This window comes from Flavobacterium johnsoniae, from assembly GCF_001879205.1.
Classification (GTDB): domain Bacteria; phylum Bacteroidota; class Bacteroidia; order Flavobacteriales; family Flavobacteriaceae; genus Flavobacterium; species Flavobacterium johnsoniae_A.
Genome location: NZ_MLFK01000002.1, coordinates 461,373 through 647,735 on the forward strand (window position 1 = coordinate 461,373; position 186,363 = coordinate 647,735).

Genomic DNA, 186,363 nt, shown 5'->3' on the forward strand with positions numbered 1-186,363 from the left:
ACCCGACAGCTTAAAAAAACTGTCGGGTTTGAATATTATTATGAAATTTGATGATATAAAAAAAGCTGTCGAAATTGACAGCTTTTTTTATATTATTCTTCTATAGGTTTCATTTTGAAAGTATCCATAAATGCAGTTGTATAATCTCCTGCAATATATTTTGGATCATCCATTAATTGTCTATGGAAAGGGATTGTAGTTTTTACGCCTTCGATAACAAATTCGTCAAGAGCTCTTCTCATTTTACTGATAGCTTCTTCACGAGACTGCGCTGTTGTAATTAACTTGGCAATCATTGAATCATAATTTGGCGGAATGCTGTAGCCAGAGTAAACGTGAGTATCTAAACGAACTCCGTGACCTCCCGGCATATGAAGTGTAGTAATTTTTCCTGGTGAAGGACGAAAATCATTATAAGGATCTTCGGCATTAATACGACATTCTATAGCATGTAATTCTGGTAAATAATTTTTTCCTGAAATTGGAATTCCGGCAGCAACCATAATTTGCTCACGAATTAAATCGTAATCAATTACTTGTTCTGTAATTGGGTGCTCAACCTGAATACGTGTATTCATTTCCATGAAATAGAAGTTTCTGTGTTTATCTACAAGAAATTCTACCGTTCCAGCTCCTTCGTATTTAATGAATTCGGCAGCTTTTACAGCAGCTTCCCCCATTTTAGTACGTAATTCGTCTGTCATGAAAGGCGAAGGTGTTTCTTCAGTAAGTTTTTGGTGACGACGTTGTACTGAACAGTCTCTTTCAGAAAGGTGACATGCTTTTCCGTATGAATCTCCAACAACCTGAATTTCGATATGACGTGGTTCTTCAATAAGTTTTTCCATGTACATTCCGTCATTTCCAAATGCTGCGGCAGCTTCCTGACGTGCACTTTCCCAAGCTTTTAAAAGCTCATCTTCTTTCCAGATCGCACGCATTCCTTTTCCACCACCTCCGGCAGTAGCTTTCATCATTACCGGGTAACCAATTTCTTTAGCTACTTTTTGTGCATGTTCAAAAGATTCTAACAATCCGTCTGAACCTGGTACACAAGGAACTCCTGCCGCTTTCATTGTAGCTTTTGCAGAAGCTTTATCTCCCATTCTATCGATCATTTCAGGAGCAGCACCAATAAATTTGATTCCGTGTTCCTGACAAATTTTTGAGAATTTAGCATTCTCAGAAAGAAAACCGTATCCTGGGTGTATTGCATCTGCATTTGTAATTTCTGCAGCGGCAATAATATTTGACATTTTTAAATACGATAAGTTACTTGGAGGAGGACCAATACAAACCGCTTCGTCAGCAAATTTAACATGCAAACTTTCTGCATCGGCTGTAGAATAAACTGCTACAGTTTTAATTCCCATTTCCTTGCACGTACGAATTACACGAAGTGCAATTTCCCCTCTATTCGCAATTAATATTTTTTTAAACATCTTATTTATATTAAAAATTACAAATTCCAATCTCCAAATTCCAACTATTGGATTTTGTGATTTCTCTATTGGAATTTTTAAAAATTATGATGGATCTACTAAGAATAAAGGTTGGTCAAATTCTACCGGAGACATATCGTCTACAAGAATTTTCACAATTTTACCTGAAACTTCTGATTCGATTTCGTTGAATAATTTCATTGCTTCAATTACACAAAGAACATCACCTTTTGCAATAGTGCTTCCAACTTCAGTAAAAACTGGTTTATCTGGAGATGGTTTTCTATAGAATGTTCCAATGATTGGAGATTTTATAGTAACGAATTTAGAATTCTCAGCCGGAGCTTGAGGCTCTGCAGCAACATTTACAACTACTGGAGCAGTTACTTGTGGAGCAGCTGTTTGAGGCAATGCAGCCTGAGCTGGCAATTGCTGTACATAAGTAGTCTCCGTTACATTTCCTTCTAAAGTTGTTCTGATCGTGATTTTTACATCATCCATTTCTAACTTCACTTCTGCAACACCCGAATTTGCTACAAATTTGATTAGGTTTTGAATTTCTTTTAAATCCATAATGATTCGTTTTTAGTTTTGATTTATTTTTTATCGTAAGCCCATTTTAGGTAAATAGATCCCCAAGTGAATCCTCCTCCAAATGCCGCTAAAATAATATTATCTCCTTTTTTGAGTTGTTTCTCAAAATCGTAAAGTACCAAAGGTAGTGTTCCTGAAGTTGTATTACCATATCTTTCGATATTTACTAGTACTTTAGACTCTTCCAGTTCAAGTCTTCCTGCAGTTGCATCGATGATGCGTTTGTTTGCCTGGTGCGGCACTAACCAATCAACATCCTGATTCGTTAAATTATTTCTTTGCAAAATCAATTCGCTGGCATCAGCCATATTGGTTACAGCATATTTAAATACTGTTTTACCATCTTGCATGATATTGTGTTGTCTGTTTTTCACAGTATCTTCTGAAGCCGGGATTAAAGATCCTCCAGCTGGTATTTTAAGAAAATCGCGTCCAACACCATCACTTCTTAAATATTCGTCTTGTAAACCAAGACCTTCGTAATTTGGCTCGAACAAAACTGCTCCTGCTCCATCACCAAAAATAATACAAGTTGCTCTGTCTGTATAATCTACAATCGACGACATTTTATCGGCACCAATTAATAGTACTTTTTTATATCTTCCAGATTGCACATAAGCCGCAGCAGTAGACATTCCGTATAAGAAACTTGAACAAGCTGCCTGCAAATCGTAAGCGAATGCATTTACAGCCCCAATTTCTGTTGCAACAAAAACTCCCGTAGAAGCCACCAGCATATCTGGTGTTGCTGTTGCCATAATAACCATATCAATTTCTAAAGGATCTATATTAGCTTTTGCTATTAAGTCCTGTGCTGCTTTTATAGCAAGGTACGATGTTCCTTTATCAGCATCTTTAAGAATTCTTCTTTCTTTAATTCCTGTACGAGTGGTAATCCATTCGTCATTGGTATCTACCATTGTTTCCAACACTTTGTTCGAAAGCACAAAGTCCGGAACGTATCCTCCAACAGCGGTAATTGCGGCTGTGATTGTATTCATTATATTCTATTATTTCCTTTCAAATATTAGTATTTGAAAAATTTTTAAAAGACTCGAAAAGTACAAAAAAAATCAAAACGAATTTGACCGTATTTTCTTAAAAAACAAAAATTATAACCAACAAAAAAAACTCTCACTATGTGAGAGTTCTAGTATAATTTACAAAAACGTATTAAGCAACCGCTTCAGATTTATCGATAACAACTTGCCCTCTGTAGTACATTTTACCTTCATGCCAGTAAGCTCTGTGGTATAAATGTGCCTCACCAGTAATAGGACATGTAGCGATTTGAGCTACAGTAGCTTTATAATGTGTTCTTCTCTTATCTCTTCTTGTTTTCGAGGTTTTTCTCTTAGGATGTGCCATTTTACTATATTATTTATCCGTTAATAGTTTCTTTAATTTTTCCCAACGCGGGTCAATATCTTCTTCTTGTTTACTCTCTTCCTTTTGTTCTTTTACGCTTAATTCATTCAATTTTGTCAAAGCTTCGGTTTGTAATGTCCCGTCTTTAACTCCTGGATGAACTCGTTTAAGAGGCACTGAAAGTGCTATCATTTCATAAATGTATTGTGACACATCTAATTCATGTTCTCCATGTGGCAAAATCAACAATTCTTCATTATCATTATTGAATTCCTCTCCAAAGCGAACAATCAATTTCATTTTCCCTTTTATAGGAAGATCAAAATCTTCGCCTGTTAGATCACAAGGCACATTTACAGTTCCTTTGTGTTTGAATTCTAACTCTAACATGTTGCTCTTCTTATCGAAAACCAAACTCACTTTAATATCTGAACTTTGAAACTCATCGTAATCAAAGTTCTTAAAGAACGTGTTATTTATTTGATACTCAAAATGGTGTTTTCCCAGCTTTAACCCTACGAAAGGAATTAAAAATTCTTTTGTTTTGCTCATTTCAACATCAATTTGTGTAATCCAGATACAAAACTACATATCTGAATTGGGGTGCAAAGATATAAAATTATTATAAATCTAATAATCTTATTCACCTTTTTTTGTTTATAACTGTTTTTCTTTTATTTTAAGAGGTTTTTCGCTAATCTCCTCATACTGATTACGCGAGCGAAAAATATCCAGCGCCAGATAAACGGCTTCTTTAAATGAGTTGAAATCTGCCATGTCTTTCCCTGCAATATCGTAGCCTGTACCGTGATCCGGAGAGGTTCTTACTCTATTTAAACCCGCAGTATAATTAACTCCTTTACCAAAAGACAAGGTCTTAAACGGAATTAATCCCTGATCATGATACGTCGCTACAACGGCATCATATTTTTCATACTGACCGCTTCCGAAAAATCCATCGGCAGAAAATGGTCCAAAAACCATTGTACCATTGTCAAATATTTTTTTTAATGTTGGTTTTAAAACCAAATCATCTTCTTTTCCAATAACTCCTCCATCACCCGCATGCGGATTTAGCCCTAAAACTGCAATTTTTGGTTTTACAATACTAAAATCCTGAATCAAAGATTTTCTTATCGTTTCGATTTTTCGGGTAATTAATTCTTCTGTCATATGAGAAGAAACTTCACTTAAAGGAACGTGGTCTGTCAACAAACCAACTCTTAAATTATCCTGAACCATCATCATTAGGGCACTTCCTTCCAATTCCTGATCTAAATAATCTGTGTGTCCCGGAAATTTAAAATCTTCTGACTGAATATTATATTTATTGATAGGCGCAGTAACCAAAACATCTATAAGTCCTTCTTTTAAAGCTTTAGTCGCTGCTACAAAAGACTTTATAGCATACTCCCCGATTTTCTCATCGTTAGCACCAAAATTAATATCTACCCCTTCTCTCCAAAGATTCAGAACATTTACTTTTCCCGGAATTACCTGATCTAATTTATCAACACCGTGAAACTGAACTGTAGAAGTGAAACTTTTTTTAACAAAAGAAAGTATTTAGCGTTTTGCAAAAATGACCGGTGTACACAATTCTAACATTCGAGAATCTTCGAAAGTTTTTAGTATAACTTCGCTTCCAATACCGTTTAAATCTCCCACCGAAATTCCAACAATTATATTTTCTGCTTTTTTATTCATGAGCTCAGCTTATTTATTACTAATTTTGATGTGCAAATTTAGTAAAATAAAACTACAATGTTTACAGGAATTATTGAAACCCTTGGAAGGATTCACGAAATACAAAAAGATAAAAACAACTTACACGTTACGGTTGACTCTTCTATTACAAACGAATTAAAAATTGACCAAAGCGTATCGCATAACGGAATCTGTCTTACAGTTGTTGCTATAAAAGATTCCTTTTATACTGTCACGGCAATTGAAGAAACCATTTTAAAGACCAATATTGGCGATTGGAATGTTGGAGATATCGTAAATCTGGAAAGAGGAATGAAACTTGGCGACCGTCTTGACGGCCACATTGTTCAGGGTCATGTAGATCAAACCGGCACCTGCATTAAAATTGAAGAGGCAAACGGAAGCTGGAATTATACTTTTGAATACGACTCAAACCTAAGCAATATAACGATCGAAAAAGGATCAATCACGGTTAACGGGGTAAGTTTAACTGTTGTAAACTCTAAGACAAACGAATTTAGTGTTTCGATTATTCCTTACACTTTTGAAAATACCAACTTTAAGGATTTTAAAGTAGGAACTAAAATAAATTTAGAATTTGATGTTGTCGGTAAGTATATCTCCAGACTTTATGCAATTAACAAATAACTTCAAATAATATTACCACAAAAGGCTTCAATATAAATTGAAGCCTTTTTTATTTCCTACTATATCAACTTCTAAAAAAACTTCTCTAATTTATTTTTTTCCAACATTTCACCATACAATCAATCAATAGATACCTAAAAATCATATATTTACAATTTTAATTAGAAATATTTTCTTACATTTAATGCGCATTTTCAAAAAAATTGAATCCATAAAACGCATTAATATGAAAAATCCAATTGAAAAGAAAATACATTCTGTAGAAACAAACGGCGCTTGTCCGTTTTTAAACAAATCGCATGTTCCGATTAATTTTGAAGATCCGGTACTTACAGCAAATCCAGAACTGACTTTTAAAGAATTAAGAAATATTGCTCCTATCCAAAAAATTACTTTAGGGGATGGATTTCCGGTTTGGCTAATTTCTAAATTTGATGACGCAGTTACTGTACTTCGTGACCCACGATTCATTAAATCACCCAATAATTTAAGAATTTCAAACGATGAGCCTTTAAAAGGAAAAACAGAGCGAGCATCATCTGCCTATATCCTTCGAAGATTTCACATGCTTGCTAATGATCCTCCAGAACACACCCGCCTAAGAAATTTTGCCCAAAAAGCATTTACACCAAAAATCACTGCAGGAATGCGTGTTCGAATTCAGAAAATCACCGATGAATTAATTGATAAAATTCAAAACAACAAAAGATTCGATTTTATTGATGACTTTGCCTATCAGCTGCCCATTATGGTAATAGCAGAATTATTGGGGCTGCCAACCGAAGATCGCGAAAAACTCCGAAACTGGTCGGATATATTAATTGAAGTTCAGGTAACCGAAAAGAACAAAAAATCTATTGAAGAAAGTGCTGATGCTTTTATTAATTACTTGAAAAATGTTTTTGCTTTTCGCAGAAAAAAACCAGGAAATGACTTAATCACCGCCTTCTTAAAATTACAAGAATCCGATGGACATATAACAGAAGACGAACTCTACGCAACCATTTTTCTACTAATTATTGCAGGTCATGAAACTACTGTTAACTTAATTAGCAACGGAATGTATGCTTTGCTGTCTCATCCTGAACAGTTAGACCTCCTAAAAAATAATCCTGAATTAATCCACTCAGCTGTAGAAGAAATGTTAAGATACAATGGCCCGGTTATAAATTCAACGATGAGATTAGCGGCAGAAGATATTCTTATTAATGGAATTACAATTAAAAAAGGAGAAGGTGTATTAGTAATTTTTTTATCCGCAAATCAAGATGAAACCAAATTTGATAACTCTCTAAATTTTGATATAACGAGAAAAAACAACAAACATCTCGCTTTTGGTTTTGGCATACATTTTTGCATAGGAGCTCCGTTGGGCCGCTTAGAATGCGAAATCGCCATTACTACTATTTTAAATCGTTTGCCAAATTTAAAACTCGATCCCACAATGGATTCTCCAGAATGGCGCGCCAGTAATATAATTAGAGGATTAAAAAGATTTCCTGTTGTTTTTTGATCTCCCCAGTTAAATAAAAATATTCGAAAAGTACTTTACACAAAAAAAAGCTCCAGTTTAAACTGAAGCTTTTTTTATTTTATTTCGATATATAACTGCTGTGCCCAGAATTAATCCGGCAATAATTAAATAAGGCAGATCTTCATTTATGGGCATGTCTAAAGGGGGTTCAGGTGTTCCTACAGGTGGAGAAGGCGGATCCTGCTGAGCTACAATATTCCACACATTCAATACTAGAAAAAATACTAAAAAAACAATTCTTTTGATCTTCATAAACTTGGGGCGCTGATAATCAATAATATACAATATTGGCAAATATTTTTTAATAGAAATTTCTCATAAAAAACACTCTTTCAGGGAAATTCTTTGGCAAAAATATACGATTTTTAGAAAAAAACAACTTTATAGCTAAAAAGGCTCGATAAATTTAATATACGCATTGTGTTATAATTCGGATTTTTTTATGATTTTAGTTTACTCTTTTAAATACTTTTTTGAATAAGTATTTTCTTTTACTATTCTATGTAATACCTTACCAAACGGGGAATTACTACTGTTTATTATCTAAAATTCATGTCATTATAAAATTAACCTTTATTTTCAAATCTGTAATAAGTTATTTAAAATTCTTACAAAATATTTTTTTATCAAAATCATTAAAATTTTAAATAAGTCAGAAAGAACTGTAAATTCATTTTTCAAAAAGAGTTAAACATTTTCTTTTTAAATTCTCACCGTGAACAAGTCTCCGCGAATTAATATATTTGCATAATAAAAAAGTCATTCATTAAATCTGGGCAAATAGTAAATGAAAAAAACAGTTGGAAGTTTGTATGCTGGTGTAGGCGGTATATGTTTGGGTTTTGAAAAAGCTGGGTTTAAACTGGAATGGGCAAATGAATTTGACAAAAATGCCTGCATTACCTATAAAAATAATTTCGATCACAATCTTATTGAAGGTGATGTGATGGCTCTGGATGTTACTGCACTAGAAAAAATAGATATTTTAACTGCCGGATTTCCGTGCCAGCCGTTTTCGGTTGCAGGTTACAGAAAAGGTTTTGAAGACAGTCGAGGAAATCATTTCTTCAAAATTTTAGATTTTGTAGACCAAATGCGTCCTAATGTTATTTTTCTTGAGAATGTTAAAAACCTTAAAGGACACGACAAAGGAAACACAATTAAAGTTATCGAAAACGAAATAAGAAAACGCAATTATACTTTTGACAGTGCGGTTCTAAACACAAAAGATTTCGGAAACATTCCTCATAACAGAGAAAGGATTTTCATTGTAGCTTTTGATAAAGATTATATTAAAGATGATAAATTTGAATTTCATTTTCCTGAGAAAGAAAACCTGACTAAGTCGATTAAAGATTTAATTACCGAAGAAAAGGTCGACGAGAAGTTTTATTATCACGAAGACAAATACATGTACAATATGCTGAGAGAATCTATCACAAACAAGAATAGAATTTATCAGTTTAGAAGACAATACGTTAGAGAAAACAAGTCGAGTGTCTGCCCTACTCTAACGGCCAATATGGGAACCGGAGGTCATAATGTACCGCTAATTACAACCGATTTTGGTTTTAGAAAACTTACACCAAGAGAATGTTTTAGATTTCAGGGTTTTCCTGACGATTTTAAACTTCCTGCCATTTCAAATTCGCATTTGTACAAACAAGCCGGAAACTCTGTAAGTATGCCTGTTATTCAAAGATTAGCATCAGAAATATACAAGGTTATCGAAAAAGTGGAATCTAAAAAGTCGAAAAAAACTAAAGAAAAAGCTTAAACTGCCCATCCTGATTGTCTGTGGCTTTTTCGATAAAAGATTCGTATTCGTCTAATTTGGTAAAATCTATAAAATAGTCCTGATCTGTTGATTTTGTGATTTTCACGCTGTCATAACCTATTTTTCTGAGTTTATCATAAGTCAGGATTTCATTTTCTTTCAACAATAGAACATCACGAAGCATCCAGTCGGCCATTGCTTTGTTTGGATTGGTCATTAACGCTTTGCTCCCATCCTGACAGACTTTTGCCGAAAGAATCGATCCATTTGGAATTTTCAGATTAAAATTCACATCTTTTTCCGGAAAAAAATCAGGAGCATTCTTTCTGATTTTTGAAGGTATCGAAATATAAACCTCTCCCGGATCTCTTTTTCTTCCGCCGGCATTCCACTGGTTCAACTGACTTTTAACAGGCACAATAGGTTCTTTTAATTTCTTTTTCGCTTCTGGAGAATATAACGGTAGAATTACATAATCTACAAACGGTATTAATTCTTCCTCAGTCAATAAACCAATTGCACTTCGAAGCTGTTTTTGGTTTACCTCATCAAATTGTTTCGCCGACTCTGACTGCGCTAAATTTAAAAGCACATTTATTGGTTCTTCTAAAATTTCGATATTAATTTCAATACATTCTTGAGGAACTACAAAACGCTTCATTAAAACGCTTTTCGAAAAATTAAAATTGTATTCGTTTAACGCATCTTTGAATTTTAGCGAACTTTTAGTTTCTTCTATAATTTCAATTGAATCTTTATCGATTAAATCATAAGTGGTTTCAAAAACTTTGATCAAAAATTTATCACGGCCAATAATATGATAAACTCTGTTTTGAGTATTATAAACCCGATCTGCAAATTCAATTCGTTCATTTCTAAAATCAGCCAGTTTATTAGCAAGATCTAAACCTTTAAGCATTCTCAACTCAGAGCTGTGCGAATTAAATTCTGCTACTTTTTCAACTTTAGAACTTCCTGATAGTACAAATGTTTTAATTCCAATGCCACAACCGTTTATAATGGCGTCGTAGGCCACATCTGCCCGCGCCAGATTATCGGCTCCAAAGGCTTTACAAAAAGCATTCTCAGCAACTCTATACTGAATAAAAGGTTTATCTGAAGAACTAAACAAATTCGAAAACGCGCCAATTGCTTTTAAAGCATTTGTATAGTTTTCAATATTTTGATTAGTTTGAGTTTTTAGAAACATTATTTATTTTGAAAGTTCAATTTCCTGTTTAATTTTTTCGATGCAAGATTCTAATTCTTTTTGAATTTCTTTGCTCCAAAAACGCAAAACTTTCCAATTTTTTGAAAGCAGATAATCATTCACCTCAATATCACGCTTCATATTGCGTTCGATTTTAGGAATCCAATAATCGCGATTTGACTTTATTCGAAGCTGCTGTGTTTCCCAATCTTTTCCATGAAAAAATTCACTGTCAATAAAAATGGCTATTTTATAATTTGCAAAGGTTAAATCCGGTTTTCCGAATACTTTTTTATTGTTTTTCCGATATCTATAACCCAATTTCCACAACGCTTTTGCCAGTCGTACTTCATCTTTTGTAGCCGTACTTTTTATCGCCTGCATATTTTTTCTCCGTTGTTCTGGAGTTAAATTATCCATCGTTCGTTAAGATTAAATTGTCTTTGAACGATAAATTTAATCTATTTTTCTCTTAAACCCGAATATAAACGATTTACATTATGCAAATTACCAGACTGAATATAATAGTTTCCAGCATCCATTTTAGTTTTACCATTCAGCAACGCATTTTTAGAAATAACATATTGATTTTTAATTATGTAACGAATTGTTTTAGCAGAACAGCATCCTGGAATATCATAAGACCAATCGAACTTTTGGATTTCCTGCCATAAATTTTCTTTTTTCTCCCCAATATTTTTTAAAATAAATTTTATATCAGGTTTAATTCTAACTAAAACAAAAAAATCATAAGTATCTATATTTGAATTATCCAGATTCGGAATATATCTCCCATCGGAATCCCAATCTTTAGTTTCTAAAAGCAACAAATTAGAAAAGAAAGCTGCCGATTTTACACAAATTGATTTTCCGTTTGCTTTTAAATCTGTTTCATCCCAAATCCCTTTTCCGTGAATACTGAAATCCGGCGCTTCAACTTCTATGTTTTGAAGTTTCAAATTTTCATACAACACAATTTCTCCTAATTTTCCCTGAAAAGTATTTTGAAAAATCTCTGCATTTGTTCGGTTTACCTCACCGCCTGATCTTTTAATTCTATGAGATCCTTCTCCATAGACCATTTCATAAGCAAATTCAAAAGCTTGTTTTATAAAAACAACATCAACATCATTTTCCTCAAATCTCTTTTTTAAAGTAATGAAATAGTCATTATCCTTTTGCTCCAACTTCATGATTTTACTTTTGTCTTGAAAAGTAAAAATACATTTTTTATTGATAGAATAATATTACAAAATTAAATCCCGCCAATAAAAAAAGCCTCTACATTGCTGTAAAGGCTTTATATTCTAAAGAAGTGGTCCCACCTGGGCTCGAACCAGGGACCACCTGATTATGAGTCAGGTGCTCTAACCAGCTGAGCTATAGGACCGGTTTAGAGGATGCAATATTACTACTATTTTTCATTCACTCCAAATATTTTAGGACTTGATTTGCATTTAATTTCAATTCAATCCTTTTGGTTTAAAAAGAAGATTGATTTTCAATACATTATTTAAAATCAAAAATGATATTTTTTTATCTAATTTCCTGGCAAAGCTCGACCAAAACTCCATTTGTATTCTTCGGATGCAGAAAAACCACGAGTTTGTTGTCGGCACCTTTCTTTGGAACTTCATTTATTAATACAAAACCTTCGCTTTTTAGACGGGAAATCTCGGCATGAATATCCTCGACATCAAAAGCGATATGATGAATCCCCTCTCCTTTCTTTTCTAAAAACTTCGCAATTGGACTTTCCGGATTTGTGGCCATTAAAAGTTCAATTTTGTTTGTACCGGTTTGAAAAAACGAAGTCAAAACGCCTTCGCTTTCTACCGTTTCTTCTTTGTACGACGGAACGCCTAATAATTTTTCGAACAATGCATTAGCATCGTCCATATTTTTAACGGCAATTCCGATATGTTCTATTTTACTAACCATCTTATTTTAATTGAGTAACGTAAGTATTAAAATAACCGCATTCTGCAATTACATCCTGATAGTATTTAGTATCTGAGTAATCCTTTTGAAGGGTTTTGAATCCGTTCCAGGCAATAAAGTTTACTTTATCGTCATTTGCATCCCACCAATATCTAACACTGTTGTATTTAGTGTTATAATATTCGTTTCGTTCGCATTTCGAAATTAAATACACACATTTTGCTTTCTGCTCTTTTGTAGTTGCTGCCTGCAAAGCTTTTTGATAATACATTTTTGAAACGCTGCAGTCGGTAATCATCTTTTTCATGGAATCTCTAAACGAATATGGACTTGATCCATAGCCTACAATACTTATTTCGTAAAAAGTACGTCCGTTTCCAAAATGCGAAATATTATAAAATGCATTTCCTAACAACAAACTATTCGTGTAAACATCTTCGTTTTTAGCCAGTTTATCCTGCATTTCTTTAATCGTAGTCAGGAAATCCATCTGTGTATATTTTCTTTTTTGATAAGCGACATGATCGCAGTCATGACAATCTTTTATACTTCCGTTAAACGGATTTCCTAAAAATTTATAATGCTGAACAGAATCTGTCTGCTTCAAAAATTCAATTGCTTCCGGGATTTTGTTTTTAAAAGTCGCCTGAACTGCCTGAAAGTTATTAATATCTTTTAAGCTCAAACTATAAATTCCGGCACCAATATTCTCAATTTCGGTTTTATTTGACTTAGCCAAAAATGTTTTTATACCTTGAAGATTCTTTTCGTCATCATAAAAAGCATTCCCATCGTTCCAATAACTGTAACGCGATTCACCAAAAATCTCCGCCAGAACTAAATTTCCTTTTTCTCTGTAAAGTGTAGACAGATAACTTCTGCTCCATGAAGAAGCATTCTGATAGCGAAATTCCTGTCCTTTATATGTTTTAGGAAGCTCATTATACAGCCAGTTCAAATCGGCTATAATTGTTTTTTCGTTTTTATCAGTAAGCTTATCTATTTTATTCAGGTTATTTACAAAACGCAATAAACGAAGCTGCATTCCTGCCAACTCGGTTTTAGGAAGCGTTTTTACCGCTTTATCAAAATTCTTATCTGCATTGGCATAATCTCCTTTTAAAGTCTGTAAATATCCCAGAGACAAATCCCATAAATAAGGCCTGTCAGTATTTCCTGCTGCCGAAATTTTAGCAATTAAATCCAATGCTTTCTGATCAACCTTAGCTTGATTTTCAGCTTTGCTTTCTGCAACAGTCAGTTTCTTTTTGGGCTGGTCTTCTCCTGCTGCATCCTGCTGAAAAGAATTATTGATAGACTGCTCCAGTGCGTTTACCAATCTTGTTGCCAGATAATTGAAGTGTTCGCTTTTAGGATCTAATTCGTAAATCTTTTCAATGGACTGTTTTTCATCTTTATAATATCCATGAACAGCCCAAAGTGCCGCTTTTTCTTTATTATTTTTTGCCATTGCCAGCGCTTTATTCCAATCTGTTTGATTTTTTGGATTAAAACTATAAGCGGTCACCACTCTTAACTCTGGACATTTATCAAAAACCTGCGCATACAAATAATTTGAAACTGCGTATTTTTTTTGTTTATGATTGATTCCCGCAACGTATGAAAGTGCACGGTAATACAAAACATTTTTAGGAACAGAACTTTCCGTTTTATTAAAAAAGTCAATTGCTTTCTGTTTGTCATTGCTGTAAAAACGAGCTTTCATGGTAAGAAACCAATATCTGTTTTTTAAGAAAGGATCCGAAAGGGTATTGTAAACATTCTCGATTGACTGGATCATTTTAGCATCGTTGAATGTTTTTGCCACAACAGGCTCGTAACTCCAGTAATCTTTATTAATCGAAACAGTTTCTATTTTTTGTGCCAGATACAAAAACTCAACAAAGCTTTTTACTTTCTCATCTTTCAACGGCATTTTTTTACCCCATTTTACAGATGCTGCATTTTCTTTTTTGTTTTTATAATAGACATGAAGACTTGTAATTTCTTCCTTGTTCTTAATCGCATTTTTATTATCCGAATAATAATTCAGTTTTTCATCTCCAATTAAGAAATAATTTACCGTTGTTGTATCTATTTTTCCTTTTAGATAAGCTGCCCAATCTGATTTTATATCTTTATTAAAGCGGGAATTATGCTGGGTATCAAAACCAATTCCGTAAAAAATGCCGCCTGACAAAAAAAGAGGCGAATAGGATTTATCTGCAAAAGTTTCCGGAGTGAAATTCGAATTATAACCAAAAAAATCCCAATCGTCTCCACCTGCACACGCATAAATTATTCCATACACAAAAAGGAAAGCCGCACTAAAACCAAGAAACAACTTGCTTAAAAATATTCTTTTCATAATTATTTAAATTGAATTCGTCTAAATCGTAAAATATAATTTCTTTTGGAGACTGAGCTTTGTTATCGCTTAAATCCTCAGCCATTTCTTTTAAATCTTCTGGAGAAATAGTCTCTGTTTTCAACAGATCATTTTCCTGGTAATAAACACCATTTTTGTAATTAGATTGTTTCACCCTGAAAAATATTGGGGTAATCTGCTCGAAGTTTTTATCTTTTTTGAGTTCGCTTACATTTAATTTCGAACGTAAACCTAAAACTTTCTGGTTTCGGATATGAATCGCCCACGAATAAACAGGCAGTGCATAATCAAGGTGCAGTGGGTATTTCTTTAAACTTTTAAGATATTTCTCTGAGATTTTTCGGCTGTAAATAGAATTCAGCGAATCCGGCGCAATACTTCCCATATTATAAAACATCAAAACGCCATTATCTACATTTGGGATTTTGGTTTTCTTGAAATATTTAACCTGATGAAGCCTGATTGTAGCCGAAAGTTTTTTCTGTGAAAGCTTTTTAATCTGTTCAATAAACTTAAGATAATTGTCTTTACTGTTCAGGGTCCAGTCGCAGTCAATTTGAATTTCAGTACAATTAATTTTATTCTTTTTATTGATTTCAGTAATTAAATGAATCGTCTTTTTTGCCAGATCTTCAATATCCGGATTCTTCTCAAGCATTACTTTATTCTGAATAAAAACCACCGGAACGATTTCAAATCCCTGCATGTTTTCATAAAAATGAACAGGACTTATCGGAAATGGTTTTTGCGTTTGAGGATGAAGTCCGATGTCAAAATAGCGAACATACAGCCTACGAACATCATTATCTTTCAGGGTAATTCTTTCTGTTTCAGAAAACTTCAAATTAGTTTTCCAATAATAAAAAGCAATTATTGGTTTGTCGTTTTTACTGCAGGCAGAAAGCAAAACAAACATGGAAACCAAAAAAAATCTTTTAATCAAAACAAGTGTGGAATTATATTTGAACTCAAAAGTAAGAAATTATAACGTATTGATTAATTCAAATTCAAAAAAAGAAGAAAACACAAAAGCTGTAAATCCTAATAAATGGCCAAAAAATTTCAATTAAAGCAAATATAATTGTTATTTTGTGCAATCAAATTTAAAAACCGCTATGTTTAAAAGCAAACTCAAATATATTTCATTTTTATTGGTATTATTAATGGTGAGCTGTGCCAAAAGAGGCAGTATTACCGGCGGATTAAAAGATACACTGGCACCAGTTTTAGTGTCTAGTGCTCCTAAAAATTTGACAACTGATTTTAAAGGAAACGAAATTACCTTGGTATTTGACGAATACATCAAATTAAAAAACCTCAACAAACAGCTTATTATTTCTCCTCCAATGAAATATGAGCCGGTAATTACCCCAACAAATGTCAGCAAATTCATTAATATCAAACTAAGAGATACTTTACAGCCTAATACTACTTACAGTTTAAATTTTGGTCAGAGTATTGCAGATAATAATGAAGGAAACGCAATAAATCAGTTTAAATATATTTTCTCTACCGGGCCTTATATTGATTCCCTTAAGCTTGGCGGAAAGATTAAAGATGCTTACGAAAAAAATGTAGACAATTTTGTTTCTGTAATGCTTTATGAGGCGAATGATAAATATAAAGATTCTGTTATTTACAAAGAATTTCCCCGATATATTACGAATACTTTAGATAGTTTACGAACTTTTGAATTTGAAAATTTAAAAGCCGGAAAATATCTTTTGGTTGCTTTAAAAGACAAAGGAAACAACAACAAATTCAATCCGAAAGATGATAAAATAGGTTTTATCAAACATTTTATCACGGTTCCAAATGATACAATCTTTGAATTGGAATTATTTAAAGAAACGCTTCCGTTAAAAACTTTTAAACCTATACAAGCTTCAGGAAACAGAATACTCCTGCCGTATGAAGGCAAACAAAATTTTAAGACAAACAGACCTGCAATTGTACTTAAACACAATGGCGAAACATTAGAAACTATTATAACACAGTTTCCTAAAAAAGATTCGCTGCAAGTTTGGTACAAACCGCTAAAAGCAGATTCTTTGTCATTAGAAGTGAGTAAAGACACTTACGATAAAAAGTTTACCTTTAAGGTTAAAGACCAGAAAAAAGACACTTTAAACATTAAAGCCGTTCAAAATGGTTCTATTAATTTTAGAGAAAGATTTACTTTAGATACCGAAACCCCATTGGTTAAATTTGATAAAACAAAAATTAAATTAGTCAATAAAGACTCGACTGCAGTTGATTTTACAACGGAATACAACGAATTTGAGCAGAAATTATATGTTGATTTCAAGAAAGAACCTTTGGAGAAATACAACTTTACATTTTTCCCCGGCGCATTGACGGATTTCTATGAAAAAACCAATGATACGTTATCATATAAATTATCAACAAAAGAATTCGCTGATTATGGAAATCTAATTTTGAATCTAAAAAACGTAAAACGTTTCCCTATCATTGTTGAAATAACCAATAAAAAAGGAGATGATGTGCTTGCCAGCGAATATTCTGAAGGAAAAACTCAAATTGAATTCAATTTAATGGTGCCGTCACAATTTACCGTAAGGGTTATCTACGATGATAATAAAAACAAAATGTACGACACCGGTAATTTCCTTGAAAAAAGACATGCCGAAGAAGTATTTTATTTTCAGCGTGAAATTGATGTACGAACCAACTGGGATGTTAACGAAACCATTGACTTAAGCGTTCCGTATAATCCTGATGTAGAGAAAAAAGAAGACGACAAAAAGAGAAAAGACGCCGAAAAGAAAAGTAAAGCTTTCTAAATTTTAATTTCAAAAGAATCTTTATCGCTTAAAAAATCGAGTTTTTTTCTCGTTTCCAGCATTTCATTTTTATCTAAATCGGCTACAAAAACACCTTCTGTTTCTTGTGGTTCTAAAATATAATTACCTAAAAAGTCCACAACCTGCGAGTGGCCTATGTGTTCGTAATCATGATGATCTAAACCAATTCGGTTTACTCCAACTACATAACTCAGGTTTTCAATAGCACGTGCTTTAAGCAAAGCATCCCACGCATTTGTGCGCACTTTTGGCCAATTCGCAACGTACAAAAGTAAATCGTAGTTTTCGACATTACGTACAAAAACCGGAAATCTTAAGTCATAACAAACCTGCAGGCAAATCTTCCAATCGAGATAATCGATGATTACTTTTTCAGTTCCTGCTGTGTAGAATTTATCTTCGCCAGCCAATGAAAATAAATGGCGCTTGTCGTAATATTTAATTTCTCCTGACGGAAAAACAAACACCATTCGGTTATAATACTTATTGTTTTCCGTAATTACCAAACTTCCCGTTATGGCGCTGTTTTTTGCCTGCGCCATTCTCTTCATCCATAAAATAGTTTCGCCTTCCATCGTCTCGGCAACTGCCGAAGGATTCATTGTAAAACCAGTCGAAAACATCTCCGGAAGCACAATCAAATTTACTTCAGAATCGATTTGATTTATTTTCGATTCGAAGTTTTTTCTGTTTTGCGAAGCATCTTCCCAATGAAGATTTGATTGAATTAAAGTGACTTTCATATTTCAAAAATACGAATTTTCAGCCAAAATTAATTTTTAAGTAAAAAAACGCTTTCTGCAAAATTTTCTCAAAAGACCTTTAAAAACCTCATATTTTTTGGATTATAAAAATACTTGAATAAATTTTATTGCAAAAAAAATGCATTTAATGCAAAAAAAATGCAACTGTGAAAAAATAATATATATATTTGATTCGCCAATAAAAACCAAAAAGAAAACATGAAAACCAAACTATTATGAAAACAAAGCTTATTTCATTAGTATTTATTGGGGGGATGATCCTCTCAGCAAATGCAAAGGAGACTGCAATAAAAATGCATCTCTTTGAACAAAACAGCAGTCAGATTGAGATTACTGGCCAGGTAATTGGCCAAGATGACGGAATGCCAATTGCAGGCGCCACGGTCTATGCAAAAAGCAATAGTAAAATAGCAGCGATAACAGACGAGTCAGGAAAATTCAAACTAAATGTTCCTGAAAATGAAAAGCAAATCGTTATTTCTTATATGGGTTACGGAACTTTAGAATTTAATTTAGACCGCACCACAGATTTAGTTATTAAATTAAAACCAGCCGAAAATGTATTAGACCAGGTTCTGGTAACGGCATTGGGAGTTAAAAAAAGCAGTAAAGCCATTGCCTATGCAGTAACAGAACTTAAAGGAACTGAATTCACAAAAGCAAAAGAAACAAATATAGCCAATGCATTAGTTGGGAAAATTGCCGGTGTTAACGTGAGCAGCACTGCAACAGGACCAAACGGATCAAGCCGCGTTGTAATAAGAGGAAATGGTTCATTAAACGGAAATAACCAGCCGATGTATGTTGTAAACGACTTACCTATCGACAACACACAACTTAATTTACCGGGAATTGGAAACGGCCCGGGATCTACCAGAATTAATGTGGATCGCGGAGACGGAACTTCGGTAATAAATCCGGACGACATCAAAACCATAACAGTTTTAAAAGGTGGAACTGCAGCGGCATTATACGGTGCAAATGCAGCAAACGGAGTCATTTTAATTCAGACTAAAAGAGGTGCTGTTCAAAAAGGAATTGGAGTAGAATATAATACTTCGTTTACTTTCGAAACTCCTTCTATTATTCCTGACTGGCAATATGAATACGGCTCTGGAGCCAATGGAAAAAAACCAACTAACCAGGCCGAAGCAGTAGCTGCCGGACGCTGGTCATGGGGAGCAAAAATCGACGGAACGGATGTTGTGCAATTCGACGGAGTTGCCAGACCTTATGTGGCGCAAAAAAATAACATTAAAAATTTCTACGAAACCGGAACAACATTCATCAATTCGGTCGCCTTATCTGGAGGAACTGAAAAAGCCACAGGACGTTTATCTTTCTCTAATACAGACAATCAATCGGTGGTGCCAAATTCTGATTTCAATAGAAAAAGCATCAATATTGCAAGTAACGTTAACATGACGGACTGGTTAAAATTTGATGTTGTTGCCCAATATAATTTAGAAAAATCAAACAACAGAGTTACCGTTTCAGATGCAGAAGCAAACCCTAACTGGGGAACTTACATGATTGCCAATACAGTAGACATTAGAAACCTTGCCCCAGGATATGATGAAAATGGTATTGAAGAAGCATGGAATCCTGTTGCAGTAGCTACAAACCCATATTTTGTTGTAAATAAAATTAAAAATAAAGACACTAAAAACCGTTTTATCGGAATGTTGAATGTAAAGTTGAACTTTACTCCTGAATTATTTCTTCAGGGAAGAATTGGGCAAGATTATACCAACTATGATTTCTTTGGATACATTCCAAAAACAACTTTAAACAATCCGGTTGGATATGCTCAGGGCCAAAAAACAAAAATATCTAACTTAAATACGGAGGCAATTTTAAATTATACTAAGAAAAACATTTACGGTAATTTCTCTTTAAATGCTTTGCTTGGAGTGAACTCGCGCACTACTTTAAGAGATGAAACAAGAGTAGAAGGATCGAATTTTGTATTAGACGATTTTTATGCTTTAAGCAATTTATCTACACTTACTTATACTTATCCTTACGGAAAAACAAAAACAAATTCAGTTTATGGTGCCGTAGATTTAGATTATAAAAATGTCGTTTTCCTGAACTTTACAGGTCGTCAGGATTGGTTTTCGACACTTTCAAAAGATAACAATACGGTTTTTTACCCTTCTGTAGGAACAAGTATTATACTTTCGGATATTGTAAAAATGCCTGAATTTGTTTCATTCGCTAAATTAAGAACTTCATGGGCGCAGGTTGGAGGCGCAACTCCTGATCCGTATGCATTGAACCAATCGTACACAATGGTGCAAGGCGGACATAACGGCCAGCAACTGCAAGGCCCAACAAGCACAAGAGTTCCTAATTCAACTTTAAGTCCGTTAACTTCTACTACTTTTGAAGTTGGAACTGATTTAGGTTTTTTCAACAATCGTTTGAATCTTGATTTCGCTTACTACAACCGTGCGACAACAAATGATATTGTCGAAACTACAATCTCAAATGCTTCAGGAGCCAATACAGCTTTATTGAATCTTGGAAAAATGAGAAACAAAGGAGTTGAATTTTTACTTAGCGGAAAAATCATCAATACAGAAAATTTCTCATGGGATGCAACTTTCAATGGTTCGTATAACGAAAACACTGTTGAAGCACTTACAGACCAGTTAAGTTCTATTACAATGGCAACTTCTGTAAACGGATATGTTACGATTACAAGTGATGTGGGTCGTCCTTACAGTATTATAAAAGGATACAAACCACGTAAGGATGCTAACGGAAATACCGTTTACAATGTGAGCGGGGGTTCTGCAACAATCGCGCAAGGTCCGCTTGAAGAATTAGGCCAGGGAGTTCATCCTTGGGGAGCGGGTATCAGTAATGAATTCAAATACAAAAACATCTCATTCAGCTTTTTGATCGATGGTAAATTTGGAGGAAGTTTATACTCAGGAACTGATTTATACGGAACTCGTATGGGACTAACAAAATTAACTCTTGAAGGCCGTGAAAGTGGTTTACCAATAAAAGGTGTTGACACTAACGGAAATCCGGTAGATATGGTTATCGCTCCGGAAAACCTAAGAACATATTATGACGGCTTGAGAAACATATCATCTACATTTATTTATGATGCAAGTTTCATCAAATTGAGACAAATCATTTTGGGTTATCAATTACCGCTTGACAAAATAAAAGGATTATCAAAACTTCAGGGAGCTTCCATTTCATTTGTGGCAAGAAACTTATTCATCCTTTATAAGAAAACACCAAACGTAGATCCCGAATCTGTATTCAGTGCAGGAAATGCTCAAGGTGTAGAACAATTTGGAGTGCCAAAAACCAGAAGTTTCGGTTTAAGTTTAAATATCAAATTTTAAACTCGTTTTATCTCTAATTTTTAAATTAAAAGACATGAAAAAGTTAACCATATTATATATCGCAGGAATACTTTTAGGAAGTATGGCATCCTGTACTGATGATTTTGAAGAAATCAACACCAACCCTAATTCAGTTGACAAACCAAATCCAAATTTTGTTTTCAGCAAAGCACAACTTGACGGTTTAAACAACAATTATTTCTTTACCAACATTCTAGAATGCGGAGGCATGCTGCAGCACTATGCCACATATAAAGAAGCTTCTGGTGTGGGAGATAAATATTTAAATAATGAAGTTTATTTTTCGGCTTATTTTAATCAGGCGTATCCAACCGCTTTGAGTGAAACCGAAATTGTAATCGATGCTTTAAAAAACAGCCCAAACGACAGCAACAGACTTAATATTGCCAGAATCTGGAAGGCCTTTTTGTATCATAAGCTTACCGATTTGTATGGAGACATCCCCTATTCTGAAGCGGCGAAAGCCAACAGCACGCAAATTTTTCTTCCAAAGTATGACAGTCAGGAATTCATCTATAAAGATTTATTGAAAGAATTAGACGAAGCTGCAACAGCACTAGATCCGGCAAAACCAAGTTTTGGAAAAGCTGATTTCATTTATGATGGAGACGTGGCAAAATGGAAAAAATTCTCTTATTCGCTAATGCTTCGCCTTGGTTTACGATTATCTAAAGTTGATCCAGCATTATCTAAAACATGGGTTACCAAAGCAATTGCAGGCGGCGTAATTTTAAACGGGGCAGATAACGCTATAATGAGATATACAGACGGCCCGAATGATTTTAATAGAAATCCGGTTGGTTTTGATGCAAGAAGACAAGATTTTACGGCGGGGTCTTTTGGACAAAAAAATGTAGAAGGCGGTAAATTAGCCAAAACTTTTATTGATTTATTACAATCAACTGCTGATCCAAGAATTAGTGTTTATGCCGGAGTTTGGCAGGGAACTGCTCAAAATACAAGTATTGCCGTTCAAAAAGGTTTTCCTAACGGAACAAAAATCGCCCCAACTCCTGCAGAGCAGGCAACGTATTCTGAACCTAACCAAAGTACTATTTTTAAATATGATGCACCTCTTGTATTAATCAGCAACGCCGAAACCAATTTGTATTTGGCTGAAGCCGCCGCAAGAGGATGGTATACAAACGAAACAGATAAAGATTTATATGAAAAAGGAGTAAAAGCTTCTTTCTTAAACATGGGAATTTATGGTGCCGCTTATACTATTCCGGATGCAACGCCTTATTTAACGGCAAATCCGTACAATGCAGCGGGCTCATTTGAAGCCAAAATGAATCAGATTCATACTCAAATTTATATCGCTTTGTTTGTAGACGAACAAGAAATTTATGCCAACTGGAGAAGAACCGGATATCCTGTTTTAACTCCTGTAAATTTCCCCGGAAATGTTACAAACGGCACAATACCAAGACGTTTAAAATACTCAACCAGCGAATATTCAGTGAATTCAGCTAACTTAGCAGAAGCAGTTAAGCGTCAGGGAGAAGATGCTTTTACAACAAGAATCTGGTGGGATAAATAGTAACTGAAATGCTGAATTAGAACGCGGATAAAACGGATTTGCTTCGCAAAGACGCGGAAAAAAACGGATTATTTTATAATTGTAAAATCTGTGTAAATCAGCATTTTCGCGAAAGCGAATCTGTTAGATCAGCGTGTAAAATAATACACAAGTTATAGAAAATATAACTTGAAATAAAAATACGATAGATAAATGAGCATTTTAATTCTTACGGCATGCATTGCGTTTTTAATCATTCAAATAGCCTGGCTTAAAATAAATCCGTTTATAGCCTTTATCATAACAGCTTTATTAGCAGGTCTTTTTTTAGGCCTGCCAATAAACACTTTGTCGCAAACCGTTCAAAAAGGGCTGGGCGAAATGTTAGGATCTATTACGTTGATTATCGTTTTTGGAACCTGTATTGGTAAACTTACCGTTTCATCAGGCGCCGCAAATGTCATTGCCAAAACAGTTATGGGATGGACGGGCAGAAAATACGTTCGACTCGGCTTAATGATTACCGGATTTATTGTTGGGATACCTCTATTTTATAGTGTTGGATTTGTTTTGTTAGTACCTCTAATCTTTTCAGTAGCCCATCAATTTAAACTTTCAAAAGTATATCTGGGAATTCCAATGCTGGCGTCGCTTTCAGTAGCACACGGTTTTTTGCCCCCACATCCGTCACCAATGGCGTTAAGCAGTATTTTAAATGCCGATATTGGACTGGTTTTGGTCTACGGAATTATAATTGCAATTCCCACGATTTTTATTGCCGGTTTGTTGTTTTCAAATTTGCTTAAAAACATCAAAACCGAATCAGATCATGAAATTTTAAATGTCGAAGAAGTTGCAAACCACGGTAAACTACCGAGTTTTTCACTTAGTCTATTTTCTGCTTTGTTTCCTGTTTTTGGATTAACGCTGACTTCGATATTACCCTTATTTACAGAAAATGAAACAGTAGAAAACATCTGTAAGACAATAGGCGAACCCAGCATGATTATGCTGATTTCTTTACTCATCTGCACTTACACCTTAGGAATTCGGATGAACCGAAGCATCACCTCTGTTATGGATGATTATGCTGCCGCTATAAAAGATGTCGCTCTAATTGTTTTGATTGTGGGCGGTGCCGGAGGACTCAAAGAAGTTATGATTGTAAGCGGCGTAAACGAAACAATAGTAGGAGCGCTGACACAAATAAACATTCATCCTTTTTTATTGGCATGGATAATGGCTGCGATTATTCGCGTTTGTGTTGGCTCTGCTACAGCCGCCGGATTAATGACGGCCAGCGTTTTACTGCCTTTACTGCAAACAACTGGACTCGATCCTAACTTATTGGTTTTATCCGTTGGAGCCGGAAGTTTAATGTGTTCGCACGTAAACGACCCAAGCTTCTGGATGTTCAAAGAATATTTTAATATCAGCCTAAAAGACACTTTTAAATCCTGGACTGTTATGGAATCTTTAGTATCTGTTTTAGGAATCATTTTCGTTTTTATTTTAAACTCTATAATACATTAATATCATGAATTTATTACCACAAGAAAAATTTGAAACTCTCGGCTTATCACTTCCGCCGGCGCCTCAACCTCTTGGTATATATAAACCTTACTTAGTCGACGGAAAATACTTGTATCTTTCTGGCCACGGACCGGTTAGAGACGACAAATCTTTAATTATTGGGCGAATTGGCGATGATATGGATATCGAAGAAGGGAAATTAGCCGCCAGACAAGTCGGACTAACAATGCTTTCGACTATTGTAACCAATTTTGGAAGCCTGAATAAAGTAAAAAGAGTGATAAAAGTTTTAGGAATGGTGAATTGCAACGGCGATTTTTTAAGACATCCTTATGTAATAAATGGCTGCAGTGAATTGTTTGCCGAAGTTTGGGGACAAGAAAACGGAATTGGAGTAAGAAGCGCCGTAGGAATGGGATCTCTACCGGATAATATTCCCGTAGAAGTTGAAGCTGTTTTCGAATTATTTTAGACAAGGAATACGCCACAGAAACAAAGATTAAAGAGTAATCTGTATTGGTTAAGGAAAATAATTTAATCCGAAAGTCTGTGGCTAAAAAATAAACACATAGAAACATAGATTTTTTACTCGATAAAGAATACAAAAAAAGCCAGCTTTTAACACATAGTAACTATGTGCGTTAATGCAAGTGAAACGCCTTTTTTTCAACAGTTCTAAAAACTATGTACCTATATGTTTAAAATTAATCGCTACGTTCATCGCATAAATTAAAATACGCCATAGATTACACAGATTAAAATGATTTTTGGTTTGCCACAAATTACACGAATTAACACAAATCAAGACGTTCAATTAATTCGTGCAAAAAAAGAAAAGAAATCACTTTAATCAGTGTAATCAGTGGCTAAAAAATTAAACACATAGCTATGTGCGTTAATGCAAGTGAAACGCCTTTTTTCAAAAGCTCTAAAAACTATGTCTCTATGTGTTTAAAACTAATCGTTACGTTCATCGCATAAAATCTGTGACTAAAAAACAAAACATGAATACAAATACCTCGCAAACAAGAATAGCAGCATTTGGAGAATTATTACTTCGGATGAATGTTGCCAATGGAAACCGGTTTACACAGGCCAATGAAATAAAAATTCATGTGGGCGGTGCCGAAGCCAATGTTTGTGTATTACTTTCGCAGCTCGGAATCCAAACCGATTATATCAGCCGATTACCCCAAAATGATTTGGCACAACTCGCTTTAAACGAACTTCAGAAACACAAAGTAAACACTTCAAAATGTGTTTATGGGGGCGAACGCTTGGGCTTATATTTTGTAGAATCCGGAAACCAAATCAGGCAATCGCAGGTTATTTACGACCGAAGCAATTCTTCTTTTGCAACCATACAAAAAGATCAGATAAATTGGAATGCAGTTTTAGAAGGTGTCACACATTTTCACTGGTCAGGAATCAGCCCGGGAGTTTCAAACGAAGCAGGTCTGGCTTGTAAAGAAGCCATTTTAACTGCGCATAAAAAAGGCCTTCCCATTTCTTCCGATTTTAATTATCGCTCCAAATTGTGGCAGTACGGAAAACATCCTTCTGAAATTATGCCCGATTTGCTTCAATACAGCACCATCACAGTTGCCGATTTAGATGCGATTGAAATTTACTTCGGAATCCAAACAGATAAAAATGAATCTGATGCATCTCGTTTTCAGAAAACATTCGAATTATTAAAACAAAAAATGCCTTTTCTAAAAACACTTGCCATGAGTTTTAGAAAATCTGATGGTCCGGCACATTTATACAAAGGATTATTGATGCACGAAGGTAATTTCTATCAAACGCCAGAACACAAAATACATATAGTAACAGATCAAATTGGTTCTGGAGACGCTTTTAATGCCGGATTACTATACGGATTATCGAATAAATTATCCGGACAGGAATGCATTGACTGGGCTGTGGCTTGCGGCGTTATCAAACAAAGCATTCACGGAGATTTTGCCATAAGCACTCTCGACGAAATAAATCATTTTATCAAAAACGGATCAAGTAATAGAATTAACAGATAAACTAAGAATATGTACAGCATTTTAAAAACGCAAGGTGTACTTCCGTTAGTAACCCAAATCAACATAGAAACAGCCCAAATAGTATTGCAATCAGCGGCTGATGCTGGCATAAAAATTATTGAGTTTGCTGCGCGTGCCCATGACTCAAAAGAAGTTTTTGCTCAAATGACAGCTTTTAAAAAAGCGCATAATTTAGATGTAAAAATTGCGGTTGGATCAATTTTGAGTGTTCAGGATGCCGAAACCTACCATCAATTAGGCGCAGATTGCATTATCTGCCCTCATACCGATTTAGAAATTGGCAATTACTGTTTTAAAAATAACATTTACTGGATTCCCGGCGCCGCAACTTTAAACGAAATTCTACACGCCAATAAACTGGGAGCCGAAGTGGTAAAACTTTTTCCCGCCGATAAAATTGGCGGCCCGGGATATGTAAAAGCAATAAGAGCGCCTTTCCCGAATTTAAAAATAATGCCCACAGGAGGCGTAACGCTGGAAGAAAGCAATCTAAAATCCTGGTTTAAATCTGGAGTGGTGTGTGTGGGAATTGGTTCGAATTTGTTTTCAAAAGAAATGCTTTTGAATTTAAAATATGAGGAAGCTTTAGAGGCTTTTCAAAATTTAATTGAAGTGGTAGATAAAACAAGAAACTAAGTTATGCAAGAAAATTGGTGGAAAATTAAGTCCGACATTATCATTGATACGCCATTTTTAGCTGTTTACGAAGATCGTATCCGGTTTAATCTTGAACGCCTTATTGGCGCTGTAAATGGCGATACCCAAAAATTAAGGCCTCACATTAAAACACATAAAATTGGCGAAATTCTGGAATTGTTTAAAATTTACAATATCAAAAAAATAAAATGCGCCACAATTGCCGAAGCCGAACTTGCCGCAATACACGAAATTCCAGACGTTCTTCTCGCCTATCAGCCTGTTGGAATTAAAACGGAAAGATGGTTTTCGTTAATTCAAAAATATCCAAACGTCAAATTTTCGACCATTACAGACAATCTGGAATCGGCGAAAGCCTTAAATGAAATTGCAAAAGAAAACAATTTAAAACTGCATATTTATCTGGATTTAAACACCGGAATGAACAGAACCGGATTTTCTATTTCTGAAAACTGGAGCGCGTTAACAGATAAAATTGTAAAATTAAAAAACCTTCATTTCGAAGGCATTCATATTTACGACGGACATTTAAAAGGAAGTGCCGAAGAGCGAACAAATGCTGCTTCAATTTCCTTTTTGAATATAAGAGAAAAAGCAGAAGCAATTGGGGAAAAATTAGGTTACGAATTAAAAATCGTGGCAGGAGGATCGAACACCTTTCCGTTTTATGCCACGCAGGAAAACGTAGAATGCAGTCCGGGAACATTTGTTTTTTGGGATTTTAATTATCAGACTAATTTACCGGAACAAAAATTTAAACCGGCGTTAGTTATCGTTGGAACCATCATTTCAAAACCAACAAATTCAACACTCTGCATTGATATTGGTTACAAAGCCGTTTCTTCAGAAAATCCAATCGATAAAAGATTAGTGATTTTAAATGATGAAAATCTAATTCCGACATCACATTCAGAAGAACATTTGATTGTAGAAAACCAAGGAAAAAACAAATATGCAATTGGCGACACTATATATGCGCTTCCGTATCATGTCTGCCCTACCTGCGCACTTTATGATTCTGTTCAGGTTGTCAATAAAGGACACCAAGTTTGTGATCAATGGAAAGTTGCCGCCCGAAGCAGAGAAATTAATATATAAAATTTTAAGCCGAATACTATGTTTATAATAGACGCCCATTTAGACCTGAGCATGAATGCAATGGAATGGAATCGTGATTTAAGAAATGACGTTCCCACTTTGCGTCAGCTCGAAAAAGGAATGACAGACAAACCGGATCGTGAGCGCGCAACGGTCTCGTTTCCTGATTTGCGACGTGGTAATATCGGGATTGTTGTGGCCACTCAAATTGCAAGATTTGTAAAACCAGACAGTATTATTCCGGGTTGGAATTCTCCTGAGCAAGCCTGGGCACAAACCCAAGGACAGCTTGCCTGGTACAAAGCCATGGAAGAAGCCGGAGAAATTACCCCAATTACAGACAAAAAATCGCTTCTGAAACAAATTGATTTATGGAATGACGGAACACCAAACGACAAAAAACCTATTGGTTATATTTTGAGTTTGGAAGGTGCTGATTCTATAATTGACATTTCATATTTAGAAAAAGCATATAATTACGGATTACGTGCGATCGGTCCGGCGCATTATGGCCCGGGACGCTACGCAAACGGAACAGACGCAACCGGAAAAATGAATCAAAACGGAATTGATTTATTAAGAGAAATGGAACGTTTAAATATTATTTTAGATGCAACTCATTTGTGCGACGATGCTTTTTGGCAGGCATTAGATCATTATAACGGACCAGTTTGGGCAAGTCATAATAATTGCCGAAGCCTGGTAGATCATAATCGCCAGTACAGCGATGAAATGATTAAGGCTTTAATTTCTCGAGGAGCCGTTATTGGCGGCGCTTTAGATGCCTGGATGCTGGTTCCGAACTGGGAAAGAGGTGTTTCGATGCCTTTAGAAATGAATTGCAATCTGGAAACGGTTTTCAACCACATGGATCATATTTGCCAATTGGCCGGAAATGCCAATCATATTGGCGTAGGTTCAGATTTGGACGGTGCTTTTGGGACAGAACAATCTCCGTATGATTTAAATACCATAGCCGATTTGCAGAAATTGGTTCTGATTTTTAAAAACAACGGCTATTCTGATGAAGACTTAGATAAAATCTTTCACCAGAACTGGATCAACTTTTTAATAAAGAATTGGGATTAGATAAAAACTAAACTTGGAACTGCCTTCTTATATGCTTGTAATTTTTCGTCGCCCGGATCAACTTCCGTGACAACGTAATTAACTTCAGATAAGTTGGCAATTTTCATTTTTAGAACCGTATCCAGTTTCTCAGAAATCGTAAGAATCGCTGTTTTTTCGGAAGCCTGAATCATTGCTTTTTTAACCTGAACCGTTTCCCAGTCAGAGTCTGAGAAACCGCCTTCGATATCTAAAGCATTCGTTCCTAATATTAATAAGTCAACTTTAATATTAGCTAACTGATTATAAACATCACCGCTCACACACATTTGGCTGTAAGATGAAATACTACCGCCAATCATGATAATTTTAACATTGGGTTTATCCAAAAGTTCAACCGCAGATAAAACAGTAACTGTAAAAATGGTCAAATTTAAATCATTAGGAATCAAACGGATAAATTCTCGAATTGTAGTTCCGCCTCCAATTAGCAAGACCATTCCGTCATGAAGCAGTCCTAACGTTTTTTGAGCAATAATCTGCTTCGATTCGCCCGCATAAGTTTGATTAGATGAAGAATGGTGATAGGCCTTAGTCATTGCACCGCCTTTTACCTTAATCAACAAAGATTCTGATTCAAGTTCATTTATATCACGTCTTACAGTATCTTCAGAAACAAATAATTTAGCCGAAAGTGTTTCAAAACTTACACGAGTATGCAGGTTGATTTCTTTTAGGATAAGATTTTTACGTTCCTCTTTAGTGTAATTTATTACTTCATTATCATTATTCATGCGAATTCCTTTTTTTGAACAAATGTAAACAATAAATGCAATATTCTTGCGAAACAAATTATAACACAAAGTAATTAAAAAGTTAATTCCGCTATTTTAAAGACATTTAAGCAAAAATACATTTTGCAAAAAATATGCAAACCAATTAACAAACCTTAAATTTGTTTAACAAAACCAAAAAGTAACCATGCAAAAAAGTATATTTCTATTTTTAATTTTCTGTTGTTTCTTTGGAAATGCTCAAAGTACGTTTAACAATAAATCGATAATTCCTGCTCCTAATGTTTATAAAGCAAATGGAGACAGCATTCGCATAAACGGCAAAATTAAAATTTCATTTAATAAAAATAAATACAGCACAAAAGAGTTTAAAACGGCGCAGATTTTCGAGTCGGCTATAAATGCCAATACAACAAATAAAAAAAGTAATCTTGAAGTTTTATTTATTACCCAAAAACCAGCTGTATCTTCAAAAAAAGAAGCTTATAAAATCGATATTACTTCAAAAAAAATAACGGTTACCGGAAGTGAAGAAGGTTTATTTTATGCTGTGCAGAGTTTATTGCAGTTACTGCCTGATAATTCGAAGAATCAGGAAATAAAATTACCTTGTGTCACCATCGAAGACGAGCCCAGATACGACTACCGCGGGCTTCACCTTGATGTCTGCCGTCATTTTTTTACTGTTGATGTTATAAAAGATTTTATCGCACAGATGTCATATTATAAATTAAATAATTTCCATTGGCATTTAACTGATGATCAGGGCTGGAGAATTGAAATAAAAAAATATCCAAGACTAACCGAAGTCGGATCGAAAAGAGCGCAGACTTTAGTTGGAAATAAATTTGAAAGATTTCCTTATTTTTTTGACGCAAATCCATACGGCGGTTTTTATACTCAGGAAGAAATTAAAGACGTTGTAAAATTTGCCGAAGACCATTATGTCAATATTATTCCGGAAATCGAAATGCCCGGCCACGCAACTGCAGCCGTAACGGCTTACCCAAATTTATCCTGTTTTCCCGATCGTCCGTATAAAGTGGTGGAATCATGGGGTGTTTTTGAAGACATTTTCTGCGCTGGAAAAGAAGAAACTTTTACTTTTTTAGAAGATGTTTTAACCGAAGTTATGGCATTATTTCCAAGTAAATATATTCATATTGGCGGAGATGAATGTCCAAAAGCAAGATGGAAAGAATGTCCGAACTGCCAAAAACGAATCAAAGATTTGGGATTAAAAAATGAACACGAATTACAAAGCTATTTAACCACCCGAATAGAAAAATTCCTAAACGCAAACGGCAGACAAATTTTGGGCTGGGATGAAATGCTCGAAGGAGGACTCGCACCAAACGCAGCCGTAATGTCGTGGCGAGGCGAATCTGGCGGTATCAGCGCAGCGAAACAAAAGCATTTTGTAATCATGAATCCCGAGCAGGTTCTTTATCTGGATTACAATCAGGGATATTCTCCGCAAGAGCCTTTAACGATTGGAAGACTGACCACAGTTGAAAAAATTTACAACTACAACCCCACTCCCGTAGATAGCTTAACTATTGAAGAACAAAAATATATTATGGGCGTGCAGTCGAATCTTTGGTCTGAATATTTGACAAGTCCCGCGAAATTAAATTACATGCTTTATCCCCGGGTTTTTGCTTTGGCAGAAATTGCCTGGACTGAACCACAAAATAAAAACTATAATAGCTTTATTCTGAATCAGATACCGCATCATTTAGAGAAATTAGAATCGCAAAAAAGATTGTATAAAGTTCCAATTCCTTATGGATCAGAAGAAACAGCATTAATTGGTTCAAAATATATTTTAGATTTAAAACCAACAATTAAAAACGGGCAGATTTTCTATACCATCGATGGCTACAATCCAGATGAAACGGCGGAACTTTATACTAAACCTGTCACCATAAATATACCAAAGGGCGAATACCGAATTATAAAAACAGTTCAAATTAGCCCAGGCGGCAGAAAAAGTTCTATCAGTAAAATATTAGTTAGAAATCCGGATCTTAAACAAGCTTTAGCAGCAAAACCAACTAAGAAAGGATTAAAATTCGATTATTTTACCGGTAAATTATTTCAGCAGGTTCAGGATTTAGAATTGGCAAAACCAGTTTCATCAGGCATATTTGAAGGTAAAATAAGCAGTGAAAAATGGAAAACAAAAACAGAGCGCTATATCGGCTTAAAATTTGAAGGATATATCTTTATCCCGGAAACGGCAAATTATACGTTTTCGACCCTTTCTGACGACGGATCAAAGCTTTTTATAGATCATGAATTAGTTGTAAATAATGATGGTATTCATTGGTTAAACGAAGCTTATGGCGCGGTTAAGCTCGAAAAAGGATTTCACAAAATCAACATCAGTTATTTTGATCAGATTGGAGGAACTACTTTAACCTGTTTCATTCAGCAGGAAGGAAAAGAAAAACAGGAAATAAACGAATCACAATTGTATTACGAATAAAAACAAAAAACGCTTCCGTCGTAACGGAAGCGTTTTTCTATATAAACTAAAATTGTACGTTTTAATTTATCCTTTTAAACTTGCTGCTAAATACTCACGGTTCATACGTGCGATATTTTCAAGCGAAATTCCTTTAGGACATTCAATTTCACAAGCTCCGGTATTAGTACAGTTACCAAAACCTTCGTGATCCATTTGGTGAACCATGTTTAATACACGGTCAACCGCCTCAACTTTACCTTGCGGTAATAAAGCATATTGCGATACTTTTGCAGCAACGAACAACATTGCTGATGAGTTTTTACAAGTTGCAACACAAGCTCCGCAACCAATACAAGCAGCAGCATCAAATGATTTATCTGCATCGTGTTTGTTAATTGGAATTGTATTCGCATCAATTGTATTTCCTGAAGTATTTACAGAGATAAATCCACCTGCGTGCTGAATTCTGTCAAAAGAACTTCTGTCAACAACTAAATCTTTAATTACAGGGAAAGCTTTTGCTCTAAATGGCTCGATAAAAATCGTATCACCATCTTTAAACATACGCATGTGTAACTGGCAAGTTGTAACACCTCTGTCTGGTCCGTGAGCTTCTCCATTGATGAATAATGAACACATTCCGCAGATTCCTTCACGACAATCGTGATCAAATGCTACCGGCTCTTCTCCTCTGTTGATTAATTGTTCGTTAAGAACATCAAGCATTTCAAGGAAAGACATATCTGGTTCGATTCCGTCGATTGGGTATTCAACGATTCCCCCTTTATCTTGGGCGTTTTTTTGACGCCATATTTTTAATGTAAGTTTCATACCTTTTTAGTTTGAAAGTCATAAAGTCGAAAGTCGAAAGTCGTTTGACACATTTTGCCTTTTGACTTTAAGACTTTGGACTTTCGACCAAATTCTTATTTATAGCTTCTTTGAACTAATTTAATGTTTTCGTAATTAAGAGGTTCTTTGTGTAATACGGCATCACTTGGTTTTCCTTTGTATTCCCAAGCAGCAACGTATGCAAAGTTTTCATCATCACGAAGTGCTTCTCCTTCTTCTGTCTGGTATTCCTCACGGAAGTGACCTCCACAAGATTCGTTACGGTGTAAAGCATCTTTCGCGAACAATTCTCCTAATTCTAAGAAATCTGCAACACGAGTTGCTTTTTCTAATTCCTGATTAAATTCGTTAGCACTTCCTGGTACTTTTACATCTCTATAAAACTCTTCACGTAAAGCGGCAATTTCTTCGATAGCTTCAGTTAAACCTTTAGCATTACGAGCCATACCTACTTTATCCCACATGATTTTTCCTAATTTTTTGTGGAAATAATCTACAGAATGTTTACCGTTGTTATTGATAAATTTCTCGATTTGATCTTTTACCGCTTTTTCAGCTTCAACGAATTCTGGTAAATCTGTAGAAATTTCTCCCATTTTAATATCCGGAGCAAGATAATCTCCGATAGTATATGGCAATACGAAATATCCATCAGCCAATCCCTGCATTAAAGCAGAAGCTCCAAGTCTGTTTGCTCCGTGGTCAGAGAAGTTAGATTCTCCAATTGAGAAACATCCCGGAATTGTAGTCATTAAGTTATAATCAACCCAAGTTCCACCCATTGTGTAGTGAACCGCAGGATAAATCATCATTGGTGTTACATAAGGATCTTCGTCTACAATTTTCAAGTACATTTGGAATAAGTTTCCGTATTTACTCTTAACGATTGCAGTTCCTAATTTAGTAACCAAAGCTGCATCATTAGCATCTAAACCTTTTACGTAAGCTTCTTCAGTTCCGTAACGTTTAATTGCTGCTGCGAAATCTAAGTAAACCGCTTCTCCAGTTTTGTTAACTCCAAAACCAGCATCACATCTTTCTTTAGCCGCACGAGACGCAACGTCACGAGGAACTAAGTTACCAAAAGCAGGATATCTTCTTTCTAAGAAATAATCTCTCTCAGCTTCAGATAAATCAGTTGCTTTTTTTCTTCCTTCGCGAATTGCCTGAGCATCTTCTAATTTTGCAGGAACCCAAATACGACCGTCATTACGCAATGATTCAGACATCAAAGTCAGTTTTGACTGATGATCTCCAGAAACCGGAATACATGTTGGGTGAATTTGTGTGTAGCAAGGATTTGCGAAAAACGCTCCTTTTTTATGAATTTTCCAAGCTGCTGTTGCGTTTGATCCCATAGCATTTGTTGAAAGGAAAAATACGTTTCCGTATCCTCCAGAACCAATTACTACCGCGTGAGCAGAATGTCTTTCTATTTCTCCGGTGATTAAGTTACGAGCGATAATACCTCTCGCTTTTCCGTCAACGATTACAATATCAAGCATTTCGTGACGGTTGTACATTTTAATTTTTCCACGGCCAATCTGACGGTTCATTGCAGAATAAGCTCCTAGCAACAATTGCTGTCCTGTTTGTCCTTGTGCGTAGAATGTACGAGAAACCAAAGTTCCTCCAAAAGAACGGTTATCTAAAAGTCCGCCGTATTCACGAGCCAATGGTACCCCTTGAGCTACACACTGGTCAATAATATTAGCCGAAACTTCAGCCAAACGGTGAACGTTTGCCTCACGTGCACGGTAGTCACCTCCTTTTACAGTATCGTAGAACAATCTGTAAACTGAGTCACCGTCACCTTTATAATTTTTTGCAGCGTTGATACCCCCTTGTGCTGCAATAGAGTGCGCACGACGTGGTGAATCCTGGAAGCAAAATGCTTTTACGTTATATCCTAACTCAGCCAAAGTAGCCGCAGCCGAACCTCCAGCCAAACCTGTACCAACTACAATAATATCTAAATTACGTTTGTTAGCAGGGTTTACTAAATTAATATGATCTTTATAATTTGTCCATTTGTCCGCTATAGGACCATTTGGAATTTTTGAATCTAATGCCATTATAATTGATATTAATTATTGAAATGATGAAATAATGCGATAATTACGAAAAGTGCCGGCACCACAACTGCGAACCAGTAACCTACTTTACTTAAAAATCTTGAATACTTGTTGTGCATCCCTACTGATTGAAGAGAAGATGCAAACCCGTGCCATAAGTGGAATCCTAAAAGGATGAAAGACACGCAGTATAATCCTGTGCGAATTGGATCGTGAAATTTATGAACTAACTCTCCATAATACCTAGTAGCATCTGGTGCTGTACCTGCAATATATTTGTAGGTAACTTCAGGAAACCAGAAATCATAAAAATGCAATCCTAAGAATGCCAAAATAACCAATCCAGAAATAATCATATTTCTAGAACTCCAAGAAGCATTTGCCGCTCCGTTGTATTTTGCATACGCAATTGGTCTTGCTGCGCTGTTTTGAGCTGTTAGTACAAATCCCATAACGAAATGGAAAATTACCCCGAACGCCAAAACTGGCTGCATTACATATTGTATCAGCGGATTGTATCCCATAAAGTGAGAAGCTTCGTTGAAAACGTCTTCACTCAAAATAGAAATAAAATTTAAGGAAACATGCAGCGCTAAAAACGTGATTAAGAATATTCCCGAAAGAGCCATAGCTACTTTCTTTAAGATGGAAGCATTCAATAGTGCAGATTGTGCCATAAGTGTTTAAGTAGTTTGTTTTAAAAAATTAGACAAAAATAACTCAATTACAAAAGAACTACAACCATTTCGCTGTTATTTATAATGATTTTAAAATAGACTACGTATACGTACTTTTACTTATAAAAAGCAGACATTACCAATTTATTTTATTATAAAATTTTGTAAAACTGGCTCTTAGACGTTTAATTCATACTAATTACGCACTACACAGTCTTTCATAAAAGTTTATCATATTACTATTTTATTCAAAGTTTTAATTTGTTTTCTTCAAAAGTGTCTTTAAAGAGGAATTTTATGGGATTAAAAAATTGTCATTCCACAACATAATTTTACCTTTATCGGCTTCAAAAAATAACATAATGAAAACAGGAATTGATGCCATCTCTTTTGATGTCGCAAACATACACTTACCCATAAAAACTTTGGCAATCGCCAGAAATATTGAACCAGAAAAATTAGAAAAAGGACTTGGATTACTAAAAATGACTTTCCCAGATGTTCATCAGGACGCGGTTGTTTTTGGTGCAAATGCTTTAACCAAGCTTATTAGTGACAATAAAATTGACTTAAAAGAAATCAGCCGCATCTACGTTGGTACCGAAAGCGGTGTTGACAGTTCAAAACCAATTGCTTCTTATTTAATTAATTTAATGGAGCAAAAATTTGGCGAAGATTCATTGGCAGAATGTGATGTTGTCGATTTTACTTTTGCCTGCATTGGCGGTGTAGACGCTTTGCAAAACTGCCTTGATTTTGTAAAATTGAATCCGGCTAAAAAAGCAATTGTAGTCACGACCGATTTTGCAAAATACGATTTAAACTCTGGCGGAGAATACACACAAGGCGCCGGAGCAGTAGCAATGTTAGTAACTGCAAACCCAAGAATTATTGCTTTTGATGACAATTGGGCAACGAGTACAAAAGGTGTTTTTGACTTCTTTAAACCTTACAGAACTATTTCTAAAGAAGAAATCACTCAAAATACCAACAACGATTCTTGGTTTGACAATCTGGAAGCTGAGATCGAAATTCATAAAGACCAGCCGGTTTTTGACGGTCAATATTCCAACCAATGTTATATGGATCGTACGCGTAATGCTTACTTTTCATTTAAAAAATTAAAAAATACGACCGAAACTTTATACAATACCTGGCACAGTATCGTAATGCACTTGCCTTATTCTTTTCAGGGGCGCAGAATGTTGTCTGAAATCTATGCCTTAGACAGCGCTGAAAAAATTATTACTGATGATATTGCTCCTTCAGATTATCAGACAAAAATTAAGGAAGTAGCAAAATCTGATGATTACAGAAGTTTTGTAACTGAGAAATTACAACCTGCAGAATTGGCTTCTTCTTTAATTGGAAATCTGTATACAGGTTCTATTTTCATGGGATTATTATCAACTTTGGCGCATTTTCATGACACCAATAAAGAAGTTGCCGGAACTAAATTCGGTTTCCTGGCTTACGGAAGCGGATCGAAATCGAAAGTTTTTGAAGGAACAATTCAACCGGAATGGAAATCGGCTTTAGCAGATGTAAAACTTTTTGAAAACTTAGCGGAAAGCGTAGAAATAGACTTTAATACTTATGAAAGTCTTCATAAAAAAGAACAAAAACAAAGTGTTAGAACTCCAAAACAAGAATGGGTTTTAGACAGAATCGAAAAAGAAATCCCTGTTTTGATTGGGGCGAGATATTATAAATGGGTGGAATAAATTTTTAAATTCCATTTTTTTATCCCGAGGCATCGGGACCAAATTCCAAAAAAACCGAAGCAAGTACTTCGGTTTTTGTTTTATATCCACATGACAAGATTAAGTAAAAAACCTTTGTCAAAGTTTAAAACTTTGACAAAGGCCTCATCAAATAGAAAGCATTCTTTAATTATCGCATTGACATATTCTCTAATTAAAAAATCAATCCATTTTATGCTGCTCCGTATAATTTTGATTTCCTTTTATTCTTGTATCTTCTACATTCATTCCGTTTGCCATTCCCAGCATAAAAGCTGTTATTATTAAAATTAATCTTCTTTTTATCCAATGAAGTGGTCGCTTAGACTGCTCTAAACGTGTTTTATTTTGTTTATACATTTTAAAATGATAAATGATTAGACATTATAGTATCATCTTATGCCATGAAATAGCATAAAAGCTCAGAAAAAGAAATTTCTTAAGCGGTGTATAAACTTTTCTTGAAGTTACCAGAAGTAATTACTTCATTTACAAAAACAGCTTGTTTTATAAATGAATTTATTTTTTGATGAAGATTTTTATGGTTTTTGAGAATAATTTGAGTTTGAAAACTCAAAACTTCTTTTACACTTTTGTAAAGTATAAAAAACGAAAACGAAGCTTTTTCAAGAGATCTCGAAAAGCCAAATTGGTATACACGAGAATTTTTAAAATCTAATTCTCTGTTTATAATAACTCGCGAAGATTGATAATAATCTGCCGATTTTGACTGAAAATTTAAAGCACCATCGCCCGCAATCATGGCAAAAGCCAGAAAGAGCGTAATTAGATATTTTAATTTTTTTGTCAATTTAACTGAATTAAATTACCGTTTTATGCGACGAAAATACGAATTAAAACAAAAGATTCAATTTACTCCAACTGTTTTTTCTTCTTTTCTTAATAACAACAAACCCAATCCTAAAATAAAAAAAGTACAACTCAAAAGCATTAAAACTCCATTTTTTAAAGCAAAGAAAGAAAAACCAATTGCAGGCGCAGCAATAATCACCATTAAAGCGCTTACTGTATTTGTTTTAATAAAATTAAATGCATGCATCGCCAAACCAATAAAGAGCAACGAAGGACCAACAGCGACAAATGGATAAAAAATCACTGGCGAATTGCTGATATGCTGACTTAATTCGGTTTTTGCGATTTCATTATTTCCATAGCTGGACATAATAAAATCGATTGTACAAAGACCAATATGCGCAATAACGCCTAAAGTCGTTAAAACAGAAGCAACAGTTTTTATTTTGCTTTTAGTAAATGCATCATTAAACGAAAGCAAAAAACAAGCACCAATTAAATTAAACCAATGCGCAAAATCTATTGATGTATTGAGTCTCGGTAAAATATTAGAAAATAACACATAACTGGTTAGAAAAAACAGCAATCCGATGAGGCAAAAATCTTTTGTTTTCATAATTTATATTAAAATTGATGAAACAAAACTAAAACAGAAAATTACCTGAAAGCCTATTGCTATTGACTTAGGTACGAAACATATTGTTTTAGGTACAAAATTTATAATGTTAGCAAGATTTCTTTATAGTTTTTAGAAACCGGAAGTTCTATTTGGGTAAGCATTATTGTATTTGGATTTCTCCAAGACTTAAAATGCACAGGATTTATTAAATGCGAACGATGTATTTGAACCAAAAAACTAAAATCATCCTGCACTTTTTTAAGAGACGATCGAATAAGCTTTGAATGGAGTTTGCCATTTTCGATATAAAAAATCTCAACATAATTTTGAGCATTGGAAACACAAACCAAATCTGTTTTTTTGATTTTTAAAACATCCAATCTGTTTTCTCCCCTAAAAATCAAAATATCATCTTTTATAGGAATCAGCTTAATCAAATATCTTCTTGCGAGAACAATTACGGGAGCTAAAATCAAAGCGACTTTAATAAAAATTATAGAGAAGAACTCCACAAAACTATAACCTCCATTTAAAATTGGACTTTTGTAAAACGAATAAATCCCAATGAGATAGATTAAAAAAAAGAAAAGAATACTTGCTGTTTCTAAACCCAGATTCCATTTTGAGATTTTCGAGTAAATTATTTTCTGCAGAAGTGCCAAAATGCCGTAACCAAAGAAAGCAAAAAAACTAAATCCAAGGCTGATTAAAAACCACACTCTGAAATTTATAGTGCCATCATCAAAAGGTTTGATAATGAAAGCAAATACAAATAACCAGACACCAATAAGTAAACCAACTACTAAATGATGCTTTATTTTAGGATTTAATTCTTTCATCTTTTCTTAAAGTAATTATAGTATACAATATTAAACTTTAATTCAACTTGTCTCAGGTAAGATTTGCTGGTTTTTCAGTTATTCCTAAGATCAACAATTACAACACAAATAAAAAAGAAGTAAATTACCACAAATTTAAGATTAGAAGCTTTTATTGTAAGTATTTATTTAAAAATAATTTGTATTTTTATCAGAGTGGTATCCGAAAAACTTATAGAGTAGGAAAATCAAAAAACAAATTAACCCATGAAAAAATTCCAAAAACTATCAAAAGAAGAATTAAAAACAATTAACGCTGGTAATGGTGCACCTTGCATACCATGGCCGTTATGCAACGGTCAGGAAGCCACTTTTTATACCATAAACTCATGTGGCTGGTATTTATACAAAACAGCAACAGGCAGTACCTGTATGGAATATGGAGCAGTATAATCATCTGTTTATCAAAACTGCTGTCTTTCGATAGCAGTTTTTTTTATGTTCAATTTCTTCATTCCGGAAAGCTTAGTTATAAATCGTAAATTTATTATGCGTTAAGCCAAAACCAAGATTTTCGTAAATAGCCACATTCTCTACCCTTCTTTTATTGGTTGTAACTTCAATACTTTTTAGATCATTTTGAGCAGCAAAATTCTTGATTTCATTGATCAATAAACGTCCAACACCTTTTCCTCGATGATTTTGATGAATAAAAAACTCCTGGATTTCTCCCACTAATCCGCAATGATGAAGGAGGTTTTACGTATGGAAACTAATGAACCCTAAACCTTCCTTTTCGTTCTCGGCAATTAGATAAAGATTTTTTGGATTTGAAATATTTTCATTGAATATCGTTTCGAAAACTTTAAAATCTAAAACTTCATTTTCGAGTTCGCAAATTGCTTTGTAGATGAAGTCTAAGTCTTGTTTTTCTATTTTTCTGATTTTAATATCTAATTCCATTAATCTATTTATAAATATTCATTCAACTCAAGACGCTCAAATTTAACTTTATATTTTTGAACATAATTACTCCACTCCTCTTCATTTTTATAAACCGAAAAAGCATAATCAACCGTTTCTTTACTGAAATGATTTCCAAAAATGTTATCCAGATATTGAATTCCAGAATCGATTACTTGTTTTAAAACTTGTAATTTATCAATTCCGTTTTGTTTGCAGACGTTATCAAGCCAAAGTCCTTTTGCAATTTTTACATATTCTTCTAAAAGACTTTCGGTAATAAAATCAGAAGGAATATCATTAATATCCGGTTCATGTTTTCCGTTTTTGAATGTCGTTAAAATCAATTCTTCAGAATAATATTCTGCCGGAATTAATCTTATCATTGTACCGCTTTGAGCCGCTTTAAAACAAAGTTCTTTCGTTATAAATTCATCAGGAATAACCTGAATCGCAAAACCATCTTTGCCAACTAATTGTTCGCAGAGTTCGGAAGTTATTAAATCCTGATCGATAAACGGCAAAGCATGATAGCTAGTATTTAATGCCAGATTACAAAGTTCTTCGGTTTTAAATTCTTTCGGAACCAGTTTGAGATCTCTATAATTCGCCTGAACACGATCTCGCCAATATTCATAAGTTTTAGCCGGCGGATTGTTTTGTTTTAAAACTAATTCGCCTCTTGCCAAGTCTCTTTCTAATTCTTCAAAAGTTTCAATTAGCGGATTATCGAGTAATTTTCGAAGTTCGTTGGAGATAATTTCATCACCTGTTTCATCGTCATATTCACATTCATTTTTTGGGTCAACATCATCGGCTCTGTCATTGTAATAAAACAAATCATTTTTTCTTTCTGCAAATGTTGTATTATGATCTGTAACGATAAAAACCGGAGCATCAATTAAACCGCCACATCTAAAATTACCATGATTATAATAGGTCATCACAACTTCTTTTGCTGTAATTTTTCCTTTTATTTCAACATTGGCTCCGCCAAGTAAAAGACTTTGACAGTTAATATTTCCGTTTACAAAAACATAAGGTCCATAATCTCCCTCTGAATTAATAATTGAACCGCTTGCAGAGAAATCTCCATTTATAAAAACACCTTCAATTCTTATTTCATGCATCTTTTTAGCTGGAAGATTTAATAAGCTGCCAAGCCATTTCTTCTCTTTCTCTTCATAAAGATCTAAATAAAAATTCCCTTCAAAATTTACATCTTCTTCTGATACCAGAAAAAAATCTTCGTCTTGCCATTCTTCAAAATAATCAAATCCTTCATTATCAATTAAAAATGGATACTGCGATTTTATTTCTTTTATTATTATGAGTTTAAAGCTTGAATGCTGCATTATTATTATATTAATCGAAGTTAACTTTTCTAATATCAAGGTTAAACAATTCTATTATAAAAATCAACAATAATCAGAAAATTGTACTCTCAAAAAAGATTGCAAATAAAAACCGAAGTTGAATTACTTCGGTTTTTATTTGCATTTTAAACTAAATGAATCTTTTTTAATATTGTTGGTATTTTTTAACTAATAATATCAACTCACTAATCCATATTATTCTTTACCCTCTAATTCTATATTAAAATGCCATTCGTGTTTATACCAAACAGACAAATCCTCCAAAGTATTTTTCTTGCTAATCTTAGATTCTCCTGCATAACCCGAACTAAAACAGAATCCAGATCCATTTTTATTATTAGCCGAACTACCTGCATTAATACCTAATTTCTCACCATCAACTAAATACCAATAAAAAATATACGTTTTATGAGCTTCTAAAAAAAGGTTTAGCCTTTGTAAATCAAACGAGATAAAACCTCCTGCAAACTGCCCAGAAACATCTGTAGTTGTAGTTGCTAAAATATTAAAACTTGCATCTCTTACAATTAATTTTAGAGTTACAGGTTTATTGTAATCTTCTTTACTTTCGAAATACGAAAAACCTTCACGAAGATGAATACTAAAAGCAGAAGGCACTAAATTTTTATCTAAAACAATTTCTTGCCCTGTTCCTAAATTTCTATCATAAGGTAAAATATCCGGTGCGTTAGCTCTGTTATCACCGCCAAACCATTTCCATGCATTTGCTTCTGAACATGATCTTACTATATTAAAATCCATATGATGCAGTTTAACCTGATAAATCTTTTCTGCGCCTGATTCAGATTTTATGGTAAAATTTACTGGTTCAGAATAATCTTTTATCGTTTTAGGATCGGGTGTAATTACTGCGTGCTTTGAAATTTTTAATTCTACATCTAAATTTTTAAGGTCATTAATCTCTGGCAGTCTTTTTGTTATTAAACCAGTTAAATTATCAATATCAGCATTTAGCAGCAAGTTTGGAGTTTTAATACTTAATTCTAAGATAAAATTATCAATACTTGGCTCTCTTTTTATATCTACTTCATAATTTCTCGCTTCTCCATTTTCTGCTGTAACAACAAAATTCAATATCCCATTAATAGATTTAATTGAAGCCGGATCCGGACTAATCGTCGCTCCTTTAGGAATTGAAACTGATAATTTGATATCGTCTAATTCAAATGTACTTTCTACCACACCACTTATAGAGTTTTCGACAATTGAAAATTCTTTTGTTACACTACCTTTTGTTATACTAAAAGATTGAATTGTATTTGCAGAACTTAAAATTCCCTCTGAGACACAAGATATCATTAGAACAGAGATTAATAAAAAGACAGCAAATCGATTGATTTTTGTTTTCATGAATTATATTAAGATTAGTTATAGAATACAAATATTACTATTTACAACCTAATTTCTTTACGGAAAACCACATTTCTATAAAATCTAATAATTAATTTCTTTTCAATATTTAAGCTTGTCGAATTCTTTGAAAAAAGCTTCTCCACCATTAGAATTGAAAGGATTGTCTAAAAATGTTATGGTTTAGCACTTTCACAGTAAAACAAAAAACAAATAAGAAAACTTTAATAAATCAACTATACGCCACTTCTTCAAAAATCACTAATTTTGAAATTCGAAGTTCAAAAACGAAATAATTATGAAATATCATCAAATAAACAGCGCTCTTTTTGTAAAAAACCGCAAAAAATTCACGGCAGAAATGAAACCTAATTCGGTTGCCGTTTTTAATTCAAATGACATTTACCCAGTTAGTGCGGATAGTACTTTGCCTTTTGCTCAGCATAGAGATATTTTTTATCTGAGCGGTGTAGATCAGGAAGAAAGTGTTTTGCTTCTTTTCCCAGATGCGCCTTATGAGCACCAAAGAGAAATTCTTTTCCTTAGAGAAACTAACGATCATATTGCAGTTTGGGAAGGTGAAAAACTGACTAAAGAACGTGCTTTTCAGGTTTCTGGAATCAGAACTGTTTACTGGTTACAGGATTTTCATAAAGTTTTGAACGAAATGATGACATATGCCGATACAATGTACATTAACACAAACGAGCATTATCGTGCCTCAGTTGAAACTGAAACCCGCGAAGCTCGTTTTGTAAAATGGTGGAAAGAACGTTATCCAGCACATAATGTGGCAAAAAGCAACCCAATTTTACAACGCATTCGTTCTGTAAAAGAAAGCGAAGAAATCGATTTGATTCAGCAGGCTTGTGATATTACAGAGAAAGGTTTCCGTAGATTATTATCATTCGTAAAACCAAACGTAATGGAATACGAAATCGAAGCCGAATTGGCTCACGAGTTTATTCGCAACCGTTCTAAAGGTTTTGCTTACACCCCAATTATTGCTTCTGGAAATAATGCGAATGTTTTACACTATATCGAAAACAATCAGCAATGTAAAGCCGGAGATTTGATTTTATTGGATGTTGCAGCAGAATACGCAAATTATTCAAGCGATATGACGAGAACAATTCCGGTCTCAGGTAGATTTTCTGATCGTCAAAAAGCAGTTTACAATGCTGTGTTAAAAGTTAAAAATGAGGCTACAAAAATGCTGACTCCAGGAACACTTTGGAAACAATATCATATCGAAGTTGGTAAAGTTATGACATCAGAGTTGCTTGGTTTAGGTTTATTAGACAAAGCTGATGTTCAGAATGAAAATTCAGAATGGCCAGCTTATAAAAAATATTTCATGCACGGAACTTCTCATCACATGGGACTGGACACGCACGATTACGGATTACTTCACGAACCAATGAAAGCGAATATGGTTTTTACAGTCGAACCCGGGATTTATATTCCTGCAGAAAAATTCGGAATTCGTCTTGAGGATAATGTTGTAGTTCAGGAAAAAGGAGAACCTTTTAACCTAATGCGCAATATTCCGCTTGAAGCAGACGAAATCGAAAGCCTGATGAATTCTTAAAAAAAAATACAGAAAAACAGATTAAAGACGGTTCGCAGAAATGCTGCCGTCTTTTTTTATTATATCCGAAACATACTTCAATATTGAACCGAACGAGTACTATTTTTAACTCGATTGAACTTATATTTTCCAGATGATTTCTCAATTATTACTTTTGCATTCTACACTTTAAAAACATCATTTTGAAAAGCATTCTATATAAAAACACAAAAATATCTTTTACTGACTCCGGAGAAGGAACTGCCATTGTACTACTTCACGGTTTTTTAGAGAATAAAAAAATGTGGAAAACCTATATTGATCTATTCTCAGAAAAACATCGTGTTATAACTATTGATTTGTTAGGTCATGGAGAATCCGATTCGTTAGGTTATGTTCATGAAATGGAAGAAAACGCAAATGCTGTTCATGAAGTTTTAAAACATCTAAAAATTGAAAAAGCCACAATTTTAGGGCATTCAATGGGAGGTTATGTTGGTTTGGCTTTTGCCGAATTATTCCCTGAAAACATCAAACAATTAGTTTTATTAAACTCAACTTCTAAAGAAGACAGTGCTGAGAAAAAACTAAACCGAACCCGTGCCATAAAAGCAGTGAAGCAAAATTATGTGAACTTTGTAAGTTTAGCGATTGCAAATTTATTTAGCGAAAATAACAGAGTCCGCTTAACAAAGGAAATTGAAAGAGCAAAAGAACAAGCCCTAAAAACACCTTTGCAGGGAATTGTAGCTTCCCTTGAAGGAATGAAAATACGAAAAGACCGCGAATGGCTTTTGCACGAAAATCGATTTCCGGTTTTATTGATTTTAGGAAAGCAAGATCCCGTTTTAAACTACGAAGAAAGTCTTGCTCAAATAAAGGACACAACTGTAGAATTAGTTTCTTTTGAAGACGGACATATGAGCCACATAGAAAACAAAGAAGAACTACAAAGTATTTTACTAGACTTCTTCAACTAACATAAACTGATAAAAGCGGAAAAGGCCATTTCGAACAATCTCGAAACAGCCTTTTCCTCATTTTTGGGGGCAAAAATTATAATTTTGTAATAATGTCTTTTTTGAATTTTGCCAAGGTTGCTCTTGTTAATCCAAGATTCGCTTTTTTAGCATCGACAGCTAAGTAAATAAAATACTGCCCGTCTTCAGAAACATCTAAAATATGTATTTGATCCGTTAATGTAATTAAGATATCGTTGATTTTTTGATTTAAACCTAAAGCTTTAATAGCGCTTAATTTTGCTTTTACAACTTCTAAATTATAAGCAGATGCCAATTCGGGATCAAAATCTGGATTTACAGAAAGTGAGCAGTAAGACATTCCTGTCTCAACCTCAGTTACTGAAACTGCAATGAATCCGTTAATATTTTCTTTTAAATCATTTTGAAAATTCTGTAAAAAATCTGACATGTTTATATATATTGGTTTAAATTAATTATTGAAAATAGTATCCATTTTTCTCAACAGAAGGCCCATTTTACTTATATCTTTAGAAATCAACGCAACGCAGTTATCATCCTGATTTTTGTTTGCAACTACAATACCATCATAGTTCTTAATCATTACTTGCTTTAAATCTCCATTATTTACATCCTCAGACATTTCCAGACACATTTTTAATATCATTCCAATCATTGCAGCAACATTTCCGTCATATTCTAAATTAACAGATTCTAATAAAATTCCGTCTATATTAAAGGTAATTCCAGATTCTGCACCTGTCTCTTCTACCAGCGTAGTTAAGTCAATCATAGTAACATTAATTTTTTAAGAAGTTCAAAGTTATTTCAATAATCAGAATTGTGCGATAAACACTTGTTAAAATAATAACCACGCACAACTATCTGAACCACTTTTATTTAAACGATAATCAAACTGAAATTTTTAAATAAAATCGTTAAAAAAATTTAACAGAAAAAAGAGATTTGCTTATAATTCAAACATTTCTCTTGATAAAACTCAAATTAGAATTATACTTCCATCACAACCTGAGTTTAGTAGAAGTTTTTCTTAAATTTGCAAAAAAATTATCCAATGAAAACAGTTGACGAATTACGCTTTGACTTAAATGTAAAACTGATGAAATTTAGAAGATTTCGTTTTGAAAACGGACCAATAAATAATTCACCTTCGCAAGAGCCGGCAAAAAAGGGCTTCTTTAAAAAAATATTTAGTTAAATACTACTTACAAAAAGGCGCAGTAATTATTCGATAATTATTGCGCCTTTTTCCTTTATGATGTGAAGCTTATCATTTTCAATTAATTCAATCTTTCAAAAAATCGGATTACATTTTAAAATTGCAACTCATCTATTATCGTTCTTCAGCATCATCAATCTTATTTCTAGGATTAAAAATTAAATCCATTCTCAAAAAGAGTTTTTAATTCTCTAGTAGTATTAGCTAAAAGAAACTTTGTAAAACTTAAAAAAGCACTCATTTAGTTTTATTTGAACATAATTTTTAATCTAACTCTCTAAAATACTTATCCGACAGCTATTATAAAAAACACCAAACATTAAAATAATCCCCTATTTTGTTTATCGAGTAAATTATTAAATCGTTTTTAAACCCTGGGCAGTGACTCAAAACAATTAAAAAAATAGCTTTAATTACACTTTTTCTTCAAACGGAATATCGATATCCAAGATTTCACTTAAGAGTAATACAATTTCTTCTGTATAATTATTTAAAACTTTATTGTCAACGATCATGTCCAAATCTTTTTCTTCCTTAAAACCAAAAGGCAGGAATCCCGACTTTAAATTTTTAAATGAAATAATACCCGCTTCTATTGGAGTTTCGCCTGCTTCCATTTCATACATAAAAGCATAAGCTAAAACCTGGATAATTTTATCGTTTTTAAGCTCCTGTGTTAAACCATTCCATGACTTAAGTACTACATTAGTTTTTTCAACTTTTCCTGTCTTGTAATCAATTATTCTTATTTTTCCATTGCGGAGTTCAATCCTATCAACATTTCCTTTAATTAAAACCGGAAATGGCAGATTTGGATGAACGAGCTGGCGTTCAAAAGTTTTTTCCAATGCGATAATCTGAATTGCATCACCATTCTTAATAGATTCAAGTTCCATTTTCAGGAAATTAGACACATTTCGTTTTGCCACCTCAAAGGCCAGCAGATTACGTCCTTTTTTTATTTCACCCTCTTTATAAACCACTTTGAATTGCTTCAAAACCTCTTCATCCAATAATTTAAAACAATTTGCAATATCAGATTCTGAAATAAACTTCTCAATAAAAGGCTCATACAAAGCTTTTAAGGTTTCATGAATTATAGTTCCGAGTGTATTCAAGGCAATATTCTCTTCAACTTCCTCAACTTCACGAATTCGTAATATTTTTTGAAAATAAAATTCAAGTGGATTTCTAATATAACTAGTTAATGCAGAAGGAGAAAAACCGGTTGAAGCAATTTCTTTTAATCGTTCCATCACCGCTTCTGATTTTTGAATTACCATTGGCTGATATGCTGTTGATGGCAAAACCGGATTATAAATATCAAAAACAAGATTGTGATTTGTTTTCTTTTCAACCTCAAGCTGGGTTATAAATCGACTGCGTTCACCAGCATCCAATCCATCATTTTCGGTATTATAAATAAGATAAATATTTTTTGCACGCTGCAATAAATGATAAAAGTGATAGGTATAAATAGCATCCTTTTCTTTAAAAGTAGGCAGACCCAATTCTTTTTTCACATCATAAGGAATAAAAGAATTTTGAGATTTGCCAGCCGGAAATTTCCCTTCATTCATTGAAGTTACAATTACTGTATCAAAATCAAGTACACGACTTTCAAGAACTCCCATAATTTGCAAACCTCTTAATGGTTCCCCTTCAAATGAAACTTCTGCAACATCGATAATTTGTTTATAAATAGCATGAAGTGTATCTATATTATCAATGTGTTTGTGCTGCGAATAATAATTAATAAGCTTATTGATTACCTTGAAAACAGCATACACAAAAGTTTTCGCTATTTTCTCCTCTTCATTATCATTACTAAAATTCTGTTTTATAAGAAGTAAAATTGCAGATATATTTTCCAGAACAGCTATTGATCCGTTTTCCCATTTCTGAAACAATAGAGAAAATAATTTAGACGGGTTTGAATTGAGTTCTAGAATCTTGTTTAGAGTAATAAAAGTGTAATTATTCTCTTTAATGATTCGCACCAAATGATTGGTTCCCGCATAAGGTTCAACCAAAGGATGAGTCAAAATATCCAGCACGTCTTTATAATAAAAAACATAACTGCCTCCAGCACGAGAAAGCGCATTTGTATGCATTTTAAAAAACTTAGCAACTAATATTTGCGACGGATTATTCTTTCCCGAATATCCCATTGTAATATTTAAAGCCCCAACAGAAGAAGGCAGCGAGTACAAAACCGGAATCAATAAATTTTCCTCCCCCAAAACAACTGCAACTTTATCAAGTGAAGCCATCGGGTTTTTATTGATCAAATCTTCAATAATACTTCCGGCCAATTTTGCCTGTCCGATTGTTTTTGGAGTACCAATTACATTGATATTTTTAGTTTGAGAAAAATCATCCACAATCCATTCAAAAGGATGTGATTTATAATACTTCCATTTTTCTTTAAAGCGGCGAACAAAAAGTCCTGCATCATGATAAGGATCATTTAAGAATGTTTGATCCACATCCCAGTAAATTTTAGCCTGATCTAAAGCTAAAAGATGCTGTACTATTTTTTCTTCCGCGGCATTTAATGCATTAAAGCCGGCGAAAACAAAATTTCGATTAGAAATTGTATTTGAAAAGTGATTAAGATTATTTACTGCTTCTCTATAAATTAATCCTTGATAACCAATCGCTTTATTTAAAAGATGATTATAAAGCGAATCGTAATAAAGGGGAAGTAATTTCCAAAAGTCTATATAATTCTCTAATAGCTTCGTTTTATTTTCAACTTCTATTCCCCATTTCTTGATATCTTCAATATCTTTCAAATACGACAAAACATGATTTGGATCTAAAAGGTAGCGGTCAATTTCATTAAAGTCCTGTAAAAGCGTTTTTGCCCAATTGGCAAATAGCTCAAAAGATTGTTGATTCTGTTTTTCTGTAACCGACAAATAAACTTCGTAAAACTCGAATAAAAGCTCAATAGAATCTATCGATCTTATTGATGCTACATCTTGCACAAAATCCTCGATGCTAATAATTTCGGGAGACAGAATAGTTTTTGCAGTTTCTTTTTTTAGGGCTTCGATTAAAAAAACCTTTGCTCTTTTGTTCGGCAGAATGATTGTAGTTTCAGTGAGTTTATTTGAATAATTCTGAATTACAATAGCTGCGATTTTTTCTAAAAAAGAAGTATTTACCATTTGATAAAAATAAAAAAAGCCATTCAATTAAGAATGGCTTTTCAGTATTATTTACAAAGTAAATTATAGTTTACCTTGGTATTTAGAACCAATATGTTTGATTTCAGTTCTTCTGTTTTGTGCTTTACCTGCAGCAGTTTTGTTACTAGCAACTGGTTGAGAAGATCCAAAACCTTTAGCTTGTAAGTTTTCTGGGTTAACACCTCTTTCAACTAAAGCATTCAATACAGCGTTAGCTCTATCTTGAGAAAGTTTGTCGTTGATTTTAGCAGAACCTGTACTATCTGTGTGTCCTTCAATAGAGAATTTCGCGTTTGGATAGTTTTTAAGGATTTCTTTAATAGCATCTAATCTAGCTGGAGTTTCTTTGTCTCCAGTTTTGAAAGTAGCTTTTCCTGAGTTGAAGTAGATTGCTCTAGCTTGAACTTTAAGATCTTCTAAAGCCTCAGAAGTTACTTCTGGACATCCTCTGTTACTAGCTGGACCAGCAACTGTAGGACAATCATCATCTTTATCTAAAACACCATCTTTATCAGCGTCTAAGAAAGGACAACCACCATTTTCTTTAGGACCAGCAACTGTAGGACATTTATCGTCTTTATCAGCGATTCCGTCTCCGTCAGTATCAGGACAACCTTTTAAAGCAGCTAAACCAGCAACATCTGGACAAGCGTCATCTTTATCAGCAACACCGTCTCCGTCAGTATCAGGACATCCGTTTAATGCCGCTAAACCAAATACATCTGGACAAGCGTCAGAAGCGTCAACGATTCCGTCTCCGTCTGTATCAGGACATCCGTTGAATTGTTTTAAACCAGCAACATCTGGACAAGCATCATCTTTGTCATAGATTCCGTCTCCGTCAGTATCTTTACCTCCGAATTTGAAAACTAAACCAGCAGTGTGTTGGAAGTGAGATGGAGCATCTGGAACACCAGCTGCATCTTCTCTATCTCCACTAACTGACCATTTGTATCTTGTAGCTAACTCAAGACCAATAGCATCAGTAAACCAGAAAGTTACACCAGCACCTGGGTTAACAGTTCCGTAGCTGCTATCTCCGAAGAATGTATAACCTCCACCAACAGATAACGAAGGATCAATCACTTTAGATTTGATTAATTCTTGGAAGCTGTATTTGATAGTAGCATCAATTCCGTAGTACATCAAGTCACCAGGATTACTTACAACATTTCCTCTTGAATCATGCCCTGGAGCACTTGGAGCGAAAGTTACATATTTATCAATTTTGTTTACAGATCCTTGTAAACCAACTGAGAAACCGCTACCAACATATCTAGACACACCAATGTAAGATAAAGAAGGAAGAATATTCCAGTTGTCTTTTACAGCGAATGGCTGAGAAAAGTGTTGATCGAAGAATCCACTTCCGGCACCAGAACTAGTCCTAGTGTCAACGGCATTAACTCCAAAAGAGATAGCCCATGGATTGTTACTGTCTTGCGCGTGAGAACTTAAACCCATCACCATCATCACAGCAACTAAAAGTTTGTTAAGATGTTTCATACTTAATTTTTTTAATTACAATTTAGTTAATTACAAGCAAAAGTAACACCAAATTTTTTAAATACAAAATCAAATGTTAAAAAAAACCTACAAAAATTACTCAAATGTGGTAATTATATAACTTTTAACATTTTACCTGTTAATATAAAGGCACTGATAGCCTTGTCTAAGTGCTCTTTTGTATGTGCAGCAGAAAGCTGAACTCTTATTCTTGCTTTGTCTTTTGGAACTACAGGAAAGAAGAATCCAATTACATAAATTCCCTCTTTTAAAAGTTCATTTGCCATGGTCTGCGATAATTTTGCATCATAAAGCATTACTGGAACAATTGCAGAATCTCCATCAATAATATCAAAGCCGGCTTTCTTCATTCCTTCTTTAAAGTAATTGGTGTTCCATTCTAACTTATCCCTAAGTGTAGTATCTTTTTCCAGCAATTCAAATACCTTTATTGAAGCACCTACAATAGATGGAGCAAGTGAATTAGAAAATAAATAAGGTCTCGAACGCTGACGTAGAATTTCTATTATTTCTTTTTTGGCCGTTGTATATCCTCCCATTGCGCCACCTAAAGCTTTTCCAAGAGTTCCGGTTATAATATCCACACGCCCCATAACACCTTTTGCCTCTAACGTACCTTTTCCTGTCGCACCAATAAAACCTGCCGCATGACATTCATCTACCATAACCAACGCATCGTATTTATCAGCCAAATCACAAATTTTATCTAGTGGAGCAACTAAACCGTCCATAGAGAAAACACCATCGGTAACGATTAATTTAAATCGCGTGCCTGCTTCAGTTGCTTTTATTAACTGCTGTTCCAGATCCTCCATATTATTATTCTCATAACGATAACGAGCTGCTTTACACAAACGAACCCCATCAATAATAGAAGCATGATTTAAACTATCTGAAATAATCGCATCGTTTTCACCTAATAATGGCTCAAAAACACCACCGTTTGCATCAAAAGCCGCCGCATATAATATAGTATCTTCAGTACCATAAAAATCGGCAATTTTTTTCTCTAATGTTTTATGAATATCTTGAGTACCGCATATGAAACGAACTGATGACATTCCGAAACCATGTGTATCCATAGCATCTTTGGCAGCCTGAACAACTTCAGGATGCGACGAAAGTCCTAAATAATTATTTGCACAAAAGTTTAAAACTTTTTCTCCTGTAGAAATGGTAATTTCAGCACCTTGAGCAGATGTTATAATACGCTCTTTTTTAAAAATTCCATTTTCTTCGATTGTCTGCAGCTCACTTTGCAGATGTTCTTTAATTTTACCGTACATTTTTCATATTTATTTAAAACGTTAAAAATTAACAACTTAGACCTAAAAAAGCCACATTATTTCTTTAACATCTGATTAATTTTTTCACAAATTTACCACTTCAATTTCCGACCCTATATATATCAAAGCCTTTTTTAACACTTTGTATCCTAAATCTTCAATAGCATCCTGATATTCTTGAATTTGCTGCTGATATTTCGAATTAATTGCTCCGGTTTTATAATCCAAAAGATAAGCCTCCTGATTATTTGTCAAAACAACTCTATCCGGCTTTAAAATTTTACCTTCTTTCTGAACTATTGTCTGTTCGTTTAAAACTTTATAATTACCCTCAAAACAAACACTTAGTTCCGGATGATTCACAATTTCACGAAGCGTATTCAAAACCATATTCGACTGATCCATAGTTATTAAACCATTCTCAAGTGCCTTTGTAACAGCAAGATCAACATCATTTTTATCTTTAACGAAAGCAAGAATTTCATGGACAATATTTCCATAAGAAATCGCCTCTTGCTGATGTGTTCCCCACATCAAAGCTTCCCGTTGCGCAATTTTAATATTTTTCGGATTTAAAACCTCTTTGACGATTGGAATTGTTTTTACCAAATCAACTGATTTTTGAGAAGCTGAAAGTTTAATTTTATTTCCAAATTCATACTCTAAAACATCAGGATCGTAAATCCCTTTATGCATCAAATATTTAATAAAATAAGAAGCCATATTATTCGGAAGTTCTCCATCTTTTCTTTCCTTTAAAGATTGAGAAATAATATACAATTGCTCTTCCGCACGCGTTAATGCCACATACAAAACATTGATATTATCTAATAATTCTTCCTGCTTTTTCAAATTAAAAACCACCGAAGCACTTTCTCCAAAACCTTCAACAGCACTGCTGTTATCAATCAAAGCTTTTGGAACTCCCAAATCAGATTCTTCAGTATCAAGCCATAATTTATCTTTTGGTTTTCTATTATAATCTTCTTCAGCAAAAGGCATAATTACAACTGGAAATTCTAATCCTTTAGACTTATGGATTGTCATAATTCGTACTGCATTATTTCCCTCCGGAGAAGGAATACTGAATTTTTCAGAATTTTTATCCCAAAAAATCAAAAAATCGGCCACTCCCGCTTGATTACGAATATCCCTTTCTAAAACAATATCAAGAAAAAACTGTACATAAGCATTTCCTTCAGAAGGAAGAATAAATTTTGAAATAATTATTTCAACCGCTTCATAAAGTGATTTTTTTCGGATATTTTCAAATGAAAGCGAAACATCAAAATTGAGAAGCCATTTTTCAAAGTCTTCTTCAAATTTCTGCGCCATTCCTTGAGCAATAAAATCATGCACAGGCATTTCAATCTCCTTATTTTCGGCCAGGAAGTGAAGAAAATAAGCTTTAGATTCTAAGTCGGCACTGTTATTTAAATACTTAAGCAGATTAATAATTAATCGAACCTCCGTGGCATTCTTTATCATTAATGTTTCGGATGATAAAAGCGGAATACTCTGCTCTGTTAAATAATTTGCAATTGCAATTCCCTGATCTCTTTTTCGGGTCAAAATCACAATGTCTTTATATTCAAAACCTTCGTGAATTACTTTCTGAATGGTATTTAAAGTTGCTAAAACATACAAATCTGATTTTTCAACTACTTCTTCTTCATCTGCAAAATCATTTTTTTCAATTACAGGTAAAAAAGAAATATTCACATAACCGCCTTTCTTTGAATTTGTATTTTGAAAACTATGATTCTCATACAAATCTTTATAATCTTCGTTTGTAAATTCAGTCGAAATTAATTTAAAAAAAGCATTATTAAACTCAATTACTTCGCTGTAACTTCGATAATTTGTATTTAAATGTTTAATTGCTTTATCCGGATTATTGAATGGATTGACATCTTTGCTTAATTCAATAAATTGTTCGGCTTTTCCGCCTCTCCAACGATAAATTGACTGCTTAGGATCACCAACAATCATCAAAGTTCCTTTATTTCCTAAGTCATCTAAACCGGAAAGTGAATTATCAATCAGCGGAATCAAATTCTGCCACTGCATTTCTGAAGTATCCTGAAATTCATCAATAAAAAAATGACGATAACGCTCTCCTAAACGTTCGTAAATAAAAGGCGCCGGCTGATTTTGAATTTCACGATGGATAATGGCATTAAATTCTGAAATTGATAAAATATTTTGCTCTGACTGAATCTTCGCCAATTCATTACTTACCGTATTTAGCAGTGAAAGCGGTGTTATATTTTTCAGGAAAGCTTTATAAAAATCTCTTTTTTCAAAATTTTTATAAATTTTATCTAATATTTGAAGCAGTTCCGGAATTATATTCTCAATTAATGATTTGTCTTTTGCTGTTTTATTTATTGCAATATCATCAAATTCATGAAAAGTCTTGTTTCGCGGATTAAATCTTCCATCACGAATGCTTTCAAGATGATTTGGAAATGTCCCCCTTGAAAAAGACTTTAGATCAATTCCGTTCTTGTCTATTAAAGAAAGTGCTTCTACAGCAAATTGTTCATTCTCTGATTCCAGTTCTTTGCATAAGGCAAGCATTTTCTTTTTAATCTCAACAAACTCTTCGATTGTTTTATCATTAAAATGCAGAATTTCGTTTCGATTATTCTCATTCAAAACCAAACGGCCTGTTTCAAGAATCTCACGCGAAATATCCCAGCTTTTATCGTCATCTGTTTTTTCCATCGTAAAATCGATCAGCAGTTTAGTCAGTGTTTCATCCTGACCTGCTTGTGCGATAATAGCATCAACAGCTTCAACTAATAAATTTTCGGTATCCAAAGTGACCTCAAAAGTCATTGGCAGATTCAGATCGTGTGCAAAAGCCCGAATTACTTTATGAGTAAATTTATCGATTGTAGAGATATCAAAAGCAGCATAATTATGAATTAAGTGTTTGATGATACTTTGAGATTTCACCTTTAATTGAATAACAGAAAGTCCGGTTTCCCGAGACAAATCTTCCATTAAATCGATTGCTTTTGCAGAAGGCTGTTCCTTAGCAAACTCAGACAAGCTTCCAACTATTCGGCTTTTCATTTCATGAACCGCTTTGTTGGTAAACGTTATGGCCAAAATATTACGATAAGCATCGTTTTTTGGAGAAGAAAGAATAATTTTTAAATATTCCTTAACCAAAGTATAAGTCTTTCCTGATCCTGCAGAAGCATCATAAATGGAAAAAGACGGACTTTGCATAATTCTGAATTTTGATATGGTAAAAATAGAACAATAAAATATTAAATCCCAATAACGAAAAATTCCAATATCTGCCAGCAACAAATGCTTCAAATATTGGAATTTTATCCCGAAACTTCGGTATTGAAAATTTTAAAATATTTAGTTATTTTTCGGAAATGCTCTTTTGTTGAAAACCAGTAATACTCCAACTCCTGTTGAAATCGCCATATCGGCAACATTAAAAATAGCATTGAAAAACATAAAATGCTTTCCTCCAAAAAACGGAAGCCAAGAAGGAAGATTACCTTCCCAGATTGGAAAGTAAAACATATCTACCACTAGACCATGAAACCATGTTCCGTATGGATGAGGCGAAAAAAGTGTCGCTAAATTATGTGTACTATCATCAAAAATTACTCCGTAAAAAACAGAATCAATAATATTTCCGGCTGCTCCGGCAAAAATCAAAGCAATTGAAACTATTAAATAAGTCGAATGACGTTTCTTTACTGAATCAGCTAACCAATATCCGATTCCGAATACTGCAAAAATTCTAAAAACTGTTAGAATTAACTTCCCGTATTCCCCTGGTATTTTTGTCCCCCACGCCATTCCTTCATTTTCTATGAAGTGAATTCTAAACCAATCAAAAATAACCACTTCTTCACCTAAAATGAAGTTGGTTTTTACATAGATTTTAGAAAGCTGATCGACAATTAAAACTAGAAATATAAGGAAATAGGCTTTTCTTAATGACATTTTACGATTTTTTGATGGCGCAAAAGTAACAATTAAATCAAAAAAAACGCCCCATTAGGAACGTTAATTGTTTTGTAATAAAACTAAATACACACTATTCGCTCTGTACTTAGGATTAAAATCTATTTTTTTGCTGTTGAATTTGCCGGACTGTCGCTAAAGAAATCTGAAATGGATTTAAAAATCCCTTTGCTGGGTTTTCCTGCCGCAGTTCTCTTCGCTTCTGCCTTCTTAACATCGGCTTTGAATTTGACACGTAATTTTTCGAATTCTTTCATTCTGTGTTCAACATCAGAATTTACATCTTTGAATTTCAATACTTTAGCCATTGTGTAAGTTTTTTAAGTAAAAAAATGAAATATTTAACGATTTGGTTTTACAATAATACATAATTTAATTTATATTTGTTAATAAAAATTAACACTTGTTTAGGACAAATCACAACTACAACACATAATACATACCAAAAACCAATTAATTTTAACATTTCCCCAAACCTTACAAAATATGAATGAAATAACTACTATTCTAAACAAATTTTTGGTCGATACTAAAGCAAGCGCTGCTTTAATCTTAAACGGAAAAGGAAAACTAATCACTTCTCTTAACTTGGACTACAGTGACAGCATTGCGGCAATGAGTGCGGCTATTTTGTCAATGAGCGAAAAATTTCTTCTTGATTTAGAAAAAGGCGCACTAAAACAGCTTTATCTAAAAAGCTCAGACGGGGTTATCATTGGAAACAAAATAAGCGGTTCAAACTTCGTAGTTGTATTTTCCAAAGAAGGGAGCAACCTTGGCTTATTAATGCACTCTACAGATGAATTATCTACGGAACTCAGCAAAAATTCCCTATTAAAATAACATAAATCTATTAACACCAAACCCCAAAAACTATGAGCAACGACTTTTTAAACGTGTTTTTGAATGAAATGAAAACAAACGTAAACGGCTTTATAGCCGTAGCTGTAACTGAAATTGAATCAGGATTAAGTTTTGGTAATTTAACCATTGATTCCGCTTTTGATCCTGAACTTGCCGCTGCTTATAATTTAGAAGTAGTAAAAGCAAAATTAAACGCCGTGAAAGCTCTAAATTTAAATCAGGATATCGAGGATATTTTGATTACGCTTTCAAATCAAATTCACATTATTGACATTTCGCCAAACAAAAAATTCATGATTTATCTGGCTGCAGATGCAAGCAAAGCAAATCTTGGAATGACAAGAGCGGTTTTAAGAAAACACAAAGCTGAATTAGAAAAAAATCTAGCTTAATTTCTATTTTTAATTAGAACTGTCTTTTTTTGAACAGACAGTTCTAATTAAAATACTTTTCATTTGTTTCGACGCCTTTCTCTTCTTACAAAAAACAACTCTGTTTCTTGTACTTACCTTTTATTGTTTGCAGTTAATTTCTTTCAAAACAATAAAAACACACAACACCCTTAAATCATCAAAATCTTAAACAAAAAAACGCCCCTAAAAGGAGCGCTTATTTTATTAGATATTTGTATTATCTCTGCAAGTTTTTAGCTTCGATACTCATTGTTGCATGAGGAACGATTTTAAGCCTTTCTTTGCTGATTAATTTACCTGTTACTTTGCAAATACCGTAAGTTTTATTTTCTACACGGAAAAGCGCGTTTTTTAAATCACGAATGAATTTTTCCTGTCTGATAGCCAACTGAGAGTTCGCTTCTTTAGACATTGTTTCACTTCCTTCTTCAAAAGCTTTAAAAGTTGGAGAAGTATCGTCAGTTCCGTTATTCAAATCATTCATATAAGCACTCTTGATTAAATCAAGATCTGCCTGAGCTTTTTGTATTTTGCTTTGGATTATTTCTTTGAACTCTGCTAAATCAGCATCAGAGTACCTTGTAATTTCATCTATCATTTTATAACTATTTTGAAATTAATATCATTGTTTTAATATCATCAAACTCAATTTCTGTGCCGTTTTCTAAAGCGTCCACAAAAACCAGGTCATCTGTTAGTGTCTCAGACTTAATATAGTCTTCATTTTTTGAAACCGCTTCTTCTAAAAGGCCGTTTCTTTTTATTTGTACTTTAATCTTATCAGTAACTTCAAATCCTGAATCTTTACGGATATTCTGAATTCTGTTTACTAATTCTCTCGCAATACCTTCATTTTTTAATTCATCAGATATAGTAATGTCAAGCGCAACTGTAATTCCGTTTGAATTTGCAACCAGCCATCCTTCGATATCCTGCGATGTTATTTCGACGTCTTCTAATGATAAAGTTACATTATTTCCAGCAATAACAATATCTAACGTTCCCTGCTTGTCCAATTGATTGATCTGATCCGCAGAAAAACCTTGTATCTCCTTAGAAATCAACCCCATATCTTTCCCAAAGCGTGGCCCTAAAGCTTTAAAATTAGGCTTGATCTGCTTTACTAAAATACCAGAAGCATCGTCTAAAAGTGCAATTTCTTTCACGTTTACCTCGGCTTTTACCAAGTCAGAAATAGCTTCAATTTCTGCTCTCTGATTCTCGTCAAGTACCGGAATCATTACCTTTTGCAACGGTTGACGCACTTTAATCATCTCCTTTTTACGCAATGATAAAACCAAAGATGAGATGGTTTGCGCCTTCTGCATTTTGCTTTCCAACGTTTTATTAACAAAGTTTTCGACAAATTTCGGGAACTCAGCCAAGTGAACACTGGCAAATTGCTCTGTTTGAGTCGAACTCGTTAAATCCCTGTATAGTTTATCCATGAAAAAAGGAGCTACAGGAGCGCTTAATTTACTGATTGTTAGCAAACAAGTATAAAGCGTTTGGTAAGCTGCAATTTTATCATGAGCATATTCACCTTTCCAGAAACGACGACGGCACAAACGAACGTACCAGTTACTTAAGTTTTCTTGAACGAAGTCAGAAATAGCTCTTGTAGCTTTTGTCGGCTCATAATCTTCATAACATTCATCAACAAATTTGATTAAAGTATGAAGTTCAGAAATAATCCATTGATCAATTTCCGGTCTTTCGTTTAACGGGATTTCAGCTTCTGCATACTTAAAACCATCAATATTGGCATATAACGAGAAGAATGAATAGGTATTATATAATGTTCCAAAGAATTTACGGCGAACCTCAGCAATTCCTTCAATATCAAACTTTAGGTTATCCCAAGGATTTGCATTCGAAATCATGTACCAGCGTGTAGCATCCGGACCATATTCTGCAATTGTTTCAAAAGGATCTGTTGCATTCCCTAGACGTTTAGACATTTTTTGTCCGTTTTTATCCAGAACTAAACCATTAGAAACTACGTTTTTATATGCTACTTTATCAAAAACCAAGGTTCCGATAGCGTGCAGCGTATAAAACCATCCGCGAGTCTGATCTACTCCTTCTGCAATAAAATTCGCAGGAAAATCTTTATTCTCGTCAATTTTGTCTTTGTTTTCAAATGGATAATGCCATTGTGCATAAGGCATTGCCCCAGAATCGAACCAAACATCGATTAAGTCACTTTCGCGCTTCATAGGTTTTCCTGAAGCTGAAACTAAAGTAATTTCATCGACTACATTTTTGTGCAAATCAATTAAGTCATAATTTGATTCAGACATGTTTCCAATCTCAAAACCTTTAAACGGATTTTCTTTTTGAAAACCGGCTTCGATAGATTTTTCGATCGCATTGTATAATTCTTCAACAGAACCAATCAGAACTTCTTCTTTTTTGTCTTCAGTTCTCCAGATTGGCAACGGAATTCCCCAATATCTAGAACGAGATAAGTTCCAGTCGTTGGCATTTTTCAACCAATTTCCAAAACGTCCTTCACCAGTAGATTTAGGTTTCCAATTGATAGTTTCGTTCAGGTCGAACATTCTATCTTTGACATCGGTTACTTTTATGAACCAGGAGTCTAGTGGATAATATAACAACGGCTCATCAGTTCTCCAGCTGTGCGGATAACTGTGTACGTATTTTTCAACCTTAAAGGCTTTGTTTTCTTCTTTTAATCGAATTGCAATTTCAACATCTACAGATTTCTCCGGAGCTTCACCTGCATTATAATATTCGTTTTTAACGTATTTACCAGCAAGATCCCCTAAATGTGAAGTGAATTTTCCTTGCAAATCTACTAATGGAACTGCTGTTCCGTTTTCGTCTAAAACCAACATTGGCGGCACTTCGGGTTTTGCTTCTTTTGCTACTTTAGCATCATCTGCACCAAAAGTAGGCGCTGTATGCACAACTCCTGTTCCATCTTCGGTAGTTACGAAATCTCCAGCGATAACTCTAAATGCGTTTTCAGCATTTTGATATGGCAATACATAAGGCAATAATTGCTCGTAACGTATTTCTACTAAATCTGCTCCTTTTGCCTCAGTTAAAATTTTATACGGAAGTTTTTTATCTCCATTTTTAACGTTATCAAAATCAGCGTCATCTTCACTTAAGAAAAATCCTTTTCCAAATTGTTTTCCAACTAAATTTTTAGCTAAAACAACATTGATTGGCTCAAAAGTATATTGATTGAATGTTTTTACTAAAACATAATCGATTTTTGGACCAACTGTTAAAGCGGTATTCGATGGCAGTGTCCAAGGGGTCGTTGTCCATGCCAAAATGTGAATATCTCCAAAACCTTGTAAAAAGCTCGGAAGCGTTTCCGGCAATGTTTTAAACTGCGCCACAATCGTAGTATCTGTAACATCACGATATGCTCCCGGCTGATTTACTTCGTGAGAAGACAATCCTGTTCCTGCTTTTGGAGAATACGGCTGAATCGTGTAACCTTTGTACAACAAACCTTTATCGTAGATTTGTTTTAAAAGCCACCAAACAGACTCCATATATTTTGGTTTATAAGTAACATACGGATCTTCCATATCTACCCAATACCCCATTTTTTCGGTCAAGTCATTCCACACGTCAGTATAACGCATTACGGTTTTTTTACACGCTTCGTTATATTCTTCGATAGAAATGGTTTTACCAATATCTTCTTTTGTAATTCCTAGTTCTTTTTCGGTACCTAATTCTACAGGTAAACCGTGAGTATCCCATCCGGCTTTTCTTTTTACCTGAAAACCTTTTTGAGTTTTATATCTGCAAAAAATATCTTTAATCGCACGTGCCATTACGTGGTGAATTCCAGGCAATCCGTTTGCTGAAGGCGGACCTTCAAAAAATACGTAAGGTTCAGCACCTTCGCGAGTTGTTACACTCTTTTCAAATATATTTTCTTTCTTCCAAAAATCAAGAACTTCTGACGCTACTGTTGGCAAGTCAAGTCCTTTGTATTCAGTAAATTTTGTACTCATTTTATCCTTTTCTTAAACGAGGTGCGAAAGTAAGGAATTTTGAGTAAAATAGATAAAAGATGAAGGAAAAAAGACCATTTTGAACCAATTTATAACATAATTTTTAACAAACGCTAACGTTTTAAATGGTTTTAAAAGAAAACTCAGTAAAAATGGTTAAGATTTGAACAAAAAAAAACTACAGCTTTAAACTGTAGTCCTTTTTTTATTTCATTTTTAAATTACATTTTATTTACAAGCATCTAAGGCTTCTACAAATTTTCTAAGCGAATTAAGATCGTTTTGGAATTCAGTACCATTTGCCCTTGCGACTAATTTAGGACAAGGTCTTGCTAATTCTACAAACTTAGCTTTAGTATTCATCTGCCAGCCAACAGAACTTGTAGAAGAACCCGTGGCTTCACTTTGTTTTTTGATGATTATCTCACTATTTGCATATCCGTATAATGAAATTGTTTTTCCATTTAAAATTTCGCGAACAAATCTAAAGACCGGTTTTGATGCCGCTCTTAAAGCTTCTTTAAAAGATACTGTTGAATAAAAATCATTTTCCTGAAGTACTAATTTTGTAACCTGATCTGCAAAATAGGTCTTAAAGATATGATTGTGATTTCCGTTTTCATCCGGAATACTTACTGAAATTCTTCGGTCTAAATTTTCTATTGCTCTTATTTTTGCATATCCTGAAACGGTATCTTTTGTAGTCAGAATAAGAGAAACCAATTGATATTTTGGATCATCTTTCAAGAAATAATTCGGGTCAAAATTAAGTACATCAACTTCTTCATGCTTAGCTCCGTTCGATCGAAGCTCAACATCCATATGTCTGGTTTTAGTCTGATTTACAGCAAACATCTCTCTCAAATTTTCATTTTTAAGTTTTATGCTTTCTGCATCTGAGGCATCATATTTATTTTCAATTAACTTAGCACACCAAATATCAGATTCATCCGGCATGTCTAAATAATGATAAATAACGGCCAGATTAAAGTATGCTTCATATCTAAGCTTTCTGTGTCTTCTTTCATCTTCAGCATAAGTTTTATCAATTCCTTTGAAGTACTCAATTACGGGTTCTAATTCCGTTTTTAAAGCTGCAACATCTTGGTTATACTCCATTTTATTAAAAATCGCTTTAATACTTGTAAGCGCTTTAACACTGTTGTCATATTCCGAATGTTTTTTAGAATCTAAAATCCAAACATAATCTGATGTTTGTTCTACTATATAACCATAATCATGATTTAATCTGTATTCTATATTAGAAATAATATTCGACCAATAATTACTTTTTAGTGCTACTGGTGATAAAAAACTGCTTGCATTTGATTCTCCCTGATTTCTATATGACCTTAGTGCTGTGTAACTATTTTCTAAACTATATTTTTTATTTAAAGATGGGTCTGCAGCACAAACCACATTGTAACTTCCATAATCCTTGCATTTAAAAACATTCGTATATATAGTTACAGGAACTTCTACTCCATTTGCATTTCTTTCAAAAATCACTTGCTTTGTTACTTGTTCTAAAATCGAAACTGAATTCTCTAAATTAAAGACAATTTCAAGATAACCATTTGAAGCTACTCTCGAAAATCCATCTATACCTGCATTTTCTTCTATGTATTCTTTTGCACCCTTTGGATCAGCTGCATTAAGAGAATTAATCGTAATACTAAAAGTTCTGTTTTTTCGATCTAAGACAGGTTTCGGGGGAAGGTTTACATAAGAAACATTAAAGCTATGCGGATCTAAATCGACAGATTGAGAGAACGCAGGCTTTATTAAAATAAGAAGTAAAAAAGTAATTATTCTTTTCATATAAATTGGTTTTTGGTGTGCCAAATATATGAAATTAGAGATCAGTCTTTAAGAAAAAATTTCTTTCAAAACATCTAAAGATTTTGGTTTTTTAAAGCCCTCCAGATGATAGCTGTAATAATCAATTATAATTTTAAGAAGTATTTGCCTTTCAATAACATGAAAAACTTTCTGGCTATTATCAAATCGAAGATCAAGTAGTTTTTTAAACAAACTGGTTTCGTGTTCTGTCAGCACACTTCCGCCTTGAAAAAGAGTAAAAACACCTTCATTCATTTCAAAATAAGGCAGATTAACATCAGAAACATCCGGATAAAAACCCAGATATTTTGTGGTTTCCAAAAGTAAGATTAAATGAAAATTTGAAATTTCGTCATGATTATCCAGCCAGGTCAGAGCGGTTTCCAAAAACACAAAAAGCGATTCGTTTTTTTCTTCTTCCTGAATTGAATAATGAAGCATTTCAGACAAAAACATTACAATTGTGCTTTTAAAAATATCAGTGTGGATGGTTTGAAAAGGAACAGCTGTTTTTATTTCTTTGAAGTTTTCCAAAGTCCCTTTGTTTTTATGAACAGCTTCGATTTCCAAAATTGATAATGGCTGAAAATAAGCAATTTTCTGACTCGCTTTCCGACTCGAGAAAGCATCGCGTACGAAATAAGACTTCAGACCGTTTGAAAGTGTGAAACATTTTACAATCAAACTTTTTTCCTGAAATTTTAACGATGAAATTACTATTGCTTTGGTTTTGACTTGCAAAATTTTGAATTTTAGATTGTAGACTTTAGATTAGCATTAAAGCCGAGAACTGTGACTGAAAAACTGCGACTAAAATACTATCGAATAATCATTACTTTCTTAACCTTAGTTTCACCGCCGTCTTGTGCCGAAATGAAAATCATATAAACACCAGAAGCTACTTTATATTTCCCAAAAGCAGTTGTATCCCATTCAATAGTACCGCCTTCGGAAGTTGTTTCGTGAACTAAGTTTCCTTCGATATCTGTAATTTTAATATTAGCTTTATCAATTAAACCTGCGACTTTCACAGTACCGGAATAATTAGGTCTCACAGGATTTGGATACACGTATACATTATTTAAATCTTCGTTTGCGCCGGTTGCAATTCCTTTAAAAGAAATCATTCCTTTATTGGTAACTATAAATACCTCTCCTGTTGCACTGTTAATTTTAATATCGTTAATCGTATTACTTGGCAAAGGCGAATTGTTGATTGTAAAATGATATTTAGTTTCCTGACCGTTTGGCGAAACCATAAATATGCCCGAATCTGCTGTACCAATCCATTTATTATTTGCACCATCAACTACAATTGAAGTGATGAACTGCTCGTACATTAATTCCTGAGCCAGATTATCATCCATAATAATAATTGGGTTTGCTTTTAACTGGCTGTCGGTTTGAAAATTTCCAATATTTGACAAAACACGTAATCCTTTTGTAGTACCGATCCATAACTGATTTTTAGTGTCAATTGCCACAGATCTAACATCAGCCGTTGGAAGATTTCCGGTATCAGCTCCGGTAGTTATTTTCTTGAAAACATTTCCGTTTTCATTAAAAGCTATTACCCCATCATTATAAGTTGATATCCACTTTGTATTGTTTTTATCAATTACGATGTTGGCATAACTTGTACTTTCGGCATTATTTAAAATGGTGTTTGTTGAAAAGCTCTGCCAGCTTCCATTTGTTTTCAGAACTTTCAATCCGTTTTTAATTCTGCTGTTGGTTACCCAAAGATTTCCTGATTTATCAAATGCAGTTCCGTTAATACGAACATCAATATAACTTGGTCCTTCAAAAGTCAAAGTTTCTAAACCGCTGTTTTTTTCATTAAACAAAAAATTGGGAACATCATCTTCTATCCTCAGTAATCCAGAAAAAAAAGAACTCGCATACACTTGTTTTTCATTGCCTGGATTAACAATAATACGAGTAATAGATTTTGCATCATAAACTTCTGAATATGGGATATTTAACCATTTCGAGTTGTTAAGTTTACTTATACCATAACTATCTAATCCATAAGGATTATAATAAATATCATAATCTCCATAGACTGCCCAAAGCGAATTTGGAGTTACATCAATTGAAAAAATATTATTACGAAATGGGCCATCAGGAGTACTGTTTTCAAAACTGCCTATTCCTGAAAGTGTTGAAGAAAACAATCCTTTTTCTTTTGTTCCGATGTAAACCAGGTCACCTGTCGCCGATGCACATGAAAAAGTCAGATTAGCATCAGGAAGCTGCGTATTAACAATCTGACGATTTAGTACCATTTGATTATTATAAATGTAAACAGTATTTGCCGTTGTGATTAACAAATTATGATTGACTGTCCGCATGTCCTGTGCAGATTGCGGTAATTGCAAAAACCCCGCAAAAGTATTCGAATTATAACGATGAATATTGCCGCCTGCATTTATTGCAATTAATTCAGTATCCAATGCGCTTATACTTGTCCAATCACCAGAATTAACGACTGTCCATTGGCTAAAATCAATCAAATTAGGTTTTGTACTGTCCGCTCTTCTAATTCCGGCAGAAGTTGCAGCAAAAAGAAAACCGTTGAAAAAAGCCGTCTGCCTTACACTGATTTCGGCTCCATTATCACCAATAAAATAAGTATCTCCAAACTGTGATGTCGATAAATTAAACTGCACAATTCCAAAATCGCAGGAAACATACAACAAACTATTATGCTCTAATAAATGATTTATTTTTTTTAGACTTGCCGGTAATTGTTTATTAATAATGTCGACTTTCTTTATAATGCTTCCATCAGCTTCATTAATTACAATCATCAAACCATTTTCATAACCTACAATTGTCTTTTTGAATGTCTGACTATAATACACTGCAGATATTGTTTGTCCGGAAAGCCCGTCAACTGTAGTGGTTGTTTTTAGTATGTTAGCTGAATTCTTAGAGAATAATGCATTTTCTGACGCTGCAAAAACGGTTGTTGGAGATTCGGATATGTCTTTAATTTCGTTAAACGAAAAATAACCCTGCCACGACAATTGTCCTTGAGCAAAGCCAAAGTGAAACAAAAAGAAAAACAAAATACACCAATACCTTCTCACCATTTTTAATTTATTCTGATAAACAAATATAGTACAACAAAAGTATTTGTTTTTTGTTCTCATATAAATAAAAAAAAGTGCCCTCTATTTATCTTTTAAGACAAACGAGAGCACTTTTTCAATTGCAATTAATCTTATACTACACCTTGAGCCAGCATAGCATCGGCAACTTTAACAAATCCGGCAATGTTTGCACCTTTTACATAGTTAACATATCCGTCTTCGCCAACACCATATTTTTTACATTGGTTGTGAATACCAACCATAATATCTTTTAATCTTAAATCTACTTCTTCACTTGTCCAGTTTAGACGAATAGAGTTTTGAGTCATCTCTAATCCAGATGCAGCAACCCCTCCGGCATTTGCCGCTTTACCAGGTGCAAAAAGTACTTTATTATCCAGGAATAATTTAATAGCATCCAGAGTAGAAGGCATATTTGCAGCTTCAGTTACACATAAAACACCATTATCAATAAGTTTTTTAGCATCCTCGCCGTTCAATTCGTTTTGAGTTGCACACGGAATAGCAATATCAACTTTTACTTCCCAAGGGCTTTTTCCTTTATGGAAAACAGCATTTGGATATTTCTGAAGATAAAGTTCCGCTCTGTTATCACCAGTAGCTCTCATCTCAACCATATGATCGATTTTTTCTCCGGAGATTCCTTCTTCATCATAAATATACCCATCAGGACCAGAAATAGTAACGACTTTTCCGCCTAATTCATTTATTTTTAAAGCTACTCCCCAAGCCACATTTCCAAATCCTGAAATCGCAACTCTTTTTCCTTTAATCTCATGCCCAATAGTACGAAGCATTTGATCTGTAAAATAAACAACTCCGTAACCTGTAGCTTCTGGTCTAATTAATGAACCTCCGTAAGCAAGACCTTTTCCGGTTAATACTCCTGTAAATTCATTTCTAATTCTTTTATACTGCCCAAATAAGTAACCAATTTCTCTTGCTCCAACACCAATATCTCCGGCAGGAACGTCAAGATCCGGACCAATATGACGGCACAATTCAGTCATAAATGATTGGCAGAAACGCATGATTTCTCCATCAGATTTTCCTTCCGGGTCAAAGTCAGATCCTCCTTTTCCTCCGCCCATTGGAAGAGTTGTCAAACTATTTTTAAACACTTGTTCGAAAGCAAGGAATTTCAAAACAGATAAATTTACCGTATGGTGAAATCTAATCCCTCCTTTATATGGTCCGATTGCAGAATTCATTTGAATTCTAAAACCTCTGTTTACGATTATTTCTCCTTTATCGTCAACCCACGGAACTCTAAAAATTATAGATCTCTCTGGCTCAGCTATTCTAAGAAGTAAATTTTTACCATCATATTTTTTTCTTTCAGCGATAAATGGAATTACCGTTTCTGCAAATTCTCTAACGGCTTGAAGAAATTCTGGCTCGTTTGGATTTTTTGACTCAACAAGAGCCATAAATTCATTTATTTTTTGTTCCATTTTTAAATAAATTATTCAAATAATAGTTTTAAACTTAATCAATTAAATAAGAAAATACGTTTTAAGAAAACGTTTTCGTTACAACATGCAAAGATAAATGAAATTGATCATGGTTTGTTATTTTTTTTCGTTTTTCAAGGAGAATTGTGTAATTTCTAAACAATAATTAAAATACAATTTTTCCCTTCCGAAATTACTTCAAATTACCCTACTTAAAGTCAGAAAATTAAGTGTTTTGTTACTAATTTTTTAATAGAAGTATTTAATATTTTGATTAGACTATGTTTTTTATATATTTGCCCAAGATTTGAAAGCCCCAAACCATGTTTAAATACCTATATACCACGATTTTCGCCTTATTTGGATTTTCTACAATAGCAACAGCGCAAGGCATTGCACAAGAAGTAGGAATTATTTTCGGACCTGTATCTTTCCAATCTGATTATGGCGAAAGAAACAATTTTGACACAACTGTTGGAAACACCGGATTTGGTGTTGGAATTGTTCACTTTATAAACTTTTCTGCCAATAACAACAGAGAAAGCTTCTTTACAGAACACTTTAAAGTAAGATCTGAATTATCTTTTAACACAACCAAATTGGAGCATTTCGGCCAATGGGTAGACAGAGAGAAAGAAAAAGGTCTTGTAAAACACCTCCAGGCTATGCATGGAAGTTCTACTTTAGTAAACCTTGGAGCGCAATTAGAGTTTTCTCCTTTTATGAAAATTCATGATTTCGAAAACACAGTAGGCAGCTTTAGCCCTTACATCAGCTTAGGTTTTCAGGTTAGTTATTATTCTACCAAAGTCGATTCGAGATTAGGTCAGCTGGGACTTCCTGCAACCACTTTTCCAAAATACTTAACTCCTTCAGATGGACGTCAGCATGGTTTCTCAAGTGAAAACGGAGTAGTTTTATCAGGAACACTTGGTATTGGAGGTCATCTAAAAATTGCCCCAATGAGCGATTTGATGGTCGAAGTACGTTATCAAGGTTACGCTTCTGACTGGGTAGATGGACTTAACCCAAACAAAGACCTTTACAAAGAAAACAAAAGAAACGATTCGCAAGTATGGCTTAATGTAGGATACATTTACTACTTAGAATTCTAAAAATATTTCAAAATAAAAAAATCCCAAATTTCATAAAAATTGAAATTTGGGATTTTTTTTATTTTAATTTTAAGCCAAAGCTTGTTCTAAATCTGCGATTAAATCCTCGGCATCTTCAATTCCAACGCTTAATCGAACTAAATCATCTGTAATACCTACTTCTGCTCTTTTATCTGCAGGAATAGATGCATGTGTCATTAAAGCCGGATGATTCGCTAATGATTCTACTCCGCCTAAAGATTCTGCCAGAGTAAATACTTTTAGTTTCTCTAAAAATGCAATCGAATCTTCTTTTTTACCTGATTTGAAAGTAAAAGAAACCATTCCGCCAAATGCTTTCATTTGCTTTTTTGCAATTTCATGAAACGGATGACTTTCTAATCCAGGATAATAAACTGTATTTATTTTTGGATGTTTACTCAAATATTCTACCACTTTCTCTCCGTTTTCGCAATGTCTCTGAACGCGCAGTGCAAGTGTTTTGATTCCTCTTAAAACCAAAAAGCTATCCATTGGACCTAAAGTTGCGCCGGTTGCAAATTGCTGAAAATGCAATTGTTCTCCCAAAGCTTCATCTTTTACAACTAAAGCTCCAGCGATAACATCAGAATGTCCTCCTAAATATTTTGTAGCCGAATGCATAACAATGTCAGCACCCAAATCAAGTGGTTTTTGCAAATATGGCGTAGCAAAAGTATTATCTACAGCAAACCATATTTTATGCTCTTTTGTAATTTTGGCAACTTCTGCAATGTCAGCCAATTTCATTAACGGATTGGTTGGTGTCTCCACCCAGACCAATTTTGTATTTTCATTAATTAAAGATTTCAGTTTTGCGATATCTGTCATATCAACAAAATGAAATTTAATTCCTGAATCTTTATAAATCCTTGAAAACATACGGTAAGTTCCACCATATAAATCATCCATAGCAATAACTTCATCACCTGCTTTAAATGATCTCAAAATACAATCTGTAGCCGCTAAACCAGAAGAAAAAGCTAAGCCGCGTTTACCGTTTTCAATACTTGCTAAGGCTTCTTCTAAAGCTGTACGAGTTGGGTTCGACGCTCTGCTGTATTCATAATCCGCCAAGGGTTTACCCGGACTTGTCTGAATAAAAGTCGAAGTTTGATATACAGGAGGCATAACAGCTCCTGTACTTGGATCATGATGCTGACCACCATGTATTACTTTTGTATTGAATTTCATATAATTACAAATTTTAAACACTTAATATCTGTACAAATTTACCGCTTAATTTATTTTATCCTGACACAACTTCTTACCTTTGTATATAATTAACACTTTTTGATATGAAACATTATACATTTTTAGTCTTTCTGTGTTTGATTTTTACAAGTTGCAACAAAGAGCTTTCATTTGAAAATGAAACGTTTGAAGAAAAATCAACGATTCCGTGCGAAACTGACTGCCCAAAAATTACTATAGATATACCTATTGCGAAAAAAATTCCTGTCGTTGCAGACAGCATTAATAAAAAAGTTTTCGCTGTTGTAAAAGAGATTGTTTACTTCGGTGAAGATTCTACAAAAGTCAATGATTACAAATCTTTGTCTAAATCTTTTATTGCGTCTTATGAAGAAATGCATAAAAAATTCCCCAATGATACTTTTGGCTGGGAAGGAAAAATAACCGGAAATGTCGAATTTGACTCAGATCAGATCGTAAACATTAAATTAGACCACTATACTTTTACCGGAGGCGCTCATGGTTATCAGGGTTTTCGATCATTATTATTTCATCGTAAAACAGGTAAAACCATTTTAAACAATCAATTATTTAAAAACGAAAAAGAATTTAAGGCTTTCGCCGAAAAGGAATTCAGAGCCAAATATCATATTCCCGAAAAAGCCAACATTAATGCAACAGGTTTAATGTTTGAAAATGATAAATTTCAACTGCCTCAAAATATTTTTTATACATCTGAAGGATTGCTTTTATATTACAACTCATACGAAGCCGCATCTTACGCCGACGGGCCAAAAGAGATTGTATTTCCTTATGATAAAGTGAGTAAATATTTAAAGTTTAAATAGATAATTTCAGTATTGGTTAGAGCAATTCGGTGCATCTATACATAAGCGTTTCTACAAAAAACCTTTGAACCTTTGTCACTTACAACCTCTAAACCTTTATTGCACATCATACTTCATCTTCCTCAAAACCCTCAAAGCTTCTTTAAAAGATAAATATGCCTGCCCGAAAGGCTTTAAAAGCAATTTAGCATCAATTAATTTTTGTTTGGCATCATCAAAACCATTCAAATAGCAGATCATAAAAGTTGAAGGCAGATTTTCAAGATCTTTTAATTCACGTTCAGATAAAGAAATTCCTTTTTGTAGTTTTTGAAGTAATGCCATATTCGAATTATAAATATGAAATAGCATTTTCCGATTAAATTCAGGAGGTTGAAAAAGTATCTGACGATCAATTTTATAATATCCATTATCGAAGAAATGAATTGTTTGTTCTTCCAGAGGATAATAACTTGTTTTGTCGTTTAGTCCAAGGGGGATATATTCTGTAATTGTAAAACTATCATCATTATAAAAAATCGTAACCACATCCTGAGACGAGTAAAAAAGCTTTACCTGCTCGTTGATTAACTCAATGTCTACACGGGATAAAAAGGTTTTATCTCTTGACTTTTTTGGAACTCCGGCCCAGCAGATCACAAACAATTCCTTAAAAACATGGTATTTGGGCGACATGTCTTTATGCCTGAAATTCATAAAATCGATAACGCCGTCCAGCGTATACTGAATACTGTTTCTGGAACTATTTTCAATCCCGATTACGGTTTCGGTATTTTGATAATTTTTTTCAATTTCTCCTTCAACCGGAATAGAATTACTGCCTCTCCGCACAAAAACACTGTTGGCAATAATAGTGTGAATTCCTTTCTTGAAATAAGAAACCTGACTTTTAGGTTTAATTGTAACCAAACCAATTACTTTGTCTTTTGGAAGATTTGGAAATGGTACATTTTCGTATTGAATTTTTGGAGGATTTTCTAAAAAAGCATTTACGAGATTCTGGATTCGGCTGTCGTCAAAGAAATCGTCGCCTACGATCTCATTATCCTGATCTTCTACTCCAACAACGATATAAGAATTATTAGCCGGATTTGAATTGGAAAGCGCACAAATGTGTTTGAGAAACTTCGCTTTGCCTTCTCTCGAATGCAAATTCAACTGCCTTTTTTTATCATAAAAACTGCTCTCGTCATTATGAGCAAGTAAATTTTTTATTAAAAGGCGTTTATTAATCATTCTTTTTTCAGATTATTTAGACTTCTTAGATTCTAGACTTCTTAGATTTCAAACTATAACAAACTTCAAATCTAAGAAGTCTAAGTTAGTCTAAAAATCTAAGTTAGTCTCTTTTTACAATTGTCGAAGATGCCTGCGCTGTACTCATTACAACCAAATCAGCAATATTTACATGATAAGGTCTTGAAACCACGAAGTGAATAATATCGGCAATATCTTCTGCCTGAAGCGGATCAAATCCTTTATAAACATTTGAAGCCCTCTCTGTATCACCTTTAAAACGCACTTCACTGAATTCTGTTGCCACCATTCCGGGATGAATGGCACCTACACGAATTCCAAATGGATTTAAATCTATACGCATTCCGGCTGTAATTGCATCTACGGCATGTTTTGTACCGCAATACACATTTCCGTTCGGATACACTTCTTTAGCTGCAGTTGAACCAATATTGATAATATGTCCGGAATTTTTAGCCGTCATTTTCGGAATCACCGCTTTCGAAACATATAAAAGCCCTTTTACATTAATATCGATCATGGCATCCCAATCGTCTAAATCTCCTGTTTGAATAGGATCTAACCCGTGCGCATTTCCGGCATTATTAATTAAAACATCAATATCTGAAAATGCATCCGGAAGATTTTCAATTTTCTCTAAAACATCATTCTTATCACGAACATCAAAAGAAAGCGAATGCACTTCGGTAAAAGCAGAAAGTTCTTTTTCCAGCTCTTCTAAACGATCTTTACGTCTTCCGCAGAGAATAACTTTAAAATTGTTTTTTGCCAAAATCTGTGCAGCTGCTTTTCCAATTCCGCTTGTGGCTCCAGTAATTAAAACTGTTTTTTTCATTCTATATTTTTATTTTTTTTGCCACAGATTAAATGATTCTCCCAGATTTAAAATCGTATTAATCTCTTAATCTGCGGCTATATTTTTTCCAACTAAAAATTAAGCAACGTCGTCGCCCATACTTTCTGTCCAGATGGCAAACCAGTCTTCCTTGTCCATTTCTAATTCAACCGCTTTTGCTAAAGACTGAATTCTGGCAACGTTAACAGTTCCGGCAATTGGAATAACGTTTGCAGGATGTTTTAAAATCCAGGACAATAAAAGTGTGTCCGCTCCCAGATGATATTTTTCCAGTAAAGTCGAGAATAATTTTTTCAAGCGTCGTGTTTTCTTGGTATCTTCTCTAAAAACAGTCCCAAGCGGATTCCATGATAATGGGCGTATTCCGTTTGTCTGCATATAATCTAAACTTCCGTCGATCATTGGCTCATAGTGAGTTGCCGAAAATTGTACCTGATTATAACTTACTTCGGTTTTTTGACGAATTAATTCTGTTTGAGAACTTGTAAAATTAGAAAGTCCAAAGTCTAAAATTTTTCCATCCGCTTTTAATTTTTCAACTGCCTCAGCAATTTCATCTGCCTGCATTAACGGACTTGGCCTATGTAATAAAAAAACATCAACATAATCTGTTTTAAGTTTCTTTAAAGATTCTTCAACAGACCAAATAATGTAATCTTTAGAATAATCGTAATGTTTAATTTTGTTATTACGACTTTCAGTTACCAGCTGAATCCCGCATTTGGTAATTAATTGTAGTTTTTCACGCGAAATCTTGCTGGCTTTGAATGCCTTACCAAAGTCGGCTTCGGTAGTATAATCACCGTAAATATCGGCGTGGTCAAAAGTTGTAATTTTGTTTTCGATACAAATTTGTATCAGGTTTTCCATTTCTTTTGGCGTAAGGTTTTTATCCCAAACACCCCAATTCATAGTGCCCGAAATTATAGGCGATAATGCTGTTTTACTCATGGTTTTATTGCGTTATTTTTGGTAATAAATATGCTTTTTGCAAACATATCCATCAAAGTTCTTAAAAATATAAAAATAGATTCACAATTCGTCCTTAAAATTAGATGATTGGTCGAAGTTTTAACCATTCTTTAACATCTTACTTCTCAAAAAATAGTCAATTTGCACTCTCAAAAAACAGGCGTACAAATCAAGGTTATAAAAATATTTATATGGAAGAAAATACAACGACTTTAGACATTAGAGCGATAAATGAAAAAATTGAAAGAGAAAGTGCTTTTATAGACCTTCTTACAATGGAAATGAACAAAGTTATTGTGGGCCAAAAACATATGGTCGAGCGTTTATTAATTGGTCTTTTGGGACAAGGGCATATTTTACTGGAAGGTGTTCCTGGTTTAGCAAAAACATTAGCCATTAATACTTTGTCACAAGCGGTTCAGGGTTCTTTTAGCCGTATTCAGTTTACGCCTGATTTATTACCTGCCGATGTCATCGGAACAATGATTTACAACATCAAAGCAAACGAATTCTCAATTAAAAAAGGACCTATTTTTGCCAATTTCGTACTTGCCGATGAGATTAACCGTGCTCCTGCAAAGGTTCAGTCAGCACTTTTAGAGGCAATGCAGGAAAAACAAGTAACAATTGGCGACACTACTTTCAAACTTGATCGTCCGTTTTTAGTTCTTGCAACTCAAAACCCTGTTGAACAAGAAGGAACATACCAGCTTCCTGAAGCGCAGGTTGACCGTTTCATGTTAAAAACGGTAATTGATTATCCAAAAATTGACGAAGAGCGTTTTGTAATTCGCCAAAACTTAAAAGGATCTTATGAAAAAGTAAATCCTGTAGTTTCGGTAGAACAGATTTTACGTGCACAGGAAGCTGTTCGTGAAGTTTATATGGATGAAAAAATCGAAAAATATATCTTAGATATCATCTTTGCTACCCGTTATCCAGAAAAATACAAATTGGCCGACTTAAAACCTCTTATCAGCTTTGGAGCATCGCCGCGTGGAAGTATCAATTTAGCAAATGCTGCAAAATGTTACGCTTTTATCAAACGCCGCGGTTATGTAATTCCTGAAGATGTTCGTGCCGTTGTACATGATGTTTTACGTCACAGAGTTGGGATAACATATGAGGCTGAAGCCGAAAATATTACTTCTGTAGACATTATCAACAAAATCGTAAACGAGATTGAAGTACCTTAAAAAGTTGATGGTTGATAGTTTTTTGTTGATGGTACATTCGCCGTCAACCAACAACCATAAACCATAAACCAAACAAAAAATGGATACAAAAGAGCTTTTAAAAAAAGTACGGAAAATAGAGATCAAAACCAAAAGACTGAGCAATCATATCTTTTCGGGAGAATACCATTCTTCATTTAAAGGGCGCGGGATGACTTTCAGCGAGGTGCGTCAATACCAATATGGCGATGATATTCGTAACATCGATTGGAATGTAACCGCACGCTACAACGAAGCCCACGTAAAAGTTTTTGAAGAAGAACGAGAATTGACCATGGTTTTAATGGTTGATATTTCGGGTTCTGAAGGTTTTGGCTCAAAAAGTCAGTTTAAAAAAGACATCGTAACCGAAATTGCGGCAACGATGGCTTTTTCGGCTACACAAAATAATGATAAGATTGGATTAATCTTATTTTCTGATAATGTCGAATTATATATTCCGCCCAAAAAAGGCCGTTCGCATGTTTTAAGAATCATTCGTGAATTGATCGAATTTGAACCAAAAAGTCAAAAAACAGATGTGGCTCAGGCTTTAAAATTTTTATCAGGAACTCAAAAAAAGAAAGCAATTGTTTTTATGATTTCAGATTTTATGTCCGAAGATTATGAGCAGACTTTAAAAATTGCTTCTAAAAAACATGACCTTACAGGTGTTCGTGTGTACGATATTCGCGAAGAAAAAATCCCGAATTTAGGAATGGTAACCATGCTTGATGCCGAAACCGGAAAAACGCAGTTAGTTGATACGGGTTCAAAAACAGTGCGCATGAATTACGAAAAACATTATCAGGAAAGAGTCAATTATTTCAAAGATACATTTCGTAAATCTGGTGCAGGAATTGTAAACACAAGAGTCGATGAAAATTACGTAACCAAATTATTAGGTTATTTCAAATCAAGGTAAAGATTTTTGATATTTGATTAACGATTTTCGATTTATGATGTGCATGATTTATGGTTAAAGGAAGAATTAAGGAATGACTAAACAAGAATTAGAAAATAGATTGATTGATTTTGCTGCGAGTATAATATTACTAACAATTACATTTGAAAAAAATTACGCTGGAAATCATTTATTAGGGCAAATCACTCGTTCAAGTACATCGCCTGCTTTAAATTATGGTGAGGCGCAAAGTGCAGAAAGTAAAAAGGATTTTATTCATAAAATGGGAATCTGCCTGAAAGAATTAAGAGAAACATTTGTTTGTTTAAAAATAATAGAAAAAGCAAACCTTTCAACAGATCAGGAAAGTTTAATACGAGCAAAAACAGAAGCCAATCAATTAATCTCAATTTTTGTCTCAAGTATCAAAACATCAAAAAATAATTCATAAATAAAGAACAAAGATTAAACATTTAAGTTTCACATAAATCTGAAATCAAAAATCGTTAATCTTCAATCGTTAATCATAATGAAATTAAAGTTTTACATATTTTTATTTTTGCTTTCATCGGTTGTTTTTGCACAGCAAAAACAAGTCGAAACAAGTATTGATACTACAAAAAATAAAATTGGCGCCGAATTTAAGCTTACACTTAAAACGGTTGTAAATGCTAATTCTAAAGTTGTTTTTCCAAAACTAAAAAGATTTGGAGCCCTTGAAGTAATTCAATCCTATCCGGTTGACACCGTAAAGAAAAACGATACTTATGAATTAATTAAAAAATATGGCTTAACACAATTTGATTCAGGAAGATATGTAATTCCAAGTGTTCAGATTCTTATTGACAAGAAACCTTATTTATCAGATTCTATTCGTGTAGAAGTTGCCAATGTTAAAGTAGATACTTTACAGCAAAAAATGTACGACATTAAAGACATTACCGCTGCAGATGGCGGTATTGGTGATTGGTGGAAATACATTTTGGCTTTGGTTATTATTTTAGGAATTGGGGCTTTCATTTACTGGTATGTTAAAAAACACCAGAAAAAGAAAATCGAAGAAGAAGTTTATAAAACGCCAATAGAAAAAGCAACGAGCTTATTGAACAATTTAGAACAAAAAGAATTAGTTCAAAAAGGAGAAATTAAAGAATATTACAGCGAACTAACGGATATTGCCCGTAATTATATCGAAGAAGCGATTCATATTCCTGCAATGGAAAGCACAACTTCTGAATTGATTCAGGCCATCAGAACAGCTTCGACTAAAAAGAAAATGACTTTAACGCCAGAAACGGTTGAGAATCTGGAACGTGTTTTACGTCAGGCCGATTTAGTAAAATTCGCAAAATCTAAACCTTTGGATTTTGAAATCACTGAAGACAGAAATAAAATTCAGAAAGTAATTTTAACCCTTGACAATGCCATTCCTACCGAAGTTCCGGAAGAAGCAGAAGATCAATTATTAAACGAAGCCCAAAAACAAAAACAGATTCAGCTTCAATTAAAGAAACAAAGAAACAAACGAATCGCAATTACAGCAGGTTCAGCTGTATTCTTATTATTGGCTACAGCTACTTATTTTATTGCAACAAAAGGTTTTGCCTACGTAAAAGACAATCTTATAGGCCATCCGTCTAAAGAATTATTAGAAGGAGAATGGGTAAAAAGTGAATACGGAAATCCAGGCGTTATAATTGAAACTCCAAAAGTTTTGAAACGTATGGATGCTTTAAAAGCACTTCCAAAAGAAACAATGGCCCTGATAAAAGAAATGCAGCTTTTTGCATACGGCAGTATGATTGATAATTTTTATGTGGCAGTTTCTACCACTAAATTTAAAAATCCAACTGAAATTGATTTATCAAAAGCTTTAGAAGGAAGTTTAAAAGTAATCGAACTTCAAGGCGGGCAAAATATCATTGTAAAACAGGAAGATTTCCAAACCAACCAAGGTATCCAGGGAATAAAAGGTTACGGAACAATGAGCATTTTAAATCCTAACACTAAAACAAGTACAAAAGCGTATTACGAAATCCTTCTTTTTAAACAAGATCAGGGATTACAGCAAATTATTATTTTGCATGAAGAAGGTGATACTTATGCGAACGACATCACAACCCGAATTTTAAATTCTGTTGAACTTAAAAAAGCAAGTAACTAATGAATAATAAGATCACTTTTTTAAATCCGGAATTCTTTTGGTTGTTTCTTTTGATTCCCATTGCAATCGCTTGGTTTTTCTGGAAAAGAAACCAGCAGTCGGCTACATTAAAAATGAGTTCGACCGCAGGTTTTAAAAACAGTCAGTCACTCTTAACCAAATTAAAACCCTGCTTATACGTTTTTAGAATTATAGCTTTAAGTTCATTAATTATCGCTTTAGCAAGACCAAGAACAGTTGATATTAGTAATCAGACCAAAACAACAAAAGGAATTGATATTGTAATGGCAATTGACGTTTCTGGAAGTATGCTGGCAAAAGATTTAAAACCTAACCGTATGGAGGCTTTAAAAAGAGTTGCCGCGGATTTCGTTGGAGAAAGACCAAATGATAGAATTGGTCTGGTTTTATACGCTTCTGAAGCTTATACCAAAACGCCGGTTACAAGCGACAAACCAATTATTCTGGAAGCCATAAAAGGAATTAGATACGATACCGTTTTACAAGACGGAACCGGAATTGGGATGGGATTAGCCACGGCTGTAAACCGTCTAAAAGACAGTAAAGCAAAAAGCCGAGTTGTTATTTTAATGACAGACGGGGTTAACAATGCCGGTTTTATTGAACCGGAAACAGCTGCAGACATTGCCAAACAATACGGAATAAAAGTGTATACAATTGGTATTGGAACAAACGGAATGGCTGAATCTCCTTATGCATATGCACCAAACGGAGGTTTCTTATTCAAAATGCAGAAAGTTGAAATTGACGAGAAGTTAATGAAAAGTATTGCCCATAAAACAGATGGAACATACTTTAGAGCCACAAGCAACGATAGATTAGCCGAAATATACAGCGCAATTAATAAATTAGAAACAACAGAAATACAAGAATTAAAATTCTACGATTACGACGAAAAATACAGAGGATTTGTTTTACTCGCAGTATTTTTATTATTGCTGGAACTTGGTTTAAGAAATACGGTTTATAGAAGCTTTATTTAATATTTTAGTCGCAGTCAAAGTTTACAGTTTACAGCTGAAACTGCGATTGAAAACTGCGATTGAGAACTAGAATTAAAAAATGGAATTAGACGAAAAAAAATATTTATATCTATTATTATTACTCCCAATTGTGGTGTGCATTTTCCTTTTCAATATGTATTGGAAAAGAAAAAAACAACGTGAATTTGGTGATTTAGAAATGGTAAAAAAACTGAGTCCGGAAAGATCTGTTTTTAAACCTGTCTTAAAATTATCTGTTTTACTATTAGCTTTGGCCTGTTTGATTATCGGATTGGTAAATCCGAAAATAGGAACGAAAATGGAGACGGTAAAACGAGAAGGTATTGATATTGTTTTTGCTGTTGACGTTTCTAAAAGTATGCTGGCCGAAGATGTGGCGCCAAGTCGTCTAGATAAAAGTAAACAATTGGTTTCGCAGATTATTAATTCGCTCGGAAATGACCGAATTGGAATTGTTGCTTATGCAGGAAGTGCTTTTCCGGTATTGCCAATTACATCAGATTACAGTGTTGCCAAAATGTTCCTGCAAAGTATGAGCCCGGATATGGTTTCCTCTCAGGGAACCTCTTTGGATGAAGCTATCCGATTATCAGCCACTTATTTTGATGAGAAAAGCAAAACAAGTAAGCTTTTGATTTTAATCTCGGATGGTGAAGATCATTCTGAAGGGGCGTCTTCTGCCGCAGAAGAAGCTAATAAACTGGGAATGAAAATCATTACAATAGGTGTTGGAACAGAAAAAGGAGCAACAATTCCTTTAAAAGAAAATGGCGTGGTAAGAAATTATCAAAAAGATCAAAATGGGCAGACTGTTATTACAAAATTAAACCAGGAAGGATTAAAAACTATTGCAAAAGCCACAAAAGGCGGTTATGTTTACGGCGGAAATACTAAAGAAGTTTTAGAATACATTAAAAATGCCCTGAATAACATTCAAAAAACCGAATTTGAATCAACACAAATGGCCGATTTTCAATCGCAGTTTCAATGGTTTCTTGGGTTTGGTTTCTTACTGTTGTTTGTAGATATTTTTCTTTTAGAACGAAAAACAAATTGGATTAAAGAGTTGAATTTATTCAACGAAAAGAAATAAAGATCCGCTTAAACTCGGAACAAAAAATAAAAATAATAGAATGAAAAATTTACTTCTTTATATTTTACTAACGCTTTCTTTTGCAGTTTCTGCTCAGGAAAAAGACAAAATATTGCCTGGTGCCAATGAAGAATATAAGCAGAATAAATTTGTAGATGCAGAAGCAAACTATAGAATTTCGGCATCAAAATTTCCAAAGCGCGCAACTGCTTCATACAATTTGGGGAACACGATTTACAGACAAAATCAGGCTTCTGAAGCTAAATACGCTTACGCAAATGCTATAAAGAATGCCAAAACAAGACCTGAAAAGCATAAAGCATACCATAATCTTGGAAACACTTTCATGAAAGAGAAAGATTATACGCAGGCGGTTGAGGCTTATAAAGAAGCATTACGTAACGATCCAACTGATGATGAAACGCGTTACAACTATGCTTATGCCAAGCAAAAACTAAAAGAAAACCCTCCTAAAAACGATCAAAACAAAGACAAGAATAAGGACAAGGACAAAGACAAGGATAAAAATAAAGACAAAGATAAGGACAAGGATAAAAATAAAGATCAGAACAAGGATAAGGATAAAAAAGACGATAAAGGCGATAAAGACAAGGACAAAAAAGACGGTAAAAATGATCCGAAGAAAGACGATAAGTCTGATAATAACGGAGAACCAAAACCAATGCCTGGCGGAATTTCAAAAGAACGTGTTCAGAATTTATTAGATGCTGTAAACAACGAAGAAAAGAAAATTCAAGATAAAGTAAACGCACAAAAAGTAAAAGGAAATCCTAAAAAACCGGAGAAAGACTGGTAAAATAAGTTGAATCGTTTAATCGTTATTAAATTGTTTATATACTAAACGATTAAACGGATAAACGATTTAACAGTTAAACAAACAATGATCAAAATTTAAATGAAAAGATATTTAATTCTATTACTATTCACTTTTCAAGGACTTATGGCTCAAGTTCAATTTGAAGCCAGAGTAAGCAAAAACACACTTGGACTTAACGAAAGACTTCGTATTGATTTCGTCATGAATGTTGATGGAGATAATTTTGACCAGCCTTCATTTGAAGGATTCAAGATTGTAGGCGGACCAAGCCAGCAGGTAAGTCAATCCTGGATAAACGGCCGAAGCTCTTTTCAAAAAATATACTCTTATATTCTGCAGCCTGAAAAAAAAGGATCTCTTACAATTAAACAAGCGGCAATAGAATATAATGGCCAGATCTATAAAACTACACCAATAAAAGTTACGGTAACCAATGCTGTTGCGCAGGAACGAGATCCTAATGACCCTCGACAACAAGGCGGCGGCGGATATGGAAACGAATTACTACAATTGGTTGCAGAGGTTTCTAAAAAGAATCCGTATGTAAACGAACCTATTACAGTTGTTTACAAACTGTATTTTAATGAAATTGGAGTTACAGGATTTAGAGAACTTGCAAAACCTAAGTACAACGATTTCTGGAATCAGAACATCGACATCAAACAATTGGTAATGGAAGAAGGAAGTTTTCAAGGTCAGAGATGCCATTTTGTGGTACTAAAGAAAACAATCCTTTATCCTCAAAAATCAGGAATACTTACTATTGAACCTTTTTCATTAGATATTGGAGTTCAATTGCCAACAAATCGACGTGATATGTTTGGTCAAATGATTATTACTGAAGATAATAAAATTGTAACAACAGGAGCCAGATCGATAAATGTTAAGCCGCTTCCGGAAACCGGAAAACCAGAAGGTTTCACTGGTGCAGTTGGTAAATTTAATTTTACGGTTACTCCATCGAGAACAACATTAAAAAGCGGTGAAGGTCTGGATTTACTTGTCAGCGCCTCGGGAACAGGAAACATGAAATTGTTTACTTTACCAAAACCTGTTGTTCCAAATGCGTTAGAAATGTACGATCCGGTTCACGATGAAAAAGTAACAACTTCATTGGCTGGAATGTCTGGAAAAATTACAGATAAATACACTATTATTCCGCAATACAAAGGAAAATATGCCATTAAGCCAATGTCGTTCTCTTATTTTGATCTGAATACGGGATCTTATAAAACGATTACTTCGCCTGAAATTATGGTGGATGTTTTAGACGGCCCTACTTTGGCAGAAGCAAATCCTTCGACAGCAGCTAAAAATGTAGTTACAAAAACAGAACAATTTAAATATATTAAGCCAAAAACCACTTTAACATCAATTGCTAAAGATGATTTTTATGGTTCAGATTTATATTATGCTCTATTGTTTTTCCCTTTTGCTATTATTCCGATTATTATTTTAGCTAAGAAGAAAAAAGAAGCAATAGACAGTGACGTAACCGGAAACAGAATTAGAATGAACAATAAGCTTGCGAAGAAATATCTATCGCAGGCTAAAAAACAGCTTAATAACAAAGAAGCGTTTTATATTGCTCTTGAAAAAGCAATGCATAATTTCCTGAAAGCAAAACTGCATATTGAAACTTCAGAAATGAGTAAAGACAATATTCAGGAACTGCTTTTATCAAGAAATTCAAACCCAGAAACGGTTCATAATTTTATTAATCTGACAGAAAACTGCGAATTTGCCCGTTATGCTCCGGCATCAAGTGCTTCGATTCAGCAGGATTATGATAAAGCTGTTTTAATTATATCCGAATTAGAAAAACAAATCGTTTAGTTTTTAACTTAAAATCAAACCCGACAGGCTTTTAAAACCGTTCGGGTTTAACAAAATACTAATGAAAAATATATTATATCTCTTTTTATTAATCTCGCAGGTTTTCTTTGCTCAAAGCAGCTTTGAAAAAGGAAATGCTTTGTACCAAAAGGGACAATATCAGGAAGCTGTTCAGGTTTATGAAGATATTATTAAAGAAAACAAACAGCAGTCTGCAGAGTTGTATTTTAATCTGGCAAACAGTTATTATAAACTAAATAAAGTTGCTCCTTCTATTTATAATTATGAAAAAGCATTGGTATTAAAACCAAATGATCCGGAGACTTTAAACAACCTTAAATTTGCCAAAAAACTAACTATCGACGAGATCAAGGAAGTTCCAAAAGTAGGTTTTGCAAAACTAATTCAAAACTTTACCGGAATTTTTGACTATAATCAATGGGCAAAAATTTCTGTTGCCATTGCCTTTTTGTTTCTGTTGAGTTTTATTGGTTATTATTTTTCTCAGCTTACCCTTACCAAAAGAATCTATTTCGTCGGAATGTTTGTTTTGCTGGTTGCATTAGTATTAAGCGTTTCGGCAGGAATGTCTGAAAAAAACCATTTTGACAACGATCGTCCGGCTATAGTTTTTGCAGAATTAAGCGAAGTTAGAAGCGAGCCCCAAAAAGCAGGAGCTGCCGTAATTTTACTGCATGAAGGCGCTAAAGTATATGTTATGGAAACTGTTGGAAAATGGAAAAAAATAGAGCTGACAGACGGCCAGGAAGGCTGGATCGATGCTTCGACAATTAAAGAGGTAAAATAAAGTTTAAACAATTCAAATAAAAAAATCCCAAACTCCAAAGCATTTATTGGAATTTGGGATTTTCTTTTTTGGTTTCAAATTAGTTTACCGCATCAACTAATCTAACAAACTCTGCTCTGTAACCTTCGTCGTCATTTGCTAAACCACTTTTGGCTAATTTCTTAATATCGGCACTTGTTGAATTTGCAATGAATTTTGAATCTCTTAATTTCAATCCAAACCAGGCAACTGCAGTTGTAAATTTAAAGTCTGATGAACTGCTTTCAAGCGTCACTTTTTTGTTTGGAATTGTATTAACGATCTCAATACTTTTATCACCATCGGGCTTTTTGTAACGGAATTTAATTGTTGCCAATTCATCACTGTAATCAGATTCATCCGTTTTGACCTTTGTATATTTTAAATCAGACGGAACATAATCGCTTTCAACACCAGTTGGAATAATTTCATAAAGCGCCGTCACGGTATGTCCGCTTCCTAATTCTCCAGCGTCAACGGCATCATTTTTAAAATCTTCATCTTTTAATCTTCGGTTTTCATAACCAATTAAGCGATACGCCTGAACGTGTTTTGGGTTGAATTCAATCTGAATCTTCACATCTTTTGCAATGGCAAACATTGATCCTTTAAATTCTTTACCTAAAAATCGGTTCGCTTCCTGAATGTTGTCTATGTATGCATAATTTCCGTTTCCTTTATCGGCAAGGATTTCCATTTTGCTGTCTTTGTAATTCCCCATTCCAAAACCTAAAACGGTTAGAAACACGCCTGATTTTCGTTTCTCTTCAATAAGTTTCTCCATATCAGAATCTGATGATGAGCCAACATTAAAATCACCGTCTGTTGCAATTACAACTCGATTATTTCCTTCTTTAATGAAATTTTCCTGCGCCAGTTTATACGCCAGTTCAATTCCTTCTCCGCCGGCTGTGCTTCCACCTGCATGCAAATCGTCAAAAGCATCCATAATTTCGTCTTTTTCATCACCGGAAGTTGGGGATAAAACTACTCCGGCAGAACCAGCATAAACGACAATCGAAACTTTATCCTGCGAACGAAGTTCTTTTACCAAAATCTTCATTGATTCTTTTAACAACGGCAATTTATTAGGTTCATCCATTGAGCCCGAAACGTCAATTAAAAAAACAAGGTTTGAGGGCGGAAGATTTGTCATCGGAATGTTTTTTCCCTGTAAACCTATTTTTAATAACTGAGAATTTTTATTCCACGGACTGTCGCTTACTTCGGTATTGATAGAAAACGGATTTTGTCCTTCAGGCTGTGGATATTTGTATTTAAAGAAGTTCATCATTTCTTCGATGCGAACGGCATCTTTTGGAACCTTTTGGCCTTCATTGATAAATCGGCGAATATTGGTATAAGAAGCATTATCGACATCTATGGAAAAAGTAGAAAGAGGAGATTTTTTTGGAGACTCAAAAGGATTTTCTTCAAGTCCGGCATAACTTTCAGTATTGGGGTCTGAAATATTTTCTTCGGGAATTTCATCCGTCGTTGCAACAACAGTCATATCCATTGCTTCAATAGCTGAGGCATCTTGTTTTTTACAACTTGCCAAAACAAGAAAAAGGAATGCTAAGAAATAAAAGGCTTTATTTTTCATTTAAAATAAATTTTAGGAATTAGTAATTTGATTTTTTTTCTCAAATAATAATCAGCATTCCGGATGTACTTAAAATTATCTGCAATTTTCCGCAATCCAAATTTAATGCCAAGATTCCTGTTAAATATTTTATACCGAAAAATAATGTTTATTTCACGATTTGATTAATACCATATAAGTGATATGAAAAATGTTAGAGGCGCACTGCAGTGCGTCTTTTTTAATATCTTTTTTGCCAGAGATTAATCATTTAATCTCTGGCAAAAAAAAAAATTAAAATTGATATATTTTTTCAGGCGTAACGCAATAATCTAATTTCACATCAGATTCAAAAACGTCATCGATTTGATCGACGGATTCGAAGAAAGAAAGTCCAATTTTAATCGTTTCGGGTTTACAGCTGGCTAAAAATTTATCATAAAAACCTTTTCCGTAACCAATGCGGTTTCCAAATATATCAAACGCCAGAAGCGGTACAAAAACAACATCAATATGTTGGGTTGACACCGGAAGTCCGTTTACAGGTTCCGGAATATTATATTCGTTTTTTTTGATTTTGGTATTATCCGTCAATAAAAAATGTGTCATTTCTCTGGTTTCAAAATCACTTTTAGAAATCACGATTTCTTTATCTTTCCCAGAAAGTAAATGCAGAATAAACTCTGTATCGATTTCCTTTTGTTCTACTATCGGAAGAAAAACGTGATAATAGGTTCTATCCCAAATAGGCATCTTGATTAAGTTATTGGCTATCGCCAGACTTTTTTCTTCGATCTCACTTTCAGAAAGTACTGCCCGAAGATTTTTATAATGAAGTCGTAATTCTTTTTTACTCGTCGGCATTTACAGGGGAATTTTTAGATATATGATAAATTGCATCGCCTTCATACACAATAGGCGAATGATTAGCGTTAATGACATATCCGTCGTGCGGTGCTTTCACTTTTTGTTCAAACTTTCCAAACGGATCTGTAATAATGGCTAAAATAGTTCCTTTGGTTACAAATTTTCCAACCATATTATAGTCATGCAGTAAACCGGAGCACTTTGCGCGCATCCAAACCGAATATTTTATATAAATTGAAGATTCTGAGGCCGGTTCAACAATATGTTTTGGATCCAGCATATTCAGATAATCCAGTAATCGCTTCACCCCTTTTACACCTTCATTAGCTACGGCATCATTTATATCCAGTGATTTTCCTCCTTCAAAAAGCAGCATTTTTACATTTGCCTTTTCGCAGGTATTTCTAAAAGACCCTCCAATATTTCTGGAATATAAAGTGAAGGGTGCATTAAAAATATCAGCCAGTAATTTCAACTCCATATTATTTTCGGTAATTCGAATCTGTGGTACATTAAAGCGGCTTGCTCCGCCGGCATGAAAATCGACCGCATAATCTATAATGGGCAAAATCTGTTCTACAATATGATAGGCAAATCGGCTTGCTAGCGACCCTTTTTTACTTCCCGGAAAAACACGGTTTAAATCTCGGCCGTCAGGAAATTCGCGGGATTTATTGACAAAACCATACATATTGATAATCGGGATACAAATGATCGTTCCTCTTTCCGGACGGTTTATTTTCTTACTGATGATTTGTCTAACGACTTCAACACCGTTAATTTCGTCGCCGTGAATTCCTGCCGAAAATAAAACAACAGGGCCTTCAAGCTTTGACCGCCTTACAATTACAGGAATATTAAGTTTGGTTGTGGTGTGTAATCGCGCTATTTCGACATTTATGGTTTTATGTTCTCCCGGCAAAATCGATTCGCCAAAAATAACCAGGGGCTTACTATTTTTCATGTAGAATTATAAAATCTAAATATAGAAATTATTCTTTTGATTTCGTAAATTTGAAACTAAATCAGTGTTAAGCTTTTTTTCAGGAATCAAAACGGTTTTTAAAAACACTTATCACCTATCTTCAGAAATAAAACAGAATGTCAAAACCGTCCTTAGATCTTCAAATTCTCACCTTGCCGGACAATCCCGGCGTGTATCAATATTATGATAAAGACGGGAAAATTTTATATGTCGGCAAGGCCAAAAATTTAAAAAAAAGGGTTTCCTCCTATTTTAATAAAATTCATGATACGGCCAAAACAAATGTTTTGGTTCGAAAAATTGTGACCATAAAACACATCGTCGTTCCTACCGAAAGCGATGCCCTTTTGTTAGAAAATAATTTAATTAAAACACTACAGCCAAGGTATAATGTTTTACTTCGTGATGATAAAAGTTATCCGTGGATTTGTATTAAAAAAGAACCATTTTCCCGAATATTCTCAACAAGAAGAATGGTAAAAGACGGCTCAGAATATTTTGGCCCTTATACCAGTTTCAAAACCGTACATACTATTCTTGAGTTAATAAAAGAATTATATCCGCTGCGAACCTGCAATTACGATTTAAGCAAATCGAACATCGATTCAGGCAAATTTAAAGTCTGTCTCGAATATCATATTGGCAATTGCAAAGGTCCGTGCGAAGGTTTGGAACCTCTTGAAGAATATCAGCGTCAGGTCGATGCGATCCGTGAAATCCTAAAAGGAAATTTCAAAGAAAGCATGAAAGATTTTAAACGTTTAATGGTAAAATACGCCGAAGACTTACGTTTTGAAGAAGCACAGAAAATAAAAGAAAAAATAGAAGTTCTCGAAAATTATCAATCACGATCAACGATTGTAAATCCAAAGATTACCAACATTGATGTTTTTTCTATTGTCTCTGATGAAAGCGCGGCCTATGTCAATTTCCTGCAAATTTCACATGGTTCGATAATTCGTTCGCATACTTTAGAAATGAAGAAAAAGCTGGACGAAAGCGACGAAGAATTATTAGAGCTGGCAATTGTAGAACTTCGCGAGCGTTTTCATTTATTATCAAAAGAAATTATTGTTCCGTTTGAAATTGATTTGGGCGAAAACATCAAAACAACCGTTCCGCAGCTTGGAGATAAAAAACAGATTTTAGATCTATCGATTCGAAATGCAAAATTCTACCGAATCGAACAACTGAAACAATTACAAATCGTTGATCCCGACAGGCACACTAACAGAATCATGGCACAAATGCAGAAAGATTTACGCCTTCCTTCTGAACCTCGTCATATCGAATGTTTTGATAACTCCAACATTCAGGGAACAAATCCTGTTGCTGCCTGTGTAGTTTTTAAAGACGGGAAACCAAGCAAAAAAGATTACCGTCACTTTAACGTAAAAACGGTTGAAGGCCCTGATGATTTTGCTTCGATGACCGAAATTGTGTATCGTCGTTACAAAAGATTATTAGATGAAAATGAACCTCTGCCGCAGTTAATCATCATTGACGGTGGAAAAGGACAATTATCGGCAGCATTAAAAAGTATTGACGAATTAGGTTTACGCGGCAAAATTGCGATTATTGGAATTGCAAAACGTCTTGAAGAACTCTTTTATCCCGGAGATTCGATTCCGTTATATTTAGATAAAAAGTCAGAAACTCTGAAAGTAATTCAGCAGCTCCGAAACGAAGCGCATCGATTCGGAATCACATTTCATCGTGACAAACGAAGCAAGGCTGCGCTAAATTCATCTGTAGAAAGTATTCCAGGTATTGGCGAGAAAACCATGCTAACATTAATACAACATTTCAAAAGTGTTAAAAGATTGAAATTAGCAACAGAAAAAGAAATATCTGCTGTGGTAGGAGTATCAAAAGCCAAAAAAATTGTCGACTTTTACAAAACCAACTAGTTATTTTTTATGCGCCCAAACCAGCTGTCCATTTCAAATACTCGGTCAAAAGGATTTTTTTCCAATCCAAAAAAAGGAGCTTCATGGGTCGCTCTTTTTTGGCAGGAAAAAACAACCTTTTTTCTCTCGCAGTTTTCCATTCCCATCTGGGGCGTGACACTGGTGTTTTTTGCATTTTTATTACTTACTCCAGAAAAGACATTTTCTCAAGAGATAAAAAAAGACAGTGTAAAAAGACCTAAAATTGGTTTGGTATTAAGTGGCGGCGGCGCCAAAGGTTTTGCGCACATTGGTGTTTTAAAAGTTTTAGAAGAAGCCGGAATCAAAATTGATTACATTGGAGGTACAAGTATGGGATCTGTCATTGGCGGACTCTACGCTTCCGGCTACAACGCCTCTCAAATTGATTCAATTTTCAAAAAAACCAATTTCGATGAATTAATAAACGACTATATTCCGCGTTCATCAAAAAACTTTTACGGCAAGAAAAATGACGAGTTATACGCTATTGTTTTACCTTTCAGCAAGTTTAGAGTGGGCATTCCGGAAGCACTTTCAAAAGGAATGTACAATTACAATTTGCTGAGCAGTTTAACTAGAAACGTACGCCACGTTCGTGATTTTAATAAACTGCCAACACCGTTTTTATGTATCGGAACTAATATAGAAACCGGTGAAGAAGTCCTGCTTAATAAAGGAAATCTCGTGCAGGCTATGATGGCAAGTGCTGCTTTTCCATCGTTATTTACCCCGGTAGAAATAGACGGGAATTTATTAGTCGATGGTGGTGTGGTAAACAATTACCCTATAAAGGAAGTTCGTAATCTTGGTGCCGATATCATTATTGGTGTTGACGTTCAGGATGATTTAATGAAACGAAAAAACTTAAAAAACGCCACAAGAATCCTGGTTCAGATTACCAATCTTCAGTCTATAGACAAGATGAAAAGCAAAATAAAAGATACCGATGTTTATATAAAACCGGATATTCGTGATTATGGCGTAATTTCATTTGATAAAGGTGAAGAAATCATCCGCAAAGGAGAAGAAGCTGCTTTTGCCGTTTACGAAAAAATCAAATCATTGGTAAACGAAGATAACTTTTATAAAAAACCAAAATTAAAAGTGGTTTCTGATACACTCGAAATTGAAAAAATAAATACAGCTCAATTAGACAATTATACCAAAGAATACATTCGTGGAAAACTTCGTTTCAAACCCGGAAGTACAATAACCTATGACGATCTTAAAACCGGAATTAACAATTTAAATGCGACCCAGAACTTCAGCACCATTTCTTATTGTCTTGAACCGGATGGTCAGAAAGATGATCTTGATTTGGTTTTAAAAGAAAATCCAACACAGACTTTTTTAAAACTGGGACTTCATTATGACGGACTTTACAAAAGTGCTGTTTTACTAAATCTTACCCATAAAAAAACATTCTTAAAAAATGACGTTACTTCGCTTGACATCATTTTGGGAGATAATTTTAGATACGATTTAAACTATTATGTAGAAAATGGTTTCAATATCAGCTTTGGTTTTCGTTCAAGATTAAATCAGTTTAACCGAAACGTTACAAATAGTCTGGGAGGCTTACTTTCAGAAAATCAAAATCTGAACTTGATCAATGTAGATTTTATGGATTTGAATAATCAGGCTTATTTTCAAACCATTTTTGTACAAAAGTTCCTTATGGGAGGCGGTTTAGAATATAAGTACCTAAAAATAAATTCCCCAACTCTTTCTAATACTGAAAACATAATTGACAAGAGTAATTATTTCAGTGCTTTTGCTTACTTAAAATACGATTCGTTTGATGATAAATATTATCCAAGTTCAGGATTGTATTTCTCTACAGATTTACAAACCTACATGGCATCTTCAGATTACACTAATAAATTCAAACCTTTCTCAATTGCAAAAGCCGAAATTGCCTTGGTTAAAACCTTCTTTAGAAAAGCCACTATAAAAATTGGTGCCGATGCCGGGTTTAATATTGGCAGCGACAGCGTTCCGTTTTTCGATTTTATATTAGGAGGATATGGATATAATAAGATCAACAATTTCAATTATTTTTATGGGTACGACTTTTTAAGTATTGCCGGAAATAGTTTTATAAAATCTGATATTACCATAGATTATGAAATTCTGAAAAAGAACCACATTAATATTTCAGCCAATTTCGCCAATCTGGGAGATGATATTTTCAGTTCAGTCGACTGGGTTTCAATGCCAAAATATTCTGGTTATGCATTAGGCTATGGATTAGAAACCATAATTGGCCCAATCGAAATCAAACAATCATGGTCGCCGGAATTGTCAAAAAGCTTTACTTGGTTTAGTATAGGTTTTATGTTTTAAACTGGTTTTTTGCAAATATTTTATGTTATAAATAATATAATATGTAATTTTGATCAATAAAAATTACGACATTTGTCATAATGAAAACAAATTGGACAGGTTTATTAGAGTATCTTCAATTTCTTATTAAGAGAAATCCGGAATAAAATCTCTATCGAATTGAGATAGTTAGTCAATTTAAAAATTGAACTGATTATTCACTCTGCAATTCAAATTTTCGAATTATCTAATTTACAAATTATCTAATTGAAAAAGCCATGCCACTATACCATAAACTTGGGAATTTTCCCCAAAAAAGACACACCCAATTCGAAAAACCAAACGGTGGATTTTATTACGAACAGTTATTTGGAACAGAAGGTTTTCACGGACATTCATCTCTGTCTTATCATGTTCACAGACCAACACAGGTTAAGGAAATTCTAAACTCTTATTCGGTTGAACCAAAAATTGCAATCGGTAAAAATATAAAATCACTTTTGTTTAAAGGTTTTGAATTAAAAGCCGAAAACGACTTTCTGGACAGCCGAAAAGCAATGCTGATCAATAAAGACTGCATTATTGGTTTGGCCGCACCAAAAGAATCGCTTCGAAACTACTTCTATAAAAATGCCGATGCAGATGAAATGCTTTTCATTCACAGAGGAAAAGGAAAATTAAGAACCATGCTTGGAAATATTCCGTTTGAATATGGTGATTATCTTATTATTCCGCGTGGTATTATTTATCAAATCGAATTTGAAACAGAAGACAACCGCTTATTTTATGTAGAATCCTATTCTCCATTTTATACTCCAAAACGATATAAAAACCAATCTGGTCAGCATTTAGAACATTCTCCTTTTTGCGAGCGTGATTTTATTTTGCCAAGTGAATTGGAAACACATGACGAAAAAGGTGATTTTTTAATTAAAATCAAAAAAGAAGGCATGATTCACGAAGTGGTTTATGCTACTCATCCTTTTGATGTTGTGGGCTGGGACGGATATAATTTCCCATACGGGTTTTCAATTCATAATTTTGAACCTATAACCGGGCGTGTACACCAGCCGCCACCGGTACACCAAACTTTTGAAACGGCCACTTTTGTCGTTTGTTCATTCTGCCCGAGACTTTACGATTATCACCCTAAAGCAATTCCTGCGCCATACAATCACAGCAATATAGATTCTGATGAAGTTCTGTATTATGTAGATGGCGATTTTATGAGTCGTAATAATATCGAGCAGGGACATATTACTTTACACCCAAAAGGAATTCCGCATGGTCCCGCGCCAGGCGCAATGGAGCGCAGTATTGGTCATAAAGAAACTCAGGAATTAGCCGTGATGGTTGATACCTTCAGGCCGCTTATGGTTACGGAAGAAGCTATGGGTCTCGACGATGGGCAATATTATAAGTCATGGACGGAGTAATTTTACTTTCAATCTAACCGCAAGTTCACAAGGACTTTACGCAAAGATCGTTATAATCAACTTTGCGATTTTTACTTAGCGCTCTTTGCGGTAAAAAACAAATCTTAAAAACATTTCGGTTCAATCATTAAATGATTAACCGATTAAACAAATAAACACAATGAGTAAAGAAGTTAAATCAGTAGAATACGGATTAGAAAAAATCTTTGAAGGAGCACAGGATTTCCTTCCATTATTAGGAACAGATTATGTAGAATTTTATGTAGGGAATGCAAAACAATCTGCACATTATTATAAAACTGCTTTCGGATATCAGTCATTGGCTTATGCCGGATTAGAAACCGGAGTAAAAGACAAAGCATCTTATGTTTTAAAACAAGATAAAATCAGAATTGTTTTAACAACACCTTTAACTGCAGATTCTCCAATCAACGAACATTTGAAAAAACATGGTGATGGTGTAAAAGTGGCGGCACTTTGGGTTGAAGACGCAACAAAATCATACGAAGAAACCATGAAACGTGGCGCACGTTCTTTTATGGAACCAACTGTAGAAGAAGATGAATTCGGACAAGTTATTCGTTCCGGAATTTATACTTACGGAGAAACCGTGCATATTTTTGTAGAAAGAAAAAACTACAATGGTGTTTTCTTACCGGGCTATAAAGAATGGAAATCAGACTATAACCCAGAACCAACCGGATTAAAATACATCGATCACATGGTCGGAAATGTAGGATGGAATGAAATGAATACGTGGGTAAAATTTTACGAAGACGTTATGGGATTTGTAAACTTCTTATCTTTTGATGACAAGCAAATTACAACAGAGTACTCGGCTTTGATGAGTAAAGTAATGTCAAACGGTAACGGAAGAATCAAATTTCCTATCAACGAGCCGGCCGAAGGAAAGAAAAAATCGCAGATTGAAGAATATTTAGATTTTTACGGTGGACCAGGAATTCAGCATATCGCTATTGCTACAGATGACATTATTAAAACAGTATCACAGTTAAGAGCACGTGGTGTAGAATTTTTATCGGCTCCTCCTCACACCTACTATCAGGCAATTCCCGAAAGATTAGGAGTTCACATGGATATGATGAAAGAAGATATAAATGAAATTGAAAAGTTAGCAATCATGGTCGATGCCGATGAAGATGGCTATCTTTTACAAATATTTACAAAGCCTGTTCAGGACAGACCAACGCTTTTCTTCGAAATTATTCAAAGAATGGGTGCAAAAGGATTTGGCGCAGGGAACTTTAAAGCTCTGTTTGAGTCAATTGAGCGTGAACAGGAATTGAGAGGAACTTTGTAAAAATGCATTATTTTTACATTATGCAAAAAAATTACCTGTAAAATGATGATTTTTATGCAAATGTTATGTTAAACTTACTATTTGCTATTTTTTTTATGGATTTTGTATCTATCTTTGCACTCGCAAATCAAGAAGGGGTGGTTTCCTTCTGAATTGATATAAATTTCATAATTTATAGTTTTTTGGTTAGTTAATAGCATAAAAACTCAGTCATCCTTGACTGAGTTTTTTTGTTTTGGTACATTTGGAATAGAATTTGCATTTATTTATCTTTATAATGAAATGTAAAAATTGTACTATGAAAAAATTGATCCTCACTATATTAATCCTCTCCACTTTGGCTTTCGATACTCAAAGAGAAAATGCTTTTGATACTGGAGAGTATTTCAAATTTAGAATTCATTACGGTATTGTAAATGCCGGATACGCAACCCTTGAAATTAAAGATGCCACTATAAACAACAAAAAAGTGCATCATGCTGTAGGTAAAGGCTATACAACAGGAATGTCAAAATTTTTCTTTAAGGTCGAAGACCTTTACGAAAGCTATTTTGACAAAGAAACAGGAAATCCTTACCGCTTTGTTAGAAAAATTGACGAAGGCGGTTATACCAAAAATCAGGAAGGTTTTTTTAATCAAAACGAGAATAGGGTTTTGGTAAAAGACTACAAACGTAAAACAGAAAAAACGATTATTGTTACTGAGAGCGTGCAGGATATTGTGTCGGCTTTTTACTTCTTAAGAAACCATCCAAATATTGACAAATTAAAATCGGGCGAATCGATTACTATCGATATGTTTTTTGATGACGAAATCACAAAATTTAAGTTAAAATATGTAGGCCGTCAAGATATTACAACTAAATTTGGATCCGTTTCTACGATGGTTTTCAAACCACTTGTACAAACAGGAAGAGTTTTTAAAGAAAAAGAAAGCTTAACACTCTGGATAACAGACGACGACAACAAAGTTCCGATTCGAATTAAAGCCGATTTGGCCGTTGGATCTCTGAAAGCAGATCTTGATCAATATAAAGGATTAAAAAATCCATTTAAAGTTAAAAAATAATGAACCTTACTGAGCATTCAGAATCAATTTTAAAAGAAATTGACCTTAAATTTCAAGCCATAAACCAAAAAACTGATGTTCAGTTAGAAGGATTACTTTGGTCAAAACCAATCACATATTGGGACTATATTCAAACAGATGCTCTGCTAAATTTACAAATACAACGCACCACACTTCCTGACGAAATGGTTTTTATCATGTATCATCAGGTAAACGAATTAATCTTTAAAATGATTTTGTGGGAAATTGATCAAATCGCCGATGAACAAAATATTCAGGTTGATTTTTTCAGTGAAAGACTTTCAAGAATTACCCGCTATTTTGATATGCTGACCAATTCATTCAGCATCATGGAAAACGGAATGGAAGTCGATCAATATATGAAGTTTAGAAACACGCTTACTCCTGCAAGCGGATTTCAAAGTGCACAATACAGAATGATTGAGTTTGCCTCAACAGATGTTATCAATTTAACGGATCGTCGATACAAAGCAAACTTTGACGAAAATACTGATCTCGAAACCAGCTTTGAACATTTATACTGGCAGGCTGCAGGAAAAGATTACCACACCGGCGAAAAATCATACTTGCTTAACGAATTTGAAAAAAAATATAAAGATCAATTTTTAAAGCAGATTACTTCGTTTAAAACGAAAAACATTTGGCAGAAATTCACTCAGTTACCAATTGAGGATCAGCAAAATCCTGAATTGATTAAAGCAATGCGTCATTACGATCACACCGTAAACATTACCTGGGTAATGCAGCACTTAAATACTGCCAGAAAATATATTTTAGAAAGCGGAAAAGGCAACGGTGAAGCGACCGGAGGAAGTGACTGGCAAAAATATATGCATCCAAAATACCAAAGACGCATCTTTTTTCCTAAATTGTGGACCGAAGATGAATTGTCCAATTGGGGAAATGAACCAACCGCTTAATTTCCTAAAAAAAATTTAAAGTTTGAAAAAAGCATTCGTAATTATAATAGTATTATTTTCAATATTTTCGTGTAATAAAACCGAAGAAAAAGTTGAAATTAAAATTACAAAACCAAAGACTAAAAAAGTAGAATTCGGTTTTAATTACGCTGATTTTAATGTTGTTAATGATACTATATCCAAAGGAGATTCCTTTGGCTCCATTATACAAAGTCAAAATATTGGCAATAAAAAAGTACACGACATTGTAGAACAGGTAAAAGATTCTTTTAATGTTAGATCTATTCGGTACAACAAACCTTTTACTTTACTTCGATCAAAAAACAAAACAAATAATCTTCAGGTTTTTATTTATCAGCCAGATGCTTTAACCTATTATGTAATCGATTTAAGGGACAGCATTGCAAAAGCATATAAAAAAATAAAACCCGTTACCTTAAAAAGAAAAATTATTGGAGGTGTTTTAAAAAGCTCGTTATCTGAAACTTTAGGCAACGAAAGCGTCGAAACAGCGCTTGCCAGCAGAATCACAAAAGTATTCTCATGGTCGATTGACTTCTTTAAGCTAAAAAAAGGTGACCGTTACGGCTTAATTTTCACCGAACGTTTTATAAATGGAAAAACCTACGACGGGGTTGAAGAACTTGAAGCCGCCTTTTTTGAGTACAAAGGAAAAATAGTATATGCATTTCCTTTTGAAAAAGACACGCTCTCCGGAAAAGTTGAATATTATGACGACGAAGGTAAAACTCTGAAAAACTTTTTCTTAAAAACGCCAATTAAATTCAGCCGAATCACTTCAAGATTCACCATGAACAGATTTCATCCTGTGCAGCACACCTGGAAAGCACATAAAGGAACCGATTATGCTGCGCCAACAGGAACGCCAATTTCAACAACTGCATCTGGAGTCGTAGAAGCAACCGGATATACGGCAGGAAACGGAAATTTTGTTAAAGTTAAACACAACGGAACCTACTCTACCCAATATTTACACATGTCCAGAATTTTAGTAAAACGCGGACAAAGAGTTACTCAAGGACAAACTATTGGTTTAGTAGGCAGTACAGGTTTAGCTTCCGGGCCTCACGTTTGCTATCGTTTCTGGAAAAACGGCGTTCAGGTAGATGCACTTCGATTAAATTTACCAACCGGAGAATCATTAACAGGTAATGATAAAACCCGTTTCTTTAAACAAATCGAACCTTTAAAGAGAGAATTGGACAGCATTGGAAATTTGTAATTTCTTATTGAAAACTCAATTCTAAAAAACAAAAACTAATGAAAAACACTCGTCTTAAAGCAATTTATAATGAAACTTTTTCAGGTTTAAAATTATTTTACCGAGACACCAATCTTTCAGAAAACTTAATTTCAAATTACAAAATTGGGCAGATCATTCAGGAAAAAGGATTTACTGATATGACTTCTTTAGGAGGCGGACTTTCTAACAATATTAGATATTTAATTGCAAGTGCTCATCCAAAAGATTTATCAAAATTCAATCCTGATTCAGCAAAAATTGGACATTTCCTTTTAGATACTATCGCTTATTTTAAAGTATTGGATATTCAGAAAATTGGAGATAAAACCCAGGTTTTCCTTCTGAATATTCCCGACAATTCTCTTTCACTTTTTAAAAATTCAACTTCAAATTTAGAAGAAGAAATTATAGAAAAAGCTCAAAAACGCTTTCGCGAAAAAATCGATTTACCTTTAATTCCAGAATTACAAACTCAAGAATGGAAAGAAAGAACTAAACTTCCTCTTGGTATGAGCGAGAGTGGCGAATTATTTTTTGATGATTCTAAAATTAAAACAGAATCTCAAAAAAGAATTGATGTCGATATTACGAAGAAAGTAATTGAAATCAATAAAAAACCGTGGTGGAAGTTTTGGTAAAAGTTTTCACGCTAAAACCCCATTCTATAAACCATAATTATTTAATGAAAAGAACTTTATTACTACTTTCTTCTACAATAATTTTAGGATGTTCTTCTCCAAAGACATTTGTATTAAATGATGTAAAAGAAAATAAATATATTGTTTCAAAATTAGTCAACAACGCCTTTGAAGAAAATCAAATTGGCAAATCACCTTTGATTGTAATTGATGGAATTCCGTTTAAATACGATAAAAAACAGGACACGATCGTATTACCTCTGAAAAAATCAGATATCGAAAATTTAAATTTTTTGAACCAAAACAGCAGCCGCATCATTTATAATGAAAAAGAAAACGATGGTGCTATCATAATAACGACAAGAATACAAGATTAACAACATCATAAAACGTTTTCGTAACTAATTGTTATATAATCCTTATCCGTTATCCTTTTAAAAGTTATTTCAGTATTTTTGTGTTTCTAAAAAAAACAAAATCTTCAATATAAAATACAATGGCTTTAAACACAACAAACCCAACCGGGACTGAAGCGTGGAAAAATCTGCAAAACCACTATAATGCAATTCACGGAACCACAATTCAGGAATTGTTTCAACAAGATAATGCACGTGCTGAAAAATTCAATTTACAATGGAATGACTTTTTAGTTGATTATTCTAAAAACAACATCAGTCAGGAAACTGTTTCTCTTTTATTAGAATTGGCAAATTCTATTGGATTAAAAGATGCAGTTGCTCAATATTTTGGTGGTGCATTAATCAATCAAACTGAAAATCGCGCTGTTCTTCATACTGCTTTGCGTGCTCCGGAATCGGCAGTAATTAAAGTAGACGGCGAAAATGTAATTCCGGAAGTTTACGAGGTAAAAAACAAAATCAAAAATTTTACAAACAAAGTTATTTCCGGAGAAAGGAAAGGTTTTACCGGAAAGGCTTTTACTGATATTGTAAACATTGGAATTGGAGGTTCAGATCTTGGGCCAGTTATGGCTGTTGAAGCTTTACAATTTTACAAAAATCATTTGAATACACATTTCGTTTCAAATGTTGACGGTGATCACGTAAACGAAATCATCAAAAAATTAAATCCTGAAACCACTTTATTTTTAATTGTTTCTAAAACTTTTACCACTCAGGAAACATTATCAAACTCTGAAACTATTAAAGAATGGTTTTTGAAATCAGGATCTCAGGAAGATATTGCAAAACATTTTGTGGCCGTTTCAACAAATATTCAAAAAGTAACAGAATTTGGAATTAACCCAGACAACGTTTTCCCAATGTGGGACTGGGTTGGAGGAAGATTTTCTTTATGGAGTGCTGTTGGATTAAGCATAGCATTGGCAATTGGTTTTGACAATTACAATCAGTTATTAGTTGGTGCAAATGAACTGGACGAGCATTTCAAATCAGCAGAATTTGACGAAAACATCCCTGTAATTCTGGCTTTGTTAAGTGTTTGGTACAATAATTTCTTTGGTGCCGAAAGCGAAGCTTTAATTCCATACACGCAATATTTATCAAAACTGGCTCCATATTTACAGCAGGCAACTATGGAAAGTAACGGAAAAAGCGTGGGCCGCGACGGAAAACCAGTTGACTACCAAACCGGAACTATTATCTGGGGAGAACCAGGAACGAATTCACAGCATGCTTTTTTTCAATTAATTCATCAGGGAACAAAATTGATTCCAACTGATTTTATTGGATTTGTAAAACCATTATACGGAAACGAGGATCATCATAATAAATTGATGTCAAACTTTTTTGCTCAAACAGAGGCTTTATTAAACGGAAAAACTCCAGCGCAGGTTCAGGCTGAATTTGACAAACAAGGTTTATCTGCCGATAAAGCGTCATATTTATTACCCTTTAAAGTTTTCACAGGAAACAAACCAACTAATACAATTCTAATTCAAAAACTGACTCCAAAAAGTTTAGGATCCTTGATTGCATTATATGAGCACAAAATTTTTGTTCAGGGTGTAATCTGGAATATTTTCAGTTTTGATCAATGGGGAGTTGAATTAGGAAAACAGTTAGCAAATTCCATTTTAGACGAGATAAATTCTAAAACTGTTAAGAACCACGACAGTTCTACTTCATTTTTATTGAATCACTTTTTAAAAAACAAATAAATTTAACTGAAAGTTTGCTTTTATAAAACACTGAAACGCCTTAATTTAACAAAATTTAAGGCGTTTTTTCGTATAGAACAACCATAAAGCAATGCTATTTTAACATCAATTGAGAGTTTTGGACTACATAGTTATTTAAAATATTGTCATTTTAACAAAATTGAGCTATTAAAATTCAAAAAATCATTATTTTCTTTAAAGAAAAAAGAAAAATTCATTTTAATACGCAACAGTAATTACAAAACTTATTTTTCTTAACATTTTGATAACATTATCTGATTTTATTGTTATAATTTTGCCAAAAACAATAAACTAAATAACAAATGAAGAAAATGAAAAATTGGTTACTTACTGGACTATTTTTTATGATAGTTTCAACCGTATTTTCACAAGGAAAAGTTACTGGTACTATTACCGACGGTACAGGTTCATTACCAGGAGCAAACGTACAGATCAAAGGATCTTCTACGGCAACTTCAACAGATTTTGATGGTAAATTCACCCTTAACGCAACAACAAGCACAGGAGAAATTGTTGTTTCTTACTTAGGATATGAAAATCAAACTGTAAAATTTTCAGTATCAAACGGCGGTACAACCAACTTGGGAACTATCGTTTTATCTTCTAATTCAAACGAATTAAGCGAGATTGTTGTAAAAAGTACAGTAGTAGATATTGCTAAAGACAGAAAAACTCCGGTTGCTGTTTCTACAATTAAAGCTGCAGAGATTAAAGAAAAATTAGGAACTCAGGAATTTCCTGAAATCTTAAGAAATACACCTTCTGTGTATGTTACTAAATCAGGTGGTGGATTTGGAGATTCAAGAATTAACATTCGTGGATTTAACCAAAACAACATCGCTGTTATGATTAACGGTATGCCGGTTAACGACATGGAAAACGGTTCTGTTTACTGGAGTAACTGGGCTGGTTTATCAGATGTAACATCTGCTATGCAGGTTCAAAGAGGTTTAGGTTCTTCTAAATTGGCTACGCCATCTGTAGGGGGAACTATCAACATTGTTACTAAATCTTCTGACATGAAAGAAGGAGGATCTGTTTCTTCTGGATTTGGTAATGCAAGAAACTTCAAAATTCAAGGTTCATACAATACAGGAAAATTAAGCAATGGTCTTTCTGCTTCTGTATTATTTTCTCAAACAATGGGAGATGGATATGTTGACGGTACTGCATTTGAAGGATCAAACTACTTCGTTGCTTTAGGTTATTCTACTAAAAATGAAAAACACGATTTTCAATTAACTGTAACTGGTGCTCCTCAATGGCACAACCAAAGATCTACAGCTTCTACAATCGCTGTTTACCAACAATATGGTTCTCTAGACAGACCAAACATCAGATATAATGCTGATACAGGTTATTTAAATGGTGAAGAGTACAACATCAGAAAAAACTACTACCACAAACCTGTTGCTGCTTTCAACTGGGATTATAAAATCAACGAAACTACTAAACTTTCTTCTGTTCTTTACGCTTCTATGGGGCGTGGAGCTGGTGCTAGTGCAACTGGTGGTATCAAAGGAAAAGGATATAATGACGTTTTAGCTTTCAGAAGACCTGATGGTTTAATCGATTATGATAAAATTGTAGCTTACAACTCTGGTCAAACAGTTACAATTGGTGGTCTTACAGGACCTCAAACAAGAACAAAAATTGGCGGCGTTTACCAAAATAGCTCTTATTTCAACACAAGCTCAAACATAAACGATTACAACCCAAGTACAAATATCAACACATCTGGTATTTCTCAAACTTCATCAATCAACTCTCACGACTGGTACGGAGCAGTAATTAACTTAAACAAAAAATTATCTGAAACGTTAACATTAGACTTTGGTATTGACGCTAGAACTTACACAGGATACCACTTTACAGTAGTAAATGATTTATTAGGTGGAGATGAGTATTTTGACAACTTTATTGCTAGTCAAAAACCAAACGGAAGACACTTAACAACAACTTACCCTACAGATGTTCAATGGAATGTTTTCGACAAAAAGAACTACGATAAAGTTTCTTTCAACAGTACAGGAAAAGTTAGATGGTATGGTGCTTTTACTCAATTAGAGTACTCTAAAAACGATTTAACTGCATTTGTTCAGGGAGCTATTTCTCAACAAGGATTTAAAAGAGAAGATGATTTTGTTTACTTACCAACAGATCCATTATCTTCTACAAGCTACAAAAATATCTTAGGTGGAAACGTAAAAGGTGGAGCTAACTACAACATCAACGAAAAGCATAATGTTTACGTTAATGCTGGATACTACTCAAGACAACCATTCTTTAACTCAGTTTATCCAAACAACAGATCTACAGTAAACCCTAATCTTACTAACGAGAAAATTACTGGTTTTGAAGCAGGATACGGTTTCCGTTCAAGATTCTTTAACGCTACCGTAAATCTTTACAACACAACTTGGAATGACAGATACCTAAAAGGTAATGCACTTCCTGCTGGTGGAGGAATCGTAGCAAACACAACTTATACTGAGTTTACAGGTCTTAACGAAGTTCACTCTGGAATTGAGTTTGAAGGATCTTCTAACATCACAGACAAATTTAGAGTTAACGCTATGTTCTCTTACGGAATCTGGGAATACAAAGGAAACGCAACTGTTAATGCATACTATCAAGCAGATAATACTCCTGTTGTAGGATACACTGCTGCTACAGTATACATGGACAAAGTAAAAGTTGGTGACGCTGCTCAAATGACAGCTTCTTTAGGAGCTTCTTACGAAGTTTTAACAAGAGTAACTGTTGATGCTAACTACAACTTTAATGATAAATTATATGCTGGCTTAAGCCCAACTAACTTTACAAGTGCAAACAATAAGGGTGCTTTAGAATTGCCTTCTTATGGTTTATTCGACGCCGGTTTCTCATATAAAATGTTAACAGGTAAAAACAAAGACAAATCAGTTAATTTCAGATTGAATGTTAACAACTTATTTGACAAAATTTACATTGCTGAGTCAAGAACAAATACTTTTGCTGATGACAACTTGCCAGTAGCTACTGGGCAACCAGCTGGATCTAAAGGAACATATGCTTCAAACGGTATGCTTTACAAAGGTGTAGCAAATGTTAACCAGGTATTCTTCGGTTTCGGAAGAACTTGGAATTTTACTCTACGTTACGATTTCTAATATTTAGAATCTAAATAAATATCATAAACGGCATTGACTTTTAAGTTCAGTGCCGTTTTTTTATAGCCTTTTTTGCTATATTTGTTTTTAACAAAAAAACACAGTTTATGTACCATTTTTTACAAAAATTACACTCTGGCTGGGCATATTTAGCATTATTGCTTTTATTAATTGCCGTAATCAATGCTATTATCGGCCTTACTTCTAAAAAAGAATTTACAGCAAAAGACCGCAAAATCTCTTTGTTTGCCTTAATTGGAACACACACACAGTTATTGATTGGATTAATACTTTATTTTGTTTCTCCATTAGGAAAAGACTCTTTAGGACAAATGTCTAACGCAGCACTTCGATTAACTTCATTAGAGCATCCGCTGATCAATCTAATAGCAATTGTTTTAATTACTATTGGATGGTCAAAACATAAAAAACTAATCAATAGCGAAGCTAAGTTTAAAACCTTTGCTATTTTTTACGGATTAGGATTAATACTTATTTTAAGTAGAATTCCATGGAACCTATGGTTCGCCAAATAACCAATTAAAGCCCTAGAAAAAATAGGGCTTTTTTTATCTCGGCATATTATTTGTACAAACTCCCCCAAGTCTGAAAAAAAATAACCCATGAGTAAAAAAAACATCATACTTACAACATTTGCAATAACTTTTTTAAGTTGTTTTACCTACGTCATCAGTCAAACAAAGCCAGTAATTGAACCCAAAACTACTCAAGACACTGTAAAAAATATTAAACCCAACATAATTGCACTTCCTACTGATTCTGTTTTTACGGATAAGGGTTTAAAATTAAAGACATACAAAAAAAACGCTCATGCCTCCTACTATGCAGATCGTTTTAATGGCAGAAAAACAGCTGACGGCAGCAGATTTAACAATAACAAATACACCGCCGCACATAAAAAACTTCCTTTTGGAACAAGAGTCAAAGTAACTAATGAGGCCAACGGAAAATTTGTAATTGTAAAAATTACTGACAGAGGCCCATTTGTAAAGACTCGTGAAATAGATCTTTCGAAAAGAGCTTTTATGGAAATCACCAAACACAAAGGTGCTGGTGCCATGAAAGTAACCATCGAAACGATTATAGAATAAAAAAAATCCCGTTCTGAAATTTAGAACGGGATTTTTTTATTAAACGAATTTCTTAAGACTCATTATAATGCCTGTATGAACTCCTTCATGGTAATTATTAAAATCCAAAGCTCCGTGAATGTTCTTAAGCGTATAACCCAAACTTGTTGTATATTCATTATAATCAACAAAAAGACCGCTGGCAAAATCATTCTCTGTCTTCTCTAAAGTTGTACTAAGCAGCGTTCTTATTTCATCAACCTCAACCTGCGAAACATCTCCTTCTGGTTTAGTTCCTTTTCGGTATTTCGAAATAAACTCTTCCGAAACAATCGTGGGCAGACCTGAAAGCTTATAAATTAAAACCTGCTGAGAAGATATGCAATGTGCAACATTCCAAATTATATTATTGCTGAAGCCAGCCGGAATCTTATTTAATTGTTCTAATGAATGATTGTCTACTACCTTCAAAAGAATTTCTCTGATCGTTTTCTGTACATCAAAAACTGAATTCATATTTTTATTTTTTTTCTAAAAATAGGCAATTTTCAGTTTCAAATGAATTTTCTTTGTAGTCTAATAAAACTTCAAACAATGAACAAAATATATTACTTAGCGTCATGCGATACATGCAGAAAAATCATCAAAAGTCTTCCTAAAAACAATTTGGTTTTTCATGACATTAAACAGGATCCTATTACTGAAGCTGAGCTGGAAGAAATGTATAAACTTTCAGGAAGCTACGAAGCTTTATTCAGTAAAAAAGCACAATTGTACAAATCAATGGGATTAAAAGATAAATCACTTACTGAAGCTGATTTTAAAAAATACATCCTGGAGCATTATACTTTTTTAAGCCGTCCCGTTTTTATTATTGATGGTAAAATTTACATCGGCAACAGCCAAAAAAATGTAGCAGAAGTGATAAATGCTTTGAGCTAAAATGCCGCTATTTTTTCTGTCAAACTGAAAACTGCGACTGAAGACTAATTTCCAACTGAATAGAGCAAACTTTTATTTATCTTTGCGCCTTTATACTCAATTATATGATACAATCTATGACAGGGTTTGGCAAAGCTTCTTTGCAATTGCCTACAAAAAAAATCACAGTCGAAGTAAAATCCTTAAACAGTAAAGGTTTGGATTTAAACGTAAGAATGCCGTCGGTTTACCGTGAAATGGAATTAGGTTTAAGAACTCAAATCTCAACTAAACTTGAAAGAGGAAAAATTGATTTTGCAATTTATATAGAAAGCACTGCCGAACAGACTTCAACAAAAGTAAATGTTCCTGTTGTGAAGAACTATATCGCGCAATTGAGAGAGGTTTATGCAGATGCTGATGAAACTGAACTAATGAAAATGGCCGTTCGTATGCCGGATACATTAAAAACAGAACGTGAGGAAATCGACGAAAACGACTGGGAGCAAATTCAGATTATCATTGACGAAGCTTTACAAAATATTTTAAGTTTTAGAAAAGACGAAGGCGAATCTCTTGAAAAAGAATTTAACCTGAGAATTGGAAATATACGCCAATATATGAACGACGCCCTGGCACTGGATCCAGAACGTGTTCAGGCAATTAAAGATCGTCTGCAGACTGCGATTTCTGAACTGCAGGTGAATGTTGACGAAAACCGTTTTGAGCAGGAACTAATCTACTATCTTGAAAAATTAGATATTACAGAAGAAAAAGTGCGCTTAACGAATCATTTGGATTATTTCTTAGAAACCATAAAAGGCACCGAAGCTAATGGCCGTAAATTAGGTTTTATTACTCAGGAAATGGGTCGTGAAATCAATACTATGGGTTCTAAATCGAATCATGCCCAAATGCAGAAATTGGTGGTGATGATGAAGGATGAATTGGAGAAAATTAAGGAGCAGGTTTTGAATGTGTTGTAAACGCAATAAGCTTTAAGCTATAGGCTATAAGCGAAATAACGATCTCAAATTAAAGCTTAAGGCTTACTGCCTAAAGCTTAAAGCATAATAAGCCTAAAGCATAAATTAATGAACAAAGGAAAATTAATTGTTTTCTCTGCCCCATCAGGATCAGGAAAAACAACTATAGTAAAACATTTACTAGGGAAAGAAGATTTAAATTTAGAATTTTCGATCTCAGCGGCTTCACGCGATCCGCGCGGAGAAGAAGAACACGGAAAAGATTATTATTTCATTTCGCTGGAACAATTCAAAAAACACATTAAAGCCGAAGAATTCCTGGAATGGGAAGAAGTATACCGTGATAACTTTTACGGTACTTTAAAAGCCGAAATCGAAAGAATCTGGGCTATGGGGAAAAATGTAATTTTTGATATTGATGTTGCCGGCGGATTACGTATTAAACATAAATTTCCGGAGCAGACTTTAGCTGTTTTTGTAAAACCACCAAGTGTTGACGAACTAAAACGCCGCTTAAAACAACGCTCTACCGAAAGTGACGACAAAATCAATATGCGTATCGCAAAAGCATCGGTTGAACTGGCAACAGCACCGCAATTTGATACTATTATAAAAAACTACGATTTAGATACGGCAAAAGAAGAAGCGTATCAACTTGTAAAGGAGTTTGTAAATAAATAATTTTATTCCACAGAGATACACAAAGAAAAAAACACAGAGATTCGCAAAAGTATTATTTTAAACTTTGCGAATCTTTGTGCTATCTTAGCGCCTCTCTGTGAAACTTTTAAAAATGAAAATAGGCCTTTACTTCGGAACGTATAATCCAATTCATGTTGGTCACTTGATCATTGCCAATCATATGGCTGAGTTTGCAGATTTAGATCAGATTTGGATGGTCGTTACGCCTCATAATCCGTTAAAAAAGAAAGCAACTTTACTCGACGATCATCAACGTCTTCAAATGGTTTATCTGGCAACAGAAGAATATCCGAAAATTAAACCTTCCGATATTGAGTTCAAATTACCTCAGCCCAATTACACAGTCATTACGTTAGCACATTTACAGGAAAAATATCCAAATCATGAATTTTCTCTGATTATGGGAGAAGATAATCTGAAAACGCTACACAAATGGAAAAACTACGAAGTGATCCTTGATAATCATGACATTTATGTCTATCCTCGTATTTCTGATGAACCAGAAAACATGGAATTAAAATCACATCCGAAAATTCATGTAATCGATGCACCCATTGTGGAGATTTCTTCGACTTTTATTCGGAACAGTATAAAAGAAGGAAAAAATATTCAGCCTCTTTTACCTCCAAAAGTTTGGGAATATATTGATCATAATAATTTTTATAAGAGGTAAAAATAAACGCAGTCTTGTTATTGCGAGGAACGAGCAATGACAAGCTGAATGCAAAAACAAATCATAAAAAAAAGCCTGAACTTTAAATTCAGGCTTTTTTGTTTTTATGCTTCAACGTTAATTTCGCTTTTTACTCGGTTTCGAATCTCGCTTAGCGATTGATCGATTAAAAGTTTTCCGTCTCTGAAAATCTCTTTCAATTCACCCTGTTTTTCTTCTTCCCAAGAAACATTATCACTTAAATGGTACTTGCCGTCGATTAGATCAATTTTCATCAATCCTTTAGCCGATTTTTTAGTTCCGTCATCTGTAATCGGATCTTTGAAGATCGCTCTTCCTTCTCCGTTAACTTCTCCATAAGTTGCTTTCATCGCAAAACCGAAAGTATCACGAGTATTATATTGATAGGTAAAAGATCCAATTCCTAAAACAACATTGGTAGAAGCAAATCCTTTTTCTTTCAGTCTTTCGCAAATTTGAGTCGCTCTTGCCACCGTAATACTGTCGCCATAAATAGCTCCAATCTGCGGCACTAATTCTTTAAATCCTTTATTGTTTACAGCACCGCCAAAAACATCCCAAAGCAATTCGATTACCCCTTTCTTTTCCTGTTCTGTTTTTCCGTTTGGATTTCCGCAGATGATATCAACCGGATCACCGCTGTCAGGACGAATTACGACTTTACCTTCTCTTGAAATAATATCTTCTTTCAATCTCGGAAGATAATCCGTTAAAACCTTCCATAAATCCCAGGTATCAGACACGATAGAAACAATTCCTTTTGGATAAACCTCTGTAATTAATCTTTTAAAAGTTTCATATTCACCCTCTGTAGTTCCCATACACATTACAGAATGTTCTGTAGCAGCAACTGAACCTGCGATTAATTCTGAATCCGAATTGGCTTTGTAATATTCTTCGAAGAAATCTATTGCCGGAATGGTATCAGATCCTGTAAAGCTCAATAAATGGCCTGCTGCAGAAGTCAGCGCTGCTTCAATTCCGCCCATTCCTCTCATTGAGAAATCATGCGCCTGCCAGTCTACCAATTCCGGAACAGATGAAGTTTGATCTGCATATTTGTCCAAAACTTTTCTGTATTCTTTTGCAATTGTTGCTGAGTTACAAGGAAGCCAGATCACGGCTGAAAGCAAAGTTTCAAAATAATTAGTCAGCCAGAAAAACTCCGGAATCGTGTTGTACATGGTAAACATTGGCACTCGCAACGGCACGCTTGCCCCTTCTGGCAAAGCTTTAAAAACCATCGGAATATATCCTAAATCATGTAAATCTTCGATATGTTTTGTTCCTACCTGGTTTTCACCCAAATAATTATTGATTCTTCTTGAATATTTCTTAATTACCTCCTCTTTTGGCTGTTTGAAAAAATATTCTTCAAAATCGTGAATGATATATTTTTTAATGAAATATTGTAATCCGAAAAACACAACCTCATCAAGACCTTCAATTCTTGATTTGCGAGGTGTCCAGTTAGAATATACTAATGTGGTATTGTCCGGGTATTGTCTTCTGTGGTCAACTTTGTAACCGTCTGTTAATAATAGTGGGTTCATATATTTTTTATTTACATTTTTGTGATAATCGTTCTGCTAAATCTTTAATATCATTGGATCTTACTACTTTGTCGATCCATTTTTGAGGCATGTTTCCGATTCCGTAATACATTCCGGCTAATCCTCCTGCAATTGCAGCTGTTGTATCGGTATCTTCACCTAAGTTTACTGCTTTTAAAACCGTTTCTTCATAAGAATCAGAATTTAAAAAACACCAGAAACCCGCTTCTAAACTATGCAGTACGTAACCCGATGAACGAATTTCGCTTTCTGGATATTCGGTAATATCGTTCTTCAAAACCTTGTCAAATAACTGAATTTCATTAGGATTATACTTTTTATCTTTCAAAAATCGTGAAAGTACATTTTGCATTTCCTTATAAGCTTCGAATTTATCTTTATCTTTTAGAATCTCCAAACAATATACAACATAAATAAAACAAGCAAATACCGAACGGAAATGAGCATGTGTTATCGATGAAACTGCTTTGACTTTCTGGTAAACAACCTCAATATCTTTCTCGTTTTGAAGATAAAATACCAATGGCAAAATACGCATTAGCGAACCATTGCCGTTGTCTTCCTCAAAAAGATTACCCGAATTTCTGGCAGATTCTCCTTTTACAACTCTGGCTAAAGAATGTCTGGTCGTTCCTCCAATATCAAATACTGTATGGTGTGCTCCCCAATATCCTTCCTGCATCCATTTTACAAAAGTTAAGGCCATATCTTCTATATCAAAGCCTCGGCATAAACTTTCTGCCGTACAAAAAGCCAATGAACTATCATCACTAAATGTTCCCGGCGGCTGATTCCAACACATATATCCCATCATGTCTGCAACAGGATTTTTTCTTAAATAATCTCTCGATTTAAACTCTACCGGAACACCTAAAGCATCGCCAATTGCAACCCCAAATAAACCTGATTCTATTTTATTGTTCATCATTTTATTTATTTCTTCCTTTTTCATTTGGATAAAATGTCTGTACGGCATCACTCTGCCAAAATGCTTTCGTTTCAATGTCCAGACAGCTTAATTTTCCATAAAAACCAGCTCCGGTATCAATATTCCAGACATTACAGCCCTGCATGGGAATTTCAACATTATAATGAAGCGTTGGTGTGTGACCGATATAGATTTCATTAAAAAGCAATAATCTTTTTGGATACGAGAGTGAATCTTTCTGAATTCTTTTGTCCATTGTCAAAGCCATTTCCCAAAGCGTTCTATCCCAGGAATAATTGGTTTTATAATGTTCCTTTTCCGGACCATGCATAGATGAAAAACCAGCATGAATAAACAAATTGTTGTTTTCATCTACAAAGTAATCTTTCATAGCGTTGAAAAAATGACAATGTTTTTCTTTTTCTGAAAACTCAATAGCGGCATAACTTTCTATGGTCGATTTTCCTCCGTGCAAAAACCAAATATCGTTTACAACATTATTTTCTAACCATTCCTGACACCAGGCATCATGGTTTCCTCTTATAAAAATGCATTCTTGTTTTTGGGATAAATCAATTAAAAAATCAATCACTTGTCTGGATTCGCTCCAGCCATCGACATAATCTCCCAGAAAAACAAATCGGTCACTTTCTGAATAATCAATTTTTTCCAGCAACTGAATTAATGCTTTTAATCCGCCGTGAATATCGCCAAAAACTAAGGTTCTTTTCATGATTTAAACTCGATATACTTCGCCGGAACTTCGTCTGTAAGCCAGACATTATTTTCAGACAGATAAAATTTAAATCCGTCTCTGTGCATGGCACCGCTTCTAACTGTTAAAATCTGAGGAACTCCTCTCCTGCTTCCTACTTTTACTGCGGTTTCTTTGTCTTTGGAAAGATGCACATGCTGACGGCTCATTTTTTTCAAACCTTCTTTCTGAATGCTTTCCATGAACTTCCCAACGGTTCCGTGATACAAATATTCTGAAGGCTCTGTTTCTGCTAAATCCAATTCAACTGAAATTGAATGTCCCTGACTCGCACGGATTCTGGTTTTGTCTTCGTTATAAGCGAAACGTTTTTTATCGTTATTCTCTACAACGTAATCTAAAAGTATTTTGTCTAATTTATTGCCTTTTTGGGAACATTTTATAATTAATTCTTCTACATCTGCCCAGCCGTTTTCGTCTAATTTTAATCCTATTTTTTCTGGCGAATGTCTAAGTACTAAACTTAGAAATTTGCTTACTGTTTTTGCTGCTTTTTCATTCATTACCTATGAAATGTTCCCATGGAACATCTTTATTTTTTATAATTTCTAATTATCTACTACCGATGAAATGTTCCTACGGAACATTGGTTTTTCTTTAATTTTACCTCAATTCATCCCGAACCTCCATTAAAGCAAAACCTAACAGATTTAATCCTTTCCATTTCTCCGGATTTAAAGCATCTTTATGATCGCCTGCCATTCCAATTCCCCAGATTGGGTCAACCGGACTTGCTTCTACAATCACTCTTTCATTTGTATTTAGCAGAAACGTTTTTAAATCAGGATTTTGACTGAACTTATGATAGTTTCCTTCTTTCACAATTTCATATCGATTTTCTAACCAAACTTTGTCATCATAATTTCTAACCTTTCTCCCTAGCTTTTTGGCTTCCGCTGGCGAATTACATTTTATGATTTTTTCTAAAATTTCCTGATCCTTAAATAATTCTGCTTTTTTTGCCATCATCCAGTGTTCGGCTGTTTTGTAGGTCACACCGTCTACTTTAAAAGAACTTAACCACCACTGGCTGAAACAGGTTTTAGTAATCGTTCCGTCTTTACTTGGCTGATGTCCCCAGAAAAATAAAAATTTACTTTCCGGAGCTGTATTTTCTATATTGTATTTCATTTTTCTGTTATTGAAACAAAGATGTAATCTCTTTAAAATCTTTAGAATCGGGTGAAAATGATCCGTAAATCGTGTTGAAGTCTGTTGTCAGGCTTTCAAATTCATAATCCTTTTCTAGCTGGTCCATGCAGGTTACCACCAGGTTTCTTTTTGCCATTGGGCTATATGCAGCATCTAATTTTAAAGCGTAGTTCAACAAGTCGTAATCAAGATTGCCAAATCTTAAATGTTTTTGATATTCGTTGAAAACACAGGTTTCTTCTTCGTTGTTTTTTAATTGTATTTCTCCTTCGCCAGGCATCCAACCGTGACCGTGTCTGGTAACATAACTTCTGGTTACGTAATAAATGTTTACTTCCTCAATATTTAGTTTATTACAGATTTCAATCGCATTTTTTGAAGTCGTATTGGCATACGTAACATTCGGAAAAACACCATGATCCATATCAAGGAGAATTCCCTGACTTCCTTCAAAAATTAAACTGTTATAATTTGAAAGAAAACTGTAATCGACTATATTCCATTTGATTTTATCAATTGCTTCCAGATAAGCCTGAACTTCCTCGTCGATATTGGGCTCATTTAAAAAACCGTAGTAATACGCGATTTGGTTCAATTTTTCTAAAAGCATTTCGCTGGGTGCAATCAAATCAATCGCAAACAATTTGTACGGACCTTCATTTCTTTTCATCGTTGATCCAATACCTTTTCCGCAGGTTCCGTGGTCAATGTTTCTTACGTTTCCTCTATTATGCCAAACATCAAAAGGAGTCGTAACTTTTGCTAACGGATGGATAAACAAATCCAAATTGGCATTTTTTTCTTTTAATTCTTCTCTTTCGTTGTATAAAAAAAGTGGATGAATCGTACAGTGTTCACTGTAATAAGACGGAAGACCACGAAGTGCGCCGCTCGCAAAACTTGAATGCACGTGTTTTTTAGCGCCAATCATAACCGTGTGCGCCGCCTGCTGCCCGCCTGAAAACCGAATAACTATAGATTCAGGATTTTGTTTTGCCAGAAAATCTGTTGTTATTCCTTTTCCTTCATCGCCAAATCCTAAACCTATAACTATTTTTGCTGTTTTCATTTTGTAAAATATTATTTTAAACACATAGAAACATAGGTTTTGGAAACTTTAAAAAGGCGTTTCACTAGTTTAAACAAACATAGTATCTATGTGTTAGAAACTAGTTTCTTCTTTTAATCTCTCAAATTCAAAAAATAAAACTATGTTTCTATGTTTAAAAATTAAAGCATTTCTATATTATCTAAACCGCCTGAAACAGGTGTTGTTCCTAAACCTGAAGCATCACTTTTATGTTTATCGCAGATTATTTTCTTAATTACATTCGGGATTTCTCTGTGATCTTCGATAGACAAACAGTTTTGTCCTAAAAGTTCTTTCCATTCTACATCAGCATTAATTGCTTGTCCTGAATGCAGCACGCTTATGTGATAAACATCGTATCTCTTTTGGGCTTCAGCCAATAATTCGAGATGCGTATACGTATTTTGTCCAGAACCCATAATTTCTTTTATTGCCGATGCCGGAAGCGTTTTTAAACCCGGCTCATCGCCCACGGTAAACAACAATCCTTTTTGGCCTCTTTTTTCGAATGCATCGGTTTTGGTATGGAATGCAGCAAAATACCAGGCTAATAAATAACTTTCACCGGCGTTTCCTCCGCCTCCGCCTTCAATATAGGTTCTCGTAAGCCACATTTCCAATTCTTCATCTCCAGACTCAAACTGTCCTACCTGCAAAGGATATCGATCGCATTCGTGGTCGCCGATTCCTAAAAATAAAAGTGCCGGATCCGGAACGCCTCCCTGAATAATTCCTCCCATTAATTTTGGAAGTCCTTCTTTGATCAGTTCGTGTGGTATATGTCCCATACTTCCCGTCACGTCCAGTCCTAAAATAATTGGAACTGTGTTTGGATGAACTTCAGAATCTCTGGCTTCCCGAAACGTAATTCCGTTTGGATTCATAGATTCATGCGCCATTCGTAAAGAATTTTGCGTAAAAATCTCACTCGCAGATTTAGATCCGTAACCTGCTGCTGCTGCTCTGCTCAAACGAGCGCCTAAGTCATATCTTGTACCTCCCATAACTAAAATGTTTTACCAAATAAATACTCAAATCTCTTTTTTGTTACTTCAAACTGGATATTTAAATTCCTGATGGTCAGCGAAAGTTCCATATCTTTTTGTACAAAAGCTTCTGGCTGAAAATCGGCAAAGGTTAAACTGTTTTTATCCAGCGGACTAATATCAATAAGTCCTTCCTGCTCTCTCTCTAATCGTTTTATTTTTAGTTCAATATCTTCAACTCGACGTCTGTATATTAATTCAGAATCTTCGCCGATGGTTTTGGCTCTGTCTTCTCTTATCTGATCATTGTTTCTTTTTAAAGATTCAATAAATCTTGGTTTTAAATCGCTCATTTTTTTTTGTTTTTGTTTCAGGTTTTCTCTGTTTCATGTTTCAGGTTGCATGCTGGAATTGAAACTGAAATCTTAAACTTGAAACGATTAATAGACTTTTTTTGTTTCAGGTTTTTTTGTTTCAGGTTTCAGGTTCTCTACAGCAACTTGAAACCTGAAACTTGAAACTTTTAAACTAACTTATCAAGTCCGATCACCTGAACACTTTCGCCTTCAAAATCTTTAAAAGAATTTGTGGTAAAAATGGCATCGAAGCAGTTTAGAACTTCAAAACCTTTATTAAAAATTCCGTGGCTTACGGCTAAGTATAATTTTCCGGCATTTTTCTTTTTTAATTCTTCGGCTAAGCCAACAAAAGTGCCGCCGCCGTCGCAGATATCATCTACAATTAAACAATCCATTCCGTTTAAATCGTCTTCATAAACTTTAAAACCAGATAATTTTCCGGTTTTTACATCTCGGCTTTTACTGCATTCTACTACCTCAACACCGCCTAAAAATTCAGAAACTTTGTAGATTTTCTTTAAAGCACCTCCATCTGGAGAAATCAATTTTACGTTCTGACCAATTCTATTTAATACTTCTTTGATAAAAGTATAGTTTGGAATAACGGTACTGTTGTTCAATAAAGCAGGTGTCACTTCAGAATGTGCATCAAAAACAAAAACTTTATTCAACTGAAGTGCGTTTATAATATCAGCATATACTTTTACAGATAAAGGTTCACCCGGAATCATAACACGATCTTGTCTTGCAGCCGGGAAATACGGAATAAAAAGATCGATGATTTTCACATCCATTCTGCGTAAAGCATCAACCGTGATACACAATAAACCTAAATCGTTAAAAGAATTTAGTCGGTGTGTAATGGTTATTTTTCTGTTTACATCAAAATCCGGACTGATTTTAATGTGGGGTTCTCCGCCAGAAAATGTAAAACTTTGAAATTTGATTTCTTCCTGATTTTGAAAAGGAGCGAATTTTGGGTCGAGATTTAGTATCATAGTTTTTTAGTTTGCGTTAATTATACGCAAATGTAGAATTAAATTTTTAATAAACAATTTATTTTGTGTAAAAATTACGCAAACTTTATTTCGAAGTGAAAACCTTTATTGGTTAACTCATTGTATTTTAATTTATTAAACTTAAAAAGTTTAGCAGGACGACCCGTTTTAATGGGTGAAAAATTTTCAGTTTGTTCTAAAATACCGTAACTGAGTATTTTTTTTCTAAAATTTCTGCGGTCAATTTCTTTTTCTAAAATTGTGCAGTACAAGTTTTCGAGATCAGAAAACAAGAATTCTTCGGGAAGTAAATCGAAGCCTATGGGTTCATAAGTCAGTTTTGCTTTTAATCTGGTAATAGCCTTTTCAAGTATCAAATTATGGTCGAATGCCAAAGCCGGAATTTCATCTATTTTACACCATTGTACTCTTTCGGCATCAGTATTGGCTTTTATATCTAAATTTGAAGCATCGACCAAAGCATAATAAGCCACCGAAATAACCCGGTTTCTGGAATCTCTGTAAATATCATCACCAAAAGTGTACAATTGTTCCATAAAAGTCAGCTGTACGTTTGTTTCTTCATGTAATTCTCGTATTACCGCATCACTCAGCGATTCGTCATTTTTAACCAAACCGCCAGGCAAAGCCCAATATTTATCTGAAGTACCAAATTGCTGTTCAATTAATAATACATATAAATCATTGTTTTTGTATCCAAAAACAATTGCATCAACAGCAATTCTTATATTTTGTAAATTTTCCATAATCGTAAATCCTATCAAACAAATATAACGAATGAGAGTCAATTTTATAATTTAATGCACGCAGTTAAATTATAAAATTGACTCTCAAAAAAATCTTTTTTCCGGTCCTTCTAGTTCACCGTAATGTTTTTCTTTGGACTCACGGTGCAGCTTCCTCCCGATTTGGAAAGCGTGACATCTGCTTTAACTTCAAATGTTCCGGCCGCAGTATATGTATGCTGTACGGCACCTGTTGCCGTACTTACCGTCTGCGCCGGAGTTCCATCGCCGAAAGTCCATTTTACAGAGGTTACGGTATTGCTGCCACTGTATTGTATTGAGTAATTAATTATTTTAGAATTAGTTTCGTCTGCCGAATGTTTCAGTGAGGTTAAAATTGAATCTCCAAAACAATCTATTATTGCCTCATCATCATGCTTACTGCAAGAATTAGACATAAAAAGTACCATGGTCAGGATTAAAATTGCTGTAATCTTCTTCATAAGTTGGAATTTTAGTGGTTTGTACAACAAATTTATTCTTTAAAAAAATAAACCTTGATGATTTCAATCATAATCTATTACCAAAAAACAATTTCAATTCTTTAGAAATGATCTCAAAAAAGGAATTAACATTGTTATTTTTAGGAGTTAAAACATACACAAATTCCTCGGGAACATGAAAACTGTTCCATACCAACTGTAATTTATTTTCTTTAATGTAATTTCGGGCATTACAATTCCAGGTTACCGCCACTCCTTCATTTTTAGACAAAAGTCTAAGCATTTCAGATTCTGATGGAATAATATAATTAGGAACCATTGATGGTCTTTTTTTATTAAAAGCATGCAGCCAGAATAATTTTATATGCGGAATTCTCGCATCATGACTATACCACTTTTGCCCATTCAGCCATTGTTCTATTTCGGTAAAATTATCCGCTTTTAATCTTTGGCGGAATTCTGTTATATCCAGACTTGTAGGCGCAACCAATATCAGTTTAATTTTTCCAACAATCTCATAAGTGGTATCAAAAGTGTCAAATCTTTTTGTGGTAATGGCAAAATCAAGTTTTTTAGCATCCACTAATTCAAAAAGTTCGTCATTTTCGGCAAAGGTAAAATCGATTAAATCAAACTTAGAAATTAAAAGATTTCCAACGCAGTCAAAAAGATGTTTTGAAATTCCAACAGAAATTAATCGATTGGCATCTTCTGCTTTTGCTCTAAAACCCGTTTCGACACTTTCCAGTCTGTCGAGCGCGTCTATTATCAAATTATTCAGTAACTTAGCGTATTCGGTTGGCTCAACTCCTTTTGATTTTCGGTTAAATAATTTATTTCCTACATGAGCCTCCAGCATAGAAATTTGCTGACTAACGGCAGGCTGACTCATAAATAATTCCTTTGCAGCTACCGAAAAATTACCGTTTTTATAAACTGCCTTAAAAGTTCTATACCATTCCAGATTTACCATGACATAAATTTATTTATAACAAACATAGTTTATTTTATTTTTACAAATATCACTTAAGCATTAAATTTGTCTAAAATTTTAAAATTATGAAGAAAATAGCATTACTCGCAATAATTGCATTTACAGCGACAAGCATTTCAGCTGTGGCTCAGAAATCTAATAAAAAAAGTATGAAAAAAGTATTATTTGTTGTCACCAGCAATGATAAGCTGGGCAATACAGGAGAAAAAACAGGATTTTGGTCAGAAGAATTTGCTGCGCCATACTACGAACTACTAGATCAGGGAGTTGAAATTACAATTGCTTCTCCGCTTGGAGGGCAGCCGCCAATAGATCCAAAAAGTGCTGATCCGGCATCGGCAACAGAAGACACAAAACGTTTTGATGCCGATAAGGTTTTACAGGAAAAATTAAAAAACACGCTGAAACTATCAACTGTTAACCAGAAAGATTATGATGCGGTATTTTATCCAGGAGGTCATGGTCCGCTTTGGGATTTAGTTGAAGATAAAAACTCTATCGCTTTAATCGAATCTTTTTATACTCATAATAAACCTGTAGCTTTTGTATGTCATGCTCCGGCTGTTTTGAAAAACGTAAAAGTAAAAGGAGAATATTTGGTAAAAGGTAAAAAAGTAACCGGATTTACCAATGCAGAGGAAGAAGCAGTTGGTTTAACTAAAGTGGTTCCGTTTTTATTAGAAGATGCTTTGACTCAAAATGGGGCTCAATTTTCGAAAGGAGCAAACTGGCAGCCTTATGCTGTTGCTGACGGACTTTTGATTACAGGACAAAACCCTGCATCGTCTAAATTGGTAGCTGGAAAGTTACTACAGGAATTGAAATAAAAGCTGTTGAGATTCTAAGGCACTAAGGTTTTATAAACTTTGTGTATATCTCTTTAGTACTAATTAAAAGAATAAAATAAATTCAGATGCTGGGATTTTAAGAGAATTAGGTTAAAAAGCTTAGTCCTTATAATCTCAGCATCTTAGAAACTCTAAAAAAAAATGCTAAACTTTGAATTATATAATCCTACGAATTTAATATTCGGAAAAGGACAAATTGAGAAACTTTCGACTTTAGTTCCAAAAGATGCCAAAATCTTATTGGCTTACGGCGGCGGAAGTATCTTTAAAAATGGTGTTTACGATCAGGTAATCGCGAATTTAAAAGGTTTTGAAATTGTGGAATTTGGCGGTATTGAACCAAACCCAAGATTTGAAACTTTAATGAAAGCCGTTGATGTTATTAAGGCTGAAAAAATCGACTTTATCCTGGCTGTAGGCGGCGGATCTGTGATTGATGGTGTGAAATTTATTTCGGCAGCCGTTAATTTTGAAGGAAATCCGATTGACATTTTACAGAAACGAATTTTAATTAAAGAAAATGCAATGCCTTTTGGAACTGTTTTGACTCTTCCGGCAACAGGAAGCGAAATGAATTCCGGTTCTGTGGTTACGATCGAATCGACCCAGGAAAAACTGGCTTTTGGCGGCAGTGCAATGTTCCCGAAATTCTCTATCTGTGATCCAACCGTGATCGCTTCTTTACCAAAAAGACAAATTCAGAATGGTGTTGTCGATGCGTACACACACGTGATGGAGCAATATTTAACATATCCGCACGAAGGTTATTTACAAGATAGAATTGCCGAAGGTATTTTGCAGACTTTAATAGAAGTTGGTCCAAAAGTGGTAGAAAACCCAACAGATTATGCTTTGGCCTCTAACTTTATGTGGAGCTGTACAATGGCACTAAATGGACTAATTCAAAAAGGAGTCCCAAGTGATTGGGCAACGCACATGATAGGCCATGAGTTAACCGCACTTTACGGGATCGATCATGCACGCACTTTGGCGATTATAGGTCCAAGTTTATACAACGTGATGTTCGAAACCAAAAAAGGTAAATTAGCACAATACGGAAGAAGAATTTTTGACTTAAAAGGTTCTGATGAAGAAGTAGCAAAAGAAGCCATTAATAAAACAGTCGAATTTTTCCATACTATGGGAATGGACACAAAACTTTCGCAATACACAGAAGATTATAACAATACCGCAGATTTTATAGTAAATCGTTTCGACGAAAGAGGCTGGAAAGGTCTTGGTGAAAACCAATTGGTAACTTTAGATAAAGTAAAATCAATTGTTGAACTTTCTTACTAAAGATCAATTCTGAATTTAGAAAATCCCAGTTCCAACATTTTAAGATTGGAATTTCATCAAAAAAGGCGTTCTTAACTAGTTTAGGAACGCCTTTTTAAAATACTAAAACAAAACTAACTAACTCAAATCTAGATAAATTCATTAAAATTCTAATTTATAAAGACTTACAACGTGCAGTTTTGTGTTTTATTGTGTGAAAGATGAAATATTTTTTTATTTCAACATTGCATAAATTTATTTAAAGTCTTCCTTGATTTTCTTTTCAAGAATATCAATCTCTTTTCTAATATCCTTAAAAATTACATTCTTTTTTTCTCCCAAAACTTTTCCTTTCAGAAAAGATTTTAGATCATACATTTCATTTTTGTTCTTTTCTATTAGAATTCCAAAATCCGGTTTTTTTTCTTTATTAAACCATAATCTAGCTAATACTCCTGTTTCCTCTCCTCCTCTTAGTAAAGTTTCAAGAGCTTTTTTTGTCGAAAATTCTTCTGCTATTTTATTGAAGTTGGCTTCGATTGTTTCATTATCGTTAATATGTGAAATAAACAAATTAGTAATAATCGTAAATTCCTGACTATTATCTTCCTCAGAATCTTTAAGATTATGCTTTTCAAAAGATATCATTTTTGCCAAAACCTCATTATCTGATTCATAATACAATATATTTTCTGCTATATCGGATGATAAGGTATTATTTAATTCTACAGAAGATTTAGACATTAGGGTTTTCTTTCCAACAATCAGTTTACTGCTATTTTTACTTCCTTGTTTTTCAATAACGATTTCAGCCTTTTTTTTGCTGTTAAATATTGTAATTTCAATGGCTTTATCTTTTAAATCGAAATGAAAACGATTAAAATAGTGCATGGCAAACAAATCAATATCATAGCTTGTCAAAACTCCATTTTTCCAATACTTAGAAATAAATTGGCGCTCTGATTTTATATACTCCGGACCGTCAACTATTTTTCCATCTTTATAAGTAGATTTTATATCATAGTTTGGATATTGATACTTCTCAAGATTTTCTAAATAATTATTCGAATATTGGTATTTAATAACTCCATTTTCATAATAATCAACATGATTAAATTCGTTAAAATCTGTTGCAAAATATCCCGAATAAGGTTTGTCGTTTTTATAAACTCCTTCGTAAGAATCTTTCTTGTCTGAAGTAATTAAAAAAGACCGATTTACGATTTTTGTTCTTTTTCCGTTTTCAAAGTATACTGATTTTAGAACATTATTCTCTTCTGTTCTATCATATTTACTTCTATAGAAAATTTCTTCTGCAACTGATCCATTTTTATATACTATTGCTGTATTGGATTCAACTAATTTCCCATTATAAGGCAAGCCGTTTTTATATTCGAGTTTTCCGGTAACTTCTCCATCTTCATAAAAAATGGTTTCACCATCTACCACATCATTCAAACAGTTATAAGTTTTATTAACATCATCGATATTGTAATTAAAAACTTTTTGTAAACCATTCTTCTTAAAGTTCTTCACATTAATCAATTCATGAATATCTTCTCCGGTTTTTACAATAAATGTTCCGGTATATGGTTTGTCATTTTTGTAAATCCCTTTAGCGACAATACTGTCACTATCTGTTTTTACGATGGCTTCTCCTTCTCTTAAGCCTTTTACATAGTTCGCATTAGAAACTAAACTCCAGAAAAGATTCTCGTCAAAATTACCATCAAAAGGTTTTCCGTCTTTATATGTACGTTTTTTCATTACAGTACCATCTTTATCATAAAAAGTTTCATCTCCTACTATTTTACCGTCTATATATTTAGTGAATTTCTGAATTTTACCGTTTGGATAATATTTGATTTCTTCCCCGGACTTTTCTCCTCCTTCATAGGATGTTTTCGATTTTATGGCGGCTGCAAATTGGTTTTGAACGTAATATTCGTAAATAATACCTTTTAAAATGTTATTCCTATACTCTTTAAAATCACTTTCATTAATTGTTTGAAGTACTTTTCCAGCCTGATCATAATTTACCTGCTTAAAAGGATGTAATTGGTCGTACTCAATGTCGTACCAAATTTCCTGTGCCAATTGTTTAGAGTTGATCCAGAAGATTTTGCTTTTAATTATTTTTTTTATCGCCTTTTTTTTAGTTCCGGCACTATAATCATCAACCATTACGGGTACTGTCATTTTGGTCAAACCTTCTTTTTCTTCATTAGCTTCTCTGTCTGAATTGTTACTTCTATAATCCTCCCAATTTCTAACCTCTTCAAAATCTCCTTCAATAGGTTGTCCTTTGCTATATTTTCCTTTTATTAAAATAGTCCCATCCTGATGATAAACAATATGTTCTCCGTCTTTTTTACCATTTTTATACTGAATCGTTTTAAGTCTTTTTCCATTTGGATAATAGTACGTTAAAACCGAAGAAGATGTATTATTATAAAATTGATAAACAGACAAGTCAAAGCCATTTTCATCATACCAAACTATATCTCCAGCATAATTATTTTCATCACTTTGCAAAGAATAACCTTGAAACTGAGGAGTATTGTTAATGTAAAAATCTTCGATTAAAACCAAATCACCCACTTTTTTTGAAGGCTTAATTCTATAAAAAGAAGCATTTTCTTTAGAGGTTTCTTTCCATTTTTTATCAAAATAAATTGGATCTATATTTTGAGAAAAAGAAAGCCCGCTAGTTAATGCTAAAATAAGGGTGAAAATTTTATTAATCATAATTTGAAGGAAATTTCATCAAAAATAATAATTTTAAATCATTATTTAGACAAAAGATTGTCAATCCTCTATTAAAATTAGTTTTGCTTTTTAAGCGCAAATAAACTTAAGGTTTGTTTTTTAAATTTCTTAAATGAGTTTTTGCTTTATTACTACATTATTAAGTACTTTTGTTTTAAATTATTAAAATAATGAGCGAAAAGTTAAAATTTGCAGTGATTGGAGGAGGAAGCTGGGCAACGGCAATTGCAAAAATGTTATGCGTGAATCTTTCAGAAATTGCCTGGTATATGCGCAATGAAGCTGCAATAGAACATATAGAGAAATACAAACACAATCCAAACTATTTAAGTTCAGTTGAATTCGATACCAACAAACTTAAATTAACCAACAATATAAACGAGGCTATTGAATATGCAGATTACATCATTTTTGCGATTCCATCTGCTTTCTTAGATGCCGAATTACAAAATATGACGGTTTCATTGGCTGATAAAATCATATTTTCTGCCATTAAAGGAATTGTTCCTGAAACCAGTTTAATAGTTGGAGAGCATTTTCACATTCAATACGATATTCCATATTACAATATTGGAGTAATTACAGGTCCTTGCCACGCAGAAGAAGTGGCGCTGGAAAGACTTTCTTATTTAACAATTGCCTGCGGCGATCCTGAAAAAGCTTCTATTGTAGCAAAATCACTTTCAGGAAATTACATTAAAGCTAAAATTTCTGATGATATTATTGGCACCGAATATGCGGCAATGCTTAAAAACATTTACGCTATTGCAGCCGGAATTGCGCACGGATTAGGTTATGGAGATAACTTCCAATCGGTAATGATGAGTAACGGAATACGTGAAATGAAAAAATTCATCCGTAAAGTACATAAAATGAAACGTAACATTAACGATTCGGCTTATTTGGGTGATTTATTAGTTACAGGATATTCAGTTTTCTCCAGAAACAGAATGTTCGGAAATATGATTGGTAAAGGATATACCGTAAAAAGTGCCATGATGGAAATGAGTATGGTTGCCGAAGGATATTATGCTACAAAAAGTGCGTATAAACTAAATCAGGGTTACGGAGCAAAAACGCCAATTATTGATGCCGTTTATGCTGTTTTATATGAAGGAAAAGACGCAAAAACAGTATTTAAAAGACTAACTGAATCGTTGGATTAAGTTCTTAAAATACAACTATAAAAGGGGTCAGAATTAATTTTCTGGCCCTTTTATTTTGGTTAAATCTTAAAATTCAGAGAAACTAAATCAGAAAATCGTTTGAATTAACAAGAAATTTTTTCTTTGATAATACATCAAACCTACATCTTACGAAAAAAAAGTTAATCCTCGCTTCTTACAAAACCACCTAAACAATATAGACCTGGCTATCAACAACATAATTCTATATTTTAAAAAATTTCTGAATACGTTTTTCTCACAAATTACACTAATTATCATTTATTAATCCTCAATTTGGCCTTGCTTCGCAAAGAAATATCTATAGATTTGCATTATTATTTTTATTGATTCTAATTAAACACAATGCGTTCTATCTTGTTTTTTCTTTTTATTTCGAGTACTGTTTTTTCTCAGAGAGTAATTACAGGTAAAGTCATAGATAAAGAATCTTCAGCTTTTTTAACAGGAGTTTTAATTCGCGACACGAAGACAGACAATTGGACAATTTCTGACAAGGAAGGGAATTTTAAAATCAAAATTGCTTATTATCAGGATATTGAATTAAATTTTTCTGTTCTGGGAAAAAAAGATGTAAATCAAGCTTTAAAAAACGACCAAAACTTTATTACGGTTTATTTAGAAGACAATACCCTGCATTTAAAAGAAGTAGTCGTTACCGCTGAAAAACAACGAAAATATTCCGAATTAACACTGGGTACAAATGCGATCAACAACGTTCAGGCATTTTCACTCGATGATGTTTTACAACAGCTTCCTGGGCAGACCACGGCAGATTTTAATTTAAACCAGTTTAAAAACATTGTTTTTCGTACGGCATCTGATGGGAATTCTAAAAACAGTAAGGCTTTTGGAACCTCATTTATGATAAATGATATTCCTGTTTCCAACAATGAAAACATGCAGGCTTTAAATCCAAATGTCCCTACTTTAGCTTTTAGTGATTATGGTCTTGGTCAAAAAAATACTTTTACAAATCCAAATAAAGGTATTGATCTCAGGGAAATTTCAACAAATACTATTGAAGAAATTAAGGTTATTCAGGGAATCCCTTCTGCAAAATATGGAGACCTGACTTCGGGACTTGTTTTGATTACAACTAAAGTGGGAAACAGTCCGTATAGAGTTTCTGCTTCCATAAGAGATGCTACAAGCGAATTGAATTTAACCAAAGGTGTTGAATTAAATGCAAGAAACTCAATGAATTTTGGGCTCAACTTTTTAGATTCGAAAGCAGATCCCAGAGATAATTTATTGAATTATCAACGCTTAAGCGGAAGTATCGCCTGGAAAACTACAGATAAACTTTCTAAAATAAAAAACACGCTGAATTTATCTTTAAGATCAAACCTTGATGATGCAAAACATGATCCGGATAATATTGCTGCCGATGTGGTTAAAAATGAAAAACAAGGGTTTTCTATCTCTAACAATTTAATGTGGAAACCTTCTAATATATGGCTGGATGGTATAAATGCAAATATTGGTTTCTCTTATGACAGGCAGTTTTCAAGAAGAGAGAGATGGATAAACCGATCCTTAACTGCAGCAACTGATTCTAAAGAAGAAGGAATTCATGAGGCTTTTGTTCTTCCATCGCAATATACCAGTATAAGCACGGTAGAAGGTATTCCGATCTCAACTTTTGTTAACCTCGATTTTACGAAAACAATTACCAATAAAACAAATTGGGTGCACAGCTTTTCATTTGGATTATCAGGAAGATCAAGTTCAAACAAGGGAGAAGGAAGAAAAAGCAATGCAACCGGCTTAATAAATTATTATGTTCTTGCTGAAGGAGGCGACAGCAAACTTGGCTATAGAGATTATGATTTTAACAGAACCAGAACTGAAACTCAATTTTCTGCTTATCTGGAAGACAGGGTTTATAAAAAATTTGAAGAAGATAAAATCCTGAATATTGATTACGGAATTCGATATGAAAACCAGTCCGGAAATATATCCTTACAGCCGCGTATTAATTCCTCTTATTCTATAAACAAAACCTTTAGAGTTCGAGGCGGATTGGGATTATCTTCCAAAGCTCCTTCGCTTAATCAATTATATACTGGAGACCGTTACTTAGACAGATTATTAGGCAGCGGCATTTACAGTTATCCGGGAGTTTATCAAAAAGCATGGATTATGACCGTTGTTACTCCGGGCGATAACTTGAATTTAAAACCTTCAAAATCATTCAAAACGGAAGGCGGAATAGATATAGATCTTTCTTTTGCCAATATAAACCTGACAGGATATTATAACAAACTGACTAATGGTTTTACCGGCCAGCAGATTCCTGTCTCAAAACAAATCCCAAAAGCAAACGTCATTACAAACGGAGCGGAGATTCCAACTTATGAAATTGTTGGCACAGAGAATCTTTACTATTTAACAAACAGCATTCAAAACAATACTAATTCTGAAGATACAGGTATTGAAACGATAGTAAATTTCCAAAAAATCAAAGCTTTAAATCTGGACATCAGTATGAATGCGTCTTATGTTAGATCTAGAGATTATAGTAAATCCATAGATTATTATGCCTCTACAAGTTTAACATCTGCGGAAGAATATGGCGTATTTCCCTCAACCTCAACAACAAATGAAAATTTAACAGCAAGTTTCAATTTTAGTTACCATATTCCGAAAGCAGGTTTGTTACTTTCCTTGAGAAGCGAGCATATTATATTGCGTACTTCCCGTATTCCTACAAGTGATTATCCAAGTGGTTATCTGGACACTCGATTAACTTACCACGAAATTCCGGAGGCTGAGCGTAGTGATTTGCAAAAATACGGTCACATTATTCGAACTATAAAAGGTTCACAAACCGAACTTGAAAATATACTGCATAATTTTCATCTGCGTCTTTCTAAAGATTTCTTAAACGGATTTAGTGTTTCATTTTATTCTACCAATTTTTTAAATCTCAAGCCTTATTACGACAAAGACAATATAAGAAGTTTGTACGATATCGCAGACTTCTCGTTTGGAACCCGACTTAATTATCAATTTTAAATCTATAAACTATGAAAAAAACACTCTCCATTTTTATAATACTCTTTGGATTAATCATCCAGTCCTGCAGCAATGATGACAACGAAAACGAAGCATTAAAGCCTGTAGACTTTAGCGTTTCTCTTAAATACGATGCCGCATTTAACAGTCAGGTTGTTAAGAAGGCAAGTGTAACTATCGTAAATACAGAAACAGCAAACAAATACACTGTTGAATCGGATGAAAAAGGTGTTGCTCTTTTTAAACAAATTTTACCCGGCTCCTATTCTATTACGGCTACAAAAGTAATACCGGCGGCAGAATTCACAGAGACTTTTGGCTATACTCCAACAGAAGCCGAAATTAATTTTAATGGAGCGGCAAGCAGTGTTATTGTAAATGCAGCGACTGCTACCGTTGATATTGAAATGAAAACTTCGAAAGTAGGTGATTTCGTCATCAAACAAATTTACTACGGCGGATCTGACACTAAAAAAGGTGCTGTTTTTAGAGATCAGTTTATCGAAATTTACAATAACTCTAATACAGTTCAGTATGCAGATGGTTTATACATGGCACAGCTTACCGGATCTACAACCACAACAGTAGCGGCATACACTTTGGCAAACGGGCAGTTTGACTGGAGTAAGTCTGAAGGAATGACAATAGGAAATACTGCAAATACAGATTACGTGTACGGAATCAATATTATTAAAATTCCAGGAAACGGCACACAATATCCAGTGCAACCGGGAAAAAGCATTGTAATTGCACAAAATGCTATTAATCATAAAGCTAATTATGTTGACAATAACGGCAAAGCCGTGAGTATTGTAAGTCCTGAACTAACTGTAGATTTAAGCACTGCAGATTTTGAATCATTTTTAGGAACTTATTCTGGTGATGTGTATCAATATGATATTCAAAATCCTGCTGTTCCAGATGTCGATATCGCTTATTGGGGAAATAGTAACAACGATATGATATTAGATTCTAATGGAAGACAAGCGTATGTTATCTTTAAAATGGATGACAGCAAATTCACCGCTTTAAAAAAATACAAAAATCCTAAAGGAGACAAAAATTTATTCCTTCAAATCCCTAATTCAGTTCTTATTGACGGTGTTGACACAACAAAAGATTTAGGATCAGGTTTAGTTCCTAAAAAATTAGCCTCACAAATTGATGGAGGAAATACTTATTTACCTTCTGGAGCGTACTCTTCAAAATCAGTAATGAGAAAAACCAAAACTACAATTGCCGGAAGAATTGTTCTTCAGGACACTAACAATTCTACGAATGATTTCGTAGAAGTAACTGTAAATCCAAGAGGATTCAACTAAAATTTTCTTTAATGAAAATCAATAAGATTAAAATACATAACATTAAAAGTAATACCTGGAAATACCGGGTATTACTTCTTTTGTTGTTTTCTTTCGTTTTTAGTGTAAATGCACAAGACACTATAAAAGTGCAAAATCATATTATTGACGATCAGATTAAAGATCAAATTTTCAGGTATCCAATCATTTACACCACTCCAAACATTAAAGATTTCACATTTACTGAAGTTTCCTATGAACATCAGCAAAATGAATTTGCCAGAAAACAGATTGCTAATGAAATCAATACCTATCAATTTTCGGCACAGGGGTATTTTACCACAAAATCTAAATGGAAGTTTTTTGGTGATTTGTCCATCAAAAAAATACTGGAAAAAAACTTAGGATGGGTGCTTTCTGATGATCGTGCAGAAGAACACGAAGTTATTGCACCACATTACTTTTATGTTCCCAGAAAAGCCAATTGGGACAATCAGGCTTATGTCTTAAGCGGAGGTTTTTCTAAAGATATTACCAATCATTTATCTGTTGCTGTAAAAGCCAATTACGGTACCGAAAAATACAGCCGGACTTTAGATGCCAGATCACAAATTATCAAAAGAAATTTGGGAGGAGAATTGCAGATTGGTTATCAGATTTTACAAAATCATAAAGCCTTTATTTTAGGCAGTTATGCCGAAAACCAAAAAGACTTTGATTACACTTACAATAACCTCAACTTAAACTACGAAGCGTATCCGGAAACCTATTTACGTTTTAATGCTGGTTATGGCAGAATATTGAATTATTTTAAAAACACCGAATCTGGCTATTTATATCAGGATATTGTAGACAAAATTGGATTAGGTTATACCTTTACAGGTAAAAACTCAATATTGACTGTATTATACTATACGCAGAACTCAAACAATGTTTTTTACACTAGTTCTCTTGATTTGCCTGAAAACGAAAGAATGAAAATAAAAACAAAGTCTAATCATGCAGAATTATTCGCTTTTCATAAATGGAATAATATAGAAATCCAGTCTACTTTACAATTCGATCAAAGCGATGCGCGTAATTTTGACAAACAAAGCAATGGTTACAATTATACGAATTCATTAAATAAAATAAACTGGACAACCTCATTTTCTAAAAAAACAGGTTCGAAAATTGATTATTTATTTGGTTTGAATGTACTTTACCAGCAAAACGAATACCACGATATTTTAGCGACAGCTCATATCGAATTAAACTCATTAAATACTGGAATTTACACCAGCAAAGATTTTGCTTTCAAAAAAAGCAAATTAAATGCCACTGCAAGTTTCAATATGTATTTTCCATTGTCGTCGTCTAAGCTTAATTATTATGACACTTCGGGCGGCACAAATGCCCGCTTTTTTGATGAAGTGATTATTTACGATTACGCTGTTAACACAACCAATTATTTTGCTCCAGCCATACGTTTAGAATACAGCTATCCTGTAAAAAACAATAAAACAGTGGTTTTCTTCACCAATTTAAAAGAAAAAATCGCGCTAAAAAAACAAACTGATTATCCTGTCAGCATTAATACCAATAACACCTATTGGGTTCAAATGGGTGTACAATTAAATTATTAAAAAATGAAACCAAAATTTATTGCCATTACGGCAATGTTATTTTCACTTGTTATCCTTTCTTATTCTAAGATTGAACCTGATTTTACGATTACTGAATTAAAACGACTTTACAGCAGCGGCGATTATACCAAATGGCCAAAACCAGAAGTCGATTCTCTTGTTTATGCTCAGGGATTTGAAGATATCGGAATTTTAGGAAAACCCGAATTTCCTGAAAACAATCAATACACAGAAGAAAAAGCCGAATTAGGCAAAGTACTATTCTTTGATCCAAGATTGTCAAAATCCGGGCAGATTTCGTGTGCTAACTGCCATGATCCGGAATTAAACTGGGGCGATGCCAGAAGGGTTTCGTATGGAGAAGGAAGACTTCAGGGAATTAGAAATTCTCCAAGTCTAATGAATATTGCTTATTCTAAAATTTTCTTTTGGGACGGAAGAGCCGCTACTTTAGAAGATCAGGCAAGTTTCCCGATAAAAGACACCAAAGAAATGAACTTCCACATTGACTTAGCAACTAAACGTTTAAACAAAATTAAAGGCTACAAACCTTATTTTAAAAAAGCTTTCGGTAAAGAAAAGCTGACTCAGGAAGAAATTTTAAAAGCAATTGCCACTTTTGAAAGAACATTAATAAGTCCAAAAAGCAGATTTGATAAATTTATTGAAGGAGATTCTACTCAATTAACCAACAGACAAGTTGAAGGTCTGCATCTCTTCCGAACAAAAGCAAGATGCATCAACTGCCATAATACAGCGAATTTTTCAGATAATAAATTCCATAATATCGGATTAACTTATTACGGAAGAGAATATCAGGATTTAGGAAGATATAATGTTACCGGAAAAGCCGAAAACGTAGGCGAATTTAAAACGCAGTCTTTACGCGGTGCCGCGCAAAACGCACCTTATATGCACAACGGCTTATTTCCAAATATACGCGGTGTTTTAAACATGTATAACGCCGGAATGCCACAACCCAAAAGAAAAGAAAGTCAGCTAAATGATACCCTGTTTCCAACTACTTCTAAACTGATAAAAAAATTACAGTTGAATAAATCAGAAATGGATGCTTTAGAAGATTTTATTTCGAGTTTATCAACGGGTGCTTATAAGATGAGGCCGCCTGTGATGCCGATTTGATTTTTAGTATTCAGTCGCAGTATTCAGTCTCAGGGGGCAGTTTTTGAGTAGCTAGAGTAAAATAGAAATAAAAAAAGAGTCTGGAAAAAATTTCCAGACTCTTTTTTTATTGTGATAGAAAATACTCTAAGTCATCATTTCAACACTGCGACTGATCACTGCGACTGAAAACTAAAAAAAACTACTTCACCATCACACCTTCAACAAACAAAATCGGCACTTCTTCCGTATTGTTCTCGCTGATTAGGTTTGATTTGAAAATGAATTTCTTGTCGTATAAAGTATTTCCAATGAAGAAAGTAACCATAAATTCGTTGTTTAAAACCAAAAGGCTTTTTTCAATCATTTCGATTTTTACTACAGAAACAGCAGGAACTTCAACAAAGGCATGACGCAGAATAGACGTTTTTTTCATTTCGCCGTCGATAGTTCCAAAAGCTTTTGAAACCACCATAACACTGTCTAGATTAAAATCGCTGTCGTTTACCAGATAAGCGTACCAAACTTTTTCCATAAAGTCATCGCTCCATTCCTGAACTGCTGCCAGAAATACGTTTTCTACCTCTGGGATTATTATATCTTTTTTCATATGAGTCAAAAGTTTAAAAGTCGAAAAGTCGAAAGTCCCAAACTTTGAGACTTTCGACTTTTGGCTTTCGACTTAAATTATATATTTGCTTTGAACTGCTCTAAGAAACGAACATCGTTTTCGTAGAACATACGGATATCGCCAATTTGATATAAAAGCATCGCAATACGCTCTACTCCCATTCCAAAGGCAAAACCATTGTATTCATCTGGGTTAATATCACAGTTTTTCAAAACGTTTGGATCTACCATTCCGCAGCCTCCAATTTCCAGCCAGCCTGTTCCTTTCGTGATACGGTAATCGGTTTCGGTTTTTAAACCCCAATAAATATCAATCTCTGCACTTGGTTCTGTAAATGGGAAATATGACGGACGAAGACGAATCTTAGATTTCCCGAACATTTCTTTTGTAAAATAAAGTAAAGTCTGTTTTAAATCAGCAAAAGAAACGTCTTTATCAATGTACAATCCCTCAACTTGGTGGAAAATACAGTGAGAACGAGATGAAATCGCTTCGTTACGAAAAACACGTCCCGGAGAAATAGTACGAATTGGCGGTTTATGATTTTCCATATAACGCACCTGAACAGATGATGTATGCGTACGCAGTAACACATCCGGGTTTGTCTGGATGAAAAACGTATCCTGCATATCACGTGCCGGATGGTATTCCGGTAAGTTTAATGCTGTAAAGTTATGCCAGTCGTCTTCGATTTCCGGTCCTTCAGAAACGTTGAAGCCAATATTAGCAAAAATATCTATAATTTGATTTTTAACAATTGAAATTGGATGACGAGAACCAATAATTACTGGTTCTGCAGCACGGGTTAAATCGCCAAAAACTCCTTTTTTTTCTTCTTTGCTTTCAAGCTCTTCCTGAATAACTCTTACTTTCTCTTCAGCAACCGCTTTTAAAGTATTTATAACTTGTCCAAAATCCTTTTTTTGGTCATTTGGAATATTTTTAAACTCAGTAAAAAGCTCTTTTAATAAACCTTTACTACCTAAATATTTAATACGGAACTGTTCTAAAGATTCTTTGTTTTTATCATTAAAGGCTTTGGCTTCCTCTATATGTTGTTTTATCTTGTCTATCATTTTCCTTCAATAATTGAGATACAAATTTAGTGTTTTTAGTTTAAAGTGTGCAGTCACAGTCGCAGTTTTAAGAATTTTGCAACCGTATTTAAAGAATCGCAGGAATTTTTCAATTACTTTATAAGCGCAATTTTATTTTCAATTTCCCTGACTTTTGCAAGCCAATGATCAATTCCTTCCTGATTTTTAACAATTTCCTTTCTGTGTTTTGATGCGACACTGCCCAGTTTTGCCCAGTTTTTATTCCAATCTTTGTCTCTTTCGATATTGTTTGAAGGCTCAATTCTGTTTCTCCAGAAGTCAAGATTTTTAAAGTAACCTTCTTTCAGCTGTTCAAAATATTCAACTAGTTTTTCTTTCGAATTCGGAATATAGCCCGGCCCGCCGCACCCGCAGGAATGAAATGTAATTCCAACAGAATATAGGCTTTTAATATGTTCCCATTTTTTTACATCGTCTTTTTTAGGCGATTCAAAATCAAGTCCCATGTTTGCCATCAATCCCCCGCATTCCGGGCATTTTGCTTCGTATGTTGATTCTTCTCCTTTTTTAATATCCCCTTTCAGTCTTCTCTTAAATGTCTTCCGACAATCAAAACAAGCGTAGTGAGGTTTATATGAAACCATTGCGTATCGGCACATTTTTTTAAAATTTTCAGTCGCGGTTTTCAGTCGCGGTTTTCAGTCTCAGTTCAGTTTACGCAGTAACTGAAAACTGAGACTGCGACTGAACAATAAAAAAACTACTCAATAAGTTTTCTTTCTAAAAAATAATTTACAATCGCTTCTTTCATTAATACCGACTGTTCGCCCGCTTTTAAAGGCGGTAATTGCTCTTTTACTTTATAATGCGGCCAGCCTTCATCATCAAAAAATTCAAACTCGTAAAATCCGTAAGGCTCCAGCAGTCTGCAAATAGCGATGTGCATTAAGTTTAGTTTTTCATCTTTTTTGAATTCGCGATGCACTTTTCCGAGTTCCTGAACTCCAATTAGGTAAATTATGGCATCTAAATCTAAATCTTCACCTTGCGAAAATTGATTTGAAAGTATATCGACAAGCGCTTCCCAACGCTCTTTTAGTTGTGTATCTCTAGACATTTTATTTATGGTTTTTGATTATAGATTTTAGATTGCTCGCAAAAAATCAGTTCTGAAGGGTCAGAATAGCAATCTGAAGTCTAAAATTTGATTTGCAAAGATACACAGTTCAAATTTCAATCATACCAAAAATAAAAAATATAGGATTTTAAAAAACAATCGTACAGATAAGTCTGCTTGTTTATTGATATTCAATGACCGTTTTTGAAATTACAAAATTATTATCCTTTGCTATCTTTTTTATTTCTATTGGAAAATCATCAGCGTTATATGTTATTTCAAAATCATAATAGGCTGGAGTTTGAGTTATAACAGGATAATAGTATTCTCTCGAAGTAACATTATTATTAGATATACCGTCAAAGCCTTCAACCTCAAAAACAAGTCGGTAGTATTTATTCATAAATTTCATCGGGTTGTTTTTATTGTCATAAAAATATTTGCTTTTAGAAATTGTTTCAGGACCAAATAAAGATTTTCTGTCTGTAATTTGCACTGCATTTTTATTCTGATCAAAAGAATATGCTGATTCTTGCTGAACTATAAAATTTGAATTACTTAAATAACCTGATTTTTGCGAGGCAAGAATTCCATTTTTATAAGCATACTCCGTTCTCTCATCCTGATTTGCTCCTGATAAAGTATATTCTAAAAGATCTCCAGCATAATTAAATGTTGTAAAACCATTTGCGACATCATTTTTAAAATAATTTACCTTACTGATTTTGTCTCCATTATATAAAAACTCAGATCTGTTTGCACCCGAAGTAACGCTTTTCAAAACATTATTTTCGTATGAAAAATTTAATATCTGGGTTTCAGAATCGTTCGAAAAATAAATGGTTTCAGTTATTTTTTTTATCAGAATTGATTTTGGATCAACTGTATTATCTTTGTCGCCGTTGTCGTTTGAGCAAGAAGCAAACAATATAACAGTCAAAATATTGATTAACAGATTTTTTCTCATTTTGATGTTTTTTCACAAAAATAAAAATATAATTTTTTTCACAGCCTTACCATGAGTTTTTTTGATATTATCGTTGCCGTCCTGTTGTCTTACAGTTTATACAAAGGCATAAAAAATGGACTTTTTGTAGAAGTTGCTTCTTTTATCTCTTTGTTATTGGGCATTTATCTTGCCATAAAATTTTCTTCCATAATGAAAGAAATGATCAGCAAACATGTTTCCTGGAATCCAAATACAATACAGGTTACGGCTTTTATCCTGACTTTTATTTTAGTTGTAATTGGGGTTTATTTCTTAGCCAAAATCCTGACCGGAATTGCCGATTTTGCTTTCTTAGGCTGGGCAAATAAACTAGGAGGCGGTTTCTTCAGAATTTTAAAAACAATCCTGATTTTAAGCATTTTCATTGCTTTGTTCGAGAAAATCAACTTCAATAATACTTTTGCCAAAAAAGAAACTTTAGACAAATCGATTTTTTATAATCCGGTGAAAAAAGTAGCTGCTTTTGTTTATCCGTCAATCGAGAAATGGTACGAGGAATTTAAAGAAACACAATCTCATAAATCGGAAGAAAAAGAGGAAACCTCAGAAAAAAAATAATCAATATTTAGAGGAGTAAACCCGATAGCTTTTATCCCGAGGCTTCGGGACTGTCGGGTTTACTATTTTAATCCTAAACTAACTATTGTCAGGCTGAGCTTAGTCGAAGCCCTTTTACGTTTAAACAAGCCTTCGACTACGCTCAGGATGACATTCGTTTTCAAAATAACTTTTAGAACGTTACTTCTAATTTTTCTCCCTTTTTCAAAACAATTTCTTGTCTTTTATTCCCAAAAATCAAAGTTGTTTTTCCTCCATTTTTAGAAGAAACTATTACTCTTTCAGGTTTTTTATTATTCCAATTCATTTCAATTTCAAAACCGCCCCGTGCACAAATGCCACTTACTGAACCTTCGCTCCAGGCATCTGGCAAAGCAGGCAGTAATCTGATTTCGTTTTCGTCTGACTGTACTAACATTTCGGCGACGGCTGCGGCACCTCCAAAGTTTCCATCAATTTGAAATGGCGGGTGCGCATCGAATAAATTCGGGTAGGTCCCTCCTCCTCTTCTTGGTTTTTCTGTTTTCTTTCCGTCAGGATCAACGTAGCGGAGTAATTCACGAAACATTTTATAAGCCCGGTTTCCGTCCCAAAGTCTTGCCCAAAGATTGATTCTCCAGCCTTTTGACCAGCCGGTTGTTTCATCCCCTTTTATTTCGAGCGTTTTCTTTGAAGCTTCTGCTAAATCAGGCGTTTTTAAAGGCGTAATTTGATCGCCTGGAAAAAGCCCGAATAACTGCGATTGATGGCGATGTTTCGGTTCTTCATCTTCCCAGTCAAAATACCATTCCTGCAAATTTCCTTTTTTTCCAATTTGATACGGATGCAGTTTAGCAAGTGCCGTTTCTAATTTTATTCTGAAATTGGCATCAATATTTAGGATTTTTGAGGCTTTAATCGTTTTATCAAAACATTCTCTAATCATGGCCAAATCGGCAGTTCCACCATACATCGTTGCGCCGATAAATCCGTCTGGTGTTATGTATTTGTTTTCAGGTGAAGTGGATGGCGACGTAATTAAATTTCCGTTTTTGTCTGTTACCAGCCAGCCTAAAAAGAACTGCGAAGCGCCTTTCATTATCGGATATCCTTCTGTTTTTAAATAATTTTTATCTTGGGTAAAAATATAATGCTCCCAAATATGCGTACTCAGCCACGCTCCCGATAACGGCCAGCATGCCCAGCTTGGATCTTCTTTTCCAAACTGCCCTACCGGATTGGTCATGGCCCAAATATCTGAATTATGTGCCGAAGCCCAGCCTTCATTTACGCCGTAAAAACTCTTCGCGGTTATTTTTCCGGTTACCGAAAGGTTTTTTATAAAACTCAAAAGAGGCAGATGCATTTCTGAAAGATTGGTGTTTTCTGCCAGCCAGTAATTTTCCTCCAAATTGATATTCATCGTATAATTACTGCTCCAGGGCGGATTTAAATACGGATTCCAAATTCCCTGCAAATTGGCCGGTACGCCCAAAGTTCTCGAAGAACTAATCAATAAATAACGTCCGTAATTGAAATAGAGAATCTCGAGATTTTTATCTTCTTTTCCTTCCGAATATCTTAGTAAACGTTCATCAGTTGGTAAATCTGGTGCTGTGGTTTTTCCCAAATCTAAATTGACGCGATTAAAGAATTTTTGATAATCTGCAATATGGGATTCTTTTAATTTATCAAATGGTTTTGCAAATGCCTTGCTCATATTTTGCAATGCAAGGGTTATGTCATCCAAGCCTTCGGTTGCAGGATTTTTGTCAAAACCATTAAAACTGGTTGCGACAGAAACATAAATAATGGCTTCTGTTGCATCTTTTAAACTTAAAGACTCTCTCGAACTTGTAATTTTTCCATCGGTTTTTTTAATTTGAACTAAAGTGGTGAATCTTGTTCCTCTTTCTTTTACATCAAGATATTTTGGTAAAACGGCATATCCGGGATTTTCATGAATTGGTGCGGAACCTGTCATTATCAAGATATTGTTTCGCACTTCGGCATTAGATTTTAAAAGACTTTTTAAATTAATATCAAAATTTAAAGCCCCCTTGTAATCCGCTTTCAATTTGATTACCATGATTTGATCGGGAGCGGAAACGAAATATTCGCGTGTGTATTTTATTCCGGCTATTTCGTAACTTACTTTTGATATGGCGTTCGAAATATCCAGTTCCCGATGGTAATTTACCGCTTTTCCTTTGTCAGAATTATTAATTTCTAATGTTCCTAGAGGTGCATAAGATTCGGAATTTTTTCCTTGTACTTTTTTATTAAGTTCTTCGGCCAGTTTGTAATTTTCATTTTTTAAAGCTTCGCGAATTGCCGGAATGTTTTTATATGCTTCGGGATTCATGTTAGCGTTTACAGGTTCTCCCGACCAAAGCGTAATATCATTCAAATAAATTTTATCTGAATTTGCTCCTCCAAAAACCGTTGCTCCCATTTTTCCGTTTCCTAAAACTAAACTTTCCTCAAAAAAATCTGCAGGCTGTTTGTACCACAAAACATGTTGGGATTGCGCAGAAATGGTTGTATAGTAAGATGTGAGAAGTATGATGAAAAATGTTTTTTTTATGAGGGTTGAATTCATTTTGCTGCGTTTTAAATATTACCGATCAGATGTTCCTAAGGAACAATATTGCATTGTTAATTTTTTACAACGGATTTCATCCGTTGACCGATGAATTGTTCCTAACGGAACATTTTTAATTTATTTTTCATTCAAACAAGTTTCGAAAACCGTTCAAATTACCTTTTACTTCTCACTAATTACTATTTACTAACCTTATATTTTTCATTCGCCGTAATCATTTCCCAATTATCGGTTCTGAAAGGTGATGCTGGGAATTTTTCTTTATTGAAAAGATTGATTTCCGTATCGTCGTCTGCCCAGCCGTAATGTACCGCAATGGGATTTTTGACATTTTCGCTCGAAACTATTATTTTGTTGTCTTTGATTATCGCTTTCGCGGAATGAAAAACTTTGTCTGAACCGGCAATCTCAAAGCCTTTTAATTCATCGTTATTTGGCGTTGAAAGTCCGCTGCCAATATTATCGAAGGTCAGGATGATTTGGTTTCCTTTTATTTCCTGCGATTTAAAAGCTGGCCCGCTGTAAACTTGTTTTTTATTGTAAACATTATTCAATGCAATTGCGGCTAAACGCAATCCAACATCTTGTTTGTTGGTTGGGTGAATGTCTTTTGCGTTACCAATATCAGTTGTAACAGCCATTCCAGTATTTGGCAATTTTAAGGTTTCAAGTTGTGCTTCGCGAAGTTCTGCCCAACGGCTTCCTTTTTGACTGTTACCGCCAAATTCGTCGAAAGTTGACAATTGAACAAAATAAAAAGGAAAATCGCCTTGTTTGAATTGGGTTCTCCAATCATTGATCATTAACGGAAATGACTTTTTATATTCTTTTGCCCGCCAGACATTGGCTTCGCCCTGATACCATAAAACGCCCTTAATTGCATAAGGAACCAGCGGATTTACCATTGCATTGTATAATAATGAGGGATAGCTATTTGGCGACAAAGAGGTTTTGACTACAATAACTTTAAATTTCCATTTTCCGTCAAGCGGAATATTTTTACTGCCGAGTGCTAGTTTTAAATCTGATGCTTCGCCGTAGATACCACCGCCGCCACTGTTGTCTACGATTCTAATTGCAATTACATTTTTACCTTCTTTTAAAACATTTGAAGGAATTTCATAAACACGTTTAAGATCGTATTGTGTATTTTTTCCCACTTCGATGCCGTTTACATAGGTAATGTCTTCATCGTCAATTTTTGAAAGATACAATACCGCTTTGTTTTTGATGTCATCTGCAGAGAGCGTAATTGTTTTTCGCATCCAGACTACACCGTCTAAATCTCCCAGAGGCTGGTTTTCCCATAAACTTGGCGTATTTAATTCTCCCCAGGCTTTATCATCAAAAGCGAGATCTTTAAAAACATTTTCATTTTCTGTACTTACCGGAGTTCCCTGAATTTTTTCGACTCTTTCTTTCATCTGCAATGCATACAATTTTGAAATCGAATCAACGTTGAGCCTTGGAACATCGGCGATCATGGTTTTAAAATCTTCACTTTTTTGAAATGCTTCACGGCTTGTCCAGGTTTCTACATTGGTACCGCCCCAAGATGTATTGATGATTCCGATTGGAATTTTTAATTCGGCGTACAATTTTTTAGCGAAATAATAACCAACTGCTGTAAAATTACCAACAGTTTCTTTGCTTGAAACTTCCCATTTCCCAGCTTTTAAATCGTCTTTTGGAAGTCCGCTTAAATCTTGCGCTACACCAAAATGACGAATCATAGGATAATTTGAATCGGTGATTTCCTGGGCTGCATTTTTGGTTTTAAAAACCTGAAATTCCATGTTCGATTGTCCGCTGCAAATCCAGACTTCGCCCACCAAAACATTTTTTATGGTTATTTTATTTTTTCCTATAATAATTAATTCAAATGGTCCCCCGGCTTTTTCTTCATTAAGATTTAGGTTCCATTTTCCGTTTTTATCTGCTTGCGTTTTTACAATTTGTTTGTTAAAATGAACTTCTACTTTCTCATTGGCATCAGCAAAACCCCAAACCGGAATTTTCTTGTTTCGCTGCAACACCATCCCATCAGCAAAAAGCAACGGCATTTTGATATTTGCATTAGATAAAATACTAAATATCAATAAAATAAAAACAATTAACTTTTTCATTTTCTTATTTGTTAAATGAGTTAAACCATATAAGTGATATAAGTAAATTTAAGATTATTTTCATATTGCACTTAAATATACTTATATCACTTATGAGATTAAAAACCTTTTTACTGCAAACCTTCCACTAAGGCGGTTAATGCCTGCGTATCAAAAACGGTATTGTTACTTCTATTAAAAATTCCGAAACTATTGTCTCCCATACTTCCTTCATCCCAATAAAAAGGTAATAATCCATTTGCTTTTGCAGTTTTTACAACCGTTTTTAAATAATAAGCTCTGGAAGCTAAATGTAAAGTTAAAGCATCTCCGGTTAAAGTCGTTCTTCGAATGGCACCAAATTCTCCTAAAAGAACCGGAATTCCTTTGTCTACAAACTGAGTTTTCATCAGTTTAAAATTTTTCTCTAAATCAGCTTCTTCCCCCCAGTTTGCATTTCGTTCTGTATCTGTTGCGGAATGATAACCTGATCCCCAATAGTAGAACATTTTTCCCCATGATTCGTCTTTGGTCAAGCCTGCAAAATTCCATGGTGTGTAATAATGAACCTCAACCATCATTCGGTTTGCCGCTGTATCGGTTGGTAAAACAGTCATCCATTTATTGGTTTTTTCAATATCGGTGGTTGGTCCTTGAACTACTAAAGTACGATAAGCATTTTTTCCTCCCGTAGAACGAACAGCATCGATAAAAGTTTGATGATAGGAAGTTAAAATAGACATTTGAGCCGCTTCATCAACTGCAGGTTCATTGGCACTTGCAAAAAGCAAATGTTCGTCGAATCCGCGTAAATGTGTTGCAATTTGCTCCCAGAATGCTTTTTGTTTGGCATTGTTTTCTACTTTTTTTGCCTCGGTAATATTGCTTTCCAGCCAGCCTCCGTCCCAGTGAATATTCACTACAACATACATATCATTGTCTACACAATACTGAATTACTTCTTTTACTCGGTTTAGCCAGTCAGTACTAATTTGTGCTGTCGCAGGATTTGACAAATTCTGATTCCATGAACACGGAATGCGGATTGCGTTAAAACCATTTGCTTTTACAGCATCGATCAAAGCTTTGGTAACTTTTGGATTTCCCCAGGCAGTTTCGCCTCCGGTTGCTTCCATCGTGTTGCCAATATTCCAGCCTAATTTTATTTTAGCCGCTAATTGTACAGCTGTACTTGCCATTCCGGATTGATCTGCTGCGATTGGATTTGTATTGTAATTTGGATACAAACCTGCTGCGGGAGCTCCACCTGCCTGAGAAACTGAAATTTGTACCGGCGAAGTGTCCGCAGAAGTAATTGTAATAACCGCTGTTCTCGCTTCTTTGCCTGTATTTTCTAAAGCTGTAATCTTAACCAAAACAGATCCGGTAACACCAGAGGTCTGACTTAATTGTATCCAGCTGGTATTTGCACTGCTGATTGTCCATGTTCTGGCATTTGTTGTAACTTTTATATTTACATCATTTCCTTTGGCGGTAAAATCAATTTTATTCGTATCAACAGTAAGAGTCTTTTCTGCTGTGGCTTTTTCCTCTTCTTTATCTGAACTGCAGGCCCAAATACTTAAAAAAGAAAAACACAACAGGAAACTCAACAGGTAATTTGTTATTGCTTTTTTCATCTTATTTGATTGTTACAATGATTTCTTTTTTAATATCTCTTGAAGAAGTTCCAAGTCTTAGAGTGTATTTTCCTGGTTCAACCGTCCATTTTTTAGCCGTTACATCGTAATATGCCAGTTCTTTTACTGGTAATTTTATCGTAATGTCTTCTGAACTTCCTGATTTTACTAAGACTTTTTTGAAGCCTTTTAGTTCTTTTGCAGCACGTGATACTTTAGAATCTGATTTTGAAGTATACAATTGTACTACTTCTTTTCCGTCTGTTTTTCCTGTATTTTTAACATTCACGGAAACTTCAACAACATCGTTTTGTGCATATTCTGTTTTATCCGATTTTGCATTGTCAAGGGCAAAAGTTGTATACGATAATCCGTAACCAAAAGGATATAAAGGCGCCACATTTTTAGTATCAAACCAACGGTATCCGATTAAAATTCCTTCTGCATAATTTACCGTTTTATCTCCAGGGAAACTATTGGTAGCATGTGCTGGAGAATCTTTTAATTGTTTAGGCATTGTCCAAGGTAATTTTCCTGACGGATTTACTTTTCCTAAAATCACATCTGCCAAAGCATTTCCTCCTTCAGAACCATTGAACCAGCTCCAAACCAAAGCTGCTGATTTTTGGCTTACTTCATTAATATCAAATGGAGCGCCGGCAATCATTACTACAATAGTTTTTGGGTTTACGGCCAATACTTTTTTAATTAATTCTTCTTGTCCAAAAGGCAGGTGCAAATCTCTTCTGTCTGAAGCTTCTGTTTCGTAATCACGGTTAGAACCTGCAAAAATGATCGCAACATCTGAGTTTTTAGCCGCTTCTACCGCTTCCTGAACTTTTGCATCGTCTAATTTATCGATCGTAACAGGTCCTGTAGAAGTAATATTTCCTAAGTTTCCTTTGTTTTTTTCGTCGTAACGCTCTAAGTATCCTTCTGCGTAATTGATTTTTATTGTAGAAGGTAATCTGTTTTTGAGACCCTCAAGCGGTGTAACTTCTCTTTTTGTTTTTACACCAGCTCCAAATCCGCCAAGAGCATTTTTCTTTGTGGCATTGTTTCCGATTACGGCAATAGATTTTACTCCGTCTAATTTTAACGGCAATGTGTTGTTTTCATTTTTCAATAAAACGATCGCTTCAGCTGCAATTTCGTAAGCGTCTTTGTAATGTGCTTCGGTTGCGATGCTTCCTTTTGCACGCGTTCCGCCGCCCATTGCTTTTACTTGGAACAGCGTTCTTAAGATGCGTTTTACATGAAGATCAATTTCTTTTTCTGAAACTTCTCCAGACTTAACCGCAGCAATTAATTTATCTGCTAAGAAAAATTCATTGAATGGTTTTGGAGTTCCCATTTCGATATCCAAACCATTTTTCAATGCTTTTCCTGTTGAGTGCACCGCAGCCCAGTCTGAAACGACAATACCTTTAAATCCCCATTCGTCACGAAGGATTTTATTGAGCATATAATCGTTTTCACATAAGTATTCGCCTCTAAATTTATTATAAGCTCCCATTATACTGTATGCTTTTGCTTCTTTTACCGAAGCTTCAAAAGCTGGAAGATAAATTTCGCGCAAGGTACGCTCGTCAATCTGTACGTCTACAAAATCACGATTGGTTTCCTGATTGTTTGCTGCATAATGTTTTACGCATGCCATTACGTCTTTTTCCTGTAAACCAACGATTAACGGCACAGCGATTTTTTTATTCAAAAACGGATCTTCAGACATGTACTCGTATGTTCTTCCTCCAAGCGGTGTTCTCACCATATTAATAGCCGGCGAAAGTAACATGTCTTTGTCTCTTGCACGCAATTCTTCTCCTAAACTGGTTCCGAAAGTATGTGCCATTGCAGTATTAAAAGTTGCTGCCAAAGCACCTCCAGCTGGGTAATAGGTGGCAAAATCGTTTGTTAATCCTGCCGGCGCCCAATTGTCACGTGAGATTTCTTCACGAACTCCCAACGGTCCATCGGCCATTTTTAATTCTGGAATTCCAAGACGTTTTACTCCTGCGTTAGCAAACATGCTGTTTCCGTGCAGCATTCCGATTTTTTCTTCTAAAGTCATCTGCGAAATCAGTTTGTCGATTTCTGCATCGTGCTCTGTTCCTATTTCTTTACCTGCGTACTCTTCCGTTTGATCTAAATTGGAAACTGTCGTTTGGGCATCATTTTTACAAGAAGTAAAAAGGGCAAAAACCAAAGCTGCCGAAAGGTATATCATTTTGTTTTTCATAGATAGTATTATTAGGTTGTTTGTGGTTTTTTGTTTTTAGTTTATTGTTGAATTTCGTACTGTGTTTTAACACATAGAAACATAGTTTTGCATTTTGTAAAAGGCGTTTCACTGGTTTAAATTCACATAGCTTTTCTATGCTTCTATTGCTTAACTAAATTTAAAAATACAACATCATTTTCTTTTATTTTAAACTCTTTGCTAAAGGTTCCTTTTGCATCTATTGTTATATTTTCTGTTGCAATCGGATCGCCGTTATTTTTCTTTTTCATAGCGTTTACCTGCTCGCGCGTTAACTGATTTGGTTTGTTCAACGCCAGATAATCTGCATAAACGTCATTTACTTTGTAACCTACTTTGTAGATTTCTAAAGTATATTTTCCTTTCTGCAATCCGTCGACTTCAACTTTTACAGTTCCTTTTTCTTTTGATGGAAGATCCTTAACGTAATAGGTTTGATTCCAAACTTTTTCGCCCGGATGTGTATTGGTAAAATCCCAAAGTAAAACTTGTACATCGCCTTTTGCATTTTTAGAAGTCCAAGAAGCTTTATCCGAATTTTGAAGTTCTGTTTCTCCCAATTTGTTCAAAAACTGATACGAGAAATAAGCCGGTTTTTTGATTCCCTGCGTATTCAATAATCCAAAGCCGCCGTGAAAAGGTGTAAATCTTGGGCCTGGTTCTTCAAAAATATCCGTAAAAACCCAATACGACATGGAGTTGGCTGCATTGCCAACTTGTTTTAATTTCTGCAGAATATAAGCTGCCGAGTGATAACTGTCGTGAATGGGATCTGCAGGTGTGTACGAAGAACTCCATTCTGTATAATGCAATTCTAAATTGGGTTTAGCCGAATTGGTAATCTGCTTACGCGAATTAATAACGTCGCCGCTAATACTGTTCTCGTCTGGACTCAAAACGGTTCCAGAAGTTCCGAATTCATCCAAATATCCTTGGTTTACACCGTAAGTATGTGTCGAAACAAAATCCATCGGCACGTTGTTTTTAGCACAAAAGTCTATAGTTTCAGGAACCCATCCTGCACCTGCTGTTGCTGGACCGCCCACTTTGTAATCTTTGTTTACTGCTTTTACACCGCGAGCTGCATAATCATACAATTTGAAATATTCTGCCTGCGTTCCTGTCCAAAAACCCGGAGATAAATTCGGTTCGTTCCAAACTTCAAAATACCATGTTTTTACTTCTTCAACTCCGTAACGTTCTGTAAAATGCTGGGTTAGATTTTTAACCAAATCTTCCCATTTTTTATAATCTTTTGGAGGCGTAACATTTCCTTTCCACCAAAAAATAGTTTCTTTTCCGCTTGCCAGGGCGTTCGGCATAAAGCCTAATTCAACAAAAGGTTTCATTCTCAGGCTCACAATATAATCAAACAAAACATCTACGTATTGGTAATTGTATTCTGGATTTCCTTTTGAATCTTCACGATAAACCGCCATATCATCAGACAACAAACCATGAAATCGAATGTATTTAAAATCGCATTCTTTTTTTACCAATGCCAATTGCTGCTGCCAGTCGGCTCTCAAACCTTCGTTTGCTCTTCCGGCACCGATGCATTCTTTAAACATGGTGTTTAATTTTCCTGCTTCTTTTTTATAATCAACTTTTATGATTCGATTTCCAGCATTACCATTTTGTCCAATGATTTGCATTGAATGAATTAAAACCAGCAGTATTAAAATTCTTTTCATCTGAAAATTGTTTTTGTTATCCTAACAGGTTTTAGAAACCTGTCAGGTTTAACTTTTTACTTCTAACATTTAACCTCTAACTCCAATTACAATTTTTTAAATCTCACTACACCACCTCCGGCACCGCCTAGATTCAATTGTAATTTGTCTGATGCTTTTACTGTTTTCTTAGAAATAGCAACTGCTTCAGGATTATTTTTTTGATTTGTTCCTTCTGCATCTACATAAATTTGTGCTTCGTAAGTCGCATTTGGATCTAAGAATGATAATGAAACGTCTACTTTTCTTGGATTTTCATTGGTCAATGTTCCCAAATACCAGTCAGCGCTGTTTCTGTCTTTTCTGGCTGTTGTAATGTATTCACCAATTTTTCCTTCTACAATTTTGGTATCTTCCCAATCTGTCGGAACATCTTTTAAGAATTGTAAAGCTGGTGTCCCTTCGTAGTTTTCCGGAAGATCTGCCAGCATTTGAATTGGAGAATAAAGCACTACATACAATGCCAATTGCTGCCCAACCGTTCCTTGAATTCTTTTTCCCGGATAACCTTGTTTTACCTCAACATCAAAAATTCCCGGCGTAAAATCCATTGGTCCGGAAAGTAATCTTGTAAACGGAATAATACTTAAGTGGTTTGGAGGATTTCCTTCGCTCCAAGCATTGTATTCTTGTCCGCGTGCTGCTTCTCTCGAAACCATGTTCGGGAAGGTTCTTCTTTCTCCTGTATCTTTAATTGATTCGTGGTATAAAACTGCTAAATCATATTGTGCTGCTTTTTCTAAAATGTATCTGAAATAGTTCACTCCAAATTGCCCGAAGTGCATTTGTTTCATGTTCAATTTTGAACCTACGTGACCAATTTTTACGGTATGAATTCCCAGTTTTTTGTATAAAGCAAATCCTTCATCAACTTCTTTTAAATAGTTGATTAAGTTCGAACCTGTTTCGTGATATCCAATTAATTCAATGTTTTTGCTTTTTCCGTAAGCGACTACTTTTTCTAAATCAAAATTGTCGGCGCTTTTCGTGAAACTGAACATGTGCATGCGGTTTTCATACCAAGCAGGCGTCCAGCCTTTGTTCCATCCTTCGATCAATAAATGGTTGAAACCTTCTTTTGCCGTAAAATCGATATATTCTTCTGCATGTTTGGTTGTTGCTCCTTGTTTGTCGCTTTCCCAAAATGTATATTTTCCGATGTGCATTCCCCACCAGATTCCTAAGTATTTATAGGGTTTGAAATAAGATGCTGTGTTTTTTAATTTGTCTGGTTCGTTCAAATTTAAAATCAGGTAAGAAGTAATCAATTCTCCCGGATTTTCTCCAATTTGAATCGTTCTCCAAGAAGATGTAAAGGTATCTTTTACACGGACTTTTACTCCGTCTGCCCAAGGCACTAAGTCTGATTTTAGTTCTGTTCCTTTATTGTTTACCAAAGTCATACTTGCAAAATCATATAGATTTGCTTCGTGGAAACTTAAGGCCAAACCGCTTTTACTTTCGATTGTTAATGGAGTCAAAACGGTATCCAATGTACTTACTGCCGCTTCTTTAAACAAGTATTCGTCACGATCTGGACGGTTTGCCGGAATCCACCATGCTTTTCCGTCTTCTTTTAGATTGAAAGTTGTTTTTTCATCCATGATGAAAATACTGTCTTTTACATTTTGTTTTGGATACACATATCTAAAAGCAACTCCGTCATCAAAAGCACGGAACTGAATTTGCAGCTTTCTTTTGTTTCCTGTTTTCTGCTGTAAATCGACTACCAATTGGTTGTAGTGATTTCTAATATTTTTCTTTTCTCCCCAAGCTTGTTCCCAAGTTTCATCAAAGGTTGAAGTTTTAGCTCCTTTGATTTCGAAATTGGTGCTTAAATCTTCATTTCCTTTTAATAAAAATCCCATTTCTGACGGTGAAATCACTTCGGTTTTTCCGTGAGAAACACCATATTTTGGAGCGTTTTTTACTAATTCAAATTTAATTTTGTTTTGTCCGTTTGGCGAAGCCAGTTCATAAGCATTTTTACTTTTCTGACTGTATCCAATCGAAACTGAAAGTAATAAAGCGGGAAGAATCAGGTGTTTTTTCATGATATTTTTTCTTAATTCATTTTTAATAAATCGGGTGTTGCAAGTGCTTTCACCCGATTTAGAAACTCAACAAAAACTTATTTTTATCCTAAGTTGGGATTTATTTTTTTGGCCACAGATTGCACAGATTAAAATGATTTCTGTGTGTTTTCTTTTTCTTAATCTTTGACTATTTTTTTTAAACACATAGAATCATAGTTCATCGGAACTTAACAAAAGGCGTTTCACTAGTTTAAACAAACATAGTCTCTATGTTTTAAATATTTTCTAATAGATTTTATTTTTCAAATCTTTTTTTGCCACAGATTAAAAGATTTAAATGATTTTTTCTTTTCTGTGTGTTGATTTTTTCTCGCAGATCTAGCAGATTTTTAATTTTTAATCCTTTTAATCTGTGGCAAAAAATTCGTGCAATTCGTGTAATTCGTGGCAAACTTTTATTTTACCCACTCCGTTTTGAAAGTGGTTTTTCCGTTTAACGGATTTGCAGTTACATCAAAATTGTTTCCGTTTTTAGTAACTTTTATTTCTTGTACGGCATCGCCTTCTGGTAAAAATACTTTAGCTGTTGCCGCTGTTGTTTTATCGCTTGCGTATACTTTTAATGTCAATTTGCTCCAATCCATATCTTTTGTAGACTGCGCTAAACCGATGTGTGGAATTGCTGTTCCGTCTTTAATTAAAACTACACTTGGCACTTCGCCGGCTTTAATTTTATGCCATCCCGATTGGTATACTTTTTTAGTTTGGTAATCGATCCAAGTTCCTTCTGGAAGGTAAACGTCTCTTTCTTCTACTTCTTCAAAAAGCGGTGCAACCAACATACTGGATCCAAATAAATACTGATTATCAACTAACCAAGCTCCGGGATCATTTGGATATTCTACAAATAAAGCACGCATCATCGGAAGACCTTTTTGAGAACTTTCTTTTGCCTGAGCATAGATATACGGCATTAATTCGTAACGCATATTATCTGCTTTTCTAAATCCTTCTAAGAACTCTTTACTGTACAACCAAGGCTCTCGAGGCGGTTCTCCGTGGCTTCTTACGTGAGACGTCAACATTCCGAATGGTGTCCATCTTCTGTAAATATTCTCAGGAGATTTAGTGGCAAAACCTCCAACGTCATGACTCCAGAAACTGAAACCAGAAAGACCTAATGAAAGTCCGCCGCGTAATTCTGCCGACATGGCTCCGTTTGAAGTTTCAGAATCTCCTCCCCAATGTAACGGATAACGCTGCGATCCTGCCCAAGTACTTCTCGCCCAGATTAAGGTATATCCTTTTTCTTTCTGCGTAATTTCAGCAACAGCTTTATTGTATCTTAAAGGATATAAATTGTGCTCGTAGAAACCAGTTCTTCCAGAATGGTAGATTCCGTCCGGCGGTGCAGCTTCTCCAAAATCTACTTTGAAAACGGCTACGCCTTCATCAAATAATTTTTTCAATTTTCCTTGGTACCAAGTTATCGTTTCAGGGTTTGAGAAATCTAAAACGGCATCTTCATAAGGAAGGTTTCCTTTTCTGTCTCTTACGGCTAAGTTTTTATCCATGATTTCTGGAAATAAAGTATTCTTTGGCGTGAAATACGGCAATTGCCATAAACAAACCTGGAAACCGTCTTTCTTTAAATCAGACATCATTTTGGTTGCGTCTGGAAAACGAGATTTTGCAAACTCATAATTGTTTCTCCAATCTACATCAAACCAGCCGGTATCAAAGTGAATGACATCGGTTGGGATTTTGTATTTACGCAAATCTCTTGCAACTTCACGTCCTTCTTTTTCTGAGAAATACGTGATACGGCTCATCCAGAAACCAAATGACCAAAGCGGCGGCATGGCAGCTTTTCCGGTTAAATTGGTATATTGATCTAAAACGTCTTTTGGTTCTCCAATGAAGAAAAACAAATCGGCTTCGTCATCGCCAATGTACATTTCGTTGGCACTTGAAAAATATTTTCCAAAGTCAACCGTAATTGGTGTAGAATGGTGCATGAAAACACCGTAGCCGCGGCTGCTCATGTAAAACGGAATCGGTTTGTACATCGTTTCATTTTGGATTCCGTTGGCGTCATCTGTCCATAAAACTACTTTTTGACCGCGTTTGTTGAATTGTGTGAAAGATTCTCCACAGCCAAATATTTTTTCGTCTGGCTCTAAACTGAACGCCGCGCCCATACTTCTAGAGTAATCGCTGTTTCTGCGAACGTAAGAAAACGGAAGTGTTGGTGTGTATGTGTTTTTAAAATCGGTATCGTGAAGAGTGCTTGTCAACAATTTCCCTTTTTCATCGTAGATTTTTACGTGCCAAGGTTTTGTCAAGATTTCAACTCTTCCGTGTTTGCTTGTATAGCTATGCCCGCCTTCGATTTTAGAATATTTCCATAATTCCGGGTGATTTGGCGCAACGCCGTCAACCAGCATTAAAGATTCCTTTTGTGGATGAAACTGCGGCCCGGAAGTCGTTTTGATTCGAACTGTTCTATCCGAAACAAACTGAATTTCAAACGGCAAAACCGGAGATTCTGCGTATTCTGTTGTTGGGAATTCGTTTGCTTTTTCTACATCAGGTTTCATCATCATGTTGTTGAAAGCCTGACGCGTTTTGTAGTTGTATCTTAAATATTTGATTGTTCCTTTTCCTGTTGCAGGATCAAAAGAGGCCAACTCATCAGCAAAATAAAAAGTGTTCAGATAGTTCTGAAAATCTTTACTGATATCAATTGGTGCGTTCAGTACATCTGCGTTCTGAATTTGAGCTGAAGCATTTGGAACTGTAAGAAGTCCAAAAACGCAAATCGAAAACAAGGTTTTTAAATGTGATTTTTTCATTGGTTGTTTTTATTTTTTATTCAAAAGCCTTTTTTTTTTTAAACACATAGAATCATAGTTTTTCTTTGCGCTAAAAAGGCATTTCATTTGTTTAAATTCACATAGTTCTATGTGTTAGAAACTAGTTTCTTTTTATTCTCTTTTTACAGAAACAAAAATCTATGTCTCTATGTGTTTATTTTTTGCCACAGATTAAAATGATTCGAAAGGATTTTTTTTCTCTAGCAGATTTAATCCTTTTAATCTGTGGCTATATTTTTTTTTAAATCTATACGCTGAATTATACACTACTATTCTGCTGTAATTACGATTGTGGCTTGTTTTAGTCCATTCGCTTTAGCGGTTAATTCCAATCTTCCAGATTTATCTCCAGATTGTACAATTACTAAACATTTTCCAGCCAAAGCTGTGTGTTTATTTCCTTTGTACGGTTCATGACTTACCGGATCTCCGCTGCAAACTCCAACAATTTTTCCGTTTCCTTTTAAAGAGAAATTAATTTCTTTATTAGCATTTGGAGCTAATGTTCCTTTATCGTCTAAAATATCAACTGTAATAAATGACAAGTCATTTTTATCTGCTTTTATCGTACTTCTATCCGCAGTCAATTTTAATTGCGACGGATTTCCAGCCGTTTTAATTTCTTTTTCTAAAACTCCTTTTCCGTCTTTACGAGAAACTGCTTTTAAGGTTCCTGCTTCAAAAGGAATTCGCCACATTACGTGTAAATCATCTCCTTTTTTACTTCTTTTTCCAACCGATTTTCCGTTTACAAAAAGTTCCACCTCATCGGCTTTGTTATAATATGCCCAAACATCAACAGTTTGTCCAGCCTTCCAGTTCCAATGCGGAAAAATATGCAGTACCGTTTTGTCTGTCCATTCGCTTTGGTACATATAATACACATCTTTCGGGAAACCGGCTAAATCAACGATTCCGAAATAAGAACTTATTGACGGCCATTCGTATGGCGTTGGTTCTCCGATATAATCGAAACCAGTCCAGATGTACATTCCAGAAAGGAAATCGTGTTTTTTGATTACTTTCCAGGTTGCTTCGTGTGTAGAACCCCAAGGCGTCTGTACCTGATCGTAAGCCGAAACCGTGTTTCCAGGATTTCCTTCTGTAAATTTAAGATCCCATCTTACCGGCCATTTTTTTATGGTGTCTGAAAAGGCATCGTAATATCCTCTTGTCTGCAGTCCCGAAGTTGTTTCGGTTGCGATGAAAGGTGTATTAGGGAAATTCTTCAGATGATGTTCATATGTTTGATGCGCATAATTGTATCCAATTAAATCTAAAACACCTGATCCGGCAAGCGGATTGATCGAAACATCTTTTTTCTCAAACTGTAAAGTCACGGCATCAATATTCATGTTTACCGGCGGATTCATCGCTGCAGTCAACGGACGTGTTTTATCATATTGGCGCGTTATTGCTGCTAATTCTTTGGCAATTTCCACACCTTTTTCATTCCATTGTTCCGGAATTTCATTTCCGATGCTCCAAACAAAAATACTTGGATGATTTCGGTCGCGCAGCAATTGATCTACTAAATCTTTCTTGTGCCATTTGTCCCAATCGTTTCCGTAATCGTATTTAGTTTTAGTTTGTTTCCACATATCAAAAGCTTCATCCATGACAATGAAACCCATTTTGTCGCAAAGGTCTAAAAGTTCTGGTGCAGGCGGATTGTGTGAAGTTCTGATTCCGTTTACGCCCATTTCTTTCATGATTTCTAACTGGCGTTCGATCGCGCGCGTGTTAATTGCAGAACCCAACGGACCCAAATCGTGATGCAGACAAACTCCTTTTATTTTAACTTGTTTGCCATTCAAAATAAAACCTTTGTTCAAATCGAATTTAAAATCTCTGATTCCGAAATTGGTTTTGTATTGATCAATGATTTTATCGTCAAGCGAAATTTCCGTAAATGCGGTATACAATTCTGGTTTTTCAACTGACCATAAAACAGGATTTGGTACTTGTATTTTTTGCTTACTTTTTTGATTGGCATTTGCACCAATTGTTATATTTTGACTAGTCGATTTTATTCTTCTAAGATCATTTCCTATACCATAAAAAATAGTTGTTGTTAATGTTGCTTTCTTTGAAGTCGGATATTGATTCTGAATTGTAGTTTCAATATTTACCGAAGCTGTGTCAGCAGTAACTTTTGGCGTTGTCACATAAGTTCCCCATTGTGCAACATGAAGTTTATCTGTGGTTTCGATCCAGACATTTCTAAAAATTCCTGATCCCGAATACCAGCGAGAATTGGGTTGTTTTGAATTGTCAACCTTAACAATTATTTCATTATTTTTTTCTCCGTAATTTAAATATTTAGAGATTTCATATTGAAAACCAATATATCCGTTTGGACGTTTTCCTAAATAATGGCCGTTTACCCAGACTTCGCTGTCTTTATAAACACCATCAAAAGTGATTGAGGTTATTTTTGTGCTGTCTGCCGCAGCAACTTTAAATGTTTTTTTATACCAGCCCAAACCTCCGTTTAGTGCGCCTCCGCCGTAACCTGCAGGGCTTTTTTCATCAAAATTCCTTTCGATGCTCCAATCGTGAGGAACGTTTAATGTTCTCCATTTTGTCGAAGTGCCGATGGTATCTTTATCAATAATGCTGTCATTTAAGTGAAAACTCCAATCTTCATTAAAAGAAACTTTTCTGTTGCTAAATTTTTCATTTGTTGTTGTTTTACAGGCTGTGAAAAACAACAAGCTGACAAAGAATAATCCTATTTTTTTATATGCAGTCGGCTTAAACATAGTGTTTTAAATTTTAATAACCTGAAAGCAGTTTTTCGGCTGCTTCCAAGTTATTAGTTAACCAAAATTTATTTCATTTTTAAGGGATTATATAGTGGAATACAAACCATTCATCTTTGCCCGCATCATATGATGTTCCAAACCAGATACCTTTTTGAAGGAAGTCATTATTGTAGGCTTTAACTACTTTAATAACGTTGGTTGTTGGGTTCATCCAGCTTGTTGAATTTTGAATAAGCGTGTTGGTTCCTAAATTGATTTCATTTTTGGCTTCATCAATTGTAAATAATCCTGTGGTTACTACGCCGTTTTGGCTTCGGGTATAATTTAGTTTTCCTCCAAATTGATCAAAACGAATCCATGAATTACCAGCCGCTTCTGCCCAGTCATCATTCCATCCCCAGTTATAAGAACTTGTGGCATTGATAGTCCATCCTTTTCCTTTTCCTAACCAGTCAACAGGATTTCCTTTGCCGTCTAAGCTCCAAACTCTTCCTGCACCAACGCCTCCGGTAATCATTTTTAATAATTCGCCTGAAGCAAAAGTTGGATTGAAACCTTCATCGTAAGTTGGTCCGGTAACCGGCGGTACATAACTGTCTGCATATTCTTTTGAAACAAAGTTCCAGATATACCACCACGGGCCTTCGCTATTGGTTCTCATAATGGCAATTCGCAACTGGTTTTCAGTAAGTTTTAATACTTTAATATTGTTATTCCAGTTGGTTGCGTTTGCAATATAATTGTCTGGTCTTAAAATCGTTGCTCCAGTTGTGGTTAAAGTATGCGTATTAACGTCTAAGAAATAAGTACCGCTTTCTTTAGTTGTACCATCAGGTTCATTAACCGTCATGAAAGGCCCGCCTTCAAGACTGAATGTCATGGTTCTTCCCCAATGCATATCAGCATCTGAACTTGAATTTGCATTGCCTTCCGGCTCCCAGTTTGGTGTAAAATTACCCCATTCTACTACTGTACTAGGATCTGCATAAGACATTGCTCCCATTGCTAAACCATATTTACCATTGTCTGCAATCCATACTTTCTTTTTGCCAACTCCTCCTGATAAAGCAGTCCAAAGCGGATCATTCACATAATTTAAATTATCCTGAGTAACGGCCACCGTAACAGGATCCAGTTCTACGATTCCTGCGCTTGTTACTGCCGAAATTTTTATCGTATAGTTTCCTTTAAAAGCGTACTGAACCGTTTGTACAGCCTTATCTGATTTTCCTGTAACATAATCCCAATTTAAGATAACACCAGGAGTTGTGTTTTTTAAGATCACGGTATTTCCTCCCGGATCTTTTACTAAATCCTGAGTAATTTCAAAATGTATATCCGATTTGTCGATCGGGCCGTCAAGAGAATAACTTTCAGGCGAACAAGATGATACCAGCATTGCCAGCATCAAAAATGATGTCATTAATAATTTTATATTTTTCATTTTCTTTCATTTATAGTTAAAATTACCAACCGGTATTTTGCTTTAAAACTCCTCCAGATAATGTAATCTGAGTATTTGGAATTTGCTGCAATCCTTTAGTGTTTTGAATTTTTGCTGCAGAAATTGTTTTGGTAGTCTGTGCGCCGCCACTAAGTAAAGTCGTTGTTTCGGCAATACTTGAAGATGCCTTACCAATTCCCTGACGAAGTAAATCCCAATATCTGATTCCTTCAAGTGCAAATTCCAAATGTCTTTCGGTCATGATGTTATCATAATTTACAGGAATTTGAGTGTAACCTGTTTTGTAGGCTCTTTTTCTAACAGTATCAAAGTAATCCTGTGCACTTCCGCTTCCTAATTCGGCAGCCATTAACAATACATCTGAGTATCTTAACACCACATAATCCTGAAACTGGCTGATATCCCAAAACTGGCTTCCCATAGTAAGCGGTAAATCTTTTCCATCTTTATCAACCATTGGCGAATATTTTTTGTTGTAATATCCTGTATACTCACGCTGATTATTCAATTTATCAAATGGTATTTTTTCTTCTGTAATTCCTATTATAGTTGCAGTGCGTCTTGTATCGTTAGTTGCATACGCATTCCATAATTTAGAATTTACTGTTACTCCCCAGCCGCGTCCGTATGGATAAGACGAGAATTCTCTCATCCCAAACATTACCAGCCAATGATTACCATCTGTATTTCCGTTATAATCACTAGTATAAGTATATTTAATAGAAAACACTATTTCTCTATTGCTTTCTCCTGCGTATTTATCTACAGAAGCTGCCGGCCAAAGTGTTGAAAAATCTTCTAGTAAACCATGTCCGCTTGAAGCCACAACATCTTCTAAATGCTGTAAAGCCTGTGCTTTTGTAACTACACCAGCTAAATCAGTTTTTCCGTAATATCCTGTATAATATAAGAAAACACGGCCAAGTAAAGATTTGGCGGCCCATTTGGTAACACGTCCGCTAACTGTAGCACTATAAGCTGATGAAGGTAAATGATCTGATGCAAAAGCCAAATCCTGAGCAATAACTTTGTACACTTCTTCTGGCGCTGCCTGCGGGATATTATCTGTTGAAGGAGCTGTCAATAAAGGAATATTTCCCCATAGACGAACCATTTCAAAATAAAGATAGGCTCTAATAAATCTTGTTTCAGACTCATAGGTGTTTCTTAAAGTTGTATCTCCGTTCCATTCTATCTGATCCATTTTAGACAGCAAAACGTTGCAGCGATAAAGTGCTTTGTAATAGGCAATCCAGTTATCGTTATACATATCTATTTCAGACGGAGCACGTGTAATATCGAACTCGTCTATTGCTGCATAATCGTATTTATCTGAATTACCTGTTCCGCCAAAGCAGTCATCTGACATTATCTCACTTGTCACCGGAATTCCTTTACCAGCACCTCCTGTTGCAACCTGCAATCCGTCATAACAACCTATTAATGCTGTATAAGCATCATCTGTTGTTTTATAAAAATTTGTATCTGTCTGCTGTGTGAGCGGTTCTGTTTCTAAACTGCAAGAACCCAGAGAGAATAAACTCAAACAGAAAATATATAAATATGTATTTTTCATTTTTTTATTTATTAAAGTTTAACATTTAGACCCAGCATGAATGTTCTTGGTCTTGGATAATATCCTACATCTACACCTGAAGAGAATTTTTGGTCATCATCTGAAGAACCAAATCCAATCTCAGGATCCATACCATCATATTTTGTAAAAGTGTAAAGATTTAATACTGAGAAATACACTCTAAACTGGCTTGCAAAAAATGGTTTTGACTGTTTCATCTTTGCTAAATCAAATCCTAATGTTACCGTATTAATTCTCAAGAAATCACCATCCTGAACATATAAATCTGAAAACTGTGCAAAGTTTCGGTTATCCTCAGTAACTCTTGGAATTCTGTTTGAAGAACCTTCACCATGCCAGCGGTCTAAAATTGCCGATGTGTAATTTCCGTAAGCATTTGTCTGATTTCTGTAAGATTGTACAATTTGATTTCCTGCAACTCCATTTGCGTTAAGCGAAAAATCAAACGCTTTGTAGCTTGCTGATAGAGAGAAACCGTAAGTAAAATCAGGATTTGGATTTCCGATACTGGTTTTATCAGAAGCATCAATTTTATCGTCTCCGTTTGTATTTGCGTAGATAAGATCTCCAGGAGCCGCAGTTGGCTGCAACACTACCCCGTTTGCCGATTTATAGTTATCGATTTGTTCCTGATTTTGAAAAACTCCTCCGGTTTTATATCCCCAGAAATATCCTAAAGGATATCCGTTTTGAGCTCTGTAAAATTCGCCGGCATTGTCATAAAGTTCATTACTCAACCCGTGAATAATACCATCTGTAGTTGGGATTTGCCCTACTGTATTTTTATTATAAGCCCCATTTGCACTTATGCTGTAGTTAAAATCTCCAATTTTATTTTGATAATTTAAGCTTAACTCCACTCCTTTGTTAACCACATCACCACCGTTAATAAAGGGAGGATTGGCACCGGCAGTTGCTAAAATTGGAGCCAATATCAGCCAGTCTTTATTTGTTTTTTTATAAACATCAAAAGTTACGTTCAGTGCGTTGTTTAAAAATCTGGCATCAAAACCAAGGTCAATTTGTTCGGAGGTTTCCCATTTCAGACTTGGATTTGCAATATTCTCTAAATACGCTCCCGGTGTAAGAACACCTTCTTTATCACCAAAAATATAGTTGGTCGTATTTGATTTTACAAGTGCCAAATATTGAAAAGGTCTGATACTTTGATTACCAACCTGACCCCAGCTTGCTCTTAATTTAAGGAAATTGACAACTTTAGAGTCTTTCAAAAATTCTTCATTTGATGCAATCCATCCTCCAGATACTGATGGAAAATAACCCCATTGATTGCCCGGAGCAAATTTTGATGAACCATCTGCTCTTAACGTTGCGTTTAATAGATATGTTTCTTTATAATTGTAGTTTAATCTTCCAAAGTACGACATCAATTTATTCTCAAACTTGCTTCCTTTCATTGTCATTCTTGCTCCATCTTTGTTTGTCGTGTTATCTATCCAGGCATGTTCCAGATCATTAAAAACAGAATCTGCATTAGCGGCTTCTATAGAAGTTTGATCATAATTAATAAAAGACGTTCCTGCAAGAGCCTCAAAATGATGATTATCAGCCACATCAAACTTATACGTTAACAAGTTGTCCCAGTTGATACTTTTGCTTTTAAACATATCCTGATTAACTCTGTCAAAAGCACTATTGGCATAAATTGACAATCTGTAAAAAGGTGAATAAGAATGACCTTCGTCAACATTATAGTCCAAACCTAAAGTAGTTTTGAATGTCAGGTTTTTTATTGGCTGAATCTGCAAATAAACATTACCCAGTAATTTTTGATTATTGCTTTCATTTTGGTTATTATAAACCATTAAAGCATAAGGATTTGCTACACCAGATAACCAAGGCTCTGTGCTGCTAGACGTGTCAAAATAATTACCATTTGCATCGTACATAGGAAGCAGAGGCGTTGCCTGAAAAGCACTTCTAAGTGAGTTGTTGTATTGATTTCCAACTCCAATACCATTTTTATCAACATAAGCAAAACTTAAATTTTCACCTATTGTCAATACATCTTTGTATAATTTATGTTCTGAATTGAATCTGAAATTGTAACGCTCATAGTTGGATAAATCCTTGCCGCCCACAACTCCTTCTTGTCCTAAATAAGATAATGAAGTAGAATAAACAGAAGTATCTGAGCCACCTGATGCACCAAAAGAGAAATTTTTAGTTGCTGCATTATCTGTCAGCATTTTGTCCATCCAGTTTGTTCCGGAACCCATTCCTGCAATTTGAGCATTTGTAAAATAGGGTGTATTACCAGAGTTTACTCTCGACTCATTTAGTATAGTTGCATATTCCCTGGCATCCAGCATATCTATTTTTCTGGCAACAGATTGTACTCCATAATATTGGTCAAAAGTAATCTGACCTGTTGCGCCTCGTTTTCCTTTTTTGGTTGTTACCAAAACCACACCGTTTGATGCCTGAGAACCATAAATCGCAGCCGAAGCGGCGTCTTTTAAAACAGAAATAGATTCGATATCGGAGTTGTTCAAATACGAAATATCACCCGTTAAAATTCCATCAACAACATACAAAGGTGTACTTCCTGCAGTAGATCCCACACCTCTAATTACTACATTTAAACTTTCTCCCGGCTGTCCAGACGTAGACGTAACCTGAAGTCCAGCTGCTTGTCCCTGAAGTGCCTGAAGTGCATTTGTAGTATTTGTTTTTACCAGATTCTCACCACTTACCTGAGTAACGGCATTGGTTACAAGTGTTTTCTTTTGTGAGCCATATCCAATAACAACCACTTCTTTAAGTTCTGAAGTTTCTTCCTGCAGTACAACATTGATTGTTTTTTGAGTTCCTACAGTTATCTTTTGAGATTTAAAACCAATAAAAGTAAATACAAGCACGTCGCCTGTTTTTGCTTCTATTTTATAATTTCCATCAAAATCAGTTGCTGCACCAATTTTGGTTCCTTCTACTGCAACAGTGGCTCCGGGAATTCCCATTCCGTCAACGGCCGATGTTACATTTCCACTTACAGATCTGGATTGTGCCTGAGCAAAACCCGACTGCATCATAAATAAGCTAAACAACAGTGTCGTACAAAACGAGAACACAGTTGTTTGAATACAATCTTTGCTTTTCATAATAAATAAGAGTTGGTTTAAATTAAGTTAGTTACGGTTATATTGATTAAAGTGTGAGTTTCATAGAGAATGGTTTTGTAGTCAAATCATCAAATATTTATAAGCAGGTTCGATTGATTTTATAAAGCATAAAATGGTTCTTTTCAAAACTTATAGTCACAATGAACTTATCTTATGGTGATTTTGACTACAAGTGTAAAACTTTTTTTCTATTTTAGCAAAATATTAAGGTTATTTTTTTTCGATTCTGATTTATAAGGAAGCATTTTTATCAATCTGACAAGAATTTAATTTAAATCGAAATATAAATTTTAGAAAAAACAATCAATTATAAAATTGACAATCAAGTGCTTAAGGATTTTCGTTTTTTGATTCTGTTTTTGAATCAACTTTAACCAACTGATTATCAATTTTTTGGTTTGTAAAAAAAATATTAAGTAATCATTAAAGACAGTTATGCATTTTATTTGCTTAATTTGTCAAAACTTATTTCGCAAATGGATAAAAAAGTAGATGCCGGTTCTGTTGCAAAAAGCGAACAAAATGCAATGAATGCAATTACAATTGACTGCGTTGTATTTGGGTTTGATGAGGGAAGTTTAGAAGTGCTTTTAGTACAGCACGCAGAAGGAATAAGCAAAGGTAAGTGGGGACTTCCGGGAGGATGGATTTATAAAAGGGAAAGTACTGATGATGCAGCCCATCGTTTGTTAAATGAACTTACGGGTCTCGATAATATTTATCTGGAACAGCTGAAAGCATTTGGAGATCCGGATCGTTTTCCGCTTAGACGTGTTATCACGATAGGTTATTATGCACTTGTAAAAAGGGAAGATTATAATATTAAAGCCGGATTTACAGCTTCTGATGCTAAGTGGTATAAAATAAACAGTATTCCGGATTTGATTTACGATCACAACGAAATCTTATCTTACAGCATACAAAATCTCCGCAACCGCGTTCGCCAGGCACCTATTGGATTTAATCTGCTGCCAGAAAAATTTACTTTACTGCAATTGATGCATCTTTATGAAGAAATTCTTGGTATTGAATTGGACAAATCTAATTTTCGCCGAAAAATTCTTCACATGAAATTACTTGCCGCTCTGGATGAGAAACAGCAGGATGTTTCGCATAGGGCAGCAAAACTCTATAAATTCGATCCTGATATTTATAAGAAACTGACTGAAAAGGGCTTTAATTTTGAATTTTAACAACACGCTTATAAGCAGAGAATGACAGCATTATCTTCTAACAATATTAAAACACCGGAAATTGACGGAATTTCAATTGACTGCGTAATTTTTGGTTTCAAAAAAGAAAGCCTTGAAGTACTTTTGGTACAGCATGCCGGGGGAGAAAGCGAAGGCAGCTGGGGATTACTTGGAGGCTGGATGAAAAGAGAAGAAAGCGCCGACGATGCCGCCCACCGAATTCTCTATGAACTTACAAGTCTTGATAATATTTATCTGGAGCAGTTAAAGGCATTTACAAATCCGAAACGCGTTTTGGATCGTCGTATTGTAACTATAGGATATTACACTCTTGTTAATCAGGAAGATTATAATGTTAAAGCAAGTTTAGACGTGCGCGAAGCCAAATGGTGCAAGATTAAGGAAGTTCCAAATTTAATATTTGACCATAACGAGATTTTAAATTTCAGCTTACTGCAGCTTCAAAACCGTGTACGCCAGGCACCAATTGGGTTTAACCTGCTGCCAGAAAAATTTACTTTATTGCAGTTGATGCATCTTTATGAAGAAATTCTTGGTATTGAATTGGACAAATCTAATTTTCGCCGAAAAATTCTTCACATGAAATTACTTGTTGCCCTCGACGAAAAACAGCAAGACGTATCACATAGGGCTGCAAAATTGTACAAATTTGATCCTGCCATCTATAAAAAACTGACTGAGAAAGGATTCAATTTTGAGTTCTAAAATACAAAGAGGTATCAAATAATTGATACCTCTTTTTTATACTAATTCAATTTCGACTATAAACAAGTCAGAACACAGGTATATCCATCAAGCATAGGATAAGAACTTCCCTGACAGCCCGTTGCTACTAAACCGTATCCTGAAGCGCAAATGCTTTTAGGAACTGTGAATCGGCCAACAGGTGTTACGCCTCCAGTAATGTTTTTCATTTCGTCATTTGAAAGCCTGCCAAATTTAGCCGCAAGCTGCATGGTTTGATTTTTCATAATTGTTGGGGTTTAATTAGTAAATAATAAAAACTCATCTATTATTTTTCAAAGTAATCCTGTGCACAGAGATTTTAAAAAATAATACTAAAACCAAAAGCTGATCAATCTTATGGTTATATTGACTACAAGTATAATCATATTTCGCTAAACCGACAATTATTCGCACAAAATTTACAAATTAATCAGCTAAAATTCATTTTTGATCTTTTTTCAATAAGCAACCCGTCAAACAAGTCTATTAATCAAAACATTCTTCAAGTTTTTGTACTAAAGCTAAAAGCTCTATAAAAACCAATAACTAGGTTTAAACACTGAAAAACAGCTTTTTGTACCCAAAAGTCAAAATCCGGAAACTAAATTCCAGAATCCAAAACTTTGCGTTATCTTTGCCCCTCAATAAGATGCGTTAAAGCAATTGCTACAGCGTACTTTAGATGCTGAAAAATACTTAAAACTCGTTAGAGAACTGATATATTAAAATGAAGAAGATTCGTAACTTTTGCATTATTGCACACATTGACCACGGTAAAAGTACACTGGCGGACAGATTACTAGGCGCAACACAAACCGTTACAGCTCGTGAAGAAAAAGCACAATTGCTTGACAACATGGACCTGGAGCGTGAGCGTGGTATTACCATAAAGAGTCACGCCATTCAGATGGAATACACTTATAAAGGTGAAGAATACATTCTGAATTTAATTGATACTCCGGGCCACGTAGATTTTTCATACGAAGTTTCAAGATCTATTGCTGCCTGTGAAGGAGCTTTATTGATTGTTGATGCAGCGCAAAGTATTCAGGCACAAACGATTTCAAATTTATATTTAGCTTTAGAAAACGACCTGGAAATTATTCCGGTTCTAAATAAAGTTGATTTACCAAGCGCAAATCCAGAAGAAGTAAGCGACGATATTATCGATTTATTAGGATGTAAATTAGAAGATATTATTCACGCTTCTGGTAAAACAGGTTTTGGTGTTGAGAACATTCTTGCTGCTATTATCGAAAAAATCCCTCCTCCAAAAGGAAATCCGGAGGAACCCTTACAAGCTTTGATTTTTGACTCGGTTTACAACCCGTTTCGAGGCATCGAAGTAATCTTTAGAGTGGTAAACGGTGAAATTAAAAAAGGCCAGAAAATTAAATTCATGGCTACTGATAATGAATATTTTGCTGATGAAATTGGAACTTTAAAATTAAATCAGGTTCCTAAAAATGTAGTTTCAGCCGGAGATGTAGGGTATTTAATTTCTGGAATTAAAGAAGCACGTGAAGTAAAAGTTGGTGATACGATTACGGATGCAAAAGTGCCGACAACAAATATGATTACTGGTTTTGAGGATGTAAAACCAATGGTATTTGCCGGAATTTATCCTGTTGATACTGAAGATTATGAAGATTTACGATCTTCAATGGAAAAATTACAGCTAAACGATGCTTCGTTAGTATTTACTCCTGAGAGTTCTGCAGCGTTAGGATTTGGTTTCCGTTGCGGCTTCTTAGGAATGCTTCACATGGAAATTATTCAGGAACGTTTAGAGCGTGAATTTGACATGACGGTTATTACTACAGTTCCTAACGTTTCGTATTTAGCTTACACTAAAAAAGAACCGGAAAAAGCATTAATAGTAAATAATCCTTCAGATTTACCTGAACCTTCAAAACTAGACCGTGTTGAAGAACCTTATATAAAAGCGACTATCATTACAAAATCTGATTTCGTAGGAAACGTAATGAGTTTATGTATTGAAAAACGTGGTTTAATTACAAATCAGACTTATCTGACTACTGAACGAGTTGAATTAAACTTTGATATGCCTTTGGCCGAAATTGTATTCGATTTTTACGATCGTTTAAAAACGGTTTCTAAAGGTTATGCGTCTTTTGATTACTCTCCTATCGGGATGCGTACTTCGAAATTAGTAAAACTGGATGTTCTTTTAAATGCACAGACTGTTGATGCACTTTCTGCCTTAATTCACGAGGATAACGCGTATAACATTGGTAAAAAAATGACCGAGAAATTACGTGAATTAATCCCAAGACAACAATTCGATATTCCGATTCAGGCTGCAATTGGGGCAAAAATTATTGCTCGTGAAACAATTAAAGCACTTCGTAAAGACGTTACCGCAAAATGTTATGGTGGAGATATTTCGCGTAAGCGTAAACTTCTTGAAAAACAGAAAAAAGGTAAAAAACGTATGCGTCAGGTAGGAAACGTTGAGATTCCGCAAGAAGCATTTATGGCTGTTTTGAAATTGAACGACTAGACTTTCTTTTCAAGATAGAAAATAGAATAAAATATAGATTGAACCCGATGACTTATGTTATCGGGTTTTATGTTTTTATAGAACTTTAATTCTCAATAAATACGTGGCTTCATCCCTAAAAACTTAAATTTTCACCTGCAATTAAACAAGTAAATACCTATAAAAAAGACTAAATATTAACTCAATAGAATCAATATTAATGCATTCGACTAGCACAGCAAAGGTTTTAACATTAAAAACATAACTTTAATCTTACAACTTAAAAATTAATATTATGAAAACTAGATTTTTTATTATTTTATCAATGCTGACTTTTTCATTTGCCAATGCACAACAACAAGAAGTTGATTCTGAAATGAACTCCGCAAAAGGTATCACTTTTCAAAGCGGCGACATGTTTCTTGAAGGTTCTATCAAAATCAGCACTGGCGGCGAAAATGATTATTATGGGTTCAGCCCAAAATTTGGCTACTTATTGAATGATAAATTTGCGGTTGGAGCAAAAATAGATTACTCAAGCAACAAAGAAGAAGCAACTGGTATCAAAACCAATGTATTTGGAGTTGGCGCTTTTGCACGTTATTATTTCTTAGAATTGGATAAAAAACGTTTAAAAACGTATGCTGAAGTTGGTTTGGGTTACGGACAAAACAAAACCGAAACACCACTTGCCGGCAGTGATACGGATAACAGTTTAACCGCTGATATTAATGTGGGGTTAAACTACTTTGTAACCAAAAATATAGCAGTAACTTTTGTTCTGGCAAACGTTTTGGCTTACAACAGTGTTTCACCTGAAAATGGTCCATCGTCTGACACTTTTCAATTAAACATTAATTTATTTGAAAACATCTTCGATCAGCCTCAATTTGGAGTTTTATACAGATTCTAATATAAACAGAAATAGGGTTTTAAAAAAGCTGTCTCAATTTGGGACAGCTTTTTTATTTCTTTAAACTGCAAACCTTTGTAACTTTGAGCTGCCTAACCTTTGAACCAAAAGAAAAATGCTCGACGAAACTCCAAAACGATTTGACAGAATTGTTGCCATTCTGATTCAATTACAATCTAAAAGAATTGTAAAAGCCCAAGAATTGGCTGATCGTTTTGACTGCAGCCTTAGGACTATTTACAGAGACATCCGAACTCTTGAAGCTTCGGGCGTTCCTATTTACAGCGAGGCCGGAGTGGGTTATGCTTTGATGGAAGGTTACAGATTACCGCCTGTTATGTTTACACGCGAAGAAGTCAGCAGTTTCATTGCGGCGGAAAAACTAATGCAGAAATTTACGGATCCGTCTTTAGGAAGTCATTACGCTTCGGCGATGTACAAACTAAAATCGGTTTTGCGAAGTACAGACAAAGACTGGCTTTCGAATATTGAATCGAGAGTTGTAATGCAAATGCAGAGTACCGAACCCATGTTTAATGATAATTCGCCTAATACTTTGGCGGTTCTTTTTGAAGGAATTGCCGAGAAAAAGCAAATTTTGCTTTCGTATAAAACTTTTGATAAAGACGAAACTACGCAAAGAAACATCGAACCCGTAGGCGTTTTTCATGATCATAACAACTGGTATTTTTTAGGATATTGCCACTTACGAAAAGATTACCGTCAATTTAGAACCGACAGAATTCTGGGAATCAAAAAAAGCGAATCTGATTTTACAATCGAACATGATTCTTTAGATTCTTATTTAACTAAAACGGAGACAATCCCAACAACAAAAGTCCGCATCTTAATTGAGAAGAAAATCGCAAGATACTTGTCTACCGAGAGAAAATACCACGGTTTTATTTCTGAAAAAGAAGTTGATGGAAAAATCGAAATGAATTTTATGTGCCGGGATATCGAAAGCGGTTTTGCAAGATGGTTTTTAATGTTTGGCGATTATGCCGAAATACTGGAACCGGAAAGATTAAAAACCAGAGTTTTAGAATTAATTGAAATCAACAAACAAAGGCTTTTATAAAAAAAAACTCCCGAGAGATTATCTTCGGGAGTTTTTTGTTTTATTTCTGTTTAATAACATTATAAAAATTATAATCGGTATTTGAGGCATCTGTAATTCCTATATTTCGGCCCATTGTTACGATCTGGCCTCTGTGATAAGTACCGTGATTGATAACCTGGATTAAATACTCAGAAATTGACAGTTCGCATTCAAACCACGGATTAACAATTTTAACTTCTTTAACTAAATCTTCTTCTGACAATGAATTGATAAGATGCTTCAATTTTGAAGATGAATTCAAAAGTCCGTCAAATATTTCTTGTTTCGATAATTCATTTTCTGTTTTCTTTTCAGACATTGCAGTCTCTGAAATCACAGAAAACCAATATTCCTCGGTAGACCAAATATGATCAAGTGTTTTCATAATAGTTGAAAAACTTGAAGGAACTTCAGCGTAAAGCAATTCATCAGACTTCGGCGAAAGCCAATTCACAAATTGTTGATTTACCCATAAATTATAATCCGCATAATTTGACATTATCTTTTTTAAACTCATAGTCCTTAATTTTAGATTTACTTAATAAAGTTACAAGAAAATTCTCTAATTATCTCTCCCAGAAAAATGGCGGTTCAATGTTTAAAGCTCTTAAATATACATAAGCTTGTCCGCGGTGGTGTACTTCATTATCAATAAAATACAAGATGTTTTGAATAACAGGAAATTCATATTGTCCAAAAAGATTAAAGGTTTCGCTAAAATCTTCGATAGATAATTGTTCCCAGTATTTATTGATTTCTGCTGTCGCTTCGTCCCATTTTTCAAGATACTGCGCTTTAAAAATCAGTTTTTCTGCTCCTTCTGAGAATGGTGCCGTTTCTTTAGTTACAATTCCTTTCAAACCAGGAACCGCAATTGCCAGAAGTTCATCTACTAATTTTGCAAAAGGACGCATACCGCCAATTGAAAATTCAAAGAAATCTTTCTCAGGAAAAAGTTCAATTAAGCGGCGTGTAAGTGCGCGGTGACCTTGCCAGTGTTTCAATAAATCTTCTGAAGTAATTACTTGTGCTTCTAATGTTTTCATGATTTTTATGTTTTTAAATTTCTATACTTCAAAAGTAAAATGGCCCGGTGACAACAGTTTGTCAGCAGGGAAAATTATTTTTAAAAAATATTTTTTCTGTACTGAAGAAGCACCGCAACACTGTGAGAAAAAAACTTAGAACCTTGGCATCTCAGAATCTTAGCATCTTTAAAAAAAACCTTTGTACCTTTGCGCCTTACAAACTTTGGAACTCAAAAAAATGATTGAAGATAAAAATCCGCAGCGTACCAGTATAGCTCAATTAGGCGAGTTTGGCTTAATTGAACATTTGACCAGAAATTTTGATGTCACACAGGAATCTACTTTAAAAAGTATTGGCGATGATGCCGCAGTTCTTGATTTTAAGAACAAAAAAGTAGTTGTTTCTACCGATTTATTAATTGAAGGCGTTCACTTTGACCTGGCGTATATGCCATTGAAACATTTGGGTTATAAAGCGGTTGTCGTAAATGTATCTGACATTTGTGCCATGAATGCAAAACCAACTCAAATTACGGTTTCTGTTGCTGTTTCTAACCGTTTTCCGCTAGAAGCCCTAGAAGAATTATTTGAAGGCATTACGCATGCTGCAAAAGAATATAAAGTAGATGTTATTGGCGGTGATACTACCTCATCTCAAAAAGGGTTAATTATAAGCATTACGGCTATTGGTGAAGCAGATGAAGATGAAATCGTGTACAGAAATGGCGCGAAACAAACTGATTTATTAGTTGTAACCGGAGATATTGGTGCTGCTTATATGGGATTACAGGTTTTAGAACGCGAAAAACAGGTTTTTCAGGTAAATCCAAACAGCCAGCCAGATCTTGATCCGTATACTTATTTAGTCGAAAGACAATTGAAACCGGAAGCCAGAAAAGATGTACGCACGCTTTTGCATGCTCTTGAAATAAAACCAACGGCAATGATTGATATTTCTGATGGATTATCTTCGGAGATTATTCATTTATGCAAGCAATCGAAAGTGGGTTGTAATTTGTATGAAGACAAACTTCCGTTAGATCCGCAGTTTATTTCGACTTGCGAAGAATTTAATATCGACAGTACAACCGTTGCTATTAATGGCGGAGAAGATTATGAACTTCTTTTTACGATTGATATTAACGACTTTGATAAAATAAAAGGAAATCCAAACTTTTCAATCATCGGCCACATGGCACAGGAAAGTGAAGGAATTCATTTAGTAACCCGAGCCAACACCAGAATTGCTTTAAAAGCACGCGGCTGGGATGCTTTGAGTGAATAAATCTTTTAATCTCAAATAAAAAAATTCCAAATTCCAACGATATTAGTATCAGTTTTGGAATTTGGAATTTTTTGTTTGGAATTTTATTTTAAAAAAGTCCTTTGCTTTTTGCTTCTTTAACCAAATCTTCGTCTGATCCTGATCTTACTTTAAGCAATTCTTTAAGACTTATTCTGCGTTTTTCTATTTCGGTTAAAGAAATGGGAATGTATTGGGGCATTTCGTAAACTTCGGTTCCTTTTGATAAATGAAACAAAATCTGCTTATCAAACTCATCAATTTCTATTGAATTGTGCGGAGACTGATTCAGCATTTTAACCACTGACTGACTGTAATATTTGTGATTTTTCATCACCTTATCAAAAGCTACAAGCAATTCGTCAAAAGTGAGATCATTTTTGATTATCAACCCGTTTGGATTGATAGTTCTAATAATGGTTTTAATTTTCAGCAGCTCTGTATACATGGTCAATAGAATGATCTTGCAATGAGGCATTTTCTTCATGATGAGTTTAGCAAGATCTTCGCCTGAAAAAAGATCTTTTTCTTCATAAGCAGGCATACTGATATCCAGAAAAGCAATTTCGAACTCTGGCGTGTTCTTATTTTCTAGTAAATCATAGGCCGATCTGCAGTCATGAGCTTGTGCAATTTCGAACTCATATTCTTTGGGTTTGTAACGCGTTATTGCATTTTTGTATCCTTCAATAATAAAAGGATGATCATCAACAATTAAGATATTGGGCTTAATTAATTCCGAAATGGGGGATTTGAAATTAAATGTCATTTTTTTGCAGGTTAATTTTTTGATCAATTGGGATTTTTACAACAAGAAGTGTCCCTTCTCCTTTAGTAGATTTTATCGTTACGGTGCCTTTACACTCTGTTGCTCTATATTCAATATTATGCAATCCAATTCCGTTTTTTGTGCGCTTTACATTAAATCCTGTTCCATCATCCAAAATCGACAAAATTAAATGGTCGATTTCACTTTTAAACTCTACTTTTATTGTATCTGCATTTGCATATTTATTACAATTTTGAAGTGCCTCCTGAACTATTCTATACAAATTAATCTTGACCGTATTATTTACAAGCTCCCATTTTATATGAGAGTCAAAAGAAGTTTGCAGTTCAGACGAATACGTATTTCTTTGATTATCAAATAGTTTGTTTAAAATTACAACAAAATTATTAATTAATTCCGATTTTTCTCTGTTTAGGTCATGCGATATTTCCCGGATATCTTCTTCAATATGTTTCAGTTCGGCTAAATACTTCTTTCGCTTTGAAGCCGCCTCTGCTTCATCAATTTTATCTAAACTATCCAGACTTATTCTCACTCCAAACATACGCCCCAAAACACCATCGTGCAGTTCCTGAGCTACTTTTTTCTTTTCCTTAATTCGCGTTAATTCAATTTCATTTTGCTGCGAGATCATCAAATTGTAAATATCTTCATTCGCAACTTGTTGCTGCTGTTTAAAAAGCAGTTCTCTGTTTTTTGCCTGCTGTGTTTTGTAAACATAAAAAAATAAACCGATCAAAGTACAAATACTAAAAACATAGATTAAAGTTTTGTTTTTTTCCTGCAGATTAGAATTTTGATCCTTTATTTCGTTGGTTTCATATTCGATTCTGGAGAACTTCTCTCCCATGTTTCGTTCTGCTTTGAGTAATTTATCGTTCAGCTGTATATACTCTTTTGAATATTTTGATTCATTTTTAGGATCGACAATAGCAATTTGTTTAAGTGCGTCTAATGTATTTCTTATTTTATTTATACTTCTTGAGAGATTTAAAGCTTGTTTAGAGAATTGAATTGCCCGTAAAGTATCTTTTTTAAATGCATAATATTCAGATAAATGAATTTTACTTATTATAACACCCGATTCCAGTTTTAAACTATCTCTAATTTTCAAAGCATCATAAAATTGCTGAGGCAATCCTGTTAACTCTTTTGATTTTAATTTAGATACGGCTAAATTATCCAAAAGCATGGCATACAAATCAGTGTTCCCGTTATACAAGTCTTCCTGATCCAAACCTCTTCGCAAATACTCCTTTGCTTTATTAAAGTTATGCATCCTCAAATACACAAAACCAATATTATTTAATGAAGTTGCTTTTAATTGAAGGTCTAGCGGAATTGATTTGTCTTCAAGTGTAACTAATGCCTTATTATGATATTCAAGTGACTTTTCGTACTCTTCCCGTTCATTGTAAATAATTCCCAGTAAATTGTAACTGTCATAAATATCCCTTCCGGCATTTTTTTTATCTTTTAAAATCTTAAGGGCTTTAAATACTGTAATTTCACTTTCAAAAAAATCTCCTTGAGCTAATTGCAAATCAGCCTTTATTAAAAAAGTTTTGGCTAAGTTAAAATCATCATTAATTTCTAAATATATTTTTTCTGCCCGAAAATAATTTAAAAAAGCACTATCTGAGATAGTCTGCGATTGATAATAATCTCCTAAATAAGTATATGCCTTGGCAATATTTGCTGAATCTTTACTGTTGATTGATTTTTCTAAAGCTAATTTTGAGACATTTTGAAAGGAATGCCAATCGCCCATATTGTAATAGCGATTTGCTATCTTAAAAAGATTAACTTTTTTTACAGAGTCGTCTTTCTGGTTTTTAACAATATCAAATGCCCTTTGATTATACTTTTGTTTATATTCAAAAGGAAGATCTATATTATTTGCTAAAGAAAAATAAATAGAAAGACTGTCCTCAGAGAGATTTAAAGATACATCCTTCTTTTTCTTATTTGTACAGGCAAATAAAACAAGAAGTAAAAACAATAGTATCTGCAGGTATTTTTTCAATTTATATTTTTGATTTTCACCAAAAATACTAAAACTATAAACACAAAAAAAAAGCTGCCAAAAAACTGACAACTTTTTATTATATTATTTAATGACGCTTATTAGTCCAATTTTATTCTTGACTTTGTCAATTGACTTTCAGAAGAGAAACTTTTAAACTGATTATTACTTGAGTTCTCTTGAGCAGACCCAGTATAATCCGACTTTCGACCATTCCTTCCTTGTTGACTTCCATCAGTATCAAAACTGATATCAATACCTTTTTCAGCAGGTGAATTAGTTACTACAGGATTTGCAAAAGAAGTTGCTACCATTACTAAAGAAAATAGTCCGAAAGTTAAAGCTGTTTTTTTCATTTTTTTGGGAGATTTAATTGATTTGTATTTGGGGCTTATGATTTTGTTTACATGTTAATGATGGTGTAAAACTAAGCCTGAAATCAAAAAAAATTTACATGAAAAAATCAGTTTGTGGTAGATCATGCCCAATTGATAGTCAATGAACGTCAAATTAATGTAATTACCTAATTATTAGACCTCTAAGTAATTTCCTGCAGAAAAATCAGCGATAATTAAATCAACATTTGATTTATAGGTTTTAGAAAAAGGAATCTTTTTCGAAGAGTTTTTTATATAACAAATTGAGTTTCCGTTATGAATTCTTGCAATATAATTTCGATTGATAATATAACTGTTATGAATTCGAATAAACGGATAGGATAAAACCTGCTCAAAATGTTTTAAAGTTTTAAAAGCAGTTATCATTTCTCCCGAATTTAGATAAATATCCGTCGAATTATTGTCTGCCTGAAAATAACTTATATCGTCTGCATTTATATAGCGGTAATCGCCGTATGATTTAATGCAAATTACAAGAGGTTTATCGATAGTTTGACGCACGTTTGTATCAGATGTTACAACGGCAGATATTTCTTCTTTAAAATCAATTGATTTTATGTCTTCTGTTTGTCGATTTAATTTCAAAACCGTTTTTAACAAATCAACTGTAACCAATGGTTTTAGGATGTAATCGAAAACACCATATTGAATGGCATCAAGCGCGAAGTCTTTTTTGGATGTGATGACAACAATTCGAGGCAGTACATTTAAAAACCGATGAAGTTCGTTTATAAACAGAAGCGATAAATTGCAGGAAGAATGTTTAGGATCAATTTCGAGAAAAACAAGACAGGGTCTATATTGCAAAACCAAATTTAAACCATCCTGATAATTTGCTGCAGATGCCAGAAAAGACAATTCCGAAAAACCTTCTGCAATTGTTTGGGTTTTCGAAATACTCTCTGCATCATCATCAATAATTATATACGAATACTTTTTCAATTTTGGTTTTATTGACTTTCTACGAATATAGGAGACTTATTTACTTTTTGAACACTGATCGTTATTCAATTTGCAGAAAAAATAGATCCTGCTCTATTATTCGCAATTAAAATTACGACTTTCATTCTTTTAAGCATTTCATTGTTAACATATTGCAATCAAATGTTAACACATAAGGATGAAATGCAAAAATCTCCGATGAATGACCTAATTTAAAAATTAAAAAAATCCCAAACTCCGTTAAGGAATTTGGGATTTGTATGGTGCAATATATAAAATTTACATTTTCATTAACCAGTTTTTCATCGAAACTTCGTTTTCAATAATATCTCTTAATTCAGCTATTTTAACGCGATCTTGTTTCATGGTATCTCTATGACGAATGGTTACCGTTTCGTCTTCCAGAGTTTGATGATCAACTGTAATACAAAATGGTGTTCCAAGAGCATCTTGTCTTCTGTAACGACGTCCTACAGCATCTTTCTCATCATAAGAAACATTGAAATCCCATTTTAAATCTTCGATGATTTTCTTTGAAATTTCTGGCAATCCGTCTTTTTTAACTAGAGGCAATACCGCTGCTTTTGTTGGTGCTAAAACCGCAGGTAATTTTAATACTGTTCTTGTAGAACCGTCTTCTAAAGTTTCTTCCTGCAATGATGTTGCAAAAACAGCCAGGAACATACGATCTAAACCTACCGATGTTTCAACTACATATGGCACATAGTTTTCATTTAGTTCAGGATCAAAATATTGCAGTTTTCTACCAGAATATTGTTCGTGTGCTTTTAAGTCAAAATCGGTACGAGAGTGAATTCCTTCCAGTTCTTTGAAACCAAATGGGAAATTAAACTCAATATCTGCCGCTGCATTTGCATAATGGGCTAATTTTTCGTGATCATGAAAACGGTAATTATCTTTTCCTAATCCTAAAGATAAGTGCCATTTTAAACGTGTTTCTTTCCAGTGTTCATACCATTGCATTTCTTCACCCGGACGCACAAAAAACTGCATTTCCATTTGTTCGAATTCACGCATACGGAAAATAAATTGTCTTGCAACAATTTCGTTTCTAAAGGCTTTACCCGTTTGAGCAATTCCAAAAGGAACTTTCATACGGCCTGATTTCTGAACATTTAAAAAGTTCACAAAAATACCCTGCGCTGTTTCCGGACGTAAATATAAATCCATTGCAGACTCTGCAGAGGCACCAAGTTTAGTTCCAAACATTAAGTTGAACTGCTTTACGTCTGTCCAGTTTCTGGAACCAGTTTCAGGATCAGCAATTTCAAGTTCTTCGATTAAAGCTTTTACATCTTCAAGATCGCCATTCCCTAAAGAACGTCCTAAACGCTCTCTGATTTCTCTTTCTTTCGCTAAATATTCAACTACTCTGGCATTTGTAGTTACAAATTCCTCTTCGTTAAATGCATCGCCAAAACGAGCTTTTGCTTTTTCGATTTCTTTTTTAGCTTTTAGATTAATTTTTTCAGCAAAATCTTCAACTAAAACGTCAGCTCTATATCTTTTTTTAGAATCTTTATTATCAATTAACGGATCATTGAAAGCATCAACGTGGCCTGAAGCTTTCCAGGTTGTTGGATGCATTAATATTGCAGCATCAAGGCCGACAATATTGTCATTCATCTGAACCATTGATTTCCACCAATATTCACGGATATTCTTTTTTAATTCGACGCCATTTTGTGCGTAATCATACACTGCACTCAATCCATCGTAAACTTCGCTTGACGGAAAAATAAATCCGTACTCTTTTGCGTGCGAAACCACATTCTTAAATATATCTTCTTGTTTTGCCATAGTAATGCAAAAATATAAAAACTACTTATAAAAAAAAGAAAAATAAAAAAGATTGAAGCTCAATTTTGGCTATTTTTGTAACTAAATTCTTTCTATTTGTGTTTAATTTCATTATTGACTTATTTTTTCCCAAAGTCTGCTCCGGATGCCGCTCTGTTTTAATGACTAACGAAACGGTTTTATGTACAAACTGCCGTCATGAAATGCCCTTAACCCAATATCATTTAGATTTAAATAATCAGGCTGTTAAAAAATTCTACGGTAAAATCGAAATCGAGCATGCATCGGCATTTTTATATTTTAATAAAAAAGGAATTGTTCAGGAACTCATTCACAATCTAAAATACAAAGGCCACGAAGAAATTGGCACTGTCCTTGGCTATTGGTATGCCGAGGATTTGAAAGAACTAAAGCTGGAAAACCCATTTGATGTTATAATTCCCGTACCGCTTCATCCAAAAAAACTCAGGGAAAGAGGCTATAATCAGGTTACAACATTTGCAAAAGCTTTGTCCGAAAGTTTAAAAATTCCTTTAAATGCTTCTGTTTTATACCGAAAGAAATATTCTAAAACACAATCCAAAAAAAATCTTTTAGGAAGATTGGAGAATATCGAAAATATCTTTGATGCTCATTTATCCGAAGAAAATCAAAATAAACATTTTTTAATTGTAGATGACGTACTGACGACCGGTGCCACTCTCGAAGCTTGCTCCCGGGCTTTATTAAAAATTCCCGGTGCAAAAATCAGTATTGTCTGTATGGCGATGGCGAACTCTTAAATTCCAATAAAAAAATTCCAAATTCCAATAGACTTATCATTGGAATTTGGAATTTAAACTATTTCAATTTTATAAACCTTTAAATTATAAAAATCTTCTTCACGGTTTTTTTATCTCCATCCTCAATTGTCAGCAAATAAATCCCGGACGAAGAGCCAACCGGCAATGAAATTTCTTTACTAAAATTATCTGCATGCTCAAAAGATTGCGAATAAACAACTTTCCCCTGCATATCGTGAACATAAATCTTGGCTCCTGCTTTGGACTGGCTTTTAAACTCTACTGTAAAAGTTCCTCTGCTTGGGTTAGGGTACGGAACTGCATCTGCACTTACAGGTTTATCAACTCCTAAAGTAAAGGTTTGATTACAGATGTTTACGGATGCCGAATTTATTGTACCAAAGCTTCCCGCAACTGCATCACGAACTCTTAACGTCCAGTTTCCTTCGGGATTTTCGCCATTAAACATACTCAGCGCATCTGTTGGAACAATAATTTGACTGGTGGTTGTAGAACATTGCAAATTAGATCCCGAATCATCAAACTGCAATGCCAAAGTTGAGTTTGTACTCGCACAGCCTTTATTAAATAAACGAACCACAGTTCCTTTTGGACTTACGATTTGAATTTCAAGATCAGAAAATCTGGCATGCGTAACATTAATAGCAACATTTACATCTGAAACTGTTCCTGTAGATGAAGGAACCGCAACTGTTCGGGTTGTAAAAGAACTTCCGTATGGAATTGCAAAAGAACTTCCAAAACTATAATCATTACAGCTTGTGGTTGAGCTGTAACCTATTGCAAATGATTTACTATTTAAGGCATAATAAATATTTGCTGTTGGTTCTATCAAAATCCTGCAATATGTTGCCACATCAATGCTTTCTGGAATCAACACGGTTTCTGAACCATCATTGGGTGTTGCCGCTGCCAAAACAATTGGAAAAGTCAAACCTCCGTCTGTAGACAATTTAATATTTACGGTTGATGAACCTTGAAGTGTATTGGTATTGTTAACGCTCCATGTAATATTTTGATATGCTCCTTGCTGCCAGCTCAAATTTTCGGAGTTTTGAGAAGTTACAGCAAATGGTCCTGCCGAAGGCGTTACGGTTACTACCATTCCGTCTGTATTCGTTTGTGCCTTACCTAATGCCCCATTGTCTCTTCCTGTTAAAGCAAAATTTAATGTTCTCGCTACAGAAGAAACAGATTCCCAAGTCGTTGTTAGTTTATTTTGAAGCACAGAAGTAAAACTCGGCATATAACGAACCGGAGAAGTACTTGGAGGTATTGATCTAAACAGCGGTCCATTTGGTTTTGTAGCATAGGCAATACTATTATCACCAGAAGTCGATGTTGCATTGTCGTTTTCTTCCCAAGTAAAAGTAAGCGTATCTCCTGTCGAAGCAGTACCTGATCCGGTTAAAATAAAGGGTGTGCTTATCGGGATTGTAAAATCAGAACCGGCATTAATTGCTGGCGGATTGTTTGTTATGTCTACACTAACCGGACAGTTTTTCCCGGCAAGGTTATTTTGAATTTGAAGAATACTCGCGTATGCAAAATAATCATCAGAATTATCCTGAATATCATAATCATCCGTCACACCGGCATATCCCATAATGGTAGAACCGCTTCCAGGCTCAACACTAACTCCTGCACCTTCTATATCATAAGAAAATGTATGATTAGCGCCTAATTGATGTCCGATTTCGTGAACTACAAAATCAACATCAAATGTGTCTCCTTTTGGTATTGCATTCGACGGAGAAGTATACGCACTTCCTTTTCCTATTACGTTTGATGGGGTTGGACTATCACACACGCAGCCAATACAAGCAGCGTTTCCGCCACCGCCAGAAGCACCAAACAAATGTCCAATATCGTAATTAGCTTCGCCTATTACACTTGTAAGCGTGCTTTGAACTTCTTTGCTCCAAAAATCATTTCCATCTGTATCTGTAGAAGTTCCTTTGCCTGCACCAGAATAGGGATCTGTAGCGGCATTTGTATAAATTACTGCGTCGTTGTTGGCAATTAAAAGTAATTGTACCGCTAAATCTTTATTCAAAATACCGTTAACTCTCGTCAATGTAGCATTCATTCCTGCCAATGCTGCTTCTTTGGTTCCTCCAAAATAAGCGGCATATTCTCCGGTACAGGATAATGCCAAACGCATTGTTTTGAAAACTTTGTTATTTGAAGTAGTTTTTGTCGTTTTTGATGTGCTTGTATTTTGCGAAATCGCATCGGCCGTTTTACACGATAATTTTGATTTCGAAGATTTACTTTTAGAAGAAAACAAAACGTATTCTGATTTATTATCCGGATTTTCTTCAATAAACTCAGTTGCCTGATCGGCACGAAAAACCATGGTCTGCAAACCGCTTGGTGAAAGACTAAAATGTATTTTAGCCGATTTATCGTCTAATCCGTTTCCTTCGTATGCTCTAATTTCCGGATATTTTGCCTGAAGTTCAGGTTCAAAATTCGAAGATTCCCAAACCTGAAATCTTTCCAAAACACCTTCTGAATTAGGAATTGTAATTTGAGAGCCTGCTTTCTTCGTCTGTTTAGCTGCGACAGACGAAAGTTTTGCTTTTAGAAAATCTGTGTTTAACCGATAATATAATTTATCAGAGCTGTCAATATTTACCTGTTTTTTTAAAGAAGAAACAGAACTTGATCGCTGCCACAAATCATCACTTTGGGCATGAAGTTGTACACAACAAAATATAAACAGTAAAAGAAGTAGTTGTTTTTTCATACTTACAGTGAGCTTTATAACGTCAAAATTAATAGAATTAAATCAAATTCTTACATCTAAACGACAATTAACGTTTTTTAGTCGGCCAATCAAATCTTTTTTAAGCAAAAGAAAGCGAATCTTCTTAAAAAATCAATTCATCGAAGCACAAAATTTAAAATAGATAGTATAAATTTGCAGCATCTTAAATAATTTGTTTTGAAGCTCTTTCATTCTATAAACGATTTCCATTCGACCAAGAAAACAATTTTAACTCTTGGAACTTTTGATGGCGTACATATTGGTCATAAAAAAATTCTGGAAAGAATTACTGAAAATACCGAAAACGGAAAATATGAAAGTTTGGTGCTTACTTTTTTTCCGCATCCCAGAATGGTACTGCAGGAAAAATCAGAAATAAAACTTCTAAACACGATTTCTGAAAAAACAAAACTTTTAGAAGCTACCGGAATCGAAAATTTAGTTATCCATCCATTTGATGAAAGCTTTTCAAGACTTACTGCCGAAGAGTTTGTACATTCGATTTTAGTAGACCAGTTTCATATTCAAAAAATAATTATTGGGCACGATCATCGTTTTGGAAGAAACAGAACGGCGAATATTGACAATTTAATTGCTTTTGGAATTGAATACGGTTTTGAAGTCGAACAAATATCAGCAGAAGAAATACAAGATGTTTCTGTGAGTTCGACCAAAATCAGAAAAGCCTTAACCGAAGGAAATATGGAATTGGCTAATGATTACTTAGGTTACGATTATTTTTTAACCGGAGAAGTCGTAAAAGGAAAACAATTAGGAAGAACCATTGGATTTCCTACGGCAAATGTTCAAATTGAGGAAGAGTATAAACTGATTCCAAAAAATGGTGTTTATGTTGTTAAGGCCCTTATCGAAGATTTAGAGGTTTTTGGAATGATGAACATTGGTTTTAATCCAACAGTAAATGGCCAAAAACAAACTATCGAGGTTAATCTTTTTGATTTTGATGCCGATATTTATGGTAAAAAAATTGAAATCTCATTATTGCAATATCTTCGTGAAGAGCAAAAATTTGGTTCGATTAATTTATTAAAAGCCCAGCTGAATCAAGACAAACAAAAGGCATTGGCCATTGTAAGCAAAATCCAGTAAAGTTTCAAAAAACACTTTTGCTTCTTTTTGGATCATCGTAGTTGTTTTTTTAGTAAATTTGATATAGAACTCTGTTTTTCAAATATTTACTATTAACTTCTTTAAAAATAACCACTATGAAATTACCTAAAGAAATAACAAACGGTTTTTTAATATTCCTCGGAATCGGCATTTATTTTTTATTGATGAATGTATTGGGTTTAGCAGATTTATTTTACCTGCGTACGCTTAACGTATTTTTTATATTTTATGGCGTAAACAGAACGATGCAGATGAATCTTCATGAAGGGGAAACAAATTTTGTATCAAATGCGGTTTCGGCAATGGCAACTTCTGTAGTTGGTGTGGCTTTAAGCGTTTTTGGATTATTGGTTTACAGTTATGCCCGAGGCGGCGACGCTTATGTCGAAACTTTATCTAAAACATTTATGTTTGGAGGAAATCCGTCAGTACCAACTTATTGCATCTGTTTACTTTTTGAAGGACTTGCTTCTTCGGTTATTGTTACTTTGATGATGATGCTGTATTGGAACAACAAATATGCTGCCGATTAATTTATCACAATAAAACTAATATTTTAAGCTCTCTAAAATCATAAAAAAATACAATTCTATGATTTTAGAGAGCTTCTTTTATGAAAATACCTGATAAATATTCATTTACATTACCAGATGTTGTTGGTTGGAAAATTTAATTACATTTGAAACTTCAAAAACAATGTATCCATGAGCATGATTACAAAACACAACTGGACAAAAGAAGAAATAATCGCAATCTACAATAAACCGTTGATGGATTTGCTTTATGAAGCAGCCACGATTCATAGACAACAACATGATCCAAACGTAGTTCAGGTATCTACTTTACTTTCTATAAAAACCGGCGGATGCCCAGAAGATTGCGGCTACTGTCCTCAGGCCGCAAGATATAATACTGGGGTTGAAGGAAATGATTTAATGACTGTAAGTCAGGTAAAAGCACAAGCTTTGAGAGCTAAATCTAACGGATCTTCCCGCGTATGCATGGGAGCTGCCTGGAGGAATGTAAAAGACGGTGAAGAATTCGATCAGGTTCTGGAAATGGTTCGTACCATCAATAAACTTGACATGGAGGTTTGCTGCACTCTTGGAATGCTTACCGAAAATCAGGCACAACGTTTGGCAGAAGCCGGCTTATATGCTTACAACCATAATTTAGATACTTCTGAAGAATATTATAAAGACGTGATTTCGACACGTGGTTTCGAAGATCGTTTACAAACTATAGAAAATGTTCGTAAAACAAATGTTACGGTTTGCAGCGGCGGTATTATCGGGATGGGCGAAAGTATCGAAGACAGAGCGGGAATGCTTGTAGCGCTTTCGACTTTAAATCCGCAGCCGGAATCAGTACCAATTAATGCTTTGGTAGCGGTTGAAGGAACGCCTATGGAAGAAGAAAAACCTGTTGAAATCTGGGAAATGATTCGTATGGTGGCTACAACCAGAATTGTTATGCCGGAAACTCAGGTTCGTTTATCTGCCGGAAGAACCAATATGTCTCGCGAAGGACAGGCTATGTGCTTTTTTGCAGGAGCAAATTCAATATTTGCAGGAGATAAATTACTTACTACTCCAAACCCTGATGTAAACGACGACATGAAAATGTTTGAAACTTTAGGAATGGTCGCTCAAAAGCCTTTTATCAAAATAATGCAGCCCAAAACTGTAGAGGCAGCAGATTCTCAATTTGCACCATTAGGAGAAAAACCAAGATGGTCAAGACCGGGACATACAATTGAAAGAAATGTTGAGGCTTCGATCAAATCAAAAATTTAATTAAAAGAGCTCAAAAATCTCGATAAATATTTTTAAATTGCTTATGACACAGAGTTATAAGCAATTTTTTATTTATAAAAATGAAATTAAAACAAATCGAGAGGGTTAAAAAAATCTCTAAAGCTGATTTTATTTCCCAATATGTAAAAAAACAAATTCCAGTTGTTGTTGAAGAATTAACCGAAGACTGGCCAGCTTATGAAAAATGGAAATTATCCTATATCAATAAGATTGCCGGTGACATCACTGTTCCACTATACGATGACAGGCCCGTAAATCACGAAGAAGGTTTTAATGAGGCTCATACAAAAATGAAGATGAGTGATTACATTCATTTATTAGAATCAAAACCTACTAATTACCGCATTTTCCTTTATAATTTAATGAAAGAAGTACCATTGTTGAAAGAAGACTTCTTATGGCCGGATATTGGTTTAAAATTAGTCAGACAGCTGCCAATGTTGTTTTTTGGCGGAGAAAACGCAAAGGTATTTATGCATTATGATATTGATTACTCGAATATTCTGCATTTTCATTTTCATGGAGAAAAACAATGCATGATTTTTGCACCTGATCAGTCAAAATATATGTACAAAGTACCTCACGCTTTAATTTCAAGAGAGGATATTGATTTTGACAATCCGGATTATGATAAATTTCCTGCGCTTAAAAACGCCGAAGGTTATATCACCAATCTTAAGCATGGAGAAATGTTGTACATGCCGGAAGGATACTGGCATTATATGAAATATTTAACTCCGGGGTTTTCGATGAGTCTTCGTGCATTTCCAAAAAACATTACCAATTTATCAAAAGCAGCGTACAATGTTTTTATTATGCGCTATTTTGATATTATGATGCGAAAGTTTAAAGGCCAGAAATGGATTGATTACAAAAATGAAAAAGCTATTATTAATACAAATCAAAATCTTCGAAAGAGTGCGTGATTACGATTTTTAAGAAAGAAAAAACCAGCTGCAGTATTTCAATCTCCAGCTGGTTTTTTGTTTTTATTCCTTAGTTAAAAACAATTTTTCTAGTTTCTATTTTTCCATTTTCTAAAGTTACTTTTAAAATCAAAACCTGATTACCAGATTGGAAATTTGAAATCTGAAGTTCGTTATTATCAACTTTTTTATTGTTATAAAGTAATTTCCCCGAAATATCAAAAATCGAAACTTCTTTTATTAAATCTACATCCGAATTTAATCGTATATTTTTATCTTTTACTGAAGCATACAAACTATTGTTCTGACTTTGAAAATCATCAACACCTAAAGTACCGTTTGTATATCTTAAAACAAATCTATTGTTAAAAGTTCCAATGGCCGTAGTGAATTTATAGTTGCTGTTTTGCAGATTATGAACTGTATTGGTTACTTTATCTTCAAGATAAATTGCATGATTGCTTAAAACTCCATCTGTATGGTCAATCGCAATTGTAAATTCACCTACAATAGCAGATCTGTAACCTAGCGGCACAATATCAGATTCATCAAAAGGAAGAGCCCTGCCTTGAATCACTAAATTTTGGCCTTCGTTAATACTGTAAAAATCAAGATAAGGATTTCCGTTTAAAGATATTCCATCATAATTATGATCCCATGAATTAGTCGCTCCTTCAATATAACCTACTAATAATTGTTTAAACGCTCCTTCTGTATTCGTCAAATTTATCCAGGCTCTGTGTCTTTCTAAATTTGTTTTATTATTAGCCGTTGTTTTAAAAAACTGACTGTTATTTCCGGGCACTCTCATTGTATTAGTAAAAATAGCGGATGGATTTGTTTTTGATAGTGCGAAAAAGGCCTGGCCAGCCGCAATGTATCCAGACGGGGCAGTTTGATTTCCAGGGCTCTCTGCGCCCTCGCTGTCCATGTCTCCTATCAGTACACTTCCTGTTATATTATAAATTGCATAATCAGCACTATTGTATTTGTACGGAGCTGTTCCGCCAGTTCCCGGAGTTGTATTATGAGTCCAAAAGTATAAAGTACCATATAGATTATCCGCATTATCAAAAATAAACTGATCTGCATATATTGCTGACGGATAAGGATTCCCTATTAAATTCCATTTTTCGATACCTACAAGTGCCACAGGAATCGTTCCATTATTAGGAACCCCAACAAATGTGGCAGTTTGCGTCCCTGGTGTAACAATATCAAAATACTGCGGTCCTCTAACACTGTAGCCCTGACCGGGAATCATTTCTATATTTCCATTATAATGAATCACCCAGCTTGCATTAGGATTATAACTGGTATACTTATCGGCCAAGGTACCCGGAGATAAATCATGCAAAGTAAAAATCGGGGTACGAACAATTGGTGAGGACCAATAAGTATAATCATATCGACGGGTTAGAGTGTTTCTTTTATAAATAATATTTCCAGTATTTACTGCATTGGCAGTCTGCAATAAACTTGAATTGTTTTCAAAAGTTAATGTTCCTCCATTATTATTCACTGCATTTGTAATTGTTAAGGTATGATTCGAATTTACCGTAACATTTACACCTGGATCTACAGTACAAGAACATCCGTTTAAGTTTCCTGTTGTAGAATAATTACCTGAAAACCGAATAGCATCTGTTATTAGAGGTTCACTTCCTTTTGACCAGGCTGTTCCGTTCCAGGTATTTGTAACAGGTGCAAAGATCTCAATACCAGCTGTTGGCAATGAAGGGCAGCTTGAAATTTGTTCAACAGTAAAAGTGTAGATTCCCGGAGCTAAATTAGACACCGTAAAACTCGGAGTTGAACCTGTGTAAATTTGCTGTACGGTTCCGTTACTTTGCCTGATAGTCCAGGTAACTGATGGAATTAAACCGTTTAATGTTATACTTCCGGAAGGATTAACACAAGTGGGCTGCACAACCGTTCCCGGAACTGGTGCGTCGGGTTTTGGGTTAATTGTAATTACCGCTGTTCCATTTGTAAACCCCGAACTTCTAGTACAGAATGCATCAGTAACCGAAACCAGTACATAAGTCGTCGAGCTGTTAATTGGGGAAGTAAAAGGTATAAAACCAGTTCCGCTTGCAATTCCTGTGGCAGTTATATTTGGCCCGCCGTTCTCAGTGTAAACAATTGTATAAGGCCCTGTACCTGCAGATGCTGTAAAAGTTAACTGACCAGCACTTGTTCCACAAAACGGACCATTGGCTGTTAGACTTCCTTGTGGCAATGGATTTACTGTCACCGAAAAAGGAGAACCTGCAGAAACACAGCCGTTCGCATTTTTAACTGTTAGTGTTCCCGTATAAGTTCCTGCTGCTGTTCCGGAAGGAATTGCAAGAGTAACCGAACCCGGCTGAAGAGCCTGGTCTGTAACCGCGGCAAAAGTATTCGCAGGACTTGTATTCCAAACAATACTATACGTTGTCGGGCTATTTGTCGTAGCACTGTAAGTTAAAGCAGTAGTTTG

General features: G+C 34.5%; 153 protein-coding genes, 1 tRNA gene and 1 pseudogene. 67 read left to right on the forward strand and 88 right to left on the reverse strand.

All coding sequences use genetic code 11. The features are described 5' to 3' along the window. Positions 1-92: 92 nt before the first annotated feature. The 6 genes and pseudogenes from accC to pdxA form a co-directional block, all read right to left on the reverse strand. Positions 93-1,442, reverse strand: a complete 1,350-nt coding sequence (gene accC, locus BKM63_RS04425) for an acetyl-CoA carboxylase biotin carboxylase subunit (protein ID WP_071635424.1) — start codon at positions 1,440-1,442, stop codon at positions 93-95. Between the two features lie 84 nt (positions 1,443-1,526). Beyond that, complete coding sequence (gene accB / locus BKM63_RS04430; protein WP_071635425.1) at positions 1,527-2,015, reverse strand: acetyl-CoA carboxylase biotin carboxyl carrier protein; 489 nt, start codon at positions 2,013-2,015, stop codon at positions 1,527-1,529. Positions 2,016-2,038: 23 nt separating this feature from the next. Next, positions 2,039-3,037, reverse strand: a complete 999-nt coding sequence (locus BKM63_RS04435) for a beta-ketoacyl-ACP synthase III (protein ID WP_071635426.1) — start codon at positions 3,035-3,037, stop codon at positions 2,039-2,041. 172 nt (positions 3,038-3,209) lie between these two features. Continuing rightward, on the reverse strand, positions 3,210-3,404 hold the full coding sequence (gene rpmF, locus BKM63_RS04440; protein WP_008465217.1) for a 50S ribosomal protein L32: 195 nt from the start codon (positions 3,402-3,404) through the stop codon (positions 3,210-3,212). 9 nt (positions 3,405-3,413) lie between these two features. Next, positions 3,414-3,956 (reverse strand): YceD family protein, encoded by a 543-nt coding sequence (locus BKM63_RS04445; protein WP_071635427.1) that lies wholly within the window; start codon positions 3,954-3,956, stop codon positions 3,414-3,416. Positions 3,957-4,061: 105 nt separating this feature from the next. Further along, positions 4,062-5,111: pseudogene (gene pdxA, locus BKM63_RS04450) on the reverse strand (4-hydroxythreonine-4-phosphate dehydrogenase PdxA). Positions 5,112-5,168: 57 nt separating this feature from the next. Between pdxA and BKM63_RS04455 the strand changes: the two are divergent. Both BKM63_RS04455 and BKM63_RS04460 read left to right on the forward strand, forming a co-directional pair. Then, on the forward strand, positions 5,169-5,759 hold the full coding sequence (locus BKM63_RS04455) for a riboflavin synthase (protein ID WP_071635428.1): 591 nt from the start codon (positions 5,169-5,171) through the stop codon (positions 5,757-5,759). A gap of 226 nt (positions 5,760-5,985) precedes the next feature. Next, positions 5,986-7,272, forward strand: a complete 1,287-nt coding sequence (locus tag BKM63_RS04460; RefSeq protein ID WP_165608749.1) for a cytochrome P450 family protein — start codon at positions 5,986-5,988, stop codon at positions 7,270-7,272. Between the two features lie 57 nt (positions 7,273-7,329). Here BKM63_RS04460 and BKM63_RS04465 read toward each other — a convergent pair whose 3' ends face one another. Beyond that, entirely contained in the window at positions 7,330-7,545 is a 216-nt protein-coding gene (locus BKM63_RS04465; RefSeq protein WP_071635429.1) for a hypothetical protein, read from the reverse strand. Between the two features lie 535 nt (positions 7,546-8,080). On the opposite strand from BKM63_RS04465, the gene dcm reads away from it, so the two are divergent. After that, on the forward strand, positions 8,081-9,070 hold the full coding sequence (gene dcm / locus BKM63_RS04470) for a DNA (cytosine-5-)-methyltransferase (protein WP_071635430.1): 990 nt from the start codon (positions 8,081-8,083) through the stop codon (positions 9,068-9,070). On the opposite strand, the gene BKM63_RS04475 is transcribed toward dcm, so the two are convergent. The 7 genes from BKM63_RS04475 to BKM63_RS04505 all read right to left on the reverse strand — a co-directional run bounded on the left by BKM63_RS04475 (position 9,054) and on the right by BKM63_RS04505 (position 15,526). Then, complete coding sequence (locus BKM63_RS04475; protein WP_071635431.1) at positions 9,054-10,280, reverse strand: restriction endonuclease; 1,227 nt, start codon at positions 10,278-10,280, stop codon at positions 9,054-9,056. The two genes, dcm and BKM63_RS04475, sit on opposite strands and share 17 nt — an antisense overlap. A 3-nt stretch (positions 10,281-10,283) precedes the next feature. Further along, complete coding sequence (locus tag BKM63_RS04480) at positions 10,284-10,700, reverse strand: very short patch repair endonuclease (protein WP_071635432.1); 417 nt, start codon at positions 10,698-10,700, stop codon at positions 10,284-10,286. Between the two features lie 41 nt (positions 10,701-10,741). Continuing rightward, positions 10,742-11,473 (reverse strand): hypothetical protein, encoded by a 732-nt coding sequence (locus BKM63_RS04485; RefSeq protein ID WP_071635433.1) that lies wholly within the window; start codon positions 11,471-11,473, stop codon positions 10,742-10,744. Positions 11,474-11,596: 123 nt separating this feature from the next. Continuing rightward, a tRNA-Ile gene (locus BKM63_RS04490) sits at positions 11,597-11,670 on the reverse strand. 146 nt (positions 11,671-11,816) lie between these two features. Further along, a complete protein-coding gene (gene mce / locus BKM63_RS04495) occupies positions 11,817-12,221 on the reverse strand; it encodes a methylmalonyl-CoA epimerase (RefSeq protein ID WP_071635434.1) in 405 nt (134 codons plus the stop codon). Position 12,222: 1 nt separating this feature from the next. Further along, entirely contained in the window at positions 12,223-14,589 is a 2,367-nt protein-coding gene (locus BKM63_RS04500; RefSeq protein ID WP_071635435.1) for a hypothetical protein, read from the reverse strand. Further along, on the reverse strand, positions 14,549-15,526 hold the full coding sequence (locus BKM63_RS04505) for a hypothetical protein (RefSeq protein WP_242661098.1): 978 nt from the start codon (positions 15,524-15,526) through the stop codon (positions 14,549-14,551). The genes BKM63_RS04500 and BKM63_RS04505 overlap by 41 nt, the downstream gene beginning before the upstream one ends. Before the next feature lie 199 nt (positions 15,527-15,725). Between BKM63_RS04505 and BKM63_RS04510 the strand changes: the two genes are divergently transcribed. Next, positions 15,726-17,414: an Ig-like domain-containing protein gene (locus tag BKM63_RS04510; RefSeq protein WP_071635436.1), complete on the forward strand. Its 1,689-nt coding sequence runs from the start codon at positions 15,726-15,728 to the stop codon at positions 17,412-17,414. Here BKM63_RS04510 and BKM63_RS04515 read toward each other — a convergent pair. Continuing rightward, a complete protein-coding gene (locus BKM63_RS04515) occupies positions 17,411-18,178 on the reverse strand; it encodes a nitrilase family protein (protein ID WP_071635437.1) in 768 nt (255 codons plus the stop codon). The genes BKM63_RS04510 and BKM63_RS04515 overlap by 4 nt on opposite strands. A 236-nt stretch (positions 18,179-18,414) precedes the next feature. On the opposite strand from BKM63_RS04515, the gene BKM63_RS04520 reads away from it, so the two are divergent. From BKM63_RS04520 to BKM63_RS04555, 8 genes are all read left to right on the forward strand, one after another. Beyond that, positions 18,415-21,570, forward strand: coding sequence for a SusC/RagA family TonB-linked outer membrane protein (locus BKM63_RS04520; RefSeq protein ID WP_071635438.1), 3,156 nt, complete (start codon positions 18,415-18,417; stop codon positions 21,568-21,570). A 34-nt stretch (positions 21,571-21,604) separates the two neighbouring features. Beyond that, a complete protein-coding gene (locus BKM63_RS04525; RefSeq protein WP_071635439.1) occupies positions 21,605-23,134 on the forward strand; it encodes a SusD/RagB family nutrient-binding outer membrane lipoprotein in 1,530 nt (509 codons plus the stop codon). Between the two features lie 192 nt (positions 23,135-23,326). Next, positions 23,327-24,646, forward strand: a complete 1,320-nt coding sequence (locus tag BKM63_RS04530; protein WP_071635440.1) for a GntP family permease — start codon at positions 23,327-23,329, stop codon at positions 24,644-24,646. A 4-nt stretch (positions 24,647-24,650) separates the two neighbouring features. Next, a complete protein-coding gene (locus BKM63_RS04535; RefSeq protein WP_053473321.1) occupies positions 24,651-25,118 on the forward strand; it encodes a RidA family protein in 468 nt (155 codons plus the stop codon). A gap of 532 nt (positions 25,119-25,650) precedes the next feature. Further along, complete coding sequence (locus tag BKM63_RS04540) at positions 25,651-26,682, forward strand: sugar kinase (protein WP_071635441.1); 1,032 nt, start codon at positions 25,651-25,653, stop codon at positions 26,680-26,682. Between the two features lie 9 nt (positions 26,683-26,691). Further along, positions 26,692-27,339 (forward strand): bifunctional 4-hydroxy-2-oxoglutarate aldolase/2-dehydro-3-deoxy-phosphogluconate aldolase, encoded by a 648-nt coding sequence (locus BKM63_RS04545; protein WP_071635442.1) that lies wholly within the window; start codon positions 26,692-26,694, stop codon positions 27,337-27,339. A gap of 3 nt (positions 27,340-27,342) precedes the next feature. Continuing rightward, on the forward strand, positions 27,343-28,458 hold the full coding sequence (locus BKM63_RS04550; protein ID WP_071635443.1) for a D-TA family PLP-dependent enzyme: 1,116 nt from the start codon (positions 27,343-27,345) through the stop codon (positions 28,456-28,458). Between the two features lie 18 nt (positions 28,459-28,476). Next, positions 28,477-29,547, forward strand: coding sequence for a dipeptidase (locus tag BKM63_RS04555; protein ID WP_071635444.1), 1,071 nt, complete (start codon positions 28,477-28,479; stop codon positions 29,545-29,547). Here the strand turns inward: BKM63_RS04555 and BKM63_RS04560 are convergent. After that, complete coding sequence (locus tag BKM63_RS04560) at positions 29,544-30,320, reverse strand: DeoR/GlpR family DNA-binding transcription regulator (protein ID WP_071635445.1); 777 nt, start codon at positions 30,318-30,320, stop codon at positions 29,544-29,546. The genes BKM63_RS04555 and BKM63_RS04560 overlap by 4 nt on opposite strands. Before the next feature lie 187 nt (positions 30,321-30,507). On the opposite strand from BKM63_RS04560, the gene BKM63_RS04565 reads away from it, so the two are divergent. Continuing rightward, a complete protein-coding gene (locus BKM63_RS04565) occupies positions 30,508-32,811 on the forward strand; it encodes a family 20 glycosylhydrolase (protein ID WP_071635446.1) in 2,304 nt (767 codons plus the stop codon). 66 nt (positions 32,812-32,877) lie between these two features. On the opposite strand, the gene BKM63_RS04570 is transcribed toward BKM63_RS04565, so the two are convergent. The 3 genes from BKM63_RS04570 to BKM63_RS04580 all read right to left on the reverse strand — a co-directional run bounded on the left by BKM63_RS04570 (position 32,878) and on the right by BKM63_RS04580 (position 36,397). After that, a complete protein-coding gene (locus BKM63_RS04570) occupies positions 32,878-33,624 on the reverse strand; it encodes a succinate dehydrogenase/fumarate reductase iron-sulfur subunit (protein WP_057115183.1) in 747 nt (248 codons plus the stop codon). Between the two features lie 95 nt (positions 33,625-33,719). Next, the gene (locus BKM63_RS04575; RefSeq protein ID WP_071635447.1) at positions 33,720-35,720 is read right to left on the reverse strand and encodes a fumarate reductase/succinate dehydrogenase flavoprotein subunit; all 2,001 of its coding nucleotides are present in this window, start codon (positions 35,718-35,720) and stop codon (positions 33,720-33,722) included. Between the two features lie 11 nt (positions 35,721-35,731). After that, the gene (locus BKM63_RS04580; RefSeq protein ID WP_071635448.1) at positions 35,732-36,397 is read right to left on the reverse strand and encodes a succinate dehydrogenase cytochrome b subunit; all 666 of its coding nucleotides are present in this window, start codon (positions 36,395-36,397) and stop codon (positions 35,732-35,734) included. A gap of 362 nt (positions 36,398-36,759) precedes the next feature. Here BKM63_RS04580 and BKM63_RS04585 point away from each other — a divergent pair, with 362 nt between their 5' ends. Further along, positions 36,760-38,121, forward strand: coding sequence for a hydroxymethylglutaryl-CoA synthase family protein (locus BKM63_RS04585; RefSeq protein ID WP_071635449.1), 1,362 nt, complete (start codon positions 36,760-36,762; stop codon positions 38,119-38,121). A 201-nt stretch (positions 38,122-38,322) separates the two neighbouring features. Here BKM63_RS04585 and BKM63_RS23580 read toward each other — a convergent pair whose 3' ends face one another. The 4 genes from BKM63_RS23580 to BKM63_RS04600 all read right to left on the reverse strand — a co-directional run bounded on the left by BKM63_RS23580 (position 38,323) and on the right by BKM63_RS04600 (position 40,410). Then, a complete protein-coding gene (locus BKM63_RS23580) occupies positions 38,323-38,499 on the reverse strand; it encodes a hypothetical protein (RefSeq protein WP_165608750.1) in 177 nt (58 codons plus the stop codon). 79 nt (positions 38,500-38,578) lie between these two features. Further along, positions 38,579-38,950 (reverse strand): hypothetical protein, encoded by a 372-nt coding sequence (locus tag BKM63_RS04590; RefSeq protein ID WP_071635450.1) that lies wholly within the window; start codon positions 38,948-38,950, stop codon positions 38,579-38,581. 57 nt (positions 38,951-39,007) lie between these two features. Beyond that, complete coding sequence (locus BKM63_RS04595; protein WP_071635451.1) at positions 39,008-39,568, reverse strand: hypothetical protein; 561 nt, start codon at positions 39,566-39,568, stop codon at positions 39,008-39,010. 101 nt (positions 39,569-39,669) lie between these two features. After that, positions 39,670-40,410, reverse strand: coding sequence for a LytTR family DNA-binding domain-containing protein (locus BKM63_RS04600; protein WP_071635452.1), 741 nt, complete (start codon positions 40,408-40,410; stop codon positions 39,670-39,672). 246 nt (positions 40,411-40,656) lie between these two features. Here BKM63_RS04600 and BKM63_RS23490 point away from each other — a divergent pair, with 246 nt between their 5' ends. Next, a complete protein-coding gene (locus BKM63_RS23490) occupies positions 40,657-40,842 on the forward strand; it encodes a bacteriocin-like protein (protein ID WP_123907042.1) in 186 nt (61 codons plus the stop codon). Between the two features lie 72 nt (positions 40,843-40,914). Here BKM63_RS23490 and BKM63_RS23830 read toward each other — a convergent pair whose 3' ends face one another. The 4 genes from BKM63_RS23830 to BKM63_RS04620 form a co-directional block, all read right to left on the reverse strand. Beyond that, entirely contained in the window at positions 40,915-41,124 is a 210-nt protein-coding gene (locus BKM63_RS23830) for a GNAT family N-acetyltransferase (protein ID WP_242661092.1), read from the reverse strand. A gap of 24 nt (positions 41,125-41,148) precedes the next feature. Then, positions 41,149-41,352, reverse strand: coding sequence for a hypothetical protein (locus tag BKM63_RS23835; protein ID WP_242661093.1), 204 nt, complete (start codon positions 41,350-41,352; stop codon positions 41,149-41,151). Between the two features lie 8 nt (positions 41,353-41,360). After that, on the reverse strand, positions 41,361-42,707 hold the full coding sequence (locus BKM63_RS04615) for a polymer-forming cytoskeletal protein (protein ID WP_071635454.1): 1,347 nt from the start codon (positions 42,705-42,707) through the stop codon (positions 41,361-41,363). Between the two features lie 216 nt (positions 42,708-42,923). Next, positions 42,924-44,099, reverse strand: coding sequence for a DUF5018 domain-containing protein (locus BKM63_RS04620; RefSeq protein ID WP_071635455.1), 1,176 nt, complete (start codon positions 44,097-44,099; stop codon positions 42,924-42,926). 298 nt (positions 44,100-44,397) lie between these two features. On the opposite strand from BKM63_RS04620, the gene BKM63_RS04625 reads away from it, so the two are divergent. Then, positions 44,398-45,690, forward strand: coding sequence for an aminopeptidase P family protein (locus BKM63_RS04625; RefSeq protein ID WP_071635456.1), 1,293 nt, complete (start codon positions 44,398-44,400; stop codon positions 45,688-45,690). A gap of 182 nt (positions 45,691-45,872) precedes the next feature. Further along, entirely contained in the window at positions 45,873-46,649 is a 777-nt protein-coding gene (locus BKM63_RS04630) for an alpha/beta fold hydrolase (RefSeq protein ID WP_071635457.1), read from the forward strand. A gap of 76 nt (positions 46,650-46,725) precedes the next feature. Here the strand turns inward: BKM63_RS04630 and BKM63_RS04635 are convergent, their stop codons facing one another. Both BKM63_RS04635 and BKM63_RS04640 read right to left on the reverse strand, forming a co-directional pair. Then, positions 46,726-47,100, reverse strand: a complete 375-nt coding sequence (locus BKM63_RS04635) for a hypothetical protein (protein ID WP_071635458.1) — start codon at positions 47,098-47,100, stop codon at positions 46,726-46,728. A 21-nt stretch (positions 47,101-47,121) separates the two neighbouring features. Then, positions 47,122-47,442, reverse strand: coding sequence for a hypothetical protein (locus BKM63_RS04640; protein ID WP_071635459.1), 321 nt, complete (start codon positions 47,440-47,442; stop codon positions 47,122-47,124). A gap of 282 nt (positions 47,443-47,724) precedes the next feature. On the opposite strand from BKM63_RS04640, the gene BKM63_RS23585 reads away from it, so the two are divergent. Further along, positions 47,725-47,868, forward strand: coding sequence for a hypothetical protein (locus BKM63_RS23585; RefSeq protein ID WP_165608751.1), 144 nt, complete (start codon positions 47,725-47,727; stop codon positions 47,866-47,868). 434 nt (positions 47,869-48,302) lie between these two features. On the opposite strand, the gene BKM63_RS04645 is transcribed toward BKM63_RS23585, so the two are convergent. The 6 genes from BKM63_RS04645 to BKM63_RS04670 form a co-directional block, all read right to left on the reverse strand. After that, on the reverse strand, positions 48,303-51,065 hold the full coding sequence (locus BKM63_RS04645; RefSeq protein ID WP_071635578.1) for a PD-(D/E)XK nuclease family protein: 2,763 nt from the start codon (positions 51,063-51,065) through the stop codon (positions 48,303-48,305). A gap of 63 nt (positions 51,066-51,128) precedes the next feature. After that, entirely contained in the window at positions 51,129-52,592 is a 1,464-nt protein-coding gene (locus tag BKM63_RS04650; RefSeq protein ID WP_071635460.1) for an OmpA family protein, read from the reverse strand. A 113-nt stretch (positions 52,593-52,705) separates the two neighbouring features. Continuing rightward, positions 52,706-53,899, reverse strand: a complete 1,194-nt coding sequence (kbl, locus tag BKM63_RS04655) for a glycine C-acetyltransferase (protein ID WP_071635461.1) — start codon at positions 53,897-53,899, stop codon at positions 52,706-52,708. Between the two features lie 84 nt (positions 53,900-53,983). After that, complete coding sequence (locus BKM63_RS04660; protein WP_071635579.1) at positions 53,984-57,142, reverse strand: UvrD-helicase domain-containing protein; 3,159 nt, start codon at positions 57,140-57,142, stop codon at positions 53,984-53,986. 141 nt (positions 57,143-57,283) lie between these two features. Beyond that, complete coding sequence (locus BKM63_RS04665) at positions 57,284-57,883, reverse strand: lipoprotein signal peptidase (protein ID WP_071635462.1); 600 nt, start codon at positions 57,881-57,883, stop codon at positions 57,284-57,286. Positions 57,884-58,005: 122 nt separating this feature from the next. Then, positions 58,006-58,212, reverse strand: coding sequence for a hypothetical protein (locus BKM63_RS04670; RefSeq protein WP_071635463.1), 207 nt, complete (start codon positions 58,210-58,212; stop codon positions 58,006-58,008). 178 nt (positions 58,213-58,390) lie between these two features. On the opposite strand from BKM63_RS04670, the gene BKM63_RS04675 reads away from it, so the two are divergent. Then, positions 58,391-58,747, forward strand: a complete 357-nt coding sequence (locus BKM63_RS04675) for a roadblock/LC7 domain-containing protein (protein WP_071635464.1) — start codon at positions 58,391-58,393, stop codon at positions 58,745-58,747. A gap of 32 nt (positions 58,748-58,779) precedes the next feature. Beyond that, on the forward strand, positions 58,780-59,160 hold the full coding sequence (locus BKM63_RS04680; RefSeq protein ID WP_071635465.1) for a hypothetical protein: 381 nt from the start codon (positions 58,780-58,782) through the stop codon (positions 59,158-59,160). A 238-nt stretch (positions 59,161-59,398) separates the two neighbouring features. Here BKM63_RS04680 and BKM63_RS04685 read toward each other — a convergent pair whose 3' ends face one another. From BKM63_RS04685 to gdhA, 6 genes are all read right to left on the reverse strand, one after another. After that, positions 59,399-59,779 carry a TraR/DksA family transcriptional regulator gene (locus tag BKM63_RS04685; RefSeq protein ID WP_017497677.1) on the reverse strand — a complete coding sequence of 127 codons (381 nt, stop codon included), beginning with the start codon at positions 59,777-59,779 and terminating at the stop codon, positions 59,399-59,401. 7 nt (positions 59,780-59,786) lie between these two features. Further along, entirely contained in the window at positions 59,787-63,188 is a 3,402-nt protein-coding gene (ileS, locus tag BKM63_RS04690) for an isoleucine--tRNA ligase (protein ID WP_071635466.1), read from the reverse strand. A gap of 228 nt (positions 63,189-63,416) precedes the next feature. Then, positions 63,417-65,009: a hypothetical protein gene (locus BKM63_RS04695; protein WP_071635467.1), complete on the reverse strand. Its 1,593-nt coding sequence runs from the start codon at positions 65,007-65,009 to the stop codon at positions 63,417-63,419. Between the two features lie 48 nt (positions 65,010-65,057). Beyond that, entirely contained in the window at positions 65,058-65,771 is a 714-nt protein-coding gene (recO, locus tag BKM63_RS04700) for a DNA repair protein RecO (RefSeq protein WP_071635468.1), read from the reverse strand. Between the two features lie 77 nt (positions 65,772-65,848). Beyond that, positions 65,849-68,128 (reverse strand): ABC transporter substrate-binding protein, encoded by a 2,280-nt coding sequence (locus BKM63_RS04705; RefSeq protein ID WP_071635469.1) that lies wholly within the window; start codon positions 68,126-68,128, stop codon positions 65,849-65,851. A 131-nt stretch (positions 68,129-68,259) separates the two neighbouring features. Beyond that, on the reverse strand, positions 68,260-69,603 hold the full coding sequence (gene gdhA, locus BKM63_RS04710; RefSeq protein WP_071635470.1) for an NADP-specific glutamate dehydrogenase: 1,344 nt from the start codon (positions 69,601-69,603) through the stop codon (positions 68,260-68,262). Between the two features lie 323 nt (positions 69,604-69,926). Here gdhA and BKM63_RS04715 point away from each other — a divergent pair, with 323 nt between their 5' ends. Further along, positions 69,927-70,718: a THC0290_0291 family protein gene (locus BKM63_RS04715; protein ID WP_071635471.1), complete on the forward strand. Its 792-nt coding sequence runs from the start codon at positions 69,927-69,929 to the stop codon at positions 70,716-70,718. A 69-nt stretch (positions 70,719-70,787) separates the two neighbouring features. Here the strand turns inward: BKM63_RS04715 and BKM63_RS04720 are convergent, their stop codons facing one another. Further along, positions 70,788-71,930 (reverse strand): cystathionine gamma-synthase, encoded by a 1,143-nt coding sequence (locus BKM63_RS04720; protein ID WP_071635472.1) that lies wholly within the window; start codon positions 71,928-71,930, stop codon positions 70,788-70,790. A gap of 104 nt (positions 71,931-72,034) precedes the next feature. Between BKM63_RS04720 and BKM63_RS04725 the strand changes: the two genes are divergently transcribed. After that, entirely contained in the window at positions 72,035-72,778 is a 744-nt protein-coding gene (locus BKM63_RS04725; RefSeq protein WP_071635473.1) for a DUF3298 and DUF4163 domain-containing protein, read from the forward strand. Positions 72,779-72,874: 96 nt separating this feature from the next. On the opposite strand, the gene BKM63_RS04730 is transcribed toward BKM63_RS04725, so the two are convergent. The 3 genes from BKM63_RS04730 to BKM63_RS04740 form a co-directional block, all read right to left on the reverse strand. After that, positions 72,875-74,014 carry an ATP-binding protein gene (locus tag BKM63_RS04730; protein ID WP_071635474.1) on the reverse strand — a complete coding sequence of 380 codons (1,140 nt, stop codon included), beginning with the start codon at positions 74,012-74,014 and terminating at the stop codon, positions 72,875-72,877. Between the two features lie 103 nt (positions 74,015-74,117). Further along, the gene (locus tag BKM63_RS04735) at positions 74,118-74,870 is read right to left on the reverse strand and encodes an SDR family NAD(P)-dependent oxidoreductase (protein WP_071635475.1); all 753 of its coding nucleotides are present in this window, start codon (positions 74,868-74,870) and stop codon (positions 74,118-74,120) included. Positions 74,871-74,969: 99 nt separating this feature from the next. After that, the gene (locus tag BKM63_RS04740) at positions 74,970-75,842 is read right to left on the reverse strand and encodes an aldo/keto reductase (RefSeq protein ID WP_071635476.1); all 873 of its coding nucleotides are present in this window, start codon (positions 75,840-75,842) and stop codon (positions 74,970-74,972) included. Positions 75,843-76,054: 212 nt separating this feature from the next. Between BKM63_RS04740 and BKM63_RS04745 the strand changes: the two genes are divergently transcribed. The 9 genes from BKM63_RS04745 (at position 76,055) to BKM63_RS04785 (ending at position 85,745) form a co-directional block, all read left to right on the forward strand. Further along, positions 76,055-77,059 carry an AAA family ATPase gene (locus tag BKM63_RS04745; RefSeq protein WP_017497457.1) on the forward strand — a complete coding sequence of 335 codons (1,005 nt, stop codon included), beginning with the start codon at positions 76,055-76,057 and terminating at the stop codon, positions 77,057-77,059. Between the two features lie 79 nt (positions 77,060-77,138). Then, a complete protein-coding gene (locus BKM63_RS04750) occupies positions 77,139-78,002 on the forward strand; it encodes a DUF58 domain-containing protein (RefSeq protein ID WP_071635477.1) in 864 nt (287 codons plus the stop codon). 73 nt (positions 78,003-78,075) lie between these two features. Continuing rightward, positions 78,076-78,432, forward strand: a complete 357-nt coding sequence (locus tag BKM63_RS04755) for a four helix bundle protein (RefSeq protein WP_071635478.1) — start codon at positions 78,076-78,078, stop codon at positions 78,430-78,432. A gap of 78 nt (positions 78,433-78,510) precedes the next feature. Further along, the gene (locus BKM63_RS04760) at positions 78,511-80,145 is read left to right on the forward strand and encodes a hypothetical protein (protein ID WP_071635479.1); all 1,635 of its coding nucleotides are present in this window, start codon (positions 78,511-78,513) and stop codon (positions 80,143-80,145) included. Continuing rightward, positions 80,145-81,149, forward strand: coding sequence for a vWA domain-containing protein (locus BKM63_RS04765; protein WP_071635480.1), 1,005 nt, complete (start codon positions 80,145-80,147; stop codon positions 81,147-81,149). Before BKM63_RS04760 ends, BKM63_RS04765 begins: the two co-directional genes overlap by 1 nt. 79 nt (positions 81,150-81,228) lie before the next feature. Next, positions 81,229-82,263: a VWA domain-containing protein gene (locus BKM63_RS04770; RefSeq protein WP_071635481.1), complete on the forward strand. Its 1,035-nt coding sequence runs from the start codon at positions 81,229-81,231 to the stop codon at positions 82,261-82,263. A gap of 40 nt (positions 82,264-82,303) precedes the next feature. Further along, positions 82,304-83,080, forward strand: a complete 777-nt coding sequence (locus BKM63_RS04775) for a tetratricopeptide repeat protein (protein ID WP_071635482.1) — start codon at positions 82,304-82,306, stop codon at positions 83,078-83,080. A 99-nt stretch (positions 83,081-83,179) separates the two neighbouring features. Then, positions 83,180-84,937: a BatD family protein gene (locus BKM63_RS04780; RefSeq protein ID WP_071635483.1), complete on the forward strand. Its 1,758-nt coding sequence runs from the start codon at positions 83,180-83,182 to the stop codon at positions 84,935-84,937. A gap of 61 nt (positions 84,938-84,998) precedes the next feature. Further along, positions 84,999-85,745, forward strand: a complete 747-nt coding sequence (locus BKM63_RS04785) for a tetratricopeptide repeat protein (RefSeq protein ID WP_071635484.1) — start codon at positions 84,999-85,001, stop codon at positions 85,743-85,745. Between the two features lie 79 nt (positions 85,746-85,824). On the opposite strand, the gene BKM63_RS04790 is transcribed toward BKM63_RS04785, so the two are convergent. The 3 genes from BKM63_RS04790 to BKM63_RS04800 all read right to left on the reverse strand — a co-directional run bounded on the left by BKM63_RS04790 (position 85,825) and on the right by BKM63_RS04800 (position 89,179). After that, entirely contained in the window at positions 85,825-87,369 is a 1,545-nt protein-coding gene (locus tag BKM63_RS04790; protein ID WP_071635485.1) for a vWA domain-containing protein, read from the reverse strand. Positions 87,370-87,642: 273 nt separating this feature from the next. After that, a complete protein-coding gene (locus BKM63_RS04795; RefSeq protein ID WP_071635486.1) occupies positions 87,643-88,212 on the reverse strand; it encodes a 5-formyltetrahydrofolate cyclo-ligase in 570 nt (189 codons plus the stop codon). After that, positions 88,199-89,179: a succinylglutamate desuccinylase/aspartoacylase family protein gene (locus tag BKM63_RS04800; RefSeq protein WP_071635487.1), complete on the reverse strand. Its 981-nt coding sequence runs from the start codon at positions 89,177-89,179 to the stop codon at positions 88,199-88,201. Before BKM63_RS04800 ends, BKM63_RS04795 begins: the two co-directional genes overlap by 14 nt. 137 nt (positions 89,180-89,316) lie before the next feature. On the opposite strand from BKM63_RS04800, the gene uvrC reads away from it, so the two are divergent. The 13 genes from uvrC (at position 89,317) to BKM63_RS04865 (ending at position 106,550) form a co-directional block, all read left to right on the forward strand. Beyond that, positions 89,317-91,110, forward strand: coding sequence for an excinuclease ABC subunit UvrC (gene uvrC / locus BKM63_RS04805; protein ID WP_071635488.1), 1,794 nt, complete (start codon positions 89,317-89,319; stop codon positions 91,108-91,110). 9 nt (positions 91,111-91,119) lie between these two features. Further along, on the forward strand, positions 91,120-93,477 hold the full coding sequence (locus tag BKM63_RS04810; protein WP_083572180.1) for a patatin-like phospholipase family protein: 2,358 nt from the start codon (positions 91,120-91,122) through the stop codon (positions 93,475-93,477). Between the two features lie 257 nt (positions 93,478-93,734). Further along, positions 93,735-94,892, forward strand: a complete 1,158-nt coding sequence (locus BKM63_RS04815; protein WP_071635489.1) for a homogentisate 1,2-dioxygenase — start codon at positions 93,735-93,737, stop codon at positions 94,890-94,892. Between the two features lie 160 nt (positions 94,893-95,052). Next, positions 95,053-96,213: a 4-hydroxyphenylpyruvate dioxygenase gene (gene hppD / locus BKM63_RS04820; protein ID WP_071635490.1), complete on the forward strand. Its 1,161-nt coding sequence runs from the start codon at positions 95,053-95,055 to the stop codon at positions 96,211-96,213. Between the two features lie 298 nt (positions 96,214-96,511). Continuing rightward, positions 96,512-97,282, forward strand: a complete 771-nt coding sequence (locus BKM63_RS04825; protein ID WP_071635491.1) for a DUF3108 domain-containing protein — start codon at positions 96,512-96,514, stop codon at positions 97,280-97,282. Beyond that, positions 97,282-98,223 carry a tryptophan 2,3-dioxygenase family protein gene (locus BKM63_RS04830; protein WP_071635492.1) on the forward strand — a complete coding sequence of 314 codons (942 nt, stop codon included), beginning with the start codon at positions 97,282-97,284 and terminating at the stop codon, positions 98,221-98,223. The genes BKM63_RS04825 and BKM63_RS04830 overlap by 1 nt, the downstream gene beginning before the upstream one ends. Positions 98,224-98,245: 22 nt before the next feature. Next, complete coding sequence (locus BKM63_RS04835) at positions 98,246-99,466, forward strand: M23 family metallopeptidase (protein WP_071635493.1); 1,221 nt, start codon at positions 98,246-98,248, stop codon at positions 99,464-99,466. A 38-nt stretch (positions 99,467-99,504) separates the two neighbouring features. Continuing rightward, on the forward strand, positions 99,505-100,125 hold the full coding sequence (locus BKM63_RS04840) for a hypothetical protein (protein ID WP_071635494.1): 621 nt from the start codon (positions 99,505-99,507) through the stop codon (positions 100,123-100,125). A gap of 44 nt (positions 100,126-100,169) precedes the next feature. Continuing rightward, positions 100,170-100,502 carry a hypothetical protein gene (locus BKM63_RS04845; protein ID WP_071635495.1) on the forward strand — a complete coding sequence of 111 codons (333 nt, stop codon included), beginning with the start codon at positions 100,170-100,172 and terminating at the stop codon, positions 100,500-100,502. Between the two features lie 119 nt (positions 100,503-100,621). After that, positions 100,622-102,265 (forward strand): glucose-6-phosphate isomerase, encoded by a 1,644-nt coding sequence (gene pgi, locus BKM63_RS04850; RefSeq protein ID WP_071635496.1) that lies wholly within the window; start codon positions 100,622-100,624, stop codon positions 102,263-102,265. Positions 102,266-102,588: 323 nt separating this feature from the next. Beyond that, the gene (locus BKM63_RS04855; RefSeq protein ID WP_071635497.1) at positions 102,589-105,438 is read left to right on the forward strand and encodes a TonB-dependent receptor; all 2,850 of its coding nucleotides are present in this window, start codon (positions 102,589-102,591) and stop codon (positions 105,436-105,438) included. Positions 105,439-105,545: 107 nt separating this feature from the next. Next, positions 105,546-105,974, forward strand: coding sequence for a hypothetical protein (locus BKM63_RS04860; RefSeq protein WP_071635498.1), 429 nt, complete (start codon positions 105,546-105,548; stop codon positions 105,972-105,974). A gap of 87 nt (positions 105,975-106,061) precedes the next feature. Next, positions 106,062-106,550, forward strand: a complete 489-nt coding sequence (locus BKM63_RS04865) for a septal ring lytic transglycosylase RlpA family protein (RefSeq protein ID WP_071635499.1) — start codon at positions 106,062-106,064, stop codon at positions 106,548-106,550. 39 nt (positions 106,551-106,589) lie between these two features. Here the strand turns inward: BKM63_RS04865 and BKM63_RS04870 are convergent, their stop codons facing one another. After that, on the reverse strand, positions 106,590-107,045 hold the full coding sequence (locus tag BKM63_RS04870; RefSeq protein ID WP_071635500.1) for a DinB family protein: 456 nt from the start codon (positions 107,043-107,045) through the stop codon (positions 106,590-106,592). A 78-nt stretch (positions 107,046-107,123) separates the two neighbouring features. Here BKM63_RS04870 and BKM63_RS04875 point away from each other — a divergent pair, with 78 nt between their 5' ends. The 4 genes from BKM63_RS04875 to nadD all read left to right on the forward strand — a co-directional run bounded on the left by BKM63_RS04875 (position 107,124) and on the right by nadD (position 109,811). After that, a complete protein-coding gene (locus BKM63_RS04875) occupies positions 107,124-107,471 on the forward strand; it encodes an arsenate reductase family protein (RefSeq protein WP_071635501.1) in 348 nt (115 codons plus the stop codon). A 104-nt stretch (positions 107,472-107,575) separates the two neighbouring features. Continuing rightward, positions 107,576-108,436, forward strand: a complete 861-nt coding sequence (locus tag BKM63_RS04880; RefSeq protein ID WP_071635502.1) for a YicC/YloC family endoribonuclease — start codon at positions 107,576-107,578, stop codon at positions 108,434-108,436. A 108-nt stretch (positions 108,437-108,544) separates the two neighbouring features. Further along, on the forward strand, positions 108,545-109,117 hold the full coding sequence (gmk, locus tag BKM63_RS04885; protein ID WP_071635503.1) for a guanylate kinase: 573 nt from the start codon (positions 108,545-108,547) through the stop codon (positions 109,115-109,117). A gap of 112 nt (positions 109,118-109,229) precedes the next feature. Next, positions 109,230-109,811 (forward strand): nicotinate (nicotinamide) nucleotide adenylyltransferase, encoded by a 582-nt coding sequence (nadD, locus tag BKM63_RS04890; RefSeq protein WP_071635504.1) that lies wholly within the window; start codon positions 109,230-109,232, stop codon positions 109,809-109,811. Positions 109,812-109,915: 104 nt separating this feature from the next. Here nadD and BKM63_RS04895 read toward each other — a convergent pair whose 3' ends face one another. The 12 genes from BKM63_RS04895 to BKM63_RS04950 form a co-directional block, all read right to left on the reverse strand. Continuing rightward, positions 109,916-111,385, reverse strand: a complete 1,470-nt coding sequence (locus BKM63_RS04895) for a nicotinate phosphoribosyltransferase (protein WP_071635505.1) — start codon at positions 111,383-111,385, stop codon at positions 109,916-109,918. A gap of 7 nt (positions 111,386-111,392) precedes the next feature. Then, complete coding sequence (locus BKM63_RS04900; protein WP_347511953.1) at positions 111,393-112,358, reverse strand: ADP-ribosylglycohydrolase family protein; 966 nt, start codon at positions 112,356-112,358, stop codon at positions 111,393-111,395. Continuing rightward, on the reverse strand, positions 112,336-113,067 hold the full coding sequence (locus BKM63_RS04905; protein ID WP_071635506.1) for a metallophosphoesterase family protein: 732 nt from the start codon (positions 113,065-113,067) through the stop codon (positions 112,336-112,338). Before BKM63_RS04905 ends, BKM63_RS04900 begins: the two co-directional genes overlap by 23 nt. Then, positions 113,064-113,612 (reverse strand): RNA 2'-phosphotransferase, encoded by a 549-nt coding sequence (locus tag BKM63_RS04910; RefSeq protein WP_071635507.1) that lies wholly within the window; start codon positions 113,610-113,612, stop codon positions 113,064-113,066. Before BKM63_RS04910 ends, BKM63_RS04905 begins: the two co-directional genes overlap by 4 nt. Positions 113,613-113,712: 100 nt before the next feature. Next, on the reverse strand, positions 113,713-114,240 hold the full coding sequence (locus BKM63_RS04915) for an NADAR family protein (RefSeq protein ID WP_071635508.1): 528 nt from the start codon (positions 114,238-114,240) through the stop codon (positions 113,713-113,715). A gap of 7 nt (positions 114,241-114,247) precedes the next feature. Next, positions 114,248-115,330 (reverse strand): adenylosuccinate synthetase, encoded by a 1,083-nt coding sequence (locus BKM63_RS04920; RefSeq protein ID WP_071635509.1) that lies wholly within the window; start codon positions 115,328-115,330, stop codon positions 114,248-114,250. Between the two features lie 161 nt (positions 115,331-115,491). Continuing rightward, positions 115,492-116,355 (reverse strand): hypothetical protein, encoded by an 864-nt coding sequence (locus BKM63_RS04925; protein ID WP_071635510.1) that lies wholly within the window; start codon positions 116,353-116,355, stop codon positions 115,492-115,494. Positions 116,356-116,357: 2 nt separating this feature from the next. Further along, complete coding sequence (locus BKM63_RS04930) at positions 116,358-116,690, reverse strand: hypothetical protein (RefSeq protein ID WP_057115248.1); 333 nt, start codon at positions 116,688-116,690, stop codon at positions 116,358-116,360. A 170-nt stretch (positions 116,691-116,860) separates the two neighbouring features. Then, on the reverse strand, positions 116,861-117,694 hold the full coding sequence (gene prs / locus BKM63_RS04935) for a ribose-phosphate diphosphokinase (RefSeq protein WP_071635511.1): 834 nt from the start codon (positions 117,692-117,694) through the stop codon (positions 116,861-116,863). A 74-nt stretch (positions 117,695-117,768) separates the two neighbouring features. Next, a complete protein-coding gene (locus tag BKM63_RS04940) occupies positions 117,769-118,461 on the reverse strand; it encodes an NUDIX hydrolase (protein ID WP_071635512.1) in 693 nt (230 codons plus the stop codon). 110 nt (positions 118,462-118,571) lie between these two features. Then, positions 118,572-118,943 (reverse strand): PKD domain-containing protein, encoded by a 372-nt coding sequence (locus BKM63_RS04945; protein WP_071635513.1) that lies wholly within the window; start codon positions 118,941-118,943, stop codon positions 118,572-118,574. Between the two features lie 67 nt (positions 118,944-119,010). After that, positions 119,011-119,916 (reverse strand): LysR family transcriptional regulator, encoded by a 906-nt coding sequence (locus tag BKM63_RS04950; protein ID WP_071635514.1) that lies wholly within the window; start codon positions 119,914-119,916, stop codon positions 119,011-119,013. Positions 119,917-120,002: 86 nt separating this feature from the next. Between BKM63_RS04950 and BKM63_RS04955 the strand changes: the two genes are divergently transcribed. Together BKM63_RS04955 and BKM63_RS04960 are read left to right on the forward strand one after the other, a co-directional pair. Beyond that, positions 120,003-120,764: a type 1 glutamine amidotransferase domain-containing protein gene (locus BKM63_RS04955; protein ID WP_071635515.1), complete on the forward strand. Its 762-nt coding sequence runs from the start codon at positions 120,003-120,005 to the stop codon at positions 120,762-120,764. 162 nt (positions 120,765-120,926) lie between these two features. Further along, positions 120,927-122,084 carry an iron-containing alcohol dehydrogenase gene (locus tag BKM63_RS04960; protein WP_071635516.1) on the forward strand — a complete coding sequence of 386 codons (1,158 nt, stop codon included), beginning with the start codon at positions 120,927-120,929 and terminating at the stop codon, positions 122,082-122,084. Between the two features lie 234 nt (positions 122,085-122,318). Here the strand turns inward: BKM63_RS04960 and BKM63_RS04965 are convergent, their stop codons facing one another. Further along, positions 122,319-124,811, reverse strand: a complete 2,493-nt coding sequence (locus BKM63_RS04965) for a toxin-antitoxin system YwqK family antitoxin (RefSeq protein WP_071635517.1) — start codon at positions 124,809-124,811, stop codon at positions 122,319-122,321. A gap of 191 nt (positions 124,812-125,002) precedes the next feature. On the opposite strand from BKM63_RS04965, the gene BKM63_RS04970 reads away from it, so the two are divergent. The 5 genes from BKM63_RS04970 (at position 125,003) to BKM63_RS04990 (ending at position 133,106) form a co-directional block, all read left to right on the forward strand. After that, the gene (locus BKM63_RS04970; RefSeq protein ID WP_071635518.1) at positions 125,003-125,998 is read left to right on the forward strand and encodes an NAD(P)H-dependent glycerol-3-phosphate dehydrogenase; all 996 of its coding nucleotides are present in this window, start codon (positions 125,003-125,005) and stop codon (positions 125,996-125,998) included. 363 nt (positions 125,999-126,361) lie between these two features. Then, on the forward strand, positions 126,362-129,037 hold the full coding sequence (locus BKM63_RS04975; protein WP_071635519.1) for a TonB-dependent receptor: 2,676 nt from the start codon (positions 126,362-126,364) through the stop codon (positions 129,035-129,037). A gap of 11 nt (positions 129,038-129,048) precedes the next feature. Further along, the gene (locus tag BKM63_RS04980; RefSeq protein ID WP_071635520.1) at positions 129,049-130,359 is read left to right on the forward strand and encodes a DUF4876 domain-containing protein; all 1,311 of its coding nucleotides are present in this window, start codon (positions 129,049-129,051) and stop codon (positions 130,357-130,359) included. An 11-nt stretch (positions 130,360-130,370) separates the two neighbouring features. Continuing rightward, positions 130,371-131,963 carry a DUF6850 family outer membrane beta-barrel protein gene (locus tag BKM63_RS04985; protein WP_071635521.1) on the forward strand — a complete coding sequence of 531 codons (1,593 nt, stop codon included), beginning with the start codon at positions 130,371-130,373 and terminating at the stop codon, positions 131,961-131,963. Positions 131,964-131,966: 3 nt separating this feature from the next. After that, on the forward strand, positions 131,967-133,106 hold the full coding sequence (locus BKM63_RS04990) for a cytochrome-c peroxidase (protein ID WP_071635522.1): 1,140 nt from the start codon (positions 131,967-131,969) through the stop codon (positions 133,104-133,106). A 181-nt stretch (positions 133,107-133,287) separates the two neighbouring features. Here BKM63_RS04990 and BKM63_RS04995 read toward each other — a convergent pair whose 3' ends face one another. The 5 genes from BKM63_RS04995 to BKM63_RS05015 form a co-directional block, all read right to left on the reverse strand. Continuing rightward, positions 133,288-133,695 carry a hypothetical protein gene (locus BKM63_RS04995; RefSeq protein ID WP_071635523.1) on the reverse strand — a complete coding sequence of 136 codons (408 nt, stop codon included), beginning with the start codon at positions 133,693-133,695 and terminating at the stop codon, positions 133,288-133,290. A 77-nt stretch (positions 133,696-133,772) separates the two neighbouring features. After that, entirely contained in the window at positions 133,773-134,792 is a 1,020-nt protein-coding gene (gene pheS / locus BKM63_RS05000) for a phenylalanine--tRNA ligase subunit alpha (protein ID WP_071635524.1), read from the reverse strand. Positions 134,793-134,905: 113 nt separating this feature from the next. Further along, entirely contained in the window at positions 134,906-135,418 is a 513-nt protein-coding gene (locus tag BKM63_RS05005; protein ID WP_242661094.1) for a hypothetical protein, read from the reverse strand. A 116-nt stretch (positions 135,419-135,534) separates the two neighbouring features. Next, complete coding sequence (locus tag BKM63_RS05010) at positions 135,535-135,891, reverse strand: hypothetical protein (RefSeq protein WP_071635526.1); 357 nt, start codon at positions 135,889-135,891, stop codon at positions 135,535-135,537. A 181-nt stretch (positions 135,892-136,072) separates the two neighbouring features. Continuing rightward, entirely contained in the window at positions 136,073-136,858 is a 786-nt protein-coding gene (locus BKM63_RS05015) for a hypothetical protein (RefSeq protein ID WP_071635527.1), read from the reverse strand. A 51-nt stretch (positions 136,859-136,909) separates the two neighbouring features. On the opposite strand from BKM63_RS05015, the gene BKM63_RS05020 reads away from it, so the two are divergent. Continuing rightward, the gene (locus BKM63_RS05020; RefSeq protein ID WP_071635528.1) at positions 136,910-137,458 is read left to right on the forward strand and encodes a CvpA family protein; all 549 of its coding nucleotides are present in this window, start codon (positions 136,910-136,912) and stop codon (positions 137,456-137,458) included. 172 nt (positions 137,459-137,630) lie between these two features. Here BKM63_RS05020 and BKM63_RS05025 read toward each other — a convergent pair whose 3' ends face one another. The 11 genes from BKM63_RS05025 to BKM63_RS05075 form a co-directional block, all read right to left on the reverse strand. Next, positions 137,631-140,039: a glycoside hydrolase family 95 protein gene (locus tag BKM63_RS05025; protein WP_071635529.1), complete on the reverse strand. Its 2,409-nt coding sequence runs from the start codon at positions 140,037-140,039 to the stop codon at positions 137,631-137,633. Positions 140,040-140,221: 182 nt separating this feature from the next. Further along, a complete protein-coding gene (locus tag BKM63_RS05030; RefSeq protein ID WP_071635530.1) occupies positions 140,222-142,168 on the reverse strand; it encodes a sialate O-acetylesterase in 1,947 nt (648 codons plus the stop codon). Between the two features lie 110 nt (positions 142,169-142,278). Next, the gene (locus BKM63_RS05035; protein ID WP_071635531.1) at positions 142,279-143,787 is read right to left on the reverse strand and encodes a cellulase family glycosylhydrolase; all 1,509 of its coding nucleotides are present in this window, start codon (positions 143,785-143,787) and stop codon (positions 142,279-142,281) included. 1 nt (position 143,788) lies between these two features. Further along, on the reverse strand, positions 143,789-146,026 hold the full coding sequence (locus BKM63_RS05040) for a glycoside hydrolase family 3 C-terminal domain-containing protein (RefSeq protein ID WP_071635532.1): 2,238 nt from the start codon (positions 146,024-146,026) through the stop codon (positions 143,789-143,791). 143 nt (positions 146,027-146,169) lie between these two features. Further along, positions 146,170-147,741: a GH39 family glycosyl hydrolase gene (locus BKM63_RS05045; RefSeq protein ID WP_071635533.1), complete on the reverse strand. Its 1,572-nt coding sequence runs from the start codon at positions 147,739-147,741 to the stop codon at positions 146,170-146,172. An 86-nt stretch (positions 147,742-147,827) separates the two neighbouring features. Then, positions 147,828-149,834: a glycoside hydrolase family 97 protein gene (locus BKM63_RS05050; protein ID WP_071635534.1), complete on the reverse strand. Its 2,007-nt coding sequence runs from the start codon at positions 149,832-149,834 to the stop codon at positions 147,828-147,830. 437 nt (positions 149,835-150,271) lie between these two features. Next, positions 150,272-152,671: an alpha-xylosidase gene (locus BKM63_RS05055; RefSeq protein ID WP_071635535.1), complete on the reverse strand. Its 2,400-nt coding sequence runs from the start codon at positions 152,669-152,671 to the stop codon at positions 150,272-150,274. A gap of 290 nt (positions 152,672-152,961) precedes the next feature. Continuing rightward, on the reverse strand, positions 152,962-155,457 hold the full coding sequence (locus tag BKM63_RS05060) for a glycoside hydrolase family 2 TIM barrel-domain containing protein (protein ID WP_071635536.1): 2,496 nt from the start codon (positions 155,455-155,457) through the stop codon (positions 152,962-152,964). A 79-nt stretch (positions 155,458-155,536) separates the two neighbouring features. Further along, positions 155,537-156,904, reverse strand: a complete 1,368-nt coding sequence (locus BKM63_RS05065; protein WP_071635537.1) for a hypothetical protein — start codon at positions 156,902-156,904, stop codon at positions 155,537-155,539. A gap of 22 nt (positions 156,905-156,926) precedes the next feature. Further along, positions 156,927-158,501, reverse strand: a complete 1,575-nt coding sequence (locus BKM63_RS05070; protein WP_071635538.1) for a RagB/SusD family nutrient uptake outer membrane protein — start codon at positions 158,499-158,501, stop codon at positions 156,927-156,929. 11 nt (positions 158,502-158,512) lie between these two features. After that, on the reverse strand, positions 158,513-161,644 hold the full coding sequence (locus BKM63_RS05075) for a SusC/RagA family TonB-linked outer membrane protein (RefSeq protein ID WP_071635539.1): 3,132 nt from the start codon (positions 161,642-161,644) through the stop codon (positions 158,513-158,515). A 497-nt stretch (positions 161,645-162,141) separates the two neighbouring features. Here BKM63_RS05075 and BKM63_RS05080 point away from each other — a divergent pair, with 497 nt between their 5' ends. Together BKM63_RS05080 and BKM63_RS05085 are read left to right on the forward strand one after the other, a co-directional pair. Next, positions 162,142-162,858, forward strand: a complete 717-nt coding sequence (locus tag BKM63_RS05080) for an NUDIX hydrolase (protein WP_071635540.1) — start codon at positions 162,142-162,144, stop codon at positions 162,856-162,858. A gap of 21 nt (positions 162,859-162,879) precedes the next feature. Beyond that, positions 162,880-163,584, forward strand: a complete 705-nt coding sequence (locus BKM63_RS05085; RefSeq protein ID WP_071635541.1) for an NUDIX hydrolase — start codon at positions 162,880-162,882, stop codon at positions 163,582-163,584. A 56-nt stretch (positions 163,585-163,640) separates the two neighbouring features. On the opposite strand, the gene BKM63_RS05090 is transcribed toward BKM63_RS05085, so the two are convergent. Then, positions 163,641-163,850 (reverse strand): hypothetical protein, encoded by a 210-nt coding sequence (locus tag BKM63_RS05090; protein WP_071635542.1) that lies wholly within the window; start codon positions 163,848-163,850, stop codon positions 163,641-163,643. Positions 163,851-164,332: 482 nt separating this feature from the next. Here BKM63_RS05090 and lepA point away from each other — a divergent pair, with 482 nt between their 5' ends. From lepA to BKM63_RS05105, 3 genes are all read left to right on the forward strand, one after another. Beyond that, complete coding sequence (gene lepA, locus BKM63_RS05095) at positions 164,333-166,129, forward strand: translation elongation factor 4 (protein ID WP_071635543.1); 1,797 nt, start codon at positions 164,333-164,335, stop codon at positions 166,127-166,129. A gap of 274 nt (positions 166,130-166,403) precedes the next feature. Then, positions 166,404-167,021, forward strand: coding sequence for an outer membrane beta-barrel protein (locus BKM63_RS05100; protein WP_071635544.1), 618 nt, complete (start codon positions 166,404-166,406; stop codon positions 167,019-167,021). A 115-nt stretch (positions 167,022-167,136) separates the two neighbouring features. Beyond that, on the forward strand, positions 167,137-168,102 hold the full coding sequence (locus BKM63_RS05105; protein WP_071635545.1) for a helix-turn-helix transcriptional regulator: 966 nt from the start codon (positions 167,137-167,139) through the stop codon (positions 168,100-168,102). A gap of 40 nt (positions 168,103-168,142) precedes the next feature. Here the strand turns inward: BKM63_RS05105 and BKM63_RS05110 are convergent, their stop codons facing one another. Beyond that, complete coding sequence (locus BKM63_RS05110; RefSeq protein WP_071635546.1) at positions 168,143-168,640, reverse strand: DinB family protein; 498 nt, start codon at positions 168,638-168,640, stop codon at positions 168,143-168,145. Between the two features lie 49 nt (positions 168,641-168,689). Further along, complete coding sequence (locus BKM63_RS05115) at positions 168,690-169,169, reverse strand: DinB family protein (RefSeq protein WP_071635547.1); 480 nt, start codon at positions 169,167-169,169, stop codon at positions 168,690-168,692. A gap of 220 nt (positions 169,170-169,389) precedes the next feature. Here BKM63_RS05115 and thiL point away from each other — a divergent pair, with 220 nt between their 5' ends. Further along, positions 169,390-170,436 carry a thiamine-phosphate kinase gene (gene thiL / locus BKM63_RS05120; protein ID WP_071635548.1) on the forward strand — a complete coding sequence of 349 codons (1,047 nt, stop codon included), beginning with the start codon at positions 169,390-169,392 and terminating at the stop codon, positions 170,434-170,436. A gap of 88 nt (positions 170,437-170,524) precedes the next feature. On the opposite strand, the gene BKM63_RS05125 is transcribed toward thiL, so the two are convergent. The 5 genes from BKM63_RS05125 to BKM63_RS05145 all read right to left on the reverse strand — a co-directional run bounded on the left by BKM63_RS05125 (position 170,525) and on the right by BKM63_RS05145 (position 176,431). After that, the gene (locus tag BKM63_RS05125; protein WP_071635582.1) at positions 170,525-171,223 is read right to left on the reverse strand and encodes a response regulator; all 699 of its coding nucleotides are present in this window, start codon (positions 171,221-171,223) and stop codon (positions 170,525-170,527) included. Further along, positions 171,213-173,270, reverse strand: a complete 2,058-nt coding sequence (locus BKM63_RS05130) for a tetratricopeptide repeat-containing sensor histidine kinase (RefSeq protein WP_071635583.1) — start codon at positions 173,268-173,270, stop codon at positions 171,213-171,215. The genes BKM63_RS05125 and BKM63_RS05130 overlap by 11 nt, the downstream gene beginning before the upstream one ends. A 101-nt stretch (positions 173,271-173,371) precedes the next feature. Then, complete coding sequence (locus BKM63_RS05135) at positions 173,372-173,626, reverse strand: hypothetical protein (RefSeq protein WP_071635549.1); 255 nt, start codon at positions 173,624-173,626, stop codon at positions 173,372-173,374. 174 nt (positions 173,627-173,800) lie between these two features. After that, on the reverse strand, positions 173,801-174,610 hold the full coding sequence (locus BKM63_RS05140; RefSeq protein ID WP_071635550.1) for a LytR/AlgR family response regulator transcription factor: 810 nt from the start codon (positions 174,608-174,610) through the stop codon (positions 173,801-173,803). A gap of 279 nt (positions 174,611-174,889) precedes the next feature. Beyond that, on the reverse strand, positions 174,890-176,431 hold the full coding sequence (locus BKM63_RS05145) for a glycine--tRNA ligase (protein ID WP_071635551.1): 1,542 nt from the start codon (positions 176,429-176,431) through the stop codon (positions 174,890-174,892). 161 nt (positions 176,432-176,592) lie between these two features. Between BKM63_RS05145 and BKM63_RS05150 the strand changes: the two genes are divergently transcribed. Continuing rightward, entirely contained in the window at positions 176,593-177,213 is a 621-nt protein-coding gene (locus BKM63_RS05150; RefSeq protein WP_071635552.1) for a ComF family protein, read from the forward strand. Positions 177,214-177,292: 79 nt separating this feature from the next. On the opposite strand, the gene BKM63_RS05155 is transcribed toward BKM63_RS05150, so the two are convergent. Then, positions 177,293-179,986, reverse strand: coding sequence for a reprolysin-like metallopeptidase (locus tag BKM63_RS05155; RefSeq protein WP_071635553.1), 2,694 nt, complete (start codon positions 179,984-179,986; stop codon positions 177,293-177,295). A gap of 198 nt (positions 179,987-180,184) precedes the next feature. Here BKM63_RS05155 and BKM63_RS05160 point away from each other — a divergent pair, with 198 nt between their 5' ends. The 4 genes from BKM63_RS05160 to BKM63_RS05175 all read left to right on the forward strand — a co-directional run bounded on the left by BKM63_RS05160 (position 180,185) and on the right by BKM63_RS05175 (position 183,881). Then, the gene (locus BKM63_RS05160) at positions 180,185-181,117 is read left to right on the forward strand and encodes a bifunctional riboflavin kinase/FAD synthetase (RefSeq protein ID WP_071635554.1); all 933 of its coding nucleotides are present in this window, start codon (positions 180,185-180,187) and stop codon (positions 181,115-181,117) included. Between the two features lie 116 nt (positions 181,118-181,233). Then, a complete protein-coding gene (locus BKM63_RS05165; protein WP_071635555.1) occupies positions 181,234-181,671 on the forward strand; it encodes a hypothetical protein in 438 nt (145 codons plus the stop codon). A 171-nt stretch (positions 181,672-181,842) separates the two neighbouring features. After that, positions 181,843-182,934: a biotin synthase BioB gene (gene bioB / locus BKM63_RS05170; RefSeq protein WP_071635556.1), complete on the forward strand. Its 1,092-nt coding sequence runs from the start codon at positions 181,843-181,845 to the stop codon at positions 182,932-182,934. A gap of 80 nt (positions 182,935-183,014) precedes the next feature. Continuing rightward, positions 183,015-183,881 (forward strand): cupin-like domain-containing protein, encoded by an 867-nt coding sequence (locus tag BKM63_RS05175; protein WP_071635557.1) that lies wholly within the window; start codon positions 183,015-183,017, stop codon positions 183,879-183,881. 70 nt (positions 183,882-183,951) lie between these two features. On the opposite strand, the gene BKM63_RS05180 is transcribed toward BKM63_RS05175, so the two are convergent. After that, positions 183,952-186,363, reverse strand: a 2,412-nt coding sequence (locus tag BKM63_RS05180) for a T9SS sorting signal type C domain-containing protein (protein WP_071635558.1), incomplete at its 5' end; no start/stop codon positions are given.

Bases quoted from the DNA above. Each gene is read 5' to 3' on its own strand.
- accC (WP_071635424.1), bottom strand. From the start codon at position 1,442: ATGTTTAAAAAAATATTAATTGCGAATAGAGGGGAAATTGCACTTCGT.
- accB (WP_071635425.1), bottom strand. From the start codon at position 2,015: ATGGATTTAAAAGAAATTCAAAACCTAATCAAATTTGTAGCAAATTCG.
- BKM63_RS04435 (WP_071635426.1), bottom strand. From the start codon at position 3,037: ATGAATACAATCACAGCCGCAATTACCGCTGTTGGAGGATACGTTCCG.
- rpmF (WP_008465217.1), bottom strand. From the start codon at position 3,404: ATGGCACATCCTAAGAGAAAAACCTCGAAAACAAGAAGAGATAAGAGA.
- BKM63_RS04445 (WP_071635427.1), bottom strand. From the start codon at position 3,956: ATGAGCAAAACAAAAGAATTTTTAATTCCTTTCGTAGGGTTAAAGCTG.
- BKM63_RS04455 (WP_071635428.1), top strand. From the start codon at position 5,169: ATGTTTACAGGAATTATTGAAACCCTTGGAAGGATTCACGAAATACAA.
- BKM63_RS04460 (WP_165608749.1), top strand. From the start codon at position 5,986: ATGAAAAATCCAATTGAAAAGAAAATACATTCTGTAGAAACAAACGGC.
- BKM63_RS04465 (WP_071635429.1), bottom strand. From the start codon at position 7,545: ATGAAGATCAAAAGAATTGTTTTTTTAGTATTTTTTCTAGTATTGAAT.
- dcm (WP_071635430.1), top strand. From the start codon at position 8,081: ATGAAAAAAACAGTTGGAAGTTTGTATGCTGGTGTAGGCGGTATATGT.
- BKM63_RS04475 (WP_071635431.1), bottom strand. From the start codon at position 10,280: ATGTTTCTAAAAACTCAAACTAATCAAAATATTGAAAACTATACAAAT.
- BKM63_RS04480 (WP_071635432.1), bottom strand. From the start codon at position 10,700: ATGGATAATTTAACTCCAGAACAACGGAGAAAAAATATGCAGGCGATA.
- BKM63_RS04485 (WP_071635433.1), bottom strand. From the start codon at position 11,473: ATGAAGTTGGAGCAAAAGGATAATGACTATTTCATTACTTTAAAAAAG.
- mce (WP_071635434.1), bottom strand. From the start codon at position 12,221: ATGGTTAGTAAAATAGAACATATCGGAATTGCCGTTAAAAATATGGAC.
- BKM63_RS04500 (WP_071635435.1), bottom strand. From the start codon at position 14,589: ATGAAAAGAATATTTTTAAGCAAGTTGTTTCTTGGTTTTAGTGCGGCT.
- BKM63_RS04505 (WP_242661098.1), bottom strand. From the start codon at position 15,526: ATGTTTGTTTTGCTTTCTGCCTGCAGTAAAAACGACAAACCAATAATT.
- BKM63_RS04510 (WP_071635436.1), top strand. From the start codon at position 15,726: ATGTTTAAAAGCAAACTCAAATATATTTCATTTTTATTGGTATTATTA.
- BKM63_RS04515 (WP_071635437.1), bottom strand. From the start codon at position 18,178: ATGAAAGTCACTTTAATTCAATCAAATCTTCATTGGGAAGATGCTTCG.
- BKM63_RS04520 (WP_071635438.1), top strand. From the start codon at position 18,415: ATGAAAACAAAGCTTATTTCATTAGTATTTATTGGGGGGATGATCCTC.
- BKM63_RS04525 (WP_071635439.1), top strand. From the start codon at position 21,605: ATGAAAAAGTTAACCATATTATATATCGCAGGAATACTTTTAGGAAGT.
- BKM63_RS04530 (WP_071635440.1), top strand. From the start codon at position 23,327: ATGAGCATTTTAATTCTTACGGCATGCATTGCGTTTTTAATCATTCAA.
- BKM63_RS04535 (WP_053473321.1), top strand. From the start codon at position 24,651: ATGAATTTATTACCACAAGAAAAATTTGAAACTCTCGGCTTATCACTT.
- BKM63_RS04540 (WP_071635441.1), top strand. From the start codon at position 25,651: ATGAATACAAATACCTCGCAAACAAGAATAGCAGCATTTGGAGAATTA.
- BKM63_RS04545 (WP_071635442.1), top strand. From the start codon at position 26,692: ATGTACAGCATTTTAAAAACGCAAGGTGTACTTCCGTTAGTAACCCAA.
- BKM63_RS04550 (WP_071635443.1), top strand. From the start codon at position 27,343: ATGCAAGAAAATTGGTGGAAAATTAAGTCCGACATTATCATTGATACG.
- BKM63_RS04555 (WP_071635444.1), top strand. From the start codon at position 28,477: ATGTTTATAATAGACGCCCATTTAGACCTGAGCATGAATGCAATGGAA.
- BKM63_RS04560 (WP_071635445.1), bottom strand. From the start codon at position 30,320: ATGAATAATGATAATGAAGTAATAAATTACACTAAAGAGGAACGTAAA.
- BKM63_RS04565 (WP_071635446.1), top strand. From the start codon at position 30,508: ATGCAAAAAAGTATATTTCTATTTTTAATTTTCTGTTGTTTCTTTGGA.
- BKM63_RS04570 (WP_057115183.1), bottom strand. From the start codon at position 33,624: ATGAAACTTACATTAAAAATATGGCGTCAAAAAAACGCCCAAGATAAA.
- BKM63_RS04575 (WP_071635447.1), bottom strand. From the start codon at position 35,720: ATGGCATTAGATTCAAAAATTCCAAATGGTCCTATAGCGGACAAATGG.
- BKM63_RS04580 (WP_071635448.1), bottom strand. From the start codon at position 36,397: ATGGCACAATCTGCACTATTGAATGCTTCCATCTTAAAGAAAGTAGCT.
- BKM63_RS04585 (WP_071635449.1), top strand. From the start codon at position 36,760: ATGAAAACAGGAATTGATGCCATCTCTTTTGATGTCGCAAACATACAC.
- BKM63_RS23580 (WP_165608750.1), bottom strand. From the start codon at position 38,499: ATGTATAAACAAAATAAAACACGTTTAGAGCAGTCTAAGCGACCACTT.
- BKM63_RS04595 (WP_071635451.1), bottom strand. From the start codon at position 39,568: ATGAAAACAAAAGATTTTTGCCTCATCGGATTGCTGTTTTTTCTAACC.
- BKM63_RS04600 (WP_071635452.1), bottom strand. From the start codon at position 40,410: ATGAAAGAATTAAATCCTAAAATAAAGCATCATTTAGTAGTTGGTTTA.
- BKM63_RS23490 (WP_123907042.1), top strand. From the start codon at position 40,657: ATGAAAAAATTCCAAAAACTATCAAAAGAAGAATTAAAAACAATTAAC.
- BKM63_RS23835 (WP_242661093.1), bottom strand. From the start codon at position 41,352: ATGGAATTAGATATTAAAATCAGAAAAATAGAAAAACAAGACTTAGAC.
- BKM63_RS04615 (WP_071635454.1), bottom strand. From the start codon at position 42,707: ATGCAGCATTCAAGCTTTAAACTCATAATAATAAAAGAAATAAAATCG.
- BKM63_RS04620 (WP_071635455.1), bottom strand. From the start codon at position 44,099: ATGAAAACAAAAATCAATCGATTTGCTGTCTTTTTATTAATCTCTGTT.
- BKM63_RS04625 (WP_071635456.1), top strand. From the start codon at position 44,398: ATGAAATATCATCAAATAAACAGCGCTCTTTTTGTAAAAAACCGCAAA.
- BKM63_RS04635 (WP_071635458.1), bottom strand. From the start codon at position 47,100: ATGTCAGATTTTTTACAGAATTTTCAAAATGATTTAAAAGAAAATATT.
- BKM63_RS04640 (WP_071635459.1), bottom strand. From the start codon at position 47,442: ATGATTGACTTAACTACGCTGGTAGAAGAGACAGGTGCAGAATCTGGA.
- BKM63_RS23585 (WP_165608751.1), top strand. From the start codon at position 47,725: ATGAAAACAGTTGACGAATTACGCTTTGACTTAAATGTAAAACTGATG.
- BKM63_RS04645 (WP_071635578.1), bottom strand. From the start codon at position 51,065: ATGGTAAATACTTCTTTTTTAGAAAAAATCGCAGCTATTGTAATTCAG.
- BKM63_RS04650 (WP_071635460.1), bottom strand. From the start codon at position 52,592: ATGAAACATCTTAACAAACTTTTAGTTGCTGTGATGATGGTGATGGGT.
- kbl (WP_071635461.1), bottom strand. From the start codon at position 53,899: ATGTACGGTAAAATTAAAGAACATCTGCAAAGTGAGCTGCAGACAATC.
- BKM63_RS04660 (WP_071635579.1), bottom strand. From the start codon at position 57,142: ATGCAAAGTCCGTCTTTTTCCATTTATGATGCTTCTGCAGGATCAGGA.
- BKM63_RS04665 (WP_071635462.1), bottom strand. From the start codon at position 57,883: ATGTCATTAAGAAAAGCCTATTTCCTTATATTTCTAGTTTTAATTGTC.
- BKM63_RS04670 (WP_071635463.1), bottom strand. From the start codon at position 58,212: ATGGCTAAAGTATTGAAATTCAAAGATGTAAATTCTGATGTTGAACAC.
- BKM63_RS04675 (WP_071635464.1), top strand. From the start codon at position 58,391: ATGAATGAAATAACTACTATTCTAAACAAATTTTTGGTCGATACTAAA.
- BKM63_RS04680 (WP_071635465.1), top strand. From the start codon at position 58,780: ATGAGCAACGACTTTTTAAACGTGTTTTTGAATGAAATGAAAACAAAC.
- BKM63_RS04685 (WP_017497677.1), bottom strand. From the start codon at position 59,779: ATGATAGATGAAATTACAAGGTACTCTGATGCTGATTTAGCAGAGTTC.
- ileS (WP_071635466.1), bottom strand. From the start codon at position 63,188: ATGAGTACAAAATTTACTGAATACAAAGGACTTGACTTGCCAACAGTA.
- BKM63_RS04695 (WP_071635467.1), bottom strand. From the start codon at position 65,009: ATGAAAAGAATAATTACTTTTTTACTTCTTATTTTAATAAAGCCTGCG.
- BKM63_RS04705 (WP_071635469.1), bottom strand. From the start codon at position 68,128: ATGGTGAGAAGGTATTGGTGTATTTTGTTTTTCTTTTTGTTTCACTTT.
- gdhA (WP_071635470.1), bottom strand. From the start codon at position 69,603: ATGGAACAAAAAATAAATGAATTTATGGCTCTTGTTGAGTCAAAAAAT.
- BKM63_RS04715 (WP_071635471.1), top strand. From the start codon at position 69,927: ATGTTTAAATACCTATATACCACGATTTTCGCCTTATTTGGATTTTCT.
- BKM63_RS04720 (WP_071635472.1), bottom strand. From the start codon at position 71,930: ATGAAATTCAATACAAAAGTAATACATGGTGGTCAGCATCATGATCCA.
- BKM63_RS04725 (WP_071635473.1), top strand. From the start codon at position 72,035: ATGAAACATTATACATTTTTAGTCTTTCTGTGTTTGATTTTTACAAGT.
- BKM63_RS04730 (WP_071635474.1), bottom strand. From the start codon at position 74,014: ATGATTAATAAACGCCTTTTAATAAAAAATTTACTTGCTCATAATGAC.
- BKM63_RS04735 (WP_071635475.1), bottom strand. From the start codon at position 74,870: ATGAAAAAAACAGTTTTAATTACTGGAGCCACAAGCGGAATTGGAAAA.
- BKM63_RS04740 (WP_071635476.1), bottom strand. From the start codon at position 75,842: ATGAGTAAAACAGCATTATCGCCTATAATTTCGGGCACTATGAATTGG.
- BKM63_RS04745 (WP_017497457.1), top strand. From the start codon at position 76,055: ATGGAAGAAAATACAACGACTTTAGACATTAGAGCGATAAATGAAAAA.
- BKM63_RS04750 (WP_071635477.1), top strand. From the start codon at position 77,139: ATGGATACAAAAGAGCTTTTAAAAAAAGTACGGAAAATAGAGATCAAA.
- BKM63_RS04755 (WP_071635478.1), top strand. From the start codon at position 78,076: ATGACTAAACAAGAATTAGAAAATAGATTGATTGATTTTGCTGCGAGT.
- BKM63_RS04760 (WP_071635479.1), top strand. From the start codon at position 78,511: ATGAAATTAAAGTTTTACATATTTTTATTTTTGCTTTCATCGGTTGTT.
- BKM63_RS04765 (WP_071635480.1), top strand. From the start codon at position 80,145: ATGAATAATAAGATCACTTTTTTAAATCCGGAATTCTTTTGGTTGTTT.
- BKM63_RS04770 (WP_071635481.1), top strand. From the start codon at position 81,229: ATGGAATTAGACGAAAAAAAATATTTATATCTATTATTATTACTCCCA.
- BKM63_RS04775 (WP_071635482.1), top strand. From the start codon at position 82,304: ATGAAAAATTTACTTCTTTATATTTTACTAACGCTTTCTTTTGCAGTT.
- BKM63_RS04780 (WP_071635483.1), top strand. From the start codon at position 83,180: ATGAAAAGATATTTAATTCTATTACTATTCACTTTTCAAGGACTTATG.
- BKM63_RS04785 (WP_071635484.1), top strand. From the start codon at position 84,999: ATGAAAAATATATTATATCTCTTTTTATTAATCTCGCAGGTTTTCTTT.
- BKM63_RS04790 (WP_071635485.1), bottom strand. From the start codon at position 87,369: ATGAAAAATAAAGCCTTTTATTTCTTAGCATTCCTTTTTCTTGTTTTG.
- BKM63_RS04795 (WP_071635486.1), bottom strand. From the start codon at position 88,212: ATGCCGACGAGTAAAAAAGAATTACGACTTCATTATAAAAATCTTCGG.
- BKM63_RS04800 (WP_071635487.1), bottom strand. From the start codon at position 89,179: ATGAAAAATAGTAAGCCCCTGGTTATTTTTGGCGAATCGATTTTGCCG.
- uvrC (WP_071635488.1), top strand. From the start codon at position 89,317: ATGTCAAAACCGTCCTTAGATCTTCAAATTCTCACCTTGCCGGACAAT.
- BKM63_RS04810 (WP_083572180.1), top strand. From the start codon at position 91,120: ATGCGCCCAAACCAGCTGTCCATTTCAAATACTCGGTCAAAAGGATTT.
- BKM63_RS04815 (WP_071635489.1), top strand. From the start codon at position 93,735: ATGCCACTATACCATAAACTTGGGAATTTTCCCCAAAAAAGACACACC.
- hppD (WP_071635490.1), top strand. From the start codon at position 95,053: ATGAGTAAAGAAGTTAAATCAGTAGAATACGGATTAGAAAAAATCTTT.
- BKM63_RS04825 (WP_071635491.1), top strand. From the start codon at position 96,512: ATGAAAAAATTGATCCTCACTATATTAATCCTCTCCACTTTGGCTTTC.
- BKM63_RS04830 (WP_071635492.1), top strand. From the start codon at position 97,282: ATGAACCTTACTGAGCATTCAGAATCAATTTTAAAAGAAATTGACCTT.
- BKM63_RS04840 (WP_071635494.1), top strand. From the start codon at position 99,505: ATGAAAAACACTCGTCTTAAAGCAATTTATAATGAAACTTTTTCAGGT.
- BKM63_RS04845 (WP_071635495.1), top strand. From the start codon at position 100,170: ATGAAAAGAACTTTATTACTACTTTCTTCTACAATAATTTTAGGATGT.
- pgi (WP_071635496.1), top strand. From the start codon at position 100,622: ATGGCTTTAAACACAACAAACCCAACCGGGACTGAAGCGTGGAAAAAT.
- BKM63_RS04855 (WP_071635497.1), top strand. From the start codon at position 102,589: ATGAAGAAAATGAAAAATTGGTTACTTACTGGACTATTTTTTATGATA.
- BKM63_RS04860 (WP_071635498.1), top strand. From the start codon at position 105,546: ATGTACCATTTTTTACAAAAATTACACTCTGGCTGGGCATATTTAGCA.
- BKM63_RS04865 (WP_071635499.1), top strand. From the start codon at position 106,062: ATGAGTAAAAAAAACATCATACTTACAACATTTGCAATAACTTTTTTA.
- BKM63_RS04870 (WP_071635500.1), bottom strand. From the start codon at position 107,045: ATGAATTCAGTTTTTGATGTACAGAAAACGATCAGAGAAATTCTTTTG.
- BKM63_RS04875 (WP_071635501.1), top strand. From the start codon at position 107,124: ATGAACAAAATATATTACTTAGCGTCATGCGATACATGCAGAAAAATC.
- BKM63_RS04880 (WP_071635502.1), top strand. From the start codon at position 107,576: ATGATACAATCTATGACAGGGTTTGGCAAAGCTTCTTTGCAATTGCCT.
- gmk (WP_071635503.1), top strand. From the start codon at position 108,545: ATGAACAAAGGAAAATTAATTGTTTTCTCTGCCCCATCAGGATCAGGA.
- nadD (WP_071635504.1), top strand. From the start codon at position 109,230: ATGAAAATAGGCCTTTACTTCGGAACGTATAATCCAATTCATGTTGGT.
- BKM63_RS04895 (WP_071635505.1), bottom strand. From the start codon at position 111,385: ATGAACCCACTATTATTAACAGACGGTTACAAAGTTGACCACAGAAGA.
- BKM63_RS04900 (WP_347511953.1), bottom strand. From the start codon at position 112,358: ATGAAAAAGGAAGAAATAAATAAAATGATGAACAATAAAATAGAATCA.
- BKM63_RS04905 (WP_071635506.1), bottom strand. From the start codon at position 113,067: ATGAAAAGAACCTTAGTTTTTGGCGATATTCACGGCGGATTAAAAGCA.
- BKM63_RS04910 (WP_071635507.1), bottom strand. From the start codon at position 113,612: ATGAATGAAAAAGCAGCAAAAACAGTAAGCAAATTTCTAAGTTTAGTA.
- BKM63_RS04915 (WP_071635508.1), bottom strand. From the start codon at position 114,240: ATGAAATACAATATAGAAAATACAGCTCCGGAAAGTAAATTTTTATTT.
- BKM63_RS04920 (WP_071635509.1), bottom strand. From the start codon at position 115,330: ATGAAAACAGCAAAAATAGTTATAGGTTTAGGATTTGGCGATGAAGGA.
- BKM63_RS04925 (WP_071635510.1), bottom strand. From the start codon at position 116,355: ATGGGAGGTACAAGATATGACTTAGGCGCTCGTTTGAGCAGAGCAGCA.
- BKM63_RS04930 (WP_057115248.1), bottom strand. From the start codon at position 116,690: ATGAGCGATTTAAAACCAAGATTTATTGAATCTTTAAAAAGAAACAAT.
- prs (WP_071635511.1), bottom strand. From the start codon at position 117,694: ATGATACTAAATCTCGACCCAAAATTCGCTCCTTTTCAAAATCAGGAA.
- BKM63_RS04940 (WP_071635512.1), bottom strand. From the start codon at position 118,461: ATGGAAAATTTACAAAATATAAGAATTGCTGTTGATGCAATTGTTTTT.
- BKM63_RS04945 (WP_071635513.1), bottom strand. From the start codon at position 118,943: ATGAAGAAGATTACAGCAATTTTAATCCTGACCATGGTACTTTTTATG.
- BKM63_RS04950 (WP_071635514.1), bottom strand. From the start codon at position 119,916: ATGGTAAATCTGGAATGGTATAGAACTTTTAAGGCAGTTTATAAAAAC.
- BKM63_RS04955 (WP_071635515.1), top strand. From the start codon at position 120,003: ATGAAGAAAATAGCATTACTCGCAATAATTGCATTTACAGCGACAAGC.
- BKM63_RS04960 (WP_071635516.1), top strand. From the start codon at position 120,927: ATGCTAAACTTTGAATTATATAATCCTACGAATTTAATATTCGGAAAA.
- BKM63_RS04965 (WP_071635517.1), bottom strand. From the start codon at position 124,811: ATGATTAATAAAATTTTCACCCTTATTTTAGCATTAACTAGCGGGCTT.
- BKM63_RS04970 (WP_071635518.1), top strand. From the start codon at position 125,003: ATGAGCGAAAAGTTAAAATTTGCAGTGATTGGAGGAGGAAGCTGGGCA.
- BKM63_RS04975 (WP_071635519.1), top strand. From the start codon at position 126,362: ATGCGTTCTATCTTGTTTTTTCTTTTTATTTCGAGTACTGTTTTTTCT.
- BKM63_RS04980 (WP_071635520.1), top strand. From the start codon at position 129,049: ATGAAAAAAACACTCTCCATTTTTATAATACTCTTTGGATTAATCATC.
- BKM63_RS04985 (WP_071635521.1), top strand. From the start codon at position 130,371: ATGAAAATCAATAAGATTAAAATACATAACATTAAAAGTAATACCTGG.
- BKM63_RS04990 (WP_071635522.1), top strand. From the start codon at position 131,967: ATGAAACCAAAATTTATTGCCATTACGGCAATGTTATTTTCACTTGTT.
- BKM63_RS04995 (WP_071635523.1), bottom strand. From the start codon at position 133,695: ATGAAAAAAGATATAATAATCCCAGAGGTAGAAAACGTATTTCTGGCA.
- pheS (WP_071635524.1), bottom strand. From the start codon at position 134,792: ATGATAGACAAGATAAAACAACATATAGAGGAAGCCAAAGCCTTTAAT.
- BKM63_RS05005 (WP_242661094.1), bottom strand. From the start codon at position 135,418: ATGGTTTCATATAAACCTCACTACGCTTGTTTTGATTGTCGGAAGACA.
- BKM63_RS05010 (WP_071635526.1), bottom strand. From the start codon at position 135,891: ATGTCTAGAGATACACAACTAAAAGAGCGTTGGGAAGCGCTTGTCGAT.
- BKM63_RS05015 (WP_071635527.1), bottom strand. From the start codon at position 136,858: ATGAGAAAAAATCTGTTAATCAATATTTTGACTGTTATATTGTTTGCT.
- BKM63_RS05020 (WP_071635528.1), top strand. From the start codon at position 136,910: ATGAGTTTTTTTGATATTATCGTTGCCGTCCTGTTGTCTTACAGTTTA.
- BKM63_RS05025 (WP_071635529.1), bottom strand. From the start codon at position 140,039: ATGAATTCAACCCTCATAAAAAAAACATTTTTCATCATACTTCTCACA.
- BKM63_RS05030 (WP_071635530.1), bottom strand. From the start codon at position 142,168: ATGAAAAAGTTAATTGTTTTTATTTTATTGATATTTAGTATTTTATCT.
- BKM63_RS05035 (WP_071635531.1), bottom strand. From the start codon at position 143,787: ATGAAAAAAGCAATAACAAATTACCTGTTGAGTTTCCTGTTGTGTTTT.
- BKM63_RS05040 (WP_071635532.1), bottom strand. From the start codon at position 146,026: ATGAAAAACAAAATGATATACCTTTCGGCAGCTTTGGTTTTTGCCCTT.
- BKM63_RS05045 (WP_071635533.1), bottom strand. From the start codon at position 147,741: ATGAAAAGAATTTTAATACTGCTGGTTTTAATTCATTCAATGCAAATC.
- BKM63_RS05050 (WP_071635534.1), bottom strand. From the start codon at position 149,834: ATGAAAAAACACCTGATTCTTCCCGCTTTATTACTTTCAGTTTCGATT.
- BKM63_RS05055 (WP_071635535.1), bottom strand. From the start codon at position 152,671: ATGAAAAAATCACATTTAAAAACCTTGTTTTCGATTTGCGTTTTTGGA.
- BKM63_RS05060 (WP_071635536.1), bottom strand. From the start codon at position 155,457: ATGTTTAAGCCGACTGCATATAAAAAAATAGGATTATTCTTTGTCAGC.
- BKM63_RS05065 (WP_071635537.1), bottom strand. From the start codon at position 156,904: ATGAAAAATATAAAATTATTAATGACATCATTTTTGATGCTGGCAATG.
- BKM63_RS05070 (WP_071635538.1), bottom strand. From the start codon at position 158,501: ATGAAAAATACATATTTATATATTTTCTGTTTGAGTTTATTCTCTCTG.
- BKM63_RS05075 (WP_071635539.1), bottom strand. From the start codon at position 161,644: ATGAAAAGCAAAGATTGTATTCAAACAACTGTGTTCTCGTTTTGTACG.
- BKM63_RS05080 (WP_071635540.1), top strand. From the start codon at position 162,142: ATGGATAAAAAAGTAGATGCCGGTTCTGTTGCAAAAAGCGAACAAAAT.
- BKM63_RS05085 (WP_071635541.1), top strand. From the start codon at position 162,880: ATGACAGCATTATCTTCTAACAATATTAAAACACCGGAAATTGACGGA.
- BKM63_RS05090 (WP_071635542.1), bottom strand. From the start codon at position 163,850: ATGAAAAATCAAACCATGCAGCTTGCGGCTAAATTTGGCAGGCTTTCA.
- lepA (WP_071635543.1), top strand. From the start codon at position 164,333: ATGAAGAAGATTCGTAACTTTTGCATTATTGCACACATTGACCACGGT.
- BKM63_RS05100 (WP_071635544.1), top strand. From the start codon at position 166,404: ATGAAAACTAGATTTTTTATTATTTTATCAATGCTGACTTTTTCATTT.
- BKM63_RS05105 (WP_071635545.1), top strand. From the start codon at position 167,137: ATGCTCGACGAAACTCCAAAACGATTTGACAGAATTGTTGCCATTCTG.
- BKM63_RS05110 (WP_071635546.1), bottom strand. From the start codon at position 168,640: ATGAGTTTAAAAAAGATAATGTCAAATTATGCGGATTATAATTTATGG.
- BKM63_RS05115 (WP_071635547.1), bottom strand. From the start codon at position 169,169: ATGAAAACATTAGAAGCACAAGTAATTACTTCAGAAGATTTATTGAAA.
- thiL (WP_071635548.1), top strand. From the start codon at position 169,390: ATGATTGAAGATAAAAATCCGCAGCGTACCAGTATAGCTCAATTAGGC.
- BKM63_RS05125 (WP_071635582.1), bottom strand. From the start codon at position 171,223: ATGACATTTAATTTCAAATCCCCCATTTCGGAATTAATTAAGCCCAAT.
- BKM63_RS05135 (WP_071635549.1), bottom strand. From the start codon at position 173,626: ATGAAAAAAACAGCTTTAACTTTCGGACTATTTTCTTTAGTAATGGTA.
- BKM63_RS05145 (WP_071635551.1), bottom strand. From the start codon at position 176,431: ATGGCAAAACAAGAAGATATATTTAAGAATGTGGTTTCGCACGCAAAA.
- BKM63_RS05150 (WP_071635552.1), top strand. From the start codon at position 176,593: ATGACTAACGAAACGGTTTTATGTACAAACTGCCGTCATGAAATGCCC.
- BKM63_RS05155 (WP_071635553.1), bottom strand. From the start codon at position 179,986: ATGAAAAAACAACTACTTCTTTTACTGTTTATATTTTGTTGTGTACAA.
- BKM63_RS05165 (WP_071635555.1), top strand. From the start codon at position 181,234: ATGAAATTACCTAAAGAAATAACAAACGGTTTTTTAATATTCCTCGGA.
- bioB (WP_071635556.1), top strand. From the start codon at position 181,843: ATGAGCATGATTACAAAACACAACTGGACAAAAGAAGAAATAATCGCA.
- BKM63_RS05175 (WP_071635557.1), top strand. From the start codon at position 183,015: ATGAAATTAAAACAAATCGAGAGGGTTAAAAAAATCTCTAAAGCTGAT.